This window comes from Spirosoma luteolum, from assembly GCF_054778875.1.
The window spans coordinates 342,887-550,068 of sequence record NZ_BAAGZE010000001.1 but is presented as its reverse complement, the minus strand read 5'-3'; the positions used below and the strand labels follow the sequence as shown (position 1 = coordinate 550,068).

Below are 207,182 nucleotides of genomic sequence, written 5' to 3'. Positions count from 1 at the left end.
TGACCCGTCCTGAAATAGGTTGACACTACCCCCAACTTATTTTATGGATAAGCCAATCAATCAACGACGTAAGCGCACTCAGGGCGACTACACCTTGGCCTTTAAGCGCAGTGTCGTCCAGGAAGTCGAACAAGGCAGCTTGACCTATAAACAAGCCCAGGCCAAGTATGGGATCCAGGGCCGCTCAACGGTTTTGGTCTGGTTGCGGAAATTAGGTAGCTTAGACTGGCAGTTTCCCCCTCGATCCGCTATGAAAGCCAACCCTAACCCCGCTAAAGCCCCCACCCCCGAGCAGCGGATCAAAGAACTAGAAGCCGATTTGCAACGAGAGAAAGATCGGGTTCTGGCTTACCAAACATTAATTGAGGTGGCCGAGAAAGAGCATGGCCTCAACATTCGAAAAAAGGCTTCCCCCGCGCAGTCCACCGGCTCCAGACGGAGCGGCAAATGAGCCTGGTCTACATTTGTCAACTGTTCGGGGTCAGTCGCCAGAGTTATTACCAGGCTCAACAACGTCGACAACGCGACCAAACTACCAGGAATCGAGTGATTGAGTTAGTGCGGCAACAGCGTCGACTCATGCCCCGGCTTGGTACGCGTAAACTTCATTACTTACTGAAGCAGAAACTACAAGAGCAGCGAATCAAACTAGGGCGGGATGGCTTATTTAGCTGTTTGCGCCATGCAGGCTTGCTGGTGGGAGCGGCCCGTAGCTATCGCAAAACGACCGACTCCAGCCATTGGATGCGTAAATACCCCAATGCCACGAACGATCTGGTGGTTGAGCGGCCCAATCAACTCTGGGTAGCTGATATTACCTACTTAGAGGTAGCTCAGGGAGAAGCGTATCTGAGCCTGGTGACCGACGCCTACTCACGCAAGATCGTGGGTTATCACGTGCATGAGCAATTAACCGCAGCCGCGGTACGAGTCGCCTTCGAAGGGGCACTGAAGGCCAACAAACTCACCCAGCCCCTGATCCATCATTCGGATCGGGGGAGTCAGTATTGTGCCGACTACTATCAGCGTTTGCACCGCCAGTATGGTGTCACTTGTTCAATGACGGATGGCTCTGACTGCTACCAGAATGCACTGGCAGAGCGGATGAATGGCATTATAAAATACGAATTCCTAGTGGTGCGTCCGGCTGATTTGACTGAAGCGCGTCAGATGGTAGCTGAATCAGTAGCCATTTACAATCAACACCGGCCCCATCTGTCGTTAGCTTATCAAACCCCCGATCAAGTACACAAGCAACAAAAAGCAGCACCCACTTGAAAGGGGTGCTGCTTCAAGACAACATAATCAATAAACCTGTCAACCTATTTTAGGACGGGTCACTAGGCGTCGCTATCGGGAAAGTCGGCGCTGAGCGACAGGTCTTTCCAGGCCGTGAAGTTGTCGCGCAGGGCGTCGAGTTTCTCCGTAGCGAGTTTGTAGGCCATGTCGCCCAGCAGCAGCCGCAGATGGGGCGTATGGCTTTCCACGGCGTCGATGATAGCCTGGCTGCCGCGTACCGGGTCGCCCTTCTGTTTGCCGCTGTTGGCGAGGCTTGCGTCCATGCGCTTGCCCACCGTATCCTGGTAGTCGGTAAGGGCGGTTTCGGTGCGGGCTGTCGAGCGCCCGGCCCAGTCGGTGCGGAAAGGGCCCGGCTCGACCACCAGCACCCGGATGCCCAGGGGCTCCACTTCTTTTGCCAGCGATTCAGACAAGCCTTCGACGGCAAACTTGGTGGCGTGGTAAAACCCGGTGGCCGTAAAGCCCACCAGGCCGCCAATCGACGAGAAGTTGACGATGTGGCCGCTGCGCTGTGCCCGCATACCGGGCAGTACGGCCTGGGTCATGGCAATCAGGCCAAACACGTTGGTGTCGAACTGCGCCCGGATTTTGGCGTCCTCACCTTCTTCGATGCTGCTGAAATACCCGTAACCGGCGTTGTTGACCAGCACGTCGATGCGGCCGAAGGTGTCGTTGGCGTTGGCTACAGCTGCCTGAATCTGATCGGCTTTCGTAACGTCGAGCGGCAGCACCAGCGCCGTATCTGGATAGTGGCTGGCCAGATCGGTGAGCTGATCGGGGTGGCGGGCCGTAATAACGGCGTTCCAGCCCCGCTTTAGCACAAGAGTGGCCAGTTCACGACCAAACCCGGTCGAGCAGCCGGTGATAAACCAGACGGGTGCGTGTTGTTGTGTCATTGTGTTGATGCCGGAACCAACTGAGCCGCATCGGCGCGGCTGCAGTTCCGTATCGTGTATAACCCGGAAACCCCCGCGACAGTTAATGTGGCGGGGGTTTCAGTACCGTCAGTGTCGGGAGCATACTAGCGTCGGGCGGTTTGCGTGGTGCCAATGGGCCAGACCGTAAGGCTGTGGCAGGTAGCCGTGCCCCCGGTGGCCACGAGCACCAGCTGCCCGTCGTGTTTCGTCGGAAAAACCGCATCCGTCAGTACGCGCCGGCCACCATCAGCAAACACTTCGATCACCGCCTTGTCGACCAGCACATGCAGCTTCAGGCGGCCATTGGTCAGCGGCACCGGCATGGTTTCGACGCTCGGGAACCGGTCGCTGAACGTGACTTGGCCCGAGTGAGTACGGTCGAGGGAGAGCGTCTGCGTGGTTACGTCGTAGCGGAGCCGGGTAGCTTCGTCGCCACTGACGAGCAGATCGAGCCCCACCTGGCTGGCCGAGCCCACGCCCATATCGACCGTAAGTTCGTACGCTTCGCCCCGAAAGGGAACGGCAAGGGTACCGGTCACGGGCCGGCTGGTCAGCGTAACGGGTTTGCCGCGCAGCGGGTCCAGCGAGATGGGACGCTGCACCAGTTCGAGCCCGGCAGCGGTGCGGCTGAGTGCCAGCGTCCGCGGCAGCGCAAAGGTGCCCTTAAATGGCGTCGTCGGAATTTTGTTGGCGTATTCCCAGTCGTTGACCCAGCCGATAGTGATCGGGTTGGGCTGCGCGGCCGGGCGGTTATTGACCGGAATGGCTGCGTAGTAATCTTTCCCCCAGTCGACCACGTTCATGACGGCGGGCGCCAGTGGTTTGGGGTTGGCCGGGTCGAGCCGGAAGTCGCGCCCGTCGAAATCGCCCACGAAATACTGCATACCCAGGTAGCCTGGCTGCGGATGCCCCGCCGATACAAACAGCACCCATTTCGACCGTCCCGGCTCGCCGTCGATGGGTAAATTCATCAGGGCCGGGCATTCCCACACCCGCGACGTATCGGCCAGTGGCCCAAAATGGCTCAGTAAACGCCAGTCTTTCAGGTTGGTCGATTCGAACAGGGCTACCCGGTGCTCGGTAGCTTTCACGGTGGCCATCACCCATTTCTGCTGGGGAGCATACCAGAATACGTTAGGGTCTCGAAACTCCTTGCTGCTGAGGTCGAGCACGGGGTTGTGGGCGTACTGCTGCCAGGTCAGGCCGTTGTCGGCGCTGTAGGCCAGATTCTGGTACTGCGCCAGCTGTGTATCGCCCCGGGTTACGTTCCCCGTATACAGCGCCACCAGGCAGTAGCGGGTGCCGGTAGGGCAGAAACCCTGCCTGTTACCCTTGTCGATGACGGCACTGCCCGAGAAAATGGCCGTCTGGGTCTTACCATCGGGATGCGCAAACTCCGGAATGGCTAGCGGCTTATCCTGCCAGCGCAGCAGGTCGGCGCTGACGGCATGGCCCCAGCTCATGTGGCCCCACTCGTTGCCGAAGGGGTTATGCTGGTAGAACAGGTGATACTGCCGGCCGTCGAAAAGCAGGCCATTAGGGTCATTGACCCAGTTTTTAGGGGCCGTATAGTGGTAAACCGGGCGGTAGGCTTCGGGGGGGGCGGTCTGTCCCAGAGCCCCGGCGCCAACTGACAGCAGCAGGGCTATCTGCAGAAGTGATCGATACATAGTAGGTTAGTTCAGCACCTGCGTCGGCGCCTGCTGCTGGACAATGAGCGCGTTGATGGTGTCTTCGGTAAAGATCGGCGTAGCGCCCGGCCGCGTTGCCACGTAGGCGCCGGTAGCGCAGGCAAAAGCCAGTATATCGTTGGGCTGTTTGCCCTGAAGCAGCTTGTGCAGAAAGGCCGCCAGAAACGCATCGCCACTGCCGATCGTGTCGACCACGTCGACCCGGAGACCGACCTGACTGTAGAAGCCGGCCTGATCGAGCAGCACCGCGCCGGCACCGCCCAGTGTAACGCACAGCTGGGTCAGGTCGTACCGTTCCCGCAGATCGAGCATAGCCCGGTACAGGTTGTTTCGGTTGCCATACCAGCCCGCCAGCTCAGCCAGCTCGTGTTCGTTAAGCTTCACGATGTGGGCCGCCTGCAACAGCGTTTCTATAGTGGCCCGGTCGTAGTGGGGAGCCCGCAGGTTCACATCGAACACAGTACGTGGCGCTACGTCGAGCAGGGCGCGGAGCGTGGCCAATGTTTGCGGACTGCGGGCGGCCAGACTGCCATAGACAAACACATCGCTCTGCTGCACCACGTCGATCAGGTCGGGCGTGAGCTGGATATAATCCCAGGCAACGGGCTGAACGATCTTATACGTGACTTCGCTGGTATTGCTGATGTTGGCCTTGGCCACACCGGTGAGGTGGGTCTGGCCAACCTGAATCAACTGGGTGGGTAGTCCTTTTTCACCAATAAAGGTAAGCAGGTCGGTGCCCAGCTCATCGGCGCCTACCCGGCTGATCAGTTGCGACTGCAGCCCAAAGTTGCGCAGGCTGGCGGCCACGTTGAGCGGGGCTCCACCGGGCTGTTTGCTGGTGGGCAGCACGTCCCACAGGGTTTCGCCGAAGCAGGTTATCGTTGGGGTCATAACGCAGAAAAGAATTAGTGGATAAAAACAGTTTTTTCAACCCCTTCCAGGCTGGTACCCTTGGTTTCGGGCATGAGCCGCAGCACAAATACCAGCTGCAACACCATCATGACCGTGAAAAACAGGAAGGTGTTGCCACCCCCGAACTGCTCCGACAGGTAAGGGAAAGTGAAGGTGATGAGGGCGGCCATAAACCAGTGGGTGAAGCTGCCCAGCGCCTGGCCGCTCGCCCGCACCTCGTTTGGGAAAATCTCGGAAATAAACACCCAGATCACCGCGCCCTGCGAGAAACCGAAGAAAGCGATGTAAGCGAAGAGCAGCAGGGGTACGGTCAGACCGAAATCTTCGACATAAAAGGCCCGCGCCACCAGTCCCAGCGTGACAATCAGGCCGACCGAGCCGATTTTCATGAGTGTCCGGCGGCCGTAACGGTCGATCAGGTTCATCGAAATCAGCGTAAAGATCAGGTTGATCAGCCCAACGCCGGCCGATGAGAGCAGGGCCGAATTTTTGCCCAGCCCCGTCATTTCGAAAATGCGGGGGGCGTAGTAGATAATGGCGTTGATGCCCGATACCTGGTTGAAAACGGCAAACAGCACGGCCAGCAGCACGGGTGTTTTGTAGGCGCCCGAAAAGAGCCGCGCCGATGCCAGCCCCGGCTGTTCGCTGCTGGCCCGGATGGCCGCCAGGGTTTGTTCGGCCGTGTCGGGGTCGATCTGCTGCAACACTGTCAGCGCCTGGTCGGTGTCATGCTTTTTCAGGTAAAGCCAGCGCGGGCTCTCGGGCACGTTGAGTACCGCGATCAGGAAAATCAGGGAGGGAAGGGCCTGTACGCCCAGCATCCAGCGCCAGGGCTCATCGCCCACGTTGGCCAGCAGGAAGTTCGACAGGTAGGCGATCAGAATGCCCAGCACGACGTTGAACTGAAACAGCCCGACCAGCTTGCCGCGCGATTTCGGGGGCGAAATTTCAGTGATATACATCGGCGCGGCCACCGACGATGCGCCAACGCCCAGCCCGCCCAGAAACCGAAACACCAGAAAGACCGGCCAGGTAGGGGCCAGGGCTGTGCCGAGTGAAGCCAGCAGGTAAAGCACCGCAATCCAGAACAGGGTGGGTTTTCGACCCAGCCGCTCGGCCGGAATACCACCCGTCAGCGAGCCAATCACGGTGCCGATCAGCGCGATGGAAACGGTAAGACCATGCTCCCACACGCTCAGGTGCCAGAGGGCCTGCAGCGACTGTTCGACGCCGGATATGACGGCCGTGTCGAAACCAAACAGAAAGCCACCGAGGGCAGCTGTAATCGACCAGAAAAAGATGCGTTGTGCCTGACTCATAACTAGCGCAGATTGTCCGGTGAGGCCGGATCGGTAGCCCAAAGCTAGCCGGCGCGTTGGTGCCGCACTTTCGAAAGTCGTTCAGATAGTTATGATTCAGTGGGTTTGTTTAGTGGTCTGAAAATCAGTGCATTATTGGATAGGCGCCGGTGCCGGATTTCGGTTTTGTTACGGCCATTTCTGATTTTGTAACGCCTGATGCCGGCCACTGGCGCCGTTCGCTGGGGTCAGGCATCGAGGGGCGACCGGCGGTACTCCGAGGGGGTGCGTTTGGTGTGCTGCTTGAAGAACGTGGTGAAATAAGCCGGTGAACTGAATCCGGCTTCGTCGGCGATTTCGGCCACAGGCCTGCTGGTTTCGCGGAGCAGGTATTTGGCTTTCTTCAGCCGCACTTCGGTCAGGTAATCCATTACCGTCATATTCAGCAGGGCCTGTACTTTTCGATACAGCTGCACCCGCGACAGGCCCATTTCACGGCTCAGCTTCTCGACCCCAAAGGTGGAGTCGGCCAGGTGCTGCTCGATCAGGGCTGTCAGTTGGTTCAGGAATTTTTTGTCTTCCCGGTTACTGGTGCTCTGTCCCAGAAAGTCGGACGCATAGCGACGCTGCCACTTTTCGCGGTTAGCCAGGATGGTGCGCAGTGTTTCGAGCAGGTACGTCATGTTGAACGGCTTGGTGATGTAGGCATCGGCCCCCACGCGGGTGCCCTCGATGCGTTCGTCCATCTGTCCCCGGGCGGTCAGCAGCACCACCGGAATGTGGGACGTGCGCAGATCAGCTTTCACACGCTGGGTGAGCTGCAGCCCGTCCGTTCCGTCGGCCGGCGTTCCGCCCGACTCGCCCGACAGCATGATGTCGCTGATGATGAGGTCGGGAATAACGTCGAGGATGCGGGTCCAGGCTTTTTCGCCCGAGGCTTCGGCCAGCACGTCGTAGGTCGTGCCGAGTCGGGCGGTCAGAAAGGCGCGCAGGTCGTCGTTGTCCTCCACCAGCAGCAGGGTGCCCGCTTTAGGGCCGGGGCTGCCGATGGGGGCTGGGGCGTCGTCCTCGTCGAGTTCGGGCATCAGCCGTGGTCCGGCCGGCGAACCGGTCATTTCGTCGGGCGAGAGGTGGTCGTTACCCAGTGGCAGCTGGATGGTAAAGGTGGTGCCCCGTCCTTTTTCCGACGCCACACGCAGCTCGCCCTGGTGTAGCTGCACAAACTCCATCGACAGGGCTAGTCCGAGCCCTTTCGAGAGGTTGAAGGGTTGGGCACCGCTGTAGAACAGATCGAAGGCATGGGCCTGCTCGTCGGGCGTCATGCCCACGCCGTTATCCTGCACCGCAATCCACACCTGCCCATCGGCTACCCCAACCCGCACGTGAATCAGGCCCCCGCGCGGAGTGTATTTGAAGGCATTGGCCAGCAGATTGACAATGACCTTATCGAGTTTCTCTTCATCGAACCAGAGGGGCAGTTCGGTCAACTCGGTTAGCAGCTGCAGGTCGATGCGCTGCCGGTGGGCTTTGGGCGCGAAATCCTGCACGATGTGTCGGATAAACGGGAGCAAATCCTGTTGCGCGGTGCGCAGGCGCTGCTTGCCGGCGTCGGTTTTGCGGAGGTCGAGCATCTGGTCGATCAGGCGCCAGAGCCGGTTGGCGTTTTTCTGCACCAGCAGCAGGTTGCTGCGCAGGTCGGCCGGGCTTACACTTTTGCGGCTCAGCAGCTCTTCGGTTGGGGTGACGATGAGGCTGAGCGGGGTATTGAATTCGTGGGAGATGTAGGAATAAAACCGCAGTTTTTCTTCGGTAGCCAGCCGCGCCTGTGCCGATACCGCTTCGATCTGGTCTTTCTGCGCCCTGATTTCCTTATTCTGGCGCTCAAGGGTCTGGTAAGCCGTTTGTTTCGAGCGGAACAGGTAGAGCGCCCAGCCACCCAGCAGCATCACCACCAGCAAACTGGCCAGCGTCAGATACAGGGTGTTTTTCTGCGACGTGTAGGTCTGGGTCAGCGCATCGATACGCTGCATCTGCTTTTCAATGTCGCGCTGCTGCTCGGTGATCTTGCCGTTCTGAAGCGCCATGATCTGCACGTTGGTCGAGTCGATCAGCGTAATGGGCAGGCGGTTCTCGCGGCTGAACGGCTGCTTGTGCAGTATGGCTACCGCCGTCCGGATGGCTTCGCGGCCACCGGTGGGGTACAGCACGGTGCCGCTGAGCAAACCCCGCCTGACCAGGTCGATGCCTTCGTTGGGGCCGGGCAACCCATCGACCCCAATGATCTGAACGCGTCGGGTCAGCCCCAGCCGGGCGCAGATGGTATGGGCTTTCAGCGCATTGCGGTCGTTCTGGGCGAAGATAAGCCGAATCGAGGGCTGGGTTTTCAGCAGCGTGGCCAGGCGGTCGGCAAACGAACGGGTGTCCCAGTCGCCCTCCAGTCGGGCCACCAGCTGCAGACCGGGAGCGGTCTGCAGGCGCTCGACAAAGCCCCGGTGCCGATCGATGTCGGCCGACGAGCCCGGCGATTCGCCCACTTCCACAATGCCACCCCGCCCCCGCAGCAGCGACCGGGCGTAGAGCCCCGCCGTGCGGCCCACCTCCAGGTTGTCGGCACCTACGTAGGCCGTGTACTGATCCGAAGCTGTCCGGCGGTCGAGAATAACGACGGGAATACCCTGCTGGTAGGCTTTTTCGACGATGGGCGTGATAGGCCGGGCCGCGTTGGGCGACACAATCAGCAGGTCGACGCGCTGGTCGATGAGTTCCTGAATCTGCTGCACCTGCCGCTGGCTGTCGCCATTGGCGTTTTTAACGATAAACTGAATGTCGGGGTGAAACGAGAGTTCCTGCTTCATGCTCTCGCGCATGCTCTGCCGCCAGGTGTCGGCCTCGGTGCGCTGCGAGAAGCCGATCCGGTACGTAGGCTCATCGGCCGTCGCTACGCATCCGGTCAGCAGCAGGCCCACCAGCCACAGCAACAGCCGGGAAGGGGAAACGTAAACAGCCAGAAGCAGCACAGGACGGCGCATAGACGCAGCAGCGAAACAGGATTGTCTAAAGATAGTGTAGAACGAAATGGTTGTAACGATTGCGGGGCAGAATACCACCGGCCGCCCGGAACCCACAAAAATACCCCTGTCCGGCAAACAGCCCACCCGAAACCGGATGGCTGTCTGCTGGCAGGGGTACTGGACCCATGCGGGCCCGGCGCAATGGCGCCTTAAAACACCAGTTTCTTCACACCCGCCAGCGACTGTTTCACACTGTCGCTAGGGGTCAGGGTGCCGTATTGTTCAACCTCGACGAAGAAATGCTCGACGCCGGCGCGTTTGGCCGCGGCCAGTATAGGGCCCATCTTCAGATTGCCTTTACCCACTACGGTCGATACTTTCGGATCTTTGGCATCGCGGTCTTTGATGTGGGCCATCGTATAGCGGCCGGGGTACTTGTTGAAATACGTGATGGGGTCTTTGCCAGCAGCAATCACCCAGAAAATATCGAGCTCGAACGTGACCAGTTTGGGGTCGGTGCCGCGTACGAGCGTGTCGTAGGGCACCAGCCCTTCCAGTTCGGTAAACGGGTAATCGTGGTTGTGGTACCCAAACTGCAGGCCGGCTTTCTGGGTTTGCTCGCCCAGGCGGTTGAACTCGTCGGCCACTTTGCGGAAGCCGCTCATCGACTGGCGCCGGTCTTCTGGAATCGACGATACGACGAGCTTCTGAAAACCGGCCGCTGCGGCATCGGCAATGGCTTTCTCCATGTCGGCGGCCAGACCCGTGTGGGTACTGATAGGTGTCAGCCCCAGCTCCTTGAGATAGCCGCTGAACTCGGTGGGCGACATGCCCCACAAAAAGCCCTGGCTGCCCGGGTACGATTCGATTTCCTTATACCCCATGGCGGCTACTTTTTTGAGCGTGCCGCGGGCGTCTTTTTCCATGTCGTCGCGCAGCGAATAGAGCTGCAGCCCCGGTTTGGTAATGGTCGCACTGGATGCCCGCAGCGCGGCTGGGAGCAGCGCGGCTCCGGCGGTCAGGGCACCCGCCTGCTGGAGAAACAAACGTCGGTTGAGTGTCATGCTGGATCAGGATTGGTTGTAGGGTGAACGGATGAACGGGCCTGTTTTGTGTGCAGCCCCCCGTAAAAACGCCGGTGCGGGCATACCGGTCATCCGTCGGCGATGGTGTAGCTTTGCCGCAGCATCAACCTCAATCACGCATTCTGTATGACCAACCGCTTTGTGTATGCCCTCGGACTGGCGCTGGCCCTGAGCAGCTGTCAGCCGGGCGAACAGACGCCCTGTACGGCTACCCCCGTAACCGTTAAAGCGCCTGATAATGAAATAGCTACGCTTCGGCAAACGCTGGCTGCCAAAGGGATAACGGCCACCTACGACGACCGGGGATTTTTCTACACCATCAAAACGCCGGGCAAAGGGGCTAAACCCACCATCTGCTCCAACGTGACGGTCAATTATACCGGCAAGCTCACCAACGGCACCACGTTCGACAGTGGCGAAGGCGTCAGTTTCGGTCTGGGGCAGCTTATTCTGGGCTGGCAGGAGGGAATTCCACTCGTGGCACCGGGCGGCACCGTAACGCTGTACCTGCCGCCGAGTCTGGCCTACGGCCCGCAGGAGCAGAGCGGTATTCCGGCCAACTCGATTCTGATCTTCGACATCGACCTGCTGTCGATCAACTAAGCAAAGCGGGGGTGGCCCGTCGACCGACTGACCACCCCCGCTGCTGACGGTGTGTGCCAACTATTTGGTAGCGGTATAAAAAAAGTCGAGACTGCCGGCCGGATCCTGGCTCACCAGATAGTCGGTGTACTTGATTTCGGCGGCCAGCCCGTCGGCCTGCAGCAGCCGGTTGCGGTTGAGCCGGTTCATCAGGTCGTAAGGCACCTGCAGCAGCCGGCGGGGCAGCCGGTACTGAAGGTTGAAAATATCGAAGCGGGTCAGCTTTTTCACCGACGCTTTGTTCTGCTCGTAATAGGTCATCACCTTGCCGTTGCCGTGGATGCCTTTGGTGTCGACGGTCGGGAAATATTTGCCCATGAGCGTCCTGAGGCCGTCGGCGTAGTATTCGCGTACGTGCCAGGGGTTGCGGGTCAGCGAAAACGTTTTGTTGACCGTGGTCAGCAGCAGTTTGCCACCCGGTTTAAGCACGCGGTGGGCTTCTTTAATGAAAAGGTCGTCGTTTTCGATGTGTTCGATCACCTGAAACGTAACGATGTAGTCGAACGTATTGTCGGGCAGACCCGTCAGGGGCGGAATGTTGGCCGCAATAAAGGTAGCCGCCGGGTACTCGGCGCTGAGGGCCGTGATCAGGTCGGTGTTTTTATCGATACCGGTGTAGTGGTCGGCGGCTTTGGTCAGCAGCTCGAGGCCCCGGCCCCAGCCGCAGCCGATTTCGAGTACCTTGCCGCTAACCTGCTCAGCCGCTTCGATATACGGAAACAGCAGCCGCTGGTGAACAGGATTGTCAGACGCGATTTCGGCAGAGGTAATCTCGGTGGTCTTGTACATACGCTTGCAATTGGTTTGTAAAAATACTCTTTTGCGGGGGCAAAGAAAAAAAAGCCCGTCGGGCGGGCGAGGTTGCCGGCCTGCCAACGCAAAAATGCACGCGGCCGGGCGGCAGAACGGCCCGCTTTTTTCGTTATGCATAGGCGGGTGCTGCCGGCTGGTCTGGTGGCCTGCAGCGACCCGCTGCTGATCTGATTACTCTGCTATGCGACTACTGTCTGCTCTACTGTCTATTTCGCTGCTGGCGGGTTGTGCCGGTTCAAAAAAAACGCAGCCGGCCCGCGCCACTACGGCCTATGAAGCCCGCACGGAAGCCAGCCGCCGGCCCGATGCACCGGCCTCCCGTCCGGCCGGTCCGCCCCCCGTTCGGCAGGGCGAACCCACGGCGGCCCCCGCGCCGGCCGTACCCGTAGCCGACCGCTCGTCGGGCTGGGTCGTTACGGCCATCAAAGGCAAATTTCTGGCGATCGACAGCACTACGCTGCGCGTTTTTCTGGACATGACCGCCGTGACCCCAACGGGACAGTTGCCTACACCCGCTGAGTTTGCCGAGCATTTTCAGGTGGCCTACGTGATGTATCCCGATTACAACAACCGCGAGCGGCTGGGCTACGGCAACGTGTCGCTGACCGAACCCGCCGTGGTGCGGCAGGCCGACCACCTGACGGTTACGTTCGAGGTAAAGCGACCCGCCAACCGGCTCGACCTCGCCGGCGGGGTGCTGCTGACCGAAATCACCGAAGTGGCCAGCGGCACCAAAGCGCGCAACGATCTGCCCCTGCGGTTCCGCGGCCTCCGGACCAGCGACCGCTTTGCCCTGCTCGACCCGTCGGGCCGCTTACCGCTGCAGCGAAACTACGTCAACGTTGGCGACACCGTGCGGGTGGGCGACCTGGCCGGTACGCGCAAGGTGCTCTACGGGGTTCGCTACCGCCACGATTTCGAAGCAGCCTCATCGCCAATGAATACGGCCCCGCGCCCGGCGGCCCGATCGCTCACGGTCGATTCCACGCTGACCATCACGACCAGCCAGCCATTTGTGCTGCCCCGCGAAGGGCTGTACTATTTTACGGAAGACACGACCGATGCCAATGGTATCGGTCTGGTGGCAGCCGATGGTCGTTTCCCCAAACTCACGCGCCCCGAAAAACTGGTGAAGCCGGTGCTCTACGTAAGCACCAGCACCGAGATCAATGAAATGACCCAAGCCCAGAACACGAAAAAAGCGTTCGACAAGTACTGGCTGACGCTGATGGCGGGTAACGAAGACGTGGCCCGGCGTACCATCCACGCTTATTATGATCGGGTAGAAGATGCTAACCGCCTGTTTACGACCTACAAGGAAGGCTGGAAAACCGATAAAGGCATGATTTACATCGTACTGGGACCACCCGACCGGATTCAGCGGAATCGCGAACGAGAGGTGTGGGTCTATCTTCGGCGCGCCAACGTTCCGGAGATAAACTTTACCTTTACGAAAAAATCGAATCAATTTGTCGAGGATCATTACGAACTGGTGCGCTTCATTGAGTATCAGCCGGTTTGGTACCCGATTGTCGAAGCATGGAGAACCGGCGCAATCCGCGAGTAAATCGCCCCAATCAGCACAAATCATACAACAACAAACCATCGTACAGCCCCGGCCCCGACGAAATGGTGTTCGGTATCCAGTCGGTTATCGAAACCCTGCGCTCGGATCAGCAGATCGATAAGCTGTATATGGAGAAGGGGATGAGCAACCCCGACATCCAGAATCTGGCGTTCCAGAACCGGGTGACCATTCAGCGCGTGCCGGTGGAGCGGCTCGACCGCCTGACCCGCAAAAACCACCAGGGCGTGGTGTGCCTCATCTCGCAGGTGCAGTACGTCAAGCTATCCAACGTGATCGCCGATGTGTATGAGCGGGGCGAAACCCCGTTTATTCTGCTGCTCGACCGCATCACCGACGTGCGCAACTTCGGTGCCATTGCCCGCACCGCCGAATGTACGGGCGTGCAGTGCATCGTGATTCCGGGACGTGGGGCGGCTGCCATCAACTCCGACGCCATGAAAACCTCGTCGGGGGCACTCAACCACATCTCGGTGTGCCGCGAGCCCGACCTGACCGAAACCGTCAAATACCTGCAGCAGTCGGGCGTAACGGTGGTGGCCTGTACCGAAAAATCGAGCCGCGACCTCTACGAACGCAGCACCGACCTGACCGGCCCCATGGCCGTGATTATGGGTTCGGAAGAAGATGGAATCTCGCCCGAGCTGCTGCGCATGGTCGACACCCACGTCAAGATTCCCCTGCTCGGTGCCGTTGGGTCGCTCAACGTATCGGTAGCAACGGGCGTGGTGCTCTACGAAGCCGTCCGTCAGCGCACGGTAGCCGCCCAGCTGGCGGCCGGTGCCACCGATTCCGAATAGAATAGGCCGGGCCATCCATCCTGCCTACCCGCAGCCAGATCATCAGCCCGATGGTCTGGCTGTGCCTTTTCCGGGCCTGACCGGCGGGGGTAGGTTGGTCGCGTTTTGGCTGTATCTTGTAGCCATGCAACCCGACTCGTTTCGAATGAATCCGGCCGCACCCCCCGCCCGGCTGCTGATTGTGCTGGCTTTTGCGGCCATTTACCTGATCTGGGGCTCAACGTTTCTGGCGATTGCCTGGGCAATCGACACCATTCCGCCCCTGCTCACCATGGGCATCCGCTTTACGGTGTCGGGGATGCTGTTGTTTGGCTATGGCTACCGGCGGAGCCAGGGCTACTGGCCATCGGCGGGACAGTGGGGGTGGGCTGCCGTGGCGGGTTTTCTCATGATCTTCATCGACTACGGTGCGCTGAGCTGGGCCGAGCAGTATGTTCCGTCGGGCGTGGCGTCGGTCATACTGGCCACTACGCCCATCTGGCTGGTACTGCTCGACGGACCCCAGCGGGCGCAGCTGTTTCGGAGCCCGCTGCTGGCGGCCGGGATACTGGGCGGGCTGCTGGGGGTGTGGCTTATTTACTCGGGCAGCCGGCAGGCGGTTCCGCCGACGGGGCTGGCGGCTACCCGCTACGGACTCGGTATGCTGGCGCTGCTGCTGTCGGCGCTGAGCTGGGCCGTGGGTACCCTCGTTTACCGCGACCGCAATGGGTCAATCAATATCCCGACCCGTATGGGCATGCAGATGCTGGTGGGTGGGGGGCTTTTGCTGGTGGTGAGCGGCCTGGCGGGTGAGTGGCATTCGGTTCGGCCCGATCAGATAACGGCGACCTCGGTATACTCGCTGCTTTATCTCATTGTCTTTGGTACGCTGGTGGCCCATACGGCTTACCTGTGGCTGATGCAGGTACAGCCCCCGGCGCTGGTGGGTACCTACGCCTATGTGAATCCGGTGGTGGCGCTGCTGCTGGGCTGGGGGCTCGACGGGGAGCCGCTCACGGCTCTGATCGGCCTGGCTACCCTGATCATTCTGGGCGCCGTCGTGCTCATTAAACGGGCGGGTCCTCCCACTGATTAGAAACAACCAACCCCTCCCTTTACCGCAGCATGGAAACTACCCGCAGACAATTTTTGATGCAGCTCGGATTCGGCGTCGCCGGTCTGACTCTGGCCGGCCGGGCTTCGGCATCGCACTGGCTGGCACCGACCCGCGTGGCCGGGTTGCCGCGCAGCCTGCCCGAAGCGCAGGGCGTGACCTCGGCCGGGCTTATGGACTTTGTAAAGGCGGTGGAGAAGGCATCGCTCAACCTGCACAGTCTGATGGTGGTGCGCCACGGGCAGGTGGTAGCCGAAGGCTGGTGGGCTCCTTACGCAGCTCCCCTAAAGCATACGCTCTATTCGCTCAGCAAAAGCTTTACGTCGACGGCGGTAGGTATGGCCGTCGCCGAGGGAAAACTGTCGGTCGAGGATCGGGTAGTGTCGTTCTTTCCGAACGATCTGCCGGCAACGGTGTCGTCTAACCTGGCCGCTATGCGCATACAGGATCTGCTGACCATGAGCACCGGCCACGCCACCGATTCGGCTCCGGTGCTGTTTGCTGATCCCGACCAGAACTGGCCGCGTGCCTTTCTGGCTCACCCCGTTGCCCATGAGCCGGGTACGTTTTTTGTCTACAACAGTGGGGCCACGTATATGCTGTCGGCCATTGTGCAGCAGAAGACGGGCCAGCCGGTACTCGACTACCTGAAACCGCGGCTGTTCGAACCGCTGGGCATCAGTGGGGCCGACTGGGAAACCGATCCCAAAGGTGTCGACACGGGGGGCTGGGGCCTGCGGGTGCGCACCGAAGACATTGCCAAATTCGGTCAGCTGTACCTGCAGAAAGGCATGTGGCAGGGCAAACGCCTGCTGCCCGAAGCCTGGATTGCCGACGCGACCCGCGCCCATATTCAGTCGAAGGGTGGTTCGGGAGGTCCCGACGTCAACGACTGGGTGCAGGGCTACGGGTATCAGTTCTGGCGCTGCCGCCACAATGCCTACCGGGGCGATGGGGCCTTCGGTCAGTTCTGCATCGTGCTGCCCGAACAGGATGCCGTCATTGCCATCACGTCCGAAACGCCCGACATGCAGGGCATTCTGAACCAGGTCTGGAACCACATACTGCCGGCGCTGCAGGGCAAGGGACTAACGACCGACGCCCGACCGGTACAGAAAGCGCTGAAGCAGCAACTGGCGGGCCTGTCGTTTATGCCACCGATCGGTATCGACCCGCCGGCCCGCCAGGCCGCTGTCAGCGGCAAGACCTACCAGATAGCCGACAATAGTCTGGGTATCAAAACTGTGTCGCTTACGTTCCGGACGAACGAAGCCCGGTTCACGATGCAGGATGCGCAGGGCCCCCGCGATGTGCTGTGTGGCCTGAGCGAATGGCGGCAGGGACAAACTTCGCTCTCGCCCGATCCGCTTAAGCTGGTACCCACGTCTGTGCCCGGCGAAACCCGTACCACGCTCTGTGCCACCGGCAGCTGGACCGATGCCAATACGTATGCCATGATCTGGCGATTTATCGAAACGGCCCACTACGAAACCGTCACCTGCCGCTTCACCGACGGGGGCGTAACGGTCGAATTCCGCAGCAGCCTGTCGATCATAACGCCCAACGGCAAGGACAAACGGCCCATCCTGACGGGCCGCCTGATGGCCTGAGGGAGCCGATACCCCATAAAAAAACCTTTCCACCGTGGCGGAAAGGTTTTTTTATGACCGAATCAGCATTGTACTACGATGCTTTCTTGGTGGTCTTGGTGGCAGTTTTGCTCGACGACGATTTTTTGGTCGACGTCTTTTTGGTGTCATCAAGCGAGTTGATCCAGACGGCCAGTTTCATGGCATCTTCCTTGGGTACCTGCTTCATGGCCATCATCGGGGGGTAGCCCGGCCAGTGGCTTGGAATCGGGTTATAGATCAGGTTGACGATCTCCTCATTCGAGTATTTTTTCTTGGCTACATCTACGTAAGCCGGACCAACCAGTTTCTGATTTGGACGGTGGCAGGCAATACAGGTGTACTTGCTCATCAGGGCGTTCATGTCAGCCGGGATGTCGCCAGCCGGAGTCTGTGCCTGGGTGTCCATAGCGACCAGTGCCAGCGCAGCTGCGAAAAGTAGTCCAAACGATTTTTTCATGAGAATCGGGAAACGATAAGGTAAAGAAATAGGGATGATCGTACTGACATCAGCCCTCACAAAAATAGACGTTCCGGCGGATAAGCCAATCGACCGCCGTCATTTTAGGCGAAAACACCTGTTTGACAATGGATTCGCCGGTGGGTTTAATCGCTGGCCAAAAAAAACCGTAATTCATTACCCACCTGGTCGGTGCCGGGGCCTGCCTATTTTTAAGCAACTTTGTCAGAACGGCGAGTCAGGCATATTGGCTCGACCCATTCATATAAGCCGTATACCGCTTTTTTGTTTTGACCGTTCCATCGTTATGAACCCCATCGATCGCTTTTCGGGACACGCCGGTCTCTACGCGCAGTTTCGCATCGACTACCCGGCTCCGCTGTACGACTTTATTCTGCAGGGCGTGCCCACCCGGGAGGCTGCCTGGGACTGTGCGACGGGTAACGGACAGGTAGCCGTGGCCCTGGCCGACTGGTTTACCCGGGTAGAGGCTACCGACATCAGCGAAACGCAGTTGCTGCTGGCTCCCCAGCGCCCTAACATTACCTATCAGCTGAGCCGCGCCGAGCAGACCCCGTTTGCCCCCCAGTCGTTCGACCTGATTACGATTGCGCAGGCCGTCCACTGGCTCGATGTGGATGCTTTCCACGCCGAAGTGCACCGCCTGGCCCGACCCGGGGCCGTGGTGGCCGAGTGGGGCTACGGGCTGGTACAGCTCGGTACCGACCTCGATCCGATGATGGTCGACTTTTACCGCAACTGGGTCGGGCCGTATTGGGATCCGCAGCGCGCCCACATCGATGATCGATACGCCCGGCTGGGCTTCCCGTTTTCCGCCGTCGAACACGCCACCTTCACCGCTGAACGCCACTGGACGCTCGACCGGCTGCTGAATTACCTCCGTACCTGGTCGGCAGTGCGGCAGTACATCCACGAAAACGACGAAGACCCGGTGACGGGTCTCGGTCTGCGGCTGCAACCGCTATGGGGTACGGGCGAACGGCTCGTGCAGTTCCCGATCTTTTGCCGTAAAGGGCAGGTGTAGGTTTAGTTTTCAGTTTGTGGTTTTGTTTACGGTTTACGGTTTGTGGTTTACGGTTTTCAGTGCGTAGCGGGCCAATTCGTAGCCTGGGTGCTGAGTACTGCAAACGGAAAACTGTATACTGAAAACCACAAATTGAAAACCACAAACCACAAAGCCCTACGCGTTGATCACGGTGCCGCCGTTGACGTGCATGACCTGACCGGTGATGTACGACGCGCCTTCCGATGCCAGAAACACGTAGGCCGGGGCGAGTTCGGCGGGTTGGCCGGCGCGCTTCATGGGCGTATCATCGCCAAAGGCTGCTACTTTCTCGGGCGTCAGCGAAGCGGCAATCAGGGGCGTATAGATGGGGCCGGGGGCTACCCCGTTGACGCGAATCCCTTTCTCCACCAGGTTCTGCGACAGCGAGCGCGTAAAGGCCGTAACGGCTCCCTTGGTCGATGCATAATCGACGAGCGTTTCGCTGCCCCGGTACGACACGACCGAGGTTGTGTTGATGATACAGTCGCCGGCCGACAGATGCGGGAGCACTGCTTTGGTGAGTCGGAAAATACCGATGATGTTGATCTCGAACGTGTCGATCAGCTGCTCGTCGTCGATATCCGTAAAGTCGTCCTGCGGAATGTGGTTAGCCGCATTGTTGACCAGAATATTGATCGTACCAAAGGCGTCGATAACCCGGTCGACCGTTTCCTGACTGTAAGCCAGATCGCGGAGGTTGCCGGGCAGCAGCAAGGCCTGTTGCCCCTCGGCTTCGATCAGCTGCTTCGTAAACTGCGCATCGGCTTCTTCGCGGGGGTGGTAGGCAATGGCCACATCGGCACCCTCGCGGGCAAAGTGAACGGCTACGGCCCGGCCAATGCCGCTGTCGCCCCCGGTGATCAGCGCCTTTTTCCCCTTGAGCTTGTTGGCTCCCCGGTAATCGTCGAGGATGTAGAGGGGCTGTGGGGTCATTTCGTGTTCCAGACCCGGTTGTTCGTCCTGATGCTGGGGTGGTATGGGGATATCCAGTTGTTGCATGGCAGTAGGGAGGTTAGGCGTTGACGATGGTGCCGCCGTTGGGGTGAATAATCTGACCGGTTACGTAGGTCGAGTCGGCTGAGGCCAGGTACACGTAGGCGGGAGCCACTTCGCTGGGCTGGCCCGGGCGCTGCATCGGCACCGCCTTGCCAAACTCGGCTACCTCCTCCGCACTGACCGATGCGGGGTTCAGCGGTGTCCAGATGGGGCCGGGGGCTACCCCGTTTACCCGAATCTTTTTGCCGACCAGGCTGCCCGAGAGCGCCCGGGTAAATGTCATGATGGCGCCTTTTGTGGCGGAGTAATCGAGCAGATCGGCGCGTCCCTGATAAGCCGTCACCGACGTGGTGTTGATAATGGTATCGCCCTCGTGGAAGTGCGGCACGGCGGCCCGCGTTACCCGAAACATCGAATAAACGTTGGTTTCGAACGTTTTGAGCAGTTCAGCATCATCGATGTCGTCAAGGCTCTGGTTCTGGTACTGCACACTGGCATTATTGACCAGAATGTTGAGGGTGCCGAACCGGCTAACCGTATCGGCGACTACCTGGGCGCAGAAAGCGGGCTGGCGCAGATCGCCCGCCAGGGTCAGGCAATGCTGTCCTTCGGCCTCGACCAGTTCTTTGGTTTGCTGGGCGTCGACTTCCTCGCGGGGCGTGTACACGATGGCGACATGTGCCCCTTCGCGGGCGAAGTGAACGGCCACGGCGCGACCGATGCCACTGTCGCCCCCCGTAATCAGGGCTACCTTTCCCTTGAGTTTGCCCGACCCTTCGTAGCTGGCTTTGATAAACTCCGGCTGCGGGGTCAGTTCGGCTTCGATGCCCGGTTGCACATCCTGGTGCTGGGGCGGAATTTGCATGTTCATACGACTGTCGTTGAGCGGTTGTCTACAGCAATAAGCCCAAACCGGGTCTGGATGTTCGGAGAAATCTAGCAAACGAGTCGACTTTTTGTGGCGATGAAGCCGGCAAAAAAAAAGTCCCTGCCGGGCGGGCAGGGACTTGTATTCGTAAGCCTGGTAGGCGATTAACCAACGCTGCCTTCGAGGCTGATGGCTAGTAGCTTCTGGGCTTCAACGGCAAACTCCATCGGCAGCTGGTTCAGCACTTCCTTGGCGTAGCCATTGATAATCAGAGCCACGGCCTGCTCGGTCGGAATACCGCGCTGGTTGCAGTAGAATAGCTGGTCTTCGCCAATCTTCGAGGTCGTTGCTTCGTGTTCGACGGTAGCCGAGGGGTTGTTCACTTCCAGGTAGGGGAAGGTATGCGCCCCGCATTTATCGCCCAGCAGCAGCGAATCGCACTGCGAGTAGTTGCGGGCGTTCTCGGCGCGTTTCAGCACCTGCACCAGACCCCGGTAGGAGTTCTGGCTCTTGCCGGCCGAGATCCCTTTCGACACAATCCGGCTCTTCGTGTTCTTGCCGATGTGGACCATTTTGGTACCCGTATCGGCCTGCTGCATGTTGTTGGTCACCGCCACCGAATAAAACTCACCGATGGAGTTGTCGCCCTTCAGGATAACCGATGGGTATTTCCAGGTGATCGACGAACCGGTTTCAACCTGCGTCCACGAAATTTTGGCGTTGGCACCGTCGCAGATACCGCGCTTGGTTACGAAGTTGTAGATACCGCCCAGCCCGTCTTTATCGCCGGGATACCAGTTCTGCACCGTCGAGTATTTGATTTCGGCATCGGCATGAGCCACCAGCTCGACCACCGCTGCGTGCAGCTGATTTTCGTCGCGCATGGGGGCCGTGCAGCCTTCGAGGTAACTCACATACGAGCCTTCATCGGCAATAATCAGCGTCCGTTCGAACTGACCCGTACCGGCCGCGTTGATGCGGAAATAAGTCGACAGTTCCATCGGGCAGCGAACGCCTTTGGGAATGTAGCAGAACGAACCGTCGGTAAAGACGGCTGCATTGAGGGCCGCAAAGTAGTTGTCTTTGGCCGGTACGACCGAGCCCATGTACTTTTTTACCAGCTCGGGGTGATCGTGAACGGCTTCGGTGATGGAGCAGAAAATAATGCCTTTCTCGGCCAGCTCTTTTTTAAACGTGGTGGCCACCGATACCGAGTCCATCACGGCGTCGACCGCCACGCGTGGGCGCTCACCGTCGATACCCGTGTTAGTGCCGATGCTCTCATCGACCACACCGGCCAGCCGCTTCTGCTCGCTCAGTGAAATACCCAGCTTGTTGAAGGTGTCGAGCAGTTCGGGATCGATTTCGTCCAGACTGCCCACGGTTTTCTTCTGCTTGGGCGCCGAGTAGTACTTGATGGCCTGGTAATCGATCTTGGGGTATTTGACGTTGGGCCAGTGGGGTTCGGTCATGCTCTGCCACAACTGAAAAGCCTGCAGGCGTTTTTCAAGCAGCCACTCCGGTTCGTTTTTCTTGGCCGAAATAAACCGGATCGTGCTTTCATCCAGACCCGCCGGGGCTTCGTCAGCCTCGATCAGGGTCTCGAATCCGTACTTGTATTCGGAGTTGGTGATGCTTTCTAGAATAGCAGCGTCCTTGCTCATGGTCGATCAGTTGGCGTGCGGTGAATCGGTCCGCAACGGTATAATTTTAACAATGGGCCGGGTGGGTACGTTCCGGGCAGATTGGACAAATATCGTAAACTTTCCGGGAATGGAGGCATGGACAACCCCACGGCCGGCCCATGCTGGTGCTGATCGGGCGCGCCGGCGGCTAGCGGGCGGTAACGGTAATGCGGCTGTAATAGAGCGTGGTGAGGCCTTCGTAGCCCGAATCGGTGCCAACGATCAGCCAGAGTTCGCCGGCGGGGCTGCTCCGCACGGTCTGGGGTTTGCCCTCGTTGGTGCGGGTAATGAGGGTGTAAGCGGCAGCATCGTCGGTAATACCGATGGTGCCCAGCGTTTGTGCGTCGCGGCCCCCTTCAAGCTGATTGCCTTTGTCGATGTTGAGTTGGTAAAACCCGTCGACCAGTTGCCGTTTGGGCTCGAAGCTGGTTGCGCCGGCTTTGAGGTAAACACTGCCCCCCGGCGACCCGCCAATACCAATCGAATTGGCTGCATACTGCGACGCCAGTTCAACCGAAAACGTCAGCGTGTAATCGGTATTGGGGCGCAGACCGGTTAGTTTCCGGGTCATGTACATAAACAGGTCGTCGCTGCGGTTGATGCCCGACAGCGACAGCGATTTACGGCCGGTATCGAGGGGTTTGGGCAGACTGGTCCAGTTCGATGCCAGCTGCATGTCGCCATTGTCGAGGTGGTAATCGGCAAAATCGGCTTTCCAGTTGTCGGGGCCCGTCGAGAAATCAGACTGGTAGAGGGTACCCGTCAGGGGCAGCTGGGAGGATACATCGGTTTGGCAGGCGGTAGATGCGCCCAGCAGGGTCAGCCACAGCAGCACACGTTGGGTAAGGAGCATAAGGCAAGATCAATGGTTTATACCGACGACCCGTCTAAGCACCGGCTGGTTGCAATGGGCGTATAGCCGCTGGCCTAAAAGGGCGCCGGTCATACCGATATCCGATTGACAAGGGCAGGGTAAGGTCGTAGGTTGCAGTTAGTTAACCAAAGTCCCTGCTTCTTTAAAACGACCGGCACGAGTTGCTTGTTGTCTGGCCCGGCTGCGGGGGCAGCACCGTCTTTGCTTTTCACTTGTCCATCTGTCCGCGTCGAACCCATGACCGATCTTCGCGCCGAAATCACGGGCTATGGCCTGCGGCTCATCAACGATACTGCTGCCGGAAACGCTGTTGTGCGCAGTCGCCGGCTGCTGCTGATCCCCAGGCCCAACGACCTGAAACTGGGGCAGATCAACCTGCTCTTCAGCGATGGGCAGACAACCCTGGTGGGCGATGTGCAGCGACTCGACACGGGTATGCTGGCCGTGCGGGTTTATCTGCCCTATGCCGAATTTCCGGTGTATTATGACGTGCTGCGCGCAGAAAAGCCCATTCAGATGCAGCTGATTGTCGACGGGGCCATACCATCGGGGCATGCGGTACCGCTGCGAATGGCCATGCTGTATGCCGATGAGCCCGTGGGCGAGGGACCGCGGGATAGCCAGCTTTGACCACATTGCCCAATGACTGACGCGTGCATCCCATCGACGAAGGCTCTGCAACCCCGGCTCTAGTCCCGGGTGCTGAACGGGCGTTAGCTGCTGAGGAAAGGCGTGCTGTTGCCGCTGCTGTGCGACGACGAACGGCAGGGCCAGACACAGGCTCCTTGTCGGGTGGTGCTGTTCCTGTTCGGCATCGCGCGCCTGACTATGTTTTCCGTTGGTAACTCAGCATTCTGGCACCGGCTGATGAATGAATTTGCGGCCTTGCGAGACAACTAGGCGCGTGACCGACGGCTGCTTTCGAGCCCCCGCAACGCCAGCGCAAACGCCACCACATAGACGACCTGACTACCGGCCAGGGGCCAGTCTTCGCGCAGGGTGGTGCCAAACAGCAGTAAGGTCATGATGAGACCGCCCAGCGCATAGCCCCACTTGCTGAGCTGGCCACCGAGCAGAATCAGCAGCCCGCAGGCCAGCTCCAGAAAAGGGAGGGTGTACAGAAAAGCATTGACGAGCAACACCGGCAACAGTGTATCGGCAAAGGCTGCGCCCGATTTGCTTACAAACTGCTCCAGTTTCGGTACCCGGACCAGCCCGTGCATCAGCATGTTGATGCCAAGGCCGAACCGGAATACCAGGCGGGCCAGCTCATTGGCCGACGGTTCAGGTATTTTTTTCATCGATAGACACGTCGCCCTGCTCAACGGTTTGCTCCGTCAGGGCGTCGGTACTTACGGGTAAATCGTCGGTGTCAGATTCGGCTACTTCTTCTTTTTCAGGTTCGGGACCCTGGGCCGTAACGGGATTCATGCGGGCCAGCTGCGATACGCCGTCGGTTGCTTCGGCGCCCTGAGCCATAAGTTGGGTTACCCCCTGGTTGTCGTCGTCGGCCGGGTCGTAGGCGGTGTTGTCGGTGTTCATTGCGTGTGTCGATTACGGGTGACAGCCCCATGCGCTGGAGCTTATCGGATAAACTCGGTAGAATACCGAAAGGTTGTCCTTCCGCCTGTATGTCAAGTCTGCTGCCCCTACTGCGCGGTTTGGTTCTCGGCCTGTTGCTGACCTGCCCGGTCTGGGCACAACCCGCGCGCGATCCGCTGTTTACCTCGTTCGACGGCGTAAAGATTCACTATGATACCCTCGGACGGGGGCGGCCGGTGGTGCTGCTGCACGGCTTTATCAGCAACAGCACCAGCTGGAAACGATCGGCCGTGCGGCAGGCGCTGGCCGATGCGGGCTTCTGCGTCGTCACGCTCGATTTGCGGGGCAACGGGCTGTCGGACCGCCCCCACGCGGCCGATGCCTACCGCAACGATGCCGAGTTGCGCGACGTGATGGCGCTGATGAAACACCTCGGCTTTGCCCGGTACGACGTGGTGGGTTACTCGCGCGGGGCTATCCTGACGGCGCAGCTGCTGACGCTGAAAGCCCCCGTCCGGCGGGCGGTGCTGGGGGGCGTGGGGGCCGATTTTACGGATCCCAACTGGCCCCGCCGGCGGCAGTTTCAGGAAGCTTTCGAGAAGCCCGGCAGCCACCCCGAGCTGCAGCCTGCCGTCGACGCAGCCAAACGGGCGGGGGCCGATACGGTGGTGATGGCCCGGCTACAGGAATTTCAGCCGGCGGCCAGTCCTGCCCAACTCAATCGGGTTCGGATTCCGGTGCTGCTAGTCAACGGCGATCAGGACCGCGACAACGGCGATCCGCAACGGCTGATCGACCTGATTCCGGGCAGTCGGCTGGTGGTGGTGCCCGGCGATCACGGCGGAGCCATGCGCACACCCGAGTTCGCCAGGGCTGTGGTAACGTTTCTGAAGCCGTAGACCGACCAAGTGGCTTAACATCCGCGTAACAGTACCCTCAGGCCGGGGGCGTATCTTTGGCCCTATGGTAAAGATCATCCGCGTTTCGTTGCTGGCCGGCTGGCTGGCTTGTTTGTGTTTGTCGGCGCGGGGTCAGGCGCCGACCGTGGCCCAGCGCCTGACGCTGCCCAACGGCTGGAGCCTGACGCCCGTCGGGCGGTCGCTGCCCCTGGGCGATCTGCCGCTCAATATGGCCGTGTCGGCCAACGGTAAACGACTGGCGGTGACGAATAACGGGCAGAGCACGCAGAGTATCCAGCTTATCGACGTGGCGGGCGAGCGTGTGCTCGACGAGGCTGTTATTGCCAAATCGTGGGTAGGCATCCGCTTCACGCCCGATGGCAAGCGCCTGCTGGCGTCGGGCGGCAACGATAATCGGGTGTTGATCTACGACGTGTCGGGCGATAAGCTTGTGAAAACCGATTCGATTGTGCTGGGTAAAGCCTGGCCCAACCGAATCTGGGTGGCCGGGGTCGAAACTGACCGGGCCGGCGCAACGGCCTACGCCGTCAGTAAAGACGACAGCGCGCTCTACGTCTGCGATCTGGCCACAAAGCAGGTGCGGAGCCGCGTAAAACTCCCTGCCGAAGCCTACACCTGCCTGCGGTCGCCAGGGTCCGACGAGCTGTTTATCTCGATCTGGGGCGACGAAAAAATCGTGATCTACGATCCTAAACAGGGTAAACTGACGGGCGATATAAAAACGGGGAGCCACCCCAACGACATGGTGTTCAGCCGCGACGGCAAGTACCTGTTCGTGACCAATGCCAACGACAACTCGGTTACAGTGATCGACGTGCGGGGCCGCCGGGTGCTCGAAACCCTCAACACAGCCCTTTATCCCGATGCGCCGGCCGGCAGTACGCCCAACGGACTGGCCCTCTCGGCCGACAACAAAACGCTCTACATTGCCAACGCCGATAACAACTGCCTGGCCGTATTCGACGTGTCGACGGTGACGAGCGGACGACCCGCCCGCAGCCGGGCGCTGGGCTTTATCCCAACGGGCTGGTACCCAACGTCGGTGAAAGTAGTCGGCAAAAAGGTGCTGGTAGCCAACGGCAAGGGATTTTCGTCGCAGGCCAATCCCAACGGGCCTAACCCCTACAAGCGCCGGGAGTCGGGTACCGAATACATCGCCGGGCTGTTTAAGGGTACGCTGTCGCTGTTCGACGTGCCCAAACCGGCCGAGCTGACAACGCTCTCAAAACTGGTCTACCAGAATACGCCCTATACTAAGGAAAAAGAAAAAATGGCCGCCACCAGCGCCGACAGCCGGGCCGTAGCCGCCATCATTCCAACCAAAGTGGGGCAGCGTATTTCGCCTATCAAGTACGTCTTTTACATCGTCAAGGAAAACCGGACCTACGATCAGGTATTCGGCGATATGCCCGAAGGTAATGGCGATACGTCGCTCTGTCTTTTTCCCGAAAAAGTAACGCCTAACCTGCATGCGCTGGCGCGTGAGTTTGTACTGCTCGATAATTTCTACGTCGATGCCGAGGTCAGCGCCGATGGCCACAACTGGAGCATGGCCGCCTACGCCACCGATTATGTAGAGAAAGTGTGGCCCACCAGCTACGGCGGGCGGGGGGGCACCTACGATTTTGAAGGGAGCCGGCCCGCGGCTGCTCCCAAAAAAGGCTTCATCTGGGACTATTGCCAGCGGGCGGGTATCCGCTACCGAAGCTATGGCGAATTTGAAGCGTATTCGAAACGGAAGGGAACCAGTCTGGCCGGGCATTTTGCGCCCAACTTCCCCGACTACGATCTCAAAATAAAAGACATCGACCGGGTCGAAATCTGGAAAAAAGAACTCGATTCACTGGTGGCCGCCGGGGCGGTGCCGCATTTCAACAGCATCCGGCTGGGCAACGATCATACGAGTGGCGCGCGCGTGGGGGCGCCCACACCAGCCGCCCACGTGGCCGACAACGATCTGGCCGTAGGTCGCTTCGTGGAGTATCTGTCGAAAAGCCCCATCTGGGCCGAATCGGCGGTGTTTGTGCTGGAAGACGACGCCCAGAACGGCCCCGACCACGTCGATGCCCACCGGTCGCCGGCGCTGGTCATCAGCCCCTACACAAAGCGGCACCATGTCGAGCATACAGCCTACAGCACGTCGGGCATGCTGCGCACGATGGAGCTGATTCTGGGGCTGCCGCCGATGAGTCAGTACGATGCGGCTGCCCTGCCCCTGTTTGCCTGTTTCACGGCCACGCCCAACACCGCAACGTACACGCACCGGCCGGCCAACATCGACCTGGATACGAAAAATACGGCCATGACGGAACCCGCCCGCCAGTCGGAAAAAATTGACCTGCGCTACGCCGACAAAATCGACGACCGGCTGTTCAACGAAATTATCTGGAAAACCATGCGGGGCGAACACGCGGTGATGCCCGCCCCCCGGCGTGGCGCCTTTCTGCAGGTGGCCGAAGCCGACGACGATGACGACGACGAATAGTCAGCCCAGGCCGGCCTGAATAGACGGGGGCGGTTGCCCGTGTCGGCAGCCTCCCTCGTAGTGTTTACCGGCTGTAGGCAGGGGGCGCACTGAGCTCAATCATGCCATCTTTCTGCAGCTGCTGCACAATGGCCCGGGGATTTAGTTCGCTGGTGCCAGCCGTAATCAGGGCTTTCCAAAACGGCTGACCCGTGGCGATGTTAGTTAGTTCGAGATACAGGTCGGTGTAGGAGCTGATGTATTTGCCCCCGCCCTCGGTAAAGTTCCGATTGACATCGATCGTGAGCATGACTTCGCTTTTACACTGGTCTACCTGTCGGCGGATGGCTTCTTCGGGCGTTTCGAACGAGATCGGACTGATCTCGACCGTACAAACCTGGTACTGGGCTGGAAAGGCACCTAGAAAGCCCGGCAGGTAGGTTTGCCGGCTGTTGGGCAACCGCGATACGATCAGGATGCGGTGGAAGTCGGGCCGGATCTCGGGCCGGGCGTTCGACTGGAGCCGAACAATGGGGGTGCAGCCCGTCAACAGGCCTATACCAAGCAGGAGGAATAATCGAGCGTGCATGGGTGCAGGGGTTTAGGAGATGGCGTAATACGGCCCTGGAACACGATTTACCGGGCCCGGTGCCGGAACCAGTTCCTGATGCGCTGCCAGCGCGTGGGGGGGAGGGGGGCGTAGAGGCCCGCCACGATGACCTTATTCAGGACCTCGGTATCTTCTTCAAGGTAAATACGGATGAATGGCCCGACCTGACTGGCCAGCAGGCGGTACCGACGGGTTTTGAAGCCGACGGCGCTGATCAGCAGCGTTGGCGTACTGTAAACCAGACTGTCCGGTATCGTCAGTTCAAAATGCCCGCTCGAATCGGGGTTGGTGCCGCGCCCGGTCGCTTCGACCACAACGGCACCGTAGGCAACTGGTTGGCCACCCAACTGAACCAGCTGTCCCCGAATGGTGTGTAGTGCAGGGGAGCCGGCTGATGGGACTGGCGCATAGGCCCGAGGCTTTATCGGCGCCGTCTGGCTGGCTGGTACCGGGCGAGGGGTCGGCGTCTGGGCCGCTGCCGCCTGCGTGCCCAGCCAGCCCGATACGAGCCAGCCAAGCCACAGGCGCGCGGGTCGGTGGGCGGGCCGGGCGAGGGGGCGGTTCAGCTGGTCGGCCCGGAACCGCCCGCAGGGGTTGGGCGGTGGGGACTGGTTCAGATACGCCACCACCTCGGCATCGGTCATGGTCGTGAAGTCGACAACGGTGGTCTGACACTGGCTGCAGAACCGGCCGTCGGGCGCGGGCGTCATGGTTTGCCAGGGGGCCAAACAGGGCACTGGTACGCGTAGGGTTGTGGGGCGAGGGGCCATGGCCATCAGCTCGTTAAGGAATGAGGATAGTGCGCTAAAGCTAGCGGATTTATCGAGTGTATGGAATGTCATACGCTCATAATGTTGGTAGCATGGAGCGGTTTTGCGTACTTTTCCGCAAAGCCCGCTTCTATGTGTCTGCGCTACCCGCTTGTTCTGCTTTGTCTGTGCCTTACCGGTCTGGTATCGGCGCAGTCGCGATCTACAGCTTCGGCCACTCTGCCTGCCCGCCAGGGCGGTTTGCAACAGCCTGTCGAAATCATCAAAGACCGCTGGGGCATCAACCACATCTACGCCAAAAACGAACACGATCTGTTCTACGCGCAGGGGTATTCGGCCGCGCAGGATCGATTGTTTCAGCTCGAACTGTGGCGTCGGCAGGCTACCGGTACCGTGGCTGAACTGCTGGGGCCACAGGAAGTGAAGCGCGACATCGGCACGCGGCTGTTCCGGTTCCGGGGTAATCTCGATGCGGAACTGGCGCATTACCACCCCCACGGCCCGGCCATTGTGCGGGCGTTTGTCGAGGGCATCAACGCTTACATTGCTGAAATCCTGAAAACGCCCGAGAAGCTGCCGTTCGAGTTTCGGGTGCTCAACACTAAACCGGGCTTCTGGACGCCCGAGGTCGTGATCAGCCGCCACCAGGGTTTGCTGGGCAACGTGCGCGAAGAGCTCAACTACGGCCGATTGGTGTCGCTTATCGGGGCCGATAAGGTGCGGGAGCTGAGCTGGTTTCACCCCACCTCGGGCAAAGCCGGCGAACCCGATCTGACGCTGCATACGCCCGAGGCCGACCTGTTCAAGCCTATTCTGGAGTTGTACGAAGCCTTCCGGCTGCCACTCACCTTCAAAGGCATCGCTACCAAGGCCGACGAAGACGAAGCGTTTCGAACGCCCGATGCCGTCGATGCCTGGTGGAATACCGAGCGCGAATACACAGGCTCGAATAACTGGATTCTGGCGGGCCGCAAATCGGCCAGTGGCTATCCCATGCTGGCCAACGATCCCCACCGGGCGCAGTCGACCCCGTCTCTTCGCTACTGGGCACACCTCAACGCGCCGGGCTGGAACGTGATCGGAGCGGGCGAACCGACATTACCGGGCCTTTCCATTGGGCATAACGACTACGGCGCCTGGGGGCTAACCATCTTTGAAACCGACAACGAAGACCTCTACGTGTACGAAACCAACCCGGCCAACCCGCAGCAGTACCGCTACAAGGGCCGCTGGGTAACCATGAAGACCCTGACCGAATCGATTCCGGTGAAAGGCGGTCAGCCCGTAACGGCCACGCTGCGCTATACGGTGCACGGGCCCGTGGTGTATGAAGATGCCGGGGCGCACAAGGCCTACGCCATTCGGGCGGGCTGGCTCGAAACGGGCTGCGCGCCCTACCTGGCCAGTCTGCGCATGAACCAGGCCCGCAACTGGGCCGAGTTTCGGCAGGCCTGCTCGTACAGCCGTATTCCGGGCGAAAACATGATCTGGGCCGAACGCCCTACGGCCAGCAGCGCCGGCACCATTGGCTGGCAGGCCGTAGGCCTCTCGCCCATCCGGAAAAACTACACGGGGCTGGTGCCGGTACCCGGCGATGGCCGGTTCGAGTGGGGCGGCTACCTGCCCATTCAGCAGCTGCCCAACAAAGTAAACCCGGCCGAGGGCTATGTCGTCACGGCCAACAACAACCTCACCCCGCCCAACTTCCCGAACCGCAACGCCATCGGCTGGACCTGGGCCTCGCCTAACCGCGCCAACCGCATCGAAGAGGTGCTGAACGACGGCAAACGTAAAACGCTGGTCGACTTTATGGCGCTCCAGGCCGACTATTTGTCGCTGACGGCCCGGTCGCTGGTGCCGCTGCTGCAAAACCTGTCGTCGCCGGTTGGCCGTACCGAGCAGGCAATCGGCTACCTCCGCAAGTGGGATTTCGTGCTGGCCCCCAACTCGGTGGCGGGGGCGATCTATGTGGCGTGGGAAGGGCAGCTGAAACAGGCCGTGGGGCAACTGACCATTCCGGCCCGGGCGAAGCCGTATCTGCGCACGCTGTCGTCTAAACGCGTGACCGACTGGCTCGTAACGCCCGGCGCCGAGCTGACGGGGGGCATGGCAGGTAAAGACCCGGTGGCCGTGCGTGACAGTTTGCTGCTGAGCTGCCTCGACAAGGCCGTGGCCGAGCTAGGCGATCGCCTGGGTACCGACATGGACGAGTGGTCGTACGGGCAGCGGAAAAACAAGCACATCACGATTACACACCCCCTGAGCGGGCTTGTCGACAAGGCCATGCGGCAGCAGATAAACCTTGGGCCAGTGGCGCGCGGGGGCTACGGCGAAACTGTCAACGCTACCGGTAACGACCTGAACCAGACCCACGGTGCGTCGTTCCGGATACTGGTCGATACCGAAAACTGGGATAAAACGCTGGGCATCAACAGCCCCGGCCAGTCGGGCGATCCGGCCAGCCCGCACTACAGCGACCTGTTTCTGACCTGGGCCGAAAACGGCTATTTCCCCGTATTCTTCTCCAAAGACAAAATCAAAGCCGTCGCCGAAAGTACGACGGTGTTGAAGTGAGGGTACAGCGTGGGGTTTGTGGTTGGTAGTGTGTGGTTCGTCGTTAGTAGTTTGTAGTGTGTGGTTTTTAGTGTGGGGTTTATGGTTGGTAGTTTGTGGTTTACATCCCACTACTAACCGCGAACGACAAACCACACACCACACACTAAATCTTAAATCCTAAAACCGAACCACTGACCAGTACGCCTTTTTGGGTTTCAGGCTGGTGTCGAAAAGGAGGGGGTAGTTTTTGCGGCCGGGCACCGGGTAGGCGTCGAGCCACGTGGTTTTGTCGGAGATGTTCCAGAACGTAACGCCCGACACGACCTTGCGCTGCTGTCGAAACACGTCGAACACCATCTTGTATTGGGCCAACTGCTGCTGCTCGCGTTCGGGCGTGTAGGTGTCTTCGTCGTCGGGGCGTTTGGCGCGCCGGTTCTTTTCCCACGGATACACCGACATGTCGAGTTCGGTAAACTGGACTTTCAGGCCGAGCGAGGCATACTGCCTGATGGCTGTTTCCAGTTCCGCGCGGGTAGGCTCGAACACCGACCAATGGGCCTGCAGGCCAACCCCGTGGATGGGCACTTTTGCATCGACAAGCTGCTTTAGTAACCGGTACACCCGGGCGCGCTTGGCCGGCCGTTCGGTATTGTAATCGTTGTAGAACAGCTCGGCGCTCGGGTCGGCTTCGTGGGCGTACTGAAACGCCCTGGCGATAAACTCATCGCCACAAATCTGGTAGAATGGCGACGATTCGCGCAGAAATGCCTGGTCGTTATCGTCGATCGCTTCGTTCACGACATCCCACTGGTAAATGCGCCCCTTGTAGCGATTCACGACAGTGGTTATGTGGTCTTTGAGCCGTTTCAGCAGCACCTCTTTAGTGACCTGTTTGCCCGCGGCATCGACAAAAAACCAGGCCGGGTACTGCTCGTGCCAGCACAGGTTGTGGCCCCGCACCCGCATGCCGTTTTTCTGAGCGAAGTCGACGATGGCGTCGGCGTCGGTCCAGTTGTAGCGATCTTCGGCCGGGTGAATCGGCCCCATCTTCATGGCGTTTTCGGGCGTCAGGCTGTTAAACTGCTGCCGTATCAGGTCGGCCTCGGGGCCGGTCAGGTTGCGGGGGGCCACGGCTACGCCAATGGGAAAGTACGCTTTGTAGGCGTCTTTCAGGCTTGGGCTGGCCGGCTGCCCACCGGGCAGGGCCGGGGTGTAGCCGGTGCCGAGCCAGGTGGCGGCCAGGGCCAGACAGAGCAGGCCGGCGGCTGGTACGCGAAACGAACGGATCATAGGTAGTTTGGGGAAAAGGCTGGGCTAACGGAGTAAATAAATATTGACCTGCTGCTTCACCTCGTCGAGGGTGCGGTCGGGCTGCCGGTATGGAGCCGGCACGGGCTGTTTCGAAAACGTTTGCAGGTACAGCACCCACGCGTCGCGCCACCAGATGGCTTCGCGCTGCTGCGTTTGCAGGCGGGCCGTCACGTCGGCATGCAGGGCGGGGTCGATGGCGGGCCTGATCTGCGCCCACTCCTGCTGCATCCAGCGCACCGAGTCTGCCCCGGTATAAAAGCGGTTGCAGAGCTCATTCCAGAGTGTCCGGCCACTGCTCAGTTGTTTGGTCCAGGGCACGTGGTGAAACCAGAGCAGGTAAGGCAGGGGGCAGGTGTCGGGGTTCTCCCACTGCTGGCGGGTGCGGGGCTGGTACTGGGCCAGGGCATTGCTGCCCGTAGCTGTTCGGTCGAAACCCAGACCCACCGAATCGGCGCGGTGGTAATAAACCGCCGTCCAGTCGGGGCGGGAGCTGCGGTTCTGCCAGGGTTCGGGCGCAAAGTGTACGCCTGTCCACGGCCGCGAGAGCCCCAGGGGGGTGTTGTAATCGACGTAGATATCCCGCGATTTGCCCATCAGGTTGACGAGCCGGTTGGTCGCGGCCGCATCGTGGGTTAGCGTCAGGGCTACCCACTCGCGGGCAATGGCGTCGGCCGTGAGCGTATGGTCCCAGGCCAGCCGCCCGAACGCGTACCAGTTGGCCTGCGCCATTGGGTGCCCGGTCCAGTTCCGGACCGAGCCGGCGTTGGCGACACCGGCCATCAGGGTCATCGAATACCCGTGCAGACTCCCGTCGATTACCCGCGCTACTGTGGCCGGCATTCCGGTGGCCGGCATTCCGGTGGCCGGCATTCCGGTGGCCGGCTGATTGCTGGCGGTGGGTGTTTGGTGCGTATTGGCGTCGAGACATTCTTTAAACAGCGGAGCTTCGTAGACCAGGTGGGTGGCAAAACCCATGTACTCCTGCGTCAGCTGAAACTCCATGCCCAGTGGCGTTTTGGGCATGGCGCCGAACAGGGGTGAAAACGGCTCGCGGGGCTGAAAGTCGATGGGGCCGTTCTTGACCTGCACGATCACTTTCTTGTCGAACGTCCCGTCGAGGGGCGTAAACTCCTCGTAAGCGGCTTTGAAGCGGTCCGATTTGCCGTCGGCTTTGTACACAAAGGCCCGCCAGATCACAATGCCATCGTAGGGTTTGAGGGCAGCCGCCAGCATGTTGGCACCATCGGCGTGGGTGCGGCCGTAGTCCTGCGGGCCGGGTTCGCCTTCCGAATTGGCCTTCACCAGAAAGCCCCCGAAATCGGGAATGATCTTATAAATCTCGGCTGTTTTATCGGCCCACCACTGCCGCACGGCGGGGTCGAGCGGGTCGGAGCCTTTGAGGCCCCCCAGCGTTTTAGGGGCGGCAAAATACACCGACAGGTACAGCCGGATGCCGTAGGGGCGCATCACGTTTGCCAGAGCCGCTACCTTCTGGATGTATTCGGCCGTCATGAACCGCGCGCTGGCGTTGACATTGTTGACCACCACCCCGTTGATGCCCAGCGAGGCATTGGCGCGGGCGTAGTCGCGGTAACGCGGGTCGATGCGCTCGGGCAGTTCATACCAGTTCCAGAGCGACGATCCGGCGTAGCCCCGCTCCACGGTGCCGTCAACATTGTCCCAGTGGTTGAGCATGCGGTACTGCACGCGGGGGCTGCTCGTCAGCGACAGACGGTCGATGGGCCGGCGGGTCTGCAGGTGGCGGAGGAGGGCAAAGCTGCCGTAAAGCACCCCGGCGGCACTGCGCCCGCTGATGGTGAGGTTGCCCTGACTCTGTTCGATGCGGTAGCCGTCGGGCCCCAGTTGCCCGGCAACGGGATCGGCCGCCGGCCGCACCGACAGGATGATGCCCCCGCTGCGCCCACCCGACAGCCCGACAATCGGAACGGGCTGACCCAGCAACCCCTGCAGACCCGTTTGCAGCTCGGCCGCGGCCGCCTGCAGGGTAGGGTTGTTGCCATTTACCACGATAAATTTAGCTGACTGCCGGTAGGCGTCGCGCCGGGTTACGTCGGTAATGGGGTCGTATTTGAGCCACAGCCGGTAGCCATCGTCGGCCCGGACGCGGGTAAGAGTCAGCAGGAGGACAAACAGACCGGCCAGTGCCAGGCGAGCAAACGAAAACAGAGTCATACGACAGGACAGAAAACCGCTCTGGTGGGCGGAGTGTAGGAAAAGATCGTGGATACCGTAAACCAACGGTGGGCGGTACATACCCACGGCAGGGGTTATTTCGATGGGTTGAGTCGGGTCAGGTCGCGTTCGGGTGGGCCCAGGTAACTGTTGGGCAGGGTACCCCGCCCCACCACGATCTTTTGCAGCACCACCGCCGGATCGACCAGCCAGTAGTGCAGCGTGTGCGTCCCAGCTTTTTCGACCGCGTGCGTAGACGTAAGCACCCGGATGTTGTTGGCTACTGACTGTTCCCAGCGTCGGTTGGTTTCGCCGGCGTGGATATCGATCAGCTGGGGGGCTTCGTCGTCGATCGAGACGGCATACCGCAACCCTTTGTTGTCGATCAGGTTGAGCGTTGGCGACAGATAAACGTGGATCTGGACGGAACCCGGCTGCTCCAGGTAAATGGGGTAGTCGAGCCGGGGACTGCCGGGGCCGGGCGTAGCGGCCGGGGCGGTTACCGGAGCGGGCATCATCCCGTCGCTGGTGCGGCCAATGGCCGGAATGCTCTGCCAGCCCGCCTGTCCGTTGGCCACCGACTGGCTGAAGCCGGTGGCGGGTATCGATAGCCAGCCGTCGGTTTCGACGTACTGCCGGGCCTGCTGCCGGGCCAGAGCCGGAGCCACCTGCTCGACTACGGCTTCGACCACGACCGGTTCGCCTGGCCCTGTGATGGTAATGGGTACGCGCCAGCGCCCCACCGGTACCTTCGCCCAGTCGACCGTTAGCCAGAGCCGCTGGTCGGTGGCAACCGGCCCGGTAGCCGGACTGATGTGCAGATACGGCGCTGTGGTGGTAGCCCGGAACGAGAAGGGGGTAGCGCCCCGGTTAAACACCTCGATGTAAGCCGCGTCGGTGCGCCGGGGCGTGAGGGTAGGCAGCACGGGCCTGGCGGTGGCACCCGGCCAGGCGTCTTCGCTACCGGGAATGGCCACACCCAGCGACGCTTCGGTGGGTACGGTAAGCCGCACCACGGCCGGCATGGTGTTTTTGTCGGGTTGCTGCCAGTAGGTGTAGCCGATGTGCGTCTGGTCCATCAGGTGCTGCCACTTGCCACCCGACAGCGTATCGTTGTAGTATCGGCCAATGGCGGCATCGCGCGCAAACAGGGTTGCTGCCCGGTCGGCCAGGGCGTTGGTCGAGGCCCGGCGCTGGCGGGCGTAGAGCCCGTTGCGCCCCGCCGTTACGTATAGATCGTTGAGCGTGGCGCAGGCTTTCACGGGGTGCAGCACCAGCTGGAAATAAGCTGCCTGATAGGCTGGGGGCAGGGCCCTGCCGATGGCTTCGGCCTCGCTCAGCAGCTGGTTGTAGTCGCTGGCGATGCGCTCGGCTTCCCGGAAATTGACCTGGCTGTAGGTGGTGGGGGCCAGCAGTTCGGGTTTCCGGCGGCTGTTATACTGGGTGTAGGAGGTCAGAATGCGGGCAATGGCCGCGGCATGGGCAGGGCCAAACTGCTGGGCAGCCCACAGCCGGGTGTAGGTGGGGAGCTGGCTAGCCGACCAGCGGTCGGGTGCCCAGGCATAATCCAGGAAAAACGAGATCGGGAACTCCATCGGCTTCAGGTCGCCCACGTTCACGATCCAGATCCGGTCGACGCCGTGCCTGTAGGCCAGGTGCATCTGCTCCCAGGTGCGGGCTATGGGGTTGGTGTTGAGCCATTTGTAGTTGCGGGGGCCGCCTACGTAGTCGAAATGGTAGTAGATGCCGTAGCCCCCGGCTCGGCGCTGCCGGGGTTCGGGTAATTTTCGGATATTGCCCCAGTTATCGTCGCAGAGCAGCAGCGTTATGTCGTCGGGTACGCGCATCCCTTTGTCGTAGTAGTCCTGCACTTCTTTGTAAAGCGCCCAGAGTTGGGGGGTAGCGGCCGGGTCTTTGCCCGTCTCCTCGCGCAGAATGGTGCGCTGGTCGGCCACGATGCGTTCGAGCAGGGCGGTGTTGCTTTCGCGGCTCATAGGCTCGTCGCCATCGCCCCGCATCCCTACCGACACGATGCTTTCGTTGGTGCCCATCCGTCGGATGCTTTTCCGCCAGAAATCGCGCAGCGTGGTGTCGTTTTTCTGGTAGTTCCAGGGGCCTTTGCCGTACCGGCGCCACTCGTCGTGGGCGCGCATCAGCGGCTCATGGTGCGAGGTGCCGATCACCACGCCCATCTCGTCGGCCAGTACCGGACTCTGCGGGTCATCGTCGTAAAACGCATTGCCCCACATGGCCGGCCAGAGGTAATTTCCTTTCAGCCGCAGCAACAGTTCGAACACGCGCTCGTAGAACTGGTGGTTGAAGCCACCGAAGGTTTTTTTTGCCCAGCCCGAGAGGGCAGGGGCTTCGTCGTTCAGGAAAATACCCCGGTATTTCACGCCGGGCGTTCCCTGGCTGTGCCGGCCGGGCCGCACATAGAGAGCCGGCTGCGCCCGAACGGGTACGTCGGCCCACCACTGCCAGGGCGATACGCCAATTTGTGCCGACAGGTCGTAGAGGCCGTAGATGGTGCCCCGCTTGTCGCTGCCCGCCACCACCAGGGCCCGCCGAACCCCCGGCAGGGGCTGTTCTACGATCTGGATCACGAAGGTTTCCCAGCGCCCGGCCAGCCCCGTTGTGTCGAGCCGGTGGGTCTGCACCAGCCTGTCGATGAGGGTGCTGTGGCCGAGGGTGCCGATCAGTACCGGCAGTGAGCCGGCCGGCACCGCGTCGGTCGACAGGGCGGGCTGCCGACCCGTTACGGATTGCACGTCGGTGCGCAGGTTCTGCACGGCCCGCAACACCCCCGGCCATTCGCCGGTGCCGACGATGAACGGAGCCGCCTGCCCCTGACCCACCAGACTGAACGCGCCGGCCGTGGTCCGGGCGCTGACATACGACGCGCTGGGGGCCGGACTGAGCTGGGCCTGAGCAGCTGCCGGTAGCCCGAGTATCGCCAGGCAGCAAAGCCAGCTACGCAGGAAGTGCCGGGCCATGGTCGAGGTCCGGCTGATGGTGGCGTCTTGACCAGGATGCATAAAAAAGAGCCTGGTGCCGCAATCCCGGCTGACCTGAAAGTCATGGATGCGGTACCGGGCGGTTAGGTAGGGTTTAGTAAGTCAGTATGGGGTACTGAACTGTAAAAATCAGGGCTATTGGTGAATTATGCAACCGATTGCAGGATTATTTATATGGCCCGGCGCGGGCATCCGAACAAGGCTGTTCCGATAGCGGGCGGGCAGCAACGCCAGTCCGGGTTGCATTTCGTACTTTTGCGCCCGGAAAACCGCCCCACTGAGCGGTTTCGTCAGCCAATGGATATTCAGGAACACGTAAAACAGGCGATTCAGCAGGCCGTTGCCGAACTGTACCAGCAGGAAATTGGCGCTATTGCGCTCCAGCCCACCAAGAAAGAATTCGAAGGACTCTACACCTTTGTCACGTTTCCGCTCACCAAAGCCCTCCGGCAGGCACCCGCCCAGATCGGGCAGGCCATCGGGGCGTGGCTGGTCCAGCACAGCGCCGTGGTCAGCGCCTTCAATGTGGTGCAGGGCTTTCTCAATATCAGCGTTGCCGATGCGGCCTGGCTACAGGCGCTCGATCAGCTGGCCACCGACCCCGCTTTCGGGCAGCTGCCCAGTCGGGGCGAGTCGGTGATGGTCGAGTTCTCGTCGCCCAACACCAACAAGCCGCTGCACCTGGGGCACCTGCGCAACAACTTCCTGGGCGATTCGGTGAGCCGGATTCTGGCCGCCAACGGCTACGACGTGGTTAAAGCCTGCATCGTCAACGATCGGGGTGTACACATCTGCAAATCCATGCTGGCCTACCAGCGCTTCGGCAACGGCGAAACGCCACAGTCAGCCGGTCTGAAAGGCGATCACCTGATCGGTAAATACTACGTACTGTTCGACAAGGCCTACAAAGCCGAGGTAGAGCAACTGGTGGCGGGCGGCACCCCCAAAGAAGAAGCCGAGAAGCAGGCACCCCTCATGCAGGAAGTGCAGGCCATGCTGCGCCGGTGGGAGCAGGGCGACCCCGAAACGGTGGCGCTCTGGAAAAAACTGAACGACTGGGTGTACGAGGGCTTCGACGCTACTTATAAAACCATTGGCGTCAGCTTCGACAAGACTTACTACGAGTCGAACACTTACCTGCTGGGTAAGGAGATTGTCGAAGAAGGGCTTGCCAAGGGGGTTTTCTACCGCAAGGACGACAATTCGGTCTGGATCGATCTGACCGACGAGGGCCTCGATCAGAAGCTGGTGCTGCGGGGCGATGGCACGTCGGTCTATATCACCCAGGACCTGGGTACAACCGAACTGAAAGACCACGACTTTCATACCGACCGGCAAATCTGGGTCGTTGGCAACGAGCAGGACTACCATTTCAACGTACTGTTTGCCATTCTGCGTCGGCTGGGCCGTTCCTACGCCCAAAACCTGTATCACCTGTCGTACGGTATGGTCGACCTGCCAACGGGCAAGATGAAATCGCGCGAGGGCACCGTGGTCGATGCCGACGATCTGATCCAGGAAACGACGACCGCAGCAGCCACGGCCGCCGATGAGGCCGCCAAGGGCAAACTCGACGAGTTCAGCGAAGCCGAGAAAACCGATCTGTTCCGGATGCTGGGGCTGGGGGCGCTCAAATACTACCTGCTCAAAGTCGATCCGCAGAAGCGGATGCAGTTCAACCCCGCCGAGTCGGTCGATCTGCACGGCAACACCGGCCCCTATATTCAGTACGTCCACGCCCGGATTCAGTCGATTCTGCGGAAGGCGGCCGAAGCGGGCCACGCCACGGCCGATACGATGCCGGTTATCGCGCTCGACGAGATCGAGCAGCAGCTGATTTTTCTGCTGTCGCAATACCCGCAGCGGGTGGCCGAAGCGGGCACCGATTATGCCCCGTCGTACATTGCGCAGTATGTGTATGAACTGGCGCGGACGTTCAACCAGTTCTACGACAAACTGTCGATTCTGAAAGAAACCGACGCCGACAAACTCCGGGTGCGGCTGGTGCTGGCCCGGGCCATTGGCGATACCATCCGGAAGGGTATGGACCTGTTAGGTATCGACGTACCCGAAAAAATGTAGCTGTCTGTGTGTGAGGTGTGTAGAAAGGGTTTACATTAAGCCTGTAAACCCTTTTACTCCTTCATACCATGAAACAGGAAATTACCCGACTCGATACGATGTCGGTAGCACTGGTGTACGGCGCCCTGCTGGGCGGCCTCGGTTTAGTCTTTGCGTTGCTCTTTCTGGTTTTCGGCTCGGTGATGGGGTCGCTGATGGGCCGGTCGGGGATGAGCGCATTAGTGGGCGGGGGCGTATTTATGGTGATTCTGCTGCCACTGCTGTACGGCCTTTTTGGCTTCATCATCGGCGCGGTGTTTGCCGGCGTGTATAACCTGGTGGCTCCGCGCGTGGGCGGTATCAAGATGTACACCCGGGAGGTGCAGTAGGCCCCGACGGCCACTCCGCGAAACTACTTACCCAGACAAACCGTTGCCTACTCAACTGGCGCCCTGCCCGTCGTTGGCCTAACCGATTTCAGCCATGAAAAAATACGTTCTATCGGGTCTGGCAGCCGTGGCGCTGACCCTCACGCTCACTAGTTTTATGTCGTTATCAACTCTCGTCAAAGGCATCTTCAGCGATAAGAAAGATGCCGCGGCTGCACCGGCCGATGCGCCGGCGGCTACCCGTACGCTGTACGATTTCACGGTTAAATCGATCGATGGCAAACCCGTCGAACTGGCCCGCTACAAAGGCAAGAAAGTCGTGATTCTGAACGTGGCCTCGAAATGCGGCTTCACACCTCAATATGCCGACTGGGAGAAATTCTATGAAGCCCACAAAGACAAGATTGTGGTGCTGGGTTTTCCGGCCAACAACTTTGCTAGTCAGGAGTCGGGTAGTAATGCCGAGATTGCCACGTTCTGCCAGAAAAACTACGGTGTTTCGTTTCCGATGTTCGAGAAGATCGATGTCGTTGGCAGCAGCCAGGCTCCGCTTTACAAATGGCTCAGCACCAAGTCGCTCAACGGCTGGAACGACAAGGCCCCCTCGTGGAACTTCTGCAAGTATGTAGTGAATGAAGAGGGGCAACTAACCAATTTCTTTGCCTCGGCCGTCAAGCCAGACGATGCCGCGTTTAAAAAAGCCGTAGGCCTGTAAGGGAGCGATTGAGTAATTGAGTGATTGAGCGGTTTGTCGCGGATCACTCAATTACTCAATCGCTCAATCGCTCAATATGAATAAGAACTGGCTTGCGGCTGCACGGCCGCGCACGTTGCCACTGGCGCTGGCCAGCATTATCCTCGGGAGTTTTCTGGCCGTTCCCGTCGGCCGGTTCAGCTGGCCCATCGCCCTGATGGCTGCCCTGACGACCATCTTTCTGCAAATTCTGTCGAATTTCGCCAACGACTATGGCGACGCGGTATCGGGTAAGGATACCGAACTGCGGGTGGGGCCGCGCCGGGCCGTCGCTACGGGCGACATTACGAAAGAAGCCATGCTGCGCGGTATCATTATCACCTCGGCCCTGTCGCTGGTGTGTGGCATTGCGCTGCTGGTGCTGGCCTTTGGCGACCGGCCCGGCCTGCACGTCGATCCATCGGCTTTTTGGGCGTTTCTGGGGCTGGGCCTGCTCAGTATCGGCGCTGCCATCGGCTACACGAACGGGAAGCGACCCTACGGTTACGCCGGTTTCGGCGACATTGCCGTGCTGCTTTTTTTTGGCTGGCTGGGGGTGCTGGGCACGTACTTCCTGCATACGCTGTCGGTGCAGGCGCTGCTGTTGCTGCCCGCCACCAGCGTGGGCCTGTTTGCCACGGGTGTACTCAACGTCAACAACATCCGTGATATCGAAACCGATACCCTCACCGGCAAACGCTCCATTCCGGCGCGACTGGGTCGGGCGCTGGCCATTCGGTACCACTGGGGGCTGCTGCTAGCGGGTATGGCCTGCGCGCTGGTGTATTCGCTGCTGACAGACGCCCCCCTGACTGCCTATCTCTATGTCCTGTCGTTTCCGCTGTTCGTGCTGAACGGCCGGGCTATCGCCACCCACAGGAACCCTGCCGAACTGAATCCCCGCCTGGGGCAACTGGCCATGACGACCCTGCTGTTTGTCGTGTTGTTTGGACTGGGACAGTTGCTGTAGCTACTGCCGCACAACCGTTCGCGTAATCGACTCCCGGTCCACGGTAACCGTCACCACGTAGGTGCCGGCCGGCTGGGGCATGGGCACCGTCGCCTGAACCGTATCGGTCAGCCCATAGGTGTGCTGATACAGGACCTGGCCCTGCAGGTTACGCAGGCTGAGACTAACGGTATGCTTCTGGGTTAGGGTCAGATCGAACTGAAGCCGGTCGTGTACCGGATTGGGAAACAGCCGGAACTGTCCATCAGTAAAGCTTTTTGTTTCGGTCGGAATCAGTACCGTAACGGTGGCCTGCCCCGTGGCCGTACCCGTGCCGCAGCCGTTGCGCAGTGCCGTGACGGTATAAGTAGTGGTCTGGGCCGGGGTTACGGTCAGGATGGCAGGCGATGTTGTTGCCGAGAAGGCTGTGCCGCCCGTAATGGTACCCTGCCAGGGACCCGTTCCCGTGAAGGTAAGCGTGAGCGAGGCCGGGCTGCCCTGTACGACCGTGCTGGCTCCGGCTACCGTGACGGTAGGGGCGGGCTGTATGGCGATCGGGTCACTGGCCACGAGTTCGGCATAGCTGATACCGCGCGCCCGTACCCGCAACCGGTAGCCGGCACCCGCAGCCAGGTTGGCGGGTAAGGTAGCCTGCAGGCCGTTGAGCGGGCCACTGCCTACCACGCGCTCAACCGCAAAACTGCCGGTTGCATCCGACAGCAATACATCGTACTGCCAGCCAGCGGCTTTGGTAGTGTTCTCAGGCGTGGCTGTAACGGCCAGCACACTGCCCGCGCAGGCACTGGCCGCCGTACGCGTGGTCAGGCGGGGCTGGGCCGACACCGTCAGGGTGTACTGGTCGGTCAGGCACTGCCGGCTGTCGGTAACCGCAACCGGGTAGGTACCGCTGCGGCTGGCCGCGTAGCGAATGCTCCGGCTGGTGGCGCCCGTTGCCCAGCGATAATCGCCCACCCACGAAGCCTGCAGGGCCAGCGTGTCGGCAAATTCGGCCGTGATCGCCGTGGTGCGGTTCACGTTTTTCATGATCGTGAACCGATCGGGTATGCTACCGTCCGACAAAATAAACTGGGCATCGAGCCGGTTGTCCGATACGTCGAGCAGCATCGAACCGCCCACAGTGGTGTTGGCGTAGATCGTTGCCGGGTGCGGGTAATCGGGCGACTGGCCCCCGAGTGCCCCCCCCGATCCGTTCACGATGTAGATGGTGCCCTGGCCTTTGGTCAGGATGGGGCAGGAGTTGGGCGTGCCGTCGTAGCGGCCGGTGGTGCTTTCGGCCTGGTTGACAGCCGGGTTGTAGGTCCGGGCCAGCCCCCGCAGGTTTTTAAGGCGGTAGAGCCGCTCGTAGCCGTGGCTATGGCCATTCAGTACCAGATCGACGTTGTAGCGCTCGAGAATAGGCGTCAGGTTCTCGCGGATAAGCTTCATCTGCTCTTCCGTATCGGAGTCATGACCGCCCTTGCTGTAGGGTGGGTGGTGAAAAATAACGATGGTCCAGGGTAGCTTGTTGGCGGCCAGATCGCGTTTGAGCCACTGCACCTGCGTGCCGGTGGTATCGTAGAGCCGGTAAATGCCGCCTTCCTGCGCCTGCGAATCGAGCGAAATCAGGTGTACGTTGCCGTAGTTAGCCGAAAAATAAGCCTTACTGTTCGACGCCAGTCCACCCGCTTCAGCCTGTGTCGGAAACGAAAACAAGCTGTAGTAGGGAATATTGAAGTTGGTTCGGCTGTCGGCGTAATCGTGGTTACCGGGGGTGCTGAATACGGGTGTATTCCGAAACGTAGGGCCGTAGAGGTCGAAAACATACTGCTGAAACTGCTCTTCCGTACCGCAGCAGTACGCGTTGTCGCCCAGCCACAGCCATAAATCGGCGGGGTGGGTAGTAGTAGCGTTGCGGTAGGCCTGATACACCTGCTTCTGGTTGTCGCTGCCAATCCCGAAATCGCCCAGCACCCACATCCGGAATGGGCGCGTGTCGCCGGCGGGCAGGGCCGTAGGTACATAATAGTCGGTGCCTGCTGCCAGGCGTGTATCGTCGTAACCGATGGCGTAGGCGTAGCGGGTGGCGGGCTGCAGGCTGGTCAGCGTGATACTGTGTTCGAGACCGGGCTGACTTTCGCGTTTGTCGGTGTTGAGGGCCGTGGTACTGCTGCCATACCAGATACGGCCGGTGGTGGGCACGTCGGTTCGCCACCGCACAATAACCGAGGTAGGCGTTACCACCTGCAGATAAGGACCCCGCACCAGACGGGCGGTTTGGGCCGATGCCGCCAGGCTCAGGCCCAGCATAATAATCAGTAAACGAAGGGAAAGACGATTCATGCCGGGCCGATTAGGCCACAAAAATAAGCCGGAGAACTGGCAAGTGCCAATAGCTCCGGCTCTCAGTCAGCACTATGTACTGACTGATCGGGTCTGGAGGCTTAACTGTGTAGCAGAAACAGGTTCTGGTGCATGCGAAGGAGGTGCTGAACCGGCCAGTCGGTCAGGTTGTAGGCCTGAAACTGCGATTTCTTGATGGGCAGAATCCGCTCGAATTTCCGGCGTTCGCGCAGGGGTAGGCCCGCCCACTGGGCCGGCAGATCGCGCAGGATCTGGTTCAGCTGCTGGCAGTTTGTGGTCGACATGCTGAAGTAGGTCGACAGGCGCTCGATGTCGGAGAGTTTCCAGAGATCGGGTTTGGCACGCCGGCTGCGAATCACACTGCTGCTGACACCGATGGCGAGCGCCAGCTGTTCATCGTTGAGTGGACATTCGCGGAGCCGCCACATAACAGCCTTGTACGTATTGACAAACGAGTGTAGTGCATTTTGTAAAGGTTCGGTCATCGTGGTGCTGAGTGGTCAGTCAGCTGGCAGACCCGGTGGGCAGGTCTGCCAGGACTGATGGTATAGATGGATAAAGCGTATGCAGGGAGATCGGGTGTAACTGATCAATGTCAGTACACGAATAGTATTGCAAATCTTGTGCCGTGTCAATTTAAAATTCACTAGTTGATACTAAAAATTGATTAAGGTAACAAAAGGGCCTAAGTGGTGATTTGGCTGCGTAACTGTTACCCGGTTCGGTACGACCAGATCAGGTAGCGCAAGTGGGGGTTGAGACTTCGGACACCAGCGGTTGGTAACTTACGGTAACCGATAAAAAAACGGGGCGGGCCGTTCGTTACGAACAGCCCGCCCCGGCGGTATTTCTCAACTAGAGACGTTAGCTGGCCTGACTCCGGCTAATCAGCACCCGAAGCGTAAACTCGTCGATCTCGACGGCCGTAGCCGACCCATTGAGGTCTGGCACGACTGCCAGCGACACAGCCTGTACTTCCTGCTGTATATAGGCGCGGTTGGCATCGATCGCATCGATCAGCTGCGCATCGGTCTGTTCCACGGCAATCGTGATCTTATCGGTCACGTCGAACTGCAGGTCTTTACGCAGGTTCTGAATCCGGTTCACAAAGTCGCGCGCGATACCTTCCCGGCGCAGCTCATCGGTTACCGTCACGTCGAGGGCTACGGTCAGCCCGCCTTCGCTCGCTACCAGCCAGCCCGGAATGTCTTCGGTCAGAATCTCGACATCGGTCAGCTGCAGCGTGAAGGGGGGCAGTTCCAGCGTGCCCTGCCGCTCCAGCTCACTCAGCTGGGCATCGGTCATGGCCGTGATAGCGGCTGCCACATCTTTCATCTGCTTGCCAAAGCGGGGGCCCAGCGCCTTGAAGTTTGGTTTCACCCGCTTCTTCAGAATGCCGCTGGCATCGTCGATAAACTCAACGGCTTTGACGTTGACCTCCGACTGAATGATCGGCGCCACGTGTTCGATCTGCCGACGCGTATCGGCGTTGAGTACCGGAATCAGCACTTTCGACAGGGGTTGCCGCACCTTCAGCTTGTGGCCTTTGCGAAGCGAGTGCACTAATGACGATACCTGCTGCGCCAGTTCCATCGAGGTTTCCAGTTCGGTATCGATCAGCGCCCGATCGGCCACCGGGAAGTTGCTCAGATGAACCGAGGCCTCGCCCCCCGTCAGGTTGCGATACAGCCAGTCGGCGTAGAAGGGGGCAATGGGCGACATCAGCTGCGATACCGTAGCCAGGCACTCGTAGAGCGTCTCGTAGGCCGCCTGCTTGTCGGGCGTCATGGCCTGCCCCTCGTGCGACGAGCCCGCCCAGAAACGCCGGCGCGAGAGCCGCACGTACCAGTTCGACAGCTGATCGTTCACGAAATCCTGGATGGCCCGCCCCGCCTTGGTGGGGTTGTAGCCATCGAGCTGCTGCTCTACGTCCAGAATCAGCGACTGCAGTTTCGACAGAATCCAGCGGTCGAGTTCGGGGCGATTGGCCACCGGAATCGTGCGGCCGGCAAACGAAAAGGCGTCGAGGTTCGCGTAGAGGGCAAAGAAATTATAGGTGTTCGAGAGCGTGCCGAAGAAACGACGCTGCACCTCGGCCACCCCGTCGAGATTGAACTTCAGGTTGTCCCAGGGTTCGGCGTTGGTGATCATGTACCAGCGCGTAGCGTCGGGGCCGTATTTGTCGAGCGTGGCGAAGGGGTCGATGGCGTTGCCCAGCCGTTTCGACATTTTGTTGCCGTTTTTGTCGAGGACCAGTCCGGTCGACACTACGTTTTTAAACGCGACCGAATCAAACAGCATGACGGCGATGGCGTGCAGCGTAAAGAACCAGCCCCGCGTCTGATCGACCCCTTCCGAGATGAAGTCGGCGGGGAAGGCGTTGTTGAAGACCTCCTGATTCTCGAACGGGTAGTGCCACTGCGCGTAGGGCATGGCACCCGAGTCGAACCATACGTCGATCAGGTCGGGCTCGCGCAGCATGACCTTGCCCGATTCCGAGATCAGGTACAGTTCGTCGACATAGGGCCGGTGCAGATCGAACGAATCACTGCCCGACGCCCGGTTGGTCTGTACGCCGGCGTAGAAGGCCTGGTTTTTTTCCAGCTGCTCGGGTGTCAGCAGGCCCGATTCAATCGCTGCCTGTACCCGGCTGGCCAGTTCGTCGACCGAGCCAATGCAGACTTCTTCGCCCGTTTCGCTGCGCCAGATGGGCAGGGGCGTACCCCAGAACCGGCTGCGGCTCAGGTTCCAGTCGACCAGGTTTTCGAGCCAGTTGCCGAACCGGCCGGTGCCGGTGCTTTCGGGCTGCCAGTTGATGGTCTTATTCAGCTCGACCAGTCGGTCTTTCTTCGCCGTTGTCCGGATAAACCAGCTGTCGAGCGGGTAATACAGAATCGGCTTGTCGGTACGCCAGCAGTGGGGATAGGGGTGTTCGTATTTCTCCACCCGGAACGCTTTGTTTTCCTGCTTCAGCTTGATCGAGATCAGTACGTCGGTGGGCCGGAACTCGGGGTCGGCGCGCTCCTCGTCGCTGTAGTATTCTTCTTTGACGTAGCGCCCGGCAAAATCGGTGATCTCCGACACGAAACGTCCCTGCCGGTCAACGATGGGGACTTCCTTGCCGGTTTCGTCGGTGACCATGATGGCCGGAATCCCGGCCGCCTGCGCAACCCGGAAGTCGTCGGCCCCGAACGTCGGCGAGGTATGTACTACGCCCGTACCGTCTTCGGTGGTCACGAAATCGCCCAGAATAACCCGAAACGCGGGCGTTTTTGGCTGTACGTAGGGCAGCAGCTGTTCGTATTCGATGCCTTCGAGGTGCTGCCCGTTGAGCCCCGGAATCTCGATGATGGCCCAGGGGATGAGCTTATCGTTGGGCTGGTAGGCACCAAAGGCCGGATCGTTGGGGCTCTCAGCGCGGGCTTTCTCGTTGAACCACCGCCCCACGAGCGCCCGGGCCAGCACCACATTGATGGGCAGGAAGGTGTAGGGATTGATGGTTTTGATCAGGACATACTCGATGTCTTTCCCGACGGTCAGGGCCGAGTTGGCGGGCAGGGTCCAGGGCGTGGTGGTCCAGGCCAGGATAAAGACCTCGTCGGAGTCGGCCGCGTCGAACAGGTAGCCCGATTTGCCGGTCAGCTTCACCCGGAACTGCGCCACCACGGTCGTATCGCGTACGTCACGGTAGGTGCCGGGCTGGTTCAGTTCGTGCGAGCTCAGGCCCGTGCCGGCTTTGGGCGAAAACGGCTGAATCGTATAGCCTTTATACAGCATATCCTGGTCGTAGAGCCGCTTGAGCAGGTTCCAGACCGATTCGATATACTCGTTTTTGTAGGTGATGTACGGATTGTCGAGATCGACCCAGTAGCCCATTTTCTCGGTGAGCGTGTTCCACTGGTCGGTAAAGCGCATGACCGTTTCGCGGCACCGCCGGTTGTAGTCTTCAACGCTGATCGTTTTGCCGATGTCGTCTTTGGTGATACCCAGTTCTTTTTCAACCTGCAGCTCGATGGGCAGCCCATGGGTGTCCCAGCCGCCTTTACGGTTGACCTGAAAGCCCTGCAGCGTTTTGTAGCGGCAGAAAATATCCTTGATGGTACGGGCCATCACGTGGTGGATACCCGGCGTTCCATTGGCCGAAGGAGGCCCTTCGTAGAACGTAAAGCTGGGCTTGCCCGCGCGGGAAGTTACCGACTGCTCAAATACCTGATGCTGATTCCAGTAGGTCAAAACCTCGGCCGCGAGCCGGGCATAATCGAGGGATTCGTATTGCTGATATGTCACGCCTGGCAACGGATGAACGGCGCGGGCCGGCGCGCAAGCTGGCAGCCGCCCGGACCGGGGGTGATGAAAAAGTAGGCAAAGATAGGGAAATGTGTTGGGGACACGAAGCCCCGCACCACGTTAGCCCGTCTGATGGCTACAACACCGGGGGCCGGCCGGCTGGTTCAGCGAACGATTAGGTAGAAGGCCAGGGCGATACCCGTGAAGCCGTACAGAAACCCGAACAGGTAGAGTCGCGTTCGCTCGGGTGCACTCAGATCCGGGCGAAGCGCATATCGAATGGTTAGTACTGACAGCAGTAACTCGATCCCACACGAGAGACTCAGTAAAAGGATAGTCATGAAGAGGAAGCCGATCACTTGTAGGCCGTGGATGACCGGATCAGACGGGCTGTACCTGATTAAACAGGCAGGCTTCGACCCGGCAGACCATCCACACCAATGCGCTTGTCTGGCATTGATAACCTCGCAGTAAATAGCAAAAAATAGTCCAGAAAATAGATACAGGTGTACCTATTCTGTGTCATTTCGACGAATTGTCTGCACTACTTTGCCATTTTCGACCAGGCGCGTCTTCAAAACGGTTTGTTTGGGGATACTGACCAGCAGCATCGGCTGGATGGTGAAGGATTGCGTAACCCGGCTGGTATCGGCCAGACGGATGTAGCGAACGGTCAGAACGGAGTCCTGTACGAAAATCCGGCTGATGGAAAGGATAGGTGGTTTGTTGGTAGCCGGCGTCGTAAGGCCAATCACCATGTCGCGGCTGAAGTTGGGGACGTCGGGCTTTTTGCTGGTAGTTGTAGCCGGCTTGAACATCTCATGAAACCGGCCGGCTTCCTCAAACACAAACAGAGTAGGCTTCCCCTTGTTGACGGGGGCATCGCTGCTCAGAAAGTAGCCGTTCAGCAACTTGAACGTAAGGTTGGTCTGAGCCAGGGCGAAGAAACTGCAGGAGAGGGCAAAAAGAACGAAAAACGAGACCCGAATGGTCCGGTACGAACGCGTGCTGGTTGACGAAAGAGGCATATAAACGAAACAAACTACGTACTGATACTATCTTTTTAACGACAGCCTGTCTGCTTCGGTGTACGTATGAACGGAAAAAAACGCCTATTTCGGCTGCGTAGCGGTGGTCGACCCCGGATTGGTTATTGACATGCCGGCCACGTTGAAGCAGGAGTTCTGGTTATCGCTCTGGCACTCAAACAGATCGAACAGTTCGACACCGGGATCGAGTCGTTCGAAATACAACACAAACGGTACCCGCTCATCGTTCCGGATTTCGCGCGTTTCGGGTGTCATCGGAATGCCTTCAGTCTTGAGCAGCGCGTAGGTTTTTTTGCCATCGGCGGTGGCCAGCACGGCCTTGGGGTTAAACGAAATGCTGCTGCTGCCGCCATAGATGTTGTTGTGGCGATCGGTGGGGTCTTTGGCAAACGTTAGGTACAGAACGGTATAACTGGCGGTCAGCTGAATGTCGGTGACGCGGATGTCGGGGTCCTGCGAATGGCCAAGGCCGCCGTGCGGATCGGGGTAGAGCCGCGACTGCGCCATTCGGGCAAGCTGGTTGGGCTGGTAGTATTCGGCGCCGTCGGCGGGTGCCTGCACGGCGGCAGGCCGGTTCGACGCGCAGGCCGTCAGCAGCAGGCCGGAGAACAAAACAATGGCTTTCATACGGGGCGCCGGGCAGGCTGCGTCCGGCAGACAGTCGGGTTATCGGTAGACCATAGCCAAGTTAAGGATAATTTCGGTTCCGGCATCGTTGTCGGCTGCGCTGCACCAGTGGCCGGTCGGGTCTTTATCCGGCGGTAGCCGACAGCTACCGGAGCCGACAGTCGGCTACCGCCGATAATCAGGCTGGCACGGTAGCGGTAAGGGCAGCCCAGATCTGATCGTAGACGGCCACCGGCGACAGGCGCGCCCCGGCGTCGTGACGGCTGATGAATACCGGATGGTACTCGGTCGGCGTGCCGGTGCGTCCGTGCGAACCTTTTACCAGCGTAGCATCGAGCGAAATAATGTTCATCAGGTAGCGGAAACCCAGTTTCTTGCGGGCCAGTTTGTAGCCGGCCTTGAGTTTGATAAGGGGGTTGGTCTGGTCCATGAACATCTCTGCGGGGTCGTAGCCAGGTTTCTGGTGGATGGCCACCAAGCGGGCAAAGTCGGGTGCCCGGTCGTCGTCGAGCCAGTAGTAGTACGTAAACCAGCTGTCGGCATCGGCCACGACTACCAGGTCGCCGGCGCGCTCGTGGTCGATGTGCTCAAGCTTCTGCTGCGCCCGGTCGAGTACACGTTCTACACCGGGAGTATTTTCCAGCAGGGTGCGCACCTGCTCATAAACCGAGGGATCGTTGATGTACACGTGCGCAATCTGGTGATCCGAAACGGCGAAGGCACGCGAGGCCCCCGCGTCGAACAACTCCAGCCCCCGTTCTTCGCGGTACTGAATCATGTCGGGCGCGGCCTGGCGCAGAATCCGGTTGAGGTGTACGGGACGGCTTACATCGGTGATACCGTATTCCGACAGGACAATTACCTCGGCGCCTTTGCCTTCGTAATACTGAATCACATCGCGGCACAGGTCATCAATTTCGCGCAGGTCGTTGCCGATTCGGGCCGGGTCGGTGCCAAATTTTTGCAGGCAGTAGTCGAGGTGGGGCAGGTAGATAAGCGTCAGGGTGGGGTCGTGCCATTTATCGACCAGCATCGACGCGTCGGCAATCCAGCGCGAGCTTTTGATGGTTGTGGCCGGGCCCCAGAACTGAAAGAGCGGGAACGTGCCCAGCTCCTGCTGCAGCCGGTCGCGCAGGTCGCCGGGGTGGGTGTAGCAGTCGGGGAACTTCAATCCGTCAGACGGGTACTGCGGCCGGGGCGTTGCCGAATAATCGGCCGAGGAGTACATGTTGTACCACCAGAACATTTTGGAGACCGTGAAGGTGGGATCGAGTTTTCGGGCCCGATCCCATATTTTTTCGCCCGCTACGAGCTTGTTCGACTGCTTCCAGAACTTGACTTCCGAATCGGTACGGTCGTACCAGCCGTTGCCAACGATACCCGTTTCGCTGGGCCATTTGCCGGTTACATAGGTCGACTGCACGGAGGTCGTCAGGGCGGGCAGCATGGGGTCGATGGTAGCCCGATGGCGCGCGGCCATCCACTGCTTCAGAAAGGGCGTATGGTCGCCAATCAACGAATAGGAAAGACCAACAACGTCGAGTACTACGGTTTTTCGCATGGTCGTAAGAGAAAGGTAAGGCAACCGGGTGTGCTCGGCTGCGCCAGAATCGGGGCCGGTCAGGCAGGCGGCCGCCTGGGTGTATCAGGTCTGTTTGTCGATTGCCGTCTGAACCCAGTTTAGTTCGCGGGCGATGGAATCAACGAGCGACGCTTTCAGGTCTGCGGGCAGCACATCCCAGGTGTAGGTTTCAACTTCAAACTGATTGGTAAACGCGCGTTCGGTCTGCAGGGCCAGCACGGTTTCGATAGCGTCGCGGGTAGACGTGAGCAGACCGTACTGATCCACGAAAATCGGGACGTGGAAGTGAGCCCGCCATTCGGCATGGGTATGGTCGAAAGCCGCCAGGGCTTCGGGCAAATCGCCAAAGCGCAGTAGCTGCCCGTCGATGGTGCGGGCCACCACCTGGTGCAGGTAGGTAGGCTCGTTGAACACCTCGAACGCCTGCCGGACAGCCGCCCGCCCGGTTGCATCGCCCGCCGGGAAGTCGGCTTTGAGCGCTGCGCTGATTTGAACTTTACCCACCCGCAGCCCGTAGGCCTTCAGTTTATCGAGCACCTCGGCGGGCTGCTCGTAGCCAACGGCCGCGTGGCACACATCGTAGCAGAGCCGCACATGCTCGCAGATGGCCTGTTCGGCGGCTTCGTCGGTCAGGCCGAACTGCTCGGTTAGCTGCTCGATACCCATGGGCAGCAGGTAATCGGTGTACCAGCTGATAAACTCGTCGGTTGTTTCGAGTACGCCATCGGGTTCGGGCTCGATGTCGAGGTGCATGAGCCGATCGGTTTGCCGGCGTAGCGTGATCAACTCGGCCACGACCTCCAGGATGTTCTGGGTTGTCTGCGAGTAGATGTAATCGCGGGCAGCCGGCTGTACCCACTCGAACCACCGCCGGTATGATAACGGCGAGGTGGAGACTCCCCCCTGGATGGGGTTGCCCAACTCATCGACGGGCAGCAGTACCGACAGTAGCCGAAACAGCCGCTTGGTGTACTCGACCCGCGCTTCGGTTGTCCAGTCGGGGGCGTGGACCTGATCTTTGACAACCGTATGATGAAAGCCGCCAAACGGGAAGCCGTTCATCGTGAATACGTAGCAGTTGTTGTCGGCCAGCCAGTGCTGAAAGGCAACGAGTTGCTGCGGGTCTTCCAGTTCCTGACTGGCCTGATCGGACAGGCGCAGGCCGATGCCGAAGGGAAGGGCGCGGCTGTCGGCCGGCAGTTGCATCTTCAGGGCCGGGATGGCGCGCTGCAGTTCGGCAAAGTGGTCGGCCCAGTGCTCGCCGGCGTGGATGTTGGTACAGTAGCCCAGGTGCCCGATCGTCGTTTTCATACGGTCTCGGTTTCGGTATGTTTCAGCTGGGCAATAGCCTGCCGGATGCGGGTATCGTCCATTTCATGCACCTCAACACCCTGGCCCAGTCCGGTCAGCAGCATGATGGTCAGCTCGCCCCCCAGGTGCTCCCGAAATTCGGCCAGTCCTTTCAGAACAGCCGCACTGTTGTCGGCATCGAGCATGGGCTGGTAAAGCGTGAAACCGAGTGTTTGCAGCACGGCCAGTACCCGCTGCGCATCGGCCTCGGTCAGCCAGCCCAGCTGTTGCGAATAGAGCGTGTCGAGGGCAATACCGATGGCAACGGCTTCGCCGTGGCGCAGCTCGAAGTTGGTTAGCTGCTCCAGCTTGTGGGCGCTCCAGTGCCCGAAGTCGAGGGGCCGCGACGACCCCATCTCAAACGGATCGCCACTGGCAATATGCTGCAGGTGCAGGTCGGCGCAGCGGTAAATGAGGTACTGCATGGCCGCCATGTCGCGCCCGGCCAGCCGGGGGGCGTTGGCTTCGATCCACTCGAAAAAAGCCCGGTCTTTGATCAGGGCTACTTTGATGGCTTCCGAGATACCCGCCCGCCAGTCGCGCTCGTCGAGGGTGGTCAGAAACGACTGGTCGTTGAAAACGGCCACGGGGGGCACAAACGTGCCGAGAAAGTTTTTCTTGCCACGGTAGTTGATGCTGTTTTTGACGCCAACGCCCGAGTCGTTCTGCGACAGCACCGTGGTCGGAATCCGGATATGGCGAATACCGCGGTGCGAGATGGCCGCTGCGTAGCCCACCATGTCGAGTACCGAACCGCCCCCGATTCCTACCACAAAAGAGTGGCGGTCGATGCCGAGCCGGTCCACGGCGTCGACTACGGCATCGGTCTGGGCGGTATCATTCTTGGCAATTTCGCCCCCGGCCACCACCAGCAGTTCATCGACCAGGTCGAGCCCGGGCAGCTGGGTCTGTACGTACCGGCGAATAGCCTCGGGCAGGTCGGGGTGCGTATCGACTACGCCCGAGTCGAGCACAACGAGCAGTTTCCGCCGGACCGTACTGGTCGACTGGTCGAAAAAACGGGCAAAGAGCGGATTGCTGGTGTCGAAAAGATGCTCAGTGAAGTAAACCGGATACGTGAAGCGGACACTGAAAGCTTGCTGCAAATGATCCATGAACGGAAGAAAAGTAAACGAAACGTTGTCGGGCCGACAGCGTAAAAACCGTTAAAAGTACGAAAAATGGCCGGATGGAGGCCGGTTGCTGCCTACGGTAAACAACTGGATCGCGAAGTTGCTAGTTCCGCCTGCCCGCTGCCGGAACGAAGAATCAACCAGCGGGATTATACCCGCAGACTGCCTAAAAAAGCAGGGCACCCCACCGGGGTGCCCTGCTGTATGGAAATGAGTGATGAGCCCGGAAACGGCGTCCGGACTAGCCGTACATCGGGCGGTATTTCAGGATGCCATACAACTGCCTGTAGACCGACAGAAAGGGGATAATAAGAATCTGGCAGAAGCTTTTCAGGGTCAGCCGGTGCTGGAGGGCAACAGGCAGTTTATGCCGCACGTAGAGGGTCGATAGTACGATCCACAGGCTGAAACCGAGCATGGCCAGTCGGGGCCAGCCCGCGAGCAAACCACCCAGCCCGGCCAGGATTCCCAGAATCGTAACGCAGTATTTCAGAAACGACGATCGGTCGAAACGCACCGGATGCCGCAGCCGCTGAGCCGCCGACGACCGGGTTTTGGGTACCTGCTGGTGCGCGTAGGCTGGTTCGGGGGCGCGGGCGGGCCGGCTCGAGGCCCGAACCGGGTGTACCACAACGGCATCGGGACAGTACGTAACCGGAATGCGCTGGTCGATCAGTCGGTCCAGCAGTTCGGCATCGGGCCCGTCGGTTACTTCCGAAAAGCCCTGCAGGCGGTCGAAAAGCTTTATGTCGAAAAAACAGTTGGCCGAGGTCAGCTCCTGCGTGTCGAGTTGTAACAGATCGGGGCTGATTGGGTGACTGGTGGGTGCCGGAAGCAGCCGGATCTGACCGGTCAGACACTGGGCACCCTGTTCGAAATCGACCAGGGCGTTGGCGAGCCAGTCGGGCTGGGGCAGACAATCGTCGTCGGTAAACGCGATAAACCGGCCGCGGGCGGCCTGCCAGCCGCGGTTGCGGGCAGCCGCAGCACCACGCCGGATGGGCTGGGGCAGGTAGCGGATATCGAGCAGGCCCCGCTGCTGGCTGAGCTGACGGGCAAAGAGAGCAACGGCCGTAGCGGTAACGGGCGAGTCGCCATCGTCGACAATAATAATCTCGAACTGGCTACGCGACAGGGTTTGCCGTTCGAGTGCATCGAGGCATTTAAGTAAGCGGGCGGGCTGCTGGTAGGTTGGCACAACTACCGTAAAATCGGGGGTCATACGATGCGTTGTATAACGTTAGCATGAGAGGGAGACGGTTTTCAGGAAAGTAGATAAAGCGGCTGGTGGCTGTTCCGCAATTCTGGCACGGCCACCGCTATACAAAAGCAAATTTGGGGCCGCTTTTCTGGCACGCTCCTCAGGGCGGTTGGGACTGGCTTTTGCGTTAGTTTTGTGGCCTGACCGAACGTTTTATTCGCAACACCTATGCTGGCACTCATCACGGGCGCAACATCGGGCATCGGGCAGGCTACGGCCGAAGCCTTTGCCAAACTTGGTTACCGTTTAGTTTTATGCGGCCGCCGGCTCGATCGGCTCGAGGCCGTTTCGCAGGCGCTGTCGGCCACGACCGCCGTTTATACGCTGGCTTTCGACGTGCGCGACCCGCAGGCGGTTGCTTCGGCCATTGGTAGTTTGCCCGCCGAGTGGCAGGCTATCGATATTCTGGTCAACAACGCCGGCAATGCGCACGGCATGAGCCCCATGCAGGAGGGCGACACGGCCGACTGGGACCTGATGATCGACGCCAATGTGCAGGGGCTGCTGTATGTGTCGAAAGCCGTGATTCCGGGCATGGTGGCCCGTCAGAAGGGACATATCGTGAACCTTAGCTCGATTGCCGGGAAGCAGACCTACGCCAACGGGGCTGTGTACTGTGCCAGCAAAGCCGCCGTCGAAGCGCTGAGCACGGGCATGCGGCTCGACCTGACCCAGCACGGAATCAAAGTAACCAACATTGCGCCGGGTGCTGTGGAAACGGAGTTTTCGGTGGTGCGCTTCAAGGGCGATACCGAACGGGCGGCCAAAGTCTACGAAGGCTTTACACCCCTCAACGCAGGCGACATTGCCGATACGATTGTTTACGCCGTGACGGCGCCGGCCCACGTAACCATTGCCGACCTGACCATTCTGGCCAGTGCGCAGGCAGCCGCTACGACCATCCACCGGAAATAAACAGCCGCATACACGCAACAGGGCGTCGCCCTAACCGGTCAGCTGGCCCGTTGGGGCGACGCCCTGTTTTGGGGTACTAACCGTCGCTAAGCGATCAGTTGCGCCAGCACGGCCGGCTCCACGCGGTGCCCCCCGTCGAAGGCCGTGATGCGCATGGTGGGCACGTCGGCCTGCAGCCGGGCCAGATAAACCCCCGGGTCGGGCATGGCCTGAATGTATTCGTCCTGCCGGCCATACACATAATGCACCTCCCGGTTGGCCAGCTGGCTGGGGTCGATGATGGGTTGCAGCCCCTCGGGGAAATAACCCGCCCAGAGGATCAGCCGATCGACGCGGATGTGCCCCGACGCCAGCCATCGACAGGCAGTGGCGGCTCCCTGCGAAAAGCCCAGTAGCGATATGTGCAGCGCAGCGGGGTCGCGGCCGTCCAGCACCTGGTCGTAAAGAGCATTGAGGTAGCCGGTGAAGTCGGCAATCTCGGCATCGCGGTCTTCGCGCGTCAGCCACGAGGCTCCCACGCGCGTGTACGTATTGTCGAGGTAGAGCCGCGACAGCCCTTCGGGAATCACAATCAGTGTATCGGGACTGGCCAGACCGCTGAATTTGCGGCCGAAATAAGCGGCCAGCTGGCCAAAGCCGTGCAGGCAAAACCAGATATGGCGCGTATCGGCCGAGGGCGTGCCGATGGTATAGTATCGGGCCGTGCGCGTGACCGGGAGGTGGTGCTGATTCATCAGGGGGTGACGAGACTGCTGAGAATGCCTTCTTTAAGTGAATAGGTGGCGGTCCGGATCTGGTCGATGCCGTAGGCCCGGAGCACATAATCGATCAGGCAAACAGCCACCACAATCATATCGACGCGCAGTTCGATCATGCCCGGCAGCGCCATGCGTTCGGCATGGTTGCGGCTGATGAGTTCGGCGTAACTCCGGTAGAATTCGGCTTTGGGAAGCGTAAAGGTGGTTTGTTCGGGGTCGGGCAGGTGACCCTGTTCGTGCATAAACCACAGGTCGACCAGCGTATCGAACGAACCCGACGAACCGACCAGTACGGTGGGCTGGTACTGGTGTACGGCGTTGGCCAGGGGTAGCAGCTGCTCCTGAAAATAATCGTGCAGCCGCCGGATGCTGCTGGCCGGAATGGGGTCTGACTGCTGCGGAGCGCCGGGCATGAATCGCTCCATCAGCCGTTGCCCGCCGATCTCGAAGCTTTGTTTCCAGAAAACGCGCGCTTCGGTGCCCAGGATAAACTCCACGCTGCCACCGCCAATGTCCATCACCAGGGCCGTCTGGGTGTCGAGCGCACCGGCGGCCCGTACGCCCCTGAAAATATAATCCGCTTCTTCGTCGCCCGACAGCACCCGGACCGGAATACCCGTCTGGTCGCGTACGCGTTCGATAAAGTCGGCCTGGTTTCGGGCCACCCGAATGGCGCTGGTGCCGGTGGCAATGACCTGATCGGGCGCTACGCCAAAAGCATCGAGCTGCTGGCGGAAATACGTCAGCACGCTGAGGGCGCGTGCCATGCCTTCGTCGGTGATAAAGCCCTGATTGATACCCGCCTGTCCGATCCGGGCGGGCCGGCTCTCCCGAAACAGCGTAGTAACGTGCTGGTTCTGCCGGTCTGCAATCAGCAAATGGAAGGTATTGGTTCCTAAGTCAATAATGGCTTGTTTCATAGTCGCAAAGCTATTACCTTTGCGGTCCGGTTTTAGCTAAAACAGATTTTTTACAACATGCTTATCATTAACGTTAAAGACAACGAGTCGATCGACAAAGCCCTGAAACGCTTCAAGAAGAAATTCGAGAAGACGGGTGTGTTGCGTCAGCTGCGGTCGCGGACGGCTTTCCAGAAACCGTCGGTAAAGCGTCGCACCGAAATCATCAAAGCCGCCTACAAAGAGCGGATGTACGGCAACCACACCGAGCAATAGGCATCGGTTGGTTGGCAGGCACACAGCATCGCCACCGATTGCGCAGTCGGTGCGTCACAGCCAGGCCTCAACAGCATACGGGAGCAGCAAACAGCATGTTTGCTGCTTTTTGTATTTATAAGAAGGCAGGAAAATCGTCGAGAAACTGAACCTGGGCCGAAACGTGGTCGATCTGGCAGCAATAATGGGTCAGGCCGTTTGAAATAACGACATAAGGAGCCTTGTGTACGTGGTTGTAACGGGCTACCTGATCGAATACGGCCTGGGACAACGGTACGTGGGGGGCCTTGCACTCAACAATCAGATAGGGTTGCCCCGTCCGGTCGAATACCACCACATCGGTGCGCTTCTGGGTCTGGTTGAGCAGCAGCCCACCCTCGGGTCGGATCAGGGCTTTGGGGTACTGGTAGTGGGTAAGCAGCAGATGAACGATGTGCTGACGTACCCACTCCTCGGGCGACAGCCGGACGTACTTCCGGCGTAACAAATCGAAAATATAAGCTTTCCCTTCGACTTGCTTAATTTTGTGATCAAAAGCGGGCAGGTTCAGTGCAACCATACACGAAGATAAAGAGCAAAAGAGCGAATGAGTGATAGAGCGACTGATAAGCGACTAACTTTTTTACTTTATCTGTGCTTCGGTTTTTATCCTTTCGCTCTTTCACTCTTTTATCGCACCGGCGACCCGGTCTTTTGCTCTTTAGATCTATGAAAACCAAAGAAGAAATCGTTACCAACTGGCTGCCCCGCTATACTGGAACCCCCATCGATCAGTTTGGCGAGTACATTCTGCTGACCAACTTCATCAACTACGTCGAGCTGTTTGCCCAGAAATTCGATGTAGAGGTGCTGGGGCAGGGGCGGGCCATGCAAACCGCAACCGCCAACAACATCACCATCATCAACTTCGGTATGGGGAGCGCCATGGCGGCCACGGTCATGGACCTGCTGTCGGCGGTGAGCCCAAAAGCCGTGCTGTTTCTGGGTAAATGCGGTGGCCTCAAAAAAACACAGCTCGGCGACCTGATTCTGCCCATTGCCGCCATCCGGGGCGAAGGGACCAGCAACGATTACATGCGGCCCGAGATTCCGGCACTGCCTTCGTTCCGGCTGCAGCGCTCGGTATCGTCGACCATCAAACGCTATGAACTCGACTACTGGACGGGTACCGTGTATACCACCAACCGCCGGATCTGGGAGCACGACGAAGCGTTTAAAGATTACCTGCGCGAAATTCGGGCGATGGCTATCGATATGGAAACGGCCACGATTTTTACGGTCGGTTTTGTCAACTCCATTCCGCACGGTGCCCTCCTGCTCGTATCCGACAACCCGCTGGTGCCGGAGGGCGTGAAAACTGAAGAGAGCGACAAACGCGTGACAGGGCAGTTTGTGAACCGCCACCTCGAAATCGGCATCGACGCGCTGCTCGAACTCGAATCGTCGGGCGATTCGGTCAAACACCTGCGTTTCGAATAAAGCGATCCGGCGTATATATTAACAGGAAAGGGCACCGTCTGTACAGACGGTGCCCTTTCCTGTAGGTACTGGTCAGCTAAAGGGGTAGCAATCGGTTAGTTGCAGAACTCACTGATCGTTTTGTAGGCCTGGGTGTAGCCCAGCTCGCCCGCTTTCGACAGATCGAGGCAGCCGGCATTGTCTTCGCCCAGACTATAGCGAACGAGGCCACGCATGTAAAACGCTTCGCCAAACCGGGGGTTCAGCTTGGTAGCATTGTTGAAATCGTTGAAAGCCGATCGCTGATCGCCCTGTGCCGACCGCAGCATAGCCCGGTTGAAATAAGCGTCGGCGTTGGTGGGGTTCAGTTCGATCGAGTGGTTCATGTCGGCCAGGGCACCTTTCTCATCGCCCTGTTTGAGCCGGCTGATGCCCCGCCCCAGAAAAGCCTCGGCCCGATCGGTCGACAGGGGATTGATGCGGGTATTTACCTGCACCGAATTGCGCAGGTTGTCGAGCATGGCGCGGGTGAAGCGACTGCTGTAGAGGGGGCGGTCGGAGCTGTTGCTGTTATCGAGGTCGATGGCCTGATTGTAATCGGAAACCGCGCCTTTCTGATCGCCCAGGCGGCTGCGGCTGAAACCGCGTCCGTAATAGGCGTTGTAGTTGAGCGGGTGCAGCTGAATCGCCTGATCGTAGTCCGGAATGGCGCCTTTAAAATCGTTGAGCCGGGCCTTGGTGTAGGCGCGGTAATAGAATGATTCGCCATCCTGCGGGTTCAGTTCAACAGCTTTCGTGAAGTCGTCGAGGGCACCTTTATAATCCTGCAATTCGAACCGGGCAATGCCACGTCCGGCAAAAGCCGGGGCGCGCTTGGGTGTGGCGTCAATAACTTTGTTCATGTCCTGCAAACTGCCCGTGTAGTCGCCTAGGTGCTGCCGGCCCATACCGCGCACATAGTAGTACTGCGCATTGGCGGGGTCCAGTTCGATGGCGCGGGTAAAATCGGTTAGAGCAAGCCGATCCTGCCCCAGGCGTACCCGGCTGGTGCCGCGGCTGTAGTAAGCCTGCGCATCCTCGGGATTGATTTCGATGGCGCGGCTGTAGTCGAGCAGGGCTCCGCGGTGATCATCCTGCCGGCTTTTGCTGATACCCCGGCTCAGGTAGGCCAGCTGATCTTTCGGATTAATTTCGATGGCCCGGTCGTAATCAAGAATGGCGCCCCGGTGATCTTTCAGGTTTGCTTTGACAAGCCCCCGGTTGTAATAACTGGGTCCATTCTCGGGGTTCATCGTGATGGCCATGTTGAAGGCCTGCAGCGCACTGGTAAAATCGCCGGTTTTGCTTTTGGCGAGTCCGGCATCGAAATATTCGGCGGCCGACTGCTGCGCCGATACAGGGCTGATAAGCCAGAAAAGAGCCACCAGCAAGGTAAGTGGCCGTACAAAATGCGTCATGGATCGGTACGTGTTACGAGGGTATAAGCAATGCGGTACTGGTTTGGGGTACTCCCTCAATCTGAATTGAGGCCGGCAAGCAGATGATTTGTGACCTGCCCTCTTTAGACGCGGGAAGAGGAGAAAAACAACATCTGTGAGCGCTGATCGGACAAATTTTAACCCAAAAAGGCTTAATTTTGACACTTTGTCAGGCGTGTGCCCGCCTAAATTGTTTAAAATCGGACTTTTTGTCTTGTTTTTGTCTGGTAGGCAGATTGGTATGTCGTTTGTAAAATGATGCTTGTGTTCGCAACCGAACAGCTAAACAACTAACTGCAAAAAGTCATGTCAACCTTAGTTCGATACAACCGCATCCCTACCTTCTTCAACCCGTTCAGCGCTGCCGAGTTTGGCCAGCCCGTTATCAATCGGTACCGCAGCACCCTGCCCAATGTACCGGCTGTCAACGTGAAAGAAACGGAAACGGCTTTTGTGCTTGATCTGGCTGCTCCCGGCCTCAAGAAAGACGATCTGAAAGTAAGTGTGCTGAAAAATCAGCTCACCATTGCCTACAAATCGGAGACGAACAGCGAAGAGAAAACAGAGAAATTCACCCGGCAGGAGTTTGGTATCAGCCAGTTTGAACGGAATTTCCGACTCCCCAAAAACGTGAATGCCGAAGCGATCAACGCGACTTACACCGATGGTATTCTGACGGTTGAGCTGCCGAAAGTGGCGGTAAACGAAGAAAATGAAGTAAAAGAGATCGCCATTAACTAAGGCGCCTTTCCGAATACCCGCTTATCGTGAGTGAGCCGGCCCCGGGCCGGCTCACTTTTTTTTAGGGCTGGGCAAGGGCAGCCATAAACGCGGTGAGCTTAATTGGGTCGAGGTGTCCGTTGGTGCGCACACCGCTGCAAAGGTCGAGGCCAAAGGGCTGTACCGTGGCGATGGCTTCCCGGGCGTTGACCGGGTTGAGCCCCCCCGCCAGCCATACTGGTATTGCCGAGTGCCGGACAGTCTGTCGGCTCAGGCTCCAGTCGTGCACCCGCCCGGTACCGCCCAGTTCCTTGACGGTCAGGCTGGGGTTGCCTGAATCGAGCAGGAGCGCATCGACGCCGTTGGCAGCGGCCACCAGGGCCTCGTCGACACTCTGCTGGTCGCGTACGTGAATGACCTGCACCAGCTTAACGGCCGGCAGCACCTCGTGGAGCCGGGCGTAGGTATCGGCCGGAACGGCATCGACGAGCTGAATGGTGTTGGCCCCCACGCGCTGCTGGTGGGCCAGCACACCGGTAAGGGTGGTTTCGGCAGTCAGCATAAACGTAGCCACCGGGGGCGGTACCTGCGCCACGATACTGGCGGCCAGTGCATCGCTCACCACGCCTGGCCCGCTGGGCATGGCACCCACCAGACCCAGGGCATCGGCACCCAGCCGGATGGCCAGCCGGGCTTCGTCGAGGCTGCTGATGCAGCAGATTTTAACGCGGGTCCGGCCCGTAAATTCCTGGTTCATACGCGGAGAAAAGGCTTGCTTGTTCGGGACAAAACTAGCTTAAAGCGGGTTAGCCAGTTAAATCCAATTCCGATTATCGTGGCTGTTTCTACCTCCAGCGATCCGTACGCGTCGCTTCGTATCCCTGAGTTTCGCTATTTCATCTCCAATAGTTTCCTCATTACGGCGACGCTGCTGGTGCAGGAAGTGATTCTGGGGTATGAACTCTACAAGATGACGCACGATCCGCTGGCGCTGGGGCTGGTGGGGCTGGCCGAAGCGCTGCCGTTTATTGCGCTCTCCCTGTTTGGCGGGCACCTGGCCGACCGGCGCGACAAGAAGCGCCTGCTGCAGTGGAGCCTGCTGGTCATCGTTCTGGGATCGGTTATTCTGTACGCCGTTTTTCAGCCATCCATTGTAGGGCAGTTGTCGCAGGCTGCCCGGCTGGGTACGATCTATGGCGTGCTGATGCTCATTGGCACGGCTAAGGGATTTTACTCGCCGGCCAGTTCGTCGCTTAAGCCGTTTCTGGTGCCGCGTGAGCTGTATGCCAACTCGGCTACCTGGAGCAGTTCGGCCTGGCAGGCGGGTGCCATTGTGGGGCCGGGTCTGGCTGGTTTTCTCTACAACTGGCTGGGCTTCGACAATACGCTGCTGGTGATTATCGGGCTGCTGATCGTGTGTCTGCTGCTCATCACGATGATCGAGCGCCGGCCCGTGCCCGTCAGTGATGCCCCCCTTCAGAGCCTGCGCGAGAGTCTGAAGGAGGGCTTTCGGTTCGTGTTCAAAACACCCATCGTGTTGTATGCCATCTCGCTCGACCTGTTCTCGGTACTTTTTGGGGGCGTGGTATCCATACTCCCCATCTTTGCCGAGGACATTCTGCACGTTGGGGCCGAAGGGCTGGGTTTTCTGCGCGCGGCTCCGTCGGTCGGCGCTGTACTGACGATGGCGGTTATGACCCGGTTTCCGCCAACCCATAATGCCTGGCGTAACATGCTGCTGGCCGTGGCGGGTTTCGGCGGGGCAACCATTGTATTTGCCCTGTCGACCAACTTCTATTTGTCCGTACTGATGCTGAGCCTGACCGGCGCATTCGACAGCGTCAGCGTTATCATTCGGCAAACGATTCTGCAACTTTTTCCGCCCGATCACCTGCGTGGGCGGGTGGCAGCGGTCAACGGCATTTTCGTAAGCTCTTCCAACGAAATCGGCGCGTTCGAATCGGGCGTGGCCGCCAAGCTGTTCGGAACCGTACCCTCGGTACTGCTGGGTGGCGCCTTTACCCTCGTGGTGGTCAGTTATATTTACGTGCGCTCCAAACCGCTGTTCAGTATCCGGCTAAGCTAGTTGCTGGCTAGGCCGTGGCCGACCGTCTGGTAGCCTGCTGCACGTAGGTCGACAGATCGATCGGCTGATCGAGCAATACCCGGGCGTTGAATACTTCCCAGAACAGTTCGTCGGACAATTGGTACTCACGCTCGATGCGAATCAGATCGCGGATACTGTCTTTGAGTACAAAAGGCGAGGGGGTCGACTGACCGTTGGTAGCAGGCCGATTTTCCATACGTGTTGCTGAGTTGGTTATAACTAAGAGAACGGATTTTTAGAACGACCTCATTGTCAGATTGTTTTACGGAAAATAGCTGGCACTGACCAATTGGTTAGAATAGTGCAATTGCAGGCGTTGTGTGGGGGCTCTGAGCGCATTTGTGGCCCCGAAGGGTACAAGAAATTTTTTTATCGAAACTAAGTAACTGATTATCAACATGTATATGAAAAAAATGGCATGTGCGCTGCTCAGTCTGGCCTGCTTATGGACAGTGGGAGCCGGATCGGGACAGGCGCGCCCGAAGCCGATTCGACTGGTAAAAGCTTGGGAAACCGACACGACCCTGCGTACACCCGAGTCCGTGTTGTACGACCCCGCGCAGAATCTGCTCTACGTAGCCAATATCGATGGTAAGCCCGACGCCCTCGACGGTAACGGCTTTATCTCCACTCTGTCGACCGACGGAAAAATAACGAAACTGCACTGGGCATCGGGCCTTAACGCACCCAAAGGCATGGGCCTGCACGGCAATAAACTTTACGTGACCGATGTGTACCGGCTGGTGCTGATCAACACCGAAACCGGGCAGGCCGAAAAAACCTGGGATGCCGTTGACGTGAAAACCGCTTTTCTGAACGACGTTACGGTGGCTAAAGACGGCACGGTCTACGTCAGCGATAACCGCAACGATAAGCTGTACCGTTTGAAGGATGGTAACTGGGAAGTCTGGATGGAAGGCGGCACGATTGGCAAGCCCAACGGCGTGCTGGCGCTGGGCAATGATAAACTGCTGATAGGCAGTACGAAGACCGGCGCGCTGCAGGAGCTGGACGTGAAGTCGAAGGCCGTGACCAAACTGGCCGATGGCATGGGCAACACCGACGGTATTGCCGTGGCCCGCAAAAACAGCTACTTCGTGTCGGACTGGAACGGCCAGATCTTTCAGGTCGACGCCGGGGGCAAGGCTACGCAGCTGCTCGACCTGCGCGCCGACAAGATCAACACCGCCGACCTGACGGCGATACCGGCCCAGCGGCTGCTGGTGGTGCCCACCTTTTACCACAACCGCGTGATTGCCTACCGCTGGGAATAGCCACGCCGGCTGCCCCTGAAAAAACTCTGGCAATGGAGCAGGCTATAGGGCCTGCTCTATTGCCAGAGTTTGTTTTATGATAGGGCTAGCTCAGGCCAGCAGCTGCCGGATGGCCGCCTGGGCGCGTTCGGCCCCGAAGCCACGGAGTGCCTGCTGCAACTGCGCCACAATGAGATCGTTACCCAGGTTGCCGATGCTGCCTTCGTGGGTATGGTTAAGCGTTTCTGGCCGGGCGTAGCTATGGTCGGCAATTTCCTTGCCCACCTGCCGGTAGGCTTCGCGGAACGGTACACCCTGCAGCACCAGCTCGTTGACCCGTTCGACGCTGAACAGCAGGTCGTATTTTGCGTCGGCCAGCAAATTGGTTTTCACCTGCAGGTGTTCGAGCATGAAGGCTGTGATGTCGAGGCAGTCGAGCAGTTCGTCGAAGGCGGGCATTAGTATTTCTTTCAGCAGCTGCATGTCTCGGTGGTAGCCCGAGGGCAGGTTACTCATCACGAGCGTAACCTCCATCGGCAGGGCCTTCAGCCGGTTGCATTTGGCGCGCAGCAGTTCGGCCACGTCGGGGTTTTTCTTGTGGGGCATAATGCTGCTGCCGGTGGTCAGCGCATCGGGCAGCACCACGAAGCCAAAGTTCTGGCTGTTGTAGAGACAGATATCCATAGCCATCCGGCCAATGGTAGCGGCTACGGCGGCCAGGGCGGTCAGAGCCGTCTGTTCGGTTTTACCCCGGCTCATCTGCGCGTACACCACGTTGACGTGCATCCCTTCGAACCCCAGCAGCTCGGTAGTGAGGGTGCGGTTGAGCGGAAACGACGAGCCGTAGCCGGCGCCCGAGCCTAGCGGGTTGCGGTTGGCCAGCCGGTAGGCCGTTTGCAGCGTCAGCATATCGTCGGCGAGGGCTTCGGCGTAGGCACCAAACCACAGGCCAAACGACGAGGGCATAGCAATCTGCAGGTGCGTGTAGCCCGGGAGCAGGTCGGCCTTGTGTTGGTCGGAGCGGCTGATGAGGTGGTTCACTACGCGTTCGACGGCCTGCGCCACCTGCCACAACCGATCGCGGGTAAACAGCTTGAGGTCGACCAGCACCTGATCGTTGCGCGAACGGCCCGAGTGAATTTTTTTGCCTACGTCGCCCAGCTGACGGGTGAGTAGCAGCTCGACCTGCGAGTGAACGTCTTCGATACCGGCTTCGATCTCAAAAGTGCCCTGTTCGATCTGGGCATAAATCGCTTTGAGATGATCGGTCAGCAGCTGTCGTTCGCTGGCCGAGAGCAGCCCGATGGTTTCGAGCATTTGGGCGTGGGCCAGATTACCCAGCACATCGAACGGCGCCAGGTACTGATCCATCTCGCGGTCGCGGCCGACGGTAAAGCGTTCGATCTGTTCGGCGGTTGCAACGCCTTCTTTTTGCCAGAGTTTCAACGTGTGAAGAGAGACAAGGGGTGAACGGACGGGGGCCGACTGCCGGCGCCCGGGTGGGCAAAGGTCGGAAAGATTTTCAGCCCGGCGTAGCGGCCGGTGGGTTTGTTGGGGCCGGGTGGGTGGTTTTTTGCCCGATCCACCAGAAGCCCGCGGCCGACACCAGACTGATACCGACCATCAGGAGCCAGTTGGCTTCGAAGCCGAAGCGGCCGCTAATCTGCGAGCCCAGTGTTGGGGCACTGGTTTGGGCCAGTGCCCCGGCCATTCCGTAGAGCGCCAGATACTGCCCCCGGTTGTGGGCCGATGCCCGGCCGGCGGCAAATGCCTGCATAAACGGCATGGCCAGCATTTCGCTCAGCGTTACGATCAGCACAAAAGCCAGCGCCATGCCGGCCGAATGCGCCTGCGACAGGGTCAGATAGGCCAGCCCCGACAGCAGCACCCCGCCCGCAATCAGGTAGGTACGGTTCAGGTTTCGCTGCTCGATGCCGTAGACCAGTGCCATTTCGATGACTACGATCAGGATGCCATTGAGCGACATCAGCAGGCCGATATACTGTTCGCTCAGGTGCAGCTCCTGCCGGAAATAAAGCGGTACCATGCTGAACAGCTGCATGAAACAGATCAGGTAGAGCAGTACGAAACCCGCGAAGAGCAGAAAAATCCGGTCGCGGTAGGCCGACCCGACAACGGGCTCACCAGCCGCCACCGCCGGCCGGTTGACCGATCCCTGACCCGTTGGTACGGGCAGCCGCCACCACAGCACAAGCCCGGCCAGCAGGCAGGTGCAGCCATCGGCCCAGAACAGCAAATCGTAGTCGATGCCGGCCAGCAGCCCACCCAGCCCACCCCCCACGGCCCAGCCGAGGTTGATGGCCAGCCGGTTGAGCGAGAAAGCCCGGGTGCGGGTGTCGGCGGTGGCGTAGTAGGCCAGGGCCGCCTGGTTGGCCGGTCGGAAGGAGTCGCCCAGCAGGGTAAACAGAAACACGCTGGCACACAGCCCGTAGAAATTCGTAACGAACTGCAGGCCCAGCAGCGCCAGCCCACCGAAAAGCAGGCTGCCGAGCTGAATGTAGTAGAACCCGAACCGATCCGTCAGCCGCCCGCCGAGGAAGGTGCCGATAAAAGCCCCCGCCCCGAAAATACCCATCACCACGCCCGCCTGCCCCAGCGAATAATGCAGCTGCTGGGTCATATACAGCGTCAGAAAGGGCAGCACCATAGTGCCGCAGCGGTTGATGAGCATCACGCCCGCCAGGAGCCAGACCGATGGCGACAGTCCCTCGTAGGCCTGCCGGTATCCCCGAAGTAGCCGTTGAATCATGCCGTAAAGGTACGGTACTAAGTCCTGCGCCGGGCGTCGGCATCCTGCCCGGGCGGTACAAAGATTTTGGGATCGGTAATCAGCGCCCGGTGTTCGTCCAGAAACGCCTTGAACAGCCGAATCTCTTCGAGCTGCCGGTCGATGGGATGGGTAAGCGGGTAGCTTTCCACATACACGTCGCTGAAGTCGGTGATCACGTATTCCATGAGCTTGATGCCTTTCCTTTTCAGCGCGTGGAGGTACAGGTTCTGGTGGTTATGGGTGAACCGGCCGGGCTGGTAGCGGGCGGTGGTTTTCAGATCGACGGCTTTGTAGGAGCCGATCAGATCGACGTAGCCGTAGAACAGCACGTCGTCGATTTCCCACTGGCAGAATACCTGTGTGTCTACGATAGGGCGGGGCAGGAGCTTACGCACTTTCTGCAGAATGGCAGGGTCGAACTGGTCTTCGTCGGTACCTTTCAACACGGCTTCTTCAAACGACGTGCCGCGGGCCTGTGCCGCCGTAGTGGGGGCCGGCACACGGTTGATGCTGTCGATAAGCTGCTGAAACGACAGGTTGCCGCCCTGCACGTAGCGCGAGAACGTGTTGAGCAGCGAGGGGTAAAAGCGATAGTGAATAGCCATAAGCGGGGGGAGCCGTAAGTGCCGGCCCCACTACCCGAACCGAAACGGGGGCGGTTAGTTTCTGACCACCAGCAACACCCCCACCATGATGAGGGCTACCCCCAGCAGCCGCCAGGTGTTGGCCGAATGCTGGGCAAAGCCCAGCAGGCCGTAATGATCGAGCACCACGGCCGCCAGCAGCTGACCGGCTACGCTCAGGCTGACCAGGTTGGCCGTACCGATTTTAGGAACGCTGATGATAACGGTGGTCACGTAGAGGGCGCCGATGATGCCGCCTGTCCATTTCCACCAGCTGATCTGCCGGATGGTATCCAGCGCCGGTACGGAGGCACGGGTGGTCAGCAGCACCAGCATCAGCGCCACAAAGCCACTACCGAACGAAACAGCGGCTGCCAGCACCGGGTTGGCCAGCAGTTGCCGCAGATTGGCATTCACACCTGCCTGCACCGAGATGGCGACTCCTGTCAGGAAGGCCAGTATAATAAACACGTATTGCATGGCGCAAAGGTAGGTAAGTCGGGTAGGTGATACGCACATCCCGGCCCGGGGGCATAAAAAAGCCCGCCCGGCTGTAAAACCGGGCGGGCGGTGCCCACGCAGGGCTCATCGGGTTAGTCAGGCTTGTTGGAGCCGGATTTTCAGCGTTGCTTCGACGCCGTCGGTCAGCATCTGGTGCAGATCGGTGGCAATGGCGTCGGCAAAGCCAGGCAGGGCCGAGAGGTCGGTTTGCCACAGGCTCACATCCGACAGTACACTTTTGACAAACGTCTGCACCGTATCGAGCGAGTTGTTTTTAACCGTTTTCCAGTCGCCGTAGAAATAGCCGGCTTTATCGTCGCGGATGGGGTACGACAGAACGCCCCCGCCGGGCACGGTGATTTCGCCCATAAACTGCCCGTTTTCTTCGTGCGTTGCCCGCATGAACAGCAGGTAGGCCGCAAAACCCAGCGCCGTCAGGGTAGGCACTTTGTCGAACTGGGCGTAATAGCGCTGGATGGTAGCCACGTTGCGGGCCTGCATCTTGGCCGATTCCTGCATCGAAATATTCAGCAGCAGGTGGTCGAGGTACGGGTTGCGGAACCGGTCGAGTACGTCATTGGCAAACGACTGGATGGCCGCCTGATCCATACCGGGTGTGCCATAGTGGGGCACCGTCGGCACAATTTCCTGGTGAACGAGCTGCTCGATGAACCGGCTCATCTGCGGGTGGTTCATCTCATCGGCCACGGTTTCGAGGCCCAGCAGATAGCCCAGCGGCATCGTCAGTGTATGCGAGCCGTTGAGTACGCGCAGCTTACGTTCCTTGAAGAAGTTGATGTCTTCATCGATAATGATCTCAGGCACGTTGGCAAAGGGCAGCATCTGCCGCACCCGGTCGTCGCCCTCGATGGCCCACAGGTGGTAAGGCTCGGTAAAGGTAAGCAGGTCGTCGGTATAGCCCAGCTCGGTTTCGAGCGCCTGTTTGGTTTCGTCGGTGGGGCGCGTCACAATCCGGTCGACCAGCGAGTTGCAGAACCGGACGTGAAACTTGAGCCACTTGATAAAGAGTTTGCCCAGTTCGTTGTAGACCGTCAGTTTCTCCACCGCTTCGCGCAGTTTGAGGCCGTTGTCGGTAACCAGCTCGGTCGGGATCACGATCATACCCTTGGCTTTAGCCCCACCAACGCTCCGGAACCGTTCGTAGAGAAAGGCCGTCAGCTTGCCCGGGAACGACTTGGGTGGGCGCTGGAAAATGCTTTCCTCCACGTAGTCGAGACCCACCTCGGTGGTGTTGGAGATAATAATCTGCAGGTTGGGGTTGCGGGCCAGGGTCAGAATTTCGTCCCACTGCGTAGGCGCGGCCAATACCCGGCTAACGGCCGAAACAACCTGATTGGTCGCAACGGTCTGCCCCTGCTGAACGCCCCGCACGGCTACCGTGTAGAGGTTGTCCTGCGTATCGAATTCATCGGTCTGCCCGGAGGTCGACTTAACGATAACGATCGATCCCTGAAACGCACCAGCATCGTTGGCCTGCTGAATCAGGTAGTCGGGGAGGCCCCGCAGCAGTACACCGGTACCAAATTGCAGCACACGTTCGGGGTAAAGCGGGGCGGGGTGGATCGATCGATTGAGCTGAGACATGGTGTCTGTTAGCATAGGTTAAAGGGGCGAACCGGTGCCGGCCGGTCCTGTTAATTCAGCAATAATACGAACAACATCGCGAACCGTATCCTCGATCTTATCGAATGAGCGATTCGCCAGCACTTCTTTGGGAAAAAGTTGTGAGCCCATACCAACGGCCACCGCACCGGCTTTGAACCAGCGGCTCAGGCTGTCGCGGTTGGGCTCGACTCCGCCCGTGACCATGGCGCTGGCAAAAGGCATGGGGCCGCTCAGGGCTTTCACAAAGCCGGGTCCGAGTACGTCGCCGGGGAAGACCTTCACGAACTCCACACCCCACTCGTGGGCCGTGGCAATTTCGGTAAGGGTTGCGCAGCCGGGCATGTAGGCTACTTTGCGCCGGTTGCAGACGCGGGCAATATCGTCGTTGAAATTGGGGCCTACCACAAAATCGGCGCCGAGCTGCAGGTACAGGGCCGCCGTTGGGGCATCGAGCAGGGTACCGGCACCCAGGGCCAGATCGGGGTAGTCGACGGCGCAGCGCCGGCTCAGTTCGGCAAAACGCTCGTGGGCAAAGTCGCCCCGATTGGTGAATTCGAAGGCCCGTACACCGGCCCGGTAACAGGCATCGAGTACGCCGGCACAAACGTCCGGGTCGGGATGGTAGAATACCGGCACCAGGGGCACCTGCCGGATGGTCTGGTAAACAGAAAGGCGGGACAGTCGGGACATAGATTCAGGTTGTAGTCGTTAGTATACCGTTTTCAGTATACAGTTTATAGGTCGTTGTTCGGGGCTTACCGGTAGCGGGAGGGTAGTTCTTAGTGTAAAGTATACAGTGTACAGTATACAGTATACTGAAAACAGTAAACAGTAAACAGTATACCGTCCACTGACCTGCTACCGCTTCAGCTTGCCGGAGCTGTCGCCCTGCTCGAGGGTTTCGATTTCGGCAACGGTAGCCAGATTCACGTCGCCGGGAATGGTGTGTTTGAGCGCCGAGGCTGCCATGCCGAACTCAACGGCCCGCTGCGGATCGTTGAACTGCAGCAGCCCGTAGATCAGCCCCGCCATGTAGGCGTCACCCGTACCGATGCGGTCGATGATGGGCTGTACGTCGTAGACCCGGCTTTTAAATACCGTGGTTCCGTCGAATAGCTTGGCCGACAGCTGGTTGTGCGACGCGCTGAGCGAGTTGCGCTTGGTGTCGGTTACGTACTTGATGCGGGGGAAATGATCCATCATGGCGCGGCCGGCTTCCTGAAAGGTACTGCCCACGACGCCGTAAATTTCGGAGAAGAGCGCTTTGCCACCCAGCACCAGTGTGCAGCCTTCGGTCAGGGCCGGCATGATGTCCTGTGGTTTCTTGCCATACTGCCAGAGGTTGCTCCGGTACACAATATCGCCCGAAACCGGCACACCCAGTTTGTTGGCCGTGTGAATACCGGCCAGCAGGCAGTCGGCCGCGCCCTGCGACAGGGCCGGGGTGATGCCGGTCCAGTGAAACCAGTCGGCATCGGTCAGGATGGTGTCCCAGTCGATATCGGCCGGGTTGATGCGGGCAAAGGCCGAGTCGGCGCGGTCGTAGATAATCTGACTGGCGCGGCTGCCGGCGCCGGTTTCCAGAAAATACAAACCCAGCCGGCCATCGCCATAGGTAACGTACTGCGTATCGACGTGATAGCGCTGCAGATAACCGGTAGCGGCCCGGCCCAGGGCGTGGGCCGGAAAGCGCGTAACGTGGCTGGCGTGCAGCCCCAGCTGGGCGAGCGACACGGCAACGTTGGCTTCGGTACCGCCGAAATGCATGCCCAGGCTGTCGGTCTGGGCGAAACGCGCAACGCCGGGCGGACTCAGGCGAAGCATGACTTCGCCGAACGTGACAATTTTTTTCATAGTACAATCAGGTTGTCGGAGGGCATTGGGTCAACTGGCCGAACCCGTTGGCGGCTATTAGCCCAACGCGAAACAGCAAACCTACACAAACTCGCTGGTTAGCTCTTCGGCCCGGACGGGTTCCATTTTGGGCAGTACCAGGTGAATGATGACCAGCGCAATCAGGTAGGCACAGCTGGCAATGATAAACATAGGCAGATAGCCGAAGTGGGTGATGATGCGGCCGGCCAGGAGCGCCAGCAGAATGCCCCCCACGGCGCCAAACATACCCCCAATGCCTGTTACTGAGGCCACCACGTTGCGGGGAAACAGATCGGACGCAAAGGTATACATATTAGCCGACCAGCCCTGATGGGCAGCCGTAGCCAGCGAGATAAGGGCAATGGCCACGGTAAGGCTGCTTGTTTTGGCCGCAAAGAAGATGGGCACCACGCAGAGGGCGCAGATGAGCATGGTGGTTTTGCGGGCGCGGTTGGCGGTCCAGCCCATGTTCATAAACTGCGTGGTGAGCCAGCCGAAAAAGATACTGCCGGCGTCGGACACGACGTAGATGATCAGGAACGGCAGGCCGAAACTTTTGAGGTCGAGTTTCTGGTCGAGGGCATCGTTGGAGTTGAAAAAATCGGGCAGCCAGCTCATGTAGAACCACCAGATCGGATCGGCCATGAACTTGCCAACGGCAAAGGCCCAGGTCTGTTTGTAGCCCAGCAGTTTACCCCACGACACCTTCAGGGGCGGCACGGTTTCGTCGTCGCTGCGGATGTAGGCCAGTTCTTCGGCCGACAGGCGGGGGTTGCTTTCGGGCTTACTGTAGGTAAACCACCAGCAGGCGAGCAGGCCGAAGCCCAGCAGCCCCGTGATTAAAAACGAACTGCGCCACCCATAATGCAGAATCAGATAGGGTACGGCCAGGGCCGTCAGAATGATGCCCACATTGGCTCCGGCATTGAAGAGGCCGTTGGCAAACGAGCGTTCGCGCCGGGGAAACCATTCGGCCACGGTTTTGATCGATGAGGGGAAGTTGGCGGCTTCGCCCAGCCCCAGCAGCGCCCGGGCCCAGCGCAGGCCCGCCATGTTGCTCACAAAGGTGGTCAGTGCTGCAGCAATGCTCCAGACAATGATACCCAGCGAGAAACCCCGCTTGGTGCCGATCTTGTCGATAAGCCAGCCTACCAGCAGAAACCCAATAGCATAAGCAAACTTGAAGGCTGCATCCACATCGCCGTACAGCACTTTGAAGCGATCGGTTGCTTCTTTGGTCAGGGTGGCGTCTGGTGCCAGATCGAGCATTTCCTTGCGAAACAGCTCGTCGGTCATGGTAAAGGAAAGAACCTGCCGGTCGACGTAATTGATAGTCGTTGCCAGAAAGAGCAGGGCAACGATGCGCCAGCGAAAGCGCCCGGTAGTAGTGGTGTTTTGCAAAATAAAACAGGGTCTGATTGGGGAGAAAAGCGGCCTTTCTGCTTTTTTTACCTAGATGCATCGCCGGAGAACTACGTAGTTCGCGGGATTGCTCCAAGTAGTCATCCTTCTCCTTATCCGTATGCTTGAACAAACCTGGCGCTGGTTTGGCCCCGCCGATCCCGTTTCGCTCGCCGATGTCCGGCAGGCCGGTGCGACCGGCGTGGTCACGGCGCTGCACCAGCTGCCCAATGGCACCGTCTGGCCGCTGGCCGACATTCTGGCCCGTAAAGCCCTGATCGAACAGCACGGCCTGACCTGGTCGGTGGTCGAAAGTATTCCGGTGCACGAAGCCATCAAAACCCGCACCGGTGATTTTCAGACGTACATCGATAACTACAAGGAATCGATCGTGAACCTGGCCCAGGCCGGCATCGATACGGTCTGCTATAACTTCATGCCCGTGCTCGACTGGACCCGCACCGACCTCGACTACGGCATGCCCGACGGGTCGACGGGGCTGCGTTTCGACGCTACCGAGTTTGCGGCCTTCGAGCTGTACATCCTGCAGCGACCCGGTGCCGAGTATCTCTATAGCGTGGCTCAGCAGGATGCGGCCCGGGCCCGGCTCCACAGCATGAGCGATGCCCAGATCAAACGCCTGACCCGTACCATCATTGCCGGCCTGCCCGGCTCCGAAGAAAGCTACACGGTCGAGCAGTTTCGCGATGCACTGACCAGCTATGCCGATGTGGGCGATTACGAACTCCGGCAGCACCTCTACGCGTTTCTGCGCGAGATCGTGCCGGTGGCCGAGTCGGTGGGCGTGCGGCTGGCCATTCATCCCGACGATCCGCCGTACCCGATTCTGGGCCTGCCGCGTGTGGTCAGCACCGAGGCCGATGCCCGGGCGCTGCTGGCCGCTGCCCCGTCGCCGGCCAATGGCCTCTGCTTCTGCACGGGCTCATATGGCGTGCGGGCCGATAACGACCTGCCGGGGATGGTTCGGCGGCTGGGACCGGCCATTCATTTTGTACACCTGCGCAGCACCGAGCGCTTTGCCGACGGTAGTTTTCAGGAGGCCAATCACCTTGAGGGCGACGTGCCGATGCCGGCCGTGGTGCAGGCGCTGCTGCAGGAGCAGGCGCGTCGCCGGGCCGAGGGGCGTGCAGATTTACGGATGCCGTTTCGCCCCGACCATGGGCATCGCATGCTCGACGACCTGACCTCGGGCAAACGTACCAACCCGGGCTATACGGCCATCGGCCGGCTGCGGGGCCTCGCCGAGCTCCGCGGTCTGATGCTGGGGCTCTCGACCCTTGATGCCCAAAAATGACCGCCCGACAGCCGGTAGAACCCGGCCCGTCTGGTCTCTTACTGCTGACTATTGAACCGACTATGCATACCCTGACGAGTTCGCCGACGTTTCTGTCCGACGATTTTCTGCTCCAGACCGATACGGCCCGGCGCCTGTACCACGACTACGCCAAGTCGATGCCCATCATCGATTACCACTGCCACCTGCCGCCCGATCAGCTGGCTGCCGACCGGCAGTTCGAGACCATTACGCAGCTCTGGCTCTACGGCGATCATTACAAGTGGCGGGCCATGCGCACCCACGGTATTCCGGAGCAATACTGCACCGGCGACGCGTCGGACTGGGACAAGTTTGCCAAATGGGCCGAAACGGTGCCATATACCATGCGTAATCCGCTCTATCACTGGACGCACCTGGAGCTTAAGAATCCGTTTGGCATTACCGATATCCTGAACCCCGGCACGGCCCGTTCGGTCTATGACCGCTGCAATGAGCAACTGCCCGGACTGAGTACCCGTAGTCTGCTGACCCACTTCGACGTCCGGACTGTGTGCACGACCGACGACCCGCTCGATAGTCTGGAGCACCACCGCGCCATTGCCGACAGCGGGTTTGGCGTGCGGATTCTGCCCACGTTCCGGCCCGACAAGGCCATGGCGGCCGATGACCCGGTCGCATTCCGGGCCTACGTGCAGCGTCTGGGCGAGGTAACGAACCGCGATATCCGGTCGCTCAATGAGTACATGGATGCGCTCAAGGCGCGGCACGACTACTTCGCCGGGATGGGGTGCCGCCTGTCAGATCATGGGCTCGAGATGATTTATGCCGAGCCGTATACCGAGAGCGAAGTGCGCACTATTTTCAACGCCCTGCTACCCGACTATGACAACGCGATGGCCGAGCTGAGTGCGTCGGATATTGCCAAATTCAAGTCGTTTATGCTCGTACAGTTTGCCGAGTGGGATCACGAAAAGGGCTGGACGCAACAGTTTCACCTGGGGGCGCTGCGCAACAATAACAAACGCCGACTGCGCGAGCTGGGACCCGATACGGGCTGGGACTCGATCGGCGATTTCCCGCAGGCAGCAGCCCTGAGCCGGTTCCTGGGCGGGCTCGACGACCGCGACAAACTCGCCAAAACCATTTTGTATAACCTGAACCCGGCCGACAATGAAGTGATGGCGACCATGATCGGCAACTTCAACGATGGCTCGGTGCGGGGCAAAGTGCAGTTTGGGTCGGGCTGGTGGTTTCTCGACCAGAAGGACGGGATGGAAAAACAACTGAATGCGCTCTCGAATATGGGCCTGCTGAGTTCGTTTGTGGGTATGCTCACCGACTCGCGCAGTTTCGTTTCCTACAGCCGCCACGAATACTTCCGCCGGATTCTCTGCAACCTGTTTGGCAACGATGTCGAAAACGGCGAACTGCCTAACGATGTCGACTGGATCGGGCAGCTGGTGCAGGATATCTGTTACCGCAACGCCGATCAGTACTTCGGTTTCTAGTTCGCTGGAGGCACGCATGAACCAGGGTCGGAACAGCGCACACGGGCTGTTCCGACCCTGGTTCGTTTTCGGGGAAGACTACTGCTTGTAGACCGTTCCGTCTTTCATGACGAAGCGCACCGCCTGCAGCGTTTTGATATTTTTGGTTGGATCTTCGTCAACGGCAATGATGTCGGCCAGTTTCCCCGGCTCGATTGAACCGATCTGGGTATCCATCCCCAGCAGGCGGGCATTGGTGAGCAGGGCCGCGTTGATGGCCTCGACGGCGGGCATACCGGCTTCGACCATGTACTCGAATTCTTTGGCATTATAGCCATGGATATACACCCCGGCGTCGGTACCAAACGCAATCTTGACCCCAGCTTTATAGGCCTTACCAAACGTTGCCTGAATTTTGGGGCCAATGGCCAGCGCTTTCGGTACGACAAGCGAGGGGTAATACCCAAAATGACGCGCCGAGTCGGCGGCTGTTTTGCCGGCAATAATGGTCGGTACGTAATAGGTGCCGTATTTCTTGAACAGGTCGATGGCTTCGTCGTCCATAAGCGTGCCGTGCTCGATGGTCTGCACCCCGGCCCGGATAGCGCGTTTCATGCCTTCGGCCCCGTGGGCGTGGGCGGCCACCGGAAAGCCGTAGTCTTTGGCCGCCTTCACCACGGCGTCGACTTCTTCCTGCGTAAACTGCGGGCCCGAGCCGTCTTTGGCGTTGCTCAATACCCCGCCCGTCGCCGTGATCTTGATCAGGTCGGCGCCGTCTTTATAGCGCTGGCGAACAGCCTTGCGGGCATCTTCGGGGCTGTTGATAACGCCATCTTCGGGGCCGGGGTCGCCCATCAGATCTTTGCGATAGCCGTTGGTCGGATCGGCGTGGCCGCCCGTGGTGGCAATCGACTTGCCCACCGTCAGCACCCGGGGGCCTTCGACCAGCCCGGCATTGATGGCGTTGCGGAGCGATACGTTGATGCCCGTGCCGCCCAGATCGCGAACGGTAGTGAAACCAGCCATCAGGGTTGTTTTGGCGTAGCGGGCCGCCCGAAATGCTACGTCGGCGGGATTGCTCGTAAATCCGTCGATGGCCCCCCCCCGGCGGGTCTGGCTTTCGAGATGGACGTGCATATCGATCAGGCCAGGCAGCACCGTTTTGTTTTTCAGGTCGACCACCCGATCCGGGCCGGCGGGTGTTGTAAAGCCTTTCTGAATAGCGGTGATTTTGTTGCCGTCGACAACCACTGTCATCTGGGGCTGGAGCGTGGTGCCGGTGCCGGTGAAGAGGTTGCCGCAGTGAATAAGGGTGCGTTGGGCCAGCAGGGGGCTTGCCAGCAGCGACAGGCTCGCCAGCAGGTACAGTTTTTTCATGTGCTGTTAGGGGATACGTACAAAAAAGGCGGCAACCCAGGTTGCCGCCTTCAAACTACAAAAAAAAGGGTCTCGCGCATCAGAGTGCCTTTACCTCGACCAGCGCCTGTTTGTCGGCAGTCGGCTTTCCGTACACCGGGTAGGGGGTAATGTCGCGCAGCAGCACACTGTAGCGTTGCCCGCCCAGGCTGACCACCGTTGAGTCGGTCATGGCTGGGTTGTTAGCCAACCGGTAGCCAAGGAAGAGAGTGAGCGACCGGGTGTCAGCATCGGTACTGACGCGCAGCGCGGCCGACGCGTAGCCGGCGATAATGCACTGAACGCCCTGCGGGCAGCGGCTATCCAGAATCGAATCGACCCGTACGGTTACGCCCGACCCGAGCCGCGCCGACTGGGTTTTGCCCAGCCGCACCTGCGTGCTGGGCAGCGCTTCCGACGATTTACAGGCCTGCGTGAGCAGGGTGGCAGCCAGAAGCAGGACCGCCAAAAACGGGATGGATCGTTGCATGGCAAATGGGGGCCTTGGTATTATTCTGAAGACCCCATTATGAGTCGGCGGGTTGGGCCTGCCGACCTTATTTTTTTACGATCACGCCGTCGGCCACAAACGTCAGGGCCTTTTCGGGTTCGGTGATTTTTTCGATTTCGGCTTTGGATTTGCCGGCGTCCTGGGCGTAGTGGCGCAGTTCGTCGACGGGTGTTACCGACGTCTCGGCGGTGCCTTCCATCACCACGGTTTTGCCCACGATATCTTTCGGCACGAAGAAGCCATAATCTTTAAACGACACGCGCATGGTCTGGCCGTCGCCGGTCTTAACCTTCATCCAGCAGCCTTTCACCTTACAGACTGATTCGACGGTACCTTCGACTTTGGCGGTCATCTCGGTTTTGCTGCCCATGCGGGTAGCGAGCTGAGTGGCCGGAATGGCGCCCGTTTCGCTTATTTTCTTGCCGTGGTAACTGGCCGCCGACTGGCTGAAACCGGCCACAGAGAGGCCCAGGAACAGGGCGAGGAGAATGGTTTTTTTCATGGTCTGCCTATTGAACAAGGGGGTCTGACCGAAGCACCCGCCGGTCTTGACGGTGTTGCCCGGCTAATCTGCTATCTTTCGTTCAAAAATACCCTTTTTTAACGCATTTCACTCTCACTTTATGCTACAGACACCCCGTTGGGTACTGGTAGGCTTGAGCGCGGCCGCGCTGACTGCCTGTCAGAAAAATACCGACACGGCCACCACGGCCCGCACGACTTTCTTCGACAAATCGGGCATGGATACCACCGTGAGCCCGGGCAACGATTTTTTCAGCTACGCCAACGGCGCGTGGGTAGCCAAAACCAAAATTCCTGACGACCAGACGGGTTGGGGGTCGTTCAACACGCTCTACGAGGAGAACCTGCAGAAAACCAAGGTACTGCTCGAGAAGGCGGCCGGGGGCGATGCCAAAGCGGGCAGCGTGGAGCAACAGGTCAGGGATTTCTACGCCAGCGGCATGGATACCGCCCGCATCGAAACGCTGGGCTACGAGCCCGTGAAGGCCGAACTGGCCAAGATTGCCGCGCTGACCTCGTATAAAGAAGTGGTAAACTACCTGGCTGCCAGCAAAGCCGATCCGGGCGGGCAACTGATCGGGTTCTACGTGGGCGCCGACGACCGGGAGAGTGGTACCAACCGCATCAATTTCGTACAGTCGGGGCTGTCGCTGCCCGAAAAGGATTACTACACCAAGCAGGACGCGGAGACGGTAAAGGTTCGCACGGCGTTCGTGGCCTACGTTGCCAAACTATTCACGCTGACGGGGGTGGATGCCGCCACCGCCAAAACCAAAGCTGAGGGCATTCTGGCCCTCGAAACGGAACTGGCCCGCGCTCACAAAGCCCCCGCCGACCTGCGCGATCCGGTGGCCAATTACCACAAGCTGGCCGTAGCCGACCTGACCCGCCAGATGCCTAACCTGGCCTGGCGCAGTACGCTCAATACCATGGGCCTGAGCCGTATCGATTCGGTACTGATGGCCCAGCCGGGCTATTACCAGGCCCTCGATAAGGTGCTGGCTGCCACACCGATCGACGTGCTGAAAGATTACCTGCAGTTCGATTTGCTCGATGGCAATGCGGGTCTGCTGAGCCGCGCCTTCCGCGACGCCAGCTTCGACTTTAACGGCCGGGTGCTATATGGTCAGCCCAAACAGCCCGAACGCTGGAAACGCATCGCCAACGCCGTCGACGGCTCGCTGGGCGATGCCCTGGGGCAGCTCTGGGTGAAACAGTACTTCCCGCCCGAAGCTAAGGAGCGGATGCTCACGCTGGTCGACAATCTGCAGAAGGTATACCGCGAGCGGATCGAGAAACTCGACTGGATGGCCCCCGAAACCAAACAAGTGGCCCTGGTGAAGCTCGATAAGTTCATGAAGAAGATCGGCTACCCCGACAAGTGGAAAGATTATTCGGACGTTGAGATCAAACGTGACGATTACTTTGGCAACGTGCAGCGCGCCCGCATACACCACACCAAAGAAGACTTCGCCAAGGTCAACGAACCGGTGGACCGGGCTGACTGGGTGATGACGCCCCCCACCGTAAACGCCTACGCCAACCCCAGCAACAACGAGGTGGTGTTTCCGGCCGGTATTCTGCAGTTTCCGTTCTTCGATAAGGATGCCGACGATGCCATCAACTACGGGGCCATCGGCATGGTGATCGGCCACGAAATGACCCACCTCTTCGACGATCAGGGCCGGCAGTACGACGCCCAGGGCAACCTGCGCGACTGGTGGACCAAATCGGATGCCGATCGCTTCACCAAAAAAGCACAGGTCGTGGTCGACCAGTATAACGGCTATTCGATTCTGAACAACCTGCACGTAAACGGCCGGCTCACGCTGGGCGAAAACCTGGCCGATCTGGGCGGCATCACGCTGGCGTATCAGGCCTTCAAACTGACCAAACAGGGGCAGAGCACCGACAAAATCGATGGCTTCACGCCCGATCAGCGGTTTTTTCTGGGCTTCGCGCAGGTGTGGCGCATCAAGGTGCGCGACGAATCGGAACGGGTACGCATCACCACCGACCCCCACTCGCCGGCCAAGTTCCGGGTCAACGGCCCGCTGGCCAATTTTGAGCCATTCTATGCGGCTTTCGGCGTAAAGCCGGGGCAGGCGCTGTATAAACCTGTAGCGCAGCAGGCCAAAATCTGGTAGTCGATTTTCCGGAATCAATCAGGCTCGGCCCTGTACCCCCGGGGTGCAGGGCCGAGCCTGTGCTGGGCACTGTCTGTGCAGATAACGCGGTCTTTGCCTACCTTTACCGCTTCACCATTGCCCCTACGGCCCTTCATGTTAGACCAATACGAAAAGCAGCACCCCTACCTCGTGGCCCTCGATTCCATCATTTTCGGGTTTGATGGCGAACAATTAAAGGTGCTGCTGGTCAAGCGGGGCGTCGAAGCAGAAGCCGAAACCTGGTCGCTGATGGGGGGGTGGCTTCAGCCCGACGAGAGCCTGGAGCGCGCAGCCGCCCGTATTCTGTTTGAGCTGACCGGACTGACCGATGTGTACCTCGAGCAGCTCAGCGTGTTTGGCGAGCCCAACCGCGACCCCATTGCCCGTACGATTTCGGTGGCTTACTTCGCGCTGGTGAAAGTGGCCGACTACGAATCGACCATTTCCGATACCTATCACGCCCGCTGGTTCTCGCTCTACGATTTGCCCCGACTGCTCTTCGACCACGCCGACATGGTTGAACTGGCCATTCGACGACTGCGCTATAAAGCGGCCCAGCACCCCATCGGCTTCGAGTTGCTGCCCGAAAAATTTACCATTCCGCAGCTCAAGAAACTCTACGACGCCATCTACAACACCGAGTTCGACAAGCGCAACTTCAGCCGCAAAATCCTGTCGACCGATCTGCTCATCAAGCTCGACGAAAAACAGAAAGGCTTTTCCAAACGGGGGGCTTACTTCTACCAGATCGATGCGGGCAAGTATAAACAGCTGACCCACTCGTTTCTCAACTTCATCCCAAATTCAGACACGATCCTGTAGGCAAGCCAGTTGCGCCGGATGTGGTATTATTCGACTAAAAAATTTTGGGTGTCATTTTGACGTTTAAAAATATAAGTGTCAACTTTACACCACAAAATACCGGCGGAACGCAAAGCCGCACCGGTATAGAGCCGGTAAGCCGGCCTTTAGCGCTGAGAGTATCACTATAACAAGAGCTTAACACAAACCAAGACATGGCAACACCCACACTGGGCGATCGGGAGTATTTCGCCGGCATCGGCACTATCGGCTACGAAGGGCCGAAGTCTAAGAATCCACTGGCGTTTAAGTGGTACAATCCGGAGCAGATTATTGGCGGCCGCACGCTGCGCGATCAGCTCCGGTTTGCAATCAGTTACTGGCATACGTTCTGCGGAGCCGGTGGCGATCCCTTCGGTCCCGGTACACGGGTGTTTCCGTGGGATAACGACAACGATGCCGATGTGCGGGCCCGCCACAAAATGGATGCTGCCTTCGAATTCTTCACCAAGATCGGCGCGCCTTACTACTGCTTCCACGATGTCGATCTGGTCGACGAAGCGCCAACGGCCAGCGGCTACGAAAAGCGCATGCAGGCCATTGTCGACTACGCGCAGGAGAAGCAGCGCGCCAGCGGTGTGAAATTGCTGTGGGGAACGGCCAACGTGTTTTCGAACCCGCGCTACATGAACGGGGCCTCGACCAACCCCGACTTTGCCGTGCTGGCTTACGCCGGTACGCAGGTGAAAAATGCCATCGACGCAACCATTGCGCTGGGTGGCGAGAACTACGTTTTCTGGGGTGGTCGTGAAGGCTATATGTCGCTCCTGAACACCAACATGAAGCGCGAAGTCGAGCACCTGGCCAAATTCCTGACCATGGCCCGCGACTACGCCCGCAAGCAGGGCTTTACGGGTACGTTCTTTATCGAGCCCAAGCCGATGGAGCCCACCAAGCATCAGTACGACTACGACTCGGCCACGGTGATCGGGTTCCTGCGGCAGTACGGTCTCGACAAGGATTTCCAGCTGAACATTGAAGTGAACCACGCTACGCTGGCCGGTCATACCTTCGACCACGAACTGCAGGTAGCGGCCGATGCCGGCATGCTGGGCAGCATCGACGCCAACCGGGGCGACTACCAGAACGGCTGGGATACCGATCAGTTCCCGATCAACGTCTACGAACTGGTTGAAGCCGCGCTGGTGATTCACCAGGCGGGCGGCATCAAACCCGGTGGTATCAACTTCGACGCCAAGGTGCGCCGGAACTCGACCGATATGGACGATCTGTTCATTGCCCACATCAGCGGTATGGACGCCTTCGCCCGGTCGTTTATTGTGGCCGATGCCATTCTGCGCGAGTCGGATTACCTGAAGTTCCGGGCCGAGCGGTATGCATCGTTCGATTCGGGCCAGGGTAAAGCGTTCGAGGACGGTAAACTGACCCTCGAAGACCTGCGCGCCTACACCCTCGAGCACGGCGAACCACAGGTTCGGAGCGGCAAACAGGAGTGGCTCGAAAGTATCATTAACCAATACATCTAGTCGGAAGAACGGCTACAGGCCCGGTCTGTAGCCGTTCTTTACTTTTTTTTGCCCCCAGTAATACCCTACTACTGCTCTTCCTGCGCCCTGACCTTACCTTTGCCCCGATTGCTACACGTATTACCCACATTTTCTAGTTAAAACCGAATGGATACACTTGAAAACATAGCCCTGCAGGTACGCCGGGATATCGTTCGTATGGTACATGGCGTTGCCTCGGGTCACCCGGGCGGCTCGCTGGGCTGTACCGATCTGCTGGTAAGCCTCTATTTTAAGACCATGACGCTGAAGACCGACGAGCAGGGGGCCGTGGTGTTCGATATGAGCGGCACGGGCGAAGACATGTTCTTCCTCTCCAACGGTCACATATCGCCCGTACTGTATTCGGTGCTGGCACGTCGGGGCTATTTCCCGGTAAGTGAACTGGCTACGTTCCGCAAACTGGATTCGCGGCTGCAGGGGCACCCCGCCACGGCCGAGCACCTGCCCGGTATCCGGGTGGCGTCGGGGTCGCTGGGACAGGGGCTGTCGGTAGCCGCCGGTGCCGCCACGGGCAAAAAACTTCATAACGACAATACGCTGGTTTTTTGCCTCATGGGCGATGGCGAGCAGCAGGAAGGTCAGATCTGGGAAGCGGCTGCGTTTATTCCGCACCGTAAGCTCGACAACCTGATCGCCATTGTCGATTTCAACGGACAGCAGATCGATGGTCCGACCGACAAGGTACTGAACAACCGCGACCTGGGTGCCAAGTACGAAGCCTTTGGCTGGACGGTGATGCACATGGATGGCAACAACATGGCCGAAGTGGTGTCGACGCTCGAAGCCGCGCGGCAGGCAAGCGGTCAGGGATCGCCCATCTGTATCATCATGAAAACCGAAATGGGGCAGGGCGTCGACTTTATGATGCATACCCACAAGTGGCACGGTACCGCCCCCAACAATGATCAGCTGGCGGCTGCGCTGGCGCAACTCGACGAAACCCTTGGCGACTACTAACCCCCACCGGATATGAAAACGTACTCATTTACTGAAAAGAAAGACACGCGTTCGGGTTTCGGGGCCGGCATGGCCGAACTGGGGCGCACCAATCCCAACGTGGTGGCGCTCTGCGCCGATCTGGTTGCCTCGCTCAAACTCGATGCCTTTATCAAAGACAATCCTGATCGGTTCATCCAGTGCGGGATTGCCGAAGCCAACATGATCGGAGTAGCCTCGGGCCTGACCCTGTCGGGGCTGATTCCTTACGCGACCACGTTTGCCAACTTTGGCTCGAGCCGTGTCTACGATCAGGTTCGGCAGGCGGTGGCTTACTCGAACAAAAACGTGAAAATCTGCGTCTCGCACGCTGGCCTGACGCTGGGCGAAGACGGGGCGACCCACCAGGTGCTCGAAGACATCGGTATGATGAAGTCGCTGCCCGGTATGACCGTGATCAACCCCTGCGATTTCAACCAGACCAAAGCCGCTACTATTGCCATTGCCGACCACGAAGGTCCCGTTTACCTGCGCTTCGGCCGGCCGGTTGTGCCCAATTTCACGCCGGCCGATCAGCCGTTCGAAATCGGCAAAGCCATCATGCTGAATGAAGGTACCCACGTGTCGATTTTTGCCACGGGTCACCTGGTATGGCCGGCCATCGAAGCCGGTCATCTGCTGGCCGAGCAGGGTGTCGATGCCGAAATCATCAACATTCACACCATTAAGCCGCTCGACAAAGAAGCTATCCTGGCGTCGGTGTCGAAAACAGGTTGCGCCGTAACGGCCGAAGAACACCAGATGAACGGTGGTCTGGGCGACAGCGTGGCCCAGGTGCTGGCGCTGAACCACCCGGCTCCGCTGGAAATGGTAGCCGTAAACGATTCGTTTGGCGAGAGCGGTACGCCCGATCAGCTGATGGAGAAATACGGCCTGACGGCGGCTTCGATCGTTGCCAAAGCCCTGTCGGTGATCCAGCGCAAGAAATAAAAAACATACCCGCTTCTGAATGCGAGCTGCCGCCTGCCGGGTGGCAGTTCGCGTACAGAAGCGGGTCGGCCGGCGTTACTTGTCAGCCCCTGTACTCGTCCTATACTGCCTTTTCCGAAACCCTTAAGACTCCTATGATCCGTACTCGTCTGTTGCTGATTGCTCCTTCTCTGCTCGTGCTGGGCAGCGTGGGTGCTGCGCTGGCGCAAAAGACTGCCCCCGCGCCCAAACCGCTGATTTCGACGATCTACACGGCCGATCCGTCGGCTCACGTCTTCAACGGTAAAATTTACATCTACCCATCCCACGATGTTGAGACGACCGTTCCCGAGGATGACGAAGGCAGTCATTTCGACATGCGGGATTACCACATTCTGTCGATGGATAAGATTGGTGGTAAGGTAACCGACCACGGCGTTGCGCTCGATATCAAGGATATTCCGTGGGCGGGCCGACAGCTGTGGGCGCCCGACGCGGCTTACAAGAACGGGACCTATTACCTCTACTTCCCGGTCAAAGACAAGCAGGATGTTTTCCGGATGGGCGTAGCGACCAGCAAATCGCCGGTTGGACCGTTCAAGGCCGAGCCCAAACCCATTCCTGGTAGCTACAGCATCGACCCGGCTGTTTTTACCGATACCGATGGCAAAACCTACATGTATTTCGGTGGTATCTGGGGCGGGCAGCTGCAGCGCTGGCATACGGGCAGCTACGAAGCCAATGGCTCGAAAACTGATCTCAAGCAGGATGACAAACCGGCACTGAGCCCGAAAATTGCCCGGCTGAGCAACGATATGCTCACGTTTGCCGAGCCTGCCAAAGACGTACAGATTCTCGACAAGGCCGGCAAACCGCTGCTGGGTGGCGATCATGACCGGCGTTTCTTCGAGGGGGGCTGGATGCACAAATACAAAGGCACCTACTACTTTTCGTATTCGACCGGCGACACGCACCTGCTGGCCTATGCCACGGGCAAGTCGCCCTACGGTCCGTTTACATACCAGGGTGTAATTATGGAGCCCGTTACAGGCTGGACCACCCACCATTCCATCGTTGAAATTGGTGGTAAGTGGTACATCTTCTACCACGACGTGGAACTGTCGGGCAAAACGCCCCTGCGCAACGTGAAAGTGCGTGAGCTGATGCGTCGGCCCGACGGCTCGATTGCGACCATTACACCCTAGTCGAATAGCATACAGGTGCCCGGGCGTCGATAAAGCCGATGTCCGGGCACCTGTGTGTTGATTACCAGCAGCTGGCGTTGTGCAGGGGGGTAAGCCTGCAACGGCAGGGGAGAAGTGTGCAGGGCGTCAGACCCCTGGTAGGGCTACAGTCGCGGTCTGGAACGATAAACAGTAGATTTTACTATAGGCTTTATTTATATATCTATAACATCATTTCTAAATGGCAATGGTATCGCCAGCAGTCGCTTTTCCATTGAAAGAGTGTAGTTCAGATGCGGTTCGGCAACCGGAATGGCTCCTTGCCGATTGTCTGGCCATTGCCGAAAAGGTCAACGGGCTGTCAGACAATCAGTACCGGCAGCGTGTCGACGGGAAATGGTCGGTAGCTGATGTACTGCAGCACCTGTACCGATCGGCGCGCCCCGTGTTGGGTCTGATGACCGGATCACGGGATGCCCTGCTGCCGTTTGGACCGCCTGCCAATCCGGGACAGACGTATGAGCTGATTCAACACAATTATTACACGGCCTTAGCAGGCGGACTACGGGCTCCTGATGCGTTTGCACCCCGTAACGATGATGCCCTGGAGAGTCGTCAGGAGCGCGTTTCGCGATTGCTGGCAACCTATCAGGCACTGGCCAATGCAGTCGCCAACTGGACCGATACCGACCTCGATACCCTCGCCATACCCCATCCGGCCCTTGGCCTGCTGTCGATGCGCCAGATGCTCTACTTCACGCAGTTACATACGCGGCATCATCGGGAGCGGCTCTAAATGCAAACCGCGCCAGCCCCAGCGGGACCGGCGCGGCCTGGCGCAGGCAGATCGACCGACCTACCGTTTCAGCGATACACGGCCATTACGACCCACGCTGCCGAAGTAATAGTTTACGCCCAGTTTCAGCCGGCCCCCTTTGCCCCGGCTAACGGTGGGGTCAATCTTATTGTAGAAGCTACTTTCGTAGCTCAGCTCAGCACCCAGTTGCTTCAGAATCCAGGCCATCACGCCCAGTTCAAGACCGACGCTGGTGTATTTAGCTTTGGTATCAGACGGGATATTGTCCGAAAATTCACGGCCCGAGTTCAGGCTGGCTCCTACGAAGCTGCTGATACGGGTCCGGAATGGATAGTAGCGGGCAAACAGACCCAGTTGCCGGGCGTGGTATTTATTGCCGACCAGCCGGTCGAAATCATAGCGAACGCCAGCTGCAAAGCCGGGCTGGAAGAAGTAACCCAGTCGGGCGTTGATATCGACGTAAGCCTTTCCGTCGGTCGCGCCGAAACCAGCCCCCCCACCCAGAAACAGATTGCCCGGCTGGAACCAGGTCAGCTGGTTGTCCTGCTGGTAATTGCGCGATTTTTCGACTTCGACTTCCAGGGTTTCTTTTGCCTGGCCGGCGGCTTCCCGCACGTCCTGTTTGGTTTCGTTGCTGATGAGTGGTTTTGAACGGCCGCTTGAGTCGGCACCGTTCTGGGCGTAGGCTCCTGCCGACAAACCCGTCAGCAGCAGCGTCATTGCGAATACTTGTTTCATAGTCGTTGAGTTGAACGTACGGTCGGTTCGAGCCGTCGTAGCCTATTAACCACCTTTTGGGGAGAAGGTTTGTCCGGATCAGGGCGTTGGCTGGGAATAATACAAAAGAGTCCGCCCGTCAGCTAAGCTGTGCGGGCGGACTCTTAAAAAAAGCCTAGTCGGTTCAGAGCGGTTTTCCGAGTTGCCGAATCAGGTCATTGAGTTGGTCGGCCGTGGTAGCGGGAAAATTGGCAATACGAATCTGCGAACTTTTCAGGCTGCCGTATCCGCTGCCGACCACCATGCCGGCTACTTTAGCATTGGCAATGACCTCGGCCGAAGGGGCTTTGGTGTTGGCAACAACCACCGTTTGCGAGCGGTGCCGCTCCTGCTCCACAAAGGGCTCGAAATACGGCGAGTCGCCGATGAACTTATAGAGCAGGCGGGCTTTTTCTTCGGTCTGTTTACGAATGACGTCGATACCGATCCGGTTCAGATCTTCGGCGATTTTGCCGAGCAAATAAATAAACAACACATTGGGCGTGGCCGGTGTCTCGAAGGTTTTGTAGTGCTTCCAGAGGGTCGGCAGCGTGTGGTGGGCACCAACGGTCAGGTTGTCATGCTGTAGCAGCGTTTCGGCTTTGGCCAGGCAGGCTTCATTGGCAATCCACACGCCCAGACCGGCAGGCATACCGAAGGCTTTCTGCACCGAGAAAAAAGCCGAGTCGATCAGACTGTAGTCGAGGTCGGGGTAGGGAGCCGACGAGACCATATCCACGCAGAACAGCTTTTTGGGGTGCTTTTTCTTGAGTTTGTGCATGTCTGCTACCCGCATCTGAACACCCGACGATGTTTCGTTGTGGGTCATGCACACCAGTTCGGCGTAGGGTGGTACCTCGATCTCGGCCGCGTCGAACCCTTCGCCGAAGGGCTTCTCCTGCTTGTGGGCAAACTTCTTCAGGCTCCCGGCATAATCGTAGAATTTCTGCGAAAATGACCCGTTGACGAGGTGAAAGCTTTCGTGTTCGACGCAGTTGAACAGCAACCGCTCCCATACTTCCGAGGCCGAACCGGTGAAGAATATACCGTGCGTTTTGGGGATGTTGAGCAGCGTGCGCAGTTGCTCATCGGTCGCCTGGTAGATGTCCCGGAACGCCTGACTCCGGTGCGAAATGGAGCCCAGCTGCCGATCCATCGCGGTTTGCAGATGTCGGGCAAACGTTGGGTACAGCTCGGCCGGGCCGGGTGTGAAGTAGGTGTTTGTCATAAGCCAATGAGCGATTGAGTCAATGAGTGATTGAGCGTCAAATGGAAGGGCACTCAATCACTCATTGACTCAATCACCACTTAATAGAGTAGTCTAAACTTAATCGTGTTGTCGATGTCTTTGAGTTCCTGAACCACCTCGTCGGCGTATTCTTTGGCCACATCCGTAATCACGTAGCCGATCTGCTCATTGGTTTTCAGATACTGACCGTGGATGTTGATGTGGTATTTGGCGAAGATGGTATTCATCTGGGCCAGAATACCCGGCACGTTGGCGTGAATGTGCAGCAGGCGGTGGGAGTTGGTCAGCAGCGGCAGTTGCAGCTCGGGGAAGTTGACACTGCCGTAGGTGCTGCCGTTGTTGATGTACTCGAGCAATTTGCCCGGTACGAAGTTGCCGATGTTGGCCTGCGCTTCTTCGGTGCTGCCGCCGATGTGGGGCGTCAGAATCACGTTGGGCAGTCCCCGCAGGGCATTCATAAAGGCTTCGCCGTTGGCTTTGGGCTCCTGCGGAAACACATCGACCCCGGCGCCAACCACTTTGCCGCGCTCGATGGCATCGACCAGCGCCGGAATATCGACGATATGGCCCCGCGACAGGTTGAGGAAGATGACGCCGTTTTTCATGAGCCCGAATTCGCGGTAGCTGATCAGGTCTTTGTTTTCTTTCCGGCCGTCGGTATGCAGGCTGATGATGTCGGCCACGGCCAGCAGTTCATCGAGCGTTTTGCACTTGCGGGCGTTGCCCAGCGCCAGCTTATCGACTACGTCGTAGAAGTACACCTCCATGCCCAGGGCTTCGGCCACAACCGATAGCTGCGTGCCGATGTTGCCGTAGCCAACGAGCCCCAGCTTTTTACCCCGTACCTCAAAACTGTTTTTGGCCGATTTGTCCCAGTTGCCTTCGTGCATGCCGTTGCTCTTGGGCACAATGCCCCGAATCAGCATAATGATCTCGCCCACCGCCAGTTCGACCACCGAGCGGGTGTTGCTGTAGGGCGCGTTGAACACGGCAATACCGCGTTCGGTGCAGGCCGTCAGATCGATCTGGTTGGTGCCGATGCAGAACGCGCCGATGGTCATCAGCTTGTTGGCGTGCTCCAGCACCCGGGCCGTTACGTTGGTCTTGGACCGGATGCCCAGAATCGACACATCGCGGATGGCTTCGATCAGCTCATCTTCGTCGAGCGCTCCCTTCCGGATCTCGACGTTGAAGCCTTCCTGCTCGAAGAGCTGAACGGCCACCGGGTGCACGTTTTCGAGCAGCAGTACCTTGATCCGGCTTTTGGGATACGACTGGCTGCGGCTCAGGTTGTTGTGGTACAGAAACTCGTCGAGCGAGGGCGCAATGTGGTCGGCTTTTTCGACTACCTGCGGGCGCATCACGTTTTCGGTGAAGGCGTAGAACCGGTTGGCCAGGCCAGCCGCGCGGATTTCGTAATCGGTATAGCCGTCGCCAATCACGTACACCTCGCCGTCGAGGTTGAGGTTACGGATTACCTGCGACTTGCCGCCATTGGCCGACAGTGGGTTGGCGCGGTCGAAACCGACGATGTTACCCGCTTCGTCGAAGACGAAGGTATTGGCAAACACGTTCTCGGCCTTGATGCCCAGCGAGGTAACGATCGGGACAATAAACTCCCGGAACCCGTTGGAGACGATGTAGATATGGTCGGCATTTTCGGTCAGAAAGGCCTTGTTGCGCTGAAACGAATCGGAGATTTTACCCATCAGCGTTTCAACCAGCGCCGGTAGCTGATCGCGGTGGGCGCGCAGCAGGTTGAGCCGCAGGTCGAGCGATTCGGTAAACGACAGTTCGCCCGCCATACCCCGGTCGGTAATGGCTTTGATCTGCCGGAGGGCATCGTCGCGGTCGGGCCGGCCAATCAGGGAGATTTCGCCCAGCACATCGAGGGCTTCCACTTTCGTGAACGTGCTGTCGAAATCAATGATAAAGAACGTCTGTTCGGGTGTTTTGGTAAGCATGGGTACCTAAGCTAAGCCCACAGCGGTAGCCGGGGGTATGAAATTCACAAATCAGTTCATCGCGGTGGTCGGCAGGGGGTGTCGCAAAAAAGCGACTGCCCGTTCTTCCGACCAGTAGGGGCCGTTGAGTCCGTCGGTTAGCGTTGGAAAGCCACAGTGGCCGCCCTGCTCCGGAAATTCCATCCATACCATGGCCAGTTGTCGGGCCAGTGTATCGGGGAAACAGCTGGGCGACAGAAATGGGTCATTCTGGGCATTGACAATCAGTGTAGGCACCGCAATGGCCGGAATATACTGGAGTGCACTGCTCCGTACGTAATAATCCGTGGCATCGCGAAAGCCATTCATCGGGGCCGTAAAGAGTTCGTCGAACTCGCGGACCCGACGGGATTGCCGGATGGCATCGACCGGGAAAACGCCCGGCATGACGGCCGCCTTGCGAAGCACTTTCGCATTGAGCGCCCGGCTGAACCGGCGGTTATAAATCAGGCTGTCCCACTGTTCGAGTCGACGCGCCGAACCCAGCAGATCGAGCGGTACCGAGAAAACCACCGCCCGCCCAATGGCCGGATCGATGGCGGTACCCTGCTCGCCGAGGTATTTGAGCGTCACGCTGCCCCCGGCCGAAAATCCCATCAGGTGGATGGTCTGGTAGCCTCTGGTCAGGGCGTGGGCGATGATGAAGTGTAAATCGGCGGTATCGCCGAGGTGATAAAAGCGTTGCTGCCGGTTCAGTTCGCCACTGCACGAGCGGTAGTGCCAGGCCAGACAGCTATACGACTGCCGGGTCAGGTACCGCACCATGCCCGCCAGGTACTGACTCGACGAACTGCCCTCGAGCCCGTGCGACAGAATCACCAGCTCCCGGCTCCGATCAGGTCGGTCGGCCGAATCGCCTGCCGGAAAGGCCCAGTCGAGATCCAGAAAGTCGTCGTCGGGCGTGTCGATTCGCTCGCGGACGTAGTCGACCGTCACCCGCCGAAACAGCGAAGGGATAATGGTCTGAAGATGGCCATTCCACAAACGGGTGGGTGGCCGGTACGTCGACGGGGTAATCAGCGGCATAACGGGACGCAGATAACGCAAGCAACGAAGGTACATGTTTCGGGGCGTCTGCTACGAAAAAGGATTGCACATCTGGCAAAAATCATGTTTTTGCCCCCGATTGTATAGTTTTTCCGGTACACTACAGATCGAGCTGCAACTTGTTACCCATTGGCCATTTGATCTGAAAACAGCTGCGCCGGTCGGGAAAACGTTCCCGACCGGCGCAGCTGACCGAATACCGGGACAACTGACTACAGCGCCAGCTCCCGGGTCGAAACAATCGTCAGTACTTCGGTGTCTTTCAGGCGCGTAGCCAGGCCGAGTGTCTTGGGCACTTCGTAGTGAAAATAAAACTTCATGGTGTGCAGTTTGCCCTCGTAAAAGAGTTGCTCGTCGCCCTGCGGGTTTTGGGTTAGCAGGGTCTGCTGGGCCACTACCGCCTGTTTAAGCCACTGCCAGGCTACCACCACAATGCCGAACAACTCCAGAAACAGCGTGGCATCGGCCAGGTAACGCTCGGTATCGCCATTCATGGCGTGGGGCATCAGCGACATCACTACCTCCTGCGTACGTTTCAGTTCGGCCGTGAGCATAGTGGCGTAGGGTTTCAGCTCGTCGTAGGCACTGGCTTCACGGATGGTGTTGCTTAGTTCGGCGAAGAGCAGCTGGGGGGCTTTGCCGCCCTTCATGGTCATTTTCCGACCCAGCAGATCCTGGGCCTGAATACCGGTGGTGCCTTCGTAGATGGGCGTAATCCGAATGTCGCGGTATAGCTGCTCAACCGGGAAATCTTCGGTAAAGCCGTAGCCGCCGAAGGTTTGCAGACTCTGGCTCACCGACTGCACGCCCATCTCCGAGGGGAATGATTTGGCCACCGGCATGAGCAGATCGAGCAGCAGAAACGCGTTTTCCTTTTCGTCGCCCTCGGCCACCCGGCTGATGTCGTAGAGCCGGGCCGCTTCGATCAGCAGCGACAGTGACCCTTCGGTGATGGCTTTCTGAAACAGCAGCATCCGCCGAACGTCGGGGTGATTGATAATGGGTGTCTGTGGGGCATCGAGCAGGTTTTTCTCGTTGAGCCGCCGACTCTGTGGCCGCTCACGGGCATATTGCAGGGCTGCGTAGTAGGCCGCCGTGGCAATGGCGGCTGCCGTCATACCCACCCCGATGCGGGCCTCGTTCATCATCTGGAACATGTAGGGCAGGCCCTGGTGCGGCTCGCCGACCAGATAACCGATGGTGTTGTCGCCGGAGCCCATAGTCAGGTGCATGGCCGGTACACCCCGTTGCCCCATCTTATGGTAGACACCCGTCGACTGCACATCGTTGTCGACAAACGGGCCGCCGGGCGAATCGGTCTCGGGGCGGTATTTGGGCACTACAAAAAGCGAAATCCCCTTGGTGCCTTTGGGGGCTCCGTCGATGCGGGCCAGCATCAGATGCACGATGTTGTCGGCTGCGTCGTGATCGCCGGCCGAGATAAATACCTTTTGCCCCCGGATTTTGTAGACACCGGGCTGCCCGTCTACGGGCGTCGCGGTTGTGGCCACATCGGAGAGCGATGAGCCGGCCTGCGGTTCGGTAAGGGCCATGGTGCCCTGCCAGACACCATTCAGCATGTTGGGTACGTAGAAATCGACCAGGGTCGATGAGCCAAAGGAGGTGATGAGGTGGGCGGCTCCCGACGAGAGGCCCGTGTACATCATGCCATTGTTGGCCGCCATCAGAATAAAGCCGATTACCGAACTGATCATTTCGGGAAGCTGCTGTCCGCCCTGCTCAAACGAAAAACCCGCGCCGATAAGGCCGGCGTCGCCCATGGCCCGCAGAAACTCGCGTACCTTGGGATGGACTGTTACCTGCCCGTTTTTGAGTTCGGGCTGATTGCGGTCAATATCTTTCAGGTAAGGAAACAGCAGGGTATCGGCAATGTAGGTGGCCGAGTCGATAGCCAGGTTGAAAGTTTCGCGATCGTGAGCGCTGAAATACGCGTACTTAGTTAATTCTTCGGCCCGAAAAACTTCGTGGAGCAGAAAATGAATGTTCCGTTTGCTGAAATACGGGGTTGCCATGTTGCTAAGATGGGATTGGGATGGTATGCACGCATACTGCGTGTGGTAAATGTACCAATTTTTCCCGTTTTGGTGAAGAATCAATCCGGGTAATAGCCGCAGGGCAGATGCGTGGTGGGTTGGCTAATGCTCCAGTGCAACCCGCACCTGCGCCATCAGCGTCTGCAACTCCCGATAGCTGAACCGCGTGTTGGCCGTCTGGAAATTTAAGCAGTGGATGCCTTCGACGTCGTAGTAGGTAATGTGGCGGAGGTTGACAATCGTGCTGCGGTTGAATTGCACAAACATGGGCTGCAGGCCTGCGGGCATCAGTTGCTGCCGCACGAAGCCCAGCGTACCCCGGATACTGTAGGTAACTGGTACGCCAACTACCCGAATCTGAACGTAGTTTTTGCTGGATTCCAGGCAGTACACATCTTTCCAGAGGAGTTTGATGTTCCGGCTTCCGACCTTGACAAAGAAGAAGTCGGGCCGGTCGGTATCGGCCGTGGGCATGGCGTCGGTACCCGACCGGGAATGGAGCGACTCGATGGTGGTCTGGATCGTGGCGAAGAGGGCCGCCGGCGTGGTGGGCTTGATCAGGTACCCGCTGGGGCGTAGTCGCGTAGCTTCAAGAATGGTTTCCCGGTCGGTGTAGGCCGTCAGAAACAGAAACGGCAGCCCGTAGTCGTCGTTTAGGCGCCGGGCCAGCGCCAGTCCATTATTCGCCGGTTCATCGCTGCTGAGGTTGATGTCGAGCAGTACCAAATCGGGGCGCTGGCTGTCTGCAAGGGTAACCCCATCGTTGAAATTGGTGGCGATCCCGGCCACATTGAAGCCAAGGTCGAGCAGCGTAAGCTTCAGGTCTTCGGCAATCAGGGCGTCGTCTTCGACGATCAGAATGGATGGCGTCTTAAGCATGGCTAAGCAGGAGTTGGTACTGGAACGGGTTGTGTTGCGGATGGGTCAGGGTGCCCCGAATCTGACGGGATAGTAGCCGAACAATGTCCATGCCCAGATTGGGCACTACCGGATGCGCTACGGGCAGGCCATTGTCGGTATAATCGACGTAAACCGTGGTCAACTCCTGCCGGAGTTTAATCGCGATCACCAGGGTGTCGTTGGCGGGTATCGCGTGCTTCATGGAATTGGTGACCCATTCGGTCAGAATAAGCGCCAGGGGCAGGTAATAATCGCTGGGCAGCGAGAGGTCGGTGATGTCGAGCTGGGTCACAACATCTTTATCATAGCAGCGCACCACGGCATCGGTCATCGTATCGATGTACTGCTTCATGTCGATGGGGCCCTCTTCGCCCAGCAGCTGCTTGTGCAGCGTAGCGATCGATTCGACCCGCAGGCGGGCCTGCTGCAGCTGAATCAGCGCTTCGGGGTTCGTGATGTTGCGCTCCTGCATATGCAGCAGGCTGTAGATCATCTGCAGGTTGTTTTTGACCCTGTGCTGGATTTCCTTGTTCAGCAACTGAATCTGAGCGATCTGTTCGTCGAGTTTCCCATTCAGGGTAGCCAGCCGGTTCGACTGTGCTCTGAAGAGCTGGTTGCGCCGGTAGAGGTAGAAACTCAGCAACGAGATAATGACCAGCACCGCACCCATAACCCAGACCGCATACCAGCGAATCTCACGAATGCGGTTCTGGTAGGCCATTTTGTTGCGTTCTACGGTCAGTTCGCTGTTGACCAGGGCGCGCTGCATCTGCGCCAGTGCTCCGGTCTGGTTTAGTTTCGTTTCAAGTCGGTGACTTATGGCCGAAAATCGGTAAGCAGGTTCGTAGTCCTGCCGGGCTGCGTACAGATCGGCCAGTGTGCCGGCAAAATACAGGCTGTCCATCAGGTTGGTTGACCGGTTGAACACGGTTGTCAGCGAGTCGATGTAGGGCGATGGCCGCCGGTAATACAGGGCGTCGATCCGGCTGCGGGTCAGGTAATAGTGGTTCAGGTAATCGTAAGTTTCCGGGTCGTTACTGATCCAGGCACGCCGGGTCAGCTTGCGGAGAATGTCTTCGGCGAGCGGAAAAGCCCCTACTTCGGTGGCAATCAGTGCCATTTCAGCCGTGAACCGATACGACCGGAGCTGGGCTGTGTCGGTGTGCGCTATCTCGTTGGTGAGCTGCGTCAGTACCCGAACCGTGTTGGTGGTATCCTTGATCTTATCGTAGGCGTGCGCCTGCAGGTGTTTTACATACAGGTAATGGTAGCGCTCGCCCGGTACCTTGTGATACAGGTCGGCGGCCTGTCCGTAGAAATGAATGGTCAGGCGGGGGTCTTTGTTCCAGGCATCATACACACGGCCCTTTGCATACGAAGCCCGGGCCTGCATCAGCCGGTCGCCCCACCGATCGGCAATAAGCTGGGCACTGTCATAGTAAGCCAAACTTCGGGCAAAGGAATTATACCCCTGTTTCTGGGCATACACATCGTTGCCCAGCTGGATGAACTGCGACTGAGCAAGACTGTCGGCCCGATAACGGGCTTTGCTATCGACGTCGTACCGGTGATCGGACTGGCAGCCAAGTAAGCCGGTGATTAAAAGAAAGACAAGTATACGGTAGGTCATAAACATAGGTGGTAAAGTGTACTGGGGCGGTAGACTGACCGTAAACGCTTTTGGGCCATTCTGTCAAAAGCAGCCAGCCGACGCAGGCACGGCCAGCAGGGTACCCGTCTGGTCGTACGTGGCCTCATCCGTTTAAGGCATAATCTTGGCGGTCAGGCGTCCGGTTCTGGAGTAATACAGTGTTGAAAACATAGCTTATCAGGTTACGTAGAAATGCTGCGACAGAAGAATAGGGGAGCCGGCTGAGTGCCGGTGAACGGCGTTCGCAGGTACCGTACGCTCTTCAATACCGGTTCAATCCAGTATCTGACCCACCATTCATATGGTTTTGGTAAATGCAAAAGACAGGAATCGGCTACTTTAAAAAAATACCTCGGTCGAGGTATTTTTGCTCAGTTTTGCCCGGAATTTTAGCTGATTTGTCTACCGAAAGGGTATCTGCGGGCACAGATGCCCGGCATTGGCATCTGCCCGCGAATTACTGAGTGGTAATGTGGTGCGTAGTGCAACAGTAGTGAGCCTGATCGCTGGCTGGTAGCTGGTCCCTTCCGGAGGTAGGCGCTCTCGTTTAATTGATGGGGTGGTGCGCCGGCGTTGTCTGCCATACCGGCTGGGCGAAAGCCATGATTTTGTAACGACTGCCTAAACTGTTCCCCGCAATCCTTCGTTTAATGGTCATCGTATAAACCGTACGACTGAACCAAACCAATTTATCAGACATGAAAAAACTGATTGCGCTGTTCACTATTCTGTTTGCTATGGTATCGCTGGTGCAGGCACAGGACAAAAAGCCGCCCATGAGTCCCAAGATCACGGCCGAAAGCCCCGACAAGAGCATCAAGGTGGTATACGGGCAGCCTTCGAAACGGGGCCGGGTTATCTTTGGCGATGCCGGCCTGGAGAAATACGGCAAAGTGTGGCGTACCGGTGCCAACGAGGCTACTGAAGTGACGTTCAAAAACGATGTGATGTTTGGCGGTAAGATGGTAAAAGCCGGTACCTACACGCTCTACACCGTTCCGAACGCCAAGGAGTGGGACGTAATCCTGAACAGCACGCTGGGTCAGTGGGGCGCCTACGACTACGAGAAAATTAAGAATGCCGACGTGGCCATGGTGAAAGTACCCGTTTCGACCAATAAAACGCCCATCGAAAAACTGACCATCACCCCAGCCAACAACAGCATTGCTATTGCCTGGGACAACATGACCGTATCGGTACCGGTCATGAAACACGGTATGTAAGTCCGACAAATACGTTTTTAGCGTATATGCCCCCGATTACGTGGTAATCGGGGGCGTTTTTTTTAGGTAAAAGCTGAAAATCAGGTGCTTTTGAGCCATACGCTCAGTTAACTTGCAACAATTCCCTAAAAAGATTCGTAAATAGCTAACAGACAAACGTTTATATAGTTACTAGAGTAATCGTAAACCGGTGTCCCTGTATGACCAAACATTACCCGCTTTTTTTGATGGCATTACTGATTGGTACGTCGGCGCTGGGGCAAACGGCTACCGATTATTACCAGCTGCCGGCCCGCCAGCCGCATGCCTACAGTCGGGTGCTGGCCCGCTACGGTGGGGCCTACACCCGCGACCGCTGGTATGTGGGTCTAAGCGGGTTTGTCCGCACCGATCGCGCTCAGCTCGATAATTCGCTGGGTGGGCTTATTGGCTCGAATCGGGTAATCCGGCCGGGCTGGGGGCTGGTGCTGGGCTGGACCGCCCGCGAGCGATGGACCGTGGAGGCCGGCTACACCAACTCGCCCGCTCATTCGGAACTGGTGATCGACCGGGGCCGCTTCCCCTATACCTATTCGTACACCAGTGATAACCACAGTTTTCTGCTGCGCGGCAAATACATGCTGCTGTCGACGAGTGGCCCCTGGCGCCGGTCGGGCTTCTGGATCAGCGGGGGGATGTGGCTGGTGCCTGGCAGCGGGGCCAGCCGGGGCGATCTGCTGATGGCCGGGTACGCCTACCGGGCCCGGGCCGGCGAACAAATCGATACCTTACGACTGACCGGCCAGACACAGGTCAGCAGCCGCCCCACGGCCATTGCCGAGCTGGGCGCCGAATACACCGTCCGGCTCAGCAACCGGCTCGATCTGGGCCTGTCGGCCCGCAAGCTATGGGGCCTGAGCAGTGCTGTCGATACCGATCTGCAATATCGGATCAGCAGTCAGGCCACGCAGTACGCGCAGCTGAAGGGCGCCGGCAGCGGCATGACCTACGGCCTTACCCTACGCTACTCGTTTGCACTCAACCAGAAACTGGCCAGCGTCTGGAAAAGTCCCGGTAGCCGGCTCGCTAAGTAACCATTCTGGAATTTAGCGAGTCTGTCCAGTTGGGATGGCGGGTGAAAGGCGTAGTTTCGCGCTGTGAAAACAACGCATTCGTTTTCATCAGGCAAACCGTGGGAATTCGCTACATACAACCGATGGGTCGACTCGGTACGTTACTTGTTTTACTGGCCGTGCTGATGGGCGGGCGGGCGCTGGCCGACGTCAGGCTGCCGCACGTTTTCGGCGATCATATGGTGCTGCAGCGCCGGAAACCGGTACCGGTCTGGGGCTGGGCCTCAGCCGGCGAAAAACTTACGATCGCCTTTAACGGTCAGACCAAGACGGCCCGGGCAGCCAAAGACGGGCGCTGGCGCGTTCAGCTCGACCCGATGGAAGCGGGTGGCCCCTACCAGTTAGTCGTTACCGGCAAAACAAATACCGTTCAGATTAATGATGTGCTACTGGGCGAAGTATGGCTGTGCTCGGGACAGTCGAATATGGAATTCAGTCTGCAGGGAGCAGCCAACGGCCCTGCTGATATACGAAAAGCCAACTACCCCACCATTCGGCAACTGCTGGTAACGAAGGCCAAGGCCCTGACCCCCCAGTCCGACATCAACGGCTCGTGGGCGGTATGCAGTCCGGCCACGGCGGCTACTTTCTCTGCCGTGGGATACTACTTTGCCCGGGCGCTGCAGGACCGGCTGCAGGTGCCCATCGGTATCATCAACAGCAGCTGGGGCGGTACGCACGCCGAAACCTGGACCAGTCGCGAGGCACTCAACCGCGATACCACCCTGCGGTATATGGTGGCCGATATGCCCGCTACGTACGACGAGGCAGCCGACCGTAGCAAGGCCCGGCTGCAGGCGCTGCTTCAGGAGCAGCAGGGGGGGCTGCCATCGGCCGGCGAAGCGCGTACCTTTGCAGCGCCCGAGCACAATACCAGCGATTGGAAAACCATGCTGCTGCCCGGCAACTGGCAGGGCAGGGGCCTGCCCGGTCTAAACGGGGTGGTCTGGCTGCGAAAAGACATTATTTTACCCGAAGGCACCGTGTTCGACGGACGAATCCTGCAACTGGCCGCTATCGAGGAGACCGACTCGACCTACGTCAACGGGCAGCTGGTAGGCAGTGGCAAGGGCGTCAGAGGGCGGGAGTATGCGCTGCCGGCCGGGCTGCTGCATCCCGGTATCAACACCATTACCATTCGGGTCGACGATAGGGGTGGTCCCAGCGGGCTGCTTGGCGAGCCCGATCAGCTGAAGCTGACGGGGGCGGGCGATGATGTGCCGCTGGCAGGGCAGTGGCGTTACCGCGTGGCCCATGTCGAGGAGTCGTCCTACAAGGCCGGCCCCAATACCTATCCCACTCAGCTGTTCAACGCCATGATTGCTCCCCTGGTACCGTATGCCCTGCAGGGCGTTTTGTGGTATCAGGGTGAATCAAACGCCAACCGGGCCTACGAGTACCGCCGGGCGTTTCCGGCGCTCATTCAGGACTGGCGGCAGCACTGGGGGCAGGCCGGTATGCCGTTTCTGTTCGTACAGCTGGCTGCATTCAGCGCCAACAACGGTACCAGCGCAACCGGTAGCACCTGGGCCGAGTTACGCGAAGCCCAGGCGATGGCGCTGCAGCTGCCCGTCACCGGCATGGCCGTTGCGGCTGACATTGGCGATCCCGCCGACATTCACCCGAAAAATAAACTCGATGTGGGCAAACGACTGGCGGCCGAAGCCATGCGCGTTGCCTATGATACATCGGGTCAGAAAAATGCTCTGTCGCAGGGCCCTCTCTTCGACCGGATGGTGGTGCGCGAAGACCGCGTAACGCTGGTGTTCAGACAGGCCACCGGCGGGCTGGTGGTAAAAGATCGCTACGGGTACGTACGCGGTTTCGAAGTGGCGGGCAGCGATCAGAAGTTTTACTACGCCCGGGCCGAGGTGCTCGGCGAACTGGTCGTGGTGCATGCGCCTGAAGTACCCAATCCGGTTGCTGTACGTTACGGCTGGGCCGACGACAACAGCGATATCAACCTCTACAATCGGGCGGGCTTTCCGGCCGCACCTTTCCGAACGGATACCTGGAAAACCATTACCGACAAAAACCGGTTTTCGGGCCAGTAGCCACCCAGCCATAAGGGGTCGGTATGGACGTGCGAGGGCCTGTATCCCGTCGATTGTTTGTCTGGCTGTGAATTAATTGCGCTTTTGTATTGGGCCTGACCGGTTTTGCCTTATTTTTAACTGGACGCGGGTTGCGGGGCTTGAATGAACAATGCTCATCTGGCTGCCAAACCCGGTCTGAGTTGGTAACGCCAAACCATCCAGCCCGCTATGACCACACGCCGGTCGTTCTTTCGCCAGACAGCAGCCGCAGCCAGTGCACTCGCGCTGCCCGCTTTTCTCCCTGATTCGTTCGGGCGTTCGGCCCCGATGGCCAGCGCCGGTCACCAGTCGGCCGATACGCTGGCGCAGGATGAAGACTTCTGGGCCTGGGTGAAGTCGGAGTACACGGTATCGCCGAATTTGCTTAATCTGAATAACGGGGGGGTATGTCCGCAGCCCAAAGTAGTGCAGGATGCCCACATCCGGTTCTACCAGTATGCCAACGAAGCCCCCTCGTATTACATGTGGCGCATTCTCGATCAGGGGCGCGAAGCACTTCGCAGCAAACTGGCCGATCTGGCGGGCTGTCAGGCCGACGAGCTGGCCATCAACCGCAACGCCACCGAGGGACTGAATACAGTGATCTTCGGATTAAATCTGAAAGCGGGCGACGAAGTGGTGCTGTCGAAGCAGGATTACCCCAACATGCTCAACGCCTGGAAACAGCGGGAGAAACGCGACGGTATCAAACTTGTGTACCTCAACCTCGACTTACCGAGCGAAAACCCCGATGCCTTGGCGGCCCAGTACATCAACGCCTTCACACCCCGCACCAAAGTGGTGCACGTAACGCACCTGGTCAACTGGGTGGGGCAGGTGCTGCCCGTGCGCAAAATTGCCGATGAGGCCCACAAGCGCGGAATCGATGTGATTGCCGACGGAGCCCATTCGTTCGCCCTGTTCGATTTCAACATTCCCGACCTCGGCGCCGATTATTTCGCCACCAGTCTGCACAAGTGGCTGGGAGCTCCTTTTGGCAGCGGATTGCTTTACGTGCGGAAGACCAATATCAGCAAGGTCTGGGCACTGCTCTCCAGCAACGAACCCGACGGGTCCGACATCCGCAAGTTTGAGAGTCTGGGCACACGCTCCTTCGCGTCTGAAATGGCGATTGGTACGGCGGTCGATTTTCACCAGAGCATCGGGTCAGCGCGGAAGTTTGCCCGGGCGCATTACCTCAAAAATTACTGGATGGAGCGCGTAAAAACCATTCCAGGCGTACGGCTGCACACCTCGTTCCGGCCCGAATACGCGGGGGCCGTCGGCCTTTTCTCGATAGAGGGCATGAAACCCGCTGAAGTCGACGCGCAGCTCATGAACCAGTTCAAAATTCACACGGTCGGTATCGATTGGGAAAACATTCACGGCGTTCGGGTAACCCCTCATCTGTATCATACGCCCAAAGACCTCGACCGGCTGGTTGCAGCGATCGACAGCATTGCCGGCAAGCGCACGCTGGCTCAGAAAAAAAGCTGAACTTACTGGTTCCGACGCATTTCCTGCTTGCGCATGGGCATCGTATCGATCAGGCCAGCCAATTGATTGGGGGCAACGGGCTCGGTGTAGGTTTCTTTTACGCCCCCATCTTTCCCGATGAGCCACGCCCGAAACGCCGTGCCCGGCCTGAGCCGGTAGGTTTTGGTAAGCCACTGCCGGTCGGCGGCCGGGAGGGTAGCGGCATCGAGGGGTAGCAGGTCGAGGTCGCGCTCGCTCAGGTCGGCACGGGCGGGCTCGAGCCGACGCAATTGGTCGGCCAGTTTCCCGGCCGTACGGCTGTAGATGAGCAGCACCCGGCGCCGATCGCGTTTGTCGCGCAGCTGTTGCTGGAGCGATGGCTGATCGGCGAGCTGGGCTGCGGCCACCGTCGTCAGCAAAACCAGGAAAAACGCAATCGGGCCGTAGGGCATGGGCTGGTTTGTTTAATGTAAATCTTCGGAGCGTTCGAGCAACAGAATCGACGACTGCGGAACAATCACGTACTGTTCGCCCTCATACTGGAGGTCGATGGCATTGCGCTGCAGGTAGAGGGCTACATCGCCTTCGTGTGCCTGCAGCGGCATGTATTTCACGGTTTCTTCGGTTTCTTTCCAGGGCTCATCGTCGGTAGGGGTCGGAATGGGATAGCCGGGACCGACTTTGATAACATAGCCCGACTGTACCTGCTCTTTTTCCTGCACGGTTGGCGGCAGGTAAAGCCCGCTGGCCGTACGGTCGGAGGGGTCTTTTGGTTTGATCAGAACCCGATCGCCCACGACGATCAGGCGTTTCAATTTGTTGTCAGCGGTAATGCCAAGCATAAAACGAGATGTAGTAAGTTGTGGTTTGTTGTTTTGCGCGGACGGGCGTAGGGCCGAAGCCCGGCGCTGCCTGCCGGGCAACATCGATCAGGGTACCGGATCATAGCCGTGGCCACCCCAGGGATGACAGCGGCTCATGCGTTTCAGACCCAGCCAGCCCCCGCGCCAGGCCCCGTGCCGCCGTACGGCCTCGATCATATACTGCGAGCAGGTAGGCGTGTAGCGACAGGCGTTGGGCAGGTAGGGCGAAAGCACCGCCTGATAGGCCCGAACCAGTCCGATCAAAACAAATTTCATCATGCTCGGGTAAACACCAAAAAGGGCAAAAACTTTCCCGCAATCCGTATCTTTGCCCACTACCGGCCAACCGGAAAAGCCTTATTTCGCCAAGAAAACATGCTTCAGTATTTGATTTGGGAACCCGACCCCGAAATTTTTCACATCGGTTCATTTTCGGTTCGCTGGTACGGGTTGTTGTTTGCACTGGGTTTCCTGCTGGGCATGCAAATCATGACCTACATTTTCAAGGCCGAGCGCAAGCCCGTATCCGAAACCGATACCCTGTTGATTTACATGGTAATCGGTACCATTCTGGGCGCCCGGTTTGGCCACTTCCTGTTTTATGAGCCCGAAGTACTGATCAATCACCCCCTCACGGTGATTACCCCGCCCTTTGCCGGGCTGGCCAGCCACGGAGCCGTGGTGGGTATTCCAATCAGCCTGTGGCTTTATTCGCGCCGGAAACAAAGCATGGCCAGCGGGCAGTCGTTTCTGTGGGTTGCCGACCGGATTGTTATCGTTGTGGCCCTGGCCGGCGCATTCATTCGTCTGGGCAACTTTGTCAACTCCGAAATCATTGGCCGCCCCACCGATCTGCCCTGGGGCGTTGTGTTTCCCAAAGCCGATTACCGCGATGTGCCGGGCCCGGTCGAGTTTCACATGGTGCCGCGCCACCCGGCCCAGCTCTACGAAAGCCTTTCCTGCCTGATTGTATTCGGCGTGCTATTCTGGCTCTGGAGCCGCCGGAAAAGCCAGACCCCACGCGGTAGCCTGCTGGGTATTTTCTTTATCTGGGTCTTTACCCTGCGTTTCCTGTTCGAATACCTCAAGGAAAACCAGGTGGCCAAAGAAGCAACCATGGCGCTGAATATCGGGCAGCTGCTCAGTATCCCGACCGTGCTGCTGGGTATTTTCTTTCTGGTTCGGAGCTATCAGAAACCGATTTCGATGCCCGAGGGATCGCTGTCGGACCCGCCACAGCATTAGCCATATTGGGTTCATAGACAGTCGAATGCCTCGCTCCGGTGGGGCATTCGGCGTTTATGGGGTGCGGTTGTACGCTGGCTCAATAGATTGACGACCTGGTACATAATTTTCGTAGGTTGACCGGCAGAACAAACCCTTACCGATCACGCGTCACGCCATGCATACGAAATCAATCAAACGGCTGGGTAGCCTGCTGCCACTCGCCATCCTGCTTGCCTGTGGCGGCAGTCACGACAAGACAACGGACCCGGAAACCACCGACAACGCGTCGATATCGACCGCCGGAGCCGTGAGCGCCATGCAGCAACTGGCCGATCAGGCCGAAGAAATCGAAAAGAAGGGTCCGGTGGCCACCATCGATTTTCGCAGGCTGAAGGAACTGCTGCCGGCGGAGGCCGACGGACTGCCCCGCAAAGAAGCCTCGGGCGAGAAAAACGGGGCCGCCGGGTTTTCCTTCTCGACGGCCTTGGGCAAATACGGCAATGCCGACGACTCGGAAACCATCGAAATTACGCTGGTCGACGGCGGGGGCAGCAGCATGATGATGGGGCTGGCCGCTTGGTCGATGCTCGAAATCGACAAAGAAACGGCCGACGGTTACGAGAAAACGGGTACCATGGGCAATTATAAATCCTACGAGAAATACAACAGCCAGGATAAAAACGGCGAAATAGCCTTGCTGGTGGCCAAGCGCTTTGTGGTAACGGCCAAGGGGCGGGGTATCGATATGGAAAAGCTGAAAGAAGCGCTCAACGATGTCGACCTCGACAAACTGGCGGGTCTGGAATAAGGGGATAGTGATACCACAAAAAAACCGACGCTGAAACTGTCGGTTTTTTCGGTTCTAATACAACAGGGCCCGGTCGACCTGATCGGGTAGGGGGCCAGCGCGTTCGAGTTTCATCTGAGCGAGCCGGGCACCGGCGCCGGCGCAGGCTTCGGGTGTGTGGCCGTCGAGGTAGGCCGTCAGAAAACCGGCCCAGTAGGCATCGCCCGCCCCCGTAGCATCGACCACATTGACGGGTTGCCCCAGTACCCGAATCTGTTTGCTCCCCCCCGCCGATGAGATCAGACTGCCGTCGGCACCCAGGGTCAGACAAACGAGTGAGGCACCCAGCTCGTGAAACCGGCCGACGATGGCTTCGTGGCTGGGTAGCTGCGTTACATCGTCGACACCGTAGAGCCGCATGGCATCGTCTTCGCTAAGCTTAACCAGCGCATGGGCCGAACAATAGTCGCCCAGCACCTGCCAGGCCTGCGCCCGGTCGGGCCAGAGGCTGGGGGCGTAGTTGGCGTCGATACTGACCTGACAGCCGAGCTGGTGGGCCCGCCGGGCGGCATCGACCAGTGTAGCCTGCGCCGGGGCCTGACTCAGGGCGAAACAGGTAGTATGAAAAATCCGGGACTGGCTCAGCAGCGAATCGGGCAGATGATCGGGCTGCAACATCCGGTCGGCGGTGCGATAGGCAATGAAGTCGGGCGTGCCTTTCGTGCGCGATACCAGCACGATGCTGGTGGGCTCGCGGCTGTCCTGTTGGATGTAGGCCGTTTCGACGCCGGCCGCGGCTACCTGCTCCGTCAGAAAACGACCGAGGTTGTCGGCACCGACGCACGATACGAGGGCGGTTCGGTTGCCCAGCCGGGCCATGTTTGCTGCCATGTTGGCCGGGCTACCCCCCTGATAGCGTCGGAAGTCCTGCGCGTCGCGCAGGCTGGTTGTCAGTGTATGGCCAATGAAATCGGCCAGCAATTCGCCAACGGCCAGTAGAGCGAAAGGTTCCTGACGGGATGGCTGATTCATACAAGTACGGCTTAGTGAAGGGAGAAATGGAGTAACGAATTCTGAGACAGGCTTCCGTATAAAAAGCCCCGTAACCGGCCCGGATCTGGGTCGATTACGGGGCTGCATGTCTGAGCGTTAATGGCCGCCGGGACCGATGGGGAAGGCCGCTTCCTGACTCTGGCGGTTTTCCTTGACCAGAAAACACGCCCCCGCTGCCAGCAGCAGACACACGCCCGCCAGCGCCAGCGCATTACGGGGGTCGTTGCTCAGAATGGTCGGGTAAATGTAGCGGATGGTCAGGTTGTTGACAATCTGCGGCACCACGATAAAGCCATTGAAGATACCCATATAAACACCCATCCGTTCGGCTGGTACCGAACTCGACAGCAGTACGTACGGCATCGACAGGATGGAGCCCCACGCCAGCCCAACGAACGTCATCCCGATCAGGAACGCGTACTTATCGTTCGACAGCAGCATCGACAGGAAACCCAGGCCACCCAGTGTCAGAAACAGCGCGTGGGTCGACCGGCGGCCGATACGGCTGGCAATGCCCGGCAGGAAAAACGAGATGCCGAAGCAGCCCACGTTGAACATGGCAAAGCACAGGTTGCCCCACTCGGTACCCTCCTGAAAGCCCGGCGACTGGGCCGTGGGGGCGTTGAAGGCGTGGCGGGCCACGGCGAGGGTCAGATACTGCCACATCAGCGGCAGGCCGTACCAGGTAAAAAACTTGACCCACCAGAGTTGCTTCATCGTCGACGGCATCTCGCGGAACGCGTGCAGAATTTCGGTCAGCGCCCCGCCGATGCCGCTGCCCTTCTGTTTCATGCGTTCAAATTCAGCCATATCGTCGGGCGGATACTCGTCGGTGGTGTAGAGTGTCCAGAATACCGCCAGCAATACGGCTACCCCGCCGATGTAAAACGGGTATTTGATGCTGTCGGGAATGACGTTGGCCGACACCACCGCTACCGAGGTCAGGCCCAGCAGCCGGAAAATAGTGGGCATCAGGTTGGCCATCGTTTGCCCAAACCCGACAAAGAAACTCTGCATGGCAAAGCCCAGGCCACGCTGCTCGTCGTTCAGCTTATCGCCGATAAACGCCCGGAATGGCTCCTGCGTGATGTTGAGGCCGGTGTCGAGCAGCCACATCAGGCTGGCCGCCATCCAGAGCGCCGACGAGTTGGGCATTAGAAACAGGGCCAGGCTCGTTACAATAGCGCCGATCAGGAAAAACGGTTTGCGCCGGCCCCAGCGGGGCGACCAGGTGCGGTCGCTGAGTGAGCCGATAATGGGCTGTACAATGAGGCCCGTTACGGGACCCGCCAGCCACAGGATAGGAATATTGGCTTCGTCGGCGTTCAGATACCGAAAGATTGGGCTCATGTTAGCCTGCTGAAGGCCAAAGCCGTACTGTATACCCAGAAATCCGAAACTCATGTTCCAGATCTGCCAAAAACTCAGGCGGGGTTTTTGTTTCATAAATCGTTTAGGCGAGTACCTGCGTAATTTGTCGTGGTAAAAGGAACAATGATACAAACCGATTTGCAGGATCCGAAGATATAGTTGTCCTATTTTTCTGGAAAAGAGTATTTTTACACATGACTGTGATTTTAGGGCGGCTTGGCGTGATCGTGTTTCTGGTAGTAAGTGGCTGGTGTCAAGGCGTTAGAGCAGCGTCGGCCGTCGACTCAAGTCGTTCGGTGCTGGTGCGCTCGGTAAAGCTGGTGGGCAATATCCGCACCCGCGACCGGATTATCCTGCGCGAAATGTCGCTCCATACGGGCGATACGGTCCGCCTGAGCGACCTGCCCGGCCGGCTGGCCTGGGATCAGCGCAATATCAACAACACCAACCTGTTTATCACCGTGGCGCTGTCGTCTGCGCAGACGTCTCCCGCCGATACCACGCAGCTGCCCCAGCTCGATCTGACGGTAACCATGAAAGAGCGCTGGTACCTGATCGCCTATCCCGTTTTCGACCTGGCCGACCGCAACTTCAACGAGTGGTGGTACGATCGGGGCCACGATTTCCGACGCACCATCTACGGCGGCCGGCTCAGCTACAAAAACGTGACGGGCAGCAACGACCGCCTGCAGATCGAGGTGATTCGGGGCTTTTTGCAAAAAACGGTGCTGTCGTATGCCCGCCCCTACATCGACCGGGCGCAGAAAATCGGGCTCCGCGTCGACGTGGCCTACCAGACCAACAACGAAATTCCCTACCGCACCAACGCCGACAAGTGGGTCTATGTAAAAGCCGATCAGACCCTGCGTGACCGGGCCTGGGCCACGGTGGCCTTCACCAACCGGCGGGGGCTCTATCACTATCATGGCGTGGAGATGCGCTACACCCGCAACACCATTGCCGACACGGTGGCCAGACTAAACCCCGATTATTTTCTGGATGGCCGCACCGAACAACACTACACCTCGGTGGCCTACAGCTACCGCTACGACCGGCGCGACAACGTGGCGTATCCGCTCCGGGGCACGCTGGCCAACGCTTACCTGGGGGTGTCGGGCCTGCTGCCCTCCGACAATTTCCGGATGGTCGACGCTACCGTTTCCCTGACCCGCTACTGGCCGCTGGGCGGTAAGTTCTATGCCGCTGGCAACCTGCGGGGACGCACCACCTGGCCCAACCGGCAGCCGTATTTCAACCTGCGGGGGCTGGGCAGCTTCAGCGAGATGGTGCGCGGCTACGAGCTCTACGTGATCGACGGGCAGCGGACGGCCATTGCCCGCAGCAGCATCCGCTACCAGCTTTTCGACACCGTGAAGCAGCTGAACTGGCTGCACATCCGTCAGTTCAATACCCTGCCCATTGCAGCCTACGTCACGGCCTTTGCCGACGCGGGCTACGTGGGCAGCACGGTGGCCAGAGAGTACCAGAGCCGATTGGCCAATCAACTGCTGGCGGGCGCGGGCATGAGCCTCGACATCGTTACCTATTATAACCTGGTGGTGCGGCTGAGTGGCGCCGTCAACCGCGAAGGCAAAGGCGGCTTCTACTTCAACCTCGCCCAGGAGTTTTAAGCGGCAGTCGTAGCGATATCAAAAAACCCCTGGTCAATGCCGCGTCGGCACTGACCAGGGATTTTTGTTCGCTAATGGGCCTGCCTACTGCTCCGTCACCGGCACAAACTGTTCGGCTACGTTCCAGCCATCGACTGACACCAGGGGCAGGGGGCCGGCACCGGGCGTGTAGTCGATGGTGATGGTTTTCTGCTGACCGGGCGCTACCGAAACATAGTTGTCGCTGTAGAACACGGGCAGCAACCGGGTTTTGGTGCCGGCATCGACCAGCGACAGTCGGTTGAAAAACGCCATGGGGTTACCCGCCGGATTGCTCAGCGTAACGGCTACCTGCCCGCGCCCTGCCGACCGGGCCACCACCCGAACCGATGCCGGGGCCAGTGTGGCCAGCCCTGCGTGCTGCCCCGACCGATTGGCCAGCCAGTACGTGTTTTCGCTGATGACGCGTTTGTTCAGGTCGAGCAGCTGCAGCACCAGAAAGCCGCCCTGGCGGGCCAGCAGCGGGCCAAGGGCTTTACCGATACCGATATAGGGCCGAACCATGCTGGGGCCAATCTCGGTGAAAACCTGCGTCAGGGTGCTGTCGTGGCCAGCCATATCGTAGGTTTTGATCACCATCATCATGTCGCGGTGGTAAGTGAAAGTGTTGTTGGCGATCATGACCGTACTGTCGACGGGATTATACATGATGTGCAGGGGCTCGCTGCCTGTGTGCAGCCCGTAAAGGCAGGCGTTGGGGTCGAGGTAGTAGTCGTACATCTGCCCGCGCAGCGCCGTCCAGGGGTTCTGCGTTTTCCAGATGATTGTGCCCGTGTACCAATCCCACATGTGCGCCGTGAAGCCCTCCATCAGGGCCCGGTACTGATCGTAGTTGACCAGCTGCGCCTTGCGGGTGAAGTCGCGGAGGTCGGTAGGGGTGCCGTAGGGATCGAGGGCCGTGTCGTAGCCAATGTATTTGTGATAATTCCAGACCGAGTCGACCCGGCTGCCGCCGTTGGGCGCGTAAACGGGCATCATCAGGTTCTGTTTGGGCAGAAAACGCGTCAGCGACGTGTAATCGCCCACGCCTACCGAACCCACTTCGGAGTTGAACGGCCAGGTACGGTGCGCCCAGAATCGCTCGATGGGCTGAATACCGTAGGGGCCGTCGCCGTTGCCACCCAGAAAATTGAACGACATGGCGTCGGAGTTCGAGTAGTCGATAAACCAGCGGGTCCCATCGAGTTTGGGCAGAATCGAGTCGCGCAGGGGCGTCATAATGTCCTGCGGCAGGGTAATCTCGTTGCCTCCGCACCAGATGGCCAGCGAGGGGTGGTTGCGGATCAGTTTGATCTGATCGATGGCCGAGGTCAGAAATAAACCGTGGTCGTCGGGGTACTGCCGGCGCGTCCACTGGTCGTCTTTCTTGGCCGGGTCGACCCAGCGGCCGTTGCAGTCGCCCGATCCCCAGAAGTCCTGCATCACCAGCAACCCGTATTTATCGCAGGCGTCGTAAAACTCAGGCCGCTCGCTCAGCGCCCCGCCCCAGACCCGGATCAGGTTGAGGTTCATGTCGCGGTGAAACCGGATTTCGGCGTCGTAGCGCGCGGCCGACAGCCGCAGCATGGCGTCGGATACGATCCAGTTGCCGCCCTTGATAAAAATCGGCTGGCCGTTTACCCGGATCTGCCGGCTGCGGGTCGTGGCGTTCCACTCGGTCTGGATTTCGCGGATGCCCACCTGCAGCGATTCGCTGTCGGATACGCGGCCCGACCCGGCCACGAAGGTTACCGTCATGGGGTAGCGGTACGACTCGCCGTAGCCGGCGGGCCACCACAGTTTGGGGTTGGGGAGGGGCAGCGCGGGCAGGTCGACGGTGGTGGTGGTGCGGGGGGCCAGCCGAACCGGAATCGCTTTGGTCTGACCAGCGATGGTCACGCGCAGGCTGCCCGTCTGGGCGGTGGCGCTGGTGTTTTCGAGCTCGGCCGACACGCGTACGGTGGCGGGTTGTTGGGGGCCGGTGGGCAGCCGCTGGCCCGGCACGCGCGTAACTACGTGCGGATTGCGGAGGTTGACGGCTCCGGTTTTTTCAATCGTGACCTTGTCCCAGATGCCCGTGTTGCGGTCGCGGATGGGCTGAATCCAGTCCCAGCCGGCCACGTACTGGTGGGCTACATTGCGGGCAATGGTGCCGTCGCCCCCCTGGCCGCCGTTGGGATTGCCGACCGGATCGGGCGGATAGACCAGTACGGCCAGCCGGTTATTGCCGTCGGGTCGCAACAGGCTGGTGATGTTGAACGAGTGCCGTAGAAACATACCCACCATGGGCTGCCGGTTCACGCGTTGCCCGTTCAGATACACCTCGCAGCGGTAGTTGATACCCCGGAAATCGAGCCACACCTGTTCGCCGGCGGTGGCTGTTTCCCGAAAGTTGGTTGCAAACCAGTACGTGTAGTAGTCGCGGCCCGTGGTGTAGATGTCGGGAATCTGCTGGTTGTTCATCCCGAAAAACGGATCGGGAATTTGTTTATTGGCCAGTTGCGTCGTCAGCACGGTGCCGGGAACCACGGCGGGCAGCCAGCCGGTGAGGGGGTAGGCAGGCATCGACAGGGCTGCGCCGGCATCGCGGGTTTTGCCAATCGGGTTACACTGCCAGCCACGGGTCAGTTCGTAACGGGTCTGGGCGCTGACCGGGGTTGGCAGCCAGAGCAGTAAGAGCAGGAGAAACGTATAGCGGTGGTGCATGAGCAGAAAAGGCGGGTATCGACTGCGTACGACCCGAGCGGAATACCGTAGCCGACGCAGCCAGCTTTTGGGTTGCCAAGGTACGGGCTACTTTCTTAATTTTTTTACGAATGTCCGGCGCGTCTGGCTTTTTTGCACTATCTTTGAGGAATCAGCCAAATTTAGTGGAGGCATCAGGGCCTGTTTGGAAAATAATCGTAGGTAGTAGTACGCAAACGATGGTGACATCTGTGGGCAGACTGCGTTGGTACGCCCCCTTTTTCTCGAATACCCTGCCTGATCTGCTCCCTTTACTGGCTATTCCAACCCAACCCTTGCTGCCGGTATGAAACGACTTCTGATTGGGCTAGTATGCTGGTGCATCAACCTGGGGCTGGCTGCCGGGCAGTCGGCCGATCGGTTACCACGCGTCGGCATTGCCGGGCTCGGCATTGAGTCGAGCACTTTTTCACCGGCTGTAACCCACGAAGAAGCGTTTCATGCGCGCTATGGCGACAAGGTATTTGGGGCGTATCCGTTTCTGGCGGCCAACACACCCCTGCGGCAGCGGGCGCAGTGGCTGCCGGCGCTGGTCGGTAAGTCGCTGCCGGGTGGCGCCGTAACGCGGGCGGCCTACGAATCGCTGGTACGCCAGACCCTCGACTCGCTCAAGGCCAACGGCCCCTACGATGGCTTGTTTCTCGACATTCACGGCGCCATGAGCGTGGTGGGCCTCGACGATCCGGAAGGTGACTTGATTGCCCGCATCCGGCAGGTGATCGGCTACAAAACCCTTATCTCGACATCGATGGACCTGCACGGCAATGTGTCGTGGCGGCTGGCCAAAAATTCCGATCTGATTACCTGTTACCGCATGGCCCCGCACGAAGATGCACTGATCTCGAAAGAGCGGGCCGTAACCAATCTGCTCGACCGGCTGGCGAGTGGCAAGGGTAAACCAGCGTATAAAGCCTGGATTCCCGTACCGATTCTGCTGCCGGGCGAAAAAACCAGTACCCGGATCGAACCGGGTAAAAGCCTGTATGCGCGCGTGGCCCCCGCAGCCGCGCAGCCCGGTATTGTCGACGCGGCCATCTGGATTGGCTACGCCTGGGCCGACGAACCCCGCAATCGAGCGGTGGTGATGGTCACGGGCGACGATAAAGCCGCCGTGACCCGGTCGGCCGAACAACTGGCTCAGGCGTTCTGGGCCGTGCGGAATCAGTTTGGGTTTGTTGCGCCCACCGGCACACTCGATGAATGCGTAGCCAGAGCGCTGGCGAGCAAAAAAAAGCCGTTCTTCATCAGCGACACGGGCGATAATCCCACAGCCGGGGGCGCCGGCGATGTAACCTGGACACTGACCCGGCTGCTGGCCAACCCGGCTTTCGCGCGCCCCGACGGCCCGACCCTGCTGTATGCCTCCATTCCGGCGCCGGATCTGGTGGCCAAAGCCATGGCTGCGGGCGTAGGGGGCACTGTCGACGGCACGGCCGGGGCCCAGGTCGACAGCCGCTTTGCCGGTCCCGTCCGACTCCGGGGTACGGTCGAATCTATTGTAGAGGGCGATAAAGACGCCGAGGTGGAGGTGGTTGTAAAGGTGGGCAGCATCCGGGTAATTCTGACCCGCAAGCGCAAGCCGTACCACAAAGAAGCCGACTTTACGCGGCTGGGGCTGGCGCCCCGGAAGGCCGACGTGGTGGTAGTGAAGATTGGCTACCTCGAGCCGGAACTCTATGCCATGCAGGCCGACTGGCTGATGGCGCTGACGCCGGGGGGCGTCGATCAGGATTTGGCCCGATTGCCCTACAAACGCATTCAGCGGCCCATGTTTCCCTTCGATCAGGCTATGAAAACGCCTGACCTGACCGCCCGGCTGGTGCCCCTGTCAGGTACGCCCGACTGAGCCGCGCCTGGCCTGGTGCCGCCTAGTGTGCTGAGGCCGCGTCGGCCTCGCCTACACTGAATCGAATCAGCACCTGCTGGTCATCACCTACCACATCCGCCAGCGGTGGGTCGGTCAGTTCGTCGATCTGCACCACCGGATTTACGTAACCGGCCTGCCGGGCCGCGTCGAGCGCAAAGGTTTTGGCCGTCTGGTGAATCTGCATCAGCCGTGAGTAAAACGAAGGCTGGCTACCCGGTCGATTCGTATCCTGATCGAGTCGATTGCGGAAGGCAGGTGCCGGAATATCAATGGTTAGCCAGTGCAGATTGGGGGTGATTGTCGTTGTCATGGTAGCAGAGTCGTTCGGATACGGACGGAAAAGCGATGTCAGCAGCTTTTGGAAAGGCGTTGGCGCCAATGAGCATCGGGTAACGCTTTATCGCTGATCGGGCGAAAAGGTGATTGTCGGCCCTATCAACGCCCGAATGTCCTGCAATCAGCGTGCCGATTCTATTCCGGCGGCATTCGTACAGGGAGTTAGGTCATCCCGGCCGATTTACCGACCTTTACCCTACGGGCCGGTACTATACCGGGTCGATCAACGCATGAATCGAAATCTGCAGGACGGTCTGAACTTTGCTTCCAAGCTGACACCCAAACGGGTGGCCAACGCCCTCAAGGTGTTGTATAGTTACTACGCGTCGCGGCAGTCGGGCGTGGCGGCACCGCGGGGCTTGCCCATGTCGGTTTCGTTTGAGCCCACAACCTCCTGCAACCTGCGCTGTCCCGAATGCCCGAGTGGCCTGCGCTCGTTTACCCGCCCTACGGGTATGCTGGGCGAAGAACTCTACAAGCGCACCATCGACGAGCTGCACGAAACGCTGCTTTACCTGATCTTTTATTTTCAGGGCGAGCCCTACCTGCATCCGCAGTTTCTCGACCTTGTCCGGTATGCTACCGACCGCAATATCTACACGGCTACCAGCACCAACGCCCACTACCTGACCGATGCCAACGCCCGTAAAACGGTCGAATCGGGGCTCGACCGGCTCATCATCAGCATCGATGGTACTACCCAGGACGTTTATCAGCAGTACCGGGTGGGCGGTAAACTGGAGAAGGTGCTCGAAGGAACCCGCAACATCATACGCTGGAAGAAAGAACTGAAGTCGCGCACCCCCCACGTGGTGTTTCAGTTTCTGGTGGTGAAACCCAATGAACACCAGATTGCCGAGGTGAAGCAGCTGGCCCGTGAGCTGGGTGTCGACGAGGTGGGGCTGAAAACAGCCCAGATTTACGATTACGAACAGGGCTCCGACCTGATTCCGACCATCGACCAGTATAGCCGCTACGCCCCCCAGGCCGATGGCACCTACCGCATCAAAAACGGCTTCGGTGACCATTGCTGGAAAATGTGGCATTCCTGCGTGATTACCTGGGATGGACTGGTGGTACCCTGCTGCTTCGATAAAGATGCCCATCACCGCCTGGGCGATCTCCAGACCGAATCATTTGCCGACCTCTGGCACGGCGCCCCCTACAACGCGTTCCGGCAGACCCTGCTGCGCTCCCGTTCCGAGATCGAGATGTGCCGCAACTGCACCGAAGGCACCCGGGTGTGGGCTGACTGATGGCGTGATTGAGTGGATGATTGATTGGGTAAACCGGCCCTGATTCACTCAATCGCTCATTCCGCAAAGCACTCACCGATTTTTGTGGAACATTCCGTGGAACATACCTTGGATTCGTGGAAACTATCCGGCATCTTTGGGACTGCAACGCACAGACCCATGGGTAAAGTCATTGCTATCGCCAACCAAAAGGGGGGCGTCGGTAAAACTACGACAACGATCAACTTGGCCGCCAGTCTGGCCGCCCTCGAATTTCAGACGCTCATTGTAGACGCTGACCCCCAGGCGAATTCCACGTCGGGGTTGGGCTATAACCCGAAAGAAATCGAGAATAGTATTTACGAGTGCATGGTTGAGGGTGTCCGCCCGAACGATGCGATCATTCAGACTGATTTTCCGAATCTGGATCTGCTCCCCTCGCATATCGACCTCGTTGGGGCCGAAATCGAGATGATCAACCTTCAGAACCGGGAAGACAAGATGAAAGACGCGCTGGACAGCATCCGCGATCAGTACGATTTCATCATCATCGACTGTTCGCCGTCGCTGGGCCTGATCACCATCAACAGCCTGACCGCTGCCGACTCGGTAATCATTCCCGTGCAGTGCGAATACTTCGCGCTGGAAGGCCTGGGCAAGCTGCTCAATACCATCAAGATTATCCAGTCGCGGCTCAATACGCACCTGGCCATCGAGGGTATTCTGCTGACGATGTACGACCTGCGGGTACGGCTGTCGAACCAGGTAGTTGGCGAGGTGACGAGCCACTTCCAGCACATGGTCTTCAGCACCATTATCCCGCGTAACATCCGGCTGAGCGAATCGCCCAGCTTTGGCGTGCCGGCGCTGGCCCAGGACGCCGACAGCAAGGGGGCGGTCAGCTATCTCAACCTGGCCCGCGAAATTCTGGTCAAGAATGGCCTGATGCCCCACGAAGTTTAACCGTCACGGCCCGCCCCGTCGGTACCGGCCCTGTTTCAGCCATTGTTGCTGAACCATGTCCGGCCTTACATGACAGGGTCTGACATAACACGACTTTTTCGTATGGATAACGCGAACGCCAAAGCACCGAACAAGAAGATGATTGGACTGGGCCGTGGGTTAGGTGCCCTGCTACACGACAGTGAAGCCGTGAACCGGCAGTCGAAGCCTTCGCCGTTTGAAGTAATCAGTACGATGACCGAAATCGGGTTGTCGCAGATTGAAACCAACCCGTTTCAGCCCCGTACCCGCTTCGACGAAGAAGCGCTGCAGGAACTGGCCGACTCGATCCGGACCCAGGGCATCATTCAGCCCATCACGGTTCGGCAACTCAGCAAAGATCATTACCAACTGATTGCCGGTGAGCGCCGGCTTCAGGCGTCCAAGATTGCCGGGCTGACCCATATTCCGGCCTACGTACGCACGGCCAACGACCAGCAGATGCTGGAAATGGCCCTGATCGAAAACATTCAGCGCGAGAACCTCAACTCGATCGAGATTGCCCTCAGCTATCAGCGGCTCATTACAGAGTGCAGTCTGAAGCAGGAAGAGCTCGGCGAACGCGTGGGGAAGAACCGCACGACGGTCAACAACTACATCCGTCTGCTGAAACTGCCCCCGGTCATTCAGGCGGCCCTGCGCGACAACAAGATCTCGATGGGCCACGCCCGGGCCATTATCAACATCGACAACCCCGACGCGCAGATCAAGCTGTTTAACCGGGCTGTCGACGAAGACTGGTCGGTTCGGAAAGTCGAAGAAGCCGTTCGGAATCTGGGCGACGAGACGGCCGATGCCGCGTCGGTACGCCGGGTAACGCTGCCCCGCCAGGAAATGCGCAGCCTCCAGTTCAAGCTATCGTCGATGTTTGGCACCAAAGTATCCATCAAAGCCGACGAGAAACACAAGGGCGAAATCAAAATTCCGTTTACCTCTCAGGAAGAACTGGCTAAAATCCTGGAAGTGCTGAACTCGCAGGCCTGACCGTTGAAACACACTATTCTGATCGTTTGGATGGCCATCGGGCTTCTGGTCGGTGGCGCTAACACCCTATGGGCACAGGTACCGGCCCTGACGCCGGCCCATACACCCGCGCCGGTCGATTCGGCCCGGCTCCGGCAGCAGGCTACCGACAGCATACCGACGGGCGTGCGGGCGAATGGGCAGCTCGTGCTCGATTCGACCCTGACCGCCGGGCGCGACTCGGCCACGTTCAGCAGCGATACCACGCAGCTCAGCGCCCGGCAGGAAGCTGCCATCCGGAAAATCATTCCGCGCCAGGCCACGATTCGGTCGCTGATACTGCCCGGCCTGGGGCAGGCCTACAACCGGCAGTATTATAAGATTCCGTTTATCTACGCGGGTTTTGGCGTGATGGGCTATCTGTTTGTGAAATACCGCGATCTGGCCAGGCAGGCCGAAAACGGCTATCGGCTCCTGTTGTATGGTGTAAACACAACGGCTACTGTACCGGCCGTGCCGGAGCCGCTGCAGCAAACCGTTGTCATCAATACCAAGCCAGCATCGGTGGTTATCGGTGACCAGATCGTTCGCACAACTACAGGGGCGAAGGCTGGCTACGACCTGTACCGGCGCTACCGCGATCTCAACATACTGCTGTCGGCAGCCCTCTGGGGCATTCAGATTGTAGAAGCCAATGTGGCCGCCCACCTGAAAACGTTCGACCTTTCCGACGATATCTCGATGCGCGTGCAGCCATCGGTACTGCCTGTGCCCGGCCTGGGACCGGGTTTTGTGCCCGGCGTGCGCGTTGCCTTTACGTTTAAATAAACGCGCTGGCCGGCTGCCGACCGGTGGAGTCAATCGGCCGACAGCTGCCAGCCGCTAACCGAAAACCAATGAATATCCTGCTGCTCGGCTACGGCAAAATGGGGAAAACAATCGAACAGATCGCGCTGGAGCGTGGTCATCAGATTGCCGCCCGGATTGATGCCCACAACAATACCGATCTCACAACAATCGACGCGGCTGCGGTCGATGTCGTTATCGAATTCAGCTCGCCCGAATCGGCGGTTGCCAACATCAAAACCTGCCTGGAAAGGGGCTGGCCTGTGGTATGTGGTACTACCGGCTGGCTGGCCTACCGCCCCGAAATCGAAGAGTTGTGCCGCCAGAAACAGGGCGCTTTCTTCTACGCGTCGAACTACAGTATCGGGGTGAATCTGTTTTTCCGGCTCAACAAAACGCTGGCGCAGTTCATGCGCAACTACCCCTCGTACCATGTTTCGATGACGGAAATTCACCATACCGAAAAGAAAGATGCGCCGAGCGGCACCGCCATTACGCTGGCCGAAGGGCTTATGGAAAACCTGCCTAACCTGACTGGCTGGGTGGAAAAAGAAGAGGGAACAGCCGGTACGTCGACCGATGCCGTTGCCATCGAGTCGCTGCGCGAAGGCACCGTACCCGGTACGCACATTGTTCGCTTCGAGTCGCATGTCGACCGGATCGAAATTTCACACGTGGCCCACAGCCGGCAGGGTTTTGCACTCGGGGCCGTGGTAGCGGCCGAATGGCTGCCGGGCCGGGCGGGTGTGTTTGGGATGGACGACCTGCTGGGGGCCTGAGCCTGACAAACAGCGGCAGGGCCTGACAGGCGGTTAGGCATAAACCGGGTCATCTTTGTAATTTCGCTCCGCCATCCGGGCGTTTGCCGGAGCCCGACCACACCGGGTACCCGCAGTCGATCCGAACGAGTAGTCCGATAAAGTCATACGTAACACGGTATCAGCCGATTGTGTCGCCCGGCGGGCGCACCGGTGCCAGACCGATTAACTGTTTTTCAACGTGTCAGTAACCAATACCCGGGCCGAACACCGGCCAGCCAAAGCCCGAAAATCTCCGCTGCGCGAGTGGTTCGACTCCGTTCTGTTCGCTGTGGTGGCCGCTACCCTGATCCGGTGGCTGTTCATGGAAGCTTTTACCATTCCGACCCCGTCGATGGAGAATAGCCTCATGGTGGGCGACTTCCTGTTCGTCAGCAAGCTGCACTACGGCACCCGCACCCCGCGGACGCCCCTGCAGGTGCCGCTGACTCACCAGAAAATCTGGGGAACCAACATCCCGTCGTACAGCACGGCCATTCAACTGCCGTCGTACCGGCTACCGGGTTTCACGCACGTCAAAAACGGCGATGTGGTGGTGTTTAACGTACCACCCCGGTACCTCAACGACAATATCGATTATCCTACCGACCTCAAAACCAATTACATCAAGCGCTGCATGGGTATTCCGGGCGATAAGCTCGAGGTGCGGCAGCGGGTGGTGTACATCAACGGGCAGCCCCTGCCGGTGCCGCCCCGCTCGGAGCAGAAATACTTTATCCGGACCACCGAAGTCCTCGACGCCGATTTCTTCCGGAAGTACGAGATCGTGAACGACTACCGTGACCCGAACCAGGCTACCGAAAACTGGAAGCCGCAGGAACGCTATAACGACTCGACCAAAACGTCGACGCTGGAAGGCTATACCGTTAACACGACGGCCGATGTGATCGAGAAATTCAAAACCTTCGATTGGGTCAAGGGCATCGAACCCCTGGTCGACAAGCCGGGCGAAACCATGCCGGGTATCTACGGCACGCCGACGTTTAACTGGAACCACGATAATTTCGGGCCGCTGGTAGTGCCCAAGAAAGGCGCTTCGACCCCCATCAACGCGCAGACCATTGCCGTCTACGGCCCCGTAATCGAGCTCTACGAAGGCAACGAGAACGTGAAAGTGACGCCGACGAGCATCACCATCGATGGTAAGCCTGTCACGTCGTACACGTTTAAGCAGGATTACTACTTCATGATGGGCGACAACCGCGATAACTCGCTCGATTCGCGCTTCTGGGGCTTCGTCCCCGAAGATCACATCGTAGGGAAAGCGGTATTTGTCTGGATGTCGCTCGACCCCAACCCGGCCAACATCTGGAACAAAATCCGCTGGAACCGCCTGTTCCGCACGATCGACTAACCGACAGACATTGGGGTAGTTAAAACGTTGCAGCGCTGTAGCGTTTTAACGTAAAAAGTCGTGGGGTTGTAGCGTTTTATGGCTGGCTGGCCAACGCTATAACTCCACGACTTTTAGCGTTTCAGGACTGTCTAACGTCACTACGCGTCGTCGCTACAACTTTCTAACCTGACAACCCCATAACGTTTCAACTCTGTAACGTCTCCGTTTCACCGTGCCCTACCACTCGATTGGCGGGAGGCCGTTTTGAAGGAGATAATCGTTGGCCTGGCTGAAGTGCTTGTTGCCGAACCAGCCGCCGTAGTTGGCGGCCATGGGAGAAGGGTGCTTGGCTTTTAACACCAGGTGCTTTTTGCTGTCGATGATACTGCCCTTTTTCTGGGCATAGGCGCCCCACAGCATAAAGACCACGTGCTTTTTTTCGTCGGAGATCAGTTTGATAACGGCATCGGTGAAGGTTTCCCAGCCTTTGCCCTGGTGCGAGCCCGCCTGCCCGGCCCGAACGGTCAGCGTGGCGTTGAGCAGCATGACACCCTGGTTGGCCCAGCGCTCGAGGTTCCCCGACTTAGGAATGGGCTTGCCCAGATCATCCTGAATCTCTTTGAAGATGTTGATCAGGGAAGGGGGCTTGGTAATGCCGTCGGCTACCGAAAAGGCCAGCCCATTGGCCTGCCCCTCGCCGTGGTAGGGATCCTGCCCCAGAATGACCACGCGGGCATCATCGAACGAGCAACTGTTAAAGGCGTTGAACATGAGCCGTCCGGGCGGGAAAACACGCTGCGTGCTATACTCCTGGCGTAAAAACTCGGCTAATTCTCTAAAATAGGGCTTATCGAACTCGGGCTGCAACCGCGATTGCCACGATTCGGCGATAGATACATTCATACCAGGAACTTGTCGGAAGCGTTAAGCATTTATAGGCCTACAAATGGCAATATCCGCCCCCGTTATTTTTTTTGAAGGCGGTTCTTGCGTAACAAAACTAATCAACCTAATTTTCGTTCTAAGGTTGCCAAACGACACGAAATTTATGGTATCGTCCGTCACAGAAGGCGTAAAAGTTAGCGTAAAGACCGAGTACCAGTCTGAGTACTCCAGTCCGCTGCAGGCGCATTACGTCTTCACCTACCGCATCACGATCGAGAATGCCAGCGATTACACCATTCAGTTGTTGCGCCGTCGCTGGCTTATTTATGACTCCAACGGCACCGTTCGCGAAGTAGAAGGCGAAGGGGTGGTGGGGCTGCAGCCGGTGCTCGAGCCGGGCGAAGTGCACGAATATGTGTCGGGCTGCAACCTGCGCTCGAGTATGGGTAAAATGGAAGGCACCTACCTGGTCGAGCGGATCATCGACGGCAAAATGCTGACCATCAATATCCCTGAATTTACAATGGTAGTGCCTTATAAACTCAATTAACCGTTCGTTAGCTGACCGGCGTAGTGGGTGCCTGTAATGCGCGCTGTGGCTGCGCACGACGCTGTACCCATTACTCATGATTGCTGCTTACCTGCGGTATCTCGCCCGCGCCCGCGACGAGCATTCGCTGCATTCTCCTTTCCTCTTCTCGCTCTATACAACCGTTATCCGGGCCGACAACTGGCGCGAACCGGCGCTGGCACCAATCCGGACGTTACGACGCGAACTGCGCCACACCAAAACCAGCATCGCTATCACCGATCTGGGAGCTGGCTCCAGGGTAAATTCATCGCATCAGCGCACGATTGCCGACATTGCCCGGCATTCGCAGAAGTCGCCCCGCTACAGTCGGCTGCTTTATCGGCTCGTTCGCCACAGCCAGTCGAAAGTAATCGTCGATCTGGGTACGTCGCTGGGGCTGACAACGGCATCGATGGCGGTGGCTACGCCCGGCAGCCGGGTGCTGACGTTTGAAGGATGCCCCCAAACGGCCGCGGTGGCGCAGGCCAACTTCGACCGGCTGGGCCTCGCCCATGTGTCGGTGGTAGTGGGTAATATCGACGACACCCTGTCGCCATCGCTGCTGGCGCTGGGTCCGGCCGACTTTGTTTTTTTCGACGCCAACCACCGCTATGAGCCGACGGTTCGCTATTTTGAAACCTGCCTGCTCAACCGGCACAATGATACCGTTTTTGTGTTCGACGATATTCACTGGTCGGCTGAGATGGAAGCGGCCTGGGCCTTTATCAAAGCCCATCCGGCCGTGCGTGTCACCGTCGATCTGTTTGGGGTAGGGCTGGTGTTTTTCCGGCGCGAGCAACCCCGCCAGGACTTCGTATTGCGATTCTGAGTAAAACGAATGGAGTTCGGCAGCATCTGCTGATTGCGTAACTACGATATGGTTCCAATGCATACAGGAAAGGGGATAGGGCTGGGTATCGCTACACTGGGGGTGATACTGGCAGGCTGGTCGTGTCAGCCGGCAGAGACGGCAACCGAGCCCGAGGCAGTGGCTTCGTTCGATCTGATTCAGCAGCGTATTCTGACGCCCAGCTGCGCCACATCGGGCTGCCATGCTTCAGATAAAGACGGGAGTTTTGCCCAGCACGGGCTGGTGCTGGCGGCTGGCGTGGCCTATCAGAACCTCGTGGGTGTCGATCCGGGCAACAGTGCCGCCAGAACCGACGGCCTGAAACGGGTGAAGGCATTTGCTTCGCTCGAGAGTCTGCTCTACCACAAACTGACCCCTACGGCCAGCCACCATTCGGGAAAGCAGTATGGTAACCCCATGCCGCTGGGCGGTCAGCTCCTGTCCGACGGGCAGATCGAGTTTGTCCGGCGCTGGATCGACGCCGGAGCCCCAAAAACGGGCACCGTAGCCGATGCCAAACTGCTCGACGACAAAACCGTAACCACGGTTGCGTTTGAGCCTTTGCCGGTACCGGCCGTCGGTACGGGCTTTCAGATGCGGCTGGCCCCGTTTGCCGTATCCGCCAACTTCGAGCGTGAGTTTTTCATGCGGCAGCTGGTGGGTAACACGGGCGATGTGTACGTGAACCGCTACGAAATCAAGATGCGACCGGGGAGCCACCATTTTCTGGCCTACGATTTTCGCAACAAAGCCCTGCTGCCCAATCTCAATGAAGTGCGGGATCTGCGCAATGCCGATAACTCGCTGAACCTGCTAACCGCCCTGACCATGTCGAACCATGTGTATCTGGCCGGGGCTCAGGCGCCCTACGTCGATTACACGCTACCCGAAGGCATGGCGCTCCTGATTCCGGGCGGTGCCTCGCTCGACCTGAATTCGCACTATGTCAACAAAACGGGCGCGGCCATACAGGGCGAAGCCGCTATCAACCTCTATACCATCGACAAGGCGAAGGTGACTCAGGTGGTGCAGACGCTCGACCTGAGCAACACCAGCCTGAACATTCCCGCCAAAACCCGTATCACGCTCACCAAAAGCTTTCTGGTAACCAAACCCCGCAAGATTCTGGCGCTGACGTCGCATATGCACAAGCTGGGTGAGAAGTTCGTGATCCGCATCAAAGGGGGCAGCCGCGACGGGCAGATCGTGTACACCTCGACCGATTGGGAACACCCCGATATTCTTACCTTTCCGACACCCCTGGCCCTGGCGGCCGGCGAAGGACTCACGTCTGAAATCACCTACAACAACACCACGTCGAAAACCGTCACGTTTGGGCTGACCAGCGAAGACGAAATGGGCATTATTTTCGGCTACTACTACGAATAAGCGAACTACGGTGCGGGCGATACCACTTTCAGGCCGACGATACCGACACCGATCAGCAGCAGAAAAAACAGCTCGGCCCACGACCAGCCGGCTTTGAGCCACAGCACGTCGATACTCTTTATAAACACAAGCGACAGGGCGGTCCAGACGGCGAAGGCGGTGGTCAGCGGAATGGTCCGGATGGCCACGGTGAGCAGCACGGTGTTGATAATACCAAATACGATGTAGCCCAGCAGTGGCCCCAGCACCGCCAGTCCTTCGCCCGGCTTGTAAAACGTCGACCAGCGCAGCGTGGCCAGCTCCGACCAGCGCAGAAACTTCAGCGAAAGGGTCCAGCCCATCTGGCAGAGGGCGGCTGCTACCAGACTCAGCCAGGGAAGTAGGGTCGACTTCATAGACGATCAACGAAGAGATTAGCTGCAAAAGAAGGTATTTGGCGCCGATGTCGCTGTTATGCTTTCATGAACTTCCCCGGCCCGGGCGCGCGTGGCCGAGCCGGGGAAGCAACAAAAAAGGCCGCAACCCAATCGGGTTACGGCCTTTCACGTTATCAGGGTTCGAAACCGGCCGATGCTTACCGGGCGATCTCGATGTTTACCCGACGACCTTTGATGGTATTGCCTTCCATGGCGTCGACAACGCGGTTGGCTACCTCTTTCGGTACGTCGACAAAGGTGTGCTTGTCGAAAATATCGATGCTGCCGATGGTGTTGCCCGGAATGTTGGCTTCACCGGCAATGGCGCCGACGATGTCGCCCGGCCGGACGTAGTCACGGCGGCCAATGCTTACCATCAGGCGGGTCATGTTGGCATCGCGCTCGCGGGGAGCCCGCTGGTTATCGCGGTCGAAGTAAGGCTTACGCTCACCACCTTCGGCCGAACGACGGTCCTCGAAACGACCACCACCCCGGCGGTCTTCGAAGCGGTTACCGCCCCGGTCGCCATAAGCTGGCCGTTCGCGGTCGCCAAATCGACCACCACCCCGGCGGTCTTCAAAGCGTCCACCGCCCCGACGATCGTCGAAACGGCTGCCACCCCGGTCGCCCCGGTCTTCCCGACGGCGATCGTCTTCCAGCCCCAGGTTCTGATCGGCAAATTCGTTTTTCTCCAGACCCATACTGCGTTTCACCAGCGCTGCCACGATCTGCTCGGTCGAGAAACCGGCATGGTGCAGCTGGTTCAGCATGTCGTCATACAGGTTGAGGTCTTTGCTATCCTGAATCGTTTGCTGCACCTGCTCGATGAAGCGGGCTTTGCGCACACCAACGATGTCTTCAAACGACGGGATAACTCCCTTGTCGACGCGTACTTTGGTGTAGGTCTGGATTTCGCGGAAGCGGTATTTCTCGTCGCGGCCCACCAGCGAGAACGCCCGGCCCGATTTACCGGCGCGGCCCGTCCGGCCAATCCGGTGTACGTAATATTCTTCGTCGAGCGGAATGTCGAAGTTGATTACCGCGTCAACATCGTCGACGTCGATACCCCGGGCCGCTACGTCGGTGGCAACCAGGATGCTGGTCGTACCCGAGCGGAATTTGCTCATTACGTTGTTCCGCTGCGCCTGCCGCAGGTCGCCGTGCAGCCCCTCGGCCTGGTAGCCGCGAATTTGCAGGTCTTCCACGATTTCGTCTACTTTCCGCTTGGTATTACAGAACACCAGCATCAGTTTCAGGTCGTACATGTCGATCAGGCGGCACATCACTTCGACTTTGGCTTTAGGCTTCACTTCGAAGTAAACCTGCTCGATGTTGATGTTGGTCAGTTCTTTCTTGACCACTTTCACCAGCACCGGATCTTTCTGGAATTTCTGGGTGATCTGCATGATCGGCTTCGACATCGTCGCCGAGAACAGAATCGTCTGCCGCTCTTCGGGCATTTCTTCCAGAATGTTCTCAATGTCTTCGCGGAAGCCCATATCGAGCATTTCGTCGGCCTCATCGAGAATCATCATTTTCACGCGATCGAGCTTGAGCGTGTTCCGCTCCATATGGTCCATGACGCGGCCGGGGGTACCGATCACGATATGGACACCGCTTTTGAGCGAGCGAATCTGCCGCTCGATCGAGTCGCCACCGTAGATGGCTTCGACCCGCACACCGCGCTTGTATTTCGAGAGTTTCTTGATCTCTTCGGCTACCTGCAGGGCCAGTTCGCGGGTTGGGCACAGAATCAGCGCCTGAACCGCCCGGTCCTGCACATCGATCAGTTCGAGAGCGGGAATACCGAAAGCAGCCGTTTTACCGGTACCGGTCTGGGCCTGACCAATCACGTCATGGCCGGCCAGGATGGGCGGAATAGCTTCGGCCTGAATGGGCGAGGGGCTGGTGAAGCCCATGTCCGTAACGGCGCGCAGCAACTCTTCCGACAGCGGAAGGCTCGAAAACAGAATCTGGTTGGGGTTGGCTACGAGCTGCTCGGTGATCGACTGAGCGGGTTCGGTAGCTGCCGGGGCGGGGGCCGCATCGACAACGATCACGTCGCTGACGCTGGCTTCGACTTCGGCCTGCGATACGGGGGTTTCCGAATCGGCATCCGACTCCGTGGTGGTGTCGGTGGCCATGGCCGTGGGTTGTTCCTCAATCAGAACGTCGTTCTGATCGTCGGCGGGAGTTGTTTTGGTTTTCATGTCTTAGAAAGTAGATAAACAGACCTTCCCAAGCGAAGACGAATTCATGCCGGTGACCGGCGCGATACTGCCAAAAAAGCCCAACCAACGATTGCCCAGACGACCCAACGGACCAACAGTTCCCCGACCTGCCAACAGGGGGAAGAAAATAGCATCAAAGATTGGCGATTAGCCCACGCGCATTCGTTCCCACCCGGGGAACCTCCACACAGAAACCCATCCTGTACATCCGTACCAGGTATGCTTATACCGGCTCTGTCAGACCTAACTCAGCGTGTAAAAAAGGAGAGAAACAGAGACGCGACGGATGTCGCTTGTAAAATCTGGTGCAAAAGTAAGAAGAAGAATCCAAATTTGCAAGTACGCGGCTTATATTATTGTACTTATTTGAGAAACTCACTTGTTTCGTTGTCGTTTGTATGGGAGCCAATACAGGAAAATACATGATGCTGGCCGGGGGGCTGCTGCTTGGGCTGGGCAGCCTGATATGGCTGTTCGCCGATAAACTGCACTGGCTGGGGCGTCTGCCCGGCGACATCCGGATACCGGGACGCGACGGGGGCGGTTTCTACGCACCCCTGATGACCTGCCTTGTTGTCAGTCTTGTGCTCAACCTGGTTATCGCTCTGATCCGACGGTTTTTCGGCTCGTAGCGTTGCGCAGCAGGGGCAGGTGGAGGTTGGTGTCGTAGCTAAGCTTGTTAATGTAAAACACTTCGCGCTGCAGCGCCATGTTGTCGCGGGGGGCAATCTTCTGGAAGCCAAACGCCAGAAAATGCCGATCGTACCAGGGCATAAGTTCGCTGTGGCCCGAATACACGATACGCTCGGCGTCGCCATTGGTCGTGAGCAACCGCACCGACGCGGGTTTCTGCACAACCGTGCGACCTTCGATGACCTCGGTATGAATGGTGCCGTCGGTGGGGTAGGCCAGTACAATGCGGTCGCCCTGCTGCGAGAGTTGTACTTTGGACGTTAAATCCCGGCTGAGCAAGTCGTTGATGGGCAGACAGTTGTCCCAGAGCAGTTGCCCGGTTGCATCGAAGCCGCAGACAAACGCGTGGGTGTACCGGTAGCCTTCCAGCCGGTCGACGTTGCGCATGTTGCCGGGCAGGGTGCTGCTGCGATACTGCGGGTAGTAGACCTCGGCTACCAGGGTAAGGCCGGTAGGTGAGGGCTGCAGGTCATGAACGAGCATCCGGTACCGAAACCGGTTGTTTTTGCCCAGCGCTTTGCGGTGCATCAGGCGCGCCAGAATTTTCTGCTGGCGTTTGGGAGGCAGAAAGTTGAAGAAACTCTCGAACTGCGAAAACTCGATGTACTGGATGTTGCCGGTGTGGGTCGACGTGCCGGGTACATCCCGATCCGGCTCCCCGCTATCGTCACGCCGTAGCCGCGTAACGTAGATACCTTGCGAATAGGGTGTGCAGTCGGCCGAGTAATTACCGATCAGCAGGGTTTCGTGTTCGTTGATGGGCAGCAGTTTGCCCGACACCAGACTGTTCTCCTTGCCATCGAAATGGACCGTCCGGACAAGCCGGCTGTCGTAATTGTACGTTTGGATCGAAAAGCGGCAGTGCTGCTTAACGGTATGCACCAGCACGTTGACTTCCATGTTGATCGGGTCGACTTCGAGGCTGCTGATTTCGAGGTGGTTGGCGTAGAGACTGGGTAGTACCCGTATCGATCGGTCGAAAAACGAAAAAGCCAGCACGATGGGGCGGTTGTGGAAGTAGCCGCCGATATAGGCCTGATTACCCAGCACCTTGAACTGCTCGATGCTCATCTGCTCGACCAGCGTACCGTCGAAGCTGTCGATCTGCCCGTCGTCGGTGTGGAGCCGTACCACCTGAAAGTGATTGGAGTCGAGTTCGCGCAGGAGCTGGTAGCTGTACTGGGCATCGCTGTACATGAGTACGGGCCGGAAAAGCTTCGGCAACTGGATGTCGCGGGCCCAGATCGGCCGCAGCTGGGAGTCGTATTTCAGAAAGCGGTAGCGGGGGGGCGTATTGTCGGGAAAGCCACCCGACTGAATGCTGACAAGCACCGCCTTGTCGGTAAGCGGCAACACGTCGAAGGATTCCGTTTCGGTAGGGCTGGCCGGAATTTCAAGCCGCAGGGTCTGCGCCAGCTGGGCCTGCAGGGAGAGCGGCAGCAGGGCCATTGGAAGTAGCAAACACAACAAACAACGGAGCCATTTCATAACAGACGAATATACGCATTTTCAGGTAGTTGTCGGGTTGTGTTTGCGGCCATCCTATCGGGCGGTCTTTATACCGACCAGCGCTTTTTGAGGTAATCTTTCATAAACACGTTGATATCCCACTGGCTGGCAACGGGCTGCTGGGTGTAGGGCAGGGTGGGCAGGTAGCCGGCGGGGCCGAACTCGCAGGTCACCGTCAGCTGCGGAGCACCGGCGCGCTGCAGCCGGGTGCGGATCGCATCCCACCAGCGGGCGTGGGCGTCGAGGGCTGTGGTCCATTCGGGGGCGCGCGGGTCGTTGACCTGCGGGCCTTCGGGGTGCCCCACCCGGCAGTGGATATGGTCGCTGACGGCAATGGCCCGCTCTACGTTGGCGTGCTGATCGGCGAGGTACGACTCGGCCACATTGACCCAGTGTGAGTAGTCGGCGGTGAGCCGCAGGGCCGGTAGCTGCAACAGGTACGCCTGAATGGCGGGCGCGCTGTAGCTGAAGCGGCCGCGGTGCGTTTCGTGCAGCACCCGAACACCGGTCTGCTGCGCTATCTCGGCAGCCATCTGGAGCAGCGTTATGTTCTGGTCGAAGGTAAAGTAATCATGACCGGTATGCGCGTTGATGAAGAGGGGCTTGTGGGCGGCAATCGCCAGCAGGTCGTCGCGGTACCGGCGCTGATGTTCAGTAAAATCGCTGCCACCGCCGAAGGCCATCAGCACCACCTCCAGGCCGTGTTCGCGCATGATGCGTACGGCGTCGGCCCGCTGCGTGGGGCCGGCGTTTATTTCCATACCGTCGTAGCCTGCGGCTTTGGCACGTTTGGCCGCTTCGGCATACGACAGGGATTCCATACCCCACATGGGGCAGAAAAAAAGAGTTTTCACAGATCAACAGGCGTTTAGTGAGTGGGGCCGCTACGATCAGGTCGGCAGGGCGTAGCGTATGGTAAGTAGCAAAAGTTCTATAATATCCGCAACTTTACCAGCCGAAGACAGATAGGCCCGCTATACTTTGTTTAGGTGAAGTTTATCTTGCTGTAATCCAAAAACAATCCTTATTTTCTCTGCTTATGAGCGATGTAGCCACCCGCTTCGCCCCCGGTGTTGTAACCGGCGAAGGTGTTACCGAACTTTTTCGCCACGCCAACGAGAATGATTACGCGCTGCCCGCCGTCAACGTTGTCGGAACCGATTCGGTCAACGCCGTACTCGAAACCGCCAAAGCCGTTAACTCGCCGGTGATCATCCAGTTTTCGAACGGGGGCGGGATTTTCTACGCCGGCAAGAGTCTGCCCAACGATAAGCAGCAGGCCGCCATCGCCGGATCGATCTCGGGTGCCCTGCATGTGCATCACGTAGCCGAACTCTACGGGGTGCCCGTCATTCTGCATACCGACCACTGCGCCAAAAAGCTGCTGCCCTGGATCGACGGGCTGCTGGCCGCTGGTGAGAAGCATTTCGACCAGACGGGTAAGCCCCTGTTCTCGTCGCACATGCTCGACCTGTCGGAGGAGCCGCTCGAAGAAAACATTGAAATCTGCGCGAAATACTTTGAACGGATGGCCAAAATCGGCATGACGCTCGAAATCGAACTGGGCGTAACCGGTGGCGAAGAAGATGGCGTTGATAACACCGATGTCGACGATTCGAAACTTTACACGCAGCCATCGGAAGTGGCGTATGCCTACGAAGAGCTAAGCAAAATTTCGCCCAACTTCACCATCGCGGCTGCCTTTGGCAACGTGCACGGTGTGTACAAGCCCGGCAACGTGAAACTGTCGCCGATCATCCTGAGCAACTCGCAGACCTACATTCAGGAGAAATACAACACGGGGCCGCTGCCGGTCAACTTCGTATTCCACGGTGGTTCGGGGTCGAGCCGCGAGGAAATCCGCGAAGCCATCCGCTACGGAGCCATCAAGATGAACCTCGATACCGACATGCAGTGGGCCATGTGGGAAGGGATTCTGAAATACTACAAAGCGAAAGAAGGGTACCTGCAAACGCAGCTGGGCAACCCCGAAGGCCCCGATTCGCCGAACAAAAAATACTACGATCCCCGCGTATGGCTGCGTAAGGGCGAAGAGAGCATGGTTGAGCGCCTGAAAATTGCGTTCGAAGACCTGAACTGTCTGAACCGCCTGGCCTAAGCCGGAACGGTTATTCGGTCGACTGCTTATGAAAACGGGGACCCTTCGTCAGAAGGGGCCCCGTTTTGCTGATGGGCCCACGCCCAAAGCGTAGTTTATCGGGCTGTTCCTTTCAGCATGATCTGAACCGACCTGGGCGTCGGCTCTTCGGTGAAGTCGATGGTACCACCGTATTGTTTGTCGAGCGAGGCCAGCAGAAACACCGACGAGATGGCCACCGACGATTCTTCGGGGGTGTACACGTTGGTGTTGGTCAGGTCGCTGCCCTTAGTCAGGTTAACCGTCATGGTTGCCAGGTCGAGGCTGGTGGCCGTGAGGGTATTGATCGTCCAGATGGTCCGGCTGTTATCGGCATCGGTCAGCGTCAGGGTTTTGTCGTTGGTGAGCAGCCATCGACCCGTTATCGGTTTGCCACTGCGTCGGTAGGTGTACGTTCCGTCTTTGGCCAGCGTAACGGTGTTGTTTTCGCCCACCAGTTCTTCCTGCGTTGCATTTATCGCGTAGACTTTGGCATCGGTCTGAATGGTGATGGTGTTGAATACCCAGGTGCGTGCCAGCAAATCGGTCTGGCTGGGGGGAACGTCGTTTTTCGACGAGGCACATCCGGTGAGGAAGAGGGCAAGAAAAACAAGGGTATAGAGGCAGGGCTTCAGCCGCATAAAGAAAAATGAACAGAGAAGAATGTACTGGATACTGAAGCGCCAAACATAGAAACAGCCAGCCGATTGCCGCTGTGTGTTGACTGGAAGGTGCCCGCCAGCGCCAGGCGTACTGCTGACTGGCCGACGGGCCTTTCATGCCTACCGTACGTTGCCCAGTGGACGCGGAATAACAAGCAGTTCGGTCTGGCGCCCGTCGATGTAGCGGAAGGTCTGTCCGTCGAAAAAGCCGTCTTCTTCGAGCATGATCCGGATCGTTTTTTTCCAGGCCGGATAGTCTACGGCGGCATTCAGCTCGATCGAGTAGGCCGTGTTGGCAAGGAGCGGGTAATCGCCGGGGCCGGGCACGCCGTTCTGCTGGTCCCAGAGGCCGATGGTGGGGCCGGCCGCATGGCCGTGCACGCCGATGGGGTGGGAGTAGATGGTGCCGTTAATGCCTTCTTTTTTGGCCTGATCGAGCGCCGACAGCAGCAGCTGGTTGCCGGTACGGCCGGCCCTGAACTGGCTTGTCAGAATTTCCTGCAGGCGGTTGCCCTGCCGGAAAGCCGCCTTCAGGGCCTCAGGGGCATCGGTTTCGCCGGGGCGCAGGATGTAGGCATGCTGCTGCTGATCGGTGTTGAGCCGGAGGTAGGTAATACCAAAGTCGACATGAATCAGATCGCCGGGCATGATGACCTGTTTGTCGGGGCGCTTGGCGAAGGTACGCAGGTGGTTGAAATCGGTCTGGTCGGCGCGCTGCACATCGACCGTGGGGTGAAACCAGGTGTCGAGGCCCAGGCTGGTAATCCGCTGCCGAAACCACCACACCACGTCGTCGGTCGTGGTGACGCCGGGCTGAATGACCTGCTCCGAAAACCCTTCCTGAATGATCTGGTGCGACAGCCGGCAAATCAGCGGGTACAGGGCCATTTCTTTTTCAGTACGGGTTTCGAGCCAGCCCACAGCTACCTTCTCGGCCGAGACAATACGTTTCTGATAGTCGGCCGGCAATTTGCCGAGCAGTTCCTGGTGTTCGGTAAACGAGAGCCCATCGGCGTGGGCGTAGTTGGCCGAGGTGTTGAGGCCTATTTTCTTTGGTTTCCGCTGCTGGATCACGTTGACCAGCGCATCCCACTGGTTGGGTCGTACATCAATGTCCCAGGCCCCTTTGAGCAGGTTACCCACGTCGTAACGGGCAATGGCCAGCTTCTCGATGTCGGTGCCGTTGTCGTAAAACACAATGATGGTTCGGCGCCGGGCCGAGAGCCAGGTGCTGGGCAGCATGGTGCGCAAAACAGGATCTTCATTGTATTCGCGCGAAATGATGATCCACATATCGAGCCCCTCCCGACGCATGAGCTGCGGCAGCAGATTGGTAAATCGGTCTTCGAGCAGTTCGTCGATCACGCGGGCGCGGTCGCGTTCGGGCAGGATAACGGTGGGCGACAGCGGCTGAGCCAGCGCCGAGCGGCTGACGAAGAAGAGGAGCAGGGCGTAGAGGTAGTGGCGCATAGGGGGCGGGTTGGTTTGGGGCAAAATACGCACAGAATGCAGTTTACAGGCGAATCAGGGTTATTTTTACCCAGGCTGCCAACGCTTACGCGGAGTTTGGCATCTGGTCAGTACCAGTGCCTGCCGCCTATAGTACGATTGCACCATTCGTCCGGACAACCGGCGGCCTGCACCCACCTGAACACGTACTTTCGCTTTATGACTTCGTACCGCCTGCCCACCCCCGCCCGATGGTTACTTGTACTCCTGTCGCTGATGCCCCTGCTGCTGCGGGCCCAAACAGCGCCTACGGGCTTACGTGGGCTGGTGCGTAACACGCAGGGCGAGGTGCTGCCCTATGCCGCCGTGATTGTGAAAGGTACTTCGCAGGGCACCATTACCAACGTCGAGGGGCGCTATGAAATCGGACTGCCCGCCGGCGACTACACGCTGGTGTTTCAATTTCTGGGGTTTCAGACGGTGCAGAAGTCGGTTACAGTATCCAGTGGATTTACTACCCTCGATGTAACGCTGGACGAGCAGGCCCTGCGGCTGGCCGAGGTGCAGACCAAAGCCGGCAATGAAGATCCGGCCTACACCATTATGCGCCGGGCCATTGCCAAAAGCCGGTTCCACCAGTTGCAGGTACAGCGGTTTCGGGCGCGGGTCTACACCAAATCGTCGATTACCGTGACCGACCTGCCCAACCTGGCCGAAGCCATGTTTCGGAAGCAGTTGAAAGAAGCCGAGCGCGAGGCCAATTTCAAGGTGGGTGTGCCGATGCTCAACGAAACCGTTTCAGAGGTGACGTTTCAGCAACCCAACACCTACCGGCAGCGGGTGCTGGCTAACCGCAATTCGCAGGGCGATTTTCTGAGTCCCAGTCAGTTCTACAACGTTAGTTTCTACAGCCCTACGGTGGCCGGAGCCGTATCGCCCCTGTCGCCCAAAGCGTTTGGCTACTATAAGTTTGTGTACCGGGGGACCTTCCGGGAGAATGGGCCCGACGGTCAGCCCATCGAAGTGAGCAAGATCGACGTGAACCCGCGGCAGTACGGTGAGGGGGTTTTCAGAGGTACTATTTTCATCATTGAAAACACCTGGGCCATTCACAGCCTGCAGCTCGAAACGGTCAACAACATCGGCATTTCGTTTACGATCCGCAACACCTGCAGCCCCGTCAAGGGCGTCTGGATGCCTACCAATCAGCGGTACAGCGGAGCCGGCTCGTATCTGGGTGTCAAAGCGTCGGGGCAGTACGTGCGCAACCTGACCTTCAATGAATTTGTGGTAAACCCGGCCTTCGTCGAGGATATCGAAGTAGCCGACGAAAAGAAAGGGGCACCGGCGCAGGTGCTGTCGAAAAGTGCTATCAAAGGCAGTCAGCTCGATGAACTGGTGAAGAAGCAGAAGGAGTTTTCGACCAAAAACCTGCGGCAGATGGTCAAGGAATACGAGAAGCAGGAAAAGCGGAACCGGAAAAAACGCAACGAAGACGTAACGGTAGTGCGCAACGACTCGATGGTCGTTGACTCGATGGCCCGGCGCCGGTCGACGGCCTTCTGGGATTCGCTGCGGTCGGTGCCGCTTACTACGGCCGAGCTAAGCAGCTACCGCAAAAGCGATAGCCTGCGCGTGGTGCGCGTGGGGGGAACCTTCGAGGCCGACAGTACCGCCCGGCGCGACTCGCTGAATCGCCGGAAAGCCAAACCGTTCTCACCTGGTCAACTGCTGTGGGGCCACACCTGGAAACTGAGTAAGGTAACTTCCCTCCAGTATACCAGCCCCCTCACCCGCGTCGAATACAACACGGTGGAGGGCGTCTCGTTTGAAGGCGCGCTGCTGCTGCGCTACCGGCCCCGCGTCGATTCGATCAGTCGCTTTCTGAAAGTGCCTCGTTCCGAGTGGACCCTGGGCGGTACGGCCCGCTACCAGCTTGGGCGGCAGGCACTGGTGGGATATGGCGAGGCAGGCTACCGCCACAAAAACACAGCGTTGACACTGACGGGGGGGCGTTACCTCTACCAGTTCAACCCCGATAACCCCATCAGCCCACTGCTCAACAGCCTGACTACGCTGCTTTTCGAGCAGAATTTCGTCAAGCTGTACCAGAAAGACTTTGTGGGCCTGCGTGTATCGGCTACGCCGTTTAAGAACCGGCTGACGCTGTCGGGTGGTCTGGAATACGCCCAGCGAACAGAACTGGCCAACTACCGCGATAACCTGCGGCCACTGATCGACTGGCGCAACCGGGCCTATACCGCCAACCGGCCTGACAATGCCGAACTAACGACTACGGCGTTTCCGACGCATTCGGTGGTGCTGCTCAACCTGACCGCGAGTGCCCGGCTGGGCGCCACCAACTACGTCATTCAGAACGGATTTCGGCGTGCACAGCGCAACAGTGAGGCTCCGCTGCTGACGGTTAACTACCGCAAGGCGATGGGCGACGTCGTCAGCTATGATTTTCTACAGGCTACCCTGGCCCATTCTGTTGAACTCGGTATTCGCAGCAAATTGAGTTATCAGCTGTCGGCGGGTGGGTTCATGAACGCCCGCAATCTGTACCTGCCCGACTTCAAACACTTTGCCGGCAACGAGTTTTTCCTGCAGCAGGGCGACGTGGTCAGCAGTTTCCGGCTGCTGCCCTACTACCAGTACAGCACGGGCAAGCGCTTTGCCGAAGCGCATGTGCTCACCGAATTCCGGCAGTTGCTACTCACCCAGCTCACGCTGCTGCGGCTGGTCGGACTGCGTGAAAATCTGTTCGTGCATTACCTTACCACGCCAACCTCGAAACACTATACCGAAGTGGGTTATGGCCTCGATGGGCTGATTCCGCAGGTGCTGCCCTTCTTCCGGGTTGAAGTGGTCACGCAGTGGCAAAATGCTCAGTATCAGGGACTCGGTTTTCGGGTGGGCACCACGCTCAAGTTTGGTCGCTAGGATGGGGCGGGCTACAATTTGCTAACGAAAGCATAAAGCAGGGGTAACACACGCCGGCTGCCCGACCGCTTACTTTGTGCCAACCAACACACTGGTAGGTATGAATCGTCGCGACCTGGTCAGACGAGTAGGCGCCGGCTTAGCGGCTGCATCTATTATCCCAACGGCCCTTGCCCGGCCGGCCCGGGCCGCCCCCCGCCCGGTGCTGCGCATTGCCCACGTTACCGATGTGCACATGCAGTCGCTGGTGGGCGCGGCCAAAGGGTTTGAGCGTTGCCTGCATCAGCTGCAGTCGCTGCCGATCAAACCCGATCTGATTATCAACGGGGGCGATGCCATCATGGAAGCCCACGGGCGGGGCCGCGACAGCGTGGCGCGGCAGTGGGCGCTTTACAACGGTGTGCTGCGCAGCGAAAACAGCCTGCCTTTGCTCAACTGCATCGGCAACCACGATATCTGGTGCAGCAGCGAAACCCGCCAGGGGTTCGGCGACGGGCGCCAGTGGGCCATGGATGAACTGGGGATGAACCGGCGTTACTACAGCCTCGATCGCAACGGCTGGCACATTGTGGTGCTCGACAGTGTACAGCCCAAACCCGACGGAAGCTGGTACACGGCCCATCTCGATGAGGAACAGTTCGACTGGCTGGCGCAGGATCTGACGGCCACGGCCGCCCAGACACCCATTCTGATCGTGTCGCACGTGCCTATTCTGGCGGCCTGCGTTTTTTTCGACGGACATCGCTTCGAAGGTGAAAACTGGACGGTGCCGGCGCGCTGGATGCACAGCGATACCGTACGGCTAACGGGTCTGTTTCATCGGTTTCCCAACGTCAAAGCGGCTCTGAGCGGCCATATCCACCTGACCGATCGGGTCGATTACGACGGCGTAACGTACTACTGCAACGGGTCGGTGAGTGGAGCGTGGTGGTTTGGTGCGTATCACCACACGGCGGCCGGCTACGCCATCGTCGATCTGTACGACGATGGATCAGTCGCAAATCAGTACGTAAGCTATTGATTCAGGATAGCGTATACAGTTTTCTGTATTCAGTTTACGGCTTAACGTTTTCTGTGTTTAGTGACTAAACACAGTGGGCTGTTTTCGGGAAAATCCGCCCGGCCTCGGGCGCTGTACTGAAACCTGCATACCGTAAACTATATACCGAAAACTGAACTTAAAGCTCCGCCCGAATCGTCGCGGCTGTAGCGGCCAGTTCGTCGGCTGTGGGTTTGGGCTCCATTTTCTGGCTGAAATCCATATCGCTCAGCTGGTTGAGCGGAATGAGGTGAATATGGGCGTGGGGCACTTCGAGGCCGACCACCGCCACCCCGATGCGCTGACACGGAATGGCCTTTTCGACCGCCCGGGCAACCGTTTTGGCAAAGGCCATCAGCCCCAGGTAGCGGGCGTCGTCCAGATCGAACAGGTAGTCGATTTCTTCTTTCGGAATAACCAGCGTATGCCCCGTAACGGTCGGCATTACGTCCAGAAAAGCGAGGTAATCGTCGGTTTCAGCAATCTTGTGCGCCGGAATGTCGCCGGCCACGATGCGGGAGAAGATAGAAGGCATAGGGGAAGGGTATGTAGTTTTCAGTTTACGGTTTTCAGTATTTCGGTAAGGGCAGGCACTTAACGAACCAGTCAGTAATGTACTGGTGAAGCAAACGGCAGGCTGCTAATCAGCTACTGGGTTTGACGTACTACCTCGCCCGGCAGCAAACGGAAAACTGTTCTTCCGCCCGGTACCACCGTAGCTCGTAAACCGAAAACTGTTTCTCAGCCCATCGCCACCGCAACCGGTAAACTGAAAACCGTAAACTGTGTCCTGTGCTTACCGGCTGATTTCGACTACTTCAAACTCCAGCAAACCAGCAGGAACCTTAATTTCGGCCAGGTCGCCAACGCGTTTGCCCAGCAGGCCCTTGCCAATGGGCGAGCCTACCGAAATGCGGCCCGTTTTGAGATCGGCTTCTTCTTCCGACACGAGGGTGTAGTTCATCTCAGCGCCGTTCTTCTTGTTACGGATGCGCACTTTCGAGAGTACCGACACCTGCGAGGCATCGATCGTCGACTCGTCGAGGATGCGGGCGTTGGAGAGCACTTCCTCGAGTTTCGAGATTTTCAGTTCGTGGAGCCCCTGCGCATCTTTAGCCGCATCGTATTCGGCATTTTCGCTCAGGTCGCCTTTATCGCGGGCTTCGGCAATGGCGTGGGCAATGGCCGCACGGCCTTTGGTCTTCAGTTCGTTCAGCTCAGCTTTAAGCCGGTTGAGGCCTTCTTCGGTGTAATATGAAATCTTTGCCATAATTACGGGACTTGTTCAACAGGTAATCAGTACGATGTGGTTGCCGGTAAAAACAAAAAAACGGTCGACTGACCGTTCTGCAACCAAATTGGTTTTCTTTGCAGCCGCGTCAGTGTCGCCGTCGGATAGCCGGAGCGAGCGGTTCAGAAACAGGATACAGGGATCGTCGCATACGGGTTTCCAGTCGGTTCTAACGGACGAGACGCGCCGTTGCGGGCGCGTCTGTGAGACAAAAATAAGAAGACTTCCGGGCTATATCAAACAAGTGGGTCGCCCGCTGCCCAAAAATTGCCCTGCTCTATGGCATCCCCCCTCCGCATAATCTTCATGGGTACGCCCGACTTCGCCGTGGCCAGTTTACAACGGCTGCTCGACGGTGGCTGCACGGTGGTTGCCGTGGTAACAGCCCCCGATCGCCCGTCGGGCCGGGGCCTTCAGCTAACGCCTTCGCCTGTGAAGAAAGCGGCTCTGGCGGCTGGTCTACCGGTGTTGCAGCCCGAAAAACTGCGCGACCCGGCCTTTCTCGATCAACTGGCCGGCTTTAAAGCCGATCTGCAGGTCGTGGTGGCGTTTCGGATGCTGCCCGAAGTGGTGTGGGCCATGCCAACAGTAGGGACCCTCAATCTGCACGGGTCGCTGTTGCCGCAATACCGCGGGGCCGCGCCCATCAACTGGGCCATCATCAATGGCGAGACCGAAACGGGCGTAACCACCTTCTTTATCGAGAAAGAAATTGATACGGGACAGTTGCTCTTCAGCGACCGCGAACCCATTCACCCCGACGATACGGCCGGTTCGCTGCACGACCGACTGATGGAACGCGGGGCGGCTCTGGTGCTGCATACGGTTGAGGCTATTCAGGCCGGCAACTACACGCCCGTGCCGCAGGCCGAGACGCAGGCGCTTAAATCGGCACCCAAGCTGAGCCGCGAAACCTGTGAGATCAACTGGAATCAGCCCGCCGATACCATCCGCAATTTTGTGCGGGGGCTGTCGCCCTATCCGGCGGCCTGGACCCTCATCAACGGACGTTTTTTCAAGGTTTATGCCGTGTCGGTGACCAGCGAGTCGCCGTTCGTGGCCGAGCCGGGCGAAGCAACCACCGATGGCAAGCGATCGATTCTGGTGCGGGCTGCCGATAGCTGGCTTTCGATCGACGCGCTACAGGCCGAGGGCAAACGGCGCATGACCGCCGAGGAGTTTCTGCGCGGCAACCGCTTATAACGGTGCTGATCCGGTAGCGCCCCCGATTTGCCGGGCGCCGGCCCCGTTCAGTCTGTCCATAACCAAGCCCTATGTATCCAATCTTCCTACTCTTGTCACTACTGGCGGCTACGGTAGCGCAGGCGCAGACCGAGCCGACCTATGCCGAAAAGCTTGGTTTTCCGAAAGGGAAAAAAGTGGTGGTTATTCACGTCGACGATGCGGGCATGAGCTACGAATCAAATGCCGGCACCATCGAATCGCTGGAGAAAGGCGTAGCCTCGTCGACCAGTGTGATGATGCCCTGCGGCTGGGTACCACAGTTTTTTACGTATCTGAAAGCCAAACCAAACACCGATGCGGGCGTTCACCTGACGCTGACGTCGGAGTGGAATACGTATCGCTGGTCGCCCCTGCTGGGGCGCGAGCGGGTGCCGGGGCTCTACGATGAGCAGGGCGCCTGCTGGCATTCGGTTGAGCAGGTAGTCGAACACGCCACGCCCGACGAGGTCGAAGCCGAAATTCGGGCGCAGCTGGCCCGCTACCGGTCGTTCGGCCTGCAGCCTACCCACATGGATTCGCATATGGGTACCCTGTTTCAGCCCAAGTTTATTCTGCGCTATGTGAAAGTAGCCATCGACGAGAAGGTGCCCATCCTGTTTCCGGGCGGCCATGCCACTCTTATCGCGAAGGCCAACAACGTGCCGGCCGCGCAGCAGGCCATGGTGCGGCAGCTGGGGCAGCAGCTCTGGAACGCCGGCCTGCCTGTGTTCGACGATCTCGACGGCAGCAGCTACAGCTGGAATCTGCCCGCCGGCACGCCCGTTACAGAAGCTAACCTGCGCCAGTTTAAAACCAGAAAATTCATCGAACTGCTGCAGGCGGCACAGCCCGGTCTGACGTATATCATTCTGCACGCCACGCTGCGCACCCCCACCTTCGACCAGATCAGCAATTCGGGACCTACCCGCGATGGCGACCGCCTGGCCATGCTCGACCCGGCCCTGCGCAGCTACCTCCAGAAAGAAGGCATTATTGTGACGACCTGGCGAGAGCTGCTGGAGCGACGTAAAAAAATGTGATTGATCCGGGCGCCAGGCGCTGGTGTACCGGCTTTGTCGCTCAGCGATTCGATGAATAGATTACCTATGAAAATCAGCCTTATTGCCGCCGTGGCCCAAAACGGTATGATCGGCCGCACCCGGCCCGACGGAACGCCCGATCTGCCCTGGCATCTGCCCGACGATTTCGCTTATTTCAAGCGCAAGACCAGCCAGCACCCGGTAATTATGGGACGCAAGTCGATGGATGCGCTGGGTAAACCGCTCCCAAATCGGGTCAATATCGTGATTAGCCGGCGCGCCGATTACCAGCCGGTTGGCGCCGTGCGGGTGGGCACCATCGATGAGGCCCTAACCGAAGCCCGCCGGCACGAAACAAACGAAATCTTCGTGATCGGGGGGGCTGAGATCTACGCACTTGCCCTGCCGCTCGCCACGACACTCTACCTGACCGAAATTCACCGCGCCTACGAGGGCGACACCCGCTTCCCGGATTTCGACCGGGCGGTATGGCAGGAAGTGAGCCGGGTGCCGCACCCCGCCGACGACCGCCATGAAACGGCGTTCGACTTCGTTACCTACGAACGACGCGCCTGAGCAGGCGAGGGGATCAGGCGGTCGTCAATCCGGAAAGTATAGACTGAAGGTGGCGCCGTGGCCGGGTTGGCTGGTGGCGGTGATGGCCCCGCCGTGGTGCACCATAACTTTCTCGCAGATGGCCAGGCCAATGCCGGTACCCGAAAACTGGGTTTTGCCGTGCAGGCGCTGGAAAACCTGGAAAATACGGTCGAGGTATTTCTCGTCGAAGCCAATTCCGTTGTCGATCACGTCGATGCGAACATACTGGAGTGCCAGCCGCGCGGGACGTACCGACGCCGGCAGCCCATCGGCCAGGATGGTTGTTGCCGTTATCCGGATCAGTGGGTCGAGGTTTTCCTGCCGGAACTTCAGGGCATTACCGAGCAGGTTCTGAAAAAGCTGCTCCAGCTGCAGGGAATCGCCCTGGATGGTCGGCAGTGGGTCGATCTGTACGGTAGCCCGGGCCGCCGAAATCGCCAGGTCGAGGGTCGACAGGACTTCGTCGAGCACGTTGTTGAGCGGTACGGGTGTGAATTTGGTGCCCAGACTATCGACGCGGGAGTAGTTGAGCAGATCACGAATCAGCATCGACATCCGGCTGGCCGCCATCTGCATCCGGTCGACAAACAAACTTTCCTCGCTGCTGAGTGTGCTCTTACGTTCGACGAGCAGGTTTCCGAACTGCTGAATCTTACGCAGGGGTTCCTGCAGATCGTGGCTGGCCACGTAGGCAAACTTTTCCAGGTTGTCGTTGGAGCGGTGCAGGCGGGCGTTGGTTTCTTCGAGTTCTTCGTTGATCGAGGTAAGTTCCTCGTTACTGGCGCCCAGTTCTTCGTTGCTGGTAGCCAGTTCCAGCGTACGCTCATTGACCTGCTGCTCCAGCGTGGCCGACAGCGTTTTGTACTCCTCGCGGCTCTGCTCCAGTGCCTGCCGGGCCAGAATAAGGTCGGTTACTTCGGCAGCCGTATTCATCACGGCATACACCTGGCCATGTGCATCGAAAAGCGGGGTAAAACTGTAGTTGAAATAAAACGACTGTAACTGGCCGTCGACAACGATGTCGACCCGTTGGTGCCGGGCGTGGAAAGGCTGTCCCGACGCCATGACCCCTTCGATCTGGGCAAAGATGGGCTGGTTGTCGAGTTCAGGCAGGATTTTCCGGTAGCTCTTGCCAACCACATCGTACCCTTTGGCCCAGACATCCATAATTGATTTATTGGCCAGTACGATCTCCAGCTCGGGGCCCACGTACACGCCAATGGGAAACGGCGCACTGTCGATAAGCGACCGGAGCCGGGCTTCGCTCTGTTCGAGTTGCTGCCGGGCCCTGACCTGGTCGGTCACTTCAACGGCAATGACCAGGATACCGGTTGTCTGGCCATCTTCTACCCAGGGTTGATACGTCAGGTCGACGTAGATCGTTTCGAGGGTGCCCTGATGCATAATGGTAGCGGGTAGACTTTTGGCCGAAAAAGGTTCGCCTGTATGCAGCACCTGTTGCATTAACTCTATGAATCCCTGTCCTTCCAGCTCCGGTACGACCTCCATGATTGGCCGGTCGATCAGGTCGGCCAGCTGGCGGCCCGTCAGGTGCGAATAAAAGGAGTTGGGGTACTGCACAATCATGTCTTCGCCGTAGAGGAGGGCTATGCCGATCGACGTAGTCTCGAAGAGGTTAAGAATCTGCTGCTGACTCCGGAGCAACTGCTCGCTGGTACGCTGCTGTTTCTGGTGCAGCTCCAGATTGGTCTGAACAGTCTGCGACAGTTCCTGATTGGCAATGTTCAGCTGCGCCAGACTCTCAACGGCCTGTGTTGTTTCGGTGCAGGTAACCAGTACCCCGTTTACCTGCCCGTCATCGTCGGTAACCGGACTGAAGCTATACGTCCAGTAAGCATAGCCCATCTGGCCTTCGCGGTAAATAGGAAGCTTCTGGTCTTCGAACCAGACCGACTCGCCCCCCGCCATGATATTGTAAATCATGGGGCCGATAACGGGCCACGATTCGGCCCAGCTTTCTTCGCCACGCTGCCCGAGCGACGAGGGGTGTTTGCCGTCGTTGCCCAGGCTGGGGCGAAAGGCGTCGTTATAAAAGGTTATCAGTTCGGGGCCCCAGAAAATAAGCATCGGAAACCGGGATGCCAGCATCATCGTCACCAGGGTCCGCAAACTAACCGACCATTCGTCCTGATGACCGATCGGTGTGGCCGCCCAGTCGTGAGCACGAATCAGCGCGCTCATCTCGCTGTTACTGAAGGCGGCTGGGGGGAAGGGAGACGTTCGGGACATGGACGAAAAGCAAGAGCACGGTGAGCAAGATAAGGAGTGGGGCTGGTACACGAAGTCACGGGTACACCCCCAGGGTACTATTTATCGAACAAATATAGGCAATGGGCAGCAGGGGCAGTCGGGGCCATCCCCATCGTCCGGCTCGTTTACCACCGGTCAGCTCACGGGTCGGTGTTAAATTTCCGTTCCATTGCCCGATACCGGAAATAATGTCGTAGTTTTGTCCGGCAAATAACAATACCTGCTATTTGCCATGAGCTTAGATTCCAGCAAGTTTCTGTACGAGGCTCTCACCTACGACGACGTACTGCTTCTCCCTGCCTATTCGGAGGTTCTGCCCCGCGATACGCAAACCGTCACCCAACTCACCCGTACCATCAAACTGAACATACCGCTCGTTTCGGCGGCTATGGACACCGTAACGGAGTCGTCGCTGGCTATTGCCATGGCGCAGGAGGGCGGTATCGGTATCATCCACAAAAACATGAGCATCGAAGCCCAGGCCGATCAGGTCCGGAAGGTGAAGCGCTCGGAAAGTGGCATGATCATCGACCCCATTACGCTGCTGGAAACGGCAACGCTGGCCGATGCGCTCAAGATCATGCGCGAATTCAAGATCGGTGGTATTCCCGTTGTCGACGCCGACAACAAGCTGGTAGGTATTCTCACCAACCGCGACCTGCGGTTCCAGAGTGATCTGTCGCAGCCTGTTACGGCCATTATGACCAGCGACAAGCTTATTACGGCCAAGGTGGGGCTGACCCTCGAAGAAGCCGAAAGCATTCTGCAGGAATACCGCATCGAGAAACTGCCCATCGTAGACGAGCAGTACAAACTCGTGGGGCTGATTACCTACAAGGATATTCTGAAGAAGAAGAGCCATCCCAACGCCTGCAAGGACGAGCTGGGCCGGCTGCGCGTAGGGGCGGCCGTTGGCGTAACGCCCGACCTGCACCGGCGGATCGAAGCGCTGGTGAAAGCCGGTGTCGACGTCATCAGTGTCGATACGGCCCACGGCCACTCCAAAGGTGTGCTCGATGCCGTGCGCGGCATCAAGCAGCAGTTTCCGAACCTGCAGGTCATTGCCGGTAACGTAGCCACGGGCGACGGGGCCAAAGCACTGGCCGAAGCCGGTGCCGATGCCGTAAAAGTCGGCGTTGGGCCGGGCAGTATCTGTACCACCCGCATCATTGCCGGTATCGGGATGCCCCAGCTGACGGCCGTGGTCGAAGCCGCCAACGCGCTGAAAGGCACGGGCGTTCCGGTGATTGCCGATGGCGGCATCCGGTTCTCAGGCGACATTACAAAAGCCATTGCGGGCGGTGCCAGCACGGTGATGATCGGGTCGCTGCTGGCCGGAACCGAAGAGGCTCCGGGCGAAGTCGTGCTGTATGAAGGGCGCCGGTTCAAAACCTACCGCGGTATGGGTTCGGTAGAAGCGATGGAAGAAGGCTCGAAAGACCGGTACTTCCAGGATGCCGAAGACGATATCAAGAAGCTGGTGCCCGAAGGTATCGTGGGCCGGGTGCCGTTCAAGGGCCGCGTGGCCGAAATCACCTACCAGATGGTCGGCGGTCTGAAAGCCGGCATGGGCTACTGCGGTGCCGCCACGATCGAAGCGCTGCAGGAAGCCAAATTCGTGAAGATCACCACGGCTGGTTCGCGCGAAAGTCACCCGCACGATATCTCGATTCAGAAAGAAGCGCCCAACTATTCGGCGCGGTAGTATCGCAGTCTGTACCGCACTGGGCTGGAGGGCGCTCAGCTACCCGGCCAGTCGGTACCCGTCAGCAAACGCGCGTTAACAAAGCAGGAGCCACCCCGGACGGGGTGGCTCTTTTTTATGGCCATAGCTGCGCAAGTCCCGTTAAATTATGATGAATGCCGGCGTCAGAAACCCTCAAATCAGGGCGACCAGGGTCATAACATCCCGGAACCAGGCGCCAAGCTGCAACAGCCGGGAAGGGGCGGGCGTAACGGGTGAACTACGCACTACGACGCTGTTTCCATGAACATGCTCTTACTTGGTGGCTGCCATACCGGCAACTACGGCATTCAGAACCACCTGGGCTTTGCCCGCCAATGGGCAACGCACCTGGAAGTAGAAACCCACGAGCCGGTGCAGCTCCAGCGGCTGTGTATGGTTAAGCTGACCCACCTCGACAGCCTGTTGGGGCAGTACCGGACGGCGTTTCAGCAGGCCGATCGTATTGTGCTGCAACTGGGCCATTACGAACTGTCGTGGCGCCGGCCGTTCCGTGAGCTGTTCGGCCCGAATGCGCCGGGGCTGACTACGCCGTCGATCTACAAACCGGGCGCAATGGCCCGCAAACCCGCCGAGTCCTTTTACCAGGCCGCCTGTCAACCCCGGTACCTACCGTGGCGCGAGCTGGCTAAAACCACTGTACTGCAGGCCTGTAGCCTGCTGGGCTATGAGGTACCGTACCTGCAGCTGTTCCGGCAGCAGGTGGCGGCTGCGTTTCATCGGCTGGCCCCGTATCGCCACAAAATAAGCGTGCTGACGCCCTTCCCGACCCTGAATCCGCTCGATCACTGGCTGCGCGCCCAGTGTCACGACTACATTATTGCCTGCGCCATGGCTGAGTCGTTTGTCGTGGCCGATACCTTCGCGGCTATTCCGCGCCATCCGGCTTATTTCCTGGCCGATGGGGTCCACCTCAACAGTCTTGGCCACACGGTGCTGGGGCTGTTTCTGAGCGAACTATCCTGGGCCGAAGCCCCTCTGCCTGCCCCCGGCCGGCCGGTATGGGCCGAACCGGCCTCCGATCGGGCGTATGCCGGGCCGGTGCCGGCTGCTTTTCCCTTCTTTTCCAAAACTGCCGGCCCGGCCGGGGCGTTGTAGTATAACCAGTTAAACAGGACTGGACAACAAAACCAACGTGTATGGAAAACCGAACCATTGGCAGCTCCGATCTGTCAGTAGCTCCGCTGGCTTTTGGCGGTAATGTATTCGGCTGGACAGCCGATAAAAGCACGTCGTTCAAACTGCTCGATGCGTTCGTCGATGCGGGTTTCAATCTGATCGACACCGCCGATGTGTACTCGCGCTGGGTACCGGGCAACCGGGGGGGCGAATCCGAAACCATTATCGGGCAGTGGCTGGCCGAGCGTACCAACCGCGATCGGGTGGTAATTGCCACCAAGCTGGGGGCCGACATGGGCGACGGACGCAAAGGCCTTTCGGCCACCTATGTGCGGCAGGCGGTTGAGGATTCGCTGAAACGGCTGCAGACCGACTACATCGACCTCTACCAGACCCACTACGACGATACCGATACGGCCGTCGAAGAAACGCTGGGCGCCCTGGCCGATCTGGTGCAGGCCGGTAAGGTGCGTGTGATCGGCGCGTCGAACTATGATCCCGGGCGGCTGGTGCAGTCGCTGAACGTAAGTGCGCAGCAGGGCTACCCGGCCTACCAGAGCCTGCAGCCCGAATATAACCTCTTCGACCGCGAGACGTTCGAAACCACTTACCAGCCCATTTGTCAGGAGTACGGCCTGTCGGTGATCAGCTATTACTCGCTGGCCAGTGGCTTTCTGACGGGTAAATACCGCTCGGAAGCCGATGTCTCGAAAAGCCCGCGCGGGGCGAGCATCAAGGATAAATACCTGAACGAACGCGGTTTCCGGATTCTGAAGGCCCTCGATGCCGTGGCCGACCAGTACAGAGCGACGCCCGGTCAGGTAGCGCTCGCCTGGCTGATGGCCCAGCCGACCATTGCCGCGCCCATTGCCAGCGCCACCTCCGTTGAGCAGTTACAGGATATCGCCAAAGCGGCCGACCTGGCGCTCGATCAGGCCGCCCTCGACAGCCTCACCGACGCCAGCGCCTACTGACGCTGGAGCGGCCGACCAGGGCTGCCGGATAAGCGGCCGGGAAGCGATCCCGGCCGCTTATCCGGCAGTATCTGTCAGGAGCATTACCACGACACGTGCATCGTATCGCCGACGGTCAGCCGCCCCCAGGCCGGATCGGCCGACCGAAGCTGTACCGTGTCGGTATCGACAATCCATTGTTGAGTGGCCGGGTCGAAGGCGATGTGCCGAATGACAGCGGCATGCGGAGCCGGGCCCGCGTGGGCAACCTCATGCAAAGACCCCTGCACCAGCCGGACAACGCGGTCGGCCAGCGCCCGCACGTCGGCATCGTGGTGACTCACCAGCATCGTGGTGGTGCCCCAGGCGCGGTGCAGTTCGAGCAGCACCTGTCGGAGCGACTGGGCTGCATCGGTGTCGAGGGCGGCAAAAGGCTCATCGAGCAGCAGCAGCCGCGGCTTGCGAACGAGGGCTCTGGCCAGCGCTACCCGCTGGCGCTGGCCGCCTGAGAGCGCTGTGGGTTTGCTATGGGCGAACGGACTTAGTCCCGTCATGTCGATCAGCTTGTCGATCCGGTCCTGCTGCCCGGCGGGGGCTGCAAAGGCCAGATTACCCCGTACACTCAGGTGCGGAAACAGGGCCGAATCCTGAAACACATAACCGATGGAGCGCTGCTGGGGAGGCAGGTTGATGCCCCGGTCGGTGTCGAGCCAGGTCTGCCCATCGACGATCAGGCGACCCTGGGTGGGCGTTTCGAGACCCGCGAGCAGCCGAAGCAACGTTGTTTTACCCGAACCCGACGGTCCGACCAGGGCGGTCAGGCTACCGGGGGGCAGGCTAAGCTGCACCGAGAGCGTGCCGGCGCCTTCGGCAAACAGGCGCGGGAGCGAGACCGACAGCTCGATCATACCGTAACGCGTTTGTTGATGCCGTAGACCAGCAGCAGGATGGCAAACGACAGGCCGAGCAGCAGCGCAGCGTAGGCATGGGCCGAGGCAAAATGAAGCTGCTCCACTTCGTCGTAGATGGCAATCGACGCGACGCGGGTCTGGCCGGGCAGGTTGCCGCCAATCATCAGCACCAGCCCAAACTCGCCGATGGTGTGCGCAAACGACAGCACGATGCCCGTTAGGATAGCGGGCTTACAGTTGGGCAGCAACACCCGCCACAGCGTACGGCTGGGCGATTGGCCCAGGGTATAAGCAGCCTCGCGCCACGAAACGGGCAGATTTTCGAGCCCGGCCTGGATAGGGTGCACCATAAAAGGCAGGCTGTAGAGCAGCGACGCCAGCACCAGGCCGCTGAAGGAGAAAACAAACTGCACGTCGAAGGTGCGCAGCAGCCACGTACCCAGTGCGCTCGTGGGGCTGAACGCCAGCAGCAGGTAGAAGCCCACGACCGAAGGGGGCAGCACCAGCGGCAGGCTGATGAGCGATTCGACCACGGGTTTAAGCCGGAAACGGCTCAGGGCCAGCCACCCGGCCAGCGGTATGCCAATCAGCAGGAGCAGGAACGTGGTAACGCCGGCGAGCCGAAGCGTAAGCCAGATGGGGTCCCAGTCGATGGGCATACGTAAATCAGGAAGCGGGTGACCGATAGCCGAACTGTTGCAAAATACGCCGGGCGGCCGGACTCCGCAAAAAAGCTACAAATTGCCGGGCGCCTTTGGGCTGCGTGGTTCGGCGGAGTATCACCACGCCCTGCGCAATGGGCGGGTAGGCCGTGGCCGGCAGATCGATCCAGTGGCCGCGCCCGCTCAGACTCGGGTCGAGCACCACCGATTTGGCGGTAAAACCCACCTCGGCCGCCCCCGACAGAATATACTGGTTGACCTGCGCAATGCTTTCGCCGAAAACCAGCCGGGGCTGCACCCGCGCGTTGAGCTGGCGGCTGGTGAGCAGCGCGATGGCCGCCGATCCGTAGGGCGCTGTGGCGGGATTGGCCACCGCGATGTGCCGCACGGCCGGGTTCAGCAGTACCGACAGATCGGCCGTCAGCGGCAGGTCACGGAGCGTCCAGAGCACCAGGGAGCCGTAGGCGTAGATGGTGGGCGCGGCCAGGGTGAGCTGCTGCTTGTGCAGGGTGTTGGGGTAGGTCATATCGGCCGATAGGAACACATCGTAGGGAGCACCCTGCTGAATCTGCGTCGTTAGTTTGCCCGACGAGCTGACGATGGTTTCGACCCGCTGACCCGACTGCCGTTCGAAAGCAACCTTGAGCTTGTCCATCACAAACTGCGCGTTGGCCGCTACGGCAATGCGCAGCGGCTGGGCCGATAGCAGCGAAGGCAGCAGCAACAGCAGGAATCCGATTTTTTTCATGCGAGGACCCAAATGCCCGGCCAGCGAGTACCCGGTCGGCAGTAGGCGTTGTTTTCGGGTAAATATAACGATAGTCGGGGGCGGAATTGGCAAAATCGAGCCAATGGCCGGCCTAAACGCTAGCCTGGCGATTCGATAGTAGGTATCTTAGAAAGCGAATCAGTGCTGATGCTGCGGGCGTTGAATTGTCCGCCAGTTAACCGACTAACCGTACCGACGCTGCTCATGGCCACCTCATTATCTTCCCCAATCGTGGACCCGTCCGATCCACCCGTCGTGCTGCCCGGCAGCGAGAAACAGGTTCCCGAAGCCGTACGGGCGATGCCCGCCGACCCCGACGCACGGCTCGACGTAACCGTCCGCATCAAACGCCGAACCAGCCTCGCTCCCCGGCTGACGACCGAGGAATCGAACACCGAACCCATAAGCCGCAGCGACTATGCCCGGCACTACGGTGCCAGTCCGGCGGTGATACGGCAGATAGCGGCTTTTGCCGCGGCCAGCGGCCTGACCGTGACGATGCGCAGCACAGGCCGGCGCATGGTGCAACTGCGCGGAACCGTGCAGCAGATGAGCCGGGCATTCGGCGTCGCGCTGGCCGATTACGAACGGGCCGATGGCACCGTGTTTCGGGGGCGCAGTGGTCCAATCTACGTGCCGGCCAGCCTGGTCGACGCTATCGAAGGCGTTTTCGGGCTCGACAACCGACCCCAGGCCCATACGCATTTTCAGATTTACGAGCCTTCTGTGCCGGGCGTGGCCAACCCGCGGGCGGTGGCTACCTCGTTTACCCCTCCACAGCTGGCCAGACTGTACAACTACCCAACGGGTGTGACTGGTAAGGGGCAGTGCATTGCCCTGATCGAACTGGGGGGCGGTTTCCGTACGGCCGATATAACGGCCTACTTCAAAGGATTGGGGCTGAAAGTGCCGTCGGTGAAGGCGGTGTCGGTCGATGGGGGTGCCAACACGCCGGGCGATGCCAGTGGCGCCGATGGCGAAGTGATGCTCGATATCGAGGTAGCCGCCGGTATTGCGCCCGAGGCTAAAGTGGTCGTTTATTTCGCACCCAACACCGACAATGGGTTTCTGGATGCCATCACCACGGCCCTGCACGATAGCCGCAACAAACCGTCGGTAATCTCCATCAGCTGGGGGGCGGCCGAGAAAAACTGGACGCCCCAGTCGCTCAATTCCTACAACCAGGCTTTCCAGACGGCCGTGGCGCTGGGCGTTACAATCTGCGCAGCCGCCGGCGACACCGGCTCCGACGACAGCGTGGGCGACAAAAAAGCCCATGTCGACTTTCCATCGTCGAGTCCATTCGTGCTGGCCTGCGGGGGCACCAAACTCACCGTCAACGATGGGGTGATAACGAGTGAGGTGGTCTGGCACGAAAGCAGTACGAGCGCCACCGGCGGGGGCATCAGCGACGTGTTCGACCGCCCCGACTATCAGGCCGGTGCCGCCGTGCCCCCCTCGGTCAACGACGGGAAGCGCCTGGGCCGGGGTGTGCCCGATGTGGCGGCCGTGGCCGATCCGGTAACGGGCTATGCCGTGCGCGTCGACGGGCAGAATCTGGTGATTGGCGGCACGAGTGCCGTGGCACCACTGATGGCGGGTCTGGTGGCGCTCATCAACCAGCAGCGGGGCAAGGCCGCCGGCTTTATCCACCCGCAATTGTATGAGAATCCGGGCGTTTTTCGCGACATTACCCAGGGTAACAACACCACCGTGGCGGGGGGCAAAGGCTACAGCGCCGGCCCCGGCTGGGATGCCTGCACCGGCCTGGGCGTTGTCGACGGACAGAAACTGGCGAGTTTGCTGACAACAGCCGTGTAACCTGTAAAGACATAGCCAACACCAGGCCAGACAAAGCAACAGCCCCTCTTCCGATCGGAAGCGGGGCTGTCGGTGCCAGAACCTTAAACACCACACGTTAAGCCCTACACTCAGAAACTATACCGGGCACCCAGCTGCATCTGCCAGCGCGAGCCCAGCGGATCGATCGAGTAGGGAGTGGTTGGACGCGACCAGGTGAAGGTCGGGTCGCCGGTGGTGGGGTTGGTGGCCCGGGCCAGCCCAACCGATGCCGTTGAGTTGAACGTATTGGGCGAGAAATACACGTAGCCCAGATTCTTGTTCACCAGATTCAGGAAGTTGATGATGTCGTACGAGAACTGGAGCGTGTGCTTGCCCTGCAGCTTGACCTCGTGCAGAAAGCGCAGGTCCATGGTGTTGTTCCAGGGTGTGCGGCCGGCGTTGCGCTCCGTGAAATTGCCCATCCGGCTGCTCAGGTACTTGTCGCTCTGCACATAGTTCATGAAATCCTGTGCCTGCGTGCCGGTTGGCAGCAGTCGCTGTGCTTCGGTCAGGTCTTTCGGAATGTACGCCAGGCTGTTGGCCTGCCCCGAGCCGTCGACGGTTGCGTTCACGTAGCCCCACGAGAAAGGCGAGCCCGACTGCAGCGCGTAGAACAGGGTAACAGTGGTGGCGTTGGTGTTGCTCCAGCCCAGCCGGTAGTTGATGGTGCCGACAATGCGGTGGCGAATGTCGAAGTTCGAATAAGCCAGCGATGGATTGTTGGGCGACAGGGCCTGGTTCAGCTGCCAGTTCGATTCCATCGAGTTGCGGATCCCGTTGGTCAGGTCGTACGATTTGCCGTAGGTGTAGGCGGCCGAGAAGCCGACGCCAGCCGGGAAGTTTTTCTGCACCTGACCCGTCAGGCTATAGCGATAGCCCTGGTTGGTGTTCGAGAGCAGGTAGGCGTTGGCGAAGTTGTTATCGATGCGCTGCGCGCCGGCCGAGCCGTTGGCGGCTACGTAGATCGGCTGCTGACGCTGGGTGTCGTAGCTGTAATACCGCACCACATCTTTGGTGTTGACCTGCTGGAATTTCAGATCCTGAATCACCTTCGTGTACAGGGCTTCGACCGTGAACTTGTAGCCATTGACTGTGTAGTCGACGGCGACGTTGTTGCGGAACATCTGCGGCATCTTGAAATTGTTGTCGATCAGGTCGACCTGCGTCCGGCGCACCCCGCCGTTGGCGGCATTGTTGTTGATGCCCAGCGCACCACCCGGTGCCAGCGGATCGCCCACGAGTTTAGTGGCGGCCGTCGCGTTGTTGTTGAAGTCATAGGCGCCGTAGCCTACACCGTTGTTGTAGAAGGCATAACCCAGCCAGGCAAACGGAATCCGACCCGTGAAGAGCCCCGATCCACCCCGGATCACCAGCCGCTTGTCGCCCAGCACGTCGATGTTGAAGCCCAGTCGGGGCGACACCTGTACATTGTTCAGGTAGCTGTTGGTGAGCTGATTCAGGGGCGTGTAGGTGTAGGTCGTGCCGTAGTTCGGATCGCCGGTCGACGCTGCCACCTGCGGGCTCAGCGTCGGTTTGTTGGGCAGACCCGTATAGTCGAGCCGGATACCCGGCGACAGCTTGATGCGGTCCGATACCTGAATGTCGTCCTGCAGGTACAGGCTCATCAGGTTGACGTTGAAATGGGCGTAGGGGTTGTTCAACTGGGTATCGAGGTTGTTGCTGGCATCGCCGAACGGATACGAACCCCGCACCCGGTTGGGCAGCGACAGATTGCCAGGCGTACCGATGCCCAGAAACTGGTTGAGGTTACTGTACGAAATCCGGCCGTTGGGCGAGTTCACGAATCCGTAGTCGATCGTGTAAAACTCGTTGTGCGTACCCAGCGTGAAGGTGTTGATCCCCTTATAAAACGTAAAGTTGTCGGTCAGCTCGAACGTTTTCTGGCGCAGGTTGAATACCGAGGCTTCGCGGTCGTTGCCCAGGAAAATGGTGCCGCCGTTGTAGCCGATCTCGACCTGCGGGAACGTCCGCACGTTCGACAGCGTGGTGCGGTAGTCGTGTACGCTCGAATAGCCGGCAATCAAACTGTTGGAGGCCCGGCCGCCCAGCTGCGTTTTCAGTTCGGCCACGGTGCTCGTCTGGTTGTTGTTCTGACGGAAGTCGATGCTGCCGAAGCGGAAATTGGCCCCGTCGCGCTCGAGGTTGGTCGCTTCCGAGAACACCGTGTTGTTGCGGATACTCAGCTGGTTGCGGGCGTTGATGTTCCAGTCGAGCCGGTTGAAAAACTTGGTGCTTTTCGAATAGATCGAGTAATCGCCGTACGCACCGGCATCGAGGCCGTAGTTTGTTTTCACGAAATCGCTGATCTGCTGCGCTACGGCGGCATCTTTAATCAGCGACGAGGGCGAGCCGGCCTGAAACTGAACCGGGTCCTGCCGGTTGGTGATTTCTTCGTTGGTGAAGAAAAACAGCTTGTCTTTGATCAGCGGGAAACCAACCCGAACGCCCGTCTGGTATTCGTGGAAGCTGCTGGGCAGTTTTTCCCGGGTGCCCGATGCACCGTTCCAGGCGCCGACCAGCGCAGCCGACCGGCCGAAGCCATAGACCGAACCCGTTACGGTGTTGGTGCCGCTGCGGGTAACAGCGTTGACCGAGCCGCCCAGAAAGTTACCCAGCCGTACGTCGAAAGGGGCCACCGCTACCTGAATATCCTGAATGGCATCCAGACTGACGGGGTTGGTGCGGGTGCTGGAGCCGGGCTGCCCCGACGTGCCGGTCGATCCACCCAGCGACGGGCTGAAGCCGATGGCGTCGTTGTTGATGGCGCCGTCGATCGTTACGTTGTTGTAGCGGAAGTTAGTGCCGGCAAACGAGTTGTTGTTGCTCACCTGGGGCGACAGCCGGGTCATATCGGTCAGGCTGCGCGAGATGGTAGGCAGCCGGCGGATGGTCTCGCTGCCAATGCCAATACCGGCGCCCTGCCGGTCGCCGGCGCGGTTGCCTTTTACCACCACTTCGTTAAGCTGCGCGCTGGCATCTTCCAGCACCACGTTCAGGCTGGTCGTTTCGCCCAGCTGCAGCATGAGATCCGAGCGCGTGGCGGTCTTAAAGCTGACGTAGGAGATCGAGATTTCGTAGGGACCACCCGCATTCATGTTGTTGATGCGGTAGCGCCCTTCGGCGTCGGTAACGGTGGCGTATCGGGTGCCGGTGGGCGTGTAGAGCGCCTGTACGGTGGCGCCAATCAGGTTTTCATTTTTGGCGTCGGTGACATGGCCGGTCAGGCCGCTGGTTGTCACCTGTGCCCACAGTACGGTGTTGACTACGAAGGCAAAGAACAGTGTAAAACTGATGCGTTTCATGGAGATCGGATGTAGTTCCGCCACAAAGGTCAGTTGAAAACGGCCACCCGCTGTTACCGCAATATTATCCTGTGTTACCCCAGTATTACGGTCTTAACATTAGATTAAAATCTGATTAACACACTACGGGCTAAGTCGCTACTAATGAGCCTGAAAAGCGCATGCCCGGCTGGCTAACCAGACGGGCATGACTAAATGGGTGTCGGCTGAGTTACAGCTTCTCCTTAACTACTTTCACGTCTTTCTTGGCCTGATCTTTCAGCAGTTTGCCTTCTCCTTTCAGGCGGGCTTTGCGGTCGGCTTTCAGGGCTTCCCGGTCGCCGGTCATTTTGTCGGCCCGACGGGCCGCCTTGTTGGCTTCGAGGGCGGCCTTGTCGGTCGCTACCGTCGCTTTGGCATCGACAACGGCGGCTTTTTTCTTCATGGTGCCATCCTGAGCCTGGGCGGTGTACACACCAGCGGTCAGGGTTACGAGTAACGTGGCAATCAGGCGAATGGTTTTCATGGCGTTGGGCGCTTTGCTGCTTGTGGTTTTGAACGGGCAAAGCTATGGCTATAACCAAACTGGCTCACCGGCAGGTAGTTAAAAGGTGGTTAAACTTTGTCAGCGCCCGTGGCGACCCCGGCCCGGCCGGCGCCCGTGGGCATGGCCCAGACCGAGCAGGCCACCGGTGTCGGTTCGCTGAAACCCATAGCGCAGGTAAACGCCGTAGTAGGTTTTCGACGCGTCGTAGCGTTCGTTGCTGAAGTCGAAATAGCCCGAAATAAGGCCGATGCCGAAACGGGGCGCAAGCTGGGCAAAGATGCTGTAGCTTAGCTCGAGCATCAGACTACCCTGGCTATCGAAAAGCCGGCCCGCGCCGAGGGTCATCTCACTGGCAAATGGTCCGTAGTTACCCACGTCCATCGTCACACGGCCTTCCAGAAAAAAGGTGGTGTCGGGGCGGAAGGTGCTGCGCCCGGCGGCCACGCCCAGGTCGATCACGTTGAACGATTTACCCACCTCGACTGACTGGGCTGCCCGGTCGGCCAGTTTGCCGGCACCCGTATAAATGCCGAAGGGCAGGCTGCGGGCATACCAGGGCGCCTGTTTCAGGTTGAAGGGCGACCGGGTGGTGTCGGCAGCAGGCGCGGTCTGCGCAAGGGCCATCGCTGCGTAGCTACACAGCAGGGTCAGGAAAAGTCGGAGCATCGGGCCGGGGTTTATTGCGTGGCAAAAGCTACTCAATAAACCGGTCTGCCAAACAGCGACGGCTGGTCAGAGTACCAGCTCGGTATAGAGCCGGTCGAGGGTCAGGGCGGGGTCGTCGCACAGGCCGGGGTGTACGGGCGAGGTCTGCACCACGGTGCTGCGGGCCGCCGTGAGCCACCGAAACCGGCTGGCCACGGGCAGCTGCCCGATGGGGCCACCCTCGCGCCGACCGGCACAGACGCGCTCGAACGCCCGCAGGCGGTGGTGCAGTTCGTCGAGGTCGACCTCGGCACAGAGCGCCCGCAACCGTTGCTCGGGCAGGCTGAACCGGGTCTGCAGAAAGCCCTGCGCCTGGCAGTACAGAATGACGCCCACATTCATAAACTCCTGCCGTTCTACGCGGGGCATGACCCGGATCACGGCGTATTCAAACAAGTGCTTTTCTGGCATGTTGGGCTTCGCTGACAAAATTGGCGGACGTGGCAAGGCGGTTTTCGAGAAACTGGCGGTATTGCCGGCGCCGGTCTTCGGCCGACTCGTCGGCATCTTCGGTGAGCCATTCGTCCGGAATGAGGGCTACGATAGCCGCGATTCGATCGGGGGTAAGCTGCTGCCGGAAAGCCGCGTCGACGGCGTCGAGCTCGCTGGCCTGGGGCAGCAGCACGTGGTCTTTCACCTGCACAAAGGCGTTCTGACTGCGTTCCCACCAGCCCGGACCGGTGTGGTGCAGGTAAAGCGCGGCCCCGTGGTCGATCAGCCAGAGTTCTTTATGCCACATGAGCAGGTTGGTGTTGCGGGCCGTTCGGTCGACGTTGAGCGTAAAGCAGTCGAGCCACACGATCTGCGATGCCAGCAGCGGGTCGACGGTGGTGACGAGCGGATCGAAGGTGATGGCGCCCGAGAGGTAGTGCAGCGCCAGGTTGAGGCCCACGCTGGCCCGCAGCAAATCCTGAATTTCTTCGTCGGGCTCGGTACGGGCAAAGGCCGCGTCGAGGTTCGAGAACACGATTTCGGGAATGCGCAGACCCAGCAGCCGGGCCAGTTCGCCCACGATCAGTTCGGCCACCAGGGCTTTGGCACCCTGCCCGGCCCCTCTGAATTTTTCGACGTACAGAAAATCGTCGTCGGCTTCGACCAGGGCCGGAAGCGACCCGCCTTCGCGCAGCGGGGTCACGTAGCGCGTCACACTGACGGTGCGGAGTTGAGGAGGACGGTATGCCACAGACTACAACGGGGTTAAACAAACAGAAAAGCGACAGCGGCTCAGGCCGGCCGGTCGAGGTAATGCACCGAACTGCTGGTGCCGTGGGTGGCCAGGTTCACCTCGCGGTACCCAACGCGGTAACTCGCGATCTCAAAATCGGGCGTGTCGGCCCGCAGCTGCACATAGGTCGACGGGCTAAGGAGTGTCAGCAGATTGCCCCGCTGTACAATGCGATCGATGTGATAATGCCCGCACACCACCGTGACATGGCACGGCAGGTCTTTAACCAGTTCGACGAAGGTATCGGACGGCCGGAACGGCCCCAGCCGGTCCATCGCCTGCATATCGGCGGGTACGGGCGGGTGGTGCATAAACACGACCAGATTGGTATCGCGCAGCAGCTTCATGTAATCGCGCAGCCAGGCCCACTGGCCTTCCGAAAACGTGGCTTTCGATGAATCGAGAAACAGGGCGGGGCGACCCTCCAGCGCCAGGGCATAATACAGTTCGCCATCGTGCAGGTCGCGGGTGCGGTCGAAGGCTGCTGCCATCAGGGCCGCATCGTCGTGGTTGCCCGGAATCACGTAGGTTGGCCAGGGGTACTTCCGGGTTTCGGCCCGAATCCAGTCGTAGATCGACGCGTCGCCCGCCTGATTGCAGAGGTCGCCCCCCAGCACCAGGCAGTTGGGTTTGGTAGCCGCAATGGCCGCCAGGGTGTCGAGAAAGTTCTGCCGGACATCGACACCCTGCGGATGTTCGCCCGCCTGGTCGATGTGAATGTCGGTGAGGAACGCTATGCGCATGGGGAATGGGGGTTACGATTGGCGAAGAAAGAGGAAGTCGCCGGCAGACAGAGACGCTGGACGGTAGCCTTTGGACAGTAGACGAAAGAAGCAGGCCTGGCGACTGTACAGGCCTGGACGCTGTGTCAGTCAGTCGCCCGTTCGCTCGGTACCGCCCTGCGTCTTGGCTTCGTTCCAGTACACATCCATTTCGGCCAGCGTCATATCGCGCAGGGCTTTGCCGGTGGCCCGCGCCTGCTCCTCGATATACTGAAACCGCCGGATAAACTTCTTGTTGGTGCGTTCGAGCGCCGTTTCGGGATTGATGTCGAGAAACCGGGCGTAATTAACGAGGGAGAACAGCAGATCGCCAAATTCGCCCTCGGCCCGTTCGGCGTCGATGGGGGCGCTGTTGCCCGCCTGGTCGATGCTGAACTCGGCCTTGAACTCCTGCATCTCTTCTTCGACCTTGGCCCACACCTGCTCTTTCTCGTCCCAGTCGAAGCCGGCTCCGCGGGCTTTTTCCTGAATGCGCATGGCCTTGACCAGCGCCGGCAGCGAGCCCGGTACGCCCCCCAGCACCGATTTGTTGCCTTCTTTCAGTTTCAGTTGTTCCCAGTTGGCTTTTACCTGCGCTTCGGTATCGGCCACCACGGTGTTGCCACTGGCGTCGCCGTAGATGTGGGGGTGCCGGCTGATGAGCTTGTCGCACACGCTGTTGAGCACATCGGCCACGTCGAAGCGATCGGGCGAATCGGCGGGCAGCTCCGACGCGATTTTGGCGTAGAACACCAGGTGCAGCTGAATGTCGCCCAGTTCCTTGCGAATCTCGGGTAAATCCCGGTTCAGAATGGCGTCCGAGAGTTCGTAGGTTTCTTCGATGGTGAGGTGGCGCAGGCTCTCGAGCGTTTGCTTCCGGTCCCAGGGACACTGGGCCCGCAGTTCGTCCATGATGGTCAGGAGCCGGTCGAAAGCCAGTAGTTGCTGCTGACGGCGGGGCGTCAGCTGGCGGAAGTCGGTAGGAGCGTTCATTACTCCCATAAGGCATTTGGCCGCGTATTGGTTTAGGCCCCGGCCGTTTTTTGTAGGCGACCGGGGTAAGGGGGCTAGCGTTTGGTCAGCCGTTTCACCTGCCGTCCCTGGTTGGTCTGGAGGCTGTACAGGTACTGCCCGGTGGGCAGGCCCGCCCCGCTGAGCTGAACGCTATAATTGCCGGCATCGACTGTACCCTCACGCAGCACCCTGATTTCGCGCCCCAGCATATCGTACAGACTTAACCGAACGGGCCCGCCCTGCTGCAGCGTAAACTGAATTTCGGTGGTGTCGTCGACGGGGTTAGGCGTGTTCTGACCCAGTGCCACGGGGCCTTCGGTCAGGGTCAGGGCGGGGGCCTGCCGGAAAATGGGTAGTGTCTCGAACGAGCGGCCCAGAATCTGCCCCGTCAGGGCCGTGTCGACGCCCAGGTGGTCGCGCAGTACGCTGGCGTAGACCTGCCGGAACTCGTGCACGAATTTCAGATCGCCGTTGCTGTCGAGGTCGGCCAGGTTAGGGGCCATGCCGATCAGCCCTCCGCGCACGGGTGCCCCTGCCACGAAGAGCGGAGCCGCCGTGCCGTGGTCGGTACCGGTAGTGCTGTTCTGGTTGACACGCCGGCCAAACTCCGAAAACGTCATCACCGTTACGCGGTTGGCCAGGTTCTGTTTGGTGAGGTCTTTAACAAAAGCGCCCACGGCCTCGGCCACGGTTTTGAGCAGCGTGGCATGCTGCCCCGCCACGGTATTGCCACTCGTGACCTGATTGGCGTGGGTGTCGAAACCGCCCTGTGTGGTCATGTACACGGGGGTGTTGAGGCCCCCGGCAATCAGCTCGGCCACAATGGCCAGTTGTTTGGCCAGTCCCGTGTTGGGATAAGTTACTGCATTTTTGCCCTTGTCGGCTTTCTGCTTGATCACGTCGGAATACTGGATCGACTGGGTGGCAATCTGCCGCAGAAAGCGCAGTTCATCGCCCGCCGGCGTATTCGGAATCACGTCGGTATCGGCGCTGCTGCCCTTCACGAGCTGGTAAAACGTGTCGGGGTTGTCGAACACCGTTGCCATCGACCCGGCCTGGCTCTGCATCACCAGCGACTCGACCGACCCAAGCTGGATGGCCATCGGCTGGTCGGGCAGGGCAACGGGGTAGGCAGGATAACGCTGGGCCAGGTAGCGTCCCACCCAGCCATCGGTCAGCACCTGCGCCGAGTCGGAGCCAGTCATCCAGATATCCGTCGAGCGGAAGTGGGAGCGGTTGGGCGAGGCATAGCCCACGTTCTGCACGATGCTCAGCTGGGCATTGTCATACAGGTCGCGGAAGGCCTGTAGCGACGGATTGAGTCCCAGCTGATCGGTCAGGGGCAGTACCTTGTCGCGGGCCAAGGCAATGGCAGGGCGTTTCTGGTAATAGATGTCGTTGCCAAAGGGCACCACGGTATTGAGCCCGTCGTTGCCGCCCTGCAGCTGCACCAGCACCAGTATATTGCCATTGGTACCTTCGAGGGCGAACTGCAGCGGGTTGTGCGCATAGGCGCGCAGCGGAACCCCCTGCATACCGAAGGCCACCCCGCCCGATAACAGGCCCAGTTGTCGGATAAATTCAGAACGTGTCATGTGCTGGCTGGTCGGAGGGTGGGCTAGTTAAGCTGGTATTCGGGCTGGCGGAAAAGGGCTTTCAGAAGTTTCTGCACCCGCAGATCGGCCATCGGCGTATTGGTCGACCAGTTGCTGACGATGGTACCGTCGAGCATAGTGTCGAGGAGTTGCTGCTGCCGGGTGGCGTTGAGCGGAAACTGCAGCAGCAGGCTGGTCATGTCGCGCACCAGCGCCGGGGCATCTTCCGACGTAGTGAAGCTGCGGGCAAAATCGAGCGCGTTGAGCGCGCCCGTGACCACCTGGCCCGTACTTCGGCGCCCGGTTACGAGCGCATCGGTAAAGCCGGCCCGGGCGGGGTAGGTGTTGGAGCTGATCCAGTTGCGCTGCCCCGGCCAGCCCGCCACGTTGGGTGGGAAAAACAACCGCTGCTGCAGCACGGCAGCCGTATCGGCCAGAAACGTCCGGTCGATGCTGGTCAGGCCCAGCTGCTTAACTGTACCCACCACTATATCGGTCGGCGATTTGATGCGACCACCCCGGTAGTCGGGCCGGTAAAACTCCTCGGCAGTCAGCATAAACTGCAACACCGGCTTCAGCTGGTAATTGGCCTGCCGGAAAACCGTGGCCATGTCGCTTATAAACGCTTCGTTGGGTTTGTAGTACACAAACTCGGTGTAGAGCTTTCGGCAAATAAACGCAGCCGCAGCGGGCCTGGTCAGAATAACGTCGACGATGTCGGCATAGGTGAAGTTGCCGGTCTGTCCCAGAAAGGTTTTGGGGGTATCGGCCCAGTTGGCTTTGGTAAAAACGGCTTTCAGTCCATCGACGCGCCAGCCGGTCAGGGCCAGTGCGGCCTGCTTAATGTCGGTTTCGGTGTAGTTGCCGATGCCCAGCGTGAAGAGTTCGAGGAGCTCGCGGCCGTAGTTTTCGTTGGGCGCGTTTTTGGTGCTCTGCCGGCCGTCGAGGTAGATGAGCATGGCCGGATCGATGGTAACGGCTTTGGTCAGCTGCCGGAAATCGCCGAAGGCATACTGCCGGAACAGCGTCTGCTGCTGGTACATGTGCTGCGGAAACGTAACCTTGTCGCGGGCCGAGGTGAAGTGGTTGTGCCAGAACAGCACCATCTTTTCGCGCATGCTGGTGCCTTCGGTCAGCATCCGGTCGAGCCACCAGCTGGTCAGATCGCGGTAGCGGGTCTGGTCGGTGGCATTTTGCCCGGCCACAGGGGTTTCGGCTACCCAGTCGGCGGGGGGCGCGGGCTGGGGTCGGTCGGCCAGCAGTTCGCGGCTGACAAAATCGGCTGCCGACGGATAGGTGAGGGCGCGGGCCAGGTCAGACCGGGTGTACCCAAACAGGGTACGGGTCAGCAGATGTCGGGCCGTGTCGGTGTTCCAGACGGGCATACAAGCAGAGCCTTAAACGGAGACGAAGTGAGTAAAATAACGGATGCCGGCTGGTGTGGAAGGCGCCTGATAGCCGGGCCCAGGCCCGGGCCGGAGCGCCTGCCAAAGATACAGCGGCTACCCGTTTGGAGGCATTAATAAGCTGTTAATCAGCTAATATTTTTACGCTTCCGGCTTCGCTCGTCAGGCCAGAGTCGGCGTTTTTCGCCGTCGGGGAACAATAGGTATAAACTGACGCCGGATCCGGTTACGCTGGGCCGGGGTCAGGGCACCCGAGAATAGCTGGATCCCCATCACATTGGCCGCAAACACGACGTCTGCCGTGGCCAGTGCATCGAATCGAAAGTGGCCTTCCTGCTGGCCGGGGAACAGCCGTACCAGCTGCCGGCGGGCAATGCCGTTGACGCAGCCTGTGCTCAGGGCCGGGGTGTGCAACACGCCGTTGCGAAACCAGAACAGGTTAGACGCCAGGCATTCGGCCAGGCAGCCGTCGGTATCGAGCAGCAGTACATCCTCAAAGCCGTGCTGCACTTTGTAGCGACCCGCCAGCACATATGGTAGCGCATTCAGGGTTTTGTAGGCCGAAACAGGCGAACTATAGAGTCTATATGCATCATATATGCCTATTTTTGACTTATTTGTCACCGTAAAGGGTTGGCCCGGTGCTGTGGTGATGAGCAGGTTGGCGGCTGATGTTGCGGGTGTGTACAGGCCGCCGGGCTGGCGCCATACCTGGAGTTTGATGCGAACAGGGCCGCCTTCGGGGTGGTTGGTAGCAATCAGCTGCCCGATGCGCTCGTACAGCCCATCGGGCGTTTGCCCGCCGGGCAGCTGCAGATCCAGCGCGTTCATGCCCGCCCGGAGCCGCTCGGCATGGTCGGGCCAGAACCAGAGTCGCCCGGCTTCGTAGCGAATGGTTTCGAACAGGCCATCACCGTACTGAAACGCCCGGTCGCCGGCTGTCAGGCCAAACGCATCGTGGGCAAGCATATCCGAATTATAAACCAGGTTCATGGCGGTTTTGAGCCGCTTATCCGAAAACGGCACAAGCGCCAAAGGTAAGTTCGTAACATTGATGCATCAAAATCTACCCACTATGTGCGTGCCAACGATACCAACCGGCCTGCTGTCCGGCCTGCTTCTGTTCTCCAGCCTGACAGTATCGGTGGCCCAGACCGGCGTTCTGTCGCCGGGGCGGTCTGAAACGCCGGCCACCACCGGCCGGCTTGGTCTGCAGCAGTGTATCGACATCGCCCGGCAGAATAACATTCAGATCAAGCAGGGCCAGCTCACCGTCAGCAACAGCGATCTGCAGCTTCGGCAGTCGCGGCTGAATCTGCTGCCGTCGACCCAGTTTCAGGCCAACCAGGGGCTCAACGGGGGGCGCAGTATCAACCCCCAGTCAAACCAGTTTGTGCAGCGGTCGATTACGTCGGGCAGCTATCAGCTCAACGCATCGGCCACGCTCTACAACGGGATGGTCCTGCGCAATACCATCAAGCAGAATGAACTGGCGCTGCAGGCCAGCCAGGAAGAACTGAACGCCACCGGCAACAATGTGGGGCTGACCGTGGCGCAGAATTACCTGAACACGCTGACCGGCCAGGAGCAGCTGCAGATTGCCCAGCGGCAGGCCGATGTGACGCGGGCGCAGCTAAGCCGCACCGAGCGCCTGGTGGCGGCCGGCTCGGCACCCGAAGCAAACCTCTACGAACTGCGGGCCACGCTGGCCAGCAATGAACTTGAGATCGTGAACGCCCAGAATACGCTCGACCTGGCCAAGGTGGGGCTTATGCAGGCGATGAACATACCGATCGAACAGGGTATCGAAATCGAGCCCGTCGCCATACCCGACCCCAACCTAGATCCGTATCCGGCGGCTACGCAGCAGTTGTTTGAGCGTGCGGCCTCGACCCTGCCCGAAGTAAAGGGGGCCGATCTGCGGGTGCGCAGTGCGGCTCTGGGCGTGCAGGTGGCCAAGGGTGGGCTGTATCCGATTCTGTCGCTCAACGGAAACCTCAGTACGCTGTATTCGAGCGCGGCCACGCAGGCCGTACCCAACGGCAGCAGTCAGCAGATCATCGTGGGGTATTTTACCGACCCCACCACCGGCACCCAGCAGCCCATCTACAACACCTCGCCGGGCTTCGATCTGGCCGGTACCCGTTTCGCCGATCAGCTTGGCAACAACTTCAACCGGGCGCTGACGCTGTCGCTGCGGGTGCCCATTTTTCAGGGTAATCTGTCGCGCAACCGCATCACCACGGCCCGTATTCAGCAGCAGAACGCCGAGCTGACGGCGCAGAACACGCGCCTGCAGCTGCGGCAGCAGATCGAAACGGCGTACACCAACATGCGGGCGGGAGCCAACCGCTACCGGGCCACGCAGCTGCAGGTAGCCTCGCTGGAACGGGCGTTTCAGGCCGCCGAGAGCCGGCTCAACGCGGGGGCCATCAACGCCACCGACTACAGCATCGCCAAAACCAACCTCGACCGGGCCCGGGCTCAACTCGTGCAGGCGAAGTACGACTACGTGTTCCGCACCAAAATTCTGGATTACTACCAAAACAAACCGCTTGCCTTTAATTAACTAGCTGACCGGTGGCCGCCGGGCCGCTTCTCGTAACGGGTTACTTTTCTCTCTATGAAAAAATCGAATCGCATCTGGTGGATACTGGGCATCCTGATCGTCCTGATTGCCGGCGGCCTGATGGCGGCCAAACAAATGGGCGTTATTGGTAAACCCCAGGCCAATGAAGTTGACTTTGCCACTGTCAAAACAGTCGATATCACCGAACGCGTCAGTGCGTCGGGGCGGGTGCAGCCGCAGGTCGAAGTGAAAATCAGCCCCGATGTATCGGGCGAAATTATTGGCCTGTATGTCAACGAAGGCGATCCGGTGAAGGCGGGGCAGCTGCTGTGCCGCATCCGGCCCGACAACTACGAGTCGATGATGGCCCGTTCGAAAGCAACTGTCAACCAGAGCCGGGCGCAGCTCGAACAGTCGAAAGCATCGGTGGCGCAGTCGGGTGCCCGGCTGATTCGGGCCAAGGCCGACTACGACCGGAATAAAAAGCTGCTGGCCGACAAGGTGATTTCGTCGGCCGATTTCGAAACCAGCGAAGCCAACTACAACGTGGCCAGACAGGAGGTCGAAGCCGCCAAAGCCAGCGTGCGCGCGGCCCAGTTCAGCATCCAGAGTGCCGAAGCCAGTCTGCGCGATGCCAGCGAAAACCTGCGCAAAACAACCATTTACGCGCCGGTAGCCGGCACCGTATCGAAACTGAACGTCGAGCTGGGCGAACGCGTGGTGGGTACGTCGCAGATGGCCGGTACCGAGATCATGCGCATTGCCAACCTGCAGAATATGGAAGTGCGGGTCAATGTCAACGAAAACGACATCGTTCGCGTCAACCTGGGCGATACGGCCGATATCGAAGTCGACTCGTACACCACGGCCAACCGCAAGTTCAAGGGGGTGGTCTACGAAATTGCCAACACCGCCAACGGACTGGCATCGGGCACGGGGGCCGCGGCTGCGCTTTCGTCGGATGCCGTGACGGAGTTTGAGGTGAAAGTGAAAATCCTGAATAATTCCTATGCCGACCTGCTGGCCGAAAAAGATAAAAAAGGATATCCGTTCAAGCCGGGCATGACGGCCTCGGTCGACATCATTACCGACCGCCGGCCGGGTGTGCTGGCCGTACCAATCGCAGCCGTGACCACCCGCGGCACCGATACCGACGCAACGGGCGAAAAAGTGGGCGACGAGGGCAACGACGATGCGGAAGAAACTAAAAAAGAAACCGACGCCCCCGTTAAGAAAGAGCAGCCCAAAGAACTGGTTTTTGTAAACGAAGGCGGCAAGGCCACCCCTCGTTTTGTGAAGACCGGCATCAGCGACTACGAAAACATTCAGATTCTGTCGGGCCTCAAAGCGGGCGAACAGGTGGTGTCGGGACCGTTTATTGCGGTGTCGAAAAAGCTGAAGAAGGGCGACCTGATTACGAAACGCGACCCGAAGAAGGCGAAGAAAACCGACGAGAAAGAGGAGGAGTAACCCTTGCCCGGTAACCCAGCTCCGTTGTCAGCGCCCGGTATATTGCCGGGCGCTTTTTCTTTTCAGGGTTAATCGCTCACGCTCGCTCATGAACCGTCTGCTGCTTTGCCTGCTGCTGGCCCTGCTTATGTCCCGCCCGATGGCCGCCCAAACGTACCAGCCCACCTGGGCATCCATCGACAGCCGGCCCGTGCCGGCCTGGTTCGAAAACGCCAAGTTTGGTATCTTCATTCACTGGGGGCTGTTCTCGGTACCAGCCTTTGGCCCCACCGCCCGCGATGGGGTGGGCGTCTACGACCGCTATGCCGAATGGTACTGGCAGAAATCGACCGATCCCAAATCGCCAACCTACGCCATCTTCAACCGGTTTCAGGACCGCGTCTACGGCAAGGATGTCAAATACCCGGATTTTGTGAAGGGCTTCACCTGCGAGCTGTTCAAACCCGATGAGTGGGCCGAACTGTTCAGGCAGGCGGGCGCGCGCTACGTGGTGCTGACCAGCAAACACCACGAAGGCTTCACGCTCTGGCCCTCGGCCCAGTCGTGGAACTGGAACGCCGTCGACGTGGGGCCGCATCGCGATCTGGCGGGCGATCTGATGAAGGCGGTGCGGGCTAAGGATTTGCGCATGGGCTACTACTACTCGCTCTACGAGTGGTTCAATCCGCTCTACAAACGGGATGTCAACGCTTACGTGGACCAGCACATGTTGCCGCAACTGAAAGACCTCGTTACGCGCTACAAACCCGACGTGGTCTGGACCGATGGCGAATGGGACCACCCGAGCGAGACCTGGAAAAGCACCGAGTTTCTGGCCTGGCTCTACAACGAGTCGCCGGTGAAAAACGACGTGGTGGTCAACGACCGCTGGGGCAAGGAAACGCGCTCGAAACACGGCGGTATTTACACGACCGAATACGATCTGGTGCACGATGCCAACTCGGCCGGTATGACGTTTAGCCACCCCTGGGAAGAATGCCGGGGCATTGGCTCGTCGTTTGGCTACAACCGCGCCGAAAACCTCGACGACTACTCGACCAGCACCCAACTGGTGGGTATGCTGATCGACAAGGTGGCGCGGGGTGGTAACCTGCTGCTCAACATCGGACCCACGGCCGATGGTCGTATTCCGGTGATCATGCAGCAGCGCCTGCGCGATATAGGCGACTGGCTGGCCGTCAACGGCGAAGCGATCTACGACACCCGCAAGTGGGACGCGGCTCCGGCCGTTACGCCCAAAACAACGGTCTACTACACCCGGAAAGGTACCGATCTGTACGCCATCTGCACCCAGTGGCCCACGCAGCCCCTGGCTGTACCGCTGGCCAGAAAGCCCGCCCGGGTTACGCTGCTGGGCTATAAAGGAGCCGTAACGCTCAGCAACGGCAAGATTGTGCCCCCGGCTATTACGCCGGCTACCATACCCTGCCAGCACGCCTGGACGTTTAAGCTGGCCGGGGTGCTGTAGCCGCTGTCGGCCCCTGGGCGGGGCCGTGGGCCAGACACGCCATTTCCTGCCCTGCCCGTTTTTTGTTTCTTTTACACCCATGAAAGTACACCAACCAACCCGCCTGACCATGGTGGGGGGCGGGAGCTGGGCCACGGCACTCGTCAAGATTCTATCGGAAAACAACGTTACGATTAAATGGTGGATGCGGAGTCAGGCCGATGCCGACCACATCAAGACCTACCACCACAACCGCAGTTACCTCAGCGATGTCCAGATCAACCCCCGCCGGGTAAAGGTCTGCACCAAAATCCGGGAGGCTTTCCGCGACAGCGACTACATCGTGCTGGCCGTACCGGCGGCCTTTATTGGCGACGCACTCACGGGCATCAAGCCCGATCATTTTGCCGGCAAACGGGTGGTGTCGGCCATCAAAGGCATGATTCCGGGGGCCAATCAGCTCGTGACCGACTGGGTCAGCGAGCAGTACGGCGTACCGGCGGCCCGGATGTCGGTGATTGCCGGGCCCTGCCACGCCGAAGAGGTGGCCCTCGAAAAGCAATCGTACCTCACCATTGCCTCTGCCGACCTGACGGGGGCTGCCGACGTGGCGAACCTGCTCCGCTGCCGCTTTGTGCAGACTACCCCCGTCGACGATATCTACGGTATCGAATACAGTGCGGTCATGAAAAATATCATTGCCCTGGCCTGCGGCATCACGCATGGGCTGGGCTACGGCGATAACTTTCAGGCGGTGCTGGTGTCGAACGCCATGCAGGAGATTCGGCGGTTTGTGGATGCCATTCACGCCCGCCACCGCGATCTGAGCGGCTCGGCCTACCTCGGCGACCTGCTCGTAACGGCTTATTCGCCCTTTAGCCGCAACCGCACCTTCGGTACGCTCATTGGCCGGGGCTATACCATTCAGTCGGCGCAGGCCGAGATGAACATGATTGCCGAAGGCTACTACGCCGTAAAAAGCATCTACGAAATAAACCGGCAGTTCAATGTCCGGATGCCCATTGTCGATGCCGTGTACAACATCCTGTATGAAAAAGCGGCTCCGACCGGTGAAATGGAAGCGCTGAAAGGATTGTTAGTATAAGCAGGCGGGTGTACACCGCGAATGGCCCGGCGAAGTCGGGCCAGGTAATCAACAGAACGATGGACAATATCAAAGACCTGTTCGACATGTTCCCCCGGCCGGGGCGCGTCGACTGGATTGGCATTCGGCCCGAACGGCGCAGCGCCGTAACGGTGGTCGATGCCGTGGAGGTATCGACTAAAAAAGGCTTGCTGGGCGATCATTACAGCGGGCAGAGCGGCAACCGGCACGTAACGCTCATTCAGGCCGAGCACCTACCGGTGGTGGCCGCCCTGACGGGCCGCGACGCGCTCGATCCCGGCCTTGTCCGGCGCAATCTGGTGGTGTCGGGGCTGAACCTGCTGGCCCTGAAAGACCATACGATCCAGATCGGCGAAGTCGACCCGGTGGTACTCCGGATTACGGGGTTGTGTCATCCCTGTTCGAAGATGGAGACGGCCCTGGGGCCCGGTGGCTACAACGCCATGCGCGGCCACGGCGGGCTCACGGCAAAGGTGGTGCAGGGCGGCACCATCCGCGTGGGCGATGCCATTCGGGTGCTGCCTACCGCTGCTTCTGTTTAGTCGAGTCGGGGTCGGAGGCCAGGCGACTGGGGCGGTTGAAGCCGTTCCGGTATCGGTTGCGCATCTGCTGGATGGCGTTGATCAAATCGTAATCCGACGACTTGAGCAGAAAATCATCCTCAAAATCGCAGAAGTAGACAAAGCGGTCGAGGTCGTCGGCTTTCAGGTCGGTCGCCTGTTCGGTCAGCAGCCGGAAGCGTTCGAGGGCCAGCGCGTGGCGCCGGTCCTGCTGCATGATGTAGTAGGCTTTGCGATCGGTTTTAGGGCGTTTGGCAAACAGTTCGTAGAGCAGGGTAACGCCCGCGCCGTCGGCCAGCCGGTCGAATGCCTGCTCGCCTGTTACCTTGCGCGATGCCTGCGGCTCATCGAGCACCTGCTGAATCTCCCGTTTTACTTCCTCATAGCGTTTGCCCGTTACGGTTACTTCGGCCAGCTCGACCACGCGGTAGGGCATGGGGGGCAGCGCTTTGGCCACAATAATCGGGTTGTCGGAGCCATCGTAGCGGATACCCACCCGGGCGTAGAGCTGGCTGGTCAGAATGAGGGAATCGCCGGGCAGCAGAGTTAGAAAGAAGCGGCCCGTGGCGTTGGTGCGGGCGCGCTGCATGGTGCGCTTGTTGACCACCGTGGCCCGGTCGACGGGTTTGTTGTTGGCCTGATCGACGACTGTCCCGACCACGTATTTACCCTGCGCCAGGGCCCGGCCGGCCGGCAGACCAAGCAAACAAACGATCAGTAAACCGGACAGGTAGCTACGCATAAGGCTTAAAACGGGCTGTGCCACCGCAGGAGGGCAGTGGCACAGCAACGGTTCTGTAAAAATAAGCGCCAGACCGCGGTTCTGCTTAAGCCAGGGCGTTAAAAAACGTTAAGGGCCTACCGCCCCGGCACCTGATCGACGCGGGTGTGCGGCCGGGAGCAGCAATTAGTAACAGGTTGCCTGTAACCGTATAGTAAAGCCATTTGGTGCAGCCGGCATTTTTGGGGTGATTGCGACAAGTGTTCATATGCTTTCAAATTGTTTACTAAACGGTATCTGCACCAATGGATTTCAAAGACCAGATAAAGCACCTTGCGGAGCGGGTGGGGCGTCTCAAAGACAATATTCAGACGGAAGAAGCTACGAAAACGGCCCTTATTCTGCCTTTCCTGCAAGTGCTGGGGTATGACATCTTCGACCCCACGGAAGTTGTCCCGGAATTCATAAGCGATATAGGCACCAAAAAAGGAGAGAAGGTCGACTACGCGATTATGCGATCTGCTGCCAACGGAACGCCAGAACCCTGTCTGCTCATCGAATGCAAGCACTGGAAACAGGCGCTCACCCTTCACGACAACCAGTTGCTACGCTATTTTCACGTAACCAAAGCCCGGTTCGGTATTCTGACCAACGGGGTGGTGTATCGATTTTACACGGACCTGGACGAAGCCAATAAGATGGACTCCAGACCGTTTCTGGAAATCGATATGCTCGATTTGCGGGAGAATCTGGTGGAGGAATTGAAGAAGTTTCACAAATCGTATTTCGATGTAGACCAGATTCTGACTACGGCCAGTGAACTGAAATACACGGGTCTGCTGAAAGCACTGGTGCAACAGGATTTTGCTACGCCCAGCGATACCCTGACCCGATACTATGCCCAGCAAGTGTATGAAGGGAAGCTAACGGCCAAAGTGGTAGAGAATTTTGCGAATCTGCTGCGCAAATCAATCAGCCAGATTGTGGCCGAGCAAATGGCCGACCGGCTAAAAACCGCCTTCAGTCAGGAGTCGATCGAGGTCGAGCCAGCCGTGGAGGCAGCGGCTTTCGCTCCGTCGGTGGAAGAGAAAAAAGGGCCCGTCATCGTGACTACGCAGGAAGAACTGGAGGGCTTCTATACGGTACGGGCTATCCTGCGCCCGGTGATCGACGCCGAGCGGGTAGTGCACCGCGATGCCCAGTCCTATTTCGCCATCCTGCTCGACGACAATAACCGCCGGCCGATCTGTCGGCTGCATTTCAACGGGCAGAAAAAATACGTTACCCTCTTCGACGAAGCCAAAACGGAAATACGGCATGAGCTGCTGTCGCTCAACGGCTTGTTCGACCATACCGAACAGCTCCAGAAAACGGTGCTTGCCTACGCGGGGCTGGCAAACTGAACCTGGTAACCAACCAGCAGGCAGCCGCTGTCGTCCCTACCTGGGAGTGACAGCGGCTGCGGATGTATAGAGCGTTGTAAAGCCTTACGATTGCCCCGGGGCCTCGCCAATGCGGATAGAGAGGGCGTCGGGTGTGACCTCGGTGAAGTCGCGGATGACTTCGTCGACGAAGGGTCGCAGTTCATCGGGGGTTTGGGTCGTGGCAACGCCCACCACGTAGGCACCCGATGCCCTGGCGGCCTGAATACCGGTCATCGAATCTTCGAACACCACACTGTCGTCGGGCCGCACGCCCAGCTCGGCCATAGCTTTCTGGTACACTTCGGGGTCGGGTTTGGGGTGCGTAATCGACCGCTCGTGCAGCAGCACATCGAAGTAGGCGCGCAGGTCGAGGGCATCGAGCACGAAGTCGAGGTTTTCGACCGGGGCCGAGGTGGCCACGGCTGTTTTAATACCGGCCGATCGCAGCGCGGCCAGAAAGGCGGGGATGCCCGGTACGGGCGTAATGTCGGCTTTGTAAAGCTCCCGAAACAGGGCTTCCTTCTCATCGCCTACGCGCCGGATGTCGTCGGGCGTAAGGTCCTGGCCGCTGAAGAGGTGCGCTACGATCTGCGAGTTGTGTTTGCCCGAAATGTATTCGACAAAATCGGCATCGGAGAGGGGCTTGCCGTGACGCTCGAAGTATTCGCGCCAGGCCACGCGGTGGGCTGGATTGGTATCGACAATGACGCCATCCATGTCAAAAATAACGGCTTTGATTGGCACAGTGATGGTAGGTTAATAACACAAAAAGAAAGTCAGCCCGGGCCGGCTAGTAGAGCGTTACCCGACGGGCCACGAGAGCCGAGATCAGCAGCATCAGCCCCACGAAGGCCAGGCCGTAGGGCAGGCCGGCGGCTTCGGCGATGAAGCCGATCAGGGGCGGGCCGGCCAGAAAACCGACGAAGCTGAACGACGCAAAGGTAGCCAGACCGGCGGCCGGCGGAATATTGGGAATGCGCAGGGCGGCCGCGTAGAGAATAGGCGCCCCCAGCGAACAGCCGACGCCCAGCAGGGCAAAGCCCACCAGGGCCGTGGCCGGAAACGGGATCAGAATGGCGATGGCCAGGCCAATGGCGCCCACCAGGCCGCCAATCTGCAGCCAGCGTTTAGCCCCCACGCGCGGGGTGATGGCGTCGCCGACAAAGCGCAGGCCCGTCATGGTCAGTGAAAAACAGCCGAAACCCAGGGCCGCAACCTGGCTGCTGGCCCCCAGTGTTTCGCGCAGGTAAACCCCGCTCCAGTCGAACGCCACCCCTTCGCCCATCGACACGGCCAGCCCGATCAGGATCATCAGCCAGAGGTCGACCGTTGGCTTTACAAACGACGAGCCGGCTTTCTCGCCCGTTTCGGTGCGGCTGCTCGACGGAATGCGGGCCAGCAGAGGCTGTACCAGCAGCGTCATGGTCAGAATAAGCACCGACATGGCCAGCACATGGATGGGGGGCGATACGTGCTGCGCAATAACGACGCCGGCAATGCCCGAGCCCAGCAGGCCGCCCAGACTCCACATGCCGTGGCAGGCCGACATAATCACGATGTTTTGTTCGCGCTCCAGATTAGTGGCCACCGTATTCATGGCCACATTGATGAGCGAGGCATTGAGGCCCATCAGAAACAACCCCGTGCAGAGCACATACACGTTGGGGGCGTTGATGGGAATACAAACCGCCACCGACAGCCCGATGGCCGACCAGAAGCAGGCCCGCGCTTCGCCCAGCCGGGCCGTGAGTCGCCCCGTGAAGGGGTTCATGGTGAGCAGGCCGGCGGGCAGCGCAAACAGTACCATCCCCAGCTCGGCGTCGGAGAGTCCCAGCTCCGCCTTCACGTGCGGAATGTGCGCGATCCAGCTGCTGAAGAGCAGACTGTCCGACGCAAAGACCAGCCCGATGGCCAGGGCCAGCCGATTGGTGAAAAACGTAAGCACGTTGCGTACAAACGGATTTCGGTGCGACGAGGGGAGGGAGACGGTCGTATTCATACTGCAAAAATAGCCGGCGGCTGCCGGCTATTTTTTACATGTATTGTCGAAAAAGAATGCTGTATTGACCAGACCGTGTCTATGGTTACTGGTTCATGGTTAACGCGGCATCGTTTTTCAGGTAACCTTTCATCGCTTTCCGCAGCTTTTCAACCTTGGGCAGCGATACCCGCTGGATGTAGGGCTGCTCGGGATGCAGGGCGAAGTAATTCTGGTGGTAGTTCTCGGCGGGGTAAAACACCTGCAGGGGCGTTACTTCCGTTACCACCTTGCCGCTGTAATGCTTCGAGTCGTTGACCCGCTTGATAGCCGCTTCGATTTCGGCTTTCTCGGCGGGGGTACGGTAAAAGGCCACCGACCGGTAGTCGCGCCCAACGTCGGGGCCCTGGCGGTTCAGCGTGGTGGGGTCGTGGCCGGCAAAGAAGGCGTCGAGCAGTTTGGCGTACGAAATAACCTTCGGGTCGTAGTACACCTGTACCGATTCGGCGTGGCCGGTCAGGTCGGTGCCGACTTCTTCGTAGCTGGGGTTTTTGGTGGTGCCACCCGCGTAGCCCGAGACTACCTCCCGTACGCCCTTGAGCTGGTTCATGCCTTCTTCCATGGCCCAGAAGCAGCCGCCGGCAAAGGTCGCCACAGCTTCGCCCGGCTTCAGCGCCGGTAATTTGGCAGGGGTGCGATCCTGCCCGTATGTCGATCCGACGCTCGCCAGCAGCGTCAGACTCAGTGCCCAAACAAGGAGTTGTTTCATGTTGATCGTTCTTCGTAGCTTTCCTGTATAAACGTTTGCTGAGCCAAATCAGTTTTGCCGTCGACGGGATAATGCGCCCGATGCCATGAAGCTACAGTTTGAAAAAATCGAGCCCGAAGCCGGCCATTCGTTCCGGGTTATCCACGCTACCGAAACCGAGCCCTGCCGGGTCTACTGGCACCACCACCCGGAGCACGAAATCGTGTTTATTCCGCGCGGGCAGGGGCGCCGGCACATCGGCAACAGCATTGGCCATTACGACGCCGGCGAGCTGGTGTTTATCGGACCCAATCTGCCGCACCTGAATTTCAGTTACGGCCATACCGATCAGTTTGAAGAAGTGGTGGTGCAGCTGCGCGACAGTTTTATGGGCGAACCGTTTCTGCAGCGGCCCGAGCTGGCGGGCATCCGGCGACTGTTCGAGCGGGCGCATACCGGTCTGCTGTTCGGGGCCGCTACCAAAGCTGCCGTGGCCGAACCACTGCTGGCGCTGCCCTCGCTGCCGCCTTTCGAGCGGCTGCTGACCCTGTTGCAGATACTGGGCACCCTCGCCAGCGCCACCGACGTGGAGGCCCTGCACGCCGACGGGGTGCGGTTCGACCTCAACGCCCGTGAGCAGGACCGCATCAACCGGGTATGCCAGTACGTGGAGCAGCATTATACCGACGCCATCGACATCCGGCAGGTGGCTGATCTGGCCAGTCTGACCGTGCCGGCCTTCAGCCGCTATTTCAAACGCATGACCCACCTGACCTTTACCGACTTTGTCAACGAATACCGCGTCAGTCAGGCGCAGCGGCTGCTCCACTCCGGGCGGACTATTGCCGACATTGGCTCGGCGGTGGGGTTCAACAACCTGTCGCATTTCAACAAAACCTTCCGCGACTCGACGGGCCAGACGCCGGGGCAATACCGCAAGGCCATCGGCGCCGTACGCTGAGGCTACTGCCAGGCCGTTTTCAGCACCGCTTCGGCAGGTTTGCCCTGCGGGCTGAACTGATCGCGCTCGCGGTGCCGGTGCTCGTCGCCCAGAAACCATTTCCACAGAAAGCCACCCGCAAACCACGGCTGCCCCCAGACAGCTTCGTGGAGGGCCGCGTAGGTATTGGCCTGCGCTGTGGGGTTCGGCGTACAGTCGGCTTCAGACTCCCAGGGGGCGCGGGCCGCAAAGTCGCAGCTACGGTAGCCAAACTCGGTAAACAGCACCGGTTTCTGCAACTGACTGCTGAGGTCGGCCAGCGTGGCGAGGTGGGGTTTCCAGCCTTTCACGAGCGTTTTGACTGAGGGCGTACGGCCGTCGGATAGCGGAAAGTAGGCGTCGACGCCGATGTAGTCGAGCTGGGACCAGAACGGGATTTTTTCGTAGCGGTCCCAGTTGGCCGCGTAGGTGAGGGGGCCTTTGTAAAGCTGCCGTACCTGCCCGATCAGCAGCCGCCAGAAGGCGGGGCGGGCCATGGCAAAGCGGTCGAGCTCGGTGGTGATGCAGAACAGGTCGACATGCAGCGAATCGGCCAGGCGGGCCTGGTGGAGAATATACTGGCTGTAGTCGCGCTCGAACGACTGCCAGTCGGCCTCGGTCGTGAATTCGAGGTCGAGGTGCGAGCCGCCCTGCATCCAGACGTGGGGTTTGAGCATGGTTTTAAGGCCGTGCTGCCGGGCCATCTGCACCGTGCCGGCTACGCCTTCAGACGTTTCACCCCACCATTGCCACCCGCGCCGGCTGGTTTTGGGACGGTTTTCGCTGAAGAAAAAATGGGGGTCGCCCTTGCGGCAGAAGCCGTAGGGCACAATGGCGACCCAGTTGCCCCCCATCTGACGAATGGGTTGCATGGCCGTTACCGAATCGGGCTTCTGGGGCGGGGCCACCAGGTTGACACCTTTTAGCTTCGGACCGTTATACACGAAAGGGGGCAGCGACTGGCAACTCAGCAGGGCTATCAGCAACAGTAAAAGGGGATAGGGCATGGTGTTTAGGTGTTAGCCTATAAAGGTTGGCAAACTTCCGAAGACCACCAACCAATTTCCGCCCCCTACCTACTCAACGCCATGCGTTTTCTGATCTGCCTGTTGCCGGCCCTGCTGCTGCCCGCCAGCCCCCCACCCGCCGGGACCGAACTACGGTTCAGCCGTTACTTTGTGGCTGCTGAGAGCTACGAGAGCGTGGCCGTATTCGATGTCGACCGGAACGATACGCTCGATCTGGTGTCGGGCGATTTCTGGTACGAGGGGCCGCGTTTTCGCCGGCGCCACCTCATCGGCAGCCAGACCCGGCACGAGGAGTACTACGACGATTTTTCGACCATTCCGCTCGATATCAACCGCGACGGCCGAACCGACGTCGTGACGGGGGGCTGGTTTAACCAGACGCTGCGGTGGCTCGAAAACACCGGTAAGCCGGGTTCCTGGCCCGTGCATGAACTGGCGCGGGTGGGCAATATCGAAACGACCCGCGCCTGGGATGTCGACGGCGATGGGCAACTCGACATCGTTCCCAATAACCCCGGTCATCCGCTCAAATACCTGCGCCTGACGGGGACGGGCGGGGTTCAGACGGTGGTCGTGGCCCCCACGCAGGGCCACGGGCTGGGTTTCGGCGATATCAACGCCGACGGCCGGAACGACCTGATCGTGAGCGATGGCTGGCTCGAAGCCCCCGCCGACCGCCTGGCTGGCCACTGGACACTGCACCGCGACTTTGCCCTTGGCACCGCCAGTGTGCCCATCATCGTAGCCGACGTGAATACCGACGGGCGGGCCGATCTGGTGGTGGGGCAGGGCCACGATTATGGCCTGCACTGGTACGAACAGACCATCGACAGGGCCGGCCGGCGCGGCTGGGTCAAACACCTGATCGACGACCAGAATGGCCAGTACCACACCCTCGAATGGGCCGACCTGACGGGCGACGGCCAGCCGGAACTGATTACGGGCAAACGCTTCCGGGCGCATAATGACCACGACCCCGGCTCCGACGATCCCGTAGGGCTTTACTACTTCACGTGGGATAAGAACCGACGGGCATTCAGCCAGCACATTATTGCATACGGGCCCGCCGGGGTGGGCAAAGGAACCGGCATCTACATGGCCCTGGCCGATTTGCGCCGGTCGGGCCGTACCGATCTGATCGTGGCCGGTAAAGACGGGCTGACGGTGTTTTTCAACGAAGGGCCGCCTACCCGCTAAACGCCGGACTGGAGATGCCGAGAGCGGTAGGCATGGGTCGTTTCGGTTGAAACGTAAGCATAAGCAAGGTTCCTGCGCTGAATCCGTTTAATCGTACGTTGTCTGGCAACCTATTTGGGTGTGCATTGACAGTAAGGCCGGCTGGGCTGTACCGGCACTCCGATTTTAAGCAAGTTGGCGGGCCGTGTCGAGCCTATGCCATAAATCGCGGCATACGGGTAAAAAATAACCCGTATGCCGCGAATTATTCCGAGCGTGAGCGACCTGATTTCTCCGGCTTCAACGGCTAACTACACACGCTCTGTGACTTGATGTACTTAAAATGAATGTCAGTTAGTTTTTAAAACAATTGCAACTGTTTCCACAGGAGGCATGGTAGCCGGTGTTGCAGGAGACGCTACAGCACTGATTACTGCATGAACTTGACCCCGTTCCGCCCGCACTGGCACAGTCGGGAACAAGGAGTCTTGCGCCACTACCTCATGATTCTTTTTGACTGTTGCTAAGTGATAGGCCAAAGCCTTTCAGTGTTGTCGTACCATCTGCATACGAAGCTGGTAAGTCGTGGATAACCTTATCAGCGAGCGGGTTGCTGACTGCCAGTAGATACCGTTTTCCGGTCGATACGCTGTTGAGTATCAGGGCATGGTTGAGGTATAAAATTTCATACTGACCCGATTGAGGTACCGTGAGTGCAGCGCCCGGTTCGACCTGTAAGGTAATCGTTTTTTGAGCTTGCCTGGTGTCGAAAACCCCGACCAGGTTTCCTGTCTCACTTTTGGTGAACGTAACGCGCTCGTTAAAGAATTGACCGCCATTAAGTCGGGCCACTTCCTCACTACGCTCTAATTTGCTAAATCCTGGTTCCCTACTTTGCTCCTGACAACCGAGTGTGACAAAGACCAGTGCGACCAGAAAAACACCTGTGGTGCGGATGATTGATTTCATAAACGTAGATAGTTTGATTTTTTGTAAAAAAAACGCTCAATTGGTTACCTAGCAACTAGGTCAGGCGTTATTTACTTAACGGTAGGGTTATTAATGGGTTGATTTACAGGATACATTGATTAACATGAACCGTATGGGCTGACGGTGTTTTTCAACGGAGGACCACCCACCCGCTAAACGTTGGATTGGCCCGGAGCCAGGGCCGGCCACGCCAGCAACGCCTTTTTTTGCTAGCCCCGCCAACGCTGCTGACATAGGGCTGTCACCCCGCCGGTCGACCTTTGGGGCAGTAATCAGGTCGGGATGTACCCGGCCTGCCCACAACCCCAAACCCCCTGTTGTATGGAGCTGATCCCGCTACTGCTCACGGAACTGGCCAGCGAAGCCGCCACTACCCACACCATGCTGAGCCGTATTCCGGCCGACCAGTTCGACTGGCGGCCGCACCCCAAAAGCATGACCATGCTGAACCTGGCTACCCACATCGCCGAGCTGCCGGGCTGGGTTGCCATGGCCTTTACGCTCGATGGGGTAGACTTCGCCACCACCCCCTACACGCCAACGCCGATCAGGTCTGTCGATGAACTACTAGCCCTGCAGGAACGGTCGAGGGCAGATGCTCAGGCCCAGCTCGAACAGGCCGATGAAGCCAGTCTGGCAGACCCCTGGACCCTCCGCAACGGCGATGTACTACTGCAGCAGTACACCCGGTACAGTGCCGTTCGGATGGCCTTCAGTCAGATCAGTCACCACCGCGCCCAGCTGGGCGTTTACCTGCGCCTGCTCGACATTCCGATACCCGGCAGCTACGGCCCCAGTGCCGATGAACAGGCGTTCTGACGCCCGGCTCACGAGCCGCAACTCAGATTAAAATTGGGCTAATGTGCGAAAGACAGGGAACCGAATACACCGGTTTTCCTGTCTTTTTCGTAGGTATGGTATAGTACTTTTCCGTTACTTAATCCTGATACGGTATGCCACGTACACAGTTGAAAGAGTTTTACGGCTACGGCCTGATCCTGATCGTATTGATTGCGGCTCAGCTTTATCTGGTTTATACAGCGCTGACTACCAGTTTCTTTCCCGACTGGCGGCACTATCTGGGCTTTGCCGCCACGCTGCTGGCGGGGGGGCTGTGGGCGCTTAAAAAACCGCAGTACCTGTTTTATGCGCTGGGGCTCACGTTTGTACTCGGCTACGAAAATTTGATTGGCTTTACGCCGGCCCTGTCGCTGATTGAGACGCGCTACTACCTGAGCAACACAGCCTTGCCGGTGTCGTATCAGGAGTTCTCGATGTACATGCTCGTGTTCTGGGCCTATGTGGCCCACGACCGGCTCCGGCAGCTGGTGGTTGGCCTGCTGAAGCGGGACTGATGCCCGCTTCAGCGCAACGCCAGTGACTATGGGCAAGCCCTGCCGGTTAGCCCAGACTGGTCATTACTGTGGGCTGATGCGCACGATGCGGCCCGGCCCTTCGAGTGAGGCATACAGGTTGCCGTCGGGCCCCTGCACCACATTGCGGACGCGGCCCTGCCCCTGCAGCAGTTTTGTTTCGCCCGTCACCTGGTTGTTGCTGATGGTCAGCAGGCTTAGGTAGGTACCCGCCAGTGCGCCCGTGGCCAGCCCCCCCTTGAGTGCGCCGAAACGGTCGCTGGTGATAAAGGCCAGCCCGCAGGTGCCGATCGAGGGGGTCCAGGTATGCACCGGTGCCTGAATGCCCGTCCGCGTGGGGCTGTCCGAAACCGGAGTACCGTCGTAGTTGACCCCGTACGACACCAGCGGCCAGCCGTAGTTGGCGCCGGCCCGCACGATATTCACCTCATCGCCCCCTTTAGGCCCGTGTTCGGTTTCCCAGAGCTGGCCCGTCAGCGGGTTGAACGCCAGCCCCTGCGGGTTGCGGTGGCCGTATGAGTACAGGCTGGTGGGCGCGGTCTGCCCCGGCAGTACCGGATTGTCGGCCGGAATTTTTCCTGCGTCGGTCAGGCGGTGAATCTTGCCCCAGCGCGTCGTGAGGAGCTGTCCGTTCTGATTGGGCGAACTGGCTCCGCCGTAGGTACGTGGCCCGCCTTCGCCTACACTCAGATATAGGTAGTTGCCGGCATCGAAGGCAATGCGGCTGCCGTAATGGCCATACCAGGTGTTGCTGGCATCGGTCTGGAACAGCGTTTCTACGTCGCTGATCTGTCCCGTACCTACCTTGAACCGAATTAGGTTCAGCTGGCCGGCGGGTGTGCCCGGGGCTGTGCCGGCATAGGTGGCGTAGACCCAGCCGTTGGTGGCATACTGCGGATGCACCCGCAGGTCGAGCAAACCGCCCTGCCCGCTGGTGTTGATGTTGGTGGGGAGCCCCGTCAGTTCGGTCGGCGTACTGCTGCCGCTGGCCAGCCGGTAGAGCCGGCCCCGTTTTTCGGTAAAGAGCAGATCGCCATTGGGCAGAAAATCCATGCCCCAGATAATTTCCTGACCAGTCAGCACAGTCTCCACCCGATAATCCGTGGTGGCAGGGGCGGTGTCGGTCGTGCCGGACTGGCGGCATCCGGCCAGCAGGGCGCCGGCCAGCAACAGGCTAAAGGCGGTGATTTTTTTCATCGGTTGAGCAGTTGTCTGTTCGTTGTCAACGTAGCGATACACCCATTTGTTGGCATCGCCCGCTCATCGGGTAGACTATATCGCCACGCAGCCAGCACTACCCATCGCCCCGAACGAACGTGTCCCGACCAGATCGGGCGCTGAACAGCGCCGACCGGTCGGGACACAGTGAAAAAGAGGAAGGTTCGGCTGTTAGCTACCCAGTGTCCAGCCCTGGCGGTACTCGCGTTTCACAAACTGGTTGGCTTCGTCGAAGTTGGTGATCTTCATGTTCTTACCATCCCAGGTCAGCTGTTTGCGGCCGGGGTAGTTGAACCCGCGGCCATCGCCCTTGGGCGTACGCAGGGTGTAGCTGCGAATGGCCAGGTTCCCCATCAGTACCGACTCGGTCAGCGGACCGGCAAAGTCGAACGACGAAGTGAGGGCTTTGTGCTCCTTGCTGTTGAAACCCGCCTTGCAGGCTTCGGTCCAGAACACCTGGTGGCCATTCTCGGGCATCGACACGGTGCCGGCCGTACCCGCTTTGGGCTTGGGAGCCGCTTCGAGTTTCTGGCCGCTTTTGGTGTACAGCTTCGGGTCGTCGCCGTACATGCCGCAGGCAATCAGACCTTTGTCGCCGATCAGGAACACGCCGTTTTCACCATTCTCGGGGAAGGGTTCGCCGGCGGGCAGCATCTCGGGCCGGAAGGGGCGCAGGCCACCGTCGAGCCATACCATTTTCACGTCCGACTTATTTTTGGTCGAAGCCGGGAACTGCAGTTCCACGTGCGAGGAGGGGGGGCAGCCTTCGGGGATGTACTCGGGCGTCCAGTCTTTCAGAAACACCGCGCCGATGCTGCTTTCGACCTGCGTAGGATAGCCCAGGCCCAGTACGCGGAACGGTACGTCCATGATGTGGCAGCCGATATCGCCCAGGGCGCCGGCGCCGAAGTTCCACCAACCCCGCCATTTGAAGGGGTGATAGGCGGGGGTATAGCCGGTTTTCTGCGCTGGTCCGAGCCACAGATCCCAGTCGAGGTCGACGGGTGTTTCCGAAGCCGGCTGGGGCACCGGGATACCCTGCGGCCACACGGGTCGGTTGGTCCAGAGATACACCGTATGCACGTTGCCGATGAGACCCTTGTCGAACCACTCGACCATCTGTTTCTGCTGCGGGTTCGATGAGCCCTGGTTGCCCATCTGGGTCACCACTTTGTATTTACGGGCCGCTTCGGTCAGGGCGCGGGCCTCGTAGATGTTGTGGGTCAGGGGTTTCTGCACGTATACGTGCTTGCCCCGCTGCATGGCGTTCATGGCCACCACGGCATGGGTATGGTCGGCGGTCGACACCGTCACGGCATCGATGCTCTTGCCTTCCTTATCGAGCATCTCGCGGAAATCCTTATACCGCTTGGCGTTGGGGTGCTTGGTGAAGTTTTCCTTGACCCGGTTGAGACCCCAGTCGACATCGCAGAGCGCTACAATGTTGTTGGCGCCGTTGTTGAAGGCGTTGTTGGTATCGCTGAACCCCTTGCCGCCAAAGCCGACGCCGGCGATGTTGAGCTTATCGCTCGGGGCAATGAAGCCAGGACCACCCAGCACATGCCGGGGCACGATAAAGAAACTGGCCGAAGCCAGCAGCCCGGTTTGCAGAAACTGCCGCCGGGAGGTTGTGTTACCCGCGTCGGAAGGCGTGGGCGTCGTTGCATCTACTGGGGTCATGTTGAGTCGTCTGTTTGGTTAGTAAAGGTGATTTTTGAAAAATTTTACTAATCGGGGCGAGTAAATATCATTCCCGGAGCATCCGAACGGCCATAATCACCGATTCTTATCCGGCGCGTGAGCCGGGCCGTTGGCCTGACCGGTCAGACAGCGTGCCGGGTTTCGGAATATTGTGGCATTTTTGGCTTTCCGAAGCCCACCAGGCCGGCTTCCTGGCCTGGTTTCGGATTGGTTATGTCCTTCGTTCTATGAAAAAGCGTTTTCTCGCTCAGATTATCCTTTGGCTGGGCTGCGGTAGCCCGGTGCTGGCGCAGGTGCCCGCCCTAATTCCGGCCCCCCAGACCCTCGAAACCCGACCGGGTGCCTTTGTTATTACGCCCCAGACGCGGCTCAACATACTGACCCCGGTGGCCGGGGTGCGCCGGATGGTGCGCGACAACCTGCCCGGCGTGCCGCTTACCGATCAGCCCCGCGTCACGAAAGGGATTACGGTACGGCTGGCCCCTGTAGCGGGCGTCGGGCCCGAAGGGTACGACCTGACAGTGGCTCCCTCGGGTATTGTGCTGACGGCCCCGGCCGAAGCGGGTGTGTTCTACGGCCTCCAGACCCTGCGGCAACTGTTGCCGGTAGGGCTGGTAAAAGGGCAGTCGGTGCCGGCGTTGCATATCCGCGATCAGCCCCGCTTCGGCTGGCGCGGCCTGATGCTCGACGTGAGCCGGCATTTCTTCGACAAGGCTTTTGTGAAGCGCTTCATCGACCAGATGGCGCAGTATAAATTCAATGTGTTCCACTGGCACCTGTCCGACGATCAGGGGTGGCGGCTACAGCTCAACACCCTGCCCCGGCTCACCGATGTGGGCGCCTGGCGGGTGCCGCGCACGGGCCGTTGGTGGGACATCGAAAACCCCCAGCCGGGCGAGATGCCTACCTACGGGGGCTTCTACACGCAGGACGATATCCGCGAAATTGTGCGGTACGCGCAGGAGCGGCAGATTACGGTGGTGCCCGAGATCGACATGCCCGGCCACATCATGTCGGCCATTGTGGCGTATCCTAACCTGACCTGCGGCCGGCAGCAGCAGGTGGTGCCGCCCAACGGCAAGTTCTACAAGCTGCAGGACAACACGCTGAATCCCTGCTCTGATAGTACGTATCTGTTTGTCGACAAGGTGTTTTCAGAACTGGTGACGCTTTTTCCCGGCAAGTACATCCACGTGGGGGGCGACGAAGCTTACAAGGGTTTCTGGGAGCAGTGTGAAGCCTGCAAGCCGCTCATGAAAGCCAACAACCTGAAGTCGGTGGAAGAGCTGCAGAGCTACTTTATCAAGCGCGTCGAAAAGATTGTCCAGTCGAAGGGGAAGAAGCTCATTGGCTGGGACGAAATTCTGGAAGGCGGCCTGGCGCCCGATGCCACCGTGATGAGCTGGCGCGGCATGAAGGGTGGTATCGAAGCCGCCCGGCAGGGCCACCCGGTTATTATGACGCCTTTCCAGTTCTGCTACCTCGATCTCTACCAGGGCGATCCCGCGCTCGAACCCGACACCTACAACATGTGCCGCCTGTCGAGCTCCTACGCCTTCGAACCTGTGCCCGACAGTGTGGATACCCGGCTGATTCTGGGCGGACAGGGCAATCTTTGGACCGAATCGGTACCCAGTGCCCACCATGCTGAATACATGACCTGGCCGCGGGCGTTTGCCCTGGCCGAGGTGCTGTGGTCGCCCAAAGTAACCCGCGACTGGCCTGATTTTGTGAACCGGGTGGAGTCTCACTTCCGGCGCTTCGATAAACAGGGGGTCAACTACGCCCGTAGTATTTACAACCCCTATGTCAGCGTGGTAAAACGGCATCCCATGGGTATGCAGGAGGTGGTGTTGGGCCACGAGCTATCCGACGCCCTGCTCTATTACTCTACCGATAACACCCTGCCCGACAACCAGGCCACGCTCTATACGCAGCCGTTTCTGATGCCGAAGGGCGCGCAGCAGCTGAAAGTAGTGGCCTATCGCCGGGGGCAGCCCATTGGCCGGCAACTGACCATTTCGGTTGCCGAGCTCGAAAAACGGGTGCGGTAATGCGTCGATAACGGCTGACCAGCCTGGCTGGTCGGGTGGTTGTACAGGCTCGTGGGCGTTAGTGTTGCCCGCGGGCCTGTGCTGTTTGGGGCGTACCGGATAAGCGCTCTGGTCGCCAGTGGGTTGGCCTGATTGTTGGGCGGGGTGGTACGGTCGGGAAGTAAGTGAATTAGTCGAAAAAAGTAGATAAATTGGCTTATTCGAAGACCTTCGTACCAATCAACACAATCCTATGATTCGTAACTTGACAAACTATGGGCTGGGGCTGGCCCTGCTGGCCAGCCTGAGCGCCTGCCAGACTCCCGATGTGTCGTCGCCGGCCAGTACCGGCCAGCAGTCGGCCCGGGTGGCGAGTGCCTGGGCTCCCGTATTGACCGACGAGTTCAACGCGGGAGGTTCGCTCAGCAACTGGCAACTGGCCAACCGGGCCGATTACAATTCGAGCCGATGCATCTACACGCCGTCGGTTCCGGTTATCAGTAACCTGGACGGCAAATCCTGTCTGCTGCTGACGGCGACCAAAACGGCAACCGGTTTCCAGTCGGGGCTGTGCAAATCGCTGGTCAGTTTCAAGCCGGCCCGCAACGAAGAGTATCATACCTACGCCAGCATCAAACTGATCGCCATGGCCGGCACCACCTACCAGGGGTTTGCGGCAACCTATGGCGCGTGGCCGGCGTTCTGGACGGTTCAGGAAACCAACTGGCCCACCAAAGGCGAAATCGACATCATGGAAGGTTACTCCTACGGGGGCACCGCCCGCTTTGCCAGTAATCTGTTCTACGGCACCACTACCGGCAGCAACCTGCTGGGCACCTCGGCCGAGCGGCCCTACAGCCTGGGCGAGGGCTGGCATACCTACGAGCAGTACTGGAAAAACAGCAACGGTACGGTCAGCGTCACGATTGTAGTGGATGGGGCCACCGTGGCTACCTACACCAATGCCGTTAACACCAAACTGCGGCTGGAAAATTTTGGGCCGCACAACGTAATCCTGAACCTCAATGTGGGCTCGAACAACACCCTGTTCGATAATTCGAAAATCAATCTGCTCGACAGAACCATGATGTACGTCGATTATGTGAAAGTCGACAAGCGCACGCTGTAACGCGCACCCGAGGGGAGCGTGCGTCAGGTCCCGCTCCACTGGGTTTCAACGCCCGGTCTGGCTCTCTGTAGCCGGGCCGGGCGTTGGCGTGTCAGATCGTACCGAAGCGCTCGAACGCCTGCCGTTCCAGCGCTTCGCGGTGGTCGGGGTGGGCAATGTTGATGAGCGCCCTGGCCCGCTGCCGCAGGTTCTGGCCGTAGAGGTCGGCAATACCGTACTCCGTAACGATATAGTGGACGTGGGCGCGGGTGGTGGTTACGCCGGCCCCTTCTTTCAGAAACGGCACAATCTTGCTCAGGCCCTTGCTCGTCACCGAGGGCAGCGCAATGATAGGTTTGCCCCCTTCCGACAGCGAGGCTCCCCGCACAAAATCCATCTGGCCGCCCACGCCCGAATACTGGTAGGTGCCGATGGTGTCGGCGCAGACCTGCCCCGTCAGATCGACTTCGATGGCGCTGTTGATGGCGGTTACTTTCGGGTTGCGCCGGATGATGGCCGTATCGTTGGTATAGCTGGCGGGTTTCATGGCCACGCCGGGGTTGTCGTCGATAAAGTCGTATACGCGCTGACTGCCCATCACGAAGGCCGACACGATGCGGTAGGGCAGTACCGTTTTGTGTTCGCCCGTAATGACGCCCCGCTCCACGAGGTCGATTACCCCGTCGGAAAACATTTCGGTATGAATACCCAGGCCCTTGTGGTGAGTCAGCTCGGCCAGCGTAGCGTTGGGAATGCCACCGATGCCCAGCTGCAGGGTTGCCCCGTCTTCGACCAGACTGGCCACGTACTGCCCAATTTTGCGGTCTTCGGCGCTGATGGCGCCCGGCAGCACCTCGTACATAGGTTCGTCGACCTCGATGGCGGCATGCAGCATCGAGGCCGGTATCAGGCCGTCGCCGTGGGTACGCGGCACGCGGGGGTTGATCTGCGCAATGACGTACTTGGCCGACTGGATGGCCGCCAGCGACACATCGACCGACGGGCCGAGCGAGCAGTAGCCGTGGGCATCGGGGGGCGACACCTGAATCAGGGCCACATCGATGGGCAGTATGTTGCGCTTGAACAGCAGCGGTACCTCACTCAGAAACACCGGCACGTAGTCGCCGATGCCCTGGTTGAGCTGTTTGCGCATGTTGGCCCCGATAAAAAACGAGTTGGGCCGAAATACCCCCCGGTACTGCGCGTCGAGGTAGGGCAGTGGCCCCTCGGTATGGATGTGACAGATTTCTACGTCGCTCAGCTCGGGGGACCGCTGCATGAGGGCATCGATCAGCACATGGGGCGTCTGGGCAACGCTGTGAATAAACACCCGATTGCCCGACTGCACCGCCGAAACGGCCTGCCGGGGCGTGGTAATGGGAAGAATGGTAGCCATAGAACAATTGGTAAAGGCTGGTCCGGACCAATGGGCTGGCTCCGGACCAACCGGCCGCTAATTTGCTGCGGCTGCCCCATCGAACAGGGGAGCATAGTCAGCCGGCAGCGTGACTTTTATCTTTTGCCATTCGCCGTCGGTAATCATGGCGCTGAACAGGGTCATGAACGATCGGGTGTAGCGTTCGCCGGTGGCGGCATCGGTTCCCAGCTTATCGCCCACGCGCTGGTAAAATTCGGTGAGCGGAAAGCGCTGCCCCTGATCGCGGTCTTCGGGCGACAGTTCGCGGATGATGTCGAGCAGGGGGGCGGGCAGCTGCGCACCCAAATTATCGGCGGCATTGCCGGTCAGGTGTTCGGTCAGGGTGTGCAGAAAGGCCCGGGTGATGTCGATTACCTCGCTTTCCGACTGAACGCCGAGGGTTTCTTTGGCCTGGTGAATAAATTCAGGGTATTGCATAACGTTGGGTTGTGTTGATTTGACAGGTCAACCCGCCGTTTACGGAAGATGTTAGCCCGTGGCCCAAACTAGGGGCTTTTGTGCCCGCTAACTGGGCGCCCGATGGTCAGGGCGTGGGCCCGGCCGGGGCCGTGAGTAGCCGCTGAAACCAGTAGCCCGATTCCTTGACGAAACGCTGCTGGGTGCGATAGTCCACGTAGACCAGCCCGAAGCGGGGCCGGTACCCTTCGGCCCACTCAAAGTTGTCGAGGAACGTCCAGACGAAATAACCGGCAACCGGAATGCCCTCCTGCCGGGCCTGCAACACCTGCTGCAGGCAAGTCTCGTGGTAGGCAATCCGGGCCGGATCGTCGACCCGGCTCTGCTGAAGCCTGTCGTAGAAGGCCGCTCCGCTCTCGCTGATGTAGAGCTTGCGGATGCCTGCGTACTGCGAAAACTGCCGGATAATGCGGTACAGGCTTTCGGGATTGACCTCCCAGCCCATTTCGGTAATGGTCTGCACCCCCCGGCTCAGGGGCGACACGTCTTTGGCCCAGACGTAGGGCAGGAAGTAGGAATGCTCGACGACAGCCCGGAAATAGTGTTGCAGGCCGATAAAATCGAAGTCGAACACCAGCCGTTCGGTATCGCCGGGGTGGGCGTGTTTCTTCATGATCCCTCCCAGAAACGGCAGCTCATCGACGGGATAACCGAGCCCCAGCGCCGGTTCGATGTACAGCCGGTTCAGCAGGGCGTCGACGCGCCGGGCAGCCGCACGGTCGCGCGCCGACGTGGTGTGGGGGTCGACCGGGGAGCAGGAGAATGTGGTGCCAACCTGGGCGTCGGGCACGTTGCGCCGAACCACGCGCCCGCCTTCGGCCTGGGCCAGCGCCGTATGGTGAATAACGGGCAGCAGGGCCCGAATGCTGCGCCGTCCGGGGGCATGCTGCCCCGTAAAATAACCCAGCACCGACGAGGCCAGGGGCTCGTTAAGAATAATCCAGTTTTTGACCTTGTGACCAAACGCCCGGGTGCAGACATCGGCATAATCGGCAAACCAGTCGACCACGTTGCGGTTGGCCCAGCCGCCCAGGTTCTCGAGCGCCTGCGGCAGATCCCAGTGGTAGAGCGTGATCCAGGGCGTCAGGCCCAGGCTCAGACAGTGATCGATAAGCCGGTCGTAGAACGCCAGCCCGGGTTCGTTGACGTGACCGCCGTGCTGTGGGCCCAGGCCGTGGGGCAGCACCCGCGACCACGAAATCGAAAACCGAAAATGGTCGAGGCCCAGCGCTTTGTGGAGCCGCAGGTCGTCTTCGTAGCGATCGTAGAACTCGCAGGCACTGTCGGCATGCTCGCCGGTCTTGATTTTGCCTTTCTGGTGGCAGAACGTATCCCAGATGGACGGCCCGCGCCCGTCGCGATCGACGGCGCCTTCGATCTGATAGGCTGCCGTGGCCGTTCCCCAGACAAAGTCGGTCCCGAAAGCCGACCGGTTCAGTCCAGACCGGGTCACGCCAGACCGGGTCTGGCGTGACCCGGTCACATCAGGCTCATTCAATTCAGCACCGGAACCAGGAAGCGTATGATCGGCCAACATGAAGCGGAAAAATTCGGACAAAGGTAGGGGCAATGCGCCGGCCCGGGGTGGTTGGCTACATTATGGTTTCGTTAACGCAGCGAGGGTTACGCCCCCCGGCTCCGGCGCCTGTCGATCAGTGCGCCGTATGGCCGATTCGCGTAACCCTCCGTCAATTAATTCCTTCCGGGAAGCTTAGCCCCGGCGGCCACCGTAGTAGCCTCCGTTGTTATAACCGCGGCCGTTGTTGCCGGGGCGGGTGTTCTGCTGCTGGTAGGCAAAGAGCCGTTCGCGCTGCGAGCGCGTCAGCACCGACATCACTTCCTCGCGTTTGCGGAGCTGGGCGTCGCGGTAGCCCTGGGGTGTCATGCGCGACGTGGCAAACAGCCGGTCGTAGTTTTCTTCGATTCGGCGCAGCTGCTTCTCCTGCCGGCGCGACAGACCCACCAGGGCATCGAGCCGTTCGATTTTCAGCTCATCGCGGAAATCGTCGTTATACTGGCTGCGGGGGGCGTTGTAGCCCGGCCGGTTGTCGTAGGGGCGTTCATATACCCGCTGGGCAAAGGTGCTGCCCGTAGTCAGGGCAAAAAAAGCAAGGGCGGCTACGATTGTCTTTTTCATGGTCAGATTCACTTGCGTGTTGCGTTTAGTGGTTAACTGATCGTTAGAGACAAATCCGCCCGCTGCGTTTAACGCCCGTCTGGAAATAACGCCTGAACGCCCCGATAGGCGATTCGAATGCCCGGTATCGGGTGCTGAATCGGTCAGGCCGCCCGATCGGGTTCGGGCCGGGGGGCGGGCTGCCAGCGGGCCATGGCCTGGGCCAGCATACTGGCCACAATCAGCTGCAGGGCGTGGTAAAGCATGATGGGCAGCAGCACCACGCCGGCCGCGCTGGGCGGAAACAGTACCTTGGCCATCACGCTTCCCTGCACCAGCGACTTTTTGGAGCCGCAGAACAGGGCCGTTATGCGGTCTTCGCGCGAGAAGCGGAGCCAGCGGCTCACCACGGTCATCAGGCCCATCACGCCGAAAAAGAGCAGCAGCAGTCCACCGCCCAGCAGCACCAGATCGAGCGCCGAGTAATTGCGAAACAAATTAAGCGTAAACGACTCGCAGAAGGCCGTGTACACAATCATCAGAATGGTCAGCTGGTCGAGGTAGCGGAGCGGGGTTTTGTAACGGATGGCTACCCAGCCCAGCCGTTTGTTCAGCAGGATACCCAGCACCACCGGCACCAGTACCTGAATGGTAAGTTTCAGAATTACGCTTTCCAGATCATACTGGCCCTGCCCGCCACTGAGCAGCATGCTCATCCAGATAGGCGTAATGAACACGCCCAGCAAACTCGAGATACTGGCGTTAAAAATAGCCGCCGGCAGGTTGCCCCCCGCAATCGACACCATGACCACCGACGACGAGACGGTGGACGGCAGGGCGGCCACGAAGAAAATACCCGTCCAGAGCAGCGTACTATCGGGCGTCATCAGCAGGGCCCGCGCGCCCAGTACCAGCAGCGGAAACACCACAAAGGTGGTCAGGTGAATGAGCAGGTGCAGCCGGTAGTTGCGCAGGCCTGCTTTAAGCTGTACGAAATCGAGCCGCAGGCCGTAGAAAAAGAAGATCAGCGAGACGCCATAGGTCGACAGGGCCGACAGCGACAGGGGGCCTTCGAGCATGCCCGGTTCGGGCCAGAGCCGGGCCAGTCCGATCATGGCCAGCAGGGCCAGAATAAACCAATCGAGCCCGACGCGGGCCAGCAGCGCAGATAAAGACGTGTTTGCCATTGGCTACACAACTGCCCCCGACTCGTTTTCGTTTGCCGGTATGTCGTCAGCACTGGCCTGCCGCTACCGATCGCGCGGGTCGGTTTCGACGGTGGGTTTGGTGAAGGCCAGGGCCTCGCGGGTAGCCAGCAGCGGGCGGCCTACGCCGTCGATCAGTGTAAACGAGACCAGATAATCGGTGCCCTGGTCGAAGGTAAAGCCGCCCGAACACATGCCGTGGCCGATACCAACGCGCCCCTTTTCGGACTCCAGGTAAAACGTGGTGGTACGCCCAGTGGCCTGGCTGCGCACTTCGGCTCTGACCACAAACGCCGTATCGGCGGTGGGTACCGAGAGGGCAAAGTCGAAAAACACGTTCGTGGCGGGGCCGCAGCCGTACTGCACGAGCGTTTTTTTGCTTTCGTGGGGATAAGTAAGCCAGCTGACCGTTGCCGGTGGCCGGGTGGGCGCTAACACGGTGTACTGGTACGGTTCAGAACGGCGCAGCCGGCTGTTGTAGCGCACAGGCGCCTGATAGGGCTCGACGCCTTCGATAAGCAGGGTGTAGGTCTGACCGGGTTTGAGTGGCCGTTCGGGTTTAACCACGGCCTGCGTCAGGCGAAACTGCCCCTCGTGCAGGGCCTGCACCAGTAGCCGCACCCGCCCGGAGGCACTGACCAGATACACGGGGTATTTTTTGTTCAGCGCCCGGATAACGGGCTGACTGGCTTCGTAGCCCTCCAGAATCAGGATGCTGGTGGGGGCGAGGGTCGCGGTAGCGGGGAAGGCGCGGAGATCCGACATGGCGCACATCGCCCGGCTGAGCCCGGGGAACAGGAGCGCCGGCAGTAGCCAGCCAAGCAATCGTTTTGTCATGGTCTGTAGGGTTGTGGATAGGAGAGTTGATTAGCGGGGTGATTCCATAAGCCGGCCGGGCGCAACCACCCGCTGGTTGCGCCCGGCACCGGGGTTACATATTCCGGCGGTACTGCCCGCCCACGGTATACAGGGCGTTGGAGAGCTGCCCCAGCGAGCAGACTTTGGCGGCTTCCATCAGACTGGCAAAGAGGTTGCCACCCGTCAGGGCCGTTTGCTGCAGTTGCTGCAGGGCCTGTTCCGCATCGGAGCGGTGGTATTCCTGAAACAGGCGGCAGTTATCGACCTGCGCCCGCTTTTCGGCATCGGTCGAACGAATCACCTCGGCGGGCACCACGGTCGGCGAGCCGGCGGGGTCGAGGAAGGTGTTGACCCCCACAATGGGCAGATCGCCGTTGTGCTTCAGCGTTTCGTAGTACATCGATTCTTCCTGAATCTTGCTGCGCTGGTACATGCGCTCCATGGCACCCAGCACCCCCCCGCGTTCGTTGATGGCCAGAAACTCCTGATACACGGCTTCTTCGACCAGATCGGTCAGCTCTTCCACCACAAATGAACCCTGGAGCGGGTTCTCGTTTCTGGTCAGGCCAAACTCCCGGTTGATAATGAGCTGAATGGCCATGGCCCGCCGGACCGACTCTTCGGTGGGCGTGGTAATGGCTTCGTCGTAGGCGTTGGTGTGCAGCGAGTTGCAGTTGTCATACACGGCCAGCAGCGCCTGCAGCGTGGTGCGGATATCGTTAAAGCCGATTTCCTGCGCGTGGAGACTACGTCCCGAAGTCTGGATGTGGTACTTGAGCTTCTGCGACCGGTCGTTGGCCCCGTAGGTATGCTTCATGGCCTTGGCCCAGATCCGGCGCGCTACCCGGCCCATCACCGTGTACTCGGGGTCCATGCCGTTGGAGAAGAAAAACGACAGGTTGGGCGCAAAATCGTCGATGTGCATACCCCGGCTCAGGTAGTATTCCACAAACGTAAAGCCGTTGGCGAGCGTAAAGGCCAGCTGCGAAATGGGGTTGGCGCCCGCTTCGGCAATGTGGTAGCCCGAAATCGACACCGAATAAAAATTCTGCACCCGGTTGTCGGTGAAATACTGCTGGATGTCGCCCATCATGCGGAGGGCAAACTCGGTCGAGAAAATGCAGGTATTCTGGGCCTGATCTTCTTTCAGAATGTCGGCCTGTACCGTGCCGCGCACCCGCCGGAGGGTGTCGGCTTTGATCTGGGCATACACCTCGGCCGGCAGCACCCGGTCGCCAGTGGTACCCAGCAGGCCCAGGCCGAGCCCATTGTTGCCGTCGGGCAGCGGGCCGTGGTACTGCACCCGCGCGCCGGCCGGCCGGGCAATCTCGGGATGGGCCTCCAGCCATTTTTCACACTGCTGGTCGATGGCGGCATTCAGGAAAAAAGCCAGCAGCATGGGCGCCGGGCCGTTGATGGTCATCGACACCGATGTGGCCGGATCGCAGAGGTCGAAGCCCGAATACAGCTTCTTGGCGTCGTCGAGGGTGCAGACGCTGACGCCCGAGTTGCCCACCTTGCCGAAAATATCGGGGCGCAGGGCGGGGTCTTCGCCGTAGAGCGTCACGGAGTCGAAGGCGGTGGAGAGTCGTTTAGCGGGCTGCCCCTGCGACACGTAGTGGAACCGGCGATTGGTACGCTCGGGGCCACCCTCGCCGGCAAACATCCGGGTAGGGTCTTCGCCCGTGCGTTTGAGCGGAAACACGCCCGCCGTGTACGGAAATTCGCCCGGTACGTTTTCGGTCAGCAGCCAGGTCAGTATGTCGCCATCGTCGTGGTAACGGGGCAGGCTCACTTTCGGCACGCGCAGGTGCGACAGCGTTTCGGTGTAAAGGGGTTGCCGGATCACCTTGTCGCGCACCGTAAACTCGTAGAAATCGGCCGTGTAGCGGGCTTTGGTGGCCGGCCATTCGGCCAGCAGGGCGCGGCAGTCGGGGTGCAGGCGGTTCTGCAGCGCGGTCAGCAGGGCCTGGGCCGCGTCGCGGGCGGGACCATCGGGCAGCAGGGGCAGCGTACCGCCCACCTGGTAGCACTGCCGCGCCAGCAGACTCTGCTCCTGCACGAAGCGCCCGTAGCGCCGGCTCTCCTCAACCAGTTCGGCCAGGTAGCGCACCCGGTCGGGCGGAATAATGGCCAACACGGCGGCCGGCGCTCCGGATGTGGCCACCACGGCGGCCGGCGCTCCGGCGCCCGGCGTGACGACGCCCGGCACCCCGGCAGCGGGAACGAGGTCGAGCACGCCCACCAGCCGCTCGAACAGGGCATTCATGCCGGCATCGTTGAACTGGGCAGCCATAGTGCCCACAATGGGCAGGGCCTCGTCGGGCGTATCCCACTGATTGTGGTTGCGCCGGTACTGTTTCCGCACGTCGCGCAGTGCATCGAGCGACCCCCGCTTGTCGAATTTGTTGATGGCAATGACATCGGCAAAATCGAGCATGTCGATTTTTTCGAGCTGGGTGGCCGCGCCGTATTCGGCCGTCATCACATACAGCGTTTTGTCGGCGTGCTCGGTAATCTCGGTGTCCGACTGCCCGATGCCCGACGTTTCGACGATGATGAGGTCGAAGCGGGCCGCCTTGCAGATGTCGATGGCGTCCTGCACGTACCGGCTCAGGGCCAGATTTGACTGCCGCGTGGCCAGCGACCGCATGTAGACCCGGGCGGCTGCGCCCGGCATCGGCTGAATGGCGTTCATCCGGATCCGGTCGCCGAGCAGTGCCCCGCCCGTCTTGCGTTTCGATGGGTCGACCGAGATGATGGCCAGCCGCTGGTCGGGAAAATGACGCAGAAACCGCAGCACCAGCTCGTCGATCAGCGATGATTTACCGGCGCCCCCCGTACCCGTAATGCCCAGCACCGGTACGGGGTGGGTAGGGCGGGGGAGCCGCAGCTGCCGAAACCCGTCGGGGTCGTTTTCTGCCATCGTAATCAGCCGGGCTACGGTCTGGGGCGTGTCGGCGAGCTGGCTCAGGTCGGCCGGGTCGAGCGGAGGCAGCGCCACGTCGCACTGCCGCAGCAGATCGTCGATCATGCCCTGCAGGCCCATGGCCCGCCCATCGTCGGGCGAGTAGATGCGGGTAATGCCGTAGGCATGCAGTTCGTCGATTTCGCTCGGCAGAATAGTGCCGCCCCCGCCCCCGAAGAGTTTGATATGACCCGCGCCCCGCTCCTGCAGCAGGTCGTACATGTACTTGAAAAACTCCAGGTGGCCCCCCTGGTAGCTGGTAATGGCAATACCCTGTACGTCTTCCTGAATGGCGCAGTCGACAATCTCGGCCACCGAGCGGTTGTGGCCCAGGTGAATCACTTCGGCCCCCGACGCCTGCATCAGCCGGCGCATCAGGTTGATGGCCGCGTCGTGGCCGTCGAACAGAGAGGCCGCCGTAACGAGCCGGACGTTGTGGCGCAGTAATCGGCCGGTTTGCGAAGGCCGGGCGGGCGAAGGAACTGTCATAGGGTTAACGGAGGTTCTGGTCTTGTTGATGGATTCTCTGGAAATTGTACCAAAGTTACGCAAAAGCCCTGCGGCTCCCATACCGCACAAATACACGGCTGGCTGGTTTAGTAGGCGTGTGAAAAAAAATACGTCAATATGTTGTAAATATACAACAAAATGTTGTAGGTTTGCTCACATGAAAGGTGAGCGAATCTATAACCGGCTGGCGGTACTTCGGGGCGAGCGAGGGTTGTCGCGCAAGGAACTGGCCGACCGGGTGGGGGTGAATGTGCAGACGATCGGGTATCTGGAGCGGGGCGAATACAACCCCAGCCTCGATCTGGCCATGGACCTGAGCGCGGTATTCGGGCTACCCATCGAACTGGTGTTTTCGCGGCAGCCCCTACGCCCTCTGAGTGAAGAAATTGCCTTACTAAAACAACTAAAACCATGACTCGTACCCTCTCGCTTGCCCGGCGTCGTGTGGCCGTGCTGATTCAGCTGGGCAGCTGTCCGCTTCTGTATGTGCTTACGCAAACGGCGGGTCTGCCGGCGCAGCTGGCCGGTGCGCTGGGGCTGCTGCTGATTATGGCTTCATCGGCCTACCTGTACTACAAAACCGGCCTCTGGCAGTTTGGCAATGCGCCCGACGAGCAGGTCGATGAGCGGCAGGTGCAGGTGCGCAATCAGGCCTACCGCTACGCCTACATGGGACTTAGTCTGGTGGTGCTGCTGCTGGCCGGCTACGGGCTGATGGCCCTTGATCTGCACTGGCCACTGCCTTCGCTTGCGGGGTCGTATGATCTGGTATTCTGGGGAACCTGGGTGGTGGTGCTGGGGTTGCCCTCGGCCCTACTGGCCTGGACCGAACCCGATGTGTATGGTGCCGTTGACCCGCGCGATCTGATTGCCTGAAGACGGGCAGCCGCCCGCGTGGCGCTGGCGTTATTTTTTGAACGCCAGCGCTTTGATGGGCTGAATCCGGCTCACCACAATAGTGGGAATCCAGAGCACGAGCGCAATCAGCACCACAGCCGCTGCATTGAGGATCAGTATAGTTGGCCAGTCCCACGCAATCGGGACGTAGTGCATGAAGTAATTTTTCGGGTCGAGCGGAATCAGCCGGAAGCGGTCCTGTATGAAGCAGAGGCCCAGCCCAACAACGTTGCCGATGACGAGGCCGCGCACCACCATGTTGAGCCCCACGTAGAGAAATACCCGGCGGATCAGCGGGTTGTCGCCACCCAGCGTTTTCAGCAGCCCGATCATGGGGGTTCGCTCCATCATCAGTACGATCAGGACCGATACCATGTTGAACGAAGCGACAAAGGCGATCAGCACCAGCAAAATCACCATGTTGCGGTCGAGCAGCAGCATCCAGTCGAACAGCGGGCGGTACTGATCTTTGACCGATACCAGCCGCATGTCGGGGCTCATGCGGTCGAACACGGTTTCGCGCACCTGGTCGAGCTTGCTGAAATCACGCACGAAAATCTCGTAGCTCCCCACCGTATCGGGACCCCATTTGTTGAGCCGCTGAATCAGCCGGATATCGCCGATGGCGATGGTTTTATCGACCTCTTCGAGACCGGTTTCGTAAATCCCTACAATCGTCATTTTACGCGCCCGGGGTGGGTTGCCCAGAAAATACAGGGGCAGCGCATCGCCGGGCTTTACCCGCAACTGATCGGCCATGTACTGGCTGATCAGCAGCTGGGTAGAGCCGTTGCCGGTGTCGGCCCCGACGGTGGGCAGCGTGCCCGCCACCAGCGATTCGCGCAGCAGCGGCCAGTTGTAGTCGCGCCCGACACCTTTGAGCACCACGCCCGCCAGTTCGTCGGGTGTTTTCAGGATACCCGGCTTGGTAGCCACGGCCTGTATGTGCTGCACACCCGGCAGGCTCGTGCCCGCCCGGAACAGGGGCGAATTGAGGGGCAGCGAGGTGTCTTCGTAGGAGTGGTTGTTGGTAAACTTGCTCACCTGCAGGTGGGCGCCAAACAGAAAAATCTTTTGCTGAATGGTGCGCTGATAGCCGTAGAGTACGGCAAAGGCAATCAGCATAACGGCCAGCCCCAGCGCGATGCTGGCTACCCCGATCCGGGTTACTGTGGCCGAGAAGCTACCCATGGGCGCGTGGCGCACCCGACGGGCCAGAAACAGAGAAATAGTCAAGGTCGTGTCGTTAGTCGGTAATCGGGGGCGGCCTATGGGTTGGCGCTGCCCGCTGGCGAATACGTGTTCGTTCTACAAAGAAACCAGATCGGCGGCATAACGGCCATGGCGGCCCGAAAATCGTGTCGAAAGGTGCCGGCAGACAGGCCACTGGCGTTCGGCTTATATTTACCGGCACCGGGGCCAAAAGGGGAGTGGTGTGTGTTTAAATAGAGTCAGTGGCAGTGAAAAATAGCTATGTAACCTTCTTTTAATCTAGTTTGGTGGGCATGAATTGGCGAATAATACCTCTATTTTGATATTAATTGGTTTTTAATGATTCAGGATAATACATTTGATTTATAGGACAAATTCAACGTGGTACCAGCCGTTGGGTTTCTCTACCGCCCAGTACCTACTAATACCCCGCTACCGCCTATGCCCAACCCCCCGACTGTGTAAAAAAAAGGTCAACGATGGTACCAGCATCGTTGACCCAACCCGATTCCCGATCTGCGATTGCACCCCGTAACGGGGTGTCAGGAATGCCTTTGCCCCTTTCGATCAAGACAAAAACGTTTAAAGGTATGAAAAAATCAGTACCATATGCGAAGGCGTGGCTGCTCGTCGGCCGTGCGTTCGTACCGATTGCCCTGAGCCTCACGCTCGGGTCCGGCCTGGCCGCTGCCGCCAGCCGACCGTTGTTTCACCCCGATGCATCCCATGCCCTGCCCGTCGACATGACCATTTCGGGGCTGGTGACCGACGAAAAAGGGGAGGCCCTGCCCGGGGTCAACGTCGTTATCAAGGGCTCGAACCGGGGAGCTACCACCAATGCCCAGGGCCAGTTTTCGATTACCGTTCCCGACCCCGCTACCGTTCTGGTTTTTTCGTTTGTCGGGTACCGCTCGCAGGAGGTTCCGGCGGGCTCGGGCGCCCGGTTGTCGATCAAAATGATTTCAGACGATCAGTCGCTCGATGAAGTGGTAGTTGTCGGCTACGGCACCCAGTCGCGCGGCACCGTAACGGGGTCGGTAGCGGCCGTCAAAGCCGACGACATTGTCCGCACGCCGGCCGTAACCACGTCGAGTGCGCTGGTGGGGCGGGTAGCCGGTATCACGGCCCGCCAGACCGACGCCCGGCCGGGGGGCGGCACCAACATCCAGATCCGGAACATGGGCAGCCCCCTCTACGTCATCGACGGTATCGTGGCCGACGCGGGGCAGTTCAACAACCTGGGTATCGGCGATATCGAGAACATCTCGATTCTGAAAGACGGCTCGGCGGCTATCTACGGGCTGCGGGCTGCCAACGGCGTGGTGCTGGTAACGACCAAGCGGGGTAAGGCCGGCCAGAAACCGGCCATCAACCTGAACGGGTATTATGGCCTGCAGAACTTTACCCGCTACCCGCACCCGGCCAATGCCTACCAGCACGTGCGGGCGCTGGCCGAGTCGGACCAGAACCGGGGCATCCAGTCGAGCATCACGCCTGAAGAACTGGCCAAATGGCAGGCCGGTACCGAGAAGGGATACCAGAGCTACGATTACTACAAGATGGTGATGCGCCCCAACGTGCCCCAGGCTTACCTGAGTGGCAGCGTGTCGGGCGGCACCGACAACGTCACCTACTACGTGTCGGCAAGCCACCTGAGCCAGGATGCGCTGATTGAAGATTTTAAATTTAACCGGAGTAATTTCCAGGCAAACGTCGACGCCGGCCTGAGTAAGAAGCTTCGGATCGGTACCCAGATCAGCGGTCGCTTCGAAGACCGGCAGCAAACGGGCGTGCCGGGGCTCGACGATTACTTCAATCCGTTTCTGAGTATTTTCTCGATGTGGCCCACCGAGCGGCCCTACGCCAACGATAACCCCAAATACATTAACCAGACCCACAACGTCAATGTCAACCCGGCGACGTACAAGAAGGAAATCACGGGCTACATCAGCGAACTGTGGCGGGCGGTGAAGGCCAACTTCACGGCGCAGTATACGTTCGATTCTGGCCTGAGCCTGAAAGGAACCTACTCCTACAACTTCACCAACTTCGACTTCGACGGCTTCGAGTACACCTACGATGCCTACAACTACGATCCGAAGACTGACACCTACAACGTGGTGCCGGGGGGCGGCAACCAGAACCCGTGGCGCGAACGGCGCAAACGCAACATAGCCGACCGGTTCTGGCAGATGCAGGCCACTTACAACAAACAGTTCGGCGAACACGGGCTGTCGGGGGTGCTGGCCTACGAGCGCTACGATACCGACAACAAATACCTGGTGGTGCATACCGTGCCGCCCAACAACTACATTCCGCTGATGTCGTTTGCCAACCAGGATCTGCTGATCGACGAGTGGAACGTGACGGCGCGGGCGGGCTACATTGGACGGCTCAACTACAACTACAAGCAGCGCTACCTGGCCGAGGTGCTGGGCCGTTATGATGGGTCGTTTCTGTTTGCCCCCGGCCGCCGGTATGGGTTCTTCCCCGGCGTATCGCTGGGCTGGCGCCTGAGCGAGGAGCCCTTCTTCAAGCAGGCGGCCGGTTCGGTGATCAGTGAGCTGAAACTGCGGGCCAGCTACGGCCGCACCGGCAGCGACCTGATCAACGACAACTTTATCGTGTCGCCCTTCAGTTATCTGTCGGGCTACGATTACCTGCGCGGCAGTGCCATCTTCAACGGCAACTACGTGATCGGCGTGCAGCCCCGTGGTCTGCCCATCACCTCGCTCTCGTGGGTCAACAACGTATCGACCAACGTCGGGGTGGACTTTGGCCTGTTTGGCGGCAAGCTGTCGGGGCAGTTCGACGTGTTCGAGCGCAAACGGACGGGACTGCCGGCGGCTCAGTACGATGTGCTGCTGCCGAGCGAAGTAGGGTACTCGCTGCCCAACGCCAACCTCAACTCCGACGCCATCCGCGGCCTCGAAGGGGCCATCAGCTACTCGGGTAAGGTGGGCCGCGTCAACTACACCGTGGGTGCCAATGCCACACTGGCCCGGCTCCGGAGCCTGAGCGTGTACAAGCCCCGCTTCGGCAACTCGTTCGATGAGTACCGCAACTCGAGCGTCAACCGCTGGACGGGTATCAACTGGGGCTATCAGGTGGTGGGCCGTTTCCAGTCGCAGCAGGAAATCGACGCCTACACGGTCAACAACGACGGACAGGGCAACCGCACCCAGCTGCCCGGCGACCTGATCTACAAGGATGTCAACGGCGATGGCCTTATCACAAACCTCGACGAGCGGCCCATTGGCTACGCCGAAGGGGCCACGCCCTACGGCAACTACGCGTTCAACGGATCGCTTGAATACAAAGGCTTTACGGTGCGGGTCGATCTGGTCGGCGCGGGCCTGCAGACTTTCCGGCGCGAGGTGGAGCAGAAGATTCCATTCCAGAACAACGGTACGTCGCCCAACTACATTTTCGAAGACCGCTGGCACCGCGCCGACCCGTTCAATGCCGACAGCCCCTGGGTACCCGGCACTTACCCGGCCGTGCGTAAAGACAGCCCCAGCCACGTAAACTACAGCCGCCGGAGCGATTTCTGGGTGACCAACGTACGCTACCTGCGCGTGCGCAACCTGGAGGTAGGCTACAACCTGCCCAAGCCGTTCCTCAACCGGTTTGGCGTATCGGCCATGCGCGTCTACGTCAACGGTACCAACCTGCTATCGTTCGATAACCTCAAATCCATCGAAGTCGACCCCGAAATTTCGTCGAACGGTGCCCTGGTCTATCCGCCCCAGCGCCTGTTCAACGCGGGTTTTTCGCTTACATTCTAACGCCTGTCAACGCTCATGAAACGAACCCATACGCTCCTGCTGACAGGCCTGCTGGCGCTGTCTTTATCGAGCTGCCAAAAGGATTTTCTGGACCGGCAGCCCCCCAATATCATTGTCGACAGTCAGGTCTGGAACGACGGCAAACTGATTACAGGATTGCTGGCCAACTACTACGACCGGCTGCCGGCGCACACCCAGATCGATGCCGGCTGGGCCGATTTTACCGCCTACGACGAAGCCACCTGGTCGGGCAACGGCGATGGCACCAACAACCTGGTTTCGTACGGCTTCAGCCGGCTTCAGTACTGGGATTATGGCCTGATCCGCGACATCAATCTGGCGCTTGAAAACATTCAGCAGTATAGCACGGCGCTGACGCCGGCCCAGAAAGCGCAGTTTTCGGCAGAGTTTCGCTTTTTGCGGGCTTATGTGTACTTCGAGCTGGTGAAGCGGATGGGGGGCGTCCCCATCGTTACCAAACAGCTGGTGTACGACTTTGGGGGCGACCCCACCAAACTCCAGCAGCCGCGCAACAAGGAGTCGGAAGTGTACGACTTTGTGGTCAGCGAGCTCGATGCCATCAAGGCCGATCTGGGCAACGAAGGCAGCAACACCCGCGCCAACAAATACACGGCCATGGCGCTGAAGTGCCGCGCCATGCTCTACGCAGGCTCGATTGCCCGCTACAACGCCCGGCTGGGCGCTCCCATCCAGACAGGCGGGGGCGAGGTCGGTATTCCGGCCGAACGCGCGACCGACTACTACAAGAAAGCGCTCGAAGCCGCGCGGGAGGTGCTGGCCGGCCCCTACTCGCTCTACCGGGTCAACCCCAACCTGGGCGAAAACTTCTACGACGCCATCACCAAAAAGCTGAACAATGCGGAGGTGATCATGGCGAAGGATTTTCTGACGGCCAAAGACAAGCGGCATAACTTCAGCTACGATAATATTGCCCGCAACATCCGCGAAGACAATCTGTCGTCGTCGAACATCTCGCCGAGTCTGAACCTGGTCGAGGATTATGAGTACCTCGATGGTAGTTCGGGCGAACTGAAAACCCGCACCGCCGACGACAAGGACTACGTGTATTACGATAACCTGAGTGGTCCGTTTGCTAAGAAAGACGCCCGGCTCTACGGCACCGTGATCTATCCCGGCACCACGTTCAAAGGGCAGGAGGTACAGATTCAGGCGGGGGTTGCGGTCTGGAACGGCACCGGCTATCAGCTGGTGGAGGGGAACGCGCTGGGCACGACCTACACCGACGGCAAACTGCTGACCGGCTCGTCGGGGCCGCAGCGGTCGCAGACGGAGGTGTCGAACACCGGTTTTTACCTGCGCAAATACATCGATCCGGCTGCGCTGTCGAGTACGCGGGGCATTCGCAGCGACATGTGGTGGATCCGGTTCCGGCTGGGTGAGGTGCTGCTCAACGCGGCCGAAGCGGCTTTCGAGCAGGGGCTGACGGCCGAAGCGCTGACCTACGTGAACCGGGTGCGGGAGCGGGCCGGTTTCCCGGCCAACAGCCTGACCACCCTTACGCTGGAACGGCTGCAGAACGAACGGCGGGTCGAGCTGGCGTTTGAAGACCACCGCTACTGGGATCTGAAACGGTGGCGCATTGCCCACGAAATCTGGAACGGCAGCCCCAGCAGTCCCGATGCCGTGCAGTATGCCCTGTATCCGTACCGCGTGGTACGCCCCGGCGACAGCCGCGATGGCAAATACATTTTTGTGAAGCTGGTAGCACCCCGGTTTCGGGCGCCCCGGCTGTTTCAGCTGGCCAACTACTACTCGTTTATCGACCAGTCGGTGCTGAACAACAATCCTAAAATTGTCCGCAATCCTTTTCAGTAATCGTGTATGAAAGCGCTCCTGTACAGTTTGCTGGCCAGTACCCTGTTGCTGACCAGCTGCAAAAAAGATAATTACGATCCGCCGGCGTCGGTACTGACGGGGCGGGTGGTCTACGAAGGACAGCCGGTTGGTGTGCGCAGCAACGGCGTGCAGCTCGAGCTGTGGCAGCGGGGCTATCAGCTGTTCACCAAAATACCGGTGATGGTCGATCAGAACGGATCGTTTTCGGCCTCGCTCTTCGACGGCGATTACAAGCTGGTGCGGCTGCGCGGCAATGGCCCCTGGGTCGATAATACCGATACGATCAATGTGGCTGTGCGCGGCACCGTGCAGGTCGATGTACCGGTGCAGCCTTACTACGTGCTTCGCAACGAAACGTTTCAGAAGAGCGGTACGCTGCTCAACGCCAGTTGTCAGGTAGGGCAGGTTGCGGCCGGGAAAGCCGTCGAGTACGTAACGCTGCTGGTGGGCACCACGCAGTTTGTCGACGTGACCAATAACGCCGGCCGGCAGGACCGCAACGGCACGGCCGTGGCCGACCTGACCAGGCCCATCACGTTCTCGCTGACGACCCCGGCGGCCGTTACGAGCAAGGGGTACGCCTACGTCCGGATCGGGGTCAAAACCGTGGGCGTGGCCGAACTGCTCTACACACCCGTGCAGAAAATTACGCTCTAAAGGTCACCGCTGTTACAAACCGGTTGTTTCGGCCACCAACGTGGGCGGAGCAACCGGTTTCGGTTTACCGGCTCAAATCCACTTATTCCACTACTTTTGTGGTCATAAACCCTCGACTGGAATGACCACGGCCTTTTTTCATCGGATTTTGCTTGTTGCGCTGGGTGTGCTCAGTATGGCCTGTCAGGCCCAGACAACCCGGCAGACGACCAGTACCCCCACGCTGCAGACCGGTGCGCAGCAAACGGCACTCTACCTGCCCAGCCTGGCGGGTAAGCGGGTCGGTATGGTGGTCAACCACACCTCGCGGATCGGGCAGACCCACCTCGTCGACAGTCTGCTGGCGCTGGGGGTGCAGATCAAAACCATTTTTGCGCCCGAACACGGCTTTCGGGGCGAGGCTACCGACGGGGAGCACATTGCCAACGGCCGCGACCCCCGCACCGGGGTCATGATTGCTTCGCTCTACGGCAAAAACCGCAAGCCATCGCCGGCCCAGATGGATTCGCTCGATGTGCTGATCTTCGATATTCAGGATGTAGGCACGCGTTTCTATACCTACATCAGCACCATGCACTACGCGATGGAGGCCTGTGCTGAAGCCAAAAAGCCACTTATTGTGCTCGACCGGCCCAATCCCAACGGCCACTACATCGATGGTCCTGTGCTCGACCCGAAGTTCAAATCGTTTGTGGGTATGCACCCGATTCCGGTTGTGCACGGGCTTACCGTGGGCGAACTGGCCGGCATGATCAACGGCGAAGGCTGGCTTGGTGCCGGCAAAACCTGCCCCCTTACGGTGATTCCCGTCAAGAACTATACCCACCAGACCCCCTACGTGCTGCCCGTGCGGCCATCGCCCAACCTGCCCAACCAGCAGGCGGTACTGCTTTACCCGTCGCTCTGCTTTTTTGAAGGCACGGTAGTGAGCGTGGGACGCGGCACCGACAAACAGTTCCAGGTGATCGGGTCGCCCTACACCCAGTACGGCCCCTACACCTTTACACCCGTCGACAAGCCCGGCGCGGTGAACCCTCCGCTCGAAGGAAAGCTTTGCTACGGCCTCGACCTGTCGCAGGCCCCTATCTCCAGAAAAGCGATGATGCTCAATTACTTGATTGATTTTTACCGGCGCGCCACCGACAAAACGGCGTTTTTTCTGGCGGGGGGCGGCATCGACCGACTGGCCGGCACCGATCAGCTGCGGCTGCAACTGGTGGCCGGTGTGTCGGAGTCGGCCATCCGTAAAAGCTGGGAGCCCGGTCTGACAGCGTATCGAACGATGCGGCAGAAATACCTGCTGTACAAATAAAGGAGCAAACCGGAGCGTATAGGAGTGGCGGGTGCGTGCAACTAGTTTGTAATGACTTTATTTCGTGTTTTTTTGAGTGGGCTGGGCCTGCTGCTGCTTGGCAAAGGGCCGGCTATTGGGCAGCGTATTGCCAATCTGTACGTCGCGCAGACGCCCGCTAAGCTTGCCCTCATCCCGCGCGACCCGGCCACCGGGCTGGGGCAGGTCGGTGTCACGCTGTTCAACTACAGTGTGGCGTCCCAACTGTCGATGCTGGTTTACTGCGATGGCAAACCCTATGCCTATACCCGCGATACGAGCAGGCAGGTAGTAGTGCGGCTCAATGCTCCGCTGAAAGCGCAGCTCTGTCAGTACCGGCTGGCCGTGTTTGCCCACACCGGCAAAACCGATTCCACGCTCGTGCATGCCGTCGACAGTCTGGTTTGTGGCGATGTGTACGTGATTGCGGGGCAGTCGAATGCGGTCGGGCGGTTCGACCAGAATGCCTACCGAAGCCCGTATGCCCGTACCCTTGGCCGCAACCTGGGCAACGTACCCAATAATTACGATTCGACCTGGTACCTGTCGAACACGGGCGAAGGGCAGAACAGCCTC

General features: G+C 59.3%; 177 protein-coding genes (1 of these 177 cut by a window edge). 78 read left to right on the top strand and 99 right to left on the bottom strand.

Annotation, left to right across the window (positions count from 1 at the left end):
• The first annotated feature begins 55 nt into the window (after positions 1-55).
• Positions 56-1,278, top strand: a protein-coding gene (locus ACYVAC_RS02395; RefSeq protein ID WP_461095965.1) for an IS3 family transposase whose coding sequence is annotated in 2 segments (ribosomal slippage) — positions 56-413 and positions 413-1,278 — 1,224 coding nt in all. Because the reading frame shifts where the segments join, the coding sequence is not laid out codon by codon here.
• 62 nt (positions 1,279-1,340) lie between these two features.
• Here the strand turns inward: ACYVAC_RS02395 and ACYVAC_RS02390 are convergent.
• The 6 genes from ACYVAC_RS02390 to ACYVAC_RS02365 all read right to left on the bottom strand — a co-directional run bounded on the left by ACYVAC_RS02390 (position 1,341) and on the right by ACYVAC_RS02365 (position 10,195).
• Positions 1,341-2,195, bottom strand: coding sequence for an oxidoreductase (locus ACYVAC_RS02390; RefSeq protein WP_461095952.1), 855 nt, complete (start codon positions 2,193-2,195; stop codon positions 1,341-1,343).
• Positions 2,196-2,320: 125 nt separating this feature from the next.
• The gene (locus ACYVAC_RS02385; protein ID WP_461095950.1) at positions 2,321-3,886 is read right to left on the bottom strand and encodes a glycoside hydrolase family 32 protein; all 1,566 of its coding nucleotides are present in this window, start codon (positions 3,884-3,886) and stop codon (positions 2,321-2,323) included.
• 6 nt (positions 3,887-3,892) lie between these two features.
• Positions 3,893-4,801: a carbohydrate kinase family protein gene (locus ACYVAC_RS02380; protein WP_461095949.1), complete on the bottom strand. Its 909-nt coding sequence runs from the start codon at positions 4,799-4,801 to the stop codon at positions 3,893-3,895.
• A gap of 14 nt (positions 4,802-4,815) precedes the next feature.
• Positions 4,816-6,141 (bottom strand): sugar porter family MFS transporter, encoded by a 1,326-nt coding sequence (locus tag ACYVAC_RS02375; RefSeq protein WP_461095948.1) that lies wholly within the window; start codon positions 6,139-6,141, stop codon positions 4,816-4,818.
• A 227-nt stretch (positions 6,142-6,368) separates the two neighbouring features.
• A complete protein-coding gene (locus ACYVAC_RS02370; protein WP_461095947.1) occupies positions 6,369-9,149 on the bottom strand; it encodes a substrate-binding domain-containing protein in 2,781 nt (926 codons plus the stop codon).
• Positions 9,150-9,340: 191 nt separating this feature from the next.
• The gene (locus tag ACYVAC_RS02365; protein ID WP_461095946.1) at positions 9,341-10,195 is read right to left on the bottom strand and encodes a sugar phosphate isomerase/epimerase family protein; all 855 of its coding nucleotides are present in this window, start codon (positions 10,193-10,195) and stop codon (positions 9,341-9,343) included.
• A gap of 147 nt (positions 10,196-10,342) precedes the next feature.
• Here ACYVAC_RS02365 and ACYVAC_RS02360 point away from each other — a divergent pair, with 147 nt between their 5' ends.
• Entirely contained in the window at positions 10,343-10,819 is a 477-nt protein-coding gene (locus ACYVAC_RS02360; protein ID WP_461095945.1) for an FKBP-type peptidyl-prolyl cis-trans isomerase, read from the top strand.
• Positions 10,820-10,879: 60 nt separating this feature from the next.
• Here the strand turns inward: ACYVAC_RS02360 and ACYVAC_RS02355 are convergent, their stop codons facing one another.
• A complete protein-coding gene (locus tag ACYVAC_RS02355) occupies positions 10,880-11,647 on the bottom strand; it encodes a class I SAM-dependent methyltransferase (RefSeq protein WP_461095944.1) in 768 nt (255 codons plus the stop codon).
• A 205-nt stretch (positions 11,648-11,852) separates the two neighbouring features.
• Between ACYVAC_RS02355 and ACYVAC_RS02350 the strand changes: the two genes are divergently transcribed.
• The 4 genes from ACYVAC_RS02350 to ACYVAC_RS02335 all read left to right on the top strand — a co-directional run bounded on the left by ACYVAC_RS02350 (position 11,853) and on the right by ACYVAC_RS02335 (position 16,759).
• Positions 11,853-13,238, top strand: coding sequence for a GWxTD domain-containing protein (locus tag ACYVAC_RS02350; protein WP_461095943.1), 1,386 nt, complete (start codon positions 11,853-11,855; stop codon positions 13,236-13,238).
• Positions 13,211-14,056 carry a 23S rRNA (guanosine(2251)-2'-O)-methyltransferase RlmB gene (gene rlmB, locus ACYVAC_RS02345; protein ID WP_461095942.1) on the top strand — a complete coding sequence of 282 codons (846 nt, stop codon included), beginning with the start codon at positions 13,211-13,213 and terminating at the stop codon, positions 14,054-14,056. The genes ACYVAC_RS02350 and rlmB overlap by 28 nt, the downstream gene beginning before the upstream one ends.
• Positions 14,057-14,180: 124 nt before the next feature.
• Positions 14,181-15,131, top strand: coding sequence for an EamA family transporter (locus ACYVAC_RS02340; protein ID WP_461095941.1), 951 nt, complete (start codon positions 14,181-14,183; stop codon positions 15,129-15,131).
• A gap of 56 nt (positions 15,132-15,187) precedes the next feature.
• Positions 15,188-16,759, top strand: a complete 1,572-nt coding sequence (locus ACYVAC_RS02335; protein ID WP_461095940.1) for a serine hydrolase domain-containing protein — start codon at positions 15,188-15,190, stop codon at positions 16,757-16,759.
• Between the two features lie 73 nt (positions 16,760-16,832).
• Here the strand turns inward: ACYVAC_RS02335 and ACYVAC_RS02330 are convergent, their stop codons facing one another.
• On the bottom strand, positions 16,833-17,237 hold the full coding sequence (locus ACYVAC_RS02330) for a c-type cytochrome (protein ID WP_461095939.1): 405 nt from the start codon (positions 17,235-17,237) through the stop codon (positions 16,833-16,835).
• A gap of 307 nt (positions 17,238-17,544) precedes the next feature.
• Between ACYVAC_RS02330 and ACYVAC_RS02325 the strand changes: the two genes are divergently transcribed.
• Positions 17,545-18,282, top strand: a complete 738-nt coding sequence (locus tag ACYVAC_RS02325; RefSeq protein WP_461095938.1) for a class I SAM-dependent methyltransferase — start codon at positions 17,545-17,547, stop codon at positions 18,280-18,282.
• A 156-nt stretch (positions 18,283-18,438) separates the two neighbouring features.
• Here the strand turns inward: ACYVAC_RS02325 and ACYVAC_RS02320 are convergent, their stop codons facing one another.
• From ACYVAC_RS02320 to ACYVAC_RS02305, 4 genes are all read right to left on the bottom strand, one after another.
• Complete coding sequence (locus ACYVAC_RS02320; RefSeq protein ID WP_461095937.1) at positions 18,439-19,302, bottom strand: SDR family oxidoreductase; 864 nt, start codon at positions 19,300-19,302, stop codon at positions 18,439-18,441.
• Between the two features lie 13 nt (positions 19,303-19,315).
• Positions 19,316-20,170 (bottom strand): SDR family oxidoreductase, encoded by an 855-nt coding sequence (locus tag ACYVAC_RS02315; RefSeq protein ID WP_461095936.1) that lies wholly within the window; start codon positions 20,168-20,170, stop codon positions 19,316-19,318.
• Positions 20,171-20,331: 161 nt separating this feature from the next.
• Positions 20,332-21,831: a Fe-S cluster assembly protein SufB gene (sufB, locus tag ACYVAC_RS02310; protein WP_461095935.1), complete on the bottom strand. Its 1,500-nt coding sequence runs from the start codon at positions 21,829-21,831 to the stop codon at positions 20,332-20,334.
• A gap of 169 nt (positions 21,832-22,000) precedes the next feature.
• Positions 22,001-22,705 carry a hypothetical protein gene (locus ACYVAC_RS02305; RefSeq protein WP_461095934.1) on the bottom strand — a complete coding sequence of 235 codons (705 nt, stop codon included), beginning with the start codon at positions 22,703-22,705 and terminating at the stop codon, positions 22,001-22,003.
• 258 nt (positions 22,706-22,963) lie between these two features.
• Between ACYVAC_RS02305 and ACYVAC_RS02300 the strand changes: the two genes are divergently transcribed.
• Entirely contained in the window at positions 22,964-23,356 is a 393-nt protein-coding gene (locus ACYVAC_RS02300) for a hypothetical protein (RefSeq protein WP_461095933.1), read from the top strand.
• A 102-nt stretch (positions 23,357-23,458) separates the two neighbouring features.
• A complete protein-coding gene (locus ACYVAC_RS02295; protein WP_461095932.1) occupies positions 23,459-23,626 on the top strand; it encodes a hypothetical protein in 168 nt (55 codons plus the stop codon).
• Here ACYVAC_RS02295 and ACYVAC_RS02290 read toward each other — a convergent pair.
• Together ACYVAC_RS02290 and ACYVAC_RS02285 are read right to left on the bottom strand one after the other, a co-directional pair.
• Positions 23,623-24,027 (bottom strand): YbjO family protein, encoded by a 405-nt coding sequence (locus ACYVAC_RS02290; protein ID WP_461095931.1) that lies wholly within the window; start codon positions 24,025-24,027, stop codon positions 23,623-23,625. The genes ACYVAC_RS02295 and ACYVAC_RS02290 overlap by 4 nt on opposite strands.
• Entirely contained in the window at positions 24,011-24,268 is a 258-nt protein-coding gene (locus tag ACYVAC_RS02285) for a hypothetical protein (RefSeq protein ID WP_461095930.1), read from the bottom strand. The genes ACYVAC_RS02290 and ACYVAC_RS02285 overlap by 17 nt, the downstream gene beginning before the upstream one ends.
• 89 nt (positions 24,269-24,357) lie before the next feature.
• Between ACYVAC_RS02285 and ACYVAC_RS02280 the strand changes: the two genes are divergently transcribed.
• Both ACYVAC_RS02280 and ACYVAC_RS02275 read left to right on the top strand, forming a co-directional pair.
• On the top strand, positions 24,358-25,167 hold the full coding sequence (locus ACYVAC_RS02280; RefSeq protein ID WP_461095929.1) for an alpha/beta fold hydrolase: 810 nt from the start codon (positions 24,358-24,360) through the stop codon (positions 25,165-25,167).
• Between the two features lie 64 nt (positions 25,168-25,231).
• Positions 25,232-27,673 (top strand): alkaline phosphatase family protein, encoded by a 2,442-nt coding sequence (locus ACYVAC_RS02275; RefSeq protein WP_461095928.1) that lies wholly within the window; start codon positions 25,232-25,234, stop codon positions 27,671-27,673.
• Between the two features lie 64 nt (positions 27,674-27,737).
• Here the strand turns inward: ACYVAC_RS02275 and ACYVAC_RS02270 are convergent, their stop codons facing one another.
• The gene (locus tag ACYVAC_RS02270; RefSeq protein ID WP_461095927.1) at positions 27,738-28,241 is read right to left on the bottom strand and encodes a hypothetical protein; all 504 of its coding nucleotides are present in this window, start codon (positions 28,239-28,241) and stop codon (positions 27,738-27,740) included.
• Between the two features lie 47 nt (positions 28,242-28,288).
• A complete protein-coding gene (locus tag ACYVAC_RS02265) occupies positions 28,289-28,999 on the bottom strand; it encodes a carboxypeptidase-like regulatory domain-containing protein (protein WP_461095926.1) in 711 nt (236 codons plus the stop codon).
• Between the two features lie 165 nt (positions 29,000-29,164).
• Between ACYVAC_RS02265 and ACYVAC_RS02260 the strand changes: the two genes are divergently transcribed.
• Positions 29,165-31,606, top strand: coding sequence for a penicillin acylase family protein (locus tag ACYVAC_RS02260; protein ID WP_461095925.1), 2,442 nt, complete (start codon positions 29,165-29,167; stop codon positions 31,604-31,606).
• Between the two features lie 159 nt (positions 31,607-31,765).
• Here ACYVAC_RS02260 and ACYVAC_RS02255 read toward each other — a convergent pair whose 3' ends face one another.
• From ACYVAC_RS02255 to ACYVAC_RS02245, 3 genes are all read right to left on the bottom strand, one after another.
• Positions 31,766-32,878 (bottom strand): endo-1,4-beta-xylanase, encoded by a 1,113-nt coding sequence (locus ACYVAC_RS02255; RefSeq protein ID WP_461095924.1) that lies wholly within the window; start codon positions 32,876-32,878, stop codon positions 31,766-31,768.
• Positions 32,879-32,902: 24 nt separating this feature from the next.
• Positions 32,903-35,092: an alpha-glucuronidase family glycosyl hydrolase gene (locus ACYVAC_RS02250; RefSeq protein WP_461095923.1), complete on the bottom strand. Its 2,190-nt coding sequence runs from the start codon at positions 35,090-35,092 to the stop codon at positions 32,903-32,905.
• Between the two features lie 95 nt (positions 35,093-35,187).
• Positions 35,188-38,127: a glycosyl hydrolase 115 family protein gene (locus ACYVAC_RS02245; protein ID WP_461095922.1), complete on the bottom strand. Its 2,940-nt coding sequence runs from the start codon at positions 38,125-38,127 to the stop codon at positions 35,188-35,190.
• A 276-nt stretch (positions 38,128-38,403) separates the two neighbouring features.
• Between ACYVAC_RS02245 and argS the strand changes: the two genes are divergently transcribed.
• The 4 genes from argS to ACYVAC_RS02225 all read left to right on the top strand — a co-directional run bounded on the left by argS (position 38,404) and on the right by ACYVAC_RS02225 (position 42,259).
• Entirely contained in the window at positions 38,404-40,188 is a 1,785-nt protein-coding gene (gene argS, locus ACYVAC_RS02240) for an arginine--tRNA ligase (RefSeq protein WP_461095921.1), read from the top strand.
• 68 nt (positions 40,189-40,256) lie between these two features.
• A complete protein-coding gene (locus tag ACYVAC_RS02235; RefSeq protein ID WP_461095920.1) occupies positions 40,257-40,556 on the top strand; it encodes a hypothetical protein in 300 nt (99 codons plus the stop codon).
• Between the two features lie 94 nt (positions 40,557-40,650).
• Positions 40,651-41,271 carry a glutathione peroxidase gene (locus ACYVAC_RS02230; RefSeq protein ID WP_461095919.1) on the top strand — a complete coding sequence of 207 codons (621 nt, stop codon included), beginning with the start codon at positions 40,651-40,653 and terminating at the stop codon, positions 41,269-41,271.
• A gap of 76 nt (positions 41,272-41,347) precedes the next feature.
• Positions 41,348-42,259, top strand: a complete 912-nt coding sequence (locus ACYVAC_RS02225; RefSeq protein WP_461095918.1) for a 1,4-dihydroxy-2-naphthoate polyprenyltransferase — start codon at positions 41,348-41,350, stop codon at positions 42,257-42,259.
• Here the strand turns inward: ACYVAC_RS02225 and ACYVAC_RS02220 are convergent, their stop codons facing one another.
• The 10 genes from ACYVAC_RS02220 to ACYVAC_RS02175 all read right to left on the bottom strand — a co-directional run bounded on the left by ACYVAC_RS02220 (position 42,260) and on the right by ACYVAC_RS02175 (position 55,849).
• Positions 42,260-44,578, bottom strand: coding sequence for a metallophosphoesterase (locus tag ACYVAC_RS02220; protein ID WP_461095917.1), 2,319 nt, complete (start codon positions 44,576-44,578; stop codon positions 42,260-42,262).
• A gap of 101 nt (positions 44,579-44,679) precedes the next feature.
• A complete protein-coding gene (locus ACYVAC_RS02215) occupies positions 44,680-45,084 on the bottom strand; it encodes a hypothetical protein (RefSeq protein WP_461095916.1) in 405 nt (134 codons plus the stop codon).
• A gap of 379 nt (positions 45,085-45,463) precedes the next feature.
• The gene (gene ileS, locus ACYVAC_RS02210; RefSeq protein WP_461095914.1) at positions 45,464-48,895 is read right to left on the bottom strand and encodes an isoleucine--tRNA ligase; all 3,432 of its coding nucleotides are present in this window, start codon (positions 48,893-48,895) and stop codon (positions 45,464-45,466) included.
• A gap of 155 nt (positions 48,896-49,050) precedes the next feature.
• On the bottom strand, positions 49,051-49,227 hold the full coding sequence (locus ACYVAC_RS02205) for a hypothetical protein (protein WP_461095913.1): 177 nt from the start codon (positions 49,225-49,227) through the stop codon (positions 49,051-49,053).
• Positions 49,228-49,398: 171 nt separating this feature from the next.
• On the bottom strand, positions 49,399-49,914 hold the full coding sequence (locus ACYVAC_RS02200; RefSeq protein WP_461095912.1) for a hypothetical protein: 516 nt from the start codon (positions 49,912-49,914) through the stop codon (positions 49,399-49,401).
• Between the two features lie 84 nt (positions 49,915-49,998).
• Positions 49,999-50,562 (bottom strand): hypothetical protein, encoded by a 564-nt coding sequence (locus ACYVAC_RS02195; protein WP_461095911.1) that lies wholly within the window; start codon positions 50,560-50,562, stop codon positions 49,999-50,001.
• 178 nt (positions 50,563-50,740) lie between these two features.
• Positions 50,741-52,123 (bottom strand): alkaline phosphatase family protein, encoded by a 1,383-nt coding sequence (locus tag ACYVAC_RS02190; RefSeq protein WP_461095910.1) that lies wholly within the window; start codon positions 52,121-52,123, stop codon positions 50,741-50,743.
• Positions 52,124-52,207: 84 nt separating this feature from the next.
• Positions 52,208-53,455 carry a metabolite traffic protein EboE gene (eboE, locus tag ACYVAC_RS02185; protein WP_461095909.1) on the bottom strand — a complete coding sequence of 416 codons (1,248 nt, stop codon included), beginning with the start codon at positions 53,453-53,455 and terminating at the stop codon, positions 52,208-52,210.
• Complete coding sequence (locus ACYVAC_RS02180) at positions 53,452-54,609, bottom strand: 3-dehydroquinate synthase (RefSeq protein WP_461095908.1); 1,158 nt, start codon at positions 54,607-54,609, stop codon at positions 53,452-53,454. The genes eboE and ACYVAC_RS02180 overlap by 4 nt, the downstream gene beginning before the upstream one ends.
• A 259-nt stretch (positions 54,610-54,868) precedes the next feature.
• Positions 54,869-55,849, bottom strand: a complete 981-nt coding sequence (locus ACYVAC_RS02175) for a glycosyltransferase family 2 protein (RefSeq protein WP_461095907.1) — start codon at positions 55,847-55,849, stop codon at positions 54,869-54,871.
• A 207-nt stretch (positions 55,850-56,056) separates the two neighbouring features.
• Here ACYVAC_RS02175 and ACYVAC_RS02170 point away from each other — a divergent pair, with 207 nt between their 5' ends.
• Positions 56,057-56,803, top strand: a complete 747-nt coding sequence (locus ACYVAC_RS02170) for an SDR family NAD(P)-dependent oxidoreductase (protein WP_461095906.1) — start codon at positions 56,057-56,059, stop codon at positions 56,801-56,803.
• Positions 56,804-56,889: 86 nt separating this feature from the next.
• Here the strand turns inward: ACYVAC_RS02170 and ACYVAC_RS02165 are convergent, their stop codons facing one another.
• On the bottom strand, positions 56,890-57,537 hold the full coding sequence (locus ACYVAC_RS02165) for an alpha/beta hydrolase (RefSeq protein ID WP_461095905.1): 648 nt from the start codon (positions 57,535-57,537) through the stop codon (positions 56,890-56,892).
• The gene (locus ACYVAC_RS02160; protein WP_461095904.1) at positions 57,537-58,481 is read right to left on the bottom strand and encodes a Ppx/GppA phosphatase family protein; all 945 of its coding nucleotides are present in this window, start codon (positions 58,479-58,481) and stop codon (positions 57,537-57,539) included. Before ACYVAC_RS02160 ends, ACYVAC_RS02165 begins: the two co-directional genes overlap by 1 nt.
• A gap of 57 nt (positions 58,482-58,538) precedes the next feature.
• On the opposite strand from ACYVAC_RS02160, the gene rpsU reads away from it, so the two are divergent.
• On the top strand, positions 58,539-58,736 hold the full coding sequence (rpsU, locus tag ACYVAC_RS02155; protein ID WP_012924721.1) for a 30S ribosomal protein S21: 198 nt from the start codon (positions 58,539-58,541) through the stop codon (positions 58,734-58,736).
• A gap of 115 nt (positions 58,737-58,851) precedes the next feature.
• On the opposite strand, the gene ACYVAC_RS02150 is transcribed toward rpsU, so the two are convergent.
• Entirely contained in the window at positions 58,852-59,295 is a 444-nt protein-coding gene (locus tag ACYVAC_RS02150; RefSeq protein WP_461095903.1) for a type I restriction enzyme HsdR N-terminal domain-containing protein, read from the bottom strand.
• A 149-nt stretch (positions 59,296-59,444) separates the two neighbouring features.
• Between ACYVAC_RS02150 and ACYVAC_RS02145 the strand changes: the two genes are divergently transcribed.
• Positions 59,445-60,215 carry an AMP nucleosidase gene (locus ACYVAC_RS02145; RefSeq protein WP_461095901.1) on the top strand — a complete coding sequence of 257 codons (771 nt, stop codon included), beginning with the start codon at positions 59,445-59,447 and terminating at the stop codon, positions 60,213-60,215.
• Between the two features lie 95 nt (positions 60,216-60,310).
• Here the strand turns inward: ACYVAC_RS02145 and ACYVAC_RS02140 are convergent, their stop codons facing one another.
• Positions 60,311-61,651, bottom strand: a complete 1,341-nt coding sequence (locus tag ACYVAC_RS02140) for a tetratricopeptide repeat protein (protein ID WP_461095900.1) — start codon at positions 61,649-61,651, stop codon at positions 60,311-60,313.
• Between the two features lie 327 nt (positions 61,652-61,978).
• On the opposite strand from ACYVAC_RS02140, the gene ACYVAC_RS02135 reads away from it, so the two are divergent.
• Complete coding sequence (locus tag ACYVAC_RS02135) at positions 61,979-62,413, top strand: Hsp20/alpha crystallin family protein (RefSeq protein ID WP_461095899.1); 435 nt, start codon at positions 61,979-61,981, stop codon at positions 62,411-62,413.
• Between the two features lie 61 nt (positions 62,414-62,474).
• Here ACYVAC_RS02135 and ACYVAC_RS02130 read toward each other — a convergent pair whose 3' ends face one another.
• On the bottom strand, positions 62,475-63,149 hold the full coding sequence (locus tag ACYVAC_RS02130) for a phosphoribosylanthranilate isomerase (protein WP_461095898.1): 675 nt from the start codon (positions 63,147-63,149) through the stop codon (positions 62,475-62,477).
• Positions 63,150-63,227: 78 nt separating this feature from the next.
• On the opposite strand from ACYVAC_RS02130, the gene ACYVAC_RS02125 reads away from it, so the two are divergent.
• Positions 63,228-64,478, top strand: a complete 1,251-nt coding sequence (locus tag ACYVAC_RS02125) for an MFS transporter (protein ID WP_461095897.1) — start codon at positions 63,228-63,230, stop codon at positions 64,476-64,478.
• Between the two features lie 7 nt (positions 64,479-64,485).
• Here the strand turns inward: ACYVAC_RS02125 and ACYVAC_RS02120 are convergent, their stop codons facing one another.
• On the bottom strand, positions 64,486-64,695 hold the full coding sequence (locus tag ACYVAC_RS02120; RefSeq protein WP_461095896.1) for a hypothetical protein: 210 nt from the start codon (positions 64,693-64,695) through the stop codon (positions 64,486-64,488).
• Between the two features lie 208 nt (positions 64,696-64,903).
• On the opposite strand from ACYVAC_RS02120, the gene ACYVAC_RS02115 reads away from it, so the two are divergent.
• A complete protein-coding gene (locus tag ACYVAC_RS02115; RefSeq protein ID WP_461095895.1) occupies positions 64,904-65,773 on the top strand; it encodes an SMP-30/gluconolactonase/LRE family protein in 870 nt (289 codons plus the stop codon).
• 90 nt (positions 65,774-65,863) lie between these two features.
• Here the strand turns inward: ACYVAC_RS02115 and argH are convergent, their stop codons facing one another.
• The 8 genes from argH to ACYVAC_RS02075 form a co-directional block, all read right to left on the bottom strand.
• Positions 65,864-67,198: an argininosuccinate lyase gene (gene argH / locus ACYVAC_RS02110; RefSeq protein ID WP_461095894.1), complete on the bottom strand. Its 1,335-nt coding sequence runs from the start codon at positions 67,196-67,198 to the stop codon at positions 65,864-65,866.
• Between the two features lie 76 nt (positions 67,199-67,274).
• Positions 67,275-68,522 carry an MFS transporter gene (locus ACYVAC_RS02105; RefSeq protein WP_461095893.1) on the bottom strand — a complete coding sequence of 416 codons (1,248 nt, stop codon included), beginning with the start codon at positions 68,520-68,522 and terminating at the stop codon, positions 67,275-67,277.
• A gap of 17 nt (positions 68,523-68,539) precedes the next feature.
• Positions 68,540-69,148 (bottom strand): PD-(D/E)XK nuclease family protein, encoded by a 609-nt coding sequence (locus ACYVAC_RS02100; protein ID WP_461095892.1) that lies wholly within the window; start codon positions 69,146-69,148, stop codon positions 68,540-68,542.
• 54 nt (positions 69,149-69,202) lie between these two features.
• A complete protein-coding gene (locus ACYVAC_RS02095) occupies positions 69,203-69,646 on the bottom strand; it encodes a DMT family transporter (RefSeq protein WP_461095891.1) in 444 nt (147 codons plus the stop codon).
• A gap of 117 nt (positions 69,647-69,763) precedes the next feature.
• Positions 69,764-71,272: a tagaturonate reductase gene (locus tag ACYVAC_RS02090; RefSeq protein WP_461095890.1), complete on the bottom strand. Its 1,509-nt coding sequence runs from the start codon at positions 71,270-71,272 to the stop codon at positions 69,764-69,766.
• An 18-nt stretch (positions 71,273-71,290) separates the two neighbouring features.
• On the bottom strand, positions 71,291-71,983 hold the full coding sequence (locus ACYVAC_RS02085; protein WP_461095889.1) for a bifunctional 4-hydroxy-2-oxoglutarate aldolase/2-dehydro-3-deoxy-phosphogluconate aldolase: 693 nt from the start codon (positions 71,981-71,983) through the stop codon (positions 71,291-71,293).
• A gap of 168 nt (positions 71,984-72,151) precedes the next feature.
• Positions 72,152-73,147 (bottom strand): PfkB family carbohydrate kinase, encoded by a 996-nt coding sequence (locus ACYVAC_RS02080; protein WP_461095888.1) that lies wholly within the window; start codon positions 73,145-73,147, stop codon positions 72,152-72,154.
• 81 nt (positions 73,148-73,228) lie between these two features.
• Positions 73,229-74,569: an MFS transporter gene (locus tag ACYVAC_RS02075; RefSeq protein ID WP_461095887.1), complete on the bottom strand. Its 1,341-nt coding sequence runs from the start codon at positions 74,567-74,569 to the stop codon at positions 73,229-73,231.
• Between the two features lie 121 nt (positions 74,570-74,690).
• On the opposite strand from ACYVAC_RS02075, the gene uxuA reads away from it, so the two are divergent.
• Both uxuA and uxaC read left to right on the top strand, forming a co-directional pair.
• Positions 74,691-75,884, top strand: a complete 1,194-nt coding sequence (uxuA, locus tag ACYVAC_RS02070; protein ID WP_461095886.1) for a mannonate dehydratase — start codon at positions 74,691-74,693, stop codon at positions 75,882-75,884.
• Positions 75,885-75,946: 62 nt separating this feature from the next.
• On the top strand, positions 75,947-77,374 hold the full coding sequence (gene uxaC, locus ACYVAC_RS02065) for a glucuronate isomerase (protein ID WP_461095885.1): 1,428 nt from the start codon (positions 75,947-75,949) through the stop codon (positions 77,372-77,374).
• Between the two features lie 78 nt (positions 77,375-77,452).
• On the opposite strand, the gene ACYVAC_RS02060 is transcribed toward uxaC, so the two are convergent.
• The 3 genes from ACYVAC_RS02060 to ACYVAC_RS02050 form a co-directional block, all read right to left on the bottom strand.
• On the bottom strand, positions 77,453-78,730 hold the full coding sequence (locus ACYVAC_RS02060) for an amidohydrolase family protein (protein WP_461095884.1): 1,278 nt from the start codon (positions 78,728-78,730) through the stop codon (positions 77,453-77,455).
• Between the two features lie 79 nt (positions 78,731-78,809).
• The gene (locus ACYVAC_RS02055) at positions 78,810-79,238 is read right to left on the bottom strand and encodes a hypothetical protein (RefSeq protein WP_461095883.1); all 429 of its coding nucleotides are present in this window, start codon (positions 79,236-79,238) and stop codon (positions 78,810-78,812) included.
• Positions 79,239-79,305: 67 nt separating this feature from the next.
• Complete coding sequence (locus ACYVAC_RS02050; protein ID WP_461095882.1) at positions 79,306-79,761, bottom strand: DUF4920 domain-containing protein; 456 nt, start codon at positions 79,759-79,761, stop codon at positions 79,306-79,308.
• 121 nt (positions 79,762-79,882) lie between these two features.
• Between ACYVAC_RS02050 and ACYVAC_RS02045 the strand changes: the two genes are divergently transcribed.
• The 7 genes from ACYVAC_RS02045 to ACYVAC_RS02015 all read left to right on the top strand — a co-directional run bounded on the left by ACYVAC_RS02045 (position 79,883) and on the right by ACYVAC_RS02015 (position 88,224).
• The gene (locus ACYVAC_RS02045) at positions 79,883-81,928 is read left to right on the top strand and encodes a M13 family metallopeptidase (RefSeq protein WP_461095881.1); all 2,046 of its coding nucleotides are present in this window, start codon (positions 79,883-79,885) and stop codon (positions 81,926-81,928) included.
• A gap of 135 nt (positions 81,929-82,063) precedes the next feature.
• On the top strand, positions 82,064-82,771 hold the full coding sequence (locus ACYVAC_RS02040) for an NUDIX hydrolase (protein WP_461095880.1): 708 nt from the start codon (positions 82,064-82,066) through the stop codon (positions 82,769-82,771).
• A 194-nt stretch (positions 82,772-82,965) separates the two neighbouring features.
• Positions 82,966-84,297: a xylose isomerase gene (gene xylA / locus ACYVAC_RS02035; protein WP_461095879.1), complete on the top strand. Its 1,332-nt coding sequence runs from the start codon at positions 82,966-82,968 to the stop codon at positions 84,295-84,297.
• 147 nt (positions 84,298-84,444) lie between these two features.
• A complete protein-coding gene (locus tag ACYVAC_RS02030) occupies positions 84,445-85,296 on the top strand; it encodes a transketolase (RefSeq protein WP_461095878.1) in 852 nt (283 codons plus the stop codon).
• A gap of 12 nt (positions 85,297-85,308) precedes the next feature.
• Positions 85,309-86,265, top strand: a complete 957-nt coding sequence (locus ACYVAC_RS02025) for a transketolase family protein (protein WP_461095877.1) — start codon at positions 85,309-85,311, stop codon at positions 86,263-86,265.
• Between the two features lie 134 nt (positions 86,266-86,399).
• The gene (locus tag ACYVAC_RS02020) at positions 86,400-87,449 is read left to right on the top strand and encodes a glycoside hydrolase family 43 protein (RefSeq protein WP_461095876.1); all 1,050 of its coding nucleotides are present in this window, start codon (positions 86,400-86,402) and stop codon (positions 87,447-87,449) included.
• Between the two features lie 220 nt (positions 87,450-87,669).
• Entirely contained in the window at positions 87,670-88,224 is a 555-nt protein-coding gene (locus ACYVAC_RS02015; protein WP_461095875.1) for a DinB family protein, read from the top strand.
• A gap of 60 nt (positions 88,225-88,284) precedes the next feature.
• On the opposite strand, the gene ACYVAC_RS02010 is transcribed toward ACYVAC_RS02015, so the two are convergent.
• The 7 genes from ACYVAC_RS02010 to ACYVAC_RS01980 all read right to left on the bottom strand — a co-directional run bounded on the left by ACYVAC_RS02010 (position 88,285) and on the right by ACYVAC_RS01980 (position 97,884).
• Positions 88,285-88,983 (bottom strand): hypothetical protein, encoded by a 699-nt coding sequence (locus tag ACYVAC_RS02010; RefSeq protein ID WP_461095874.1) that lies wholly within the window; start codon positions 88,981-88,983, stop codon positions 88,285-88,287.
• Positions 88,984-89,146: 163 nt separating this feature from the next.
• The gene (locus tag ACYVAC_RS02005; RefSeq protein WP_461095873.1) at positions 89,147-90,229 is read right to left on the bottom strand and encodes an aminotransferase class V-fold PLP-dependent enzyme; all 1,083 of its coding nucleotides are present in this window, start codon (positions 90,227-90,229) and stop codon (positions 89,147-89,149) included.
• A gap of 80 nt (positions 90,230-90,309) precedes the next feature.
• Positions 90,310-92,214: a phosphoglycerate dehydrogenase gene (gene serA / locus ACYVAC_RS02000; RefSeq protein ID WP_461095872.1), complete on the bottom strand. Its 1,905-nt coding sequence runs from the start codon at positions 92,212-92,214 to the stop codon at positions 90,310-90,312.
• A 51-nt stretch (positions 92,215-92,265) separates the two neighbouring features.
• The gene (locus ACYVAC_RS01995; RefSeq protein WP_461095871.1) at positions 92,266-93,279 is read right to left on the bottom strand and encodes a YheT family hydrolase; all 1,014 of its coding nucleotides are present in this window, start codon (positions 93,277-93,279) and stop codon (positions 92,266-92,268) included.
• A 233-nt stretch (positions 93,280-93,512) separates the two neighbouring features.
• Positions 93,513-95,333, bottom strand: coding sequence for an acyl-CoA dehydrogenase (locus ACYVAC_RS01990; RefSeq protein ID WP_461095870.1), 1,821 nt, complete (start codon positions 95,331-95,333; stop codon positions 93,513-93,515).
• A 123-nt stretch (positions 95,334-95,456) separates the two neighbouring features.
• On the bottom strand, positions 95,457-96,233 hold the full coding sequence (locus ACYVAC_RS01985; protein WP_461095869.1) for a response regulator: 777 nt from the start codon (positions 96,231-96,233) through the stop codon (positions 95,457-95,459).
• Entirely contained in the window at positions 96,226-97,884 is a 1,659-nt protein-coding gene (locus tag ACYVAC_RS01980; RefSeq protein ID WP_461095868.1) for a sensor histidine kinase, read from the bottom strand. The genes ACYVAC_RS01985 and ACYVAC_RS01980 overlap by 8 nt, the downstream gene beginning before the upstream one ends.
• A gap of 719 nt (positions 97,885-98,603) precedes the next feature.
• Between ACYVAC_RS01980 and ACYVAC_RS01975 the strand changes: the two genes are divergently transcribed.
• The 4 genes from ACYVAC_RS01975 to ACYVAC_RS01960 all read left to right on the top strand — a co-directional run bounded on the left by ACYVAC_RS01975 (position 98,604) and on the right by ACYVAC_RS01960 (position 103,812).
• Positions 98,604-99,128 carry a DUF2911 domain-containing protein gene (locus tag ACYVAC_RS01975; RefSeq protein WP_461095867.1) on the top strand — a complete coding sequence of 175 codons (525 nt, stop codon included), beginning with the start codon at positions 98,604-98,606 and terminating at the stop codon, positions 99,126-99,128.
• A gap of 227 nt (positions 99,129-99,355) precedes the next feature.
• Entirely contained in the window at positions 99,356-100,201 is an 846-nt protein-coding gene (locus ACYVAC_RS01970; RefSeq protein ID WP_461095866.1) for a hypothetical protein, read from the top strand.
• A gap of 122 nt (positions 100,202-100,323) precedes the next feature.
• Positions 100,324-102,294: a sialate O-acetylesterase gene (locus ACYVAC_RS01965; protein WP_461095865.1), complete on the top strand. Its 1,971-nt coding sequence runs from the start codon at positions 100,324-100,326 to the stop codon at positions 102,292-102,294.
• Between the two features lie 210 nt (positions 102,295-102,504).
• Positions 102,505-103,812: an aminotransferase class V-fold PLP-dependent enzyme gene (locus ACYVAC_RS01960; protein ID WP_461095864.1), complete on the top strand. Its 1,308-nt coding sequence runs from the start codon at positions 102,505-102,507 to the stop codon at positions 103,810-103,812.
• A 2-nt stretch (positions 103,813-103,814) separates the two neighbouring features.
• Here the strand turns inward: ACYVAC_RS01960 and ACYVAC_RS01955 are convergent, their stop codons facing one another.
• The 3 genes from ACYVAC_RS01955 to yidD form a co-directional block, all read right to left on the bottom strand.
• Positions 103,815-104,243 carry a DUF4174 domain-containing protein gene (locus ACYVAC_RS01955; protein WP_461095863.1) on the bottom strand — a complete coding sequence of 143 codons (429 nt, stop codon included), beginning with the start codon at positions 104,241-104,243 and terminating at the stop codon, positions 103,815-103,817.
• Positions 104,244-104,255: 12 nt separating this feature from the next.
• The gene (locus ACYVAC_RS01950) at positions 104,256-104,633 is read right to left on the bottom strand and encodes a co-chaperone GroES (RefSeq protein WP_461095862.1); all 378 of its coding nucleotides are present in this window, start codon (positions 104,631-104,633) and stop codon (positions 104,256-104,258) included.
• An 87-nt stretch (positions 104,634-104,720) separates the two neighbouring features.
• Positions 104,721-104,930, bottom strand: a complete 210-nt coding sequence (gene yidD / locus ACYVAC_RS01945; RefSeq protein WP_461095964.1) for a membrane protein insertion efficiency factor YidD — start codon at positions 104,928-104,930, stop codon at positions 104,721-104,723.
• A 99-nt stretch (positions 104,931-105,029) separates the two neighbouring features.
• On the opposite strand from yidD, the gene lgt reads away from it, so the two are divergent.
• On the top strand, positions 105,030-105,899 hold the full coding sequence (gene lgt, locus ACYVAC_RS01940; protein ID WP_461095861.1) for a prolipoprotein diacylglyceryl transferase: 870 nt from the start codon (positions 105,030-105,032) through the stop codon (positions 105,897-105,899).
• Positions 105,900-106,056: 157 nt separating this feature from the next.
• The gene (locus ACYVAC_RS01935; protein WP_461095860.1) at positions 106,057-106,689 is read left to right on the top strand and encodes a transposase; all 633 of its coding nucleotides are present in this window, start codon (positions 106,057-106,059) and stop codon (positions 106,687-106,689) included.
• 54 nt (positions 106,690-106,743) lie between these two features.
• Here the strand turns inward: ACYVAC_RS01935 and ACYVAC_RS01930 are convergent, their stop codons facing one another.
• Positions 106,744-107,700 carry a carbohydrate kinase family protein gene (locus ACYVAC_RS01930; RefSeq protein WP_461095859.1) on the bottom strand — a complete coding sequence of 319 codons (957 nt, stop codon included), beginning with the start codon at positions 107,698-107,700 and terminating at the stop codon, positions 106,744-106,746.
• 117 nt (positions 107,701-107,817) lie between these two features.
• A complete protein-coding gene (locus ACYVAC_RS01925; RefSeq protein WP_461095858.1) occupies positions 107,818-109,167 on the bottom strand; it encodes an MFS transporter in 1,350 nt (449 codons plus the stop codon).
• A gap of 119 nt (positions 109,168-109,286) precedes the next feature.
• Between ACYVAC_RS01925 and ACYVAC_RS01920 the strand changes: the two genes are divergently transcribed.
• Positions 109,287-110,723, top strand: coding sequence for a BamA/TamA family outer membrane protein (locus tag ACYVAC_RS01920; protein ID WP_461095857.1), 1,437 nt, complete (start codon positions 109,287-109,289; stop codon positions 110,721-110,723).
• Positions 110,724-110,807: 84 nt separating this feature from the next.
• Here the strand turns inward: ACYVAC_RS01920 and ACYVAC_RS01915 are convergent, their stop codons facing one another.
• Positions 110,808-113,447, bottom strand: a complete 2,640-nt coding sequence (locus tag ACYVAC_RS01915) for a glycoside hydrolase family 2 protein (RefSeq protein ID WP_461095856.1) — start codon at positions 113,445-113,447, stop codon at positions 110,808-110,810.
• 325 nt (positions 113,448-113,772) lie between these two features.
• Between ACYVAC_RS01915 and ACYVAC_RS01910 the strand changes: the two genes are divergently transcribed.
• Positions 113,773-115,332 carry a M81 family metallopeptidase gene (locus tag ACYVAC_RS01910; RefSeq protein ID WP_461095855.1) on the top strand — a complete coding sequence of 520 codons (1,560 nt, stop codon included), beginning with the start codon at positions 113,773-113,775 and terminating at the stop codon, positions 115,330-115,332.
• Positions 115,333-115,354: 22 nt separating this feature from the next.
• Here the strand turns inward: ACYVAC_RS01910 and ACYVAC_RS01905 are convergent, their stop codons facing one another.
• A complete protein-coding gene (locus ACYVAC_RS01905) occupies positions 115,355-115,663 on the bottom strand; it encodes a hypothetical protein (RefSeq protein ID WP_461095854.1) in 309 nt (102 codons plus the stop codon).
• Between the two features lie 256 nt (positions 115,664-115,919).
• Between ACYVAC_RS01905 and ACYVAC_RS01900 the strand changes: the two genes are divergently transcribed.
• The 6 genes from ACYVAC_RS01900 to lepB all read left to right on the top strand — a co-directional run bounded on the left by ACYVAC_RS01900 (position 115,920) and on the right by lepB (position 121,907).
• Entirely contained in the window at positions 115,920-116,945 is a 1,026-nt protein-coding gene (locus ACYVAC_RS01900) for an SPASM domain-containing protein (protein ID WP_461095853.1), read from the top strand.
• A gap of 159 nt (positions 116,946-117,104) precedes the next feature.
• Positions 117,105-117,887 carry a ParA family protein gene (locus tag ACYVAC_RS01895; protein ID WP_461095852.1) on the top strand — a complete coding sequence of 261 codons (783 nt, stop codon included), beginning with the start codon at positions 117,105-117,107 and terminating at the stop codon, positions 117,885-117,887.
• Between the two features lie 102 nt (positions 117,888-117,989).
• Positions 117,990-118,910 (top strand): ParB/RepB/Spo0J family partition protein, encoded by a 921-nt coding sequence (locus ACYVAC_RS01890; RefSeq protein ID WP_461095851.1) that lies wholly within the window; start codon positions 117,990-117,992, stop codon positions 118,908-118,910.
• 3 nt (positions 118,911-118,913) lie between these two features.
• A complete protein-coding gene (locus ACYVAC_RS01885) occupies positions 118,914-119,717 on the top strand; it encodes a DUF5683 domain-containing protein (RefSeq protein WP_461095850.1) in 804 nt (267 codons plus the stop codon).
• Between the two features lie 68 nt (positions 119,718-119,785).
• Positions 119,786-120,514 carry a 4-hydroxy-tetrahydrodipicolinate reductase gene (gene dapB, locus ACYVAC_RS01880; protein ID WP_461095849.1) on the top strand — a complete coding sequence of 243 codons (729 nt, stop codon included), beginning with the start codon at positions 119,786-119,788 and terminating at the stop codon, positions 120,512-120,514.
• 220 nt (positions 120,515-120,734) lie between these two features.
• Entirely contained in the window at positions 120,735-121,907 is a 1,173-nt protein-coding gene (gene lepB, locus ACYVAC_RS01875; protein WP_461095848.1) for a signal peptidase I, read from the top strand.
• Between the two features lie 219 nt (positions 121,908-122,126).
• On the opposite strand, the gene ung is transcribed toward lepB, so the two are convergent.
• The gene (gene ung, locus ACYVAC_RS01870; protein WP_461095847.1) at positions 122,127-122,792 is read right to left on the bottom strand and encodes a uracil-DNA glycosylase; all 666 of its coding nucleotides are present in this window, start codon (positions 122,790-122,792) and stop codon (positions 122,127-122,129) included.
• A 145-nt stretch (positions 122,793-122,937) separates the two neighbouring features.
• Here ung and apaG point away from each other — a divergent pair, with 145 nt between their 5' ends.
• From apaG to ACYVAC_RS01855, 3 genes are all read left to right on the top strand, one after another.
• Positions 122,938-123,324, top strand: coding sequence for a Co2+/Mg2+ efflux protein ApaG (gene apaG, locus ACYVAC_RS01865; RefSeq protein ID WP_461095846.1), 387 nt, complete (start codon positions 122,938-122,940; stop codon positions 123,322-123,324).
• A 76-nt stretch (positions 123,325-123,400) separates the two neighbouring features.
• Positions 123,401-124,174 (top strand): O-methyltransferase, encoded by a 774-nt coding sequence (locus tag ACYVAC_RS01860; RefSeq protein ID WP_461095845.1) that lies wholly within the window; start codon positions 123,401-123,403, stop codon positions 124,172-124,174.
• A gap of 57 nt (positions 124,175-124,231) precedes the next feature.
• A complete protein-coding gene (locus ACYVAC_RS01855; protein ID WP_461095844.1) occupies positions 124,232-125,584 on the top strand; it encodes a monooxygenase in 1,353 nt (450 codons plus the stop codon).
• Between the two features lie 5 nt (positions 125,585-125,589).
• Here ACYVAC_RS01855 and ACYVAC_RS01850 read toward each other — a convergent pair whose 3' ends face one another.
• Positions 125,590-125,979 carry a DMT family transporter gene (locus tag ACYVAC_RS01850; RefSeq protein WP_461095843.1) on the bottom strand — a complete coding sequence of 130 codons (390 nt, stop codon included), beginning with the start codon at positions 125,977-125,979 and terminating at the stop codon, positions 125,590-125,592.
• Positions 125,980-126,158: 179 nt separating this feature from the next.
• Positions 126,159-128,210 carry a DEAD/DEAH box helicase gene (locus tag ACYVAC_RS01845; protein ID WP_461095842.1) on the bottom strand — a complete coding sequence of 684 codons (2,052 nt, stop codon included), beginning with the start codon at positions 128,208-128,210 and terminating at the stop codon, positions 126,159-126,161.
• A 419-nt stretch (positions 128,211-128,629) separates the two neighbouring features.
• Here ACYVAC_RS01845 and ACYVAC_RS01840 point away from each other — a divergent pair, with 419 nt between their 5' ends.
• A complete protein-coding gene (locus ACYVAC_RS01840; RefSeq protein WP_461095841.1) occupies positions 128,630-128,863 on the top strand; it encodes a DUF2905 family protein in 234 nt (77 codons plus the stop codon).
• On the opposite strand, the gene ACYVAC_RS01835 is transcribed toward ACYVAC_RS01840, so the two are convergent.
• Both ACYVAC_RS01835 and ACYVAC_RS01830 read right to left on the bottom strand, forming a co-directional pair.
• Positions 128,829-130,385 (bottom strand): hypothetical protein, encoded by a 1,557-nt coding sequence (locus ACYVAC_RS01835; RefSeq protein WP_461095840.1) that lies wholly within the window; start codon positions 130,383-130,385, stop codon positions 128,829-128,831. The two genes, ACYVAC_RS01840 and ACYVAC_RS01835, sit on opposite strands and share 35 nt — an antisense overlap.
• A 95-nt stretch (positions 130,386-130,480) precedes the next feature.
• Positions 130,481-131,287 carry a sugar phosphate isomerase/epimerase family protein gene (locus ACYVAC_RS01830; protein ID WP_461095839.1) on the bottom strand — a complete coding sequence of 269 codons (807 nt, stop codon included), beginning with the start codon at positions 131,285-131,287 and terminating at the stop codon, positions 130,481-130,483.
• Between the two features lie 185 nt (positions 131,288-131,472).
• Here ACYVAC_RS01830 and fbaA point away from each other — a divergent pair, with 185 nt between their 5' ends.
• Positions 131,473-132,552 (top strand): class II fructose-bisphosphate aldolase, encoded by a 1,080-nt coding sequence (fbaA, locus tag ACYVAC_RS01825; RefSeq protein WP_461095838.1) that lies wholly within the window; start codon positions 131,473-131,475, stop codon positions 132,550-132,552.
• Between the two features lie 95 nt (positions 132,553-132,647).
• Here the strand turns inward: fbaA and ACYVAC_RS01820 are convergent, their stop codons facing one another.
• Positions 132,648-133,211, bottom strand: coding sequence for a hypothetical protein (locus ACYVAC_RS01820; protein ID WP_461095837.1), 564 nt, complete (start codon positions 133,209-133,211; stop codon positions 132,648-132,650).
• Positions 133,212-133,352: 141 nt separating this feature from the next.
• Positions 133,353-134,702: a M24 family metallopeptidase gene (locus tag ACYVAC_RS01815; RefSeq protein ID WP_461095836.1), complete on the bottom strand. Its 1,350-nt coding sequence runs from the start codon at positions 134,700-134,702 to the stop codon at positions 133,353-133,355.
• Between the two features lie 255 nt (positions 134,703-134,957).
• On the opposite strand from ACYVAC_RS01815, the gene ACYVAC_RS01810 reads away from it, so the two are divergent.
• Both ACYVAC_RS01810 and ACYVAC_RS01805 read left to right on the top strand, forming a co-directional pair.
• Positions 134,958-137,627: a DUF5686 and carboxypeptidase regulatory-like domain-containing protein gene (locus ACYVAC_RS01810; RefSeq protein WP_461095963.1), complete on the top strand. Its 2,670-nt coding sequence runs from the start codon at positions 134,958-134,960 to the stop codon at positions 137,625-137,627.
• A 100-nt stretch (positions 137,628-137,727) separates the two neighbouring features.
• On the top strand, positions 137,728-138,648 hold the full coding sequence (locus ACYVAC_RS01805; RefSeq protein ID WP_461095835.1) for a metallophosphoesterase family protein: 921 nt from the start codon (positions 137,728-137,730) through the stop codon (positions 138,646-138,648).
• 157 nt (positions 138,649-138,805) lie between these two features.
• On the opposite strand, the gene ACYVAC_RS01800 is transcribed toward ACYVAC_RS01805, so the two are convergent.
• Together ACYVAC_RS01800 and greA are read right to left on the bottom strand one after the other, a co-directional pair.
• Positions 138,806-139,201, bottom strand: a complete 396-nt coding sequence (locus tag ACYVAC_RS01800; protein WP_461095834.1) for an HIT family protein — start codon at positions 139,199-139,201, stop codon at positions 138,806-138,808.
• A gap of 261 nt (positions 139,202-139,462) precedes the next feature.
• Positions 139,463-139,936, bottom strand: coding sequence for a transcription elongation factor GreA (gene greA / locus ACYVAC_RS01795; RefSeq protein ID WP_461095832.1), 474 nt, complete (start codon positions 139,934-139,936; stop codon positions 139,463-139,465).
• A 300-nt stretch (positions 139,937-140,236) separates the two neighbouring features.
• Here greA and fmt point away from each other — a divergent pair, with 300 nt between their 5' ends.
• The 3 genes from fmt (at position 140,237) to ACYVAC_RS01780 (ending at position 142,797) form a co-directional block, all read left to right on the top strand.
• On the top strand, positions 140,237-141,160 hold the full coding sequence (gene fmt / locus ACYVAC_RS01790; protein WP_461095831.1) for a methionyl-tRNA formyltransferase: 924 nt from the start codon (positions 140,237-140,239) through the stop codon (positions 141,158-141,160).
• A 71-nt stretch (positions 141,161-141,231) separates the two neighbouring features.
• Positions 141,232-142,221, top strand: coding sequence for a polysaccharide deacetylase family protein (locus ACYVAC_RS01785; RefSeq protein WP_461095830.1), 990 nt, complete (start codon positions 141,232-141,234; stop codon positions 142,219-142,221).
• Between the two features lie 66 nt (positions 142,222-142,287).
• Entirely contained in the window at positions 142,288-142,797 is a 510-nt protein-coding gene (locus tag ACYVAC_RS01780; protein WP_461095829.1) for a dihydrofolate reductase, read from the top strand.
• A gap of 24 nt (positions 142,798-142,821) precedes the next feature.
• On the opposite strand, the gene ACYVAC_RS01775 is transcribed toward ACYVAC_RS01780, so the two are convergent.
• Positions 142,822-145,068: a PAS domain-containing sensor histidine kinase gene (locus tag ACYVAC_RS01775; RefSeq protein WP_461095828.1), complete on the bottom strand. Its 2,247-nt coding sequence runs from the start codon at positions 145,066-145,068 to the stop codon at positions 142,822-142,824.
• A 253-nt stretch (positions 145,069-145,321) separates the two neighbouring features.
• On the opposite strand from ACYVAC_RS01775, the gene guaB reads away from it, so the two are divergent.
• The 3 genes from guaB to ACYVAC_RS01760 all read left to right on the top strand — a co-directional run bounded on the left by guaB (position 145,322) and on the right by ACYVAC_RS01760 (position 148,926).
• The gene (gene guaB, locus ACYVAC_RS01770; protein ID WP_461095827.1) at positions 145,322-146,794 is read left to right on the top strand and encodes an IMP dehydrogenase; all 1,473 of its coding nucleotides are present in this window, start codon (positions 145,322-145,324) and stop codon (positions 146,792-146,794) included.
• Positions 146,795-147,076: 282 nt separating this feature from the next.
• Positions 147,077-147,931, top strand: coding sequence for a hypothetical protein (locus ACYVAC_RS01765; protein WP_461095826.1), 855 nt, complete (start codon positions 147,077-147,079; stop codon positions 147,929-147,931).
• Positions 147,932-147,972: 41 nt separating this feature from the next.
• On the top strand, positions 147,973-148,926 hold the full coding sequence (locus tag ACYVAC_RS01760; RefSeq protein ID WP_461095825.1) for an aldo/keto reductase: 954 nt from the start codon (positions 147,973-147,975) through the stop codon (positions 148,924-148,926).
• 83 nt (positions 148,927-149,009) lie between these two features.
• Here ACYVAC_RS01760 and ACYVAC_RS01755 read toward each other — a convergent pair whose 3' ends face one another.
• From ACYVAC_RS01755 to modA, 3 genes are read right to left on the bottom strand one after another with little or no spacing between them, the layout of a single operon-like run.
• On the bottom strand, positions 149,010-149,813 hold the full coding sequence (locus ACYVAC_RS01755; protein ID WP_461095824.1) for a sulfate/molybdate ABC transporter ATP-binding protein: 804 nt from the start codon (positions 149,811-149,813) through the stop codon (positions 149,010-149,012).
• The gene (gene modB, locus ACYVAC_RS01750; protein WP_461095823.1) at positions 149,810-150,475 is read right to left on the bottom strand and encodes a molybdate ABC transporter permease subunit; all 666 of its coding nucleotides are present in this window, start codon (positions 150,473-150,475) and stop codon (positions 149,810-149,812) included. The genes ACYVAC_RS01755 and modB overlap by 4 nt, the downstream gene beginning before the upstream one ends.
• A gap of 7 nt (positions 150,476-150,482) precedes the next feature.
• Positions 150,483-151,226 carry a molybdate ABC transporter substrate-binding protein gene (modA, locus tag ACYVAC_RS01745; protein ID WP_461095822.1) on the bottom strand — a complete coding sequence of 248 codons (744 nt, stop codon included), beginning with the start codon at positions 151,224-151,226 and terminating at the stop codon, positions 150,483-150,485.
• A 225-nt stretch (positions 151,227-151,451) separates the two neighbouring features.
• Between modA and ACYVAC_RS01740 the strand changes: the two genes are divergently transcribed.
• Entirely contained in the window at positions 151,452-153,068 is a 1,617-nt protein-coding gene (locus ACYVAC_RS01740) for a S53 family peptidase (protein ID WP_461095821.1), read from the top strand.
• A gap of 110 nt (positions 153,069-153,178) precedes the next feature.
• Here ACYVAC_RS01740 and ACYVAC_RS01735 read toward each other — a convergent pair whose 3' ends face one another.
• The 10 genes from ACYVAC_RS01735 to ACYVAC_RS01690 form a co-directional block, all read right to left on the bottom strand.
• Positions 153,179-156,412 carry a TonB-dependent receptor gene (locus ACYVAC_RS01735; protein ID WP_461095820.1) on the bottom strand — a complete coding sequence of 1,078 codons (3,234 nt, stop codon included), beginning with the start codon at positions 156,410-156,412 and terminating at the stop codon, positions 153,179-153,181.
• Between the two features lie 211 nt (positions 156,413-156,623).
• A complete protein-coding gene (locus tag ACYVAC_RS01730; RefSeq protein ID WP_461095819.1) occupies positions 156,624-156,917 on the bottom strand; it encodes a hypothetical protein in 294 nt (97 codons plus the stop codon).
• Between the two features lie 99 nt (positions 156,918-157,016).
• Positions 157,017-157,604, bottom strand: coding sequence for a hypothetical protein (locus ACYVAC_RS01725; RefSeq protein ID WP_461095818.1), 588 nt, complete (start codon positions 157,602-157,604; stop codon positions 157,017-157,019).
• Positions 157,605-157,670: 66 nt separating this feature from the next.
• Positions 157,671-158,054, bottom strand: a complete 384-nt coding sequence (locus tag ACYVAC_RS01720; RefSeq protein WP_461095817.1) for a DUF3037 domain-containing protein — start codon at positions 158,052-158,054, stop codon at positions 157,671-157,673.
• Positions 158,032-158,826, bottom strand: a complete 795-nt coding sequence (locus ACYVAC_RS01715; RefSeq protein WP_461095816.1) for a HipA family kinase — start codon at positions 158,824-158,826, stop codon at positions 158,032-158,034. Before ACYVAC_RS01715 ends, ACYVAC_RS01720 begins: the two co-directional genes overlap by 23 nt.
• Positions 158,827-158,867: 41 nt before the next feature.
• Positions 158,868-159,611: a metallophosphoesterase family protein gene (locus ACYVAC_RS01710; protein WP_461095815.1), complete on the bottom strand. Its 744-nt coding sequence runs from the start codon at positions 159,609-159,611 to the stop codon at positions 158,868-158,870.
• Between the two features lie 129 nt (positions 159,612-159,740).
• Entirely contained in the window at positions 159,741-160,622 is an 882-nt protein-coding gene (gene mazG, locus ACYVAC_RS01705; RefSeq protein WP_461095814.1) for a nucleoside triphosphate pyrophosphohydrolase, read from the bottom strand.
• 74 nt (positions 160,623-160,696) lie between these two features.
• Complete coding sequence (locus tag ACYVAC_RS01700; RefSeq protein WP_461095813.1) at positions 160,697-162,238, bottom strand: DUF1501 domain-containing protein; 1,542 nt, start codon at positions 162,236-162,238, stop codon at positions 160,697-160,699.
• Between the two features lie 23 nt (positions 162,239-162,261).
• On the bottom strand, positions 162,262-163,623 hold the full coding sequence (locus ACYVAC_RS01695; protein ID WP_461095812.1) for a DUF1800 domain-containing protein: 1,362 nt from the start codon (positions 163,621-163,623) through the stop codon (positions 162,262-162,264).
• 183 nt (positions 163,624-163,806) lie between these two features.
• Positions 163,807-164,670: an aminotransferase class IV gene (locus ACYVAC_RS01690; RefSeq protein ID WP_461095962.1), complete on the bottom strand. Its 864-nt coding sequence runs from the start codon at positions 164,668-164,670 to the stop codon at positions 163,807-163,809.
• A 49-nt stretch (positions 164,671-164,719) separates the two neighbouring features.
• Here ACYVAC_RS01690 and ACYVAC_RS01685 point away from each other — a divergent pair, with 49 nt between their 5' ends.
• The 5 genes from ACYVAC_RS01685 (at position 164,720) to ACYVAC_RS01665 (ending at position 170,798) form a co-directional block, all read left to right on the top strand.
• Entirely contained in the window at positions 164,720-166,213 is a 1,494-nt protein-coding gene (locus tag ACYVAC_RS01685; RefSeq protein WP_461095811.1) for a TolC family protein, read from the top strand.
• A gap of 54 nt (positions 166,214-166,267) precedes the next feature.
• Positions 166,268-167,683: an efflux RND transporter periplasmic adaptor subunit gene (locus tag ACYVAC_RS01680; protein WP_461095810.1), complete on the top strand. Its 1,416-nt coding sequence runs from the start codon at positions 166,268-166,270 to the stop codon at positions 167,681-167,683.
• Between the two features lie 88 nt (positions 167,684-167,771).
• Positions 167,772-169,151, top strand: coding sequence for an alpha-L-fucosidase (locus ACYVAC_RS01675; protein WP_461095809.1), 1,380 nt, complete (start codon positions 167,772-167,774; stop codon positions 169,149-169,151).
• 79 nt (positions 169,152-169,230) lie between these two features.
• Complete coding sequence (locus ACYVAC_RS01670) at positions 169,231-170,235, top strand: NAD(P)H-dependent glycerol-3-phosphate dehydrogenase (RefSeq protein WP_461095808.1); 1,005 nt, start codon at positions 169,231-169,233, stop codon at positions 170,233-170,235.
• A 59-nt stretch (positions 170,236-170,294) separates the two neighbouring features.
• Positions 170,295-170,798 carry an MOSC domain-containing protein gene (locus tag ACYVAC_RS01665; RefSeq protein ID WP_461095807.1) on the top strand — a complete coding sequence of 168 codons (504 nt, stop codon included), beginning with the start codon at positions 170,295-170,297 and terminating at the stop codon, positions 170,796-170,798.
• Here the strand turns inward: ACYVAC_RS01665 and ACYVAC_RS01660 are convergent.
• Complete coding sequence (locus ACYVAC_RS01660; protein WP_461095806.1) at positions 170,779-171,558, bottom strand: peptidase associated/transthyretin-like domain-containing protein; 780 nt, start codon at positions 171,556-171,558, stop codon at positions 170,779-170,781. The genes ACYVAC_RS01665 and ACYVAC_RS01660 overlap by 20 nt on opposite strands.
• Positions 171,559-171,842: 284 nt before the next feature.
• On the opposite strand from ACYVAC_RS01660, the gene ACYVAC_RS01655 reads away from it, so the two are divergent.
• Complete coding sequence (locus ACYVAC_RS01655) at positions 171,843-172,940, top strand: type I restriction enzyme HsdR N-terminal domain-containing protein (RefSeq protein WP_461095805.1); 1,098 nt, start codon at positions 171,843-171,845, stop codon at positions 172,938-172,940.
• A gap of 84 nt (positions 172,941-173,024) precedes the next feature.
• Here the strand turns inward: ACYVAC_RS01655 and ACYVAC_RS01650 are convergent, their stop codons facing one another.
• The 3 genes from ACYVAC_RS01650 to msrA all read right to left on the bottom strand — a co-directional run bounded on the left by ACYVAC_RS01650 (position 173,025) and on the right by msrA (position 175,708).
• A complete protein-coding gene (locus ACYVAC_RS01650) occupies positions 173,025-173,699 on the bottom strand; it encodes an HAD family hydrolase (protein ID WP_461095961.1) in 675 nt (224 codons plus the stop codon).
• 52 nt (positions 173,700-173,751) lie between these two features.
• On the bottom strand, positions 173,752-174,960 hold the full coding sequence (locus ACYVAC_RS01645) for an MFS transporter (RefSeq protein ID WP_461095804.1): 1,209 nt from the start codon (positions 174,958-174,960) through the stop codon (positions 173,752-173,754).
• An 85-nt stretch (positions 174,961-175,045) separates the two neighbouring features.
• Positions 175,046-175,708: a peptide-methionine (S)-S-oxide reductase MsrA gene (gene msrA, locus ACYVAC_RS01640; protein ID WP_461095803.1), complete on the bottom strand. Its 663-nt coding sequence runs from the start codon at positions 175,706-175,708 to the stop codon at positions 175,046-175,048.
• Positions 175,709-175,793: 85 nt separating this feature from the next.
• On the opposite strand from msrA, the gene ACYVAC_RS01635 reads away from it, so the two are divergent.
• On the top strand, positions 175,794-176,648 hold the full coding sequence (locus ACYVAC_RS01635; RefSeq protein ID WP_461095802.1) for a helix-turn-helix domain-containing protein: 855 nt from the start codon (positions 175,794-175,796) through the stop codon (positions 176,646-176,648).
• Positions 176,649-176,650: 2 nt separating this feature from the next.
• On the opposite strand, the gene ACYVAC_RS01630 is transcribed toward ACYVAC_RS01635, so the two are convergent.
• Positions 176,651-177,673, bottom strand: coding sequence for a glycoside hydrolase family 113 (locus ACYVAC_RS01630; protein WP_461095801.1), 1,023 nt, complete (start codon positions 177,671-177,673; stop codon positions 176,651-176,653).
• A gap of 81 nt (positions 177,674-177,754) precedes the next feature.
• On the opposite strand from ACYVAC_RS01630, the gene ACYVAC_RS01625 reads away from it, so the two are divergent.
• On the top strand, positions 177,755-178,891 hold the full coding sequence (locus tag ACYVAC_RS01625; protein ID WP_461095800.1) for an FG-GAP repeat domain-containing protein: 1,137 nt from the start codon (positions 177,755-177,757) through the stop codon (positions 178,889-178,891).
• A 480-nt stretch (positions 178,892-179,371) separates the two neighbouring features.
• Here ACYVAC_RS01625 and ACYVAC_RS01620 read toward each other — a convergent pair whose 3' ends face one another.
• Complete coding sequence (locus ACYVAC_RS01620; RefSeq protein WP_461095799.1) at positions 179,372-179,839, bottom strand: hypothetical protein; 468 nt, start codon at positions 179,837-179,839, stop codon at positions 179,372-179,374.
• Between the two features lie 342 nt (positions 179,840-180,181).
• On the opposite strand from ACYVAC_RS01620, the gene ACYVAC_RS01615 reads away from it, so the two are divergent.
• Positions 180,182-180,679 (top strand): DinB family protein, encoded by a 498-nt coding sequence (locus tag ACYVAC_RS01615; protein ID WP_461095798.1) that lies wholly within the window; start codon positions 180,182-180,184, stop codon positions 180,677-180,679.
• 134 nt (positions 180,680-180,813) lie between these two features.
• On the top strand, positions 180,814-181,215 hold the full coding sequence (locus ACYVAC_RS01610; protein ID WP_461095797.1) for a hypothetical protein: 402 nt from the start codon (positions 180,814-180,816) through the stop codon (positions 181,213-181,215).
• Between the two features lie 63 nt (positions 181,216-181,278).
• Here ACYVAC_RS01610 and ACYVAC_RS01605 read toward each other — a convergent pair whose 3' ends face one another.
• Together ACYVAC_RS01605 and ACYVAC_RS01600 are read right to left on the bottom strand one after the other, a co-directional pair.
• Positions 181,279-182,430 (bottom strand): PQQ-dependent sugar dehydrogenase, encoded by a 1,152-nt coding sequence (locus ACYVAC_RS01605; RefSeq protein ID WP_461095796.1) that lies wholly within the window; start codon positions 182,428-182,430, stop codon positions 181,279-181,281.
• Between the two features lie 192 nt (positions 182,431-182,622).
• Positions 182,623-184,131 (bottom strand): Gfo/Idh/MocA family protein, encoded by a 1,509-nt coding sequence (locus tag ACYVAC_RS01600; protein ID WP_461095795.1) that lies wholly within the window; start codon positions 184,129-184,131, stop codon positions 182,623-182,625.
• 248 nt (positions 184,132-184,379) lie between these two features.
• Between ACYVAC_RS01600 and ACYVAC_RS01595 the strand changes: the two genes are divergently transcribed.
• Together ACYVAC_RS01595 and ACYVAC_RS01590 are read left to right on the top strand one after the other, a co-directional pair.
• A complete protein-coding gene (locus tag ACYVAC_RS01595) occupies positions 184,380-186,206 on the top strand; it encodes a beta-N-acetylhexosaminidase (RefSeq protein WP_461095794.1) in 1,827 nt (608 codons plus the stop codon).
• Positions 186,207-186,438: 232 nt separating this feature from the next.
• Entirely contained in the window at positions 186,439-187,314 is an 876-nt protein-coding gene (locus tag ACYVAC_RS01590) for a glycoside hydrolase family 16 protein (RefSeq protein WP_461095793.1), read from the top strand.
• A 91-nt stretch (positions 187,315-187,405) separates the two neighbouring features.
• On the opposite strand, the gene ACYVAC_RS01585 is transcribed toward ACYVAC_RS01590, so the two are convergent.
• From ACYVAC_RS01585 to ACYVAC_RS01555, 7 genes are all read right to left on the bottom strand, one after another.
• The gene (locus ACYVAC_RS01585) at positions 187,406-188,689 is read right to left on the bottom strand and encodes an acetyl-CoA hydrolase/transferase family protein (RefSeq protein ID WP_461095792.1); all 1,284 of its coding nucleotides are present in this window, start codon (positions 188,687-188,689) and stop codon (positions 187,406-187,408) included.
• A gap of 57 nt (positions 188,690-188,746) precedes the next feature.
• Complete coding sequence (locus ACYVAC_RS01580) at positions 188,747-189,148, bottom strand: DUF2267 domain-containing protein (RefSeq protein WP_461095791.1); 402 nt, start codon at positions 189,146-189,148, stop codon at positions 188,747-188,749.
• 106 nt (positions 189,149-189,254) lie between these two features.
• Positions 189,255-190,640: a GH1 family beta-glucosidase gene (locus ACYVAC_RS01575; protein ID WP_461095790.1), complete on the bottom strand. Its 1,386-nt coding sequence runs from the start codon at positions 190,638-190,640 to the stop codon at positions 189,255-189,257.
• A gap of 258 nt (positions 190,641-190,898) precedes the next feature.
• Complete coding sequence (locus tag ACYVAC_RS01570; protein WP_461095789.1) at positions 190,899-191,324, bottom strand: hypothetical protein; 426 nt, start codon at positions 191,322-191,324, stop codon at positions 190,899-190,901.
• Positions 191,325-191,467: 143 nt separating this feature from the next.
• On the bottom strand, positions 191,468-192,490 hold the full coding sequence (locus tag ACYVAC_RS01565; protein WP_461095788.1) for a bile acid:sodium symporter family protein: 1,023 nt from the start codon (positions 192,488-192,490) through the stop codon (positions 191,468-191,470).
• A 63-nt stretch (positions 192,491-192,553) separates the two neighbouring features.
• On the bottom strand, positions 192,554-193,345 hold the full coding sequence (locus ACYVAC_RS01560; protein ID WP_461095787.1) for a hypothetical protein: 792 nt from the start codon (positions 193,343-193,345) through the stop codon (positions 192,554-192,556).
• Positions 193,346-193,439: 94 nt separating this feature from the next.
• Positions 193,440-196,823, bottom strand: coding sequence for a methylmalonyl-CoA mutase family protein (locus tag ACYVAC_RS01555; RefSeq protein WP_461095786.1), 3,384 nt, complete (start codon positions 196,821-196,823; stop codon positions 193,440-193,442).
• 178 nt (positions 196,824-197,001) lie between these two features.
• Between ACYVAC_RS01555 and ACYVAC_RS01550 the strand changes: the two genes are divergently transcribed.
• Together ACYVAC_RS01550 and ACYVAC_RS01545 are read left to right on the top strand one after the other, a co-directional pair.
• A complete protein-coding gene (locus ACYVAC_RS01550; protein WP_461095785.1) occupies positions 197,002-197,259 on the top strand; it encodes a helix-turn-helix transcriptional regulator in 258 nt (85 codons plus the stop codon).
• Positions 197,256-197,720 carry a hypothetical protein gene (locus tag ACYVAC_RS01545; RefSeq protein ID WP_461095784.1) on the top strand — a complete coding sequence of 155 codons (465 nt, stop codon included), beginning with the start codon at positions 197,256-197,258 and terminating at the stop codon, positions 197,718-197,720. Before ACYVAC_RS01550 ends, ACYVAC_RS01545 begins: the two co-directional genes overlap by 4 nt.
• Positions 197,721-197,750: 30 nt before the next feature.
• Here the strand turns inward: ACYVAC_RS01545 and ACYVAC_RS01540 are convergent, their stop codons facing one another.
• Positions 197,751-198,932 (bottom strand): ABC transporter permease, encoded by a 1,182-nt coding sequence (locus ACYVAC_RS01540; RefSeq protein ID WP_461095960.1) that lies wholly within the window; start codon positions 198,930-198,932, stop codon positions 197,751-197,753.
• A gap of 611 nt (positions 198,933-199,543) precedes the next feature.
• Here ACYVAC_RS01540 and ACYVAC_RS01535 point away from each other — a divergent pair.
• The 5 genes from ACYVAC_RS01535 to ACYVAC_RS01515 form a co-directional block, all read left to right on the top strand.
• Complete coding sequence (locus tag ACYVAC_RS01535) at positions 199,544-202,741, top strand: SusC/RagA family TonB-linked outer membrane protein (protein WP_461095783.1); 3,198 nt, start codon at positions 199,544-199,546, stop codon at positions 202,739-202,741.
• 15 nt (positions 202,742-202,756) lie between these two features.
• Positions 202,757-204,598: a RagB/SusD family nutrient uptake outer membrane protein gene (locus ACYVAC_RS01530; RefSeq protein ID WP_461095782.1), complete on the top strand. Its 1,842-nt coding sequence runs from the start codon at positions 202,757-202,759 to the stop codon at positions 204,596-204,598.
• 6 nt (positions 204,599-204,604) lie between these two features.
• Positions 204,605-205,276, top strand: coding sequence for a DUF3823 domain-containing protein (locus ACYVAC_RS01525; RefSeq protein WP_461095781.1), 672 nt, complete (start codon positions 204,605-204,607; stop codon positions 205,274-205,276).
• A gap of 121 nt (positions 205,277-205,397) precedes the next feature.
• Entirely contained in the window at positions 205,398-206,588 is a 1,191-nt protein-coding gene (locus ACYVAC_RS01520) for an exo-beta-N-acetylmuramidase NamZ family protein (RefSeq protein WP_461095780.1), read from the top strand.
• A gap of 51 nt (positions 206,589-206,639) precedes the next feature.
• Positions 206,640-207,182: the 5' end (the start) of a sialate O-acetylesterase gene (locus tag ACYVAC_RS01515; RefSeq protein WP_461095779.1), read on the top strand. It continues 1,509 nt past the right edge of the window; only the first 543 of its 2,052 coding nucleotides appear in the window; it begins with the start codon at positions 206,640-206,642; its stop codon lies beyond the right edge, outside the window.

Excerpts from the sequence above, each read along its gene's own strand:
- ACYVAC_RS02390 (WP_461095952.1), bottom strand. The coding sequence starts at position 2,195 with ATGACACAACAACACGCACCCGTCTGGTTTATCACCGGCTGCTCGACC.
- ACYVAC_RS02385 (WP_461095950.1), bottom strand. The coding sequence starts at position 3,886 with ATGTATCGATCACTTCTGCAGATAGCCCTGCTGCTGTCAGTTGGCGCC.
- ACYVAC_RS02380 (WP_461095949.1), bottom strand. The coding sequence starts at position 4,801 with ATGACCCCAACGATAACCTGCTTCGGCGAAACCCTGTGGGACGTGCTG.
- ACYVAC_RS02375 (WP_461095948.1), bottom strand. The coding sequence starts at position 6,141 with ATGAGTCAGGCACAACGCATCTTTTTCTGGTCGATTACAGCTGCCCTC.
- ACYVAC_RS02370 (WP_461095947.1), bottom strand. The coding sequence starts at position 9,149 with ATGCGCCGTCCTGTGCTGCTTCTGGCTGTTTACGTTTCCCCTTCCCGG.
- ACYVAC_RS02365 (WP_461095946.1), bottom strand. The coding sequence starts at position 10,195 with ATGACACTCAACCGACGTTTGTTTCTCCAGCAGGCGGGTGCCCTGACC.
- ACYVAC_RS02360 (WP_461095945.1), top strand. The coding sequence starts at position 10,343 with ATGACCAACCGCTTTGTGTATGCCCTCGGACTGGCGCTGGCCCTGAGC.
- ACYVAC_RS02355 (WP_461095944.1), bottom strand. The coding sequence starts at position 11,647 with ATGTACAAGACCACCGAGATTACCTCTGCCGAAATCGCGTCTGACAAT.
- ACYVAC_RS02350 (WP_461095943.1), top strand. The coding sequence starts at position 11,853 with ATGCGACTACTGTCTGCTCTACTGTCTATTTCGCTGCTGGCGGGTTGT.
- rlmB (WP_461095942.1), top strand. The coding sequence starts at position 13,211 with ATGGAGAACCGGCGCAATCCGCGAGTAAATCGCCCCAATCAGCACAAA.
- ACYVAC_RS02340 (WP_461095941.1), top strand. The coding sequence starts at position 14,181 with ATGCAACCCGACTCGTTTCGAATGAATCCGGCCGCACCCCCCGCCCGG.
- ACYVAC_RS02335 (WP_461095940.1), top strand. The coding sequence starts at position 15,188 with ATGCAGCTCGGATTCGGCGTCGCCGGTCTGACTCTGGCCGGCCGGGCT.
- ACYVAC_RS02330 (WP_461095939.1), bottom strand. The coding sequence starts at position 17,237 with ATGAAAAAATCGTTTGGACTACTTTTCGCAGCTGCGCTGGCACTGGTC.
- ACYVAC_RS02325 (WP_461095938.1), top strand. The coding sequence starts at position 17,545 with ATGAACCCCATCGATCGCTTTTCGGGACACGCCGGTCTCTACGCGCAG.
- ACYVAC_RS02320 (WP_461095937.1), bottom strand. The coding sequence starts at position 19,302 with ATGCAACAACTGGATATCCCCATACCACCCCAGCATCAGGACGAACAA.
- ACYVAC_RS02315 (WP_461095936.1), bottom strand. The coding sequence starts at position 20,170 with ATGAACATGCAAATTCCGCCCCAGCACCAGGATGTGCAACCGGGCATC.
- sufB (WP_461095935.1), bottom strand. The coding sequence starts at position 21,831 with ATGAGCAAGGACGCTGCTATTCTAGAAAGCATCACCAACTCCGAATAC.
- ACYVAC_RS02305 (WP_461095934.1), bottom strand. The coding sequence starts at position 22,705 with ATGCTCCTTACCCAACGTGTGCTGCTGTGGCTGACCCTGCTGGGCGCA.
- ACYVAC_RS02300 (WP_461095933.1), top strand. The coding sequence starts at position 22,964 with ATGACCGATCTTCGCGCCGAAATCACGGGCTATGGCCTGCGGCTCATC.
- ACYVAC_RS02290 (WP_461095931.1), bottom strand. The coding sequence starts at position 24,027 with ATGAAAAAAATACCTGAACCGTCGGCCAATGAGCTGGCCCGCCTGGTA.
- ACYVAC_RS02285 (WP_461095930.1), bottom strand. The coding sequence starts at position 24,268 with ATGAACACCGACAACACCGCCTACGACCCGGCCGACGACGACAACCAG.
- ACYVAC_RS02280 (WP_461095929.1), top strand. The coding sequence starts at position 24,358 with ATGTCAAGTCTGCTGCCCCTACTGCGCGGTTTGGTTCTCGGCCTGTTG.
- ACYVAC_RS02275 (WP_461095928.1), top strand. The coding sequence starts at position 25,232 with ATGGTAAAGATCATCCGCGTTTCGTTGCTGGCCGGCTGGCTGGCTTGT.
- ACYVAC_RS02270 (WP_461095927.1), bottom strand. The coding sequence starts at position 28,241 with ATGCACGCTCGATTATTCCTCCTGCTTGGTATAGGCCTGTTGACGGGC.
- ACYVAC_RS02260 (WP_461095925.1), top strand. The coding sequence starts at position 29,165 with ATGTGTCTGCGCTACCCGCTTGTTCTGCTTTGTCTGTGCCTTACCGGT.
- ACYVAC_RS02255 (WP_461095924.1), bottom strand. The coding sequence starts at position 32,878 with ATGATCCGTTCGTTTCGCGTACCAGCCGCCGGCCTGCTCTGTCTGGCC.
- ACYVAC_RS02250 (WP_461095923.1), bottom strand. The coding sequence starts at position 35,092 with ATGACTCTGTTTTCGTTTGCTCGCCTGGCACTGGCCGGTCTGTTTGTC.
- ACYVAC_RS02245 (WP_461095922.1), bottom strand. The coding sequence starts at position 38,127 with ATGCATCCTGGTCAAGACGCCACCATCAGCCGGACCTCGACCATGGCC.
- argS (WP_461095921.1), top strand. The coding sequence starts at position 38,404 with ATGGATATTCAGGAACACGTAAAACAGGCGATTCAGCAGGCCGTTGCC.
- ACYVAC_RS02235 (WP_461095920.1), top strand. The coding sequence starts at position 40,257 with ATGAAACAGGAAATTACCCGACTCGATACGATGTCGGTAGCACTGGTG.
- ACYVAC_RS02230 (WP_461095919.1), top strand. The coding sequence starts at position 40,651 with ATGAAAAAATACGTTCTATCGGGTCTGGCAGCCGTGGCGCTGACCCTC.
- ACYVAC_RS02225 (WP_461095918.1), top strand. The coding sequence starts at position 41,348 with ATGAATAAGAACTGGCTTGCGGCTGCACGGCCGCGCACGTTGCCACTG.
- ACYVAC_RS02220 (WP_461095917.1), bottom strand. The coding sequence starts at position 44,578 with ATGAATCGTCTTTCCCTTCGTTTACTGATTATTATGCTGGGCCTGAGC.
- ACYVAC_RS02215 (WP_461095916.1), bottom strand. The coding sequence starts at position 45,084 with ATGACCGAACCTTTACAAAATGCACTACACTCGTTTGTCAATACGTAC.
- ACYVAC_RS02205 (WP_461095913.1), bottom strand. The coding sequence starts at position 49,227 with ATGACTATCCTTTTACTGAGTCTCTCGTGTGGGATCGAGTTACTGCTG.
- ACYVAC_RS02200 (WP_461095912.1), bottom strand. The coding sequence starts at position 49,914 with ATGCCTCTTTCGTCAACCAGCACGCGTTCGTACCGGACCATTCGGGTC.
- ACYVAC_RS02195 (WP_461095911.1), bottom strand. The coding sequence starts at position 50,562 with ATGAAAGCCATTGTTTTGTTCTCCGGCCTGCTGCTGACGGCCTGCGCG.
- ACYVAC_RS02190 (WP_461095910.1), bottom strand. The coding sequence starts at position 52,123 with ATGCGAAAAACCGTAGTACTCGACGTTGTTGGTCTTTCCTATTCGTTG.
- eboE (WP_461095909.1), bottom strand. The coding sequence starts at position 53,455 with ATGAAAACGACGATCGGGCACCTGGGCTACTGTACCAACATCCACGCC.
- ACYVAC_RS02180 (WP_461095908.1), bottom strand. The coding sequence starts at position 54,609 with ATGGATCATTTGCAGCAAGCTTTCAGTGTCCGCTTCACGTATCCGGTT.
- ACYVAC_RS02175 (WP_461095907.1), bottom strand. The coding sequence starts at position 55,849 with ATGACCCCCGATTTTACGGTAGTTGTGCCAACCTACCAGCAGCCCGCC.
- ACYVAC_RS02170 (WP_461095906.1), top strand. The coding sequence starts at position 56,057 with ATGCTGGCACTCATCACGGGCGCAACATCGGGCATCGGGCAGGCTACG.
- ACYVAC_RS02165 (WP_461095905.1), bottom strand. The coding sequence starts at position 57,537 with ATGAATCAGCACCACCTCCCGGTCACGCGCACGGCCCGATACTATACC.
- ACYVAC_RS02160 (WP_461095904.1), bottom strand. The coding sequence starts at position 58,481 with ATGAAACAAGCCATTATTGACTTAGGAACCAATACCTTCCATTTGCTG.
- rpsU (WP_012924721.1), top strand. The coding sequence starts at position 58,539 with ATGCTTATCATTAACGTTAAAGACAACGAGTCGATCGACAAAGCCCTG.
- ACYVAC_RS02150 (WP_461095903.1), bottom strand. The coding sequence starts at position 59,295 with ATGGTTGCACTGAACCTGCCCGCTTTTGATCACAAAATTAAGCAAGTC.
- ACYVAC_RS02145 (WP_461095901.1), top strand. The coding sequence starts at position 59,445 with ATGAAAACCAAAGAAGAAATCGTTACCAACTGGCTGCCCCGCTATACT.
- ACYVAC_RS02140 (WP_461095900.1), bottom strand. The coding sequence starts at position 61,651 with ATGACGCATTTTGTACGGCCACTTACCTTGCTGGTGGCTCTTTTCTGG.
- ACYVAC_RS02135 (WP_461095899.1), top strand. The coding sequence starts at position 61,979 with ATGTCAACCTTAGTTCGATACAACCGCATCCCTACCTTCTTCAACCCG.
- ACYVAC_RS02130 (WP_461095898.1), bottom strand. The coding sequence starts at position 63,149 with ATGAACCAGGAATTTACGGGCCGGACCCGCGTTAAAATCTGCTGCATC.
- ACYVAC_RS02120 (WP_461095896.1), bottom strand. The coding sequence starts at position 64,695 with ATGGAAAATCGGCCTGCTACCAACGGTCAGTCGACCCCCTCGCCTTTT.
- ACYVAC_RS02115 (WP_461095895.1), top strand. The coding sequence starts at position 64,904 with ATGAAAAAAATGGCATGTGCGCTGCTCAGTCTGGCCTGCTTATGGACA.
- ACYVAC_RS02105 (WP_461095893.1), bottom strand. The coding sequence starts at position 68,522 with ATGATTCAACGGCTACTTCGGGGATACCGGCAGGCCTACGAGGGACTG.
- ACYVAC_RS02100 (WP_461095892.1), bottom strand. The coding sequence starts at position 69,148 with ATGGCTATTCACTATCGCTTTTACCCCTCGCTGCTCAACACGTTCTCG.
- ACYVAC_RS02095 (WP_461095891.1), bottom strand. The coding sequence starts at position 69,646 with ATGCAATACGTGTTTATTATACTGGCCTTCCTGACAGGAGTCGCCATC.
- ACYVAC_RS02090 (WP_461095890.1), bottom strand. The coding sequence starts at position 71,272 with ATGTCTCAGCTCAATCGATCGATCCACCCCGCCCCGCTTTACCCCGAA.
- ACYVAC_RS02085 (WP_461095889.1), bottom strand. The coding sequence starts at position 71,983 with ATGTCCCGACTGTCCCGCCTTTCTGTTTACCAGACCATCCGGCAGGTG.
- ACYVAC_RS02080 (WP_461095888.1), bottom strand. The coding sequence starts at position 73,147 with ATGAAAAAAATTGTCACGTTCGGCGAAGTCATGCTTCGCCTGAGTCCG.
- uxuA (WP_461095886.1), top strand. The coding sequence starts at position 74,691 with ATGCTTGAACAAACCTGGCGCTGGTTTGGCCCCGCCGATCCCGTTTCG.
- uxaC (WP_461095885.1), top strand. The coding sequence starts at position 75,947 with ATGCATACCCTGACGAGTTCGCCGACGTTTCTGTCCGACGATTTTCTG.
- ACYVAC_RS02060 (WP_461095884.1), bottom strand. The coding sequence starts at position 78,730 with ATGAAAAAACTGTACCTGCTGGCGAGCCTGTCGCTGCTGGCAAGCCCC.
- ACYVAC_RS02055 (WP_461095883.1), bottom strand. The coding sequence starts at position 79,238 with ATGCAACGATCCATCCCGTTTTTGGCGGTCCTGCTTCTGGCTGCCACC.
- ACYVAC_RS02050 (WP_461095882.1), bottom strand. The coding sequence starts at position 79,761 with ATGAAAAAAACCATTCTCCTCGCCCTGTTCCTGGGCCTCTCTGTGGCC.
- ACYVAC_RS02045 (WP_461095881.1), top strand. The coding sequence starts at position 79,883 with ATGCTACAGACACCCCGTTGGGTACTGGTAGGCTTGAGCGCGGCCGCG.
- ACYVAC_RS02040 (WP_461095880.1), top strand. The coding sequence starts at position 82,064 with ATGTTAGACCAATACGAAAAGCAGCACCCCTACCTCGTGGCCCTCGAT.
- xylA (WP_461095879.1), top strand. The coding sequence starts at position 82,966 with ATGGCAACACCCACACTGGGCGATCGGGAGTATTTCGCCGGCATCGGC.
- ACYVAC_RS02030 (WP_461095878.1), top strand. The coding sequence starts at position 84,445 with ATGGATACACTTGAAAACATAGCCCTGCAGGTACGCCGGGATATCGTT.
- ACYVAC_RS02025 (WP_461095877.1), top strand. The coding sequence starts at position 85,309 with ATGAAAACGTACTCATTTACTGAAAAGAAAGACACGCGTTCGGGTTTC.
- ACYVAC_RS02020 (WP_461095876.1), top strand. The coding sequence starts at position 86,400 with ATGATCCGTACTCGTCTGTTGCTGATTGCTCCTTCTCTGCTCGTGCTG.
- ACYVAC_RS02015 (WP_461095875.1), top strand. The coding sequence starts at position 87,670 with ATGGCAATGGTATCGCCAGCAGTCGCTTTTCCATTGAAAGAGTGTAGT.
- ACYVAC_RS02010 (WP_461095874.1), bottom strand. The coding sequence starts at position 88,983 with ATGAAACAAGTATTCGCAATGACGCTGCTGCTGACGGGTTTGTCGGCA.
- ACYVAC_RS02005 (WP_461095873.1), bottom strand. The coding sequence starts at position 90,229 with ATGACAAACACCTACTTCACACCCGGCCCGGCCGAGCTGTACCCAACG.
- serA (WP_461095872.1), bottom strand. The coding sequence starts at position 92,214 with ATGCTTACCAAAACACCCGAACAGACGTTCTTTATCATTGATTTCGAC.
- ACYVAC_RS01995 (WP_461095871.1), bottom strand. The coding sequence starts at position 93,279 with ATGCCGCTGATTACCCCGTCGACGTACCGGCCACCCACCCGTTTGTGG.
- ACYVAC_RS01990 (WP_461095870.1), bottom strand. The coding sequence starts at position 95,333 with ATGGCAACCCCGTATTTCAGCAAACGGAACATTCATTTTCTGCTCCAC.
- ACYVAC_RS01985 (WP_461095869.1), bottom strand. The coding sequence starts at position 96,233 with ATGCTTAAGACGCCATCCATTCTGATCGTCGAAGACGACGCCCTGATT.
- ACYVAC_RS01980 (WP_461095868.1), bottom strand. The coding sequence starts at position 97,884 with ATGACCTACCGTATACTTGTCTTTCTTTTAATCACCGGCTTACTTGGC.
- ACYVAC_RS01975 (WP_461095867.1), top strand. The coding sequence starts at position 98,604 with ATGAAAAAACTGATTGCGCTGTTCACTATTCTGTTTGCTATGGTATCG.
- ACYVAC_RS01970 (WP_461095866.1), top strand. The coding sequence starts at position 99,356 with ATGGCATTACTGATTGGTACGTCGGCGCTGGGGCAAACGGCTACCGAT.
- ACYVAC_RS01965 (WP_461095865.1), top strand. The coding sequence starts at position 100,324 with ATGGGTCGACTCGGTACGTTACTTGTTTTACTGGCCGTGCTGATGGGC.
- ACYVAC_RS01960 (WP_461095864.1), top strand. The coding sequence starts at position 102,505 with ATGACCACACGCCGGTCGTTCTTTCGCCAGACAGCAGCCGCAGCCAGT.
- ACYVAC_RS01955 (WP_461095863.1), bottom strand. The coding sequence starts at position 104,243 with ATGCCCTACGGCCCGATTGCGTTTTTCCTGGTTTTGCTGACGACGGTG.
- ACYVAC_RS01950 (WP_461095862.1), bottom strand. The coding sequence starts at position 104,633 with ATGCTTGGCATTACCGCTGACAACAAATTGAAACGCCTGATCGTCGTG.
- yidD (WP_461095964.1), bottom strand. The coding sequence starts at position 104,930 with ATGAAATTTGTTTTGATCGGACTGGTTCGGGCCTATCAGGCGGTGCTT.
- lgt (WP_461095861.1), top strand. The coding sequence starts at position 105,030 with ATGCTTCAGTATTTGATTTGGGAACCCGACCCCGAAATTTTTCACATC.
- ACYVAC_RS01935 (WP_461095860.1), top strand. The coding sequence starts at position 106,057 with ATGCATACGAAATCAATCAAACGGCTGGGTAGCCTGCTGCCACTCGCC.
- ACYVAC_RS01930 (WP_461095859.1), bottom strand. The coding sequence starts at position 107,700 with ATGAATCAGCCATCCCGTCAGGAACCTTTCGCTCTACTGGCCGTTGGC.
- ACYVAC_RS01925 (WP_461095858.1), bottom strand. The coding sequence starts at position 109,167 with ATGAAACAAAAACCCCGCCTGAGTTTTTGGCAGATCTGGAACATGAGT.
- ACYVAC_RS01920 (WP_461095857.1), top strand. The coding sequence starts at position 109,287 with ATGACTGTGATTTTAGGGCGGCTTGGCGTGATCGTGTTTCTGGTAGTA.
- ACYVAC_RS01915 (WP_461095856.1), bottom strand. The coding sequence starts at position 113,447 with ATGCACCACCGCTATACGTTTCTCCTGCTCTTACTGCTCTGGCTGCCA.
- ACYVAC_RS01910 (WP_461095855.1), top strand. The coding sequence starts at position 113,773 with ATGAAACGACTTCTGATTGGGCTAGTATGCTGGTGCATCAACCTGGGG.
- ACYVAC_RS01905 (WP_461095854.1), bottom strand. The coding sequence starts at position 115,663 with ATGACAACGACAATCACCCCCAATCTGCACTGGCTAACCATTGATATT.
- ACYVAC_RS01900 (WP_461095853.1), top strand. The coding sequence starts at position 115,920 with ATGAATCGAAATCTGCAGGACGGTCTGAACTTTGCTTCCAAGCTGACA.
- ACYVAC_RS01895 (WP_461095852.1), top strand. The coding sequence starts at position 117,105 with ATGGGTAAAGTCATTGCTATCGCCAACCAAAAGGGGGGCGTCGGTAAA.
- ACYVAC_RS01890 (WP_461095851.1), top strand. The coding sequence starts at position 117,990 with ATGGATAACGCGAACGCCAAAGCACCGAACAAGAAGATGATTGGACTG.
- dapB (WP_461095849.1), top strand. The coding sequence starts at position 119,786 with ATGAATATCCTGCTGCTCGGCTACGGCAAAATGGGGAAAACAATCGAA.
- ung (WP_461095847.1), bottom strand. The coding sequence starts at position 122,792 with ATGAATGTATCTATCGCCGAATCGTGGCAATCGCGGTTGCAGCCCGAG.
- apaG (WP_461095846.1), top strand. The coding sequence starts at position 122,938 with ATGGTATCGTCCGTCACAGAAGGCGTAAAAGTTAGCGTAAAGACCGAG.
- ACYVAC_RS01860 (WP_461095845.1), top strand. The coding sequence starts at position 123,401 with ATGATTGCTGCTTACCTGCGGTATCTCGCCCGCGCCCGCGACGAGCAT.
- ACYVAC_RS01855 (WP_461095844.1), top strand. The coding sequence starts at position 124,232 with ATGCATACAGGAAAGGGGATAGGGCTGGGTATCGCTACACTGGGGGTG.
- ACYVAC_RS01850 (WP_461095843.1), bottom strand. The coding sequence starts at position 125,979 with ATGAAGTCGACCCTACTTCCCTGGCTGAGTCTGGTAGCAGCCGCCCTC.
- ACYVAC_RS01845 (WP_461095842.1), bottom strand. The coding sequence starts at position 128,210 with ATGAAAACCAAAACAACTCCCGCCGACGATCAGAACGACGTTCTGATT.
- ACYVAC_RS01840 (WP_461095841.1), top strand. The coding sequence starts at position 128,630 with ATGGGAGCCAATACAGGAAAATACATGATGCTGGCCGGGGGGCTGCTG.
- fbaA (WP_461095838.1), top strand. The coding sequence starts at position 131,473 with ATGAGCGATGTAGCCACCCGCTTCGCCCCCGGTGTTGTAACCGGCGAA.
- ACYVAC_RS01820 (WP_461095837.1), bottom strand. The coding sequence starts at position 133,211 with ATGCGGCTGAAGCCCTGCCTCTATACCCTTGTTTTTCTTGCCCTCTTC.
- ACYVAC_RS01815 (WP_461095836.1), bottom strand. The coding sequence starts at position 134,702 with ATGCGCCACTACCTCTACGCCCTGCTCCTCTTCTTCGTCAGCCGCTCG.
- ACYVAC_RS01810 (WP_461095963.1), top strand. The coding sequence starts at position 134,958 with ATGCCCCTGCTGCTGCGGGCCCAAACAGCGCCTACGGGCTTACGTGGG.
- ACYVAC_RS01805 (WP_461095835.1), top strand. The coding sequence starts at position 137,728 with ATGAATCGTCGCGACCTGGTCAGACGAGTAGGCGCCGGCTTAGCGGCT.
- ACYVAC_RS01800 (WP_461095834.1), bottom strand. The coding sequence starts at position 139,201 with ATGCCTTCTATCTTCTCCCGCATCGTGGCCGGCGACATTCCGGCGCAC.
- greA (WP_461095832.1), bottom strand. The coding sequence starts at position 139,936 with ATGGCAAAGATTTCATATTACACCGAAGAAGGCCTCAACCGGCTTAAA.
- fmt (WP_461095831.1), top strand. The coding sequence starts at position 140,237 with ATGGCATCCCCCCTCCGCATAATCTTCATGGGTACGCCCGACTTCGCC.
- ACYVAC_RS01785 (WP_461095830.1), top strand. The coding sequence starts at position 141,232 with ATGTATCCAATCTTCCTACTCTTGTCACTACTGGCGGCTACGGTAGCG.
- ACYVAC_RS01780 (WP_461095829.1), top strand. The coding sequence starts at position 142,288 with ATGAAAATCAGCCTTATTGCCGCCGTGGCCCAAAACGGTATGATCGGC.
- ACYVAC_RS01775 (WP_461095828.1), bottom strand. The coding sequence starts at position 145,068 with ATGTCCCGAACGTCTCCCTTCCCCCCAGCCGCCTTCAGTAACAGCGAG.
- guaB (WP_461095827.1), top strand. The coding sequence starts at position 145,322 with ATGAGCTTAGATTCCAGCAAGTTTCTGTACGAGGCTCTCACCTACGAC.
- ACYVAC_RS01765 (WP_461095826.1), top strand. The coding sequence starts at position 147,077 with ATGAACATGCTCTTACTTGGTGGCTGCCATACCGGCAACTACGGCATT.
- ACYVAC_RS01760 (WP_461095825.1), top strand. The coding sequence starts at position 147,973 with ATGGAAAACCGAACCATTGGCAGCTCCGATCTGTCAGTAGCTCCGCTG.
- ACYVAC_RS01755 (WP_461095824.1), bottom strand. The coding sequence starts at position 149,813 with ATGATCGAGCTGTCGGTCTCGCTCCCGCGCCTGTTTGCCGAAGGCGCC.
- modB (WP_461095823.1), bottom strand. The coding sequence starts at position 150,475 with ATGCCCATCGACTGGGACCCCATCTGGCTTACGCTTCGGCTCGCCGGC.
- modA (WP_461095822.1), bottom strand. The coding sequence starts at position 151,226 with ATGAAAAAAATCGGATTCCTGCTGTTGCTGCTGCCTTCGCTGCTATCG.
- ACYVAC_RS01740 (WP_461095821.1), top strand. The coding sequence starts at position 151,452 with ATGGCCACCTCATTATCTTCCCCAATCGTGGACCCGTCCGATCCACCC.
- ACYVAC_RS01735 (WP_461095820.1), bottom strand. The coding sequence starts at position 156,412 with ATGAAACGCATCAGTTTTACACTGTTCTTTGCCTTCGTAGTCAACACC.
- ACYVAC_RS01730 (WP_461095819.1), bottom strand. The coding sequence starts at position 156,917 with ATGAAAACCATTCGCCTGATTGCCACGTTACTCGTAACCCTGACCGCT.
- ACYVAC_RS01725 (WP_461095818.1), bottom strand. The coding sequence starts at position 157,604 with ATGCTCCGACTTTTCCTGACCCTGCTGTGTAGCTACGCAGCGATGGCC.
- ACYVAC_RS01720 (WP_461095817.1), bottom strand. The coding sequence starts at position 158,054 with ATGCCAGAAAAGCACTTGTTTGAATACGCCGTGATCCGGGTCATGCCC.
- ACYVAC_RS01710 (WP_461095815.1), bottom strand. The coding sequence starts at position 159,611 with ATGCGCATAGCGTTCCTCACCGACATTCACATCGACCAGGCGGGCGAA.
- mazG (WP_461095814.1), bottom strand. The coding sequence starts at position 160,622 with ATGAACGCTCCTACCGACTTCCGCCAGCTGACGCCCCGCCGTCAGCAG.
- ACYVAC_RS01700 (WP_461095813.1), bottom strand. The coding sequence starts at position 162,238 with ATGACACGTTCTGAATTTATCCGACAACTGGGCCTGTTATCGGGCGGG.
- ACYVAC_RS01695 (WP_461095812.1), bottom strand. The coding sequence starts at position 163,623 with ATGCCCGTCTGGAACACCGACACGGCCCGACATCTGCTGACCCGTACC.
- ACYVAC_RS01685 (WP_461095811.1), top strand. The coding sequence starts at position 164,720 with ATGTGCGTGCCAACGATACCAACCGGCCTGCTGTCCGGCCTGCTTCTG.
- ACYVAC_RS01680 (WP_461095810.1), top strand. The coding sequence starts at position 166,268 with ATGAAAAAATCGAATCGCATCTGGTGGATACTGGGCATCCTGATCGTC.
- ACYVAC_RS01675 (WP_461095809.1), top strand. The coding sequence starts at position 167,772 with ATGAACCGTCTGCTGCTTTGCCTGCTGCTGGCCCTGCTTATGTCCCGC.
- ACYVAC_RS01670 (WP_461095808.1), top strand. The coding sequence starts at position 169,231 with ATGAAAGTACACCAACCAACCCGCCTGACCATGGTGGGGGGCGGGAGC.
- ACYVAC_RS01665 (WP_461095807.1), top strand. The coding sequence starts at position 170,295 with ATGGACAATATCAAAGACCTGTTCGACATGTTCCCCCGGCCGGGGCGC.
- ACYVAC_RS01660 (WP_461095806.1), bottom strand. The coding sequence starts at position 171,558 with ATGCGTAGCTACCTGTCCGGTTTACTGATCGTTTGTTTGCTTGGTCTG.
- ACYVAC_RS01655 (WP_461095805.1), top strand. The coding sequence starts at position 171,843 with ATGGATTTCAAAGACCAGATAAAGCACCTTGCGGAGCGGGTGGGGCGT.
- ACYVAC_RS01645 (WP_461095804.1), bottom strand. The coding sequence starts at position 174,960 with ATGAATACGACCGTCTCCCTCCCCTCGTCGCACCGAAATCCGTTTGTA.
- msrA (WP_461095803.1), bottom strand. The coding sequence starts at position 175,708 with ATGAAACAACTCCTTGTTTGGGCACTGAGTCTGACGCTGCTGGCGAGC.
- ACYVAC_RS01635 (WP_461095802.1), top strand. The coding sequence starts at position 175,794 with ATGAAGCTACAGTTTGAAAAAATCGAGCCCGAAGCCGGCCATTCGTTC.
- ACYVAC_RS01630 (WP_461095801.1), bottom strand. The coding sequence starts at position 177,673 with ATGCCCTATCCCCTTTTACTGTTGCTGATAGCCCTGCTGAGTTGCCAG.
- ACYVAC_RS01625 (WP_461095800.1), top strand. The coding sequence starts at position 177,755 with ATGCGTTTTCTGATCTGCCTGTTGCCGGCCCTGCTGCTGCCCGCCAGC.
- ACYVAC_RS01620 (WP_461095799.1), bottom strand. The coding sequence starts at position 179,839 with ATGAAATCAATCATCCGCACCACAGGTGTTTTTCTGGTCGCACTGGTC.
- ACYVAC_RS01615 (WP_461095798.1), top strand. The coding sequence starts at position 180,182 with ATGGAGCTGATCCCGCTACTGCTCACGGAACTGGCCAGCGAAGCCGCC.
- ACYVAC_RS01610 (WP_461095797.1), top strand. The coding sequence starts at position 180,814 with ATGCCACGTACACAGTTGAAAGAGTTTTACGGCTACGGCCTGATCCTG.
- ACYVAC_RS01605 (WP_461095796.1), bottom strand. The coding sequence starts at position 182,430 with ATGAAAAAAATCACCGCCTTTAGCCTGTTGCTGGCCGGCGCCCTGCTG.
- ACYVAC_RS01600 (WP_461095795.1), bottom strand. The coding sequence starts at position 184,131 with ATGACCCCAGTAGATGCAACGACGCCCACGCCTTCCGACGCGGGTAAC.
- ACYVAC_RS01595 (WP_461095794.1), top strand. The coding sequence starts at position 184,380 with ATGAAAAAGCGTTTTCTCGCTCAGATTATCCTTTGGCTGGGCTGCGGT.
- ACYVAC_RS01590 (WP_461095793.1), top strand. The coding sequence starts at position 186,439 with ATGATTCGTAACTTGACAAACTATGGGCTGGGGCTGGCCCTGCTGGCC.
- ACYVAC_RS01585 (WP_461095792.1), bottom strand. The coding sequence starts at position 188,689 with ATGGCTACCATTCTTCCCATTACCACGCCCCGGCAGGCCGTTTCGGCG.
- ACYVAC_RS01580 (WP_461095791.1), bottom strand. The coding sequence starts at position 189,148 with ATGCAATACCCTGAATTTATTCACCAGGCCAAAGAAACCCTCGGCGTT.
- ACYVAC_RS01570 (WP_461095789.1), bottom strand. The coding sequence starts at position 191,324 with ATGAAAAAGACAATCGTAGCCGCCCTTGCTTTTTTTGCCCTGACTACG.
- ACYVAC_RS01565 (WP_461095788.1), bottom strand. The coding sequence starts at position 192,490 with ATGGCAAACACGTCTTTATCTGCGCTGCTGGCCCGCGTCGGGCTCGAT.
- ACYVAC_RS01560 (WP_461095787.1), bottom strand. The coding sequence starts at position 193,345 with ATGACAAAACGATTGCTTGGCTGGCTACTGCCGGCGCTCCTGTTCCCC.
- ACYVAC_RS01555 (WP_461095786.1), bottom strand. The coding sequence starts at position 196,823 with ATGACAGTTCCTTCGCCCGCCCGGCCTTCGCAAACCGGCCGATTACTG.
- ACYVAC_RS01550 (WP_461095785.1), top strand. The coding sequence starts at position 197,002 with ATGAAAGGTGAGCGAATCTATAACCGGCTGGCGGTACTTCGGGGCGAG.
- ACYVAC_RS01545 (WP_461095784.1), top strand. The coding sequence starts at position 197,256 with ATGACTCGTACCCTCTCGCTTGCCCGGCGTCGTGTGGCCGTGCTGATT.
- ACYVAC_RS01540 (WP_461095960.1), bottom strand. The coding sequence starts at position 198,932 with ATGGGTAGCTTCTCGGCCACAGTAACCCGGATCGGGGTAGCCAGCATC.
- ACYVAC_RS01535 (WP_461095783.1), top strand. The coding sequence starts at position 199,544 with ATGAAAAAATCAGTACCATATGCGAAGGCGTGGCTGCTCGTCGGCCGT.
- ACYVAC_RS01530 (WP_461095782.1), top strand. The coding sequence starts at position 202,757 with ATGAAACGAACCCATACGCTCCTGCTGACAGGCCTGCTGGCGCTGTCT.
- ACYVAC_RS01525 (WP_461095781.1), top strand. The coding sequence starts at position 204,605 with ATGAAAGCGCTCCTGTACAGTTTGCTGGCCAGTACCCTGTTGCTGACC.
- ACYVAC_RS01520 (WP_461095780.1), top strand. The coding sequence starts at position 205,398 with ATGACCACGGCCTTTTTTCATCGGATTTTGCTTGTTGCGCTGGGTGTG.